We start from the raw sequence: 227,667 nt of genomic DNA, 5'->3' as shown, positions 1-227,667 counted from the left end.
ATCAAGCTCGCCGGCTCGCTGACCGACGAGGAGGGCACCCGCTGGACCAACCTCTACCGCGTCACCGACCCGATCGGCGGTGCCGTCTGCCCGAGCCCGACCGGGACCGCGCTCGACGGCGTCGACGTGCTCGCGCCGGACCCGCCCGACGCGGCCCTGCACGACGTCGACCCGCAGGTGAGCGGGCACGGCAGCTATCTGCGCGACCCGGCGTTCGTCGAGGCGCACGACCGCCTGGTCAAGACCCTTGCCCATCGGGCCGGATCGTGACGACCAGCTTGCCGGTCGTGTGCCGGCGGGCGAAGTCGACACAGGCCTGTGCCCCCTGGTCGAGCGTGTAGCGGCGGCCGATCACCGGTGGGTCCGCCAGTTCGGCGACCTCGCGCATCCCCCCGAGCGCACCGTCCATGTCGAGCACGAAACGCAGCGCGACATCGGCACGGCCGATCCACTCCTGCCGCGGCACCGGATAGGTGATGGTCAGCAGGCGCCCGCCGGGGCGGACCGCGGCGGCGACTCCGGTGAGTTCGTCGCTGGGCAGGACCAGATTGAAGGCCACATCGACACCACGGGGGTACGCGGACTCGGCGTACCCGATGAGCTCGTCGGCGCCGAGCGCCCGCAGGATCTCGCCGTCGGCGGCGGTCGCGGTGGCGATCACCCGGGCCTTCGCGGCGGCGAGCAGCGGGACCAGGGCCGTGCCGACGCCGCCGGTCGCGCCGACGACCAGTGCGGTCTCACCGGCCCGCACCTCGGCCGTTGCCATCAGCGCGCGGGCGGCCAGACCGATCGTGGGCAGGGCGGCGGCCTCCTCGACGCCGAGGCCGGCCGGGCGGTGTGCCAGGAACGGGGTGTCCGCCTCGAAGACCGCGTACTCGGCCAGTGAGCCGGTGCTCAGCGACGGGCGGGTCGCTCCGGCCATCCCCCGCAGCGCCCGCGGCACGGCCTGGCCGAAGATCTCGTCGCCCACCTGGAAGGCGGTCACGCCGGCGCCGACCTCGCTGACCGTGCCGGCGAAGTCGTTGCCCGGCACGTGCGGGAACTCGAGCGGGGCGACGTCGTGAAAGACGCCGCTGGGCAGCCGGACGTCGGCCGGGTTGATCGAGGCCGCGGCGATCCGGACCTGGATCTGCCCCGGCCCCGGTCGGGGAACGGGCACCTCGGCCACGGTGTAGGTCTCGGGTGGGCCGTACTCGGCCGCGATAACCGCCTTCATGCGCTGCCTCCACTAAACGGACCGGGTGGTCAGGTTAACCATAAGCGGACCGGGCGGTCAACTTTGCTAGGGTGATCGTCATGACCTCGACCCGTCCGTTGCGCGCCGACGCGTCGCGCAATCGGCGGCTGCTGCTCGCCGCCGCGGCCGACGAGTTCGCGGAGCGTGGTCTGGACGCGTCCGTCGCCGACATCGCCCGCCGGGCCGGGCTCGGCAAGGGCACCGTGTTCCGCCACTTCCCCACCAAAGACGACCTGCTGGCCGCGATCGTCCTCGACCGGATCGACGAGCTCACCACCGCCGGCGAGGAGTTGCTCGCGGCGCCCGACCCGGGCGCGGCGCTGCTCGAGTTCCTCACCGTCGCCGCGGCGCGGCGGCAGCAACGCGACCTGTCGTTCCTCCAGGAGGCCGGCGACCTCAACCCGGAGGTGGTCGCGGCCCGGGCCCGGATGTTCGACCTCGTCCACCGGCTCGTCGACCGGGCCCGCGCCGGCGGCGCCGTGCGGGCCGACGTCACCGGCGCCGACGTCATCCTGCTGATGTGCGCGCCCAACTACGTCATCAGCTACGTGCCGGACGCCCCGCCCGACCTGTGGCGGCGCTACCTGGCCATCATCTTCGACGGCCTGCGCCCGGAAGGCGCCCACGCGCTGCCGTTCCCGCCGCCGACTGTCTGATGTAGACACTCATTCATTGACATGGAATGGCGTTCCAAGTAGCTTCGGGCCGACCGCCGAACCCCGCCGATTCCATGCTGGGAGTGGTTCTTGTGCGTCGTGCACTCCGTCGCGCCCTGGTGGCGCTCACCGTCCCGATCGCGGCCCTGGCCGCGACACCGGCCGCCGCCGCGGCAGCAGGATCTGGAACACCAACCGACCCGGTCATCGTCGCGCCCGCCGAGAGCGGCAAGCGCGCGTTCTTCGGTGACATGATCAAGCTGAGAGACGGTCGGCTCCTGGTCGCCTACCGCGAATCCGTCGCGCACATCGACCAGGACGGCCGCATCATGGTCGTGCAGAGCCGCGACCAGGGCCACACCTGGAGCACGCCGCGGGTCGCCATCGACACCCCGATCGACGACCGTGACCCGAAGCTCATGCAGACACATGACGGCACCGTGCTGATGAACTTCTTCCGCACCGACTGGACCGGCTACCCCGGGTCGCCGGTGACGCTGGTCGGCACGTTCGTCACCCGGTCCGGCGACAACGGTGCTACGTGGACGGAGCCGACCGAGGTCGGCACCGCGATGGAAGGACCGTCCACTGTGGTTGTCGGTGCCTACTACGCCGGCCACGCCGCGACGCACGGCCCGATTCTCGAACTGCCCAACCACGACCTGCTCGTGCCGCTCTACGGCAAGCTGCCCGAGGGCGGCACCGGCCCGGCGACGGTGGTCCGGTCGACGGACGGCGGGCGGACCTGGCCCAGGGAGAACGAGTCGGTCATCGGGAAGGCCGACACGTTCGACTTCCAGGAGCCCAACCTGAGCCTGCTCAAGGACGGCTCGCTGCTGTCGATCATCCGTACCTCGATCAATATCGCCTATCTCTCCCGGTCCTACGACCGGGGCCGCACCTGGACGACGCCGGTGTCCACCGGGCTGCCGGCCTCGTCGCACCACCAACTGGTGCTGAAGAACGGCGACGTGCTGCTGACCTACGGCGATCTGTCGGGCACCTTCGGGCCGGGCCGGCCGACCGTCGGGCGGATCCTCGAACACCCCGAGCGCACTATCGACGCGAAGCGCGACATCCTCATCTACGACGCCGCGATCCATGGACCGGCGACGACCGACCAGGCCAACCCGTCGAGCGTCGAGCTGAAGCCGGGGCGGTTCTTCACCATCACGTCCGACCCGCATCTGGCCGCGATCGTCGGTGTCTACACGGAGAAGCGCGACTATTGACCGACGACAACGCGATGCCCCGCCCCGCGAGTGCGGGACGGGGCATCGTGTTTGTCGTTCAGGCGCGCGCCGGGCCCTGGTAGTCGGCCGAGACGTAGACCGGGAACCGGTCGCCGGCGGAACGCACGTATCGCCTCGTGTAGTTCACGTGGCGGGGTCGAACGCCGTCGAAAGTAGGGACGGCGAAGTGCAGTGGTAGCCGACCCGCGGACAGCCGGGTCGGTGTGACGTCGTGTCGCTGGTCGTGCCAGGGGCCGCCGAGGAAGAGCACCATCATGGCCGCCGTCCTGGCTCACGGGGCGTGAGGACACTGGCGTCACTGAGAAGGGAGTCTTCCCCGGCCATGGTCGACACCGGGTACGTCATGACGACCTGCCAATCTCCGGAGGGGATCCGACCGCGCCCCGGATCACCGACGAGCACCACGGCGTCGCGGCGCGCGGCGTCGAGCAGGAACCGGAGAACGCGATCGGCGAGTTGGTCGCTGTAGAAGGCATCGCCGGCCAGCACCACGTCGGCCTGGATGCCCCGGGCTTCGTCCGGCGACAGGTCGAGAAGATCCGTCAACTCCGGAACGACGTGTACGCCATTCGCGCGGGCGTTGGCGCGAATGGCCGCGGGCGCGTACGGGTCGATGTCGTTGGCAACGACCGCGGACGCGCCCGCCATGGCCGCAGCGATCGCGACCAGCCCCGATCCCGAACCGAGATCGAGAACTCGCCGGCCAGCGACCGTTTCGGGTGCGTCGAGGACGTAACGGGCGACGGCTTGGCCGCCGCCCCACGCCGTCGCCCAGAACGGGGCAGGTAAGTTATGCCCCGCCTGGGCTTCGAGTCGGGCCCAGAAGATCGTTGGATCCTCGGCCAGGAACAGTTTCACCTCTGGGACAAGTCGCGCCGAGGTGAGTCGGAGACCATCCATATCAATCCCCGCTGTTTCCGGGCAACGCCCGGGCCCGGTAGCTCAGATGGCTCAGATGACGCGGATGTTGGCCGCCTGCGGGCCCTTCTGGCCCTGCTCGACGTCGAACTCCACGCGCTGGTTCTCCTCCAGCGACCGGAAGCCGCTGGCTGCGATGGCCGAGAAGTGGGCGAACACGTCGGGGCCACCACCATCCTGAGCGATGAAGCCAAACCCCTTGTCAGCGTTGAACCACTTAACGGTGCCTACAGTCATTTCTCGTACCTTTCGAATTGGGTCCCGCACCGTGCGGGGCCCGGAATTGCCGCATTCATATAACCCGACCGGCGGACCGGCGCAACGCAAAAACGCCCGTGGCTAGATACCCGGGCGTCTGCAAGGTATGAACATGAAACCGCAATACCGGCACTTTAGCACGTTGGACCGGCCGCGCAACGCGCAGCCGCGCCGGGTGTGTAGCCCCGATTTCCACCCGGCGGGGCCCGAGTTCCACCCGTGGGTGGCGGTGCTCGCGCGGCCGGATTTCTAGCGTGAGTCGCATGAACCTCACCTCTGTGCTCGTCGCCCTCGTCGTGATCGTGTTCGTGCTGGTCCGGCGGCTTGCCGGCATGCCGGTCGATGGGCGCCGGCTCGCGCTCCTGCCCCTCGTGCTGACGATCTGGGGGATCAACTCGCTCGCCCAGGGCTTCAACGGGACACTCCACGCGTACGGGACAGACGTCGGCCTGCTGGTCCTCGGCGCGCTCCTCGCGCTCGGCGGCGGTCTGGTCCGCGGCCTGACGGTGAGGCTCTACCCGCGCGAGGGACAACTCTGGTACCGCTACACCTGGATCACAGTGGTGGTCTGGGTCGGGCTGATCCTGCTGCGGGTGCTCCAGCTCTCCATCGGCGGGGTGGTCGGCGCCGACACCTCCCTGCTCGCGGCTGCCCTGCCGTTGATGTTGGGCCTGAGCCTGCTCGGTGAGGCCGCGGTGCTCGGTGCACGGCGGGCGACGGCGCGCCTGTCGTGACGCAAACTGGATCCGTGCTGATCGCCCGCGACGTCGCGTTCCCCCGGTGGCAGCGCACCCGCAGCCTGATCGTCCTGCTGGTGCTGACCGTCGGCATGGCGCAGACCCTCCCGACCCCGGTCCTCTCCGGGCGCTGGCTGGTCGTGGTGGTGTCCATGATCGTCGGTGGCGGGGCCTGGGCCAGCAGTGCGCTGGTGCGGCACAACTCCCGTGCGGTTGCCGCCTGCATCGCGCTGTGCGGTGCCGCCGGTCTGGTCGCGAGCGGCGCCGGTCAGAACCTCGGCCCGTGTTACCTGCTCGTGGCGGCCGTGGTCGCGGTCAACACGATGCGGTTCCCGGTGGCGGCCGCGGTGGCCGTCGCGCAGGCGGCGGGCCTGGCAATCGTGCTCGGGGTGCGGCACGCCGGCGCCGAGGTGATCCTGATCTGGACCGCCGGGCAGCTCCTGCTCATGCTGGTGGCGCTCGTGCGGCGGCAGCGCGACGAGCGGACCGAACAGGACCGCCTGCTGGCCGCCGAGACCCAGCTGGCCCGGCAGGAACAGGCGCGGTCGGAGGCGCTGGCCGAACGGGCCCGGGTGGCCCGCGAGATCCACGACGTGCTCGCCCACTCGCTGTCGGCGCTCTCGGTGCAGCTCGAGACCGCGGCCGCGCTGCTCGAGCGGGAACGCCCGGCCGACGCGGCGGTGATTGTCGACCGCGCCGGCCGGCTCGCCCGCGACGGGCTCACCGAGACCCGGCGGGCGGTCAGCGCGCTGCGCGGCGACGAACTCCCCTTGCCCGAGCTGGTTTCGGAACTGGCCGACGGTTACCGGACCGACCTGGGCGCGGAGGCGGCGGTGACGGTCCGCGGCGAGCCCCGCGCGGTCGCCCCGGAGACCGGGCTGGCGCTCTACCGGTCGGCACAGGAGTCGTTGACCAACGTCCGCAAACACGCGCCCGGCAGCGCGGTGGCGATCGTGCTCGACTACGCGGACGGTGAGGTGCGCCTGACGGTCGCCAACCACGGCGCGCATGGCCCGTCGTTGACCGGCCTGTCCAGCGGTTACGGGCTGACCGGGCTGCGCGAACGCGCCGAGCTCGGCGGCGGCTCGATGACGGCGGCCCCCGACGGCGACGGCTGGCGGGTGGATGTGAGGATGCCCGGGTGACCATCACCGTCGTCGTCGCCGACGACCAGACGGCGGTCCGCGAGGGGCTCGCGACGCTGCTGGGCCTGCACGACGACATCGACGTGGTCGGTGAGGCGGCCGACGGCGACGAGGCGGTCGCGCTGGTCGCGGCACACGCGCCCGACGTGGTGCTGATGGACCTGCACATGCCCCGCCGCGACGGGGTCTCAGCGACCGCCGCCATCACCGCCGCCCACCCGGCGACCCGGGTGGTGGTGCTCACGACGTACGCCGATGATGAGCACATTCTTTCCGCCCTGCGGGCCGGTGCCCTCGGCTACCTGACCAAGGACGCCGGCCGGGTGCAGATCGCGCAGGCCGTGCGGGCGGCGGCGGCCGGACAGTCCGTGCTGGACGCGACCGTGCAACAGCGCCTGGTCGCGGCCGCCAGCAGCCCTCCCGCTCCTCCCGCCGGCGGTCCGCTCCCGGACGGGCTGACCGCCCGCGAGGCCGAGGTGCTCGGGCTGATCGCCGCCGGTCTGTCCAACCGCGAGATCGCCGAGCGTCTGTTCGTCACCGAGGTGACCGTCAAGTCGCATGTCAACCGGCTGTTCGCGAAGATCGGTGCGCGCGACCGGGCCCAGGCGGTCCGCTACGCCTACGAGCACGGCCTGCACGCGGCGTGACCCCGCTACGCTGGCCGCGAAACGACTGCCGCCAGCGGGTCGGCAGGCCCTAGGGTCGGGCCATGAGCCAGCTTCTCCGCGACGTCTTCGGCCTGCTGTTGCGCCGGGCCCGGCTCCGGCAGGGCCGCACGCTGGCCGACGTGGCGCAGCGGGCGCGGGTCTCCACGCAATACCTGTCCGAGGTCGAGCGGGGCCGCAAGGAAGCCTCCTCGGAGGTCCTCGCGGCCATCTGCGGTGCGCTCGAGGTCGATCTCCACGCGCTGCTGATCGCGGCGGGTCGCGAGATGTCGCCCGTGGCGCCGGTCATCCGACTCGCCGACGCCCGCGGCGCCCGCCCCCCGTCCACGGGCGCCGCCGGCGAGGTGCGGCTGATGATCGCCGCCTGATCAGCCCACCCGGGCCAGCGGCGTCGACTTCCGGCTCCGCACCACGTGGTCGGCCAGGCCGTAGGCGACCGCCTCGTCCGCCGAGAACGTCAGGTTGCGGTCGATGTCGGCGCGGATCTTCCCGGTCGGGTGGCCGCTGAGCTCCGACAGGATCTCCTCCATCTCCGCGCGGATCTTGCTGACCTCCTTCGCCTGCACGGCGAGGTCGGGCAGCGTCCCGCGGGCCTGGCTCGACGGCTGGTGCAGCGTCACCTTGGCGTGCCGGAGCACTGCGCGCTTGCCCGGCGTGCCGGCCGCGAGCAGCACCGCGGCGGCCGACGACGCCTGACCGAGGCAGAACGTCGCCACGTTCGGCCGGATGAACCGCATCGTGTCGTAGATGGCGGTCAGCGCGCTGAACGAGCCGCCCGGCGAGTTGATGTAGAGCCCGATCTCCATGTCGGGGCTCGCCGACTCAAGGTGCAGCAACTGAGCCATCACCACGTTGGCCACGCCGTCGTCGATCTCGGTGCCGAGGAAGATGATCCGCTCGGCGAGCAGTCGCGAGTAGATGTCGAACGCGCGCTCACCCGTCGAGGTCCGCTCGATCACCGTCGGGATCGTGTATTGAGTCATGGTCACAACCCCACCGGCTGGCGGGAGACCGCCGGACGCACGTCGTCGACCTGGCTCACGACGTGGTCGACCATGCCATAGTCGAGCGCCTCCGCCGCGCTGAACCACCGGTCCCGCCCGCTGTCGCGGTCGACCGTCTCGACCGGCTGGCCGGTGTGGTGGGAGATCAGTTCGACGAGGGTACGACCGACGCGTTCGAGCTGGCCGGCGTAGATCTCGATGTCGGCGGCCGTCCCGCCGAACCCGGCGGACCCCTGGTGCATGAGCACCTGGGCGTGCGGCAGGCTGAACCGCTTGCCCGCGGTGCCCGCACAGAGCAGGAACTGGGCCATGCTGCCGGCCAGACCCATGGCGACCGTACGCACGTCGTTGGGAATCATGTTCATCGTGTCGTAGATCGCGAGGCCCGCGCTGACCGAGCCACCGGGCGAGTTGATGTAGAGCGCGATATCGGCGCGCGGGTCCTCGGCCGAGAGCAACAGCAGTTGCGCGCACAGCCGGTTGGCGATCGGGTCGTCGACCTCGGCACCGAGCACGATGATGCGCTGGTGCAGCAGCCGGGTGGCCAACTGGTCGTCGAGCGGCGGCCCGCTCGTCAAGCTCTGCATGGGAATCTCCTTGGGTGTCCGTCGGTCCGGTAGCCCCACGATGCGGACGGCGGCGCCGCGACCACCAGGTGAATCTGCTGGCAGCAGAGAAGTTCAGCGCTGCGCGGAAACGGTCGGATTGCCGCGCGAAGGATTGACCGGCCCGGCCCCGGGGCGTAGCAAGACGGCGTGGGGCAGACGGGCATCCGGCTCGTGGGACCGTTCGCCGTGGTGCGCGACGAGCGGCTACTCACCGACGCCGAGGTCGGCAGCCGCAAGGCCCGCACCCTGCTCGCGCTGCTGGCGGCCGAACGCCGGGCGGTCACCGTCGACCGGATCGTCGAGGTGCTGTGGCCGGCCGACCCGCCCCGCCGGCCCGCCGACAACGTCGCCACCCTGGTCAGCCGGGTCCGCGGGGCACTCGGCGCGGACGTGGTCGAGGGCGGCCGCGGCGGCTACCGCCTGCACGAGAGCGTCACCGTCGACCTGCACGACGCCGCACGCCTGGTGGTCTCGGCGGAGGCCTTACTCGCGGCCGAGCCGGCCGCCGCGCTAGCCGCCGCCTCGGCGGCTGAGCCTGCCGCCGCGCTGGAGACCGCCACCCGGTCCTTAGCTGCCGCCGCGCTGGGGACCACCGTCCGGACTGGGCCTACTACGGCGCTGGAGGCTGCCGCCCGGGCCGAGGCCGTGTTGGGTGCCGCGCCCGCGCTCACCGATGAGCCGGTCGCTGACTGGGCCGCCGCCGTGCGCGCCGACCAGGACGGCTGGCTGCGCCGGGCCCGCCAGGCGATCGCCGCGGCCGCGCTGGCCGCCGGGCAGCCGGCGCGCGCCCGCGACGCGGCCGCCGCGGCGCTGCGGGCCGACCCGTTCGACGAGGACGCCGCGCGCGCTCTCATGCGCGCCCACGACGCGCTGGGTGAGCCGGCCCGCGCCCTGGCCGTCTACGAGCGTCTCCGCGCGCTGTTCGCCGAGGAACTCGGCGTCGACCCCTCCCCCGCGACCCGGGACCTGCACGTGGCGGTGCTCCGCGGCGGCCCGGTAGCCGCGGACGCGGCCGCACCACCACCCCCGCCGGCCGAGAGTGGCCTGGTCGGCCGGGAGGCGCAGACCGCCGAGCTGGCCGGCGCCTGGCGGGACGCGACCGCGGGCCGGTCGCGGGTGGTGCTGCTCGCCGGCGAACCGGGCATCGGCAAGACCCGGCTCGCCGACGAGGTGGCCCGGCTCGCCCGCGCTACTCCGGGGACCGCGGTGACGGTCCGCTGCTACGACGCCGAGCGGTCGCTGTTCCTCCAGCCGGTGGTCGAGGCGATCACCGAGCTGGTCACCGCGACGCCGGCCGACCTGGTCCGGGCCGCCGCCGCCGACCGGGCCGCCGCGCTCGCCGCCCTGGTGCCGGAGGCCGCCGCCGTGCTCGGCGCACCGCCGGCCGGTCGCGGCAGTCCGGAAGCCGAGCGCCGCCGGGCGTACGACGCGGTGACCTTCTTCCTGCGCCGCCTGTCGAGGTCGCGCCCGCTGCTGGTGGTGGTCGACGACCTCCAGCACGCCGGCACGGCCACCGTGGAGCTGCTGCACTACCTGGCCCGGCACGCGACCGGCGCGCGGCTGCTGGTCGTCGCGACCGTGCGGGCGGTCGAGGGCCGCTGGGCGCTGTCGACGCTCGGCGGCGTGGCGGTGACGATGCCGCTCGGGCCGCTCGACGAGCCCGCCATCGCCCGCCTGGCCCACGCCGCCGGCCAGGACGCGCGCGTCGCCGAGATCGCCCGGCGTACCCGCGGGCACACGCTCTTCGTCGTGGAGACGCTGCGGTCGCTCGCGGCCGGCGACACCGGCGTGCCCGAGTCGCTGCGCGCGAGCGTGCTGGCCCGGGTGGCCGCAGCTGGGGAAGGCGTGCGCGAGCTCCTCCGGGCCGCCGCCGTGCTCGGGCCGTCGTTCGCTCCCGCCACGGTCGCCGGTTTGCTCGGCGTCGGCGTCGAGGAGGCGACCCTGCGCTGCGAACGGGTGCTGGACACCCGACTGACCATTGTGGCCGGTCGGGCCTACGAGTTCGCCAACGACCTGGTCCAGGAGGTGCTCTACGACGCGACGCCGCAGCCGACCCGGCTGGCGCACCACCTGCGGGCGGCCGACCTGCTGGCCGACAACCCGGAGGCGGTGGCCCGGCACGCGCAGGCCGCCGGCGACGACCGCCGGGCCGGCCGGGCCTGGCTGGCGGCCGGACGCCGGGCCGCCGCGCGCTACGCCGCGGCCGACGCCGAGGCCCTGCTGGGCAACGCGATCGCGGCGGCCGACCGGTGTGCCGACGTCGAGCTGAAGACGAGCGCCCTGCTTTCCCGGGCCCGGGTACGCGACACGATGTTCCGGTTCGACCCCGCGCTCACCGACGCCGGCGACGCGCTGCGGCTCAGCCGCTCGACCGGCGACCGCCGCGCCGAGATGGCGGCCCTGCGGGAGTTGGGCGGGCCGGCGTGGTCCGGGGTCGGCAAACCGTTCGAGGCCGGCATCGGGCACATGCGGGCCGCGCTCGCGCTGGCCGAGCAGTTGGGCGACCGGGGCGCCGAGGCCGAGCTGCTCGGCTGGCTCGCCGTGCTGAGCAGCAACCAGTTGCGCTTCGGGGACGCCCTGGCCTACGGCCGGCGGGCGCGGGAGGCCGCCCGGGGCGCCGGCGACACGGCGCTCGCGGCCGCGCTCGACGGCTTGAAGACGGCGTACGCCTACCTCGGCGAAGTGGCTGAGCTGTCAGCGGTGCTGGTCGAGTTGGAGCCGCTGGTACGCCGGGTCGGCGACCTGCTGCTCCTCCAGTGGTGCCGGTTCGAGTCGGCGTTCCCGCTGCTGGCCGCCGGCCGCTGGGCCGAGGCGGCGGCCCGGGTCGACGAGGCCATGACGATCAACGCGCACAGCGGCTACCAGAGCTACACCGCCTGGTATGTCGCCCACCTGGGCTGGATCGCCCGCCTGGACGGCCGCCGCGACGACGCGTTGGAACTGGCCCATCGCTCCTCCATGATGGACTCACACGCCTGGTTCGCGACGGCGGTCGACGCGCTGCACGGCACCGCGCTCATCGAATACGGCGAGCCGGCGGCCGCCATCCCGGTGCTGGAACGCGGCCTCGCCCGCGCCGACTCGCACCGCACGGTGTCCTACCGGCTACGCTGCCTCGCCCCGCTGGCCGAGGCGACCGGCGACCGGGTCCTACTCGACGAGGCCGACGCGCTGGTGCGCGCGATCGCGGCGCCGCCGGGCGCGGCCTGGCTCTACGGCGCGGACGCCTACACCTCGGTGGCCCGGGCCTGGTTGGCACAGGGCGAGCCGGGGCGTGCGGTGCGGGTGCTCGAACCATTGCTCGCCGCGGGTGCGCGCACCGGCTGGGTCGCACCGCTGGCCACCGCGCGCGCGGTCGCCGCCCAGGCTGTTGCCGCACAGACGGTCCTAACCGAGCAGGTCACCGCCTAGGCCGGGTCCTGTCGATCATCGTGCGCCGGGTTCAAGGGGACGCCGGCAGCCGGCCGCCCAGGCGGCCAGCGCCCAGGTGAGCCAGCCCCCAGGCGGGCCAGCGCCAGGCGGGCCAGCGCCAGGCGGGGCACCGCCAGGCGGGGCACCGCCAGGCGGGGCACCGCCAGGCGGGGCACCGCCAGGCGGGGCACCGCCAGGCGGGCCAGCGCCCTGGCGCGCGGCGCCCGAGCTCGTCAGAACAGCTCAGCCAGCAGGGCCGCCGCGCGCTCGGCCCCGTCGGTCTCCACCGGGCGGTAGTCCACCGCCCTGCCGATCTCGGCCGCGATCAGCGCCGCCAGGCTGTCCGGGTCAGTCTGTCCATAGTCGACGCAACGGCCGGCCCGGTAGGCGTCCAGCCGGTGCCGCACGTGCCGGTTCTGCTCGAAGTGGTTGCGCAGCGGCACATAGAGGAACGGCCGCCGGTGGGCGGTCAGCGTCATCGTGGTGGTCAGGCCACCGTGGGTGATGGCCAGATCGCAGGCGGCGAGCAAGCGATGCAGCTGATGCACATACCCGTGCACCTCGAGCCCGTCGCGGGAAGGGATCCGCGCCGGATCGAGCCGCGGCCCCACGACGACGACCAGCCGCAGCCCCGGCACGGCCCGCCTGGCCGCCGGGAACGCGTCGACCACCCGGTGCAGCAGGTCGCCGCCCACGCCGGAGCCGCCGACGGTGACCACGCACACCTGCTCGTCGGCACCCCAACCAAGTGAGGCCCGCAGCCCGGCCCGCTCGTCGTCGGAGACCGGCGCGAAGTCGCAGACGTAGCCACTGAACGCGTAATGGTCGACCGTCCAGTCCCGAACGCTCGGCAGGCCGGGGCCGAGCGGGTCGTCGACGAGATCGTCCGGATTCCCGACGAAGACGGCCCGGTCGCGCAACCGCGGGAAGCGGGCGATCTGCTCGACCATCTCCGCGTTGTAGTCGGCGGTAAGCGCCTCGTCGCCGGCACCCATCGGCAACCAACCGACAAAATCGGTCAGCCAGGCGTACGCCGAACGCTTCAGCTCCGGGTTCTCGTGCAGGAAGTAGTCGAGCTCCCAGGCCTCGTCGCCGACCCACAGGTCGTAGTTGTCGTGCTCGACCAGGTCGGCGAACACCATGAAGTTGGCGATCAGGATCTCGTCCATCCGCCGGATCGCCTGGAACGCGTGCAGGTCGTGCTCGCCGGCCTCGCTCTCGATGTGCGCCGACTCGGTGACCAGGTGCGCCGACGCCGGATGCACCCGTTCGCCGCGGCGGGCGAGCACCTCCGTGACCGGGTGTTGGGCCAGCCAGTCGACCTGCACGCCGGGCCGTTGCCGGCGCAGCGCGTCGACGATCGCGGCGTCACGCTCGACGTGGCCGAGCCCGAGCGGCGACGACAGGTAGAGCACCCGGCGCGGCCGGTCCAGCGGCCGGGTCCAGCGGGCCGGTGGTCTGGTGGTGCCGGCCGCCTGCTGGACGAAGTCGCGGAGCAACCGATTGACCACCACCGGCTCACGGATGTGCGGCAGGTGGCCGCCGCCGTCGAGCAGCACGTCGCGGGCGCCGCTCAACTCGGCGGCCCGCGCCATCTCGCGCTGTGACCGGCACCGGTCGCCGCTGCCCCGGATGACCAGCGCGGGCCGGTCGATCGTGCGCAGCAGGGCCTCGGTCTCCGCGGTGTCGTGCACGCACAGGTCGGCCAGTTCCGCCGCGATGAGCGACTCCGGCGTGGTGCCGCGGGCCCAGCCGATCGCGTCTTCGATCTGCTTGGTCGAGTGCGGCTCGCTGATCACCTCGGTGAAGAAGAACTCGGCGAAGCCCGGCAGGTCGGCCAGCCAGGAGTGCCGGTTGAACCGCTGCCACCCCTCGTAGCTGTCGCGGACCACCTCGAAGTCGTGGCCGACCCGGTGCGGCGGCAGCGAGCCGAGGAACGGCCCGAGCGGCGCGATCGCCACGGCGCCGAGCACGCGCTCGGGGATGCGGGCGGCGGCGACCAGCGAGCGCCAGCCGCCGCGACTGACCCCGGCGACCACGACCCGGTCGGCGTCGACCGCGTCGAGCACCGCGGTCAGGTAGTTCAACTGGGCCTCGTCGCCGTAGGCGGTGGGCTCGGTCGGCCGGTCGGAGCGGCCGTTGCCGGGCGGGTCGAAGGTGACGACGCGGAACTGCCGGGCCAGGTAGGGAACCTGCATCTTCCAATGTCGGGAATGCACGATCGACCAGGCCGGCAGTAGCACGACCGTCGGTGCCGCCGCGTCGCCCGGGTCGAAGACCTCATAACCGATCCGGACGCCGTCGCGTTTGACGTACCCCTCGATGTCTGGTTGTCGTGCCCGCATCTCCTCAGCCTGCCCGCCGCCGTTGCAATGTGGTTGCAAGCAGCCTGCAACGCCGCCGAGGAGGGTCGCAAGAAACGAATCAAGGAGGAGAAATGGCTGTGGACAACGACCGGCTGATGGCGTTCCTGGGCCGGTTCGTCGGTGATCTCGGCGCGACGATGGCCGCCGGCAACGTCGTGGTCGGCGAGCGGCTGGGCCTCTACCGCGCCCTCGCCGCCACGCCGAGCACCCCGGCGGAGCTGGCGACCGCGACCGGAACCGACGCGCGCTACGTCGACGAGTGGCTGCGCGGCCAGGCGGCCGGCGGCTACGTCGAGTACGACGCGGCGACCGACACCTACTCGCTCACCGACGAGCAGGCCTTCGCGCTCACCGACCCCGACGGCCCGGTCTTCATGCCCGGCGCGTTCCAACTCGCGCTCGGCGCACTGCGGGCCGAACCCCGGATCACCGCGGCCGTCCGCAGCGGCGACGGGGTGGGCTGGCACGAGCACGACGCCGACGTGTTCGAGGGCTGCGAGCGGTTCTTCCGCCCGGGTTACCTGGCCAACCTGACCACGTCGTGGCTGCCCGCGCTGGGCGACGTCGAGGCCAAGCTGCGGGCCGGCGCGAGCGTCGCCGACATCGGCTGCGGCCACGGCGCGTCGACCCTGCTGATGGCCCGCGCGTTCCCGGCGTCGCGGTTCACCGGCTCCGACTATCACGAGGGATCGATCGCGGAGGCACGCAAGAAGGCCGCGGACGCGGGCGTCGGCGACCGGGTGTCGTTCGAGGCTGCGACCGCGCAGAGCTTCGGCGGCGGCCCCTACGACCTGGTCACCACGTTCGACGCGATCCACGACATGGGCGACCCGGTCGGCGCGGCGCGGCACGTCCGCGAGTCGCTGGCCACCGACGGCACCTGGATGATCGTCGAACCCTTCGCCGGCGACACCGTCAACGACAACCTCAACCCCGTCGGCCGGGTCTACTACTCGTTCTCCACGTTCCTCTGCGTGCCCAACGCGCTGTCCCAGGACGGCGGCTACGCCCTGGGCGCACAGGCCGGCGAGGCGGCCATCCGCCGCGTCGTCACCGAGGCCGGCTTCACCCGCTTCCAGCGCGTGGCCGAAACCCCGTTCAACCTGGTGTACGAGGCCCGCCCCTGACAGCAGCTGGGAATGCACCGCCGTTCAGCGGTGCTTGACCTGCTGTGACGCTGGCTATCGACGATCTCAGTGACGTGCTCGAGCGCCTTCGGTGGTCGGTGGGTGACTACCGCAAGGAGACCTTGCCGGGGGGTGAGCGGCGGGCCGCGCACGGTGCCGGAATGCGCTTCTACTTCGTGGCGCAGGGCGGTCTCGACGTGCGCGGCCCGACCGCCGCGACGCTCAACACCGGCGACTTCCTGCTGATGCCGCGCGGTGGCGCGCACGCGCTGGAGGCGCGCGGTGAGACCGTTTTGCACACCGGGCACCTGGAGGTCGGGTCGCCGACCGCGGCCCAGGTCATCGGGGTGCTGCCGGACACCCTGATCGCCTGCTGCTTCACCTCGCGCGAGCCGGTGATCGCCGCGCTGATCGACGGGATGGCCGGTGAGGCGTGCGGCGTACGCCCGGGGTCACGGTCTGTGATCTCGCAGCTCGCCAACGTGGTCACCGCGGCCGCGATCCGGCACTGGGTGGAGTCGGGGTGTGGCAGCCTGCCGCTGCTGTCGGTGCCGCTGCGGGACACCGACATCGCCCGGGCGCTGGGCGCCATCCACGACGCACCCGGCTCGCCCTGGACGGTCGAGGAACTCGCCCGGATCGCGCTGGTGTCGCGCTCGGCGTTCGCCAAGCGGTTCCGGGACGTGGTGGGCGACACGCCGGTGCGGTATCTCGCCCGGATCCGGATGGAGCACGCCAAACGACTGCTCACCGACCGGATCACCGTCGCCGAGGTGGCGGTGCGGCTCGGCTACGGGTCCGAGGCCGCGTTCAGCCGGGCCTTCCGCCGGCATGCCGGTGTGCCGCCGACCCGCTGGCGACACACCGACAGCACCGGGACCACAACCGTCGAGCGCTGATCAGGCGCGCACCACCAGTGGTGGTGGACACCGACGGGGTCAGAACCGCCCGGGCGCTGGCGAAGCCCAGGCCACCGGTGGCGGCGGACACCGACCCGGTCAGAACCGCCCGGGCGCTGGCGAAGCCCAGGCCACCGGTGGCGGCGGACACCGACCCGGTCAGAACCGCCCGGGCGCTGGCGAAGCGCACGCCACCGGCTGACACCGACGGGGTCAGAACCGCTTGGCGCTGGTGAAGAGCGCGCCGCCGGCGATCGCGGCGATGCCGGCGGCGACCAGCGTGACCCGCACGTCGAAGGCGTCGACGAGGACCCCGCCGACGGCGGCACCGGTCGCGATCGCGACCTGGAACATCGCCGTGGCGAGGCTGCCGGCCGGCTCCAGGCGGTTCGGCTCGACCCGGGCCACCCAGGTCAGCACCAGCGTCGGCAGGCCGCCGAACGCGAGACCCCAGGCGGCGACCGCGACGACGACCGCCGCGTAGGAGCCGGACAGCAGCGCGAATCCGATGACGGCGGCGCCGATCAGCAGCGGCGCGACCAGGACGCCGATGCGGAGCCGGCGGTCGGCGAGCGGGCCGGCGACCATGGTGCCCACGAAGGCCGCGACGCCGAAGATGGTCAGCAGCAGCGCGAGCGAGCCGGGTGTGATGCCGGGCACCCGCTCGGCCGCCGGCCGCACGTAGGTGAACGCGGCGAAGTGGCCGCCCGCGACGAGCAGCACGGCGACCATGCCGAGGATCATCGTGCGGCCGCGGGCCGTGTCGACCAGGGCGCGCAGCGGCGGAGCACCGGACGGCGCGACCGACGGAAGCCAGAGCAGCAGCAGCCCGAGGGCGACCACGGCCACAGCGCCGGCCAGCCAGAACACCGGGCGCCAACCCCAGGCCTCGCCGAGGTAGGTGCCGACCGGAACCGCGGTGACGGTCGCCAGCGAGACGCCGAGGTTGACCACGGTCATCGCCCGGCCGAGCTTGTCGGCGCTGACCAGCCGGCCGACGACGGCGAGCGCCATCGCCCAGTAGCCGGCGATCGCGATGCCGAGGAGCAGCCGGGCGACCAGCAGCAGGGGGTACCAGGGTGCGACCGCGACCAGCGCGTTGGAGACGAACGCCAGGCCGGTCAGCAGGACGAGCAGCAGCCGGCGGTCGAGGCGCGGCACCACCATCGCGATCGTCGGCGCGGTGATCGCTCCCATGATCGCCGTCGCGGTCACCGCCTGGCCGGCGACGCCCTCGCTGACGCCCATGTCGGCGGCGATCCGGGGCAGCAGGCTGGCCGGGAGGAACTCGGTGGTGACGAGCGCGAAGATGCCGAACCCGACGGCGGCCACGGCGAACCACGGGGACCGGGCGGGGCGCGGCGCGACGCCGGCCAGCGGCCGGCGGAGATCAGAGGTAACAGTCACCGTGCAAGCGTTGCCGCGGGCGGCCGCCGGTGCTTGATCGTGCGTCCCCGCTGCTTGACGAATCGTCCACGATCAGCGCGCGGCGGGTGACCGCGCCTGGAGCAGGTCGAGGGCGTTGCGCCACAGGGTGTCGAGCTGTGCCGGGTCGTTGAGCAGCTTGGCGAGCAGCACCCGGCCCTCGATCTGGGCCACGATGGACCGTGCGGCGTCGCGGGCGTCGACGTCGGCGCCGGCCTCGCCACGCTCCTTCGCCTCGAGCACCACCTGCTCGATCAGGTCGATCTGGGCGTCGAAGATCTCCTGCAACCGGGCGCGGATCTCCTCGGCCTGGTTGCTGACCTCGAGCGCGAGGTTGCCGAACAGGCAACCGACCACCCGGCCGGAGTCGCGCTTGGCGCTCTGCTGCACGTCTTCGGTGGCCGCGAACAGGTCGCGCAACCGCTCCAGCGGATCGCCGTCGGCGCGCAGCACCGCCTCCCACTGCGCCCGCTGCGCGGCCCAGTGGTCGTCGATCACGGTCAGCGCGAGTGCCTGCTTCGACTCGAAGAAGTAGTAGAAGCTGCCCTTGGGCACGCCGGCGGCCGCGCAGATCTCGGCCACGCCCAGCGCCGAATAGCCGCGCTGCTCGAACAGCGTTCGCGCGGCTTCGAGGATCTTGTTTCGCGCGTCACTCGTACGTCCCATGCCTTGGAGAATACACGACCGGTCGTCTAGTTTGATAGTCGACCAGTCGTCTAGCGACGAAATCAGGAGGAGAACTACTCATGAACGCCAATAACGGACAGAAGGTCGCTGTGATCACCGGTGCTTCTCAGGGCATCGGGGCCGGCCTGGTCGAGGCCTACCGCAAGCTCGGCTACGGCGTCGTGGCCACCTCGCGCTCGATCACGGACGCGGGCGACCCGGAGGTCGTCACGGTGCGCGGCGACATCGCCGAGGCCGACACCGCCGAGCGGGTGGTGGCGGCCGCACTGGAGCGGTTCGGCCGGATCGACACACTCGTGAACAACGCCGGGGTTTTCGTCGCCAAGCCGTTCACCGACTACACCGACGAGGACTACGACCTGGTCACCGGCATCAACCTGGCCGGGTTCTTCCACCTGACCCGGCGGGCGCTGCCGCACCTGCTGGCCAGCGGCGCCGGCCACGTCGTCAACATCACCACGAGCTTCGTGGACCAGCCCAACTCCAATGTGCCGTCGGTGCTCGCGTCGCTGACCAAGGGCGGCCTGAGCTCCGCCACCAAGTCAATGGCCATCGAGTACGCGACCCGCGGCGTACGCGTCAACGCCGTCGCACCTGGCATCATCAAGACCCCGATGCACCCGGTCGAGTATCACCCGACGTTCGACGGCCTGCACCCGGTCGGCCGGATGGGCGAGACCAGCGACATCGTCGACGCCGTGCTCTACCTCGAGTCGGCGCCGTTCGTCACCGGCGAGATCCTGCACGTCGACGGCGGCCAGAACGCCGGCCACTGACCGAAGGGAAGGACCCTAGCGATGCCAATCGTCACCATCCAGATCACCCGCGAGGGCACCACACCCGGCACCGATGCGGCGACCCCCGAAGAGAAGGCCAAGCTCATCGCCGGCGTCAGCAAACTGCTGCTCGACGTGTTGCACAAGCCGATGGACCGCACCTTCGTCGTGATCGAGGAAGTCGAGACCGAGAACTGGGGCGTGGGCGGGCTGCCCGTCGAGCAGTTCCGGGCGCAACAACGCGAACAAGCGGAAAAGTAGGTGAGCCGGCCGGGGGCCCGCGCCCCCGGCCGGAACCTTGGTCGTTCAGCCGAACCAGCGGGCGAGGTGCTCCTCCAGGTCCTGCTGATCCGCGCCGATCCAGGCCACGTGGCCGTCCGGGCGCACCAGGACGCCCGGCACATCGAGGGCGGCGGTGGGATCCCCGACGTAGTCGACCCGGTCCGACCAGCCGCCGACGGTCAGCCGTTCGGTGCGGTCGAGCAGCAGGCCGCGGCCGCGATGCAGCAGACCGTAGAGGTGGCCCTGTTTCAGCTCGACGTCGGGCAGGCGCCGGCCGAGCAGGTCGGGGCCGTCGCCGACGTCGTAGCGGATGCCGATCGCGGTGATCTTCTCGAGCAGGTGCCGGTTGACGTCGTCGAAGTCCATCAGTTCGGTGAGCAGCCTGCGCACGGCCTGCGGGCCTGGTTCGGGCGACAGCAGTTCGGCCTGGGCGCGGGTGTTGTCGAGCACCGCCGCGGCGACCGGACGACGCTCGCTCTCGTAGGTGTCCAGCAGGGTTTCCGGCGCCCAGCCGCGAATCTGCGCGGCCAGTTTCCAGCCGAGGTTGAACGCGTCCTGCACGCCCAGGTTGAGCCCCTGCCCGCCGATGGGCGGATGGATGTGTGCCGCGTCGCCGGCCAGCAGCACCCGCCCGACCCGATAGCGGTCGGCCAGCCGCGTGGCATCGCCGAAGCGCGACAACCAGCGCGGGGAGTGCACCCCAAAATCCGTTCCCGCGATGGTACGCAACTGCTGCCTGAAGTCGTCGAGAGTCGGCGGTTCCGCCCGGTCGCTGACTCCCGCGGCGGGAACCACGACGCTGTAGACCCGATCGCCGAACGGCCGGATCCAGAAGGGATGGTGGGTCGCGCCGACCTCGGCCACCTTGGCGGCGACCTCCTGCGGCGGCACGCCCAGTTCCAGTTCGCCCATCAGCGTGTCGCGTCGCGCAGGCTCGCCGGGGAAGCCGACACCGAGCAGCTTGCGCACCGTGCTGCGGGCGCCGTCACAGCCGACGAGGTAGCGCGACCGCAGCCGTTCCCCGCCGGCCAACTCGACGGTCACACCCTCGTCGTCCTGCTCGACCGCGGCGACGGCACAGCCGCGGCGGACCTGCGTACCCGATGCGATCGCATGTTCTTCGAGAAGTCGAACGATGACCGGCTGCGGGATGCCCAGCAGATAGGCGTACGCGGAATCCAGGCCCTCGGGCGCGGGTTTGTCGATCGCGGCGAAGTAGGCGCCGGCCGGACGCTTTCGTGCGTGCTGGAGGATGCGGTCGAGCAGCCCGCGCATGGCCATCAGCTCATTGGTGCGGATGTGCAGACCGACGATGCGGACGAACGAGACGGGCTCGGTCTCCTTCTCCAGGACGAGCACGCTGACATCGTGTAGCCGCAGCTCGGCGGCCAGCATCGCGCCGGTGGGCCCGCACCCGGCAATGATCACATCGAACATTTGCTGCCTCTCGGGAGTGCCTTGTTGGCGGGGCGCTCCCGGCGACACCTAGGTCGATCGCCCGGTCGTGACGGGGAGGGGGAGCACCCACATCGATCCAGCGTTCATGGGTCTCACCTCCTCGGGTGGTGTCACGGTCAGCCGCAAACTACAAGCCCGGGCAGCATCCCGTCCAACTCTTTCTTGACACGGCGCATCAGGCAACGTGCAATATATTGCATGCCAGTTCCGGAGACTGCCGGCGTCGTTGGACGGTCGCTGCTGCGTGACGACGCCTACCGGGCGATCCGCGACGCCATCGTCGACGGCACGCTCACGCCTGGTGAACGGCTCAACGACGCCGATCTGGCGCGCTGGCTCGGCATCAGCCGCACGCCCGTGCGGGAGGCGTTGGCCCGCCTCGACGAGGCCGGCCTGGTGCGCACCAAACCCGGCCGCTACACGATGGTCAGCCCGTTGGACGTGCGAGCGGTGCGGGCGGCCCAGTCGGTGACCTCAGCGATGCACGAACTCGCGGTGCGGGAGGCGTTGCCCAACCTGTCGGCCGCCGAACTCGACGCCATGCGCGCGGCCAACAACCGCTTCGCCGCCGCCCTGCGGGCCAACGACGTCGACGCCGCCATCGCCGCCGACGACGAGTTCCACGGTGTCGCGGTCACGGCGTGCGCCAACGGGGCCGTGCGCACCGTGCTGGACCAGTTCACTCCCCTGCTGCGCCGGCTCGAACGCTTGCGCTTCGCCTCGCTGAGCGGCCGGGGCTCGGTCGCTCAGCACGACCGCATCATCGCCCTGTGCGCGGCCGGCGACGTCGACGGCGCGGTCGCCGCCACCCGCACCAACTGGCAGACCCTGGCACCCCTGCTCGAGACCCCTGGAGAGTGACCATGTCCCTCGACGCGTTCGAGCGTTACCCGCTGCTGTTCGGGCCCAGCCCGGTGCACCCGCTCGATCGGTTGAGCGACCACCTCGGCGGCGCGCGGATCTGGGCCAAGCGGGAAGACTGCAACAGCGGTCTGGCGTACGGCGGCAACAAGACCCGCAAGCTCGAATACCTGCTGCCGGACGCGCTCGCCCAGGGCGCGGACACGCTGGTCAGCATCGGCGGTATCCAGTCCAACCACACGCGGCAGGTGGCGGCGGTCGCGGCCCGGGCCGGGCTGAAAGCGGTGCTGGTGCAGGAGAGGTGGGTCGACTGGCCGGATCCGGTCAACGACCAGGTGGGCAACATCCTGCTGTCGCGGATCATGGGCGCCGACGTACGCCTGGGTTCCGACGGTTTCGGCATCGGCTTCAAGGACAGTTGGCACCAGGCGCTCGACGACGTGCGGGCCGCGGGCGGCGTGCCCTACGCGATCCCCGCCGGCGCCTCCGACCACCGGCTGGGCGGTCTCGGCTTCGCCAACTGGGCCGCTGAGGTGCGGCGCCAGGAGCAGGAGCTGGGCATCTTCTTCGACACGATCGTCGTGTGCAGCGTCACCGGCAGCACCCAGGCCGGGATGATCGCCGGGTTCGCCGGTCAGGACCGGCCACGGCGGGTGCTGGGCATCGACGGGTCCGCGAAGATCGACGAGACCCGGGCCCAGGTGGAGAAGATCGCGCGCGGCACGGCCGAGCTGATCGGGTTGGGTCGCGACCTGCGCGCCGACGAGATCGTGGTCCTCGAAGGCTGGGCCGGCGACCTCTACGGCATTCCGGTCGAGTCCACCGTGGACGCGATCCGGCTCACCGGACGGCTCGAAGGGGTGATCCTCGACCCGGTGTATGAGGGCAAGTCGATGGCCGCGCTGATCGACCTCGTCCGCTCCGGTGACATCCCGAAGGACTCGCACGTGCTCTACGCCCACCTCGGCGGCCAGCCCGCGCTCAACGCCTACAGCACTGTGTTCAACTGAGCCGCATCCGGCACAGGCGTATCACCGTGCCGGCCGCGGCGGCGTAGCGTCGGTCGAAAGGAAGGGGTCGGCCATGAACGCCAAGCAGCAGACCGGAAACGTCGACATGCGGCTGGAGGTCATCACCCTCCCGGTGTCCGATGTGGACCGATCGAAGGCCTTCTACCAGAACCTCGGGTGGCGGCTCGACGTCGACGTCGAGCTCAGCGACGACGTGCGCGCGGTGCAGCTCACCCCGCCACACTCGGCCGCTTCGATCCAGTTCGGCACCGGCGCCACCGATCTCGAGCCCGGCCGGATCCCGCGCATCGAGTTGACCGTCGACGACCTCGACGCGGCGCGCGACGACCTGCTCAGCCGCGGCGTCGAGGTCAGCGACCTCTTCCACCGCGACGGCGCCGGCTTCGAGCCGGGCCGCGACCCGCAGAACCGCTCCTACTTCACCTACGCGTCGTTCGCCGACCCCGACGGCAACGAGTTCCTGATCCAGGAGATCACCCAACGCCTGCCGGGTCGCACCTGGGACTAGTCGCGAGCCGCGACCGCTCCGTGTCGCGGCTCGCGATCGCACGTCAGCCGGTGCGTTGCTCGAACCGGCTCGGGTGGTCGACCGACGTCGACACCAGCGGGTTGGTGCCGTGGAAGAGCCCGGCCGGGTTGTGGAACCAGAGCCAGACGTGCATGGTCACCAGCGTCGGGTGCCAGAAGGTGAACGGCGACCCGCCGTCGCTGGCCTTGGCGCAGTCTTTCTCCGCGGCCGCCGGCACGAAGGTGCCGTCCTGGTAATGGCACGCCGCGTCGAACGAGCCGTAGGTCGCGCCGTCGAGCGGTGGCGTGCCGGGTTGCTCGGGCCAGACCCATTCGAGCGCGCCGAGTTGCCAGTCGGTGCCGTCCTTGACGTAGACCAGGATCGCCGGCCTGGTGACGTCGAAGCCGGTGACCGCCGGGTTCAGGTAGTGGTAGCCCATCCCGGGCATCATCTTGGTGATGATGTGGTAGCCGTCGGCCTCGGCCGCGCCGAGGTCGGCGACATACTTCGCGGTCGCCGCCCGTGCCTTTCCCAGCGCGGCGGCCAGCTCCGGGCTGGCGTCGGCGGAGGGTGCCGTGGTCGCGTGCTCCGGCATGGTGGCCGGCTTGTCTGATGTGGATGGTGCGCATGCGGTGACGAGGGCCAGCACGGCGGCCGCCGCCAGCATCCGGCGCGGGCTCATCGGTAGAAGTAGGGGTCGAGGACGCTGACTTCGCTGATCCGGTCGACCGGCAGCGCGTTGCGCTCCGCGGTGCGGCGGACGGCTTCCGGCGTCGGGGCGTCGTACACGCAGAAGGTCTTGCTCTTGTCGCTCGTGACATAGGAATGGATCCAGGTCACGCCCTCCTCGGCGTTGCGGCCGACGACCGCGAGGCAGGTCTCCGCGCCCGCCTGGTCGACGGGGATGTGCAGGCCGCTGTCGAAGGTGCGCTCGACGATGTATCTCGGCATGGTCGTTCCTCCCGGTGTGGCATCAACTGCCTGTCACGGTAGGAAAAGGGTTGCGACGGCGGACCCGAGGAATTGCCCAGGTTGGCTTGGTGGCGGTGCCTAGGTTGGCGTGCCGATGCCTAGCCGCGCCGACTCGGAGATCGCCTGGGTGCGGCTGCTGACGCCGAGCTTGCGCAGGATCGCCGAGACGTGGTGGTGGACGGTCCGCTCCGACAGGAACAGCCGCGCGGCGATGTCCGCATTGGACGAACCCTCCCGCACCAGCGCGAGCACCTCGACCTCCCGCCGGGTCAGGCTGACCGGGTTGCGGGCCGTCTGCGGGCGCGGGCCCCTGGGCAGGCCGCGGGCGCCGTGCTCGCGCAACCGGCGTGCGGCGATCGCGGCGGCGGGCCGGGCGCCGAGCCGCTGGAACTCGGCCAGCGCCCGACGTAGGTCGCTCTCGTCGCCCTCGCCGCCTTCGTCCCCAGGGCCGAGCAGCGCGAGGGCGGCGTCGTAGGGGCAGCCCAGCTTCTCCCAACGCGTGGCGGCGGCGGTCGGGTCGCCGGTGAGCTGCGACAGATACGGCTCGGCCACCCCGGTGACCGGCTCGTCGTGGCCGGCCAGCCGGCGCAACCACGCCAGCTCCCCCACGACCCACGGCGCCCGGCGCGCGACGGCGTCGGCCAGCAGGTCGCGGGTCGCCTCGTCGACATCGGCGCCGCGACCGGCGAGCCAGGCCGCCTCGGCCCGGGCGGTTGCCACCGGCACCCGGTATTGCAGCTCGTGTTGCCCGTCGACGAGCGTGCGGGCCTCGTCGAGCAGCGGCCACGGGTCGGCGTCGCCGCGGCGGGCCCGGAGCAGGCCGAGCAGGGTGAGGGCGAGGATCCGCAGCAGCGGCACCGACTCGGCGGAGCGCAGCACGAAGGCGGCGTCGTCGGCCGCGTCGTCCCAGCGGCCGCGGTCGAGGTGCAGCCGCGCCCGGTAGGCCTGGACGTAGAGGCGCCAGCCCTCCAGGCCGAGCTCGTCGCAGACGTCGATGCCGCGGTCGAGCCACGGCGCCAGCTCGTGTGCCCGGGTGCGGGTCATCGCCCAGCCGATGTGGATGAAGAACCGCCCGACGTGCTCCTCCAGACCGGGCCGCTCGGCGAGGGCGAGGCTGCGTTCCAGCTTGGCCAGCCCTTCGGGACGGCCGGCGAGCAGCTCGATCGTGCCGTGGTTGTTGAGGCTGTGCACGATCACGTCGGTGTCGCCGATCGTCGTGGCGAGCTCGGACGCCCGCTCCGCCCACCCGACCGTCTCGTCGAACTGCTCGTCATTGAGATAGAGCTGGGAGAGATTGCTGTAGGCCAGCGCCAGCTCACGCCCCGGCGGCAGTCCTTCCAGCAGCCGGACCGCCTCGTGGCCGGCACGGGTGGCCTCGTGGGTGCGCGCACCGCACCACAGCCGGCGGGTCAGCAGCGACAGCGCGGCCGCCTCGCCCAGCCGGTCGCCGAGCCCCTTGCGCAGCGCGACAGCCTCCTCCAGCGCGATGATCGAGTCGTTGGTCTGGTCGGTCAGGTAGCACTCCTGTGACCGGCTTTCCAGCAACGTAGCCCGCTCGGCCGGGCCCAGGCAGCCGGCGAACCGCAGCGCCCGCGCGTAGTGGGCCGCCGCCTCGCGGTGTGCGCCGATCGAGGCGGCGTGCTCGGCCGCCGCCGGCGCGAAGCGCAGCACGGCCGCGGTGTCGCCGGCGGCCTCCGCGTGGTGTGCCAGCCGGGTGGGATCCGCGCCGCCGGCCGCCAGCGCGGCGAGAGCGGCCCGGTGCAGAGCGATCCGGCGGTAGGGGGTCAGCGACTCCTCGATCGCGATGCGGGCCAGCTCGTGGCGGAACCTGACCCCGCCCGGCACGACCTCGAGGATGCCGGCGGCCAGCGCGCCCTCCAGGCCCTGTGCGGCGTCCGCGACCAGCGTCTCCAGCAGCGACAGCTCGCAGTGTGGCAGCGCGATCGAGACCGCCTCGACCACGGTGCTCGCGGCCGTCGGGAGGCGGGCGGCACGCGCGAGGACGGCGTCGCGAACGGTCGCCGGGATGTCGTCGCCATGTGCGGCAAGCACCTCGGTGACGAAGAGGGGGTTGCCTGCGGTGACCCGGTGCAACGCGGCCGGGTCGATGCCGTGCGGCTCCGCGAGGGCGGCGACGGCGTCGACCGACAGCGGCTCGGCTGCCAGCCGGCGGACGGATCCGGTGCCCCTCACCTCGCCGAGCAGCCGGCGGAGCGGGTGGGTGCGGCCGATCTCGTCGTCGCGGTAGGTGGCCACCACGAGTGCCGGGATCGTGGCGATCCGGCGGCCGAGCAGGCTCAGCACGTCGAGCGTGGCCTCGTCGGCCCAGTGCAGGTCTTCCAGCACGATGACCGGGGGCCGGGCGGCGGCCTGGGCCCATCGGCTCAGCGCCGGCGCGACCTGGTGGGGTTTCGCGCCCGCCTCCAGCAGGTCGTGCAGCTCGCCGCCCAAGTCGTGGGCGATGTCGACGAACGGACCCAGGGGCCGCGGGGTGAAGAGCGGATCGCAGGCACCCCACAGGACCGGGTCGGCGGTGCGGCAGAACTCGCGGACGAGCGCGGTCTTCCCGCCGCCCGCCTCGCCGCCGAGCAGCACCAGCACTCCCCCGCCGCCGGCCACCGTGTCGAGCGCGGACCGCAGCGACCGGAGGTGACGGGCGCGTTCCATCAGCACATCCACCATCGAACCGTGACAGGCCGTGATCCGGGCGTCCACTGTCGGCTTTCGAACTCGGCACCTTCGCCAGGCTGATCAGTTGCCCTCTATGCTTCTGATCCAACAGGCGGAAGGGGTTCTGGTGGCGGACCAGATGAACGACCAATTGGCCAAACTGGACACCAGCGTGGCCCACTCGGCGCGGCTGTGGAACTACCTGCTGGGCGGCAAGGACAACTTCGCCGCCGACCGGGCGGCCGCCGAGCAGGTGCTCGCCTTCATGCCGGAGCTCGTGCAGTCGGCGCGCTTCAACCGCGAGTTCCTCGGTCGTGCGGTGCGGCACCTGGCCGGTGAGGCCGGCGTGCGCCAGTTCCTCGACATCGGCACCGGGCTGCCCACCGCCGACAACACCCACCAGGTCGCACAGGCCACCGCGCCGGACTCCCGGATCGTCTACGTCGACAACGACCCGATGGTCCTGGTGCACGCCCGGGCGCTGCTGACCAGCAGCCCGGAGGGCGCCACCGACTACATCGACGCCGACGTCAGCGACCCAGCCCGGATCCTCACCGAGGCCGCCAAGACCCTCGACTTCGACCGTCCGGTGGCGGTGATGCTGCTCGGCATCCTCAACTTCGTCGTCGACGACGACCAGGCCCGGGAGATCGTCACGACGCTGACCGAGGCGGTGCCCGCGGGCAGCTACCTGGTCATCTCGCACCCCACCCGGGAGGTCAACCCGGAGGCCGTCGACCGCGCCGTCGCGATGTGGAACGACGGCGGGGCAGCGCCCATGGCGGTCCGCGACCCCGACGTCATCGCGCGGTTCTTCGATGGCTGGGAGCTGATCGAGCCCGGCCTGGTGACCTGCTCGCACTGGCGGCCGGACGGCAACGACACCACGCCCGCGAGCGAATATGCCGGGGTCGCCCGCAAGGCCGGCTAGTCTGGCGATCAGCTGATGGCCGGCACGCCCGTGGGCCGCCGGCCATCACGCTGTGCTCATCCGTTCGGCGGCCCGGTAGGGTCGCCATCGTGCAGGTAAATGATCTTCTGACGCGGCACGCGGCCGCCTGGGCCGGCGCCACCCGACACCCATTCCTGATCGGGGTACGCGACGGCACCCTCCCGGCACCCTCCTTCGCCGCGTGGCTCGTGCAGGACCATCACTTCGTCGCGGACCTGCTGGCGTTCCAGGCCCGGCTGCTGGCCCGGGCACCGCGACACGCGCAGCCGGTGCTCGCGGCCGGCGCGGTGGCCCTGGTCGACGAGTTGGCCTGGTTCGACGAGCAGGCCGCCGCGCGCGGGCTCGACCTGACGGCCGCCGCGACGCCGGCCACGGTGGCCTACGGCGACCTGCTCGGCCGGCTCGACGCCGCGCCGGTGCCCGAGGCCCTGGTCGCGCTCTGGGCGATCGAGCGGACCTACCTCGACGCGTGGGCGTTCGCCTCCCCGGGCGCACCCGAGTTCCGCGAGTTCGTGACGCACTGGACCACACCCGATTTCGCCGGGTACGTGGCGGGGCTGGCCGCCGCGGCCTCTCACCAGGCGGCTGACGCTGACGAGGTGTTCCTCGCCGTGGTCGCGGCCGAGGTCGACTTCTGGGCGGCGACCGGGGCCGGCGCATGAGCGTCGCCGCTGCGCTGTGGCGTGCCAACGCCGACCTCGCGCTGTCCGCGCGGAACCATCCCTTCGTCACCGGGCTCGCCGACGGCACGCTGCCCCGGGAGGTCTTCGCCGGTTACGTCGCCCAGGACGCGTTCTTCCTGGAGTCGTTCGCCCGCGGCTACGCGCTCGCCCTCGCGCACAGCCCCGACCGGCACGGCCTGGACACCTTCGCCGGCCTGCTCGCCGGGGTACGCGACGAGTTGCGGTTGCACGACGGCTACGCGCGGCAATGGGACATCGACCTGGGCCGGGTCGAACCGCTGCCGGCCACGCTCGCCTACACCGACTTCCTGCTCGCCACCGCCGCGCTGGGCGACCTCGGGCACACCTGCGCGGCGCTGACGCCGTGCATGCGGCTCTACGCGCACCTCGGCCAGTCGCTGACCGGCGGCGACGAGCGTTACGGCGAATGGATCCGCACCTACGCCGACCCCGCGTTCGAGGAACTCGCCCAGACGTTGGAGGGCCTGCTCGACACCTACGCCACGCCGGACGATCCCCGGGCCGCCGCGATCTACCGGCGCGCTATGGGGCTGGAGGTGGCGTTCTTCGATGCGGCGTACCGTCAGGTCCCATGACCTTTGACGGGGTGTTGAGCGGCAAGATGGCGGTAGTCACCGGCGGGTCGCGGGGCATCGGCCGCGCCGTGGTGGAGCGGCTGGCGCGCGACGGCGCGACCGTGGTGTTCGGCTACCGGTCCAACGCCGAGGCGGCGGCCGTGGTCGAGAAGGTGGTCGCGGAGGCGGGCGGCACCGCGCACGGCGTGCGGGCCGACCTGGCCGCACCCGACGGCGTGGCGACGCTGTTCGCCGGTGCCAGTGAGCACCTCGACGGGCTCGACATCCTGGTCAACAACGCCGGCTCGGCCGTCCGACCGATCCTGCTGGTCGACATGACCGACGACGACTACGACTCGCTGATGGCGGTCAACGCACGGTCGGTCTTCCAGGCCCTGCGCCACGCGGCGCGACACATGCGCGACGGCGGCCGGATCGTGAACGTGTCGACGCTCAACACGCTGTTGCCGGAGGCGGGCCTGACCAGCTACTGCGGCAGCAAGGGCGCGGTCGAGCAGTTCACCACCGTGGCGGCCCGCGAGCTCGGCGGCCGCGGCATCACCGTCAACACGGTCTCCCCCGGCGCCACCGACACCGATTTGCTGCGCGCGGCCAACCCACCCGAGGCGCTCGAGGCCGAGGCGGCGCTGACGCCGCTTGGCCGCCTGGGCCAGCCGGCCGACGTGGCTGACGTCATCGCGTTCCTGTGTGGACCCGACGGCCGCTGGATGACGGGCCAGAACCTGCGCGCGACCGGCGGGGTCGGCTAGCCGGCGCGTTCGGCGTGTCGCCGGTAGCTCTGGTGCGTGCTGGCCAGCAGTGGCGCCACCATGGCGGCGAGGACCCCGCCGATCAGCGGGGCGATGATGAAGACCCAGAGCTGGCTGAGCGCGACCCCGCCCTCGAAGATCGCGGGACCGAGCGACCGGGCCGGGTTGATCGACGCCCCGTCGAGGTTGATGGCGATGAGGTTGGTGGCGGTGAGCGCGAAGCCGATCGCGATGCCGGCGAATCCGGCGTGCTCGGCACGGCTGGTCACGACGAGCACGACCAGGACGAGCAGGAAGGTCAACACGATCTCCAGTAGGAACGTGCCGCCCAGGTTGATGTCCACGCCGTACCCGTTGGTCGCCAGCGAATCGGTCTGATCGTCTACGCCGCCGTGCCGGGTGAGGATCCACAGCCCGAGCCCCGCGACGGCGGCGCCGCCGAACTGGGCGATCCAGTAGGCGGCCGCACCCACCAACGAGATCCGGCCGGCGATCAGCGCGCCGAGCGTGACCGCCGGGTTGACGTGGCAGCCGGAGATCGGCCCGATGGCGTAGACCAGCACCAGTAGGGTGAGCCCGAAGGTGAACGCCACGACCACCACGCCGCCGTCGACGAGGGCCGCGACGGCCGAGCCGGCGCCGACGAACACGAGCAGCAGGGTGCCGATGAACTCGGCCACGCACCGCTGTAGCTGGTCCATCACGCGTCGCGGGGGTTGGTTCGGCTGACGATGAGCGGGTCCATCGGCGTGAATGGAAACGCCGGTAGCTCCCGCTCGGGCACGCCGAACGCGGCCGACAGCACCTCGCGGGTGAAGGCCGACGCGGTCGCGCGGTAGCCGATATCGGCCGGCATCGGCTGGTCGAAGAAGATCAAAAACTGGAAGCCGTCTTCGCCGAGGGTCTCGATGTGGTGCGGGTAGGCGCGCGGGATGAAGTAGGCCTGGCCGGGCTCGAGCAGATATTCGTCGAGCGACCCGTCGGGTGACAGCACGCGCATCTTGGCGTGCCCCTTGTGGACATAGCCGAGCTCGGCCGTGACCGGATGCCAGTGTGGCTCGCGCATGCCGTCGTCGTGACAGGCGAGCGAATACATCGACAGGTCTTCCAATGCCGCCCAGTATTGCTTGCGGGCGAACCGCGCCCAACCGTATTCATAGGACAGCGGCGCGGCCTGCGCGTCGACGTCGAAGAGCCGGGCGTTGGGCAGCCCGGCAGAGTCCGGGATCCGGGCCGGCCCGTTGCGCCGCACGATCTGCGCCGAGTGGTGCCGGTCGAACGCGGCGAAGGCGTCCGACGGCAGGTCATAGGTGTTGCCCAGCACGGCGTTGGTCATCGCGCTGAAGCTGTCCTGCAACGAGAAATGCTCCGGCTGATCGGTCCGCAGCGCCGCGATGATCTCCGCGTTGCCCTCGCCGACGTTCTCGATGTGGTAGATCGCACCCGACTCGACATGGTAGATCTGGCCGGTCTTCACCACGAAACTGGCGAAGCTGTCACCGTTGCCCAGCAACGACACGAGCACGGTGCCGGCCACGACATAGGCGATCTGGTTGGCATTGACGTTCCACTGTGGCTCGCGGATCGCGCCGGGCGCGAGCGAGATCCGCTTGAGCGACATCCCGGAGAGAATCGGCAACGACGACGCCGCGAGCTGGTTGATGATGCCGAACTCGTTCTCGAAGACCGGCTCGCTGTCAACGAGCGACCCGACGTGCGCCACCTTGCCAGACATGCCGGACCTTTCCCCCGTTTTACCCCTTTCAACCTTATCTGGTACGCCAGGGGCGGCGAGCCCTATTCCTTCGCATCAAGCCGCCGCTGAAGCAGAGTCCGAAGCGGAATCGACTCCCCATCGCGCCCGCCCTCCCCCACCACGAGCGGCGCCGGCCGCGGCTCGACGTCGACCCCGGTCAGCCGGGCCCGCACCGAGTTGGCGACGGCCAGGACGTAGAACCGACCGTCGGTGTCGACGGCAAGCTCCCGATCACGGTCGAGATACCAGCCCCGCAACGTGGTCCGGTAGCGAACCCGCCCCCGATGAACCGGCGCGGTCAGGGCGGTCGGCGCCAAACCGCGCTCGACCGCGTCTTTGACGAACGCCGCGATCAGCTCGGCAGCCTGCTCGGCCTCTCGTGCGCGGCGGGTCTCCTGCGCGCTGGCATGCGCCTCGATCGCCCGCCGCCGCTGCGCAAACCAGCCCGCGTCCGCGTCGGTACCCATGGCCCCGGACCCTACCTCGCAGCCCGCGGCAGGCCGCCGCCCCAACCCGCCGGACCAGCCCAACGACCCCGAAGCCGCACCGCGCAGCTCCCGCTCATCGAACCGACCCGCACGCGGGCCGAACAGCGCGCGAGCCGAACAGCGCGCGAGCCGAACACCGCGCGAGCCGAACACCGCGCGAGCCGAACACCGCGCGAGCCGAACACCGCGCGAGCCGAACACCGCGCGGGCCGAACACCGCGCGGGCCACGGCCGCACGGAGGCCGAGCCGCGCGCGGGACAGGGCCGCGCGGGACAAGCCGCGCAGTGGCCGCCGGACATGAGCCAAGCTGAAGGTCGGCCGAGCTAGGCGGCGGCCGCGCCGCGCGTCGGGTAGCTGCCGCCTGGCGCCCGGCCGGGGCGGCGACGCCCGCTCGCCCTTCGCGGGCGGTCTTGGTCTCGCCAGGCTTAGCTGGGCAGATCTAGATAAAAGATCGCTGCTGAAGGTGCATTTCTTTCCTAGTTCTCCAGTTGCTCATGCGGTCGGCAGTGTTGGCCGCCCCGGTCGCGGGCTGGGACTCAGGCGCGTCGGCCGAACTGGCACCGACCGGCAGCGTCTCGCTGGGGTGCCGATCTTGCTCCGGCGGCCGTTGCCGGCACCAGCCACTCGGTCAACCTGCCCGCGGGCTGATCCGCCGGCGTTTACGCGCGGGTTCCGATGGCCCGCCTCCTGCTCGCGCTGCCCGACGTCTCGGTGCTCGTCTCCGGGCCCGGGCGCGGACGAGATCGCCCGGGTCCCGTCCGCCGGCGGCGGGCCGGCCAACTTCCTCTCCGGGCTCGACCGACCGCACGACATGCTTGCCAGCCTGGGCGCTGCCCGGCCCGGCGTTCCGCGGCATCGCCTCGAGCGGCGTGTCGGCGCCGCCACGCCGTCCACGGCCTACTGGACAGGAAGATCTAGGTAAATAAATGTCGCTATAGCAGCAACTTTTTACCTAGATCTGCTGGATCGGAGAGCTTGATCGTTTGCAGCGGATCTGCACGACTTCAACACGCACGCATGATCATGTGCGCGGGATCTGCGCGACACGCCGCACCAGGTGTCGATGAGCTACACATGATCAAGCAAACCCGGCCCGATGATGCCGGCCAGCTGCAAACGATCACTGGCCACCCAATCCAGATCCGGCACCTGCGCACCTCGATGCCAAATCGCGGACCGGCCTCGAATCACTCACCCACGTGAGCCTGGACAACTCGCCCTCCGGGCGGCGTGTCGCGGCGGCACTCGCCGAGGTGATAACCACGAACCCACCTTGCGCGGCGCGGGCGGGTATGGCCAGGACCGCCGGCCCAAGTAAAGACCGCGAACCCAGGTCCAGACCGCCAACCCAGGTCCAGACTGCCAATCCAGGTCCGGACCACCGGCCCAGGCTGAGGCCCTCAACCCAGGCCCGGACCACCGGCCCAGGTCCAGGTCCAGGCCGCGAACCCAGGCCCGGACCACAGGCCCAGGCCCAGACCCTCAACCCAGGCCCGGACCACAGGCCCAGGTCCAGACCACCGGCCCAGGTCCAGACCACCGGCCCAGGTCCAGACCACCGGCCCAGGTCCAGACCGCCAACCCAGGCCCGGACCACCGGCCCAGGCCCAGACCCTCAACCCAGGCCCGGACCACCGGCCCAGGCCCAGACCCTCAACCCAGGCCCGGACCACCGGCCCAGGTCCGGACCATCGGCCGAGGCCCGACCATCCACGAACGTCCAGACCACCCGCCCAGGCCCGGACCGCCAGCCGAAGCCGGCGCCTTCGGCGGCGTGGCCCGACCCGTGCTCAAGGTGGACGCCGGGTTCCCGGCGTCCACCTTGTAGCAGGTTAGGCAGCGACGCGGCGGCGGCGGCGTTGGGCCAGGACCAGGCCGAGGCCGGCCAGGGTCAGGGCGCCGCCGAGGCCGGCGATGCGGCCGAGTGGGCCGGCCAGCTCTGGGCCCGTGACCGGGAGCGCACCGCCGGTGGCCGGGCAGGTCTGGGCCAGGTCGAAGGTGCCGTCGGTGCCCGTGATCACGGCGGTCGCGCTGATGATGGAGTGCGGGTCCAGTAGCTGGCCGTCCGCGGACAGGCCCGCCGACGTGCGGATCCAGGCGTGGCCGTCGACGATTGCGCGGTCCATTGCCGGCTCGTGGGTGATGGACTCGGTGACCGGGCCGCCCTCGGTGGCGAACTCGATCGTCAAGGCCTGGAAGTCGCCCTGGGCCTTGGGCCTTGGCAGGGCGAACACCCAGACGTCGTCGCCGGCGAATGGGCCGCCGCCGAAGCGTGGGTCGCAGCGGTGGACCGGGAACTGGGCCGCGGTCTGGCCTACGTCGGCCGGGTCGATGTCGATCGTGCTGTCGGCCCAGGCCGGCGCCGATCCGAAAGCGATCATCGCGGCCAGTGTCGCGACGCCACCTATGCGGGCGAGTACGGAAAACCTCACAAGATCACCCCAACTGGTGTTTGTCCGGGTAAAGCTCATGAACAGGACGCGACCCTGTGTTAGGTAATCACGCTGGGCCGATCTTCGCGGGCGTAATCGGGAGTCCCGCCGGGCACACGAGTCGACGGCCGTACGCCCGGATTGTGGTTAAAAGTGGTGAGATGAGCTGTGCGCATCGACCCGCAGGACCGGCGGAGCACCGCTGGTGTGGTGCGCGCCCTGGTCGTCACGGCGGCGATCGTCGTGGTGGTCGCGGGGATGCGGGCCGCTGGCGGACTGCTGGCGCCGATCCTGCTCGCGTTGATCCTCGTCGTCGCGCTCAGCCCGGTGCAATCCGGCCTCCGGCGGTGGTTGCCCGGCTGGGCAGCGACCGGCGTGTTGATCATCGTGCTCTACGGCATCCTCGCGGCCGGCGCAGCCTCGCTCGTCGCGGCCGGCATCCAGCTCGCGTCGATCGCGCCGCGCTACGAGGACCGGGTCCGCGATCTCGTCGACGAAGTGCAGCACTGGCTCCAGGAGCAGGGCCTCAACCCCGACGACGCGAGCCAACTGGTCACCCGGCTCGACCCGAGCACATTGGCCAACATCGCGCAGACCGTGGCCGGCGTGGTGATCTCGCTGCTGACCAACCTGGTCTTCCTGATCACGTTGCTGCTCTTCATGGCGGTGGAGACGGCCGGCTACCCGAGCCGGATGGCCCGGGTCGACATGGTGCGGCCGCGGCTGACCCGGGCGCTGCGGCAGTTCGTCCACGGCACCCGCCGCTACCTGCTGGTGTCGACCATCTTCGGGCTGATCGTCGCGATCTTCGACGGCATCGCGCTCTGGATCCTCGGCATTCCACTCGCGACGCTCTGGGCGGTGCTGGCGTTCGTCACCAACTACATCCCCAACATCGGGTTCGTCATCGGGCTCGCGCCGCCGGCCGTGCTGGCCCTGCTCGAAGGCGGCGTCGGCCTGATGGTCGTGGTGATCATCGTCTACAGCGTGATCAACTTCGTGTTGCAGTCGATCATCCAGCCCAAGATCGTCGGGGACAGCGTCAACCTATCCGTCACGGTGACCTTCCTGTCGCTGATCTTCTGGACGTTCGTCCTCGGCGGCGTGGGCGCGGTGCTGGCCGTGCCGCTCACCCTGCTGGCCCGCGCCCTGCTGGTCGACGCGTCGCCGGGTACCCGGTGGGCCGACATCTTCCTGTCCGGCAGTGCGAGCGTGGCCGGCGAGGCCCGCTGGTCGCCGAACGCTCCTCCGCGCAAGGGCTGGTGGACCCGGCGGCGGCAGAAGCGCCGCCGCCGTTAGGGATCAAGGCGGCGCAGCCGACGACCGACCGCACGCACTAGTCGTCCACGATGGAGTCGAACCGCAATCCGCTGGTGCTCTCGCCTCGGCCGGGCTCCGAGCGACGGGCCATCCAGACGACGGTACGGCCGTCGATGCTCCGAGCCCGCGCCGCCCGCCTGGTCAGCCGGATTCCCGCCCGCCCGAGCCGTTCCGCGTTCAGCTCTCCCCCGGCCCGCAGCAGCCGGCCGTGCGGCATGCCGGTCAGCCGCAGCACCGGCCGCCCCGTCGTCGACCGGACCATCGGCAGCCAGTTGGCCGCGACGGAGGTGGCCAGCCGGTACCACGGCCCCGGCCGCGGCTCCGCCGGCTCGGTGGGTGCCCGGTGCAGCGCCTCGGCGCGCTCGGCGCCCCGGCCGTCGATGCCGGGCACCCGGCGTTCGATCGCCCACGCGAGGTTGGCCATCTCGTCGATGCTCAGCAGCACGTCTTCGACCGCCTCGCCCGCGAGCGGCGACACGCCACCCGGCGGGACCACCAGCCACGGCTCGGCACCGCCGCCGTTGCTGGTCGGCTGGAACATCCGCACGGGGCGCCGCCCGGCGGCGGTGTCGGCGGCGACGCCCGACGGCACGGCCACCGTCTCGCCGAACGTGGTGGTCACGGTCAGGCTGACGACGCTGGTCACCGAACCGACCTCGACCTCGACCGGCACCACGAAATAGTCGTTGCCGAACGCCACCGCGAACTCGGTGAACAACAGCCGGCCGAGGTCTTCGGGGGCCGCACTGACCGCGTCGAGGTTGACGTCGCCGGGTTCGAACGCCCAGAACCGGGAGGCCGGCAGCCCCGCACCGGCGACCCGGGTCGGCAGCGTCGCCGACGCGATCCGCCGCACGGCGCCGTCGCGGCTCGCGCCGAGCGCGGCACCGGGCGCCGCGTCCAGCGACCACCAGTCGATCCGCTCCCCCGCGTAGCCGTCAGCGACCAGCACCCGCTCCGCACCAGGCCCGGCCGCCGCGACGGCGAACCCGTAGTCGACGCTCTCCGGCCGCCAGGCAGGCGGCGACCCACCCGCGGCGACCGGCGCACCGACCTCCCAGGCGTCCAGCCACTCGGAGGCGGCGCGGCGGGCGGCCTCGACCGCCTTCGGGTCACCCCGGTCCAGCGGCAGCGCGGTGCTGACGTCACCGCCATCGCGCGCCTTGCGCAGGGCAGTGAAGAGCAACCGCCCATCGGGTACGCGCCGCCGCAACAGCTCGGCCCGCCGCCGCACAGCCGGATCGGCGTCAGCCGGCGGCACCGGCAGCCGGTAGGCATCCACCAGCGCCTGCCGCAGGTCGCCGCCCCGCCGAAGCGCATCGCCGCCTGCCACAGCCGCCGACCGTCCCTCGCCGTGCTCCGGCACGACGGCATCCACCGGCGGAGCCGCGGCGTCCACCGGCGGAGCGGCGGCGTCCACCGGCGGAGCGGCGGCGTCCACCAGGGATTGCCCCAACTCGCCGAGGCGACGCAGGAGGTCGGCGCCGGCCACCGCCGCAGCGCGGTCGTCGGCCGGGCCGGCCACCGTCTCGGCCTCCACGACCGACTCCAGCGGCAGCCGCGGGTCGAGCGGCTGCCCGAGGGTGCCGTCCGGCATGCCCGGCCGGTAGCGGGTCAGCCGCGCGGTCTCCACCACCAGGTCCACCTGGGTCGGCGAGCCGCCATCCGAACCCGTCAGCTCACCGAGTTGCCACTGCCGCGCGAGCAGCCACAGCGGGTCGCCGACCCGGGCCGCGAAACCCGTCATCGCCCGGCTGCGGCTGGTGGGCTCCAGCCTGGTCCAGCTCGTCACCGATGCCATGGCCGCTCCTCAGGCGCTCGGAAAGTCGGTCGACACGGTGGCGCCCTCGTCGTTGCGGGCGAACAGCAGGGCCGGCAGGAAATGGCCTGGGTGCGCGCCGGCCATCAGGTCGAGGTCGACGGCCCGCGCGCGGGCCAGGTCGAGCGTGTCGATGACGACGCGCTCCAGGCTGTCGTGGTCCCAACCACGGGTCGGGTCGCCGGCCACCGCCAACAACACGCTCTGCGGCGCGCACGCGTCGGGGGCGTCGAGGTGGAACGTCACCGCGGTGTCCTGCCGCGCGGACGGCACCACCTCGACCCACTCGTCGACCAGCAACGCCGCGACCGACTTGGGCGGCTGGCCGAGAAAGACCATCGCGATCGTGCCCGCCACGGGTACGGAGGCCCCGCCGGCCCAGTCTCCCGCGGGCAGTTGGGCCAGCCGCAGCGACGTGGCCGCGCCGGAGCTCGCCGCGCCGGCGAGCAGGCGCAGGTCGGCCAGCCGGGCGGCGCCGGCCCGGACCAATGCCGCGCCCTCCAGCCAGGAGCCGAGCGTGCCGTCGTCGACGCCGCCGGAAGCCGCGGCCAGCGAGCCGGCCGACCGCACCGGCGGCACCACCACGAAACCATCGCCGAACAGCGCGACCAGCACCGCGACGGGGTCGCCGGCGGACGCGGCGGCCTTGCCCAGCCGGAGCGCAACCTCCGCGGCCACCCGGCGACACTGCTCGGCCAGCGCGACGGGGTCGTCCGGCGCGCCCGGCGCGGCCCGCTCGATCCGGTAGCCGGTCAGCTCGACCAGCACCGCGCGGACCGCTGCGGGGTCGGCGGGCAGGCCGCTGGCCAGGACCGGGTCGGCCAGGTCGAGGTGCGCGGGCAGGTCGAGCAGCCCTTCGAACGGCGCCCGGAGCCGGTCGAGCGCGTCGGTCAGCGCGGCGACGGCGTCAGTCGCGGCGGAAGCCGTGCCGGTCAGGTCCACGTCGGGGTCGCCGCGCAGCCCGCGCGGTCCGGCCAGGTCGTCGGCGGTGGCCGGCCGGGCACCCGTGACGACGGCCCGCGCCGCGGCGCAGAGCTCCAGGGCCTCGGGGACGCTCAGCACCTCGGCGGTCCAGTCGGCGGCGCGGTCGAGGACCAGGTCGGCCGTCCAGCCGGCGTGGTGTGCCAGCAGCCGTTCCAGTTCGCTGCGGGCGTCGCGGTCGCTGGTGTCGGTGTCGCCGTCGGCCGGCTCCTGCGCGAGGTAGAGCAGGTCCAGCGGGCACAGGCCCAGATCCGCCACCGAGTAGGTGTCGCCCGCGCCGGTGCGCCAGCGGATCGCGTCGGGGCCGGGCAGCAGCGTCGCGACCCAGGCGTTGAGCCGGGGCTGGGCGAGCGAAGCCGGGCGGTCGGCCCACCCGGCCGGTGCCGAGTCCGGCAGCGCCACCAGCAGCCGGTGGGTGACCCCGATGCCGGCCCGAGGCGTACGCAGCACGTCCGGATCAGGCGCGGGCACGTCGCCACCGGCGAGGGCGTCGAGCGCGCCGCCCGCACCCGCCGGGTTCCCGTTGACCAGCTGGTGCACCGACTCGGCCACCAGCAGGTCGCCGAGCGCGTCGACGGACTCCCGCAAAGCCTCGATCAGCCCGTCGAGCGCGGCGCCGTCGGCGCTGGCCCGGGCCGGCAGCGCGATGTCGGCCCCGCTGGGCGTGATGCCCCACGGAAGCTCGGCCCGCAGCAGCGCCAGCCCGTCGACGACATCGGTCGCGCCGAGGTCGGCGACCGGGGTGCCGTCCGGCGCATCGGTGAGCTTGCCGGTGGCCATCGGGTAGAGCTGGCGCAGCGCCGGCAGGTAGCGGCCCAGCCCGGTGTGCAGGGCCCGCTCGAACCGGTAGCCGAGCAGCGCGCCCAGCGGCTGCCCGGTGCGCACGCCGGCGGCCAGGTCGGCCGCGTCGCGTACCCGTTTCGAGGTCAGGTCGATCGCGAGCTTCGGCCCGGTGCCCGGGTCACCCGCGTGTGCCAGGTGGGCGGCGTGCAGCACCGCGGCCGTGGTCGCCTGACCCACCGAGGGCGCGTGCAGGTAGCCCTCGCTGGCCGGGCCGGTGCGCCGCCGCAGGTCGACCACGAAGCCGTAGCCGCCGAGGTGGACGCCCTCGGGACGGGCCGCCCGCAGCGCGCGCAGCCGCTCGGTGGCCACCGCCGTGAGCCAGGCGTCGAGCCGGTAGGCGGACACGTCGAGCGTCTCGGCCAGCGTCCACGCGAGCACGTCGGCCGGCCGGGACGCGAGCCGGGCCAGCGCCGCCCGCAGCTCCGCCAGCTCGACGATCCGCTCGCCGGCGGCGCCGTACCCGCTGAGGTCGATGCCCTGTTCGGCCTGCGCCAGCAGGCCCGCCACGCCTTCCCAGACGAGCCGGCCCTGCCACTGGTGGCCGGCCGGGAACTCGCGCGTGCGCAGGTGCCGCCACGCCGTCCAGGTGAAGGGATTGGACACCGGATCGGCGGTACGCAGGTCGTTGAGGTCGACGAGTTCCGGCTCCAGCAGGGGCACGGTGGCCGGCGGGAGCAACTCGACCCCGGCGTCGGCCCAGGCCTGCATGGTCGCGTGCCGCACCAGCCGGTCGAGCAGCCCGTCGTCGGGCCCGAAGCGCAGCCGCTCCAGCTCGTCGGGCTTGGCGGCCGCGGCGCCGGTCAGCGTCGCCGCCGAGGCGTCGGTGGCCAGCGGCCCGGTGAACTCGGTGGCCACCTCCTCGAACCCGGACCGGCCCAACCGGGGCTTGCCCACCGGCGAGCCGGCGTCCGGCGCGGCCGGGTCGAGCAGGCCCCAGTCGTGCAGCAGCGCGCGGGCCTGTTGCCACAGCCCGGTGTCATAGCGGGCCAGGTCCGGCGTGCGCCCGCTGGCCAGCCACATGTTGGCCAGCAGGACCGGGCCGAGCAGGCCGCGCACCCGCACGCCGCCCGACACCGCGTCGGCCGCGAACAGGTCGAGCAGGTCGTCGGTCGGGTCGGCCTGCCGCCCGATCCGCGGCACGGCGGCGGTCGCATTGGCCCAGTCGGCGCGCGCCCGGGAAAGCAACTCCAGCAGCCCGCCGCCCGGTGCCGCGCCGAGTGAGGCGACGGCGATCGAGGCGGCGCCCGCCTCCGGGTGCCACCACACCGCGCCGCCGTCGTCCGCCAGCGTGAAGACCGAATACCAGGCCCGGCCGTCGGCGCCGGAGACCCAGGCCACCACCTCGCCGGCCGGGGTCAGGGCGATGCTGGCCGTGGCGTCTTCGGTCTTCTCCGGCAGTGGCACCGACCGGGGTTCGGCCCACTCGGCTTCGCCGTCGTCGCGCAGTCGCTGGCCCGTCTGGAGCAGCAACTCGGTGTCGCGCACGTAGGCCAGCACCAGGTCGCCACCGGCGGCCGCGGCGCCGGCGAGCCGGCCGAGGCGCTCACTGTCGGGCACCCGGACCGGCGCGGACCAGTTCTCGACGGCGCCGTCAGCGCTCAGTCCGGTGCCGACGGTGATCAGCGTCGACACCTCGTCGGCGAGGCCCGGCCGGATCGGTCGCCGGCCGACGGTCTGCGCCGCGACGACGAGCGCCGCCGCGGGGGTGAGTGCGACCGTCGCGCGGGCGGCCTTCACCTCGACCGGCCACGCCGGACCCCAGTCTCCGCCGAGCCCGCCGACCCGGTAGGCGACGAGACCGTCCGAGATGGTGAGTGCCACCAGCACCGGGCGCCCGCCGAGCGCGCCCGCCGCCAGATCGAAGCCGGTCACCGGCTTTTCCAGCGGGATCTCGCCGGCGTCGGTCCAGCCCCGGGTCACCGCGCCGGTCGCGTCGAGGTCCCAGCCGATCCGCAGCCGGGCCGGGCCGCCGCGCCTGGCCGGCGGGGTGGCGACGACCAGGTCGGGCCGGTCGGGCCAGGGTCGCCGGTCGGCGAGCGGCAGCACCGGTAGGACGCCGTAGGGCTGGTCGCCGACCCGCAGCGCCGGCAACGGGCCGCGGCCGCGCACGGTGTCGACGACGAACCGCCGCCACCCGCTCAGGTCGGCGCCGGGGCCAAGGATGGACACCTCGGGCAGGAACTCGCGCAGGTAGTAGCCCCAGGTCGCCGGCCAGAGCACGGTGGCCAGGTCGGCCGCGTCGCGCTGGCCCGGGTCGGCGCCGTGCTCGAGCCGGCCGAGCACGAAGCGCTCGTCGGGGCCGGCCGGGTCGGGATCGCGCAGCGGCAGGCCGAGTGCCGCGGCCAGCAGGTCGGCGCCGGAGCCGTCGCCGGGCTCGGCCGTACGCGGACCGAGCGAACTGCCGGCCGCCCGCTCACCGATGGCGTCGCGCCGGTTGGGGCTGCGGAACGCGGGCGTGTTGTTGGTCGGCGTGCCGGCCGGCACCAGATCGAGGCCCGGCCCGTTGAGCCGGGCCGCGTAGAGGTGCGCGTCGAACAGGTCGCGCAGCACGACCGCGCTGTCGTCGGGGGTGTCGCTGCCCCGCACGCCGACCGCGGTGACCAGGTCGACCCGGTCGAGCGGCACCGGCGGGTCGGGCCGCACCACGACCGCCATGCCGACCTTCAGCGCGGCGGCGAGGTCGGTGGTCCAGGGGCCGGCGAGCGGGCCGATCGGCAGCGGACGCGGGATCAGCTCGCCGCGCGACTCGCCGATCCGGCGGCCGTCCCGCCAGAGCCGGACCACCCAGCGGTCCGGCAGTCCACTCACGACAGTCGGCCGGCCGTCGGGGCCACGCGGCTCCGGCAATGGGAGGACGCCAGGGGTGAGCTGACGCGCCACCCACGCCGCACGCGGCGCGGTCAGCCGGGCGGCGAGTTGCGCCCAGGCCGCATCCTCGTTACCGGCCGAACGCTGCTCCCAGTAGTGCGTACCCAGGATGATCTCGGTTTCGGTCAGGGTCGGATCGTGCCCGTCGAGGTGGATGTCGTCGGGGTAGATCCGGCAGACGAGTTCGTCGCCGGGCTGTCCGTCGGTGCGGGCCCGCAGCCGGGTCTCCAGCCGCACTGGCAGCAGCGCGCACGGCACGGTGGGATCGAGCGCGGCCGGCAGCGCGTCGAGGGCGGCGCGGTAGCCGGCCGCATCGGCCGTCGCGCCGCCCAGCGCCGCGGTGAGCGCCTCGGTGAGCTGCGCGACGAGCCGCTGCTGGCGCACCCACGCGGGCCGGTCGGCCGGGCTCAGCGTGGCGAGCAACCGGGTCGCCGCACCGAGGCGGGTGGTCAGGTCGGCGACGGTCGCGGCGGACCGCTCGGCGATCTCGCGGAGGGCGGCCAGGTGCCCGTGGCTGGTCATGGGGTGGGCTCCGGGAGCAGTCGGCGGGCGTGGATGGCGACCCGGTACTGGCGCTGCTCCACGATGGCGGCAACCTGGGCGCTGGTCGTCGTCGCGGTCAGGTGCAGGCCGCGCGGGTCGACGGCCGGGCTGACGGTGACCGGGTCGGTGGCGCCGAGCCGCAGGTGCCCGCTGGCGTCGACGGTCACCGCGGCCCACGACAGGTCGCCCCACGTGCCGGTCGGCGCGGCCGGAGCGTCGACGTCGAGCCCGTAGCGGGGTTCGGTGGGCGGCTCGGCGAACACCACATACCAGCCGGGGTCGGTGTCGGTGCCGCGGGCGGCCGCGACGGTCAGGTCGAAGCCGAGGAACGCGACGTCGGGCGGCAGGGCTCCGCTGAACTCCGGGTGTCGCTCTTCCGCGCCGGCCGCCAGCCGCGGCACGGGCTCGGCGTCGCCGCTCCACTGCGCACGCGCCGCGTAGATCACGGTTCGCGGGTAGCGGCGGAGCAGTTCGCCGCGGATCACCAGGACCAGGCGCGCGCTGTCGGCGCCGGCCGCGCCCGCGGCGCCGAGCGGGTCGCCGACCGTCCACTCCGGAATCGCGGTGATGTCGTCGAGGTCGGCGCCGGTCTTCGGGGGCACGGAGCCGCGCCGGTCCCAGAACCGGCGGAAGTAGGTGCCACGCTGGTCGGTCGGGTAGCCGCGCCAGAGCAGCTCGCGGCCCATCTCGTGGTTGAGCCCGACCAGGAACGCGTGTGTGAACCAGGGGTTGGTGCCGACCAGCGACACGCTGTTGCGCGGCAGGTCGTTGACGCCCGGCAGCAGCAGGCTGGGAGCCAGCTCGGCGACCGTCCGGAACATCGGGGTCGGGAAGTCCGGCGCGGCCAGCACCGGCTCGAGCGGGTCCGCCGGCGCCCAACCGGCGGGCAGGGTGAGCCGGGCCAGGGTCGCGGCGGTGACCGCGGTCCGCGGGTCGAGCCCGGTGCGGGCGGCGCCGGCCAGCCCGGCGACGTCGAGCGGTGGTCGGGGTGGCCGCGGCGCGCACGGGCCGGCGCCGGCGGCGTGGGTGGCCAGGGCCTTGCGCATCGCCTGCAGCACGGGCGTCTGCGCCGGCGGCAGCTTCGCCCACCAGTCCGGCGTCAGCCCGCACAGCGGGGGCAGGTCATCGCGGCCGCGCAGGTCGTCGACGCTGACCATGCCCGGCGGCCGGAGGGCCGGCTCGCCGACCGGTCGGGGCCGGCCCGCGCTGCCGTCGCGCGCGTTGGCCCGGATGATCAGGGCGGCGGTCCGGGGGTGCCGCGCCGCGCGCCGGGCCGCGACCGTGAACAGGGCGGCCGGAACCCGCGACGCCGCGACGTGGGCGGCGATCGTCCGCCGGTCGGCGCCGGACAGCCGGGTGGCGGCCGGGCCGGCGACCGCGAGCAGCGCCGCGTCCGGCAGCGGCACCAAATGGCGGCGCCAGAGCGCGCCGCCGGCCTCCCGGGCGAGCTGGGCCTGGCGCAGCAGTTGGTTGGCGCGCTGGACCGGGCCGACCTGGGCCCAGGCGGCGGCCATGAGTTGCTCCTGCCGCTCCTGGACCACCCGGGTGCCGAGCGCAGCGACCGCGCGGGCCGCCGGCTCGAGCACCAGGCCGGCCAGCCAGGCGGTGGGCCGGCCGGCGTGCCAGCGCCCGTACGCCGGCAGTTCGTCGGCTTCGAGCATGGCCTCGATGGCGTCGGCCACGTCGGCGTCGACCGGGCTGCCGGCCTGGCCGCCGGTGCCGAGCGCGCCCGGCACCCGGACGGTGCCGCCGTCGGGCAGCCCGGGCTGGGCCGGGATCGACAGCGGCAGGCCGGCGAGCGCGGCGGCGTCGGGCTGGTGCAGGCGCAGCCGGGCGGCGAGCTCCTCGAAGTCGCCGGCGGGGCCGGTGGCGAACTCCCACGAGTGATAGACCGGCAGCTCGACCGACTGGTCGGTGGGCAGCCACGCCGGCCGCAGGTCGCCGCCGTCGACCGGCAGCCCGAGGCCGCTCTGCGCGCCCTGCGCGAACGCCGGCACGAGCGCGGCCACGTACGCCGTGTCCGGGTCGAGGCGGCGCGGGCAGAGCAGCCGGGACAGCGTCCGGGCCGCCGGGCCGGTGGTCAGCAGGTCGGTCGCGGCGCCGGCACCGGTGAGCTGGACGTGTGCCCAGGCCCAGCTCTGCGCGAGGTCGGGCAGCTCCGCCGACGGGTCGGTGACCAGCACCGGCGACGGCCGGCGCCCCGACGGATCGAGGGTGGCGGCCGACCGGCGGACGACGACCAGCACCAGCCACGGGCGGAGCTGGCCGAGCGCGTTGGGCGCCGCAGGAGTGAACATCCATGGCAGCTCGGGTGCGTCGAACTCGACCGCGCACAGGTAGTTGGGCTCGAAGTCGGTGGCGCCGGCGGCCGGCTCGGTGCGGATGATCTGGGTGACGTCGAGCCCGGTGACCCGGCCCGGCCCGTAGAGCCGGGCGGCCAGCGTCGCCGACCGGGCCGGGTCGGCGGTGACCCGGGCGGCCAGGTTGAGCGTCGCCTCGCTCGGCACGGCCGGCCCATCCGCCTGGTTGACCAGCGTGCCGGCACCGATCCGCCAGCTCGGCAGGTAGCGGCGGCTCACGGCGCGACCGTCTCGTGCGCGCCGACGACCGGCTGCCGGGACGCCGCGGCTTCGACCACGCTGGCGTAGGTCGCACCGCCGGCCACATAGGACTTCTCGGCGACGGCGATGCCCAGCGACGGCCCGGCGAACCCGGTGTCCCGGGCGCGTCCGGCCGCACCGGCGTGGACGAGCACGTCGAGCACCTCCGCGGTGAACGTGTAGCCGCCGGGCGCCGGCAGCGGGCGCCAGCTCGCCGGGTTGACCACCGCCGTCTCGTAGCCCTCGCCGCCGGTGACCTCACCGGCCGCGACCGGTGCGGCGGCCGGCACCCGGATGCCGGACAGCCCGCTGGGCAGCCGGGGGAACGCCTCGCCGGTCACCCGGGCCTCGTCGGTGAGGTCGAAGAACTGGCCGCAAGGGAACGGATCGCGGACCTGGTCGCCGGTCGCCGCGGCCCCGCCGATGGTGACGGCCAGGCTCAGCGTGCGGGCCTGCGGCGGCACGGCCGCGCCGCCGTAGCGGTCGAGCGGCACGTCCAGCGGCGCGATCCGCTGGCTGACCGCGACCACGCCGAACGGGTGCAGCAGCAGATCGTCCAGTTCGGACTCGTCGGGCTCGCGCAGGGTGACCAGGGTGCCGCCGGCCGGCGGAAGCGCGGCCCGCCAGGCGCCGGGCAGCCCGAGCGCGGCGAGCAGGTCGCCGATCGGGTCGCCGGCTTCGAGGGCCGGTTGCGGACGTTCTTCCCCGATCGTCGCCTCGAACGCGATCCGGTGCTTGCCGAAGAAGTCGAGTTCGGCGTAGCCGGCGGCGGTGAACGGCTCCGGGCCGGTCAGCGTCAGCGCCACGGTCGCGCTCAGCAGCGGGCTGCCGTTGCGCTTGATGACGACGCCGCCGGACAGGTCGACGATGAACGAGAACCGGGGCACCAGATAGACCAGCGCGTCGAAGCCCAGGTAGACCGAGGCGGAGAAGAGGCCCAGGAAACCGAGGTCGGCCTCGACGTAGAGGTCGAGCTTGGCGCCCATCTGCACGCTGGTCGGGGTGGCCGCGAGGTAGGCCTCCAGCCGGATCCGGGGGTTCTCCGAGGTGGCCAGCGCGATCGACACCCGGCGCAGGGTCGGGAACCCGGCCGGCGGGGTGAACCGCGGGTTGAAGCCGCCGCAGGAGAACGCGAACGCGGGCGCGGCGCCGAAGTTGAGCCGGACCGCGAAGTCGCCGGTCAGGGTGAAGATCGCGACCCGCGAGTCGTAGAGGGTGGCGTCGATGGACAGCTCGCTGGCGGCGAAGTCGAGGATGCCGAGCACGTCGACGTGCAGCAGCACGACCGCCGCGTCTTCGGTCGGCAGGGCGGCGGTCAGCCGGCCGAGCAGCGCGATCCGGATCGGTGACGGCAGCTCGATCAGGATGCCCAGCTCGACCTTGATCAGCGGCGGGCTGCCCCAGCCGACGGCCGCCATCAGCCCGATCACGAACTGGCCCTCGACGATCGGGAAGAACGACTCCAGGTCGCGGATCACCTTGGGCGCGTTGGCCACCGGGTCGCGCGGGAAGAGCACCGAGTCGAGACCACGATTGCGTACGCCGTCGCGCATGGCCTGCACGTTCATCGACCGGTTGGCGCCGAGCAGCCCGCCCAGGCCGGTGAGCACGAAGCCGAAGCTGAGCTGGATCGGCGGGAACTCGGCGGTCAGGATGATGACGGCGGAGAAGCCCTGCCGGCCCGAGGGCATCTTCGTGACGATCAACCCGATCGCGGTGATCGACAGGGTGCCCTGGATCGCGAGTTGCAGGATGCCGGCGTAGCGGCCGTTGTCGCTGTCGATCATGAGGTAGCCGCCGCCGACGACCGGGCCGGCGTCGATCACCAGGCCCGCGCCGTTGGGCGGCTTGAACGACAGCGTCGGGCCGTTGGCGTGCAACTCGTCGGCGGTGGGCAGCGGATACTCGACCTTGAGGCCGATGCGTTCGACGGTGGCGACGACCGGGCCGAGCGAGACGGTGGCGGTGGCCGCGACGACCGCGGCGATCCCGGTGGTCTCCAGCCGCAGGGCGACGAAGACCGAGTCGATCAGCAGGATGCCGAACAGGTCCTCGTGGATCGGTATCTCGAACTCGATCCCGCCCGCGCCCTCGAAGTAGAGGCCCCGCTCGGTGGAGAAGCCGACCGTGATGTCGAACGAGAGGATGAACCCCTCGCCGAAGATCTTGCTGATGAACCCGTCGCCGTCACCGGCCTTGAGCACCAGCGCGCCCTTGGCGATCTCCAGCGCGACACCGAAGTCGGCCGGGCCGCTGATCGGCTTGCCGACGTCGAACCGCGCCGTGATCGAGCCGAACTCCAGGTGGGTCGAGCCCGCGGTGCCCAGCGGGATCAGCGGCGCGCCCTGGCGTTCGGCCACCAGGGCCAGCCCGACATCGAGCTCGACACCGTCGAGAATGGACGCCGGCGTGGTGCCCAGCATCGGGGTGGTCAGCCGCGGGTCCTGGCCGCGGCGCAGCACCACGCCGAAGCCGCTGGTGTAGCCGCCCACGGTCAGTTCGGCGCGCAGCGTCGGCGACAGCTCGAAGACGATGGTCGCGTTGGCGTCGAGGTAGGCGGCGACGCCGAAGCCGTCGGCGGTTCCGGCCTGGTCGACGACCGGGTAGACCTCCAGCCCGAGCGGCGAGGGTTCCAGCGGCAGCAGCGGGGCGCGCAGCACCAGCGTGTCGGGCGCGACCGGCACCCGCCCATTGCCGGCCAGCGCGAGGTCGATCGCCGCGCGGGCCCGCTTGTCAACCGAGAGGAGTTCGGCGCGCAACCCGAAGCCGGCCATCAGCAGCCGCAGGTCGCGCACCAGCAGGTCGACGTCTACACCGGACGGTGCCGCCCAGGCGTAGCGCTCGCGCAGGGCGCCGAGCGGGTCGGACAGCACCGTCGGGATGCGGTCCCAGCGCATCGTCCGCCGGGTGAAGGCGGTGACATAGGGCCCGGTGGGCGCTTCGAGCGCCACCTCGATGATGCCCGTGACGACCAGGATGGCGTACGCGGCCGGCAGCCGCCGTTCGAGGAAGCTGACCACCAGGTGGTTGGCCAGCCGCGCCGGGAGTTCGTCGAGCACGTTGGACCCGGTGACAAACGGCGAGTTGAGCGTGCCGGCCGGCAGCCCGGCGGCGAACTGCTGCGCGGCGACCACCGCCTCGACCAGGGCGGCCGTGACCGCCGCGAACTTGCCCAGCCACTCGCTCTCGTCGGCGTCGGGATCGGTGCCGACCAGGTCGATGGCCGCCCCGACCAGGCCCTCGACCGCCGGGGCCAGGCCGCTGAGCAGGGTGAACCCGTCGGGCGGGGCGAAGCCCAGGGCTCGCAGTAGCCGGGCCTCGGCGGCCGGGCTGGTGGTCGCCTCGGCCAGCGGTGCGATGAAGTCGACCGCGAGGATGGTGATCCGGTATTGGTCCATGGCCATGGTGCCGGCGCGCCTCACGGCGTGGCCGGCAGCGCTCCCTTCTGCCGCAGGGATGCCACGTAGCTGCCGGTCGGGTCGTCGACGACCCGCGGCCGGGTGACGAACGCGGTTCCGGTCGGACCGCCGTACAACTGCTGGGTGATGTCGTCGTAGGTCAGTCGCCGGACGCCGCTGCGCCGGTCGGCATCGGTGTGGAACAGCGGCAGGAACACCTCGGTGAACGCGCGGGTGTCGTCGCGGTAGTAGAACCCGAACCGTTCCAACTCGGGCCGGCCCGCGTTGACCGTCTCGCTGCGCTCGAGCGGCAGGTAGGGCGGCGACGACCAGTCGGTCGGGCTGTGTCCCAACTCGACGCCGCGGTAGAGCACGAACGTGTGCGCGTCGAGCGCGGCGGCACCGACCGTGCCCTCGAACGTCATCGTCTGGAACGGTTTCGACATCAGCCGCTCCACCGAGTCGGCCCGGTCGAACTCGACGCCGGGATACTCGTACACCTTGCAGGTCCCGACGATGGGGGCATCGTCGGGTTCGCCGTAGCGGTCGCGCAGCCGGGCGCCGAGGTCGGCCGCGAGACTCAGGTCGGCGAACGGCCCGGTCCACACCGGAGCGGCCGGCGTGGTGAGCTGGCGGCGCAGCACGTTGCGCAGGATGTCGATCAGCGCGTTGGAGTCGACCAGCAGCTTCGTGTCGACGGCGTGCCGCAACGGCTGCTCGCTGACCCCGTGGCCGCTGATGAGCATCGTGTCGCGGCGGGTCACCGGCGCGTCGCAGACGAACGCGTGCTCGCCGCCCCACGGCGTCGGTGCCAGCACGCTGAGGATGTTGCGGTGGATCGGATGGCTCGCGAGGTAGACGTGGTCGCCGATCTGGATCTCGTCGTCGGGCACGAACACCTGCTCGAACAGCGCGGTGTCGGGCCGGGGATCGGTGATGAGGTGGAACGCCGGGCGGCCCGGCGGCACCAGCCGGGACCCGGCCGGGTAGTCGGCACCCAGGTGCGCGATCCGGATCGTGCCGGTGTATTGGCCGTTGGCCCAGCCGACCGACTCGACGACGACCTGCTCCTCCTGGGTCGGGCCGATCAGCATCATGGTGGCCGGTGGTGGCGGGGTGGTCCAGGCGAAGGCCACCGGCACGTCGACGTGGTCACCGGCCGCCGCGGCCGCGACGGTGATCGGGGTGGCGCCCTGCACCAGCGTGTTGTCGACGACCGCCGCGCTGCCGAACGGATGGTCGATGGCCAGGTAGCGCGGCCCCTCGGCGGCCAGCGCGGCGGCCAGGGTGGCCGGTGCCACCGCGGCCTCGACCAGCGCGTCGGTGTGCACCGTCATCGCGGCGCCGGCGCAGTCGAAGACGTTCTCGTCGCCCTCGGGCTGCGCGCCGGCGGTGAACATCGTGGTGACCGCCTGGTCGGGGTTGGCCAGCCCGGCCGCGGTGAGCACGAACGGATAGCGGTTGACCCCGCCCAGTGGCGCGACGGTGACACCCACCCAGGAAGGCAGCGCCGGCGCGTTCGGGTGCTGGCGGAGCAGGTCACCCGCCTCGGGATAGGTGAACTCGCTGCCGTCGTTGACGTTGGCGCGGCACCGGTCGACGGCGAAGATCCGGCGCTTGACGATGAACAGCAGATAGTCGGCACGGTCCTCACGCAGGAGGGCCTTGGGGTGCACGCCGAGCGCGCCGTAAGCCGCCCGCACCGCGAGTTGGCTCAGCGTGAACCGGCGCAGCTCGGGGTCGGGCTCAGCGGCGAGCGCGACGCCGACCTCGGCGGCCAGCGTGCGGGCCAGGCCGAGCGCGGCGAGCAGGTCGGCCCGCTCGTCGGCCGGCGCGGGGCCGGCGCGCAGGTAGGCCAGGCTGCGCCGGGTGAACCAGTGCCGGAGGGCACCGTCGGTCTCGCGCGCGAACAGCTCGGGCCGAGCGGCCAGCTCGTCGACGAGCGGATCCGCCATCTGCGCGCTCCTGATCTCGCCCCGGGAAGAGTTGGGGCACAGCCTGACAGGAGAGCGGTCGCCGTCGATCAAAACTGTCGGGAAGCTGTCCACATCGCGCCATGTCCGCAGTGCGGCAGGCGGAGGTAACACACACGTGAATATCGAGACTCCAGGATGCGTGCAGCGAACCACCGCACGAAGGAGTCTGCATGCTCAGTCGACTGATCGTCGGCGTCCTGGCCGGGGTGGCGGTCACCCCCGCCCTCGCGCACGGCGGCGGCCCGGCACCAGAAAGCCCAGCCGTGGCCGCGCGCATCACTTTGGTCACCGGCGACACCGTGGAGCTGACCCCGGCCCAGGCCGGCCGCTACGCCGCCACGGTCGATCCCGCACCCGGCCGCGAGCGCATCACCTTCCACACCCTGGAAGTCGACGGCGGGCTGCGCGTCGTGCCCAGCGACGCGGTCCCGCTGATCGCGGCCGGCCGGCTCGACACCGACCTGTTCGACGTGCAGCGGCTGATCGCCGACGGCTACGGCGACGCCACGTCGCCGACCCTGCCCCTGATCGTCCGGGGCGGCACCGGTGCCGCGCAACGCGGAGCCCAGGCGTTGTCGAGCATCAACGCCACCGCTGTCGCACCGGCCAAGGACGCGCTCGCCGACTTCTGGCGCGGGCAAACGGGCGCCCGGTTGGCCTCGCCGAGCACGATCTTCCTCGACGGCAAGGTGCGGGCGACGCTGGACCGCAGCGCCGCCCAGATCGGTGCGCCGCAAGCCTGGCAGCGCGGGCTCGACGGGCACGGCGTGAAGGTCGCGGTGCTCGACACCGGCATCGACGCGACCCACCCCGACCTGGCCGGCAAGGTGGTGGAGGCGCGCAACTTCAGCACCAGCGCCGACACCGTCGACCACTTCGGGCACGGCACCCACGTCGCGGCCACCATCGCCGGCACCGGCCAGGCGTCGGGCGGCAGCCGCAAGGGCATCGCCTATGGCGCCGACCTGCTCGTCGGCAAGGTGCTCGGCGACGACGGCGTCGGCTTCGAGTCGCAGATCATCGAGGGCATGCAGTGGGCCGCGGGCAGCGGCGCCAAGGTGGTCAACATGAGCCTCGGCGGTGACCCGACCGACGGCCTCGACCCGATGAGCCTGGCCGTCGACGAGTTGAGCCGGCAGAGCGGCACCCTGTTCGTCGTCGCGGCCGGCAACGCGGGCGGCACCGCCACGGTCGGCTCACCGGGTGCCGCGCGCGAGGCGCTGACCGTCGGCGCCGTCGACCGCGCGGACCAGCTCGCCGACTTCTCCAGCCGGGGCCCGCGCCTCGGCGACCAGGGCCTCAAGCCGGAGCTCACCGCTCCGGGCGTCGACATCGTCGCGGCCCGCGCCGCCGGCACGACGATGGGCAACCCGGTCGACACCTACTACACCGCCGCTTCCGGCACGTCGATGGCGACGCCGCACGTGGCCGGCGCGGCCGCGATCCTCGCGCAGGAACATCCGGACTGGACCGGCGCGGCGCTGAAGAACGCCCTGGTCAGCACCGCACAGACCACCCCCAACCTGCCGGTGTACGCGCAGGGAGCGGGACGCGTCGACGTCGCCCGGGCCACCGGGCAGGAGGTCACCGGCACCGGTGTCGCCGACTTCGGCCTGCACACGGTCGGCGGACCGACCGATGGCACCCGGACGGTCGCCTACACCAACGGCGGCAACAGCCCGGTGAGCCTGGCGCTGACCGCACCGGCCGCGGTGAAGCTGAGCGCCGCCGCCGTCATCGTGCCGGCGCACGGCACCGCCACGGTGGACGCGACCGTCGACTTCGAGACGCTTCCGCTGGGCACGCTCAGTGGCTGGATCACCGCGACCGCGACCGGCGGTGTCCGGGTGACCACCGCCGTCGGCGCCGTCAAGGACGGTCCCGTGCATCGCGTCACCGTGCGCGCCCTCGACCGCACCGGCAAGCCGACCGCGGTCCCGGTGTTGACCCTGATGGGCGACGACGCCCGCTCCGACGTGCTGGGCTGGGTGCCCGACGGCGGCGCCACCTACGAGGTGCACGAGGGCACCTACCTGCTGCACGCGCTGATCGAAGACGGCGCCCGCAGCGACGAGCAGGCGACGCTGACCGCGATCCCGGAGCTCAAGGTCGACCGCGACGTCGAGGTGCTGGTCGACGCCCGCAAGGGCACGCCGATCCGGATCGAGACACCCAGGCCGGCCGAGCAGCGGGCGGTGCTGAGTTACTACGTGCACCGGGTCACCGGCAGCGGCCGCGACATCGCGCACGGCGTCATGCACTTCAGCAACGTCAGGCAGGTCAACGTGGCGCCGACGAAACCGGTCCGCGCGGGCAGCTTCGAGTTCTCGTCACGCTGGCAACTGGTGGCACCGATGGTGCGGGCGAGCGTGGGTGGGCCGGTCGACCTCAACCTGATGGGCAACTCGCCGGCGTGGGCCGGCACCCGGACGTTCGCGCTGGCGAAATCGGGCGACCGCGACGTGCGGGGCAAGGCCGTGCTGATCCCGCCGGACGACCAGGACGAGCTCGTCAAGATCGACGCGGCGGCCCGGGCCGGTGCGGCGGTGGCGCTGGTCGTGCGGCCGCCGGACTTCTCGACCTGGACCTCGTGGAGCCCCGACGGAGAGCGGCTGCCGGTCGTCTCCCTGGTGCTCGACGAAGCGACCGCCGACACGATCGCCCGCCGGGCCAACCGCACCCTGTCGCTGACGCTGACCACGTCGAGCCCATACCTCTACGACGTCATCCAGGTGTCCCCCGGGCGGATCCCCGAGTCGATCGTCCACAAGGTGACGCCGGCCAACAGCATGCGGATCACGTCGAGCTACGCCGACAACGGCGGTTTCGACTGGGTACGCGAGCAGCGGTTCGGCTGGCGGCCGTGGCAGACCTACGCCTGGAACGACGTCTCCCGGGATGTGCGGACCCCCTCGGTGCGCGAGGAGTGGGTGTCGGCCGGCGACTCGCTGTGGCAGCACTACGTGGCCGACGACTACCCGTGGCTGTTCGGCCCGCTGGCCAGCGGCTTCCGCGAGGCACCGCGCAGCTACCGGGCCGGGCACTCGGCGACCACCTGGGCGGCGCCGGTGGTGCGGCCCACCGACCTCGGGTCCAACCGCACCGGCGACGTGCTGCACCTGCGGGTGCCGGCGCTGGTCGACCACGACGGCCACTACGCGCACATCGCGACCGACCAGGTCGACGCGACGCTGTGGCGAAACGGCGGGGTCGTGGCGGAGTTGCCCGACGGGTGGCAGGACGTCACCACCACCCCGGGCGACGCGGCCTACCGGCTGCGGGTCACCACCGCGCACGGTGGGGAGGACTGGACGCTGGGCACCCGCACCGCGACCGAATGGACGTTCCGGTCGGGCAAGGCCGGCGACCTGCCCTTGTTGACTGTGGACTATGACGTACGCGAAAAGGGTGTGGCACTGCGTTTCCCCACGGCATTGCGCACGCTGCGCGTCGATGTGTCCACTGACGACGGTGTGCGCTGGCGGCAGGCGACGGTGCGCGACGGCACCGCGCTCGTGTCGCGGGGCCGCACGCCGGTGTCGCTGCGGGTCCGGGCCACCGACCGGGCCGGCAACACGGTCGACCAGACGGTCATCCGCGCCTACGGGCGAGACTGACCGAGCCGGTCCGCCGGGGCGGTGATCCAGCCCCGGCGGGCCGCCTGGAACGCCAGACCCGTGCGGGTGTCGACGCCGGCCAGCACCATCAGCCGGTCGAGCCGGCGCTGCACGGTCCGCTTGCTCACCTGGAGGTGCGTCGCGATCGACTTGTCCGGCAGGCCGGAGACCACCAGGGAGAGCAGCAACGTGTCGGGCTCGGTCAACTCGGTGTGCCGGCCGTCGGCGCGCAGTGGGGTGGCCCGCTCCCAGAAGCTCTCGAAGAGCGCCACCAGGGCGTCCAGCAACTCGCTCGACCGGATCAGCGCCGCGGTCGGCTCGCCGACGTCGCGCGACTCGTCGGGCACCAGCGGGCAGATCGCCAGCGTGCGGTCGGCGATCGCCAGCCGCACCGGCAGGGTCGGCAGGGTGCGCGCCTCCTCGCCGGCCGCGGTCGAGTCGAGGATGCTGGCCAACTCACCCGGCTTCTCCAGCAGCGCGCGCTCGTAGATGGCCCGGTAGCGGACCCCGCGGCCGAGAGCCGACTCCTCCTCGGTGTTGTCCGGGCCGGCCATGGCGAGCGGGTTGGCCCGGCAGAACCAGAGGATCTCCCCCTTGGCCGTGTCCTGCATCTCGCGGAGCCGGGTACGCAGGGCCTCCCGGCCCACGATCACCTCGACCAGGCGGTCGGCGTCGCGGCGCCGGCTGTGCCGGCGGAAGTCCTCGCCGAGCGCGGCGACCGTCCGCCGGGCGTCGTCGAGCACCTCCTGGCGGCGCAGCAGGGCGTCACCGAACGCGACGTCGGGCGCCAGCGGGCGGAACACCGGGCCGGCGCTGGCCAGCCCCTTCGACCGCAGCGCGTCGAGCAGCCCGGCCGCGGCGCTCGCGGACAGGTCCGACGAGGCCGCGAGGTCTTCGGCTGCGGCCGCGCCGAGCCTCACCAGCAGCCGGTAGGCGTCCTGCTCCGCCGCCGAGAGCAGGTCAAGATCCCCATTCACAGCGGAAACTGTACGAATGCTGAGCGCCGGGTCAAGCCTCGGCTGTGAGGAAGCGCACGCGGTGGATTAACCCATCAAGACAGTAGGTTAAGTCGAGTTGATATTCCTGCGACCGGTAAGGCATCACCCCGTGCCCAGCTCCTCCGCTCCCCCCGCGGCCGTCGACCGCGCCCGCGCGTCCTGGCCGCAATGGCGGACCGCCCGGCTGTCCCGGGTCACCGGGCCGATGGGCAACCTCGCCCTGGTCGAGACGATCTGGGGCGCCCGCGTCGAGGACCACCCGGGCAGCGTGCCGATCGAGCGGCGTGACCAGCGCACCGGCGCGGTCGACCACGGCGTGCGGCGGTTCGACGCCGACTCGCCCGCCAACCGGCACTTCACCGGCATCGACGCCTACCCGTTCGACCCGGCCTGGGTGATCGAGGCGCGGTTCGTGCCGCAGGACCCGCCGCGTCTGGTGGCGTTCGAGCACCTGCGCGACAACGGCGCTACCCGCGACCTCGCCGTGCCGGGCGACATCCTGTTCTCCCTCCACGGCGTCGACTACGCGTTCGACGCCTTCGACGACGACGGAACGCTGCTGCTCGTCTTCGGCGACCACACCAACGGCGTCGAGACCTACGGCGCCGGCCGGTTCCTCTTCGTGCCGCGGGCGCCCGGCGACGACCGGGTCGTGCTCGACTTCAACCGGGCCTTCGTGCCGCCGTGCGGGTTCTCCGGGCAATACAACTGTCCGATGCCGCCGCGGCAGAACCGCTTCGGCCTGGCTGTCAAAGCCGGCGAGAAGCTGCCTGTCTTCCGCGACGGCTTCCAGGTGCACTGAGCCCGCTCCCCCCTTGATCCGGAGACCTACATCGTGAAGAAGCAAAGAATCGCGCTGCTCGGCGCCACCCTCGCGGCCGCCGTGGCGCTGGCCGCCTGCGGCTCCAGCGGTGGCTCCTCGGCCGGCACGCCCGCTAACGCCGCCGACGCGAACGCCGTCGTCCAGGTCGGCTCGCTCTACGAGCCGCAGAACCTCGACAACACCGGCGGTGGTGGCCAGGGCGTCACCGAGGCGTTCAACGGCAACGTCTACGAGGGCCTCTACCGGCTGACCGACGACGGCAAGGTCGAGCCGCTGCTCGCCACCGGCAACACGGTCAGCGCCGACGGCCTCACCTACACGTTCACCCTGCGCGACGGCGTCAAGTTCCACTCCGGCAAGGCGCTGACGTCGGCCGACGTGAAGTACAGCATCGAGAAGGTGCTCGCGCCCGACTCGAAGTCGGCCCGCAAGAGCAGCTTCCCGGAGATCAAGCAGATCACCACGCCGGACCCGAAGACGGTCACCGTCACGCTGGCGACCCGGTCGATCTCGTTCGTCTACAACCTCAGCTACGTCTGGATCATCAACGACCAGTCCGGCAGCATCGCGTCCAAAGAGGACGGCACCGGGCCCTACCAGCTCGACTCGTGGAAGCGCGGCTCGACGCTGACGCTGAAGAAGTTCGCCGACTACTGGGGCACCCCGGCCACCAACGGCGGCGTGGTGTTCCACTACTTCACCGACGGCAGCGCGCTCGACAACGCCCTGCTCACCAACGCGGTCGACGTGGTCACCAGCGAGCAGAACCCGGACGCGCTCCCGCAGTTCAGCGACAACCCGGCCTACAAGGTCAACGACGGGAAGTCGACGACCAAGCTGCTGCTCGCGTTCAACGACCGGGTCGCGCCGTTCAACAACACCCAGGTGCGCAAGGCGATCAGCTCGGCGATCGACAACAAGAAGCTGCTCCAGTCGATCTGGGGTGACCACGGCACGCTGATCGGGTCGATGGTGCCGCCGACCGACCCGTGGTACACCGACCTGACCGGCGTCAACCCGTACAATGTAGACACTGCCAAGCAGTTGCTCACGCAGGCGGGCTACCCCAACGGTTTCAGCTTCACGCTCGACACGCCCAACTACGACCCGCACCCGACGGTGGCGACGTTCGTGAAGTCGGAGCTGGCCAAGGTCGGCATCACGGTCAACATCAACGTGATCACCTCTGACCAGTGGTACACGAAGGTCTACCAGAACAAGGACTTCCAGGCCACGCTCCAGGAGCACGTCAACGACCGGGACATTGTCTGGTACGGCGACCCCACCTTCTACTGGGGATACAACAACCCGCAGGTGACCGACTGGGTCAAGCAGGCCGAGCAGGCGCCGACCGAGGAGCAGCAGACCGAGCTGCTCAAGAAGGTCAACCAGCAGATCGCGCAGGACGCGGCGAGCGACTGGCTCTACCTCTACCCGCAGATCGTGGTCGCCTCGACGAAGATCTCCGGTTACCCGGTCAACGGGCTCAACTCGCAGTTCTTCGCCTACGGCATCAAGAAGGGATGACCCGATATCTGGTGCGGCGGGCGGCACTGCTCGCCGGCACCCTGGTCCTCGCCAGCGTCGTGCTGTTCCTGCTGCTGCGCCTGCTGCCGGGTGACCCGGCCAACGCGCTGCTGTCGGTCGGCGCGACGCCCGACCAGGTCGCCGCCGCCCGCCACCAGATCGGCACAGACCGGCCGCTGCCCGCCCAGTTCGTGCACTGGATCGGGCAGCTCGCCACGCTGCACTTCGGCAACTCGTTCGTCAGCTCGCTGCCGGTCGGCCCCGAGATCGTCAGCCGGCTCTCGGTGACCGTGCCGCTGACGCTGGCCGCGTTCGTGCTGGCGGTGGTCATCGCGGTGCCGGTCGGCTTCCTGGCCGCGCACAAGTCACACACCTGGTACGGCGGGCTCGTCGGGGTGGTGTCGCAGCTCGGCATCGCCGTACCCGCGTTCTGGCTGGGTCTGATCCTGGTCTGGATCTTCGCGTTGCGGCTGCGGACGCTGCCAGCCGGCGGCTTCCCACCCGACGGCTGGTCGACACCTGGCGACGCGATCCGCGCGCTGATCCTGCCGGTGGTCACCGTCGCGCTGGTGATGGCCGCGTCGCTGATCCGCTACGTCCGGTCGGCCACGCTCGACGTGCTCGGCAGCGACCACCTGCGCACCGCGCGCGCCCTCGGCTCGTCGTTCCTCGGCGCGATGTGGCGGCACGGGCTGCGCAACGCGGCCGTCCCGGTGGTCTCGGTGCTCGGCATCGAGTTGGCCACCACGTTCCTCGGCGCGGTCGTCATCGAGAGCGTGTTCGCGCTGCCGGGCCTGGGCAGCATGCTGGTCCGCGGCATCGCACAACACGACTACCCGGTGATCCAGGGCGTGCTGTTCGTCAGCACGTTCGCGGTGCTGGTGGTCGGCTTCCTCAGCGATGTCGCGCAGCGGCTGATCGACCCGCGCCTGCGCGTTTCGGGAGCCCGCCGATGAGGCGCCGCGTCTTCCTGATCGCCGGCCTCGTCCTCGTGGCGCTGGTGCTGGCCATCGCGCTGGTCTCGCTCTTCTGGACGCCCTACCCGGCGGCCGACACGACCGGCGGCCGGCTCGACGGCCCGGGCCTGCACCACCTGCTCGGCACCGACAAGCTCGGCCGCGACCTGCTCACCCGGCTGATGATCGGCGCCCGGATCGCCCTCGCGGTCGGCGCCGGCGCGGTGGCTCTCGGCGCGGTCATCGGCGGCCTGGCCGGGCTGCTGGCCGGCTTCGCGAGCCGCTGGGTCGACGACGCCCTCGCGGCGCTGCTCGACATCCTGATCGCGTTCCCGACCCTGCTGCTGGCGATGCTCGTGGTCGCCGCCCGCGGCGCGTCGCTCGGCTCCGCGATCGTGGCGATCGGCCTGGCGATGTCGGCCATCGTCGCCCGGCTGACCCGCATCCTGGTCAAGCGGGTGCTGGCGATGGACTACGTGACCGCGGCCCGCACCTCCGGGGTGAGCTGGCCGCGCATCGTCACCGCCCACGTGCTGCCCAACATCTGGCCGACGCTGGCGGTCAACCTGGCGCTCCAGTTCGGCCTGGCCGTCCTGGCCGAGGCGAGCCTGTCCTACCTCGGCCTCGGCCCGCCGCCACCGAACGCGTCCTGGGGCCGGCTGCTCCAGGAGGCCCAGTCGACGGTCCTCACCGCGCCGGTGGGCGCGATCGCACCCGGCGTGCTGCTGGTCGTCCTGGTGGTCGGCGTCAACCTGGTCGCCGACGGGCTGCGCGACGTCGCCGACCCGACCCGCCGGAGGCAGCGATGAGCCTGCTGGAGGTGGCCGGCCTGACCGTGACCACTCGGGACGGGCGGGTCCTGGTCTCCGATCTCTCGTTCGGTCTTGCGCCCGGCGGGCGGCTCGGGTTGATCGGCGAGTCGGGCTCGGGAAAGTCCCTGACGGCGCTGGCGGTGACCGGCCTGCTGCCCCCGGGCCTGACCGCGACCGGCAACGTCGTACTCGACGGCACGCCGGTGATCGGCGCTCCGGACCGTCTTCTGGACGGAGTCCGCGGCCGCGCCGCGGCGATCGTCTTCCAGGAGCCGTCGACCGCGCTGGACCCGCTGATGCGGCTGGGCCGGCAGATCGCCCTCCCCCTGCGCCGTCATCAGGGATTGCGCGGCGCGGCGCTACGTGATGCCGTGGCTTCCGCTCTGGCCGAGGTGTCGTTGCCGGAGCGGGTGGCGAGGGCCTACCCGCACGAGGTCTCCGGCGGCCAACGCCAGCGCGCGGCGATCGCGATGGCCCTGGCCTGCCGGCCGGCGCTGCTGATCGCCGACGAGCCGACCACCGCGCTCGATGTCACGGTGCAGGCCGAGGTGCTGGCACTGCTCGACCGGTTGGTGGCAGCGCACAACATGGCGCTCCTGTTCATCAGCCACGACCTGGCCGTGGTCGGCAAGGTCACCGAAGAGGTCGTGGTCCTCTCAGCGGGGCGCGCGGTCCGTTCCGGCCCGCTTCGCGACCTGCTGGCCGAGCCCGGAGACGGCTACGCGGCCGGGCTGGTCGCCAGCGCCCGCCGGCTCGACGCCGCCCTCGGCGACGCCGGCCGCGGCGACGCGACTCTGGGCGTCGCGGGGCTGGGCGACGCGGCCCTGGGCGACGCTGGCTCCCGCGACGCGGACCTGCGCGACGCGGCCCTGGGCGACGCTGGCTCCCGCGACGCCGACCTCCGCGACGCGGCTCTGGGCGACGCTGGCTCCCGCGACGCGGACCTCCGCGACACGGCCCTGGGCGACGCTGGCTCCCGCGACGCGGACCTGGGCGACGCTGGCTCCCGCGACGCGGACCTGGGCGACGCTGGCTCCCGCGACGCGGACCTGGGCGACGCTGGCTCCCGCGACGCGGACCTGGGCGACGCTGGCTCCCGCGACGCGGACCTGGGCGACGCCGGACATCGCGACGCGACCGGAGGTGCGGCGTGATTCTTGAAGCCCGCGATGTCGGCTTCCGGTACCCCGGCGGGGCCGAGGTGCTCAGCGGTGTCTCGTTCGGGGTGACGCCGGGTCGGAGCATGGCGCTCGTCGGCGAGTCGGCGGCCGGCAAGACCACGCTGTTGCGGTTGCTGCTCGGCCTCCGCCGGCCGACCTCCGGCGCCGTGCTGTTCCAGGGGCGGCCGCTGCCGACCACCCATCGGGCCGCCCGGCCGTTTCGACAGCATGTGCAGACGGTATTCCAGGACCCGTACTCCTCATTGGACCCACGTCAGCGGGTAGGCCGGATCGTGGCGGAGCCGTTGCGGGCCCTCGGTTTCGCCGACCACGCACCGCGGGTGGCGGCCGCCCTCGACGCGGTCGGCCTGCCGGCGGACACCGCCGACCGGTATCCCGACGAGTTCTCCGGTGGGCAGCGCCAGCGGATCGCGATCGCCCGTGCGATCGCGGTCGAGCCGACAGTGTTGCTCGCCGACGAGCCGGTCAGCGCCCTCGACGTGAGCACCAAGGTGCGGATCATCGACCTGCTGGCCGAGTTGCGCGCGACCCGCGGCCTGACGCTGGTGATGGTCTCCCACGACCTGGCGGTGGTGGCCAGCCTCTGCGACGAGACCGTAGTGCTCGAACACGGCCGGGTCGTCGAGCAAGGCCCAACCGGCGAGGTGCTGGGCAACCCACGCGAGCCCTACACCCGCCGCCTGATCGCCAGCATCCCCCGGCTGCCGGGGGTCGAACCACCACCGGCAACGGTCCAGACCGGGTAGGTGCCCTTCAGGGCTTACATGTTTTGGCATGTGCGTACATGCCGAAACATGTAAGCCCGAACAGACACCACCTCGCCTGGCCCTTCAACGGCGTCATGGCCGAGCGGCGCCACTGTCGGCGTTCCTGTCCGGCGACGACCCGGCGGCCAAGGACGTCGTCGCCGACCTGGGCTGGCCGCGGGACTGGATCATCGACCTCGGCGGCCTGGCGACCGCCAAGTGGCCGGAGAGCTTCGTGCTGCTGGTCCGGCCGCTCGTCGCGGCGCTCGGGCCCGTGCCGTTCGGCCTCGCGGTCGCGCGCGCTAGGAATAGTGCTGTAGCCGCGGCCACAGCGTGGCCCACGAGTCGACCGGGTCGCGGCAGACGCGGATGTCGTTGTCCTGTTCCTCGTTGGGGATGTCGACGCCGTTGTCGAGGTCGCGGGCGACCTGGCACGAGGCGAACAACGCGCTCAGCGAGTCGCCGAAGCCGACCGCGATCACCACGGTCGCGTCGTCGGCCGGGCGGCCGCGATACCACAGCTCGTTGTGTCCGCTGTAGACAGCCGGCAGGTCGACGCCGTAGCGGTCGAGCGCGCCGGCCTCGCCGTAGTTGGCGGTCAGGATCACCGTGTGCGCGTGATCGGCGGACGGCAGCGAGGTGTATACCGACGTGATCTGCTGAACGTAGACCGGCCAGCCGATCTGGTCGCTGGTGCCCTGGTTGATGTCGGCGATCGGTGTCTTCGCCAGCGCCGACACCGGCATCAGCGGCAGCGCGACCAACGCCGCCACTGCCAGGTTGAGGACGACCGCAGCGCCGAGCAGCACCCGGCGCCCGCTGCGGGCGGCGGCCCAGCGCACCGCCGACGGGCAGCCCGCCGCGAACAGCGCCAGCATCAGGCCCAGCGGGTAGTAGGGCTGGCCGCCGGTCACCAGCACCAGCACGCAGATCACCGGGTAGGCGAGCGCGATCGCGCGCAACTCCCGGGTGCGCCACAACCGCACGAAGCCGGCCACCCAGATCGGCACGACGAAGATCCCGAGCATGACGAGCTGGAAGGGTACGAACAGCGTGCGCGAGTCGGCGCCCTTGTCTTCGCGGATCGCGTTGGCCATCTTGAGCTGCGGCCAGTCGTGGGTGATCTGGTAGATCACGTTGGGTGCGCCGACGACCAGGGCGACCGCCACGCCCGCCCACAGCCATCGCGACGCCAGCACCCGGCGTGGGCCGACCGCGAGCAGCGACACGCCGATCGCGATCAGCGTCAGCACCACCAACTGCTTGTTGTAGAGGCCGATCCCGACGCCGAGGCCGGCCGCCAGCCACCACCGTGGATTGCCCTGCAACGCCCGGACCACGAACAGCAGGACCGCCGCCAGCACCACCATGTCGACCGTCGCGGTGAGCAGCACGTGCCCGAAGACCAGCGGGAAGGCACCCGCGGCGCCCAGCGCGGCGAGCAGTTGTGCGGCGCGGCCGCCGCCGAGTTCGCGGGCCAGCAGCGCGGTCAGGATCGCGGTCGCGACGACGGCCAGCGATCCCGGGATCCGCAGCGCCCAGAGGTGATCTCCGAAGACCGACGTCATCAGCCGGGCCAGCAGCGGCGTGAGCGGCGGCTGGTCGACATATCCCCAGGCCGGATGCTCGCCCAGGAGCCGGAAGTAGAGCTCGTCGCGGTGATAGCCGTAACTGTTGCTGCCGGCCGCGACCGCCACGCCCAGCAGCACAGCGACCGCACCCACCGGACCCCACGCCATGACCGGCCGGTCTGACGCCGTTGTGCCGTCCCCCGCATGATCCACGACTAGGAACCGTAGCCCTGTCGGTGGAGCCGTGGGAACCCTAAAACGACGGCGATGCGACGGAGCCACGCTCGTGCAGGCGCATCGGGATCCGCTCGACGACCGGCTTCTCCGGCGGCGCCAGCAGCAACTCGACGGCCCGCCGGCCGAGTTCGGCGTGTGGCAGCGCCACGCTGGTCAATGCCGGCCGCAGCCAGGCCGCGAGGTCGGAGTCGTCGAACGACACCACCGACAGGTCGTCGGGCACCCGCCGGCCCGCCTCCTGCGCCGCCTGGTAGGCGCCGAGCGCGATCCGGTCGTTGAGACAGATCAGGCCGGTCACCGCCGGCTCACCGGCGAGAAAGTCCCGGACCGCGGCGTACGCCGGTTCCGGCCACCAGTCACACTCGACGGTCGCGGCCAGCGTGACGCCCGCGTCGCGGATTCCGGCCAGCCGCTCCACCGCGGCCCAGACGTCGGGCGCGGGCGTGCCGATCAGCGCGATCCGCTCGTGCCCCAGCGCGGTCAGCGCCCGGGCCGCGCTCGCGCCGGCCGCCCGCTCGTCGGGCACCACCGCGGAGCCGGTCGACCGGCCGCGCGGCAGGCAGTTGAGGAAGACGAACGGGTGTCCGCGCAGCACGGCGGGCGTCCGGGTCACCCGGGTGTAGGTCGACGCGTAGATGAACCCGTCGACACCCCGGTCGAGCATGTCGCGGACGACGCGGTCCTCGACGCCTCTGGCGCCCTCGGTCTCGCCGAGGAACAGCAACTGGTCGTGCCGCAGTGCCGCGTTGACGGCGCCGCGCACGATCTCGCCGGCGAACGGCTCGGTGGCGACCGTGTCGGAGATCAGGCCGATCGTGTGGGTGGTGCGGGTGCGCAGGCCGCGGGCCATCAGGTTGGGGCGGTAGCTCAGCTCGCGGGCCGCGCGCAGCACCCGCTGCTCGGCGTCGACGGAGATCCGCATGTCGCGCCGTCCGGTCAGGACGAACGAGGCGGTGGTCCGGGACACGCCGGCATGCCGGGCGACGTCGAGAAGCGTGACACGCGTTGCCATACCCAACAGGTTCGCGGATCTTGTCGCCGCTGGCAAACCCATCCTTGACACCCGGTGAACATCGAGCGCATGCTCCACGCTAAATCGAGTTAGCACGATGCTTCCGGACCGTCCCCAACCCGGAGGAGCGGCAACTATGCACAGCACACGGCTATCCGCGCTGTCCGCAGTCGCGGCGCTGCTGCTCGCCGGTTGCGCGAGCGACGCCGGCGCCGACGCGGGCACCCGACCGAGCCTGCTGATCTGGACCGGCGGCGGCGCGGGCGGCGAGGCGACCCAGGCGCTCGGTGCCCGCTTCGGCGAGGAGAACGGCGTCGACGTCAAAGTCCAGATCATCCCCGAAGACCTGCAGACCCAGTTCGTCACGGCGTCGCAGGCCGGCCGGGCACCCGACGTTGTGATGGGCGCACACGACTGGATCGGCAACCTGGTGCAGAACGCGACCATCGATCCGTTGCAGATGACCGACGACACCAAGGCCGGCTATCAGGACCTGGCGATCAAGGCGGTCACCTTCAATGGGCAGGTCTACGGGATGCCCTTCACGATGAACAACATCGTGCTGTTCCGCAACACCGCGCTGGTTCCGGACGCGCCAACGTCCATCGAGGACCTGGTGGCCAAGGGCAAGGCGCTCAAGGCGGCGGGCAAGGTCGACGAGATCCTCGCGCTGCCGATCGGGCCGACCGGCGATCCTTACCACATCAACCCGCTGTTCACCTCGGGCGGCGGCTACATCTTCGGCACCAAGGACAGCGGCGACTTCGACCCGAGCGACCTCGGCGTGGCCAAACCCGGCGCGACCGCGGCGTACGCGAAAATCCGTGCCCTGGGTGAAGGCGGCTCCGGTGCGCTCAAACGGTCGATCACCGCCGACAACATCCTGAGCCTGTTCTCCACCGGCAAAGCGCCTTTCATGATCTCCGGCCCGTGGCAGTTGCCGGAGCTCAAGAAGACCAGCGTCAAATACGACATCTCTCCGGTGCCACCGTTCGCGGGCGGCCAGCCGGCGCGGCCGTTCATCACGGTCGACGCGGCCTACGTCGCGAGCCGCGGCACCAACAAGGCGCTGGCGCAGGAGTTCGTCACCAACTTCTGGTCGCGGCCCGACGTCGGCACCTCGCTCTACGCCGCCACGTCGAGCGTCCCGGCGCTCAAGGAGGCACTGGCGACCGTCCGCAAGGACGACGCGCTGGTCGGCAAGGTCGCCGATGCCGGCGTCGAGTTCGGCCAGATCATGCCCAGCATCCCGGCGATGGCCGTGGTCTGGGACCCGTTGGGCAAGGCCGAGGCCGCCGTGGTCGGTGGCGCCGACCCGGGCTCGACCATCACGGCGGCCGCGTCCGCCATCCAGGCCCAGATCAAGTAGAGGGGGTCTCCGGTGGCCCGCACCGACGTTCCCGTCCGCACGACGACGCCCCCGAAACCGAGGCTCGGCCTCGGCGCCGACGGCACCGCGTCACCACTCGGCCTGATCATCAAGATTGGCGTGCTCGGCGTGGTCGCCGCGATCGCCGTCTGGGCCGCGTTCCCACTGATCGCGACCGGCAACTGGATCGGCCTGATCATCCTGGTCGCGGTCAGCGCGCTGATCTTCTACGTCTACCTGTCGCCGCGGGTGATCCCCGCCAAATATCTGATACCTGGCACTCTGTTTCTGATCGTGTTTCAGGTGCTGCCGGTGCTGTTCACGCTCTCCACGGCGTTCACCAACTTCGGCGACGGCCACCGCGGCAGCAAAGACGAGGCGATCGCGGCCGTCGAAGGCGCGTCCGTGCAGCAGGTGCCGGGCTCGACCGTCTACACGCTGACCCTGGCGACCGACGGTGACCCGGCGACCGGCGACATCGTCTTCCTGCTCACCGACCCGGCGACCAAGGCCGCGTTCGTCGGCACGGCCGACGGCCTCGAACCCCTGGCCAACGCGCAGCAGTCGGCCGACGGCAAGGTGACCTCAGCCGGCGGCTACGAGGTGCTCGACATCGGCCAGATCAGTGCGCGCTCGGCCGACATCGTCGAGTTCAGCGTGCCGACCGCCAAGGGCGCGATCAAGAACCAGGGCCTTTCCAGGGCATTCGAGGGTACGCCGCAGCAGGCGTACAACAATGATTGTGATTGCATCACCGACCGCACCACCGGTCAGACCTGGACCGCCAACGGCGACGACGGCGTGTTCGTCGACGGGCAGGGCCAGGCGCTGGCGCAGGGTTGGAAGGTCAACGTCGGGTTCCGCAACTTCGCCGAGGTCGTGACCAACCCGGTCATCCGCGCGTCGTTCCTGAAGATCCTGCTGTGGAACATCGGCTTCGCGCTCGGCGTCGTGCTGATCACCTTCGGGCTCGGGCTGCTCGTCGCGCTCGTGCTCAACAAGCCCGAACTACGCGGGCAGCGGCTCTACCGGTCGCTGATCATCCTGCCCTACGCGATGCCGGCCGTGGCGATGATGCTGGTCTGGCGCGACATGTTCAACACCGACTTCGGGTTGATCAACCGCTTGTTCGGCCTGCACGTCAACTGGTTCGGGTCGGCGCCGAGCTCGATGTTCGCGATCCTGCTCGTGCAGCTCTGGCTCGGCTACAACTACATGTTCCTGGTCAGCACCGGCGCGTTGCAGGCGATCCCGGCCGACCTGACCGAGGCCGCCCAGGTCGACGGCGCCCGGCCGTTCCACGCGTTCCGCACCATCACGTTCCCGCTGCTGCTGGTCGCGCTGGCGCCGCTGCTGATCAGCTCGTTCGCGTTCAACTTCAACAACTTCACCGCGATCTACCTGGTCAGCGAGGGCGCGCCGTTCCCGCCGGACAACCCGCAGGCGGGCGCCACCGACATCCTGATCACCTACACCTACCGGCTGGCGTTCGGCGGAGCCGGCGCGCAATACGGCTTCGCCGCCGCGATCTCGGTGTTCATCTTCCTCATCGTGGCCACGATCTCGGTCGTGAGCTTCCGCCGCACCCACGCGCTCGAGGAGATCAACTGATGGCTGCCACCGACACCATCCAGGCTCCGGTCGACGACCAGCCGCCCAGCGCCGTCGTCCGGCTCGGCAGCGCCCGCGGCGGCTGGTTCCGGCAGGTCGGCTGGCGACACATCATCGGGCTGCTGGCGCTGGCGTTCTCGCTCTTCCCGATCCTGTTCGTGGTCTCCGCCGCGCTCAACCCGCTGGGCACGCTGAGCTCCTCGGACCTGGTGCCTTCCGGTGCCAGCCTGGAGAACTTCCGCAAGCTGTTCGCCGACACGTCGTTCCCGATCTGGTTCCTCAACAGCATGATCATCGGGCTGCTCGCGGCCGCGCTGTCGATGTTCGTCTCCGCGTGCGCGGCCTTCGCGTTCAGCCGCTTCCGCTTCAAGGGCCGGCGGGCCGGGCTGCTGGGCATCCTGCTGGTCCAGATGTTCCCGCAGTTCCTGCTGATCGTCGCCCTCTACATCATGTTCGCCTACGTGAGCGACCTCTGGCCGGCGGTCGGCTTCAACACCCGCACCGGCCTGCTGCTGCTCTACCTGGGCGGCGCGCTGGGCACCAACACCTGGCTGATGAAGGGCTTCTTCGACACGATCCCGAAGGACCTCGACGAGTCGGCGAAGGTCGACGGCGCCACCCACGCGCAGGTGTTCTTCGGGCTGATCCTCCCGCTGGTCACGCCGATCCTCGCGGTCACCGGGCTGCTCGGCTTCATCAGCGCGGTCAACGAGTTCCTGATCGCCAGCATCTTCCTCACCGACGACAGCGCCAAGACGGCCGCCGTCGGCCTCTACGGCCTGGTCTCCGAGGAACGCAACAACAACTTCGGCGTCTTCGCCGCGGGTGCGCTGGTGCTGGCCGTGCCGACCGTGGCGCTGTTCCAGTTCCTCCAGCGCTACATCGTGGGCGGGCTGACGGCCGGCGCGGTGAAGGGCTGACCGATGACGGCCGACCTGCTCGCCGAGCCACACCACGACGGCGCCGCCCTCCACGTGCCGGTCGAGGCGCCCGAGTTGGGCGACACCGTCCCGGTGTTCGTCCGGGTGCCGCACGGCGACGGCGCCGAGGGCGTGTGGGCCCGCACGGTCCAAGACGCCGAGCCGCGGTTCGTCGCTGGGCGGATCGACCGCACGACCGCGGCCGAGACCTGGTGGCGCTGCGACATCCCGGTGCACAACCCGGTCGCCGCCTACCGTTTCCTGCTCGGCGGCGGTGCCGACCCCGGTTATCGCTGGCTCAACGGCTCGGGCACCCACCACCACGACGTGACCGACACCGACGACTTCCGGCTCACCACCGCGCCGCCTGCGGCCGACTGGGCCCGCGACGCGATCATCTACCAGATCTTCCCCGACCGGTTCGCGCGATCGGCCCGCCGTGATCCGCCGCCCTGGGCCGTGCCGGCGGAATGGGACGACCCGGTCATCCACGAAGGACCATCAACCCCGCTCCAATGGTACGGCGGTGACCTCGACGGGATCGCCGACCGGCTCGACCACATCGGCGCGGTCGGCGCCGACACGATCTACCTGACCCCGTTCTTTCCGGCGCCGTCCAACCACCGTTACAACGCCTCCTCGTTCGACGAGGTCGACCCACACCTCGGCGGAGACAAGGCGCTCGCCCGGTTGGCCCAGGAGGTGCACGGCCGGGGTTGGCGTCTGATCGGCGACCTGACCACCAACCACTGTGGATCGACGCACGCGTGGTTCACCTCCGCGCTGGTCGACCCGGCCGGCACGGAACGTGGGTTCTTCTACTTCACGCCGCGTGGCGAGGTGGTCGGCTGGCTCGGTCACCCGTCGTTGCCCAAGCTCAACTACGGCAGCGCCGAGTTGCGCCGGCGGATGGTCGACGGTACCCGCTCGGTGGCCGCCCGCTGGCTGCGCGCGCCCTACGAGCTCGACGGGTGGCGGGTCGACGTCGCCAACATGACCGGCCGCCACGGCGACGACGACCAGAACGCCGAGGTCATCGGGGCGCTGCGGCGCACCGTCGACGAGACCCGGCCGGGCGGCCTGCTGATCGCCGAGCACTGTCACGACGCGTCCGCCGACCTGCGCCGGGGTGACTGGCACGGCACGATGAACTACGCCGCGTTCGCCAACCCGCTGTGGACCTGGCTGCGCGACCCGGCCGCCGGGCTGACGCTCTCCGGCAAGCCGGTCGCACCGACCCGGGGGCCCGCCGAGGCGTTCCTCGCCACCGTCCGGGCGTTCCGGGCCGGCACGCCCTGGCACCCGATGGCCGCGTCGTGGTCGCTGATCGGGTCGCACGACACGGCCCGGATCCGCACGATCACCGGCGACCCGGCGCTCGTCGAGGTCGCGGCCGGGCTGATGTTCACCATGCCGGGCGTGCCGATGGTCTACGCCGGCGACGAGATCGGCCTGACCGGCGGCAACGGCGAAGACGCCCGACGGCCGTTCCCCTGGCACCGCCCGGACCGCTGGGACCGCCGCACCCTCGACGTCTACCAGCGACTCGCCGCTCTGCGCCGGAGCACCGAGCCGCTGCGCCGCGGCGGCCTGCGCTGGGTGCACGCCCGCGGCGACGCGCTGGCCTTCCTCCGGGAGAGCCCGGCCGGCCGGCTACTGGTGCTCGCGGCCAGGGCACCCCACGACCCGGTGCGACTGCGCGGACGGCTGCTCGGCATCGACGGCGAGGCGACCAACCTCTACGGCGGCGCGCCGGCGTTGCGGCCCGGGGCCGACAACCACGTGACCCTGCCCGGCGACGGGCCGACATTCCAGGTCTGGCAACTCTGAGTTCGCAGGGAGGTCCACGATGGCCGAGGTCATCCTCGACAAGGTGAACAAGCAATACGAGAACGGGTTCCACGCCGTGCAGGACCTCTCGCTCGACATCGCCGACGGCGAGTTCCTGGTCCTGGTCGGCCCGTCCGGGTGCGGCAAGAGCACGGCGCTGCGGATGGTCGCCGGGCTGGAAGACATCACCAGCGGGACGCTGCGGATCGGCGAGCGGGTGGTCAACACGCTCTCACCGCGCGACCGCGACATCGCGATGGTGTTCCAGTCGTACGCCCTCTACCCCCATATGACCGTCGCCGACAACATCTCCTACGGGCTGAAGATCCGGCGGATGGACAAGGCCGAGGTCGACCGCAGGGTCAAGAAGGCCGCCGAGATGCTCGAACTCGGCGCGCTCCTCGACCGCCGGCCCAAGCAGCTCTCCGGCGGCCAGCGCCAGCGGGTCGCGATGGGCCGGGCGATCGTCCGGGAGCCGCAGGTCTTCCTGATGGACGAGCCACTGTCCAACCTGGATGCCAAACTGCGGGTGCAGATGCGGGCCGAGATCGCCCAGGTGCAGCACGACCTCAACGTCACCACCATCTACGTCACGCACGACCAGACCGAGGCGATGACGATGGGCGACCGCGTCGCGCTGATGAAGGCCGGAGTGCTGCAACAGGTCGGCAACCCGCAGTTCCTCTACGACAACCCGGACAACATCTTCGTAGCCGGCTTCATCGGCTCCCCACCGATGAACATGGCGCTGGCCCAGATCGACCGCGACGGCGACGACCTGGTCGCGGTGGTGGGCCGATCCCGTCTCCCGCTGCATTCGTCGGTCAGCGCGGATCGCCCGCGTTTGGCGTCGTTCGTCGGGCAGCAGGTCGCGGTCGGCATCCGCAGCGAAGACATGGAAGACGCCCGGCTGGTCCGCGGCGGCGGCGCGGAAACCCGCCTGCGCGCGACGGCATCGCTGATCGAGGCGCTCGGCTCGCAGATCATGGTCCACTTCCTGATCGACGCGCCCCGGGTGGTCACCGAAGACACCAAGCTGCTCGACCGCGACGCGCACACGGAGGAGGCGCCGCGGCACGACGCGACCAAGTTCGTCGCCTCGTTCGCACCGCGCTCGCGGGTGCGGGCCGGCGACGAGGTCGAGGTGGTCGTCGACACCGAGCGGATGCACTTCTTCGACCCCACGACCGGGGAGGCGATCCGGGACTGACGGGTCGGCGGCGGGTGGCCGGTTCTGGTCTAATGCCACTCGTGTCCAGCCCGGAAGTCCCCGCCCGCCCGTCGCCGCCGGGCACCGTGCTGGCGGCCGCGATCCTCCTCTACATCGGCGGCGGCCTGGCGATCCTGTCGGGGGTGATCGGGCTGGGTCGCTGGCCGCTGCTGTTCGCCCTGCTCAACCTCCTGTTAGGAGCGCTCTACGTCGGTCTCGCGCGTGCGGTGCAGACGGGTCGGTCGTGGGCCCGGACGATCGTCCTAGTCCTGTCCGGCCTCGCCATCGCCGTCGCCCTCGTGCGCCTCGTGACCGGCGGCCCGGGCGCGATCGGGGCGCTCGCGTGGCCGATCGCCTACGCGGTCCTGCTGTGCACCGACTCGGCCCGGGCGTGGTTCCGCTCCACGACCTGAGCCCACGAGCCGTCGCGGGCACCGAATCGAGCCCACACGCCGTCGCGGGCCACGACCTGAGCCGGCGCGTGGGTAGGGGTGCGACCTGAACCCGCGAGGCCTTTCGCCGGCCGACCTGGCCCTGTTGGCGTCGGCCACCGGCCGGCCGTGGACGGTAATGGGCGCGCTGGCTGGCGGCCGCTCCGACAGCGTCGAACTCCTCGCCGCCGGCGACGACCGCCTCGTCGTGAAGATCAAGCACGGCGCGTGGTGGGCCGATCAACTGGTTCGCGCGGTGCCCGTCACCGCCGCCCTGCGGGACGCCGGCTATCCCGCGCCCGAGGTGCGCGGGCACGGTCCGCTCGGCGCGGACCGCTTCTACTTCGCCACCGAATATTTCGCCGGCGAAGCACCGGAGCGCCTGGACGCGGCGCTGACCGAGGACATCCTCGCTGCGGTGGAGAGACAGGCGGCGGTGTGCCCGCCCGAAGTTCGCGACTGGTCGACGATGATCCGCGCGTTCCTCAACGGCGGTGTCGCCGACCACCGCTTCGACCCGTCGGTCGCCGCTCTGGTCGACCGCGCGCTGGATCTGGTCGAGCGGCCGGTGCCCGCGCTGCCGACCGGCGAGTTCGTGCACGGCGACTTCGCGGCCTACAACCTGCTCGCGACCGGCGGCCGACTCCGCGGGGTGGTCGACGTCGAGGCGTTCGGCCGCAGCACCCGCACGATCGACCTGGTCGCCCTGCTCGCCTCGGCGATCACGACCGGCGCCGACCAGACGATCACCAACCAGATCGCGGCCGCGGCCATCGCGGCGAGCGACCGCGCGACGTTCCGGGCCTGCTTGGCCCATCGCGCCCTGGCGCTGCTGCTGACCGACCCGACCACGGGCGCCGACCTGGTCCCGCAGCTGCTAGCCCGTGCGACCTGACCCCGCAAGCTGATCTCGCGGCCAGACCCGCGCAACCCGATCCCCGCAACCTGACCCGCGCGGCCAGACCCGCGCGGCCAGACCCGCGCGGCCAGACCCGCGCGGCCAGACCCTGCGGCCAGACCCCCGCAAGCCGATCGCCCCGATCCCCGCGGCCAAACCCGCGCAACCCCACCTGCGCGGCCAGACCCGTGCGGTCAGGCCCGTGCGGTCAGACCCGTGCGGCCAGACCCCCGCAAGCCGATCGCCCCGATCACCGCGGCCAAACCCGCGCAACCCGACCGCGTGGCCAGACCCGCGTGGCCAGACCCGCGCGGCCAGACCCACGCGGCCAGACCCACGCAAGCCGATCGCCTCGATCCCCGCGGCCAAACCCGCGCAACCCCACCTGCGCGGCCAGACCCGTGCGGTCAGGCCCGTGCGGTCAGACCCGTGCGGTCAGGCCCGTGCGGCCAGACCCCCGCAAGCCGATCGCCCCGATCACCGCGGCCAAACCCGCGCAACCCGACCGCGTGGCCAGACCCGCGTGGCCAGACCCGCGCGGCCAGACCCACGCGGCCAGACCCACGCAAGCCGATCGCCTCGATCCCCGCGGCCAAACCCGCGCAACCCCACCTGCGCGGTCAGGCCCGTGCGGTCAGGCCCGTGCGGTCAGACCCGTGCGGTCAGGCCCGTGCGGTCAGACCCGTGCGGTCAGGCCCGTGCGGTCAGACCCGTGCGGTCAGGCCCGTGCGGTCAGACCCGTGCGGCCAGACCCCCGCAAGCCGATCGCCCCGATCACCGCGGCCAAACCCGCGCAACCCGACCGCGTGGCCAGACCCGCGTGGCCAGACCCGCGCGGCCAGACCCGCGCGGCCAGACCCGCGCGGCCAGACCCGCGCGGCCAGACCCACGCGGCCAGACCCACGCGGCCAGACCCACGCAAGCCGATCGCCTCGATCCCCGCGGCCAAACCCGCGCAACCCCACCTGCGGGGCCAAACCCACGCAACCCGCCCCGCGCAACCCAGCCCGTGCGGCGAGACGAGCGCGGCCAGACCCCCGCAACCTCGCCCGGGCAGCCTGATTAGGCTCGGCCGGTGACTGACGTGCGCATTGTTCATCTCAACGGGCCTACCTTCGCGGCCCTGGTCCAGGGTGATCTGGCCGCCGCGAATGCGGTCAGCCCCGTGCCGATGTCCGCCCACTTCGCCGGCCCGGACTGGCGCGGCGTGTGGCTGATGCGCAGCGAGCAGGTCGAGGCCGACCCGGCCAGCGCCGCCTGGGTGACCGGCGTCATCTGGGACGAGGAGCGGCAGCTGGCGGTCGGCCGGGCCGGCTATCACGAGCCACCGAACGCCGACGGGATGGTGGAGATCGGCTACGCGGTCGAGCCCACCCACCGGCGCCAGGGTTATGCCCGGGCCGCGCTGGAGGTCCTCCTACGCCGGGCGGCCGAGGAGCCCGACGTGCGGACCGTTCGGGCCACCATCGCGCCCGACAACGACGCCTCCTACCGGCTGGTCGCCCAGTATGGGTTCGTCAAGGTGGGCGAGCAGTGGGACGACGAAGACGGCCTGGAGATCATCTACGAGGTGTCCGCCAATCCCCGATAGGTGCGGGGGGTATCACCGCAGCGGTCACGGTCTCTGTCCCGGTGACACCCATCGAACCTGGGAGGATCCGTGTTCCGCAAGCTCATCGTCGTGCTCGCCGGCTGTGCCGCAGTCCTCGCCCTCGTCGCCGCGCCGGCCTCGGCCGCGACTAACGGGCGGTCGCTGTTCGGTAACGCCAACAGCGACAAGTGCCTGGAAATGCCGTACTCCTGGACCCATGACCTGGCTCCCGCCGGCCAGTACACCTGCCATGGCGGTCCCAACCAGCAGTGGTACTACAGCACCAGCACCGGCCTGATCCAGAACATGAACAGCGGCAAATGCCTTGAGGTCATGTACTGGAACAACTACGACGGTGCCGCGGTGGGACAGTATTACTGCCACGGCGGCGCCAACCAGCAGTGGAACATGGCGCCCTCGACCGGCCTGATCCAGAACCGGTTCAGCGGCAAGTGTCTCGAGGTCTACGGCTGGAGCACCTACGACTTCGCCCCGGTCGTGCAGTGGACCTGCCACGGCGGCCGCAACCAGGTCTGGTCCTGGCGCTAGCGGGCCACCCGCGAGGAGCGACTTCCCGACCGCGGTCTGTCAGCTCGCGGTCGGGAAGTGCAACGACGGCGCAGCGTCGGTCGCCGGGCCGGGCCAGCGCGACGTGATCGCCTTGGCCCGGGTGTAAAAGGCCACCCCTTCGGGACCGTGTACGTGCGTGTCGCCGAACAGCGAGGCCTTCCAGCCCCCGAACGAGTGGTAGGCCATCGGCACCGGAACCGGCACGTTGACGCCGACCATCCCGGCTCGCACCGCCCGCTGGAACCGCCGGGCCGCCGTCCCCGAGTCGGTGAAGATGGCCGCCCCGTTGCCATAGGGGTTCGCGTTCAACAGCGAGATTGCCTCGTCCAAGGTGGACACCCGCAGCACCACCAGCACCGGGCCGAAGATCTCGTCCTGGTAAATGGTCATGTCGGTGGCCACGTTGTCGAACAGGCACGGGCCGACGAAGAAGCCCGGCCGGTCGAGCAGGTCGCGGCCGTCGACCACGAGCGTCGCGCCGGCCGCCTCGCCGGCATCCACATAGGACGCTACCCGGTCGCGGGACGCCGCGGTCACCACCGGGCCCATCTCACTGGCCGGGTCGCTGCCGGCGCCGACGGTGATGGCGCGGGCCTGTGCGGCGAGCCGGGTGACCAGCCCGTCGGCCGCGGCACCGACCGCCACCACGGCCGAGATCGCCATGCACCGCTGCCCGGCCGACCCGTACGCCGCGCCGGTGATCTGCCTGGCCGCGTCGTCGAGGTCGGCGTCGGGCAGCACCACCGCGTGGTTCTTCGCACCGCCCAGGGCCTGCACCCGCTTGCCCGCCGCGGAGGCGCGCTGGTGCACGTAACGGGCGACCGGGGTCGAGCCGACGAACGAGACCGCGGCGACGTCATCGTGGTCGAGCAGCGCATCGACGGCCACCTTGTCGCCGTGCACCACGTTGAACACGCCGTCCGGCAGCCCGGCCTCGGCGTAGAGGGAGGCGACCAGGTCCGACGCCGACGGGTCGCGCTCGCTCGGCTTGAGCACGAACGTGTTGCCGCAGGCGATCGCCAGCGGGTGCATCCACATCGGCACCATCACCGGGAAGTTGAACGGGGTGATGCCGGCGCAGACGCCGAGCGGTTGGCGGAACGTGTAGGCGTCGACCCCGGTCGAGGCCTGATCGGTGTAGGCACCCTTGAGCAGCGACGGGATGCCGCAGGCGAAGTCGATCACCTCGCGGCCCCGGGCGACCTCGGCGCGGGCGTCGTCGAGCGTCTTGCCGTGCTCGGCGGTGACCAGCCTGGCCAGGTCGTCGGCGTGCCGCTCGACCAGGTCACGCATCGCGAACATGACCGCGCTGCGCCGGGCCAGCGACACCTCGCTCCAGCCCTCGAACGCCTTGCCCGCGGCGGCGACCGCGTCGTCGACTTCGGCGGCCGTGCCGGCGCTGACCCGCGCCGCCACCTCGCCGGTTGCCGGGTCGTAGACCGGCAGCGTCTCGGCCGAACCGCGCCGGGTGCCGCCGATGGTGTGCTCGATCGTGCGCATGGTGCCCCTCAGAGGTAGTTTCGCTGGGCCCGCTTGGCCTTCTCGTACTCGGCGCGGGCCGCCTCGGTGCCGGACGTCTGCGCCACCTCGGCGACCGGCACGTCCCACCAGGCCTGCGAGTCGGGCGCCGACACGAGTGGGTCGGTCTCGATCTGGATGACGGTGGTGCGGTCGGACTCCTTGGCCGCGGCCAACGCGGCGCGCAGCCCGTCGACGTCGGTCACGCTCACCGTGTCGGCACCCAGGCTCGCCGCGTTCGCGGCCAGGTCGGTGGGCAGGTTGCCGCCGTCGCGGTCGCGATACCAGGTGCCGAAGCGGTTGACCCCGACCGTCTCGGAGAGCGCGCCGATCGACGCGAAGCCGTGGTTGACGACCAGCACGACGATCAGCTTCACGCCCTCGGCGACCGCGGTGACGAGTTCGCTCGACATCATCAGGTAGGAGCCGTCGCCGACCAGCACGAAGACGTCGCGGTCGGGTGCGGCCAGCTTGACGCCGAGACCGCCGGCGATCTCGTAGCCCATGCAGGAATAGCCGTACTCGACGTGGTATTGCTTGGGATCCCGCGGCCGCCACAGCTTGTGCAGGTCGCCGGGCATCGAGCCGGCGGCGCAGACGACCACGCCGCGCTCCCCCGCCGCCTCGTTGACGGCGCCGATCACCGCGCTCTGCGCCGCCAGGGGCTGGTTGTCGAGCGCGTACGCCCGGTCCACGGTGTCGTTCCACGCCGCTGTCAGCCGCAGCGTCTCGGCCCGGTAGTCCTCCGAGACCCGCCAGTCACCCAGAGCGGCGTCGAGTGCGGACAGTCCGGCGCGGGCGTCGGCCACCAAGGACAGTCCACTGTGCTTGGCAGCATCGAACGACGCGACGTTGAGGTTGACGAACCGCACACCCGGGTTGGCGAACAGCGTCCGCGACGCGGTGGTGAAGTCGGAGTAGCGGGTGCCCACCCCGATCACCAGGTCGGCGCCGGCGGCGAGCTGATTGGCCGCGGTGGTGCCGGTGGCGCCGATCGCACCGACCGCGCTCGGGTGCCCGTGCTGCAGCGCGCCCTTACCGGCCTGGGTCTCCCCCACCGGGATCCCGGTCCGCGACGCGAACGAGGAAAGCGCCTCGGTGGCCTCCGCGTAGATGACCCCGCCACCGGCGACGATCAGCGGCCGCTCAGCACCACGAATCGCCGCGACCGCGCGCTCCAGGGCGGCCGGCTCCGGCACTGCCCGCGGCACATGCCAGACCCGGGGCGAAAGAAACTCGGACGGCCAGTCGTAGGCCTCCGCCTGCACGTCCTGCGGCAGCGCCAGCGTCACCGCGCCGGTCTCGACCGGGTCGGTGAGCACCCGCATCGCCCGCAGCGCCGCCTCGACGAGCTGCTCGGGCCGGTTGATCCGGTCGAAATAGCGGGACACCGGCCGCAGGCAGTCATTGACCGAGACATCACCGGCGTACGGCAGTTCGAGCTGTTGCAGCACCGGATCGGCGACCCGGGTGGCGAACGTGTCGCCGGGCAGCAGCAGCACCGGCAGCCGGTTGATGGTCGCGCCCGCGGCACCGGTGATCATGTTGGTCGCACCGGGCCCGACCGAGGTCGTGCAGGCATAGGCCGAGAGCCGGTTGGTCATCCGGGCGTACGCCGCCGCGGTGTGCACCATCGCCTGCTCGTTGCGGGCCAGGTGGTAGGGCATCGTGTCGGCGTACTCGCGCAACGCCTGGCCCATGCCGGCCAGGTTGCCGTGGCCGAAGATGCCGAAGCAGCCGGCGAAGAACCGCCGGCGCACCCCGTCGCGTTCGGTTTCCTGCGCGGCGAGGAACCGGACCAGGGCCTGTGCCACCGTGAGTCTCATGCGGGCCTCCCGTAGAACGGAACGCGCGGGTCGATCGGCTGGTCCGCCCAGGTGTCGCGGATCCAGGCGTGCGCGGGGTCGTCGCGGAACCGCCAGGCCCGGTCACCCGGCCCGGCCATCACGTTGAGGTAGTAGAGGTCGTAGCCGGGCGCCGCCATCGACGGGCCGTGCCAGCCGTGCGGCACCAGCACCACGTCGCCGCTGCGCACCTCGGCAAGCACGTCGATCTCCCGCTCCGGGCCGCTGGTGTAGACGCGCTGATAGCCGGCGCCACCGCGGGCCACCTCGAAGTAGTAGATCTCTTCGAGCTCCGTCTCATCAGGACGGTGCTCGTCGTGCTTGTGCGGCGGATAGCTGGACCAGTTGCCGCCCGGGGTGAGCACCTCGACCACGATCAGCTGCTGGCAGGCGAACGACGACGCGTCGGCCAGGTTGTTGACCTGACGGGTCGCCGACCCGGCACCGCGCACCTCGACCGGCACCTCGCTCGCCGGCCGGTAGCGCAACGGCAGACCAGCCGCGGCGAAGGCGGAAGCGACCGCGAACCGGCCACCGGCCGCACTGCCGAGGGTGACCTGCGAGCCGGGCGGCACGTAGCAGAGGTCGGTGACGGCGGTGAACACGTCAGGACGGCCGTGCAACGTGATCGGTGAACCGTCACAGGTCAGCTCGGCCGCGCCGGACAGCGGCACCACGACCTGCTCGAAAGGCCCGGTGGACCAACTGGTCGACTCCCCGGCCGCGAGCGTGACGATCCGCAGGCCGGTGTGCCGCCACCCGTCGCCGTCCGGCGCGACCTCCGCGCACTGCGGGCGATACCAGCTCACAGCAGGCTCACCGCCGTGTCCACCGCGGCCGCCACGTCGTCGTCGGGCGGGTAGAGCAGCGTCCGGCCGACCACCAGGCCGCGCACCGTCGGCAGCCGCAGCGCCTTCTGCCACGACGCGTAGGTCTCCTCGGGCGCCTCGCCCGGGTCGCCGCCGAGCAGCAGCGCCGGCAGGGTGCTCGCGGTCAGCACCCGCTCCATCTCGGCCACGACCGGGACCTTGAGCCAGGTGTACGCGGACGTCGTGCCGAGCCCCTGCGCGATCGCGATCGACCGGATCACCGCGTCGGGCGACAGGTCGTTGAGTGCCCGGCCGGCCGCGTCACGGCGTACCCAGAAAGGCTCGACCATCGCCATCAGCCGGTTGGCGGCGAGCCCGTTGACCGCGTTGCCGCACCCCTCCAGGGTCGCCGCCGTGGCCGGATCGGTCGGGTCGATCCGGAGCAGCATCTTGCCGCCGTCGAGGTTGCCCGCGACCAGCGAGTCGGCGCGGTAGGCGGTGAACCGGTCATCGATCTCGAACGCGGTGCCCGGGATCCCGCCGCGGTTCATCGAGCCGATGACCACCTTGTCGTCGAGCGCGCCGAGCAGCAGCAGGTCGTCGATCAGGTCCGGGGTGCCGAGCACCCCGTCGACACCGGGTCGGGACAGCGCGAGCAGCATCCGGTCGAGCAGGTCGATGCGGTCGGCCATGGCCATCGGGCGGCCGCCGACCGAGAACGCGCCGCGGGCCGGATGGTCGGCCGCGATGAGCATCAGCCGGCCGCGGGCGGGCAGCAGCGGGCGGCGGCGCCGGGCGGCGGCCGTCACGGCGAGCCGCTCGGGCTCCTCCGCGCGGGTCCGGACCAGCTCCCGCAGCGTGTCGTCACGCATCGTCGCTCATCGCCGTGACCAGCTCCTCAACCTCTTGGGATGTCGGCATGTCGGGGGCGCAGGCGAGCCGGGCGGCGACGTGGGCACCGGCCGCGTTGGCGAACGAGAGCACCCGGGCCAGCGGCCAGCCGGCGAGCAGCCCGTGGCAGAGCGCGCCGCCGAACGCGTCGCCGGCGCCGAGCCCGTTGACCACCTCGACCCGCACCGGCGGCACCCGGACCGTCTCGGTCGCGGTCACACCGAGCACGCCCTCGCCGCCGAGCTTGACCACGGCCAGTTCGAGGCCCTGGGCGAGCAGCGCCGCGGCGGCCCGCTCGGGGTCGTGCTCGCCGGTGGCGACCGCACACTCCTCGGCGTTGCCGACCGCGACGGTGACCAGCGGCAACGCGGCGCGGAAGGCCTCGCCGGCCGCCGCCTCGTCGGGCCAGAACTGGGCCCGGTAGTCGAGGTCGAGAATGGTCAGCGGGGCCCGCTCGCGGGCGCGCAGCGCGGCCAGGTGCGCCGAGCGGCTGGGCTCGGCGGACAGGCCGGTGCCGGTCAGCCAGAGCACGCCGGCCTGGCGCAGCGCGTCGAGGTCGAGGCCGGCCGGGTCGATCCGCAGGTCGGGTGCGGTCGGGTAGCGGTAGAAGTAGATCGGGAACCGGTCGGGCGGGAAGATCTCGCAGAACGTGACCGGGGTCGGCAGGTCGGGCACGGTCGCCACCCAGCGGTCGTCGACGCCGTAGCCGCGCAGTTCCTGGTGGAGGTATTCGCCGAACGGGTCGGCGCCGGTGCCGCTGACCAGGGCGACCCGCCGGCCGTGCCGGGCCGCGGCGACCGCGACGTTGGCGGCCGTGCCGCCGAGCGACTTGGCGAACGTGCGCACCGCGGCGAGCGGCACCCCGATCTGCTCGGGATAGAGGTCGACACCGAGCCGCCCGACCGCGACCACATCGAAGGGACTCACGCCGCCACCTTCCGCAGGTGCTCCAGGCTCCGGCGGACGTCCGCGACCGGCCCTTCGCCCGCGGCGGGTTCCGCGTCGAGCATCGTGTCCTGCTCCAACACATACCAGCCGGCGTAGCCGGCCGCGGTCAGCGCGCCGACGATCGCGGCGATGTCGACATCCCCGTCGCCGAGCGGCCGATACAGGCCGGCCCGGACGGCGTCGGTGTAGCTGACCTCGCCGGCGCGCACCCGCGCCGCCGACGCCGCGTCGACGTCTTTGAGGTGGACGTGCGCGATCCGGCCGGGCACCTCGCGGGCCAGCGCCGCCGGGTCGGTGCCGCCGGCCAGCAGGTGCCCGGTGTCGAGACAGAGCGGGATGGCCGAGCCGTCGAGGACCCGGCGTACCTCATCGGGCCCTTCCACCATCGTGCCGATGTGCGGGTGCAGGGTCGCGGTGACGCCGCGCTCCGCCGCCGCCGTGTTGATCTGGTCGAGGTTGCCGAGCAGCGTCTGCCAACCGAGCGCGTCGAGGTCGGGCCGGGTGTCGTAGCCGTCGGTGCCGGTCGCGGCGGCCAACACGAGCACGCCCGACCATGCGGTCAGCGCCCGGACGACGCCCGGCACCGGGTCGTGGCCGGGGTCGTGCAGCACGACCGGGACGAAGCCGCCGGCCACCTCGAGGTGGTGCCGGCCGAGCAACTCGGCGCGTTCGGCCGGGTCGGCGGGCAGGTAGCCGTCGGGACCGAGTTCGGTCGCGGTCAGCCCCAGCGCGGACATTTCTCTCAGCACTCGGTCGGCGGGCATGCAGTGCCCCCAGCCGGGCACCTCGCAGACGCCCCACGAGATCGGTGCTCCGGCCACCCGGATCACGGCGCCACCTCCGTCAGCTTGACGGGCCTATTCTCCCGGCGGGACAGGTCCGCGGCCTCGGCAACGAGCAGCGCGGCCAGGGCTTCCTCGCCGGGACAGGTGTTCGGCCGGCGGCCCGCGACCAGGTCGACAAAGGCGATGAGCTCGGCAGCGTACGCGTCGCGGAACCGCTCGCCGAAGCCCGCGTAGGGCTGCCCGGTGGCCATCGGCGGCAGCGGCGCGTGCTCGTCGAGCCCGGCGGTCAGCGCGCCGGCGGACCCGTGCGCCTCGAGCCGCACGTCGTAGCCGGCGCCGTTGTAGCGGGTCGCGGTGCAGACGGCGAGCGTGCCGTCGTCGAGGGTGAGCGTCGCGACGGCGGTGTCGACATCGCCGGCCGCCGCGAAGAAGGCGTCGCCGCGGTTGCTCCCGGCCGCCGACACCTCGACGACTTCCCGCCCGGTGACCCAGCGGACCGCGTCGAAGTCGTGCACCGCGCAGTCGCGGAAGATCCCGCCGGAGGTCGAAACGTAGCCGGCCGGTGGCGGCGCGGGGTCGTGCGTCGCCGACCGCACCAGGTGCAGGGTGCCGAGGTCACCGGCGGTGACCGCGCGCCGGACAGCCGAGATGCCGGCGTCGTGCCGGCGCTGGAACCCGACCTGGAGTGGCACCCCGGCCGCGCGCACGGCGGCCAGTGCCGACAGCGTGCCGGCGACGTCGGGTGCGACCGGCTTCTCGCAGAACACCGGCAGCCCGGCGGCCGCGGCTCGCTCGATCAGCTCGCGGTGGGTCTCCGTGTTGGTGGCGACGACGACACCGTCGACGGCGCTCAGCAGGTCGTCGATCGAGGCCGCCGCGGCGCCGACCTTGTCGGCGAGCACCCGGGCCCGCTCGTGGTCGACGTCGCTGATCACCACGCCGGTCACGGACGGCAACGAATCCAGCGTCGAGGCGTGCAGGGCGCCGATGCGTCCCGCACCGATGAGTCCGATGCGCATGTCAGCGAGTCTCGCCGTGCCGCGGAACTCGTGTCAAGTGTTTGTTAAGACATACTGACGTTCGGATCATCCCCTCGGCGGGCCCTATCATGGATCCCCCCGACCGCCCGAGGAGTCCGACGTGGACGGCATCGCCAGCCTGATCACCATCGACCGGTTCAGCCCCGTGCCGCTCTACTTCCAGGTCGCCACCACCCTGGAGGACCTCATCGAGTCGGGCCAACTGCCGGCCGGCTCGCGGCTCGACACCGAGGTGACCCTCGCCGACCGGCTCGGCCTGTCCCGGCCGACCATGCGCCAGGCCATCCAGACGCTGGTCGACAAGGGCCTGGTGGTGCGCAAGCGGGGCGTCGGCACCCAGGTCGTGCACAGCGCGGTGCGCCGCAAGGTCGAGTTGACCAGCCTCGACGACGACCTGCGCCGGGCAAACCGGGAGCCGCGTACGCAGGTGCTGGCGTTCTCGGTCGCCCCGGCGCCGGAGCCGATCCGGGCCGCGCTGCACCTGGAGCCGGGCACCGAGGTCTTCACCATCGAGCGCCTGCGCTTCGCCGACGACGAGCCGCTGGCCCTGATGCACAACCACCTGCCCCGCGCCGTCGCGCCCGGCCTGACCGCGGCCCAACTCGGCGAACGCGGCCTCTACCAGGTGCTGCGCGAACACGGCGTGCAACTGCGGATCGCCGACCAGACGATCGGTGCTCGGCGGGCCACCACGGCCGAGGCGCGGCTGCTCGGCGAGGGCCGCGGCGCACCGTTGCTGACCATGCAGCGGACGGCGTATGACCACGCCGGCCGGGCGGTCGAGTTTGGCTCCCATGTCTACCGCGCCGACCGCTACTCGTTCGAGGTCTCGTTGGTCGCCCGCTGACTCACCATCCCTCGTCTTCGAAGAACGGCATCCGGGCCGTCGAAGGCCGAGCCAGGTCGGCCAGCAGCACCGCGACGCCGACTTCGCCCTTGTAGAGGCTGTGTGCCGGGCGGGCCCGGTCGCGGTGCTCCACCGCTCGCCGCGCCTGCTCCTTCGCGGCGGTCAGCCAGTGCGCGTCGCCCGTGGTCCGATGCAGGTGCAACAACGCGTAGGCCTGGCCGGCCTCGCCACAGCAGAGGTTGCCGGCACCGTCGGCGGCCGCCGCGGTGTGCCGGCCCGCGCCTTCGGCCAGCGCCAGGTGCCGTTCGTCGGCGAGCATCGCGTAGGCGACCGACCAGAGCTGCACGTAGCCGGCGGTGCCGTGGCACCACCCGCTCAGATAGCGCGGCAGCCCGCCGGCGGCGCCGCGCCCGCTGGTGGGCCAGCGCAGCCCCGAGCCACTGGGCTCGGCCAGGGCGGCCAACTCGGCGAGCCGGTCGACAACCGTCGTGGGCGGCGGCGTGCGGCGGGCCCGGTGCCAGGACAGCAGGGCGAACAGCACGCCCGCCCAGCCGTGCGCGACACCGAGGTAGCGCGCGTCGGCCACGGCCGCCGGTGCGCGGATCTCCTCCAGCAGGCCGGCGGCGGTGTCGTCGCCCAGGTCGCGCAGCCCGGCGTGGTCCCGTGCCACCGGCAGGAGGAGCGCACCCGCCAGCAGGGTGCCGGAGCGGCCCAGCGTCAGATCGAGCCGCGTTTCGGCGCGACGCGAGTGGCGCACGAACGCCTCGACCGCGGCCGAGCGTTCCCCGGGTTCACCCGACGCGTGGCTGACCAGCGCCCGCACGGCATAGGTGCCGCTCGCCGTGTGGAAGGGCGACACGACGCCGACGGTCTCGGGCCCGATGTCGAGGTCGGCACTGCGGAACGCCGCGTCGTCGCCCACCGCCGCGACGGCACGGGCGGCCCACACGTCGGCGGTGGCGAGGAGTTCGGGGTCGTCGCGAACGGTGGCGATCCGGTGCAGCGCGTAGGCGATGCCGGCGGCGCCGTAGTTGACCGAGCCGGTCGGCGCCGGCAGCCCGGACGCGAGCAACGATCCGGTCCGGCCGAGGACCTCGTCGAGCAGCGGCGCGGGGCGCGGCGCGGCCGGCGGTCGCGCGGCTGGCGGTCGAGTGGACACGGCCGCCGCGAGCGCACCGGCGAAGGCGTCGACGGAAGGGAAGCGGTCGGCGGCGTTTTTTCGCGAGGGCCCGGCCCAGAACCTTTTCGACCGTGGGCCACGGCGGTCCGCCGTGCTGCGCGAACGGCAGCGCGGGCTCCTCGGCGATCTGTCGCAGCAGTTCCTGCTTCTCCAGCCGGAACTGTTGGTGCTGAGCGCCGGTGAACAGCAGATACAGCAGCGCGGCGAGGGCGTATTGCTCGCCGGCCGGCGTGACCGCCGGCGGTGGAGCGTCACTGCGGGCGGCCCGGGCGTACTCCGGCTCGTAGAAATAGGCCACGCCGCCCCGCGGCGGCGGGCCGAACGCGGTGTCGGCCGAGGCGAAGCCGGCCAGCCCGTAGTCGACGACGCAGACCTCACCGAGCGGGTCGACCAGCACGTTGCGCGGGTGCACGTCGCCGTGCACGACGCCGCGCCGGTGCAGCCGCGCGTAGGCCCGGAGCACCGTGACGCACAGCCGCCCCAGCTCGACGCGATCGTCGGGGAGCCGGCGCAGCTCGTCGGCCACGGTGGACACATGGCGGCCCGGGAACCACGACGTCACCAGGCAGCGATGCCCGTCGAGCGCCGTGTCGGCGAGCAGCCGCGGCGCGACCTCGCCGTCGAGGTGCCGCAGCACCGCCGCCTCGCGGTCGAAGCCGGGCTGTGGTGTGTCGACCGGCGACCGCGACACCTTGAGCGCCACGTCGTCGGTTACCGACCTCGCGATGTAGATCTCGGTGTCTTCGAGCGCCTGCACCCGGTCGAGCACTGTGTAGGAGCCGACCGGTTGGCCGGGCTCGAAGACGCCGGCGACCCCGGCGCGGTCGGCGTCGTCGGCCGCGACCAGCAGCCGCGCCTCGAACAGCTGGCTGATCAGCGGGAAGGCCGACTCGAGATCCTCTTCCGGATCGGTGCCGTGCGCGCGGCTGTAGCCGATGACCGCGTCGACCACCGACGACGGTGCGCGGAAACCGGCGAGCAGCTCGGCGGCCTGTGCGTTGACCACCTTGGACGGTGCCCGGGAGCGGGGCCGGACCAACACGAAGTCGTCTTCCGCGCTGTCGAGCTGAGCGCGCAGGTCGTCGGCCAGCTCGACAACCGGGACGAGTCGGACGTCGGCCGGCAGCACCAACTCGGGTGGCAGGCTCACTGGGCGGCGCCCGCGCCGATCGGGGTCCAGGACCCGGTGTCGACCCCGTCGAGGCGGAGCCGGTCGAGAGCGAACAGCCACGGCTCGGCCGCCGCCCGGGCGCCGGTCAGCGCGACCGCCAGCCGGTTGGTGATCCACAGCCGCCAGCTCTCCTGCCCGAGCCAGGCCGGCACGCTCTCGTCGGGCGGCGGGTCCATCCCCCACGAGAGCAGGCCGTCACCGGCCAGTTCGGCCGTGAACGGCACACCCTGCACGCCGCACCCGGCCAGCTCACCCGACAGCGCACAGGCGAACTCGCGCAGGTCGTCGAGGTTCCAGAAATAGACCATGAGCTTGTCGGGCCGCAGCAGCGCGGCCGGGTCGCCGCCGACCTTGAGGAATGCCGCGGACGAACCGGCGGCGAGTGCCGCGGTGACCCGCAAGGCGCTGCCGACGTCGGCGCAGACCACGCTGACGTAGAGCTTGGCCAGGCCGGCACCGTGGGCCGGGGCACCGCGCCGCGCCCAGCGCAGCCAGGGATCAGGGCCGGTGCCACCCGCCGCGGCTATCCACTCCCGGTGCGGCACACCGCGGTGCAGGCCGAGGTGGCGGGCGACCAGGTCGGGATCGCCGAGCGTGCGAATCCAGTGTGGCGACAGCGGTTGCCGACCGTAGGAATACAGCTTCTCCGACAACCGGCGGGTGTTGGAGAGCTCGAGCGCCTGCCCGTAGCGCACGGCCGCGACGGACAGCCGCGCGATCCGGCCCGTGGCCGGCGGATCGCCGGAAGCCGCGGCCATCCCGTGCGCCGCCGGGCCGGACACGTATCCGTCGTCGACCCGCAGCTCCAGCACGCCGTCGAGCAGCAGCCGCCACAGCTCCGCGCAGACCTCCTCGCTGGCCGGTCGCAGGTATCCGGGCAACCCGCCGGGCTCGCGCAGGGTGTCGAACAGCAGCGCGGTCTCGCGGCACACCGACTTGACGCCGAGTCTGCTCGCCGCGTCACGGGGCCGCAGGATCCCGTAGAAGTCGGCGTCGCGGGTGAGCGCGTGCAGGGCTCGCTGCTCGCCCGGTGGCAGCTGAGCGAACGGCACCAGCTCGTAGGCGGGGTTGGCGCGCAGGGTGGCCGCGGTCAGGTCCGGAGCCGGCACGGGGGCTAGTCTCCGTCGGCCGGGCGCTCCGACAGCTCGACCCGGCGGCGCCGCAGCTCGTCGAGCGCGTCGTTGAGCCGCTCGGTCAGCTGATCGACCTCTTCGATCGTCTGCGGCCGCTCGGCCTCGTCGCGGGCCGCCTCCTGCGCCTCCACCTGCTCGAGCGCCAACCTGAGCTGCTGCTTGAGCAGGGTCAGGTCTTCGGCCTGGCCGATCCCCTCGCCCGGCATCAGGCAGGTGTATCCCTGGCCGCAGCCCCGGCTGAAGTTGGTGACCTCGCAGGTGTAGTTGTAACAGGAGCTCGCCGGGCAGGTGTCGGCGATCAGCGTGCCGTGGGTGCACCGGGTGATCGCGGGACAGGTGACACCGCAGCCGATGACCGAGACGTTGAAGCACGAGTTGGCCGCACAGTTGGGCAACGAGACGCCCGGACAGCGGGGCAACGGCCCGCCACCCTCGGGCAACAGATTGATCATAAGATCGCGGACCTTGAAGACCGGCATGGCGACCCCCTCCTGCGGCCAGCCGACTCGCTGCGGGTGCGGCAGCACCCTCCGGCATTCTCGCCGCTCGCCGCGCGATCCCGCCGGCCCACCCGGCATTGGGCAGATGCTGAGCAATCACCCTCCTATGACGACACATCCCGGCCGATCCGCGCGAGCGGCGACAGCGCCATGAGCAGCGGTGAGAGCAGCATCCCGGCGGCCGTCACCGCCAGGCTCGTGCGCGGGCCCCACTGCGTCGCCAGCACGCCGCCCAGCAGCGATCCGAGCGGGGCCGTGCCCATGCCGGCGAACGTGATCGTCGCCGCCACGCGGCCCTGCAGCTGGTTCGGGGTCAGGGCCTGGCGCACGACCATGACCGTGACGTTGACGAGTTGGCCTAACGCACCGAAGACGAGGTTGGCCGCCACCAGCAACGGCACGGTCGCCGCGGCCCCGCTGTGCAGGGTCGGCACGATCAGGAATGCGCCGTCGCCGATGGCCGCGGCTCCCACCAGGACCGGGCCGTAGCCCAGCCGGGCCGGTAGGCGGGCCGCCAGCAGGGAGCCGAGCAGGGCGCCCGGGCCGGTCGCCGCCAGGACCAGGCCAACCGCGGCGCCGGACAGGTGCAGGTCGCGCGGCAGGAACAGCAGGTAGGCGGTCATCGTGGCGGCGAGGCTGAACTGGAACGCCGCCGACGCGAGGCACACCGTGCGCAGCGCGGCATCAGCGGCCACGAAGCGGACACCGTCGCCGATCCGCTGCCCGATCCGAAGTGGACGCTGCGTGGGGACCGGCTCGTCGGGGCGGATCCGGCGGATGCACAGAAACGAGAGTGCGAAGAACAGGGCGGTGGCGGCGATGCCGAGCGACGACGATGCCAGCGCACCGCCCAGTGCGGGGCCGGCGATCTGGGCGCCGGACCGGCTGCCCTCGATCGCGCTGTTGGCCCGGGCCAACTGGTCCCGGCGGAACAGCCGGACCACCGAGGCCTGGTAGGCCACGTCGAAGAACACCGACAGGCCGCCGACGGCGAACGCGATCACCACGAGTGCCGGCAGGCCCAGACCACCGACGTAGGCGGCCACGACGGCGCCGGTCAGCGCCAGCGCCCGGCCGAGGTCGGCCAACACCATCACGGTCCGGGTGCGCCAGCGGTCGACCCAGGCGCCGACGAACAGCGGCAACAGCAGCAGCGGCGCCTGGCCAACCGCACGCAGGGCGCCCACCTGGTCGGGCCGGGCGCCGAGGGTGAGCACGGCGATCAGCGGCAGCGCCACCAGGGTGGCCTGCTCGCCCAGTTGCGACGCGGTCTGACCGGCCCAGAGCCGGCGGAAGTCAGGATCACTCCAGAGCGAAGCGGAGGAGGCAGGCACGAGGATTCCTTGGGTAAGGTCGTGCCGCGCCGATCGGGGCAGCACGCGAGCCGGTCAGGCCGGAATCGGCCTGGAACGTCAACGCGTGCGCGAGCGACCGGGCATGTTCTCAACTCCCCTATAAGCGGCGGGGCAGCTCCACGAGGTCAAGGTCGTCGGGGGCTTCTCCGTCCAGCGGCACCAGGGTAGCCGGCGGCATGCCGACCGCGCGCATGGTTTCGAGGATGCGGCGTTCGTGCCGGTCGGCCGTTTCGACGACCGGTGCGGTCGGCGTGAAGGTGGCCAGGTAGCGCCGCTTGCTGCCCGCGAGCCAGACCGCGATCGAACCGCGCGCCAGCCAGTCGACGTCGTCTTCTTCGCTCTCGACCTCGCCGCGTGCCGCCTTGCGGCGGTAAAGGAGCAGGCTCACCCCAGCCGAGACGAGCACGGCCAGCCCACCGCCGAAGAGGACGTCTTCGCCCCACCCGAAGAGCAGCCCCCAGAGCACGATCCCGCCGCCGAACGTCAGCAGCCACGCCAGCCGGGAACCCCATAGACCGTCACGCATGGTGCGGAGCGTAGCGCCAGGGCGCAATCAGGAGGGGGCGCCGGCCTCGCGGGTCAGCATGCCGGCCTCGGCCATGTCGTCGACCGTGCCCAGGTAGTGCTCCTCCATCGCCGCCACGATCTCGTCGATCGTGCCGACGCCGAAGATGTCGACCAGGAGTTGGTGGCGGCGGACCGCCTCGTCGAGCGCGATGTGCTGCCGGTCGATCGACGAGCGCATCAGGGCGCCCATCTGGGCGTCGAGCATCCGCCACAGGGAGCCCAGGCGATGCCGGCCGGAGGCGTCGATGATGCAGCCGTGGAACTCGGTGTCGAGGTCGATCATGCGGGCCACGTCGCCGGACTCGGCGGCCTCGCCCATCCGGGCGACGACCTTCTTCATCGCGACGATGAGGCCGGAGCGCTCGCTGACGCTGCGGGCGGCGCCGGCCTCCAGCACGAACCTGGCATAGCAGGCGTCCCGGATGTCTTCGTAGGCCATCCGGGTGACGATGCTGTGCCGCCGCGGCGAGATGTCGACCAGGCCCTCGACCGACAGTTGCCGCAACGCCTCGCGGACCGTGGAGCGGCTGACGCCGAGTTCCTCGGCGATGGTCGCCTCGATCAGCCGCTGCCCGGCCGCGAAGTCGTTGTTGAGGATCCGCCGGCGCAGGAGCAGGTAGACGCTCTCCGGCAGGGATCTGTGCAGGACAGACGCTGGATCGCTCATGGCCGGGAGTTTAGGTGGTCGGGGCGGAGCATGGGCAACGCGTCGGCCGCGATCGTGACCGGCAGGTTCTCGGCCGGCGCGCACAGGATCGGCATCAGGCCCGGGCCGTGCCCCGGCAGCGGGCTGCCGCCGTGCACGATCAGCCCGATCGTGCGATAGCCGCGCCGGTAGCCGGCATTGTGCCGCACGTCGAGGTCGTCGACCGCGACCAGGTCGCCGAGCCGCAGCCCGGGGTCGGTGGCCGGGGTGAGCTGGAGGTCGATGTCCCACATCTGGGCCGGACGACCAATCCCATTCCCGGCGTACGAGGACGGCAGCACCGCCCGCACGACCGCCGACACCGACCCGTCGCCGATCGTCAGCGGCAGCAGTGACAGCGCGCCGGGGTCGGCGTTCAGCAGCGCCACCCCGGGGATCGTGGCGCCCTGGCCGAAGCCGCGCACGACGATGGTGTCGCCCGGCACCAGCCGCGCGAGCACGTCGTCCGGGAACACGACGATGACCCGGCCCTCCTCGCCGCGCTTGCCGAGCACGAAACCCTCGGTGCCGGCCGCCGCGCCGCTGCGCACGAGCGCCCGGTTGCCGAAGCAGGCGAAGGCGGTCAACGCGTGCCGGGCCGCCTGGTCGGCGTGCGCCAGCGTGACGCCGGGCGCGACGTGGTCGCCGTCGACGTCGAAGACCCCGTCACCCACGTGTACGCCGAGCACCACGCCCCCGTCACCGACCGGCACGTAGGGGTGCCCGTCGGCGTCGATGAGGTAGGGCGACGACGGCATGGTGGGCGTCTCCACCACTCCGGTCAGGTTCACCGCGACGGTGGTCACAGCAGTCCTCCAAGGCAGGCGTCGGGGTCGTCGACGATGTGGAACGCTTCGGCCGGTCCGGACAGGATGCTGCTCGGCCCGGGACCGTGCCCGAACAGGCGGCAGTGACCGGTGCTGATCACCCCGATGGTCAGATAGCCGGGCCGGAAGCCACGGCCGAAGCGGTGGTCGCTGTCCTCCAGCACCACGAGGTCACCGATCCGCAGCGACTCGAGCCCGAGGGACAGATCGTCACCCTGACCGGCGTACGCGCCCATCAGGTCGGTGTTGGCGAACTCCGACACCATCCCCGCGCCCGCCCCGACCGCGACGGCCGGCACCCGCGCGGCGACGCCGACCTCGAGCCGGCCGTCGTCGCGGGTGCGCACCGGCAGCCGGTCGAGCAGCCCAGGGTCGAGGTTCTTGGCCACCACGGCCGGGTGGTCGAGCAGCTTGAGCCCCTGGCCGCGGGCCGCCACGGTCACCTGGTCGCCGGTGCTGACCTGGGCCAACTCCTCCTCGACGAGGTCGACCAGCACGTACGCGTGCTGTCCGATGACCTTGCCGGTGAAACCGGCGGCCGGCCCCGAGCGGACCGTGACGGTGTTGCCGACGCAGCTCAGGAACTGCAACGCCATGTTGGCTCCGGCGTCGCGGTGCCGGACGGACAGGCCCGGCTCCAGATGGTCGGCTTCATAGCCGGTGGCCGGGTCACCCGGGTGCACGCCGAGGGTGACCCCGCCCATGCCGGGCAGCAGAAACGGGGTCCCGTCGGCGTCGACCCGGTAGCCGTGCCGGTCGGCCAGGGCGGGCCAGACCTCACCGGCGAGGATCTGGGTCACCAGGCGATCGGCGTTGGTACGTAGGGCCATCAGGCCTCCTCCACGGTCGCGGCGCCGAACCGGAAACCGTGCCCGCGCAACGCGGGCGCGGTGACGGCGCCGTTCCACACGTTCATCACCGGCTGGGACCGGCGCGCCGAACCGACCCCGTCGACGGTGCCGAGGAAGTCGAGGATCGAGTGGGTGAACCTGGCCCCCGCGACCGGCGCGGCCAGCTTGCCGTCGGCGATCAGGAAGCAGCCGTCGCGGCTGACACCGGTGATGGTGGCGGTGACCCGGTCGACCAGCCGCGTGTACCAGAACCGCTGCACGTAGATGCCGTTCTCGACACCGGCGATCAGCTCGGCCTCGGTCGCGTCACCGCCGTCCATCACCATGTTGGCGGCGACCGGCGTGGGCACCTCCTCGCGGGCGATGTGCGCGTGCCCGGTCGAGGCGGTGCCGAGCACGGCGGCCGTGGCCAGGTTGGTCACCGCCTCCCCCACGACACCGCGGGTCAGCAGCGGCACCCGCCGCTTCGGCGTGCCCTCCATGTCGAACCCGATCGGCAGGCCGATCGTGGTCGTGGCGTCGTCGGCGACGGTCACCAGCGACGAGGCCACCTGCTGGCCGGCCCGCTGGGCCACCAGCCCGACCCCGGCGGCGGCGAGTTCGCCGGAGAAGCCGGCGTCCTCGAGGAACGTCAGCAGCTCGCCGGCGGCCTGCGGGCCGAGCACGATCGTGTAGTGCCCGTCGGGCACCGGGATGCGGCCCTGGCCGGCGACGGCCTCGGCGATGGTGCGCTCGACGCTGGCGGCCAGGTCGATCGCGCCGACCGACCGGTGCAGGTCGATCCAGTGCGAGGTGCCGTCGGCGACGGTGGCGGTCAGCGTGCCGAGCGCCTCGGTGGCCAGCGCGTGGTGTGCGACGCCGGCCGAGTTGACCACGGCGATCTGGGTCAGCGCGCGGCCGAACATGCCGGCCGCCTCGCCGCCCGCGGCCGCCGCGCCGCGCATCGTCTGCCCGGCCGCGGTGGCCCGGGCGGCGGCGTCGAAGGCCGCGGTGTCGTCGTGCCAGAGCGGCACGTCCGGCGCGGACGCCGGAAGCGAGACCCCGGCCGAACCGGCGGCTCCCCCGGCCCGCCGCGCGAGCGCCCGGGCGGCGGCCGCGGCCCGCTCGACCGCCTCGGACAGGCCGTCCAGCGTGCCGGTGGCGGCCCGGGCGGCGTGTCCGTCGACGATCGCGCGTACGGAATATTGGGTTTCCAGAATGTCCTGGGGCTGGTGCACCCGGCCGCCGGCGAACCGGGTGTATTCGCCGGCCCGGCCGAGCAGGGGTGATCTCGACGGCGTCGGCGGCCGGCACCTTGGCGGCGGCCGCGAGGTGGTCGAGCAGCCCGTCCGGGGCCACCGGTGGGGCGAACGAGGTCATCAGGCCACTCCGATCCGCAGGTCACGCACCAACATCGGGGAGGCGCCGTGGCTCAGGAAGCCCCATTGCTTGGGCTCGCCCTTGCCGCACGGGTAGCCGAACGCCCGGAACTCCGCCGGCCCGGCGACGGCTTCCACCGAGCCCCAGAACTGCGGCGTGACACCGCCGTAGGAGAAGTTCTTCAGCAGCCGGCCGCGGCGGCCACGCTTGACCTCGTACGCCACCTCGGTTCCGAACTGGAAGTTGAGCCGCTGGTTGTCGATCGACCAGCTCCGGTTGTCGTCGATGTAGTAGCCGTCGCCCATCCGGTCGAGGAGCTCGTCGAGGCTGCCGCCGTCGCCGGGCTCGAGGTAGACGTGGGTGGAGAAGCAGACCGGCAGGTAGGCCCAGCCGTCGGAACGGGCCGCACCGGTGAGCGCGAGCCCGGACCGGGCCGCCGAGTCGCGGGTGGACAGGGTGTTGCGCACGATGCCGCGGTCGATCAGGGCCGCGCGGCGGGCCGGGTGCCCTCGTCGTCGAACGCGAAGCTGCCCCGGGTGCCGGGGACGGTCGGGTCGGAGGCGATGGTGACCGCGTCCGAGCCGTAGCGCAGCGAGCCGACGTCGCGGGCCTTGATGAACGAGGTGCCGGCGTAGTTGGCCTCGTCGCCGAGGATCCGGTCGAGCTCCAGGGCGTGCCCGGACGACTCGTGGATCTGCAGCGAGACCTGCTGCGCGCCGATCACCACGTCGGCGTAGCCGCGCGGCGCCAGCGGCGCGGTCAGCAGCGCGACCGCCTCCTCGCCGACCCGGGCGGCGTTCTCGCGCATGCCGAGCGAGGCCAGGTATTCCCAGCCGGCGCCGGCGGTGTTGCCGTGGAACGAGTTCGGGTAGCTGCGCCGCTGCACGTCGCCGTGCCCGGCCGCGGTGACCACCAGCATCGCGCCGGTCTCCAGCAGGTGCTGGTGCTGGCGCGACCCCTCGGTGTTGGCGAAGTGCCGGTGCTGCCGCTTGGCGTTGACACCGGCCTGCGCGGCGGCCACCTCGGCGGGCGCGCTGGCCGCGCCGAGCCAGCCGGCGAGCAGGTCGTGCCGCTCGGCGGTGTCCACAGTGAACGGGTCGACCTCGGCCGAGGTCTCGTAGCGGCCGCTGACCGGCAGCCGCGGCGGCAGCGAGACCGGCTTGCCGCTGCCGGCCAGGGCGACGGCCGACGCGTACGCCGAGCGGGCCGCCGTGGCGGCGTCGGCGTGCGACGCGAGTGGCCGGGCGGCGAACCCCCACTGCCCGCCGACCAGCACCCGCACCCCGATGCCGACGTTCTGCTCGATCCGCTCGTCGGGGTCGGCACCGAGCTGGGCGTAGGACCGCAGCTCCTCGCACTCGATCAGTCGGGCGTCGGCATACTCGACCCGGCCATCCACAGTGTCCAGTGCCGATTCGAGGATCGCGCGGGCGCCCGCGTCGTCAGCGAGCGCCCCCCACTCGTGCGCTGTCACGCGGACTCCAACGGGAACGACACCCACGCCCGGTCGCGGAACGACTTCTCGAACGCGTTGATGGTCTCCTGCACCAGCGCGCCCTGAGCGAAGTCGCCCTGGTTGACCGCGTTGCCGGAGAGGATCTCGGTGGTGAAGTCGGCGCAGAGGTTGGAGTAGAACAGGAAGTCCCAGTCTTCCCGGCTGTGCCCGCCGGCCGGGAAGAACTCCTGCGGGATCTCCTGCTCGACGAACTCGACCGAGCCCTTGGTGGCCGTCTTGATGGTCTGGCAGATGCCGAACTCCTCGACCAGCCGAACGATGATGGCGCCCTCGGAGCCGAAGATGCGCGCTTCGATGCCGGGGAAGTTGCCGACCGTGACGTAGGACGACTGGATCGAGGCCAGCACGCCGTTGTCGAACTCGCCGATCCACATGTCGCCGTCGTCGATGTTGAGGCGCTGCACGACGCCGGTGTCGCGGACCATCCGCTGGGGCACGAAGTTGCGCATGGTGCCGACGACGGAGGTCAGGTTGCCGCCGCTCCACCAGTGCATGATGTCGATGATCGGCGCGCCGTAGCCCTCGATCGACGAGGTCGTCAGCACGTCGGGGTCCGCGTCGGGGTCGACCTGGCGCATCGGGGTCGCCGGGTCGATCCACTGGCTGTTCTGCTCATACCCGTTGAAGATGTACGGGGTTCCGACGAAGCCCGCGTCGATCAGGCTCTTGGCATACTGCACCGCGGGCGCGTAGCGGAACGTGAAGCCCAGCTTGGTCTTCAGGCCCTTGCTGCGGGCCAACTCGGCCAGCGCCCGGGTCTCCCGGTTGTCGTGGTGCACCGGCTTCTCGCACAGCACGTGCTTGCCGGCGTCGAGCGCCGCCGCCGAGATCTCGTAGTGGGCCCGGTTGGCGGTCGCCACGTCGACGACGTCGACATCGGGGTCGTCGAGCAGCTCGCGATAGTCAGTGACCAGCTTCTTGACGCCGAACCGCTCGCCCGCCTCGGCGAGCGCGGTGGGGTTGGTGTCGGCGAGCGCGACGACCGCGACGCGCGGGTCGCGCTGCCAGCCGGGGATGTGGGCGCGCTGGGCCCAACGGCCCGCGCCGGCTACGGCCACGCGCAGCTTGTCACTCATGGTGTTTCCTTTCCGTTTCGGTTCCGGGCTGGTCTAGCGACGCACCCGGGGGTCGACCAGCGCGTAGGCGAGGTCGACGAGGAGGTTCATAACGACGATGAAGAAGGCGGCGAACAGCACGGCGCCGGTGATCATGGGGACGTCCAGCGTGCCGATCGCGTCGAAGGTGAGCTTGCCGGCGCCGGGCAGGCCGAAGACCGACTCGATGACCACGACACCGCCGAGGAAGTAGCCCAGGTCCATGCCGAGCATCGTCAGCAGCGGGCTGAGCACGTTGCGCAGGCAGTGCCGCAGCAGCACGACCCGCTCGGGCATGCCCTTCGCGCGGGCCATCTGCACGTAGGGGCTGCGCAGCGCTTCCAGCATGTTGGTCCGGGTGAGCCGGGCATACCAGGCCGCGCCGCCCAGGCCGAGGGTGAAGCTGGGCAGGATCAGATAGTTGATGTACGGCGCCGCGTAGCCGGACAGCGGGAACAGGTTGAACTTGAACGCCAGCACGTAGAGCAGCAGCAGGCCGAGCCAGAACGGCGGCGCGGACAGGCCGATCAGGGTCGCCAGCGTGGTGGTCCGGTCGGCGAGCTTGCCCGGCCGGTAGGCGGCCAGGATCCCGACCGGGATGCCCAGCACCGCCTCCCACAGCACGCCGAGCACGGCCAGCGCCGCGCTGATCGGCAGCGCCCGCAGGATCGCACCGGCCACCGGGGTGTTCTGGAGCGCGAAGCTGGTGCCCAGGTCGCCGTGCAGCAGGCCGACCAGATACTTCCCGTACTGGTACCAGATGCTGCGGTCGAGGCCGAGCTGGTGGTGGATCGACGCGACCGTCTCGGCGCTGGCGTTGGGTCCGGCGATGAGCCGGGCCGGGTCGCCGGGCACCACGTGGGTCAGCAGGAAGGCGAGGGTCACCACTCCGAACAGGACGATGACCGCCTGCGGGATGCGGCGCAGCAGGAACCGGGTCATCAGCGGCGCTCCGGTGCGGTCGGGTCGAGGAGGTCGCGCAGCCAGTCGCCGGCGAGGTTGAAGGCGAGCACGGTGAGCACCAGGCAGACGCCGGGGGCGAAGAGCAGCCAGGGCGCGATCTGGAAATACTCCTTGCCCTGCTCGATCATCTGGCCCCAGGACGCCGTCGGCACCGGGACGCCGACGCCGAGGAACGACAGCGAGGCCTCGATCAGGATCGACGACGCGACGCCGAGGGTGGCGTACACGATGATGGTCGGCACCAGGTGTGGGAACAGGTGCTTGCGCATGATCCGCCAATGCGACAGGCCCATCGTGCGGGCCGCGACCACGAACTCCCGCTCGCGCAGCGACAGCACCTGGCTGCGGATGATCCGGGCCAGCGTGGTCCAGTAGATGAGGGCGATGACGATCACGACGTTGCGCTCGCTGGGCCCGGTGACCGAGATCAGCGCGATGCAGAACAGCAGGATCGGGAACGACATCACGACGTCGGTCAGCCGCATCAGGATCGTCTCGACCCAGCCGCCCAGGTAGCCGGCGGTCAGCCCGACCAGGACACCGACGATGGTGGCCAGGCCGTTGGCGAGGATGCCGATGACCAGCGAGACCCGGGCGCCGTAGAGGAGGCGGGCCAGCACGTCGCGGCCGTTGGGGTCGGTGCCGAGCGGGAAGCCGTGGCCGGGGCCGATCGGCGCGCCGTTGGCGGCCAGCCCCTCCTGGTAGGTCTGTAGCGGCGGGTGCGGCGCGAGCAGCGGTGCGAAGATCGCGGCCAGGGCCAGCAGCACCAGCAGGGTGATCGAGATCAGCGCGGGCAGGTCGTGGCGCAGGCTGCTCAGCGTCCGGCGCAGCCCGGTCGGCGCGGCGACCGGAACGGCCTCGGCCAGCGGCGGGGCGGTCACTTGGTGCTCCCCTCGATGGCGGTCGGGACCGCGTCGGCGTGATGGCAGGCGGCCCGGTGCCCGGCCGCGTCTTCAACCAGCGCGGGGCGCTCGACGCGGCAGATCTCGGTGGCCAGCGGGCAGCGCGGTGCGAACGCGCAGCCGGTCAGCTCGGCGTCCGCGGGTGGTGCCTCGCCGCGGACGACGCCGCGCCGGTGCCGGCGGCCGGCGCCCGGCTCCGGGATCGCGGCGAGCAGCGCCCGGGTGTAGGGGTGGCGCGGGTTCGCGAAGACCTCGGCGGAACTGGCGAGCTCGACGATCCGGCCCTGATACATGATCGCCACGTCGTCGGCGATGAACCGCAGCGTCGACATGTCGTGCGAGATGAACAGGTAGGCCAGCCCGTCGGCCTCCTGGAGGTCCTTGAGCAGGTTGAGGATCTGCGCGCGGACCGAGACGTCGAGCGCGGAGACGGCCTCGTCGCAGACCAGCACCTGCGGCCCGACGGCGAGCGCACGGGCGATCGACACCCGCTGACGCTGGCCACCGGAGAGCTGGTGCGGGTAGCGGCCGGTGAACGCGGCCGGCAGCCCGACCCGGTCGAACAGCTCGCGGGTCCGGCTCACCTGGTCGGGCCGGGGCACGCCGGCCGCGGTCAGCGCCTCGCCGACGTTCTCACCCGCGGTGAGGCGCGGGTTGAGCGAGTCGTAGGGGTCCTGGAAGACCATCTGCATGTGTGCCCGGAACTTTCGCAGCGCGCCGCCCCGCAGGGTGGTCACCTCCCGGCCGGCGACCTGGACCGAGCCGGACGCGGGGTCGTGCACCCGCATCAGGGCGCGGGCGACGCTGCTCTTGCCGGAACCGGACTCGCCGGCCAGGCCGAGCGTCCGGCCGGCCTCGATGGCGAAGCTGACGGCGTCGACGGCGGTCAACTCGGCTTTGCGGAAGGCACCTCGGCGGGGGTAGCGCACGGTCAGGTCCCGCACGGCGACGACGCTCATCGCTTCGCCTCCAACGTCAATGGGAAGTGGCAAGCCGCGGCGGTGCGGGGCCCGGTGGACCTCGTCGCCGGCGCCTCGGTGCGGCAGAGGTCCTGGGCGTGCGGGCAGCGGTCGGCGAACGCGCACGAGCCGGTCGGCACGTCGCCGAACGGCGGGGAACCCGGGACCGTCGGCAGCCGGCGCGGCAGGTCACCGACGAGCCGGGGAATCGAATCCAACAACGCCCGGGTGTACGGGTGTGCCGGCGCGGCCACGATGTCGTCGGTCGGGCCGGCCTCGACGACCTGGCCGGCGTACATGACCAGGATCCGGTCGCAGAAGCTGGAGATGACGCCGAGGTCGTGGCTGACCAGGATGGTCGCGGTGTCGTGCTGCTCGGTGAGCTCGTCGAGCAGGTCGAGCACCTGGGCCTGGACGGTGACGTCGAGGGCGGTGGTGGGCTCGTCGGCGATGATCAGCTTGGGGGTGCACGCGGCGGCGATGGCGATGCAGACCCGCTGGCGCATGCCGCCGCTGAACGCGTGCGGGTAGTCGTCGAGGCGGCGCTCGGCGTCGTCGATGCCGACCAGCCGCAGCAGCCGCACGGCCTCCGCGCGGGCGGCGGCCTTGCCGAGCCCGCGATGCCGGCGCAGGCCCTCGGTGATCTGCGTGCCGACCCGCAGCAGCGGGTTGAGGCTCGACATCGGGTCCTGGAACACCATGGCAATGTCGGCGCCGCGCCAGGCGGCCAGGCGGGCCGGGTCGAAGCCCAGCACGTCCTGCCCGGCGAACCGGATCTGGCCGCCGACCGCGGCGGTCGGCGGTAGCAGCCGCATCACCGCCTGTGCGGTGACCGACTTGCCGGACCCGGACTCGCCGACGATGCCGACCCGCTCGCCCGCCGCGACGCGCAGCGAGACCCCGCGGACCGCGGTCGTGCGCGCTCCTTGCCGGGTGAAGTCGACGGTGAGGTCGTCGACTTCGAGGATGGCTGTCATCGGGTTCCCTTGGTTGATGAGGGGTGGGTGGCGATGCGGTCCGCGCCGCGGAGAAGGGATCGTGGCGCGGGCCGCATCGCCGGAGGGGAAGGTCAGCGGCTTGCCGTGCCGGTGGTCTTCCAGTAGTTGGTCATGTCCCAACCCCAGATCGGCTGGGAGTGGTAACCGCCGACCGTCTTGCCGAACACCTCGGTCTTGGAGCCGTAGTAGAGCGGAACGACCGGGTTGTCGGCGAGCATCTTCGTGGTCGCCTGGGTGTAGAGCTTGTTGGCCTCGTCCACAGTGGAAGCGGCGAGGGCCTGGTTGACCAGGCTGTCGACGTCCTTGTTGCAGTAGAACGAGTAGTTCTGCGCGCCCGGCACGGCCGAGGCACAGGACAGCAGCGCCTGGTAGAAGTCACTGCCGTCGGGGTAGTCGGCCACCCAGAACGTCAGCGTCATCGGCGCCTTGTTGGGCGTCGCGGCCAGCTCGAAGAACGCGCTCTGCTGGATCGGCTGGGCGTTGACCTTGATGCCGATCTTGCCCAGATCCTGCTGGAGCTGCGGCAGCAGCGCGGTCCACGGGTCGGTGTTCCAGGAATACATCGTGGTCTCGAAGCCGTTGGGGTAACCGGCCTCGGTCAGCAGCTGCTTGGCCTTCGCGATGTCCTGGTCGTGCACCAGCTTGTCGGAGGTGTAGCCGGTGATCCCCTTGGGCAGGTATTCGTTGGCCACCTCGCCCTGACCCGCGACGAGCTTGAGCAGGAAGCTGCGGTCGAACGCGTAGGAGACGGCCTCGCGCACCTTCGGGTTGTCGAAGGGCTTCATCTTCGTGTTCATCGTGACGTAGTAGGTCGACGGCTTGACGATCGTCTTCGTCTGCGCCTTGAGCGAGGCGTCGTTGCTGACCTGGAGGTAGTCGGCGGCCGGGATCGGGTCGCCCATCAGGTCGATCTGACCCTTCTGCAGCTCGAGGAGCTGCACGTGCGGGTCGACGCCGAGCTTCTCGACGACCTTGTCCACATAGGGCTTCGGCGAGTCCCAGTACTTGGCGTTGCGGTTGACCACGATCTCCGAGCCGGGCGTGAAGTGGTCGAGCACGAACGGGCCGGACCCGATCGGCTTGCTGGCCGAGTCCTTCTCGATGATCGACGCGTGCGGCATCGCCAGCACATACTTGAACGCGCTGTTCGGCGCGGTCAGCTGGATCTGCACGGTGCTGTCGTCGACCGCGGTGATGCCGGTCAGCGGGGTCGCGGTGTTCTTCGCGTAGTCGGCCGCGCCCTTGACGCCGGTCCAGAAGCTCGCCACCGGCGACTTCGTGGCCGGGTCGAGGATCCGGTCGAAGGAGTAGACGACGTCGGCTGCGGTCACCGGCTTGCCGTCGGTGAACGTCATGCCGGAGCGCAGCTTCACGGTGTAGGTGAGGCCGTCCTGGCTGACCTGCGGCATGTCGGCCGCGGCCTGCGCCTCGATCTCCATGGTGTCGCCGACGTAGTCGTACAGCCGGTCGTACATCATCCGCATGTTGTTCCAGCAGGTGGCGTCGTAGCACACTGCCGGGTCGAAGGTCTTCGGGTCGCTCTTGTAGGCGACCGTCATCGTCTGGCCGAAGCGCGGCTCGGTGCCCGAGCCGGAGCCGGCCGCGCCGGTGGACGAGTCGTTGCTGTTGCCGGCACAGGCGGCGGTGACCGCGAGCGTGCCGGCGAGCAGCACGCCGAGGACCGGCCGGAGGGGTTTGCGTATCACGTGCGCTCCATCTCTTATGTGGGACGGACGCCCAGGAAGCCGGCCAGGCCGGTGAGTCCCAGGTCGATGTCTTCGGATCGGGCGGCGAGCGAAAGGCGCAGGCGGGACTCGCCCGCCGCGCCGAAGGCGATGCCGGGTGCGAGCGCGACGCCCCTGTCGCGCAACAGGTCAAGTGCGAACGTCGCGCTGTCGGTGACCGACGGCACGGCGAGCCACAGGTAGAACGCGCCGGCCGGGCGGACCGCGTCGAGGCCGAGCGTCGCCGCCCGCTCGACGGCGGCGTCCCGGCGTTGCCGGTAGGCCGCACGCATCCGGCCGACCCCGTCCTGCGGGCCGGTCAGTGCGGCGATCCCGGCGTGCTGGGTGGGCGTGCTGACACAGGAGACGGTCGCCTCCTGCACCCGGCCCAGCGCCGCGGCGAGCCGGTCGGCCCCCGGGCCGCCGGTGACCGCGTAGCCGAGCCGCCAGCCCGTCATCGCATAGCTTTTGGATAGGGAGAACACCGTGACTGCCGGGGTGTCCGGCGCCGCGACGGTGAACGTGGTGGCCGGCTCGTCCAGCCAGAGTTGGTCGTAGCACTCGTCGGAGACGACGCACAGCCCGTGCCGGTTGGCCCAGGCGCCCAGCTCGGCGAGCTGCCCGGCGGTCCATTGGTAGCCCACCGGGTTGGCCGGCGAGTTGACCAGGATCGCTTTGGTACGCGGCCCGACCAGCGACGCGAGATGGTCGTAGTCGGGCCCGAAGTTGTCCGCCGCGACCAGCCGGTAGCCCCGGGCGGTGGCACCGAGCATCGTGGCGATCGTGGTGAAGTTGGTCCAGCCCGGATCGGGCACCAGGATCTCGTCGCCCGGCTCCAGCAGCGCGCGGTAGGCGGCCGTCAGCGCGCCGACACCGCCGGCGGTGACGACCGTGCGGCCGGGCTCGACGTCCGGCAAACCGTTGTCCCGGGCGAGCTTCTCCGTGATGGCCGCCCGCATCGCCGGCAGGCCGGCGCTGGGGCCGTAACGCGTCTGGCCCGTGCGGGCGGCCGCGTCGGCGGCGGCCACGACGTGTGCCGGCGTGTCGAAGTCGGGCTCGCCGAACTCGAGGTGCACGGCGCCCGGGTGCGCCCAGGCGGCGTTGGCCAGCGCCCGGATGCCGGATGCGGGCGTGGCGGTGACCTCGGCGGAGATCCGCGGGCCGGTCACGTCATGCTCCGCATCAGGCCGCCGTCGCAGGACAGCAGGCTCGCGGTGACATAGGACGACGTGGGCCCGGCGAGGAAGCCGACGACGGCCGCGAACTCCTGCGGGTCGCCGTAGCGCCCGGCCGGGATCGTCGCGATGCTGGCCGCCCGGACGCTCGCCTCGTCGGTGCCCGTGCGCTTGGCGGCCGCGGCGTCGAGTTGCGCGACCCGGTCGGTGTCGATCCGGCCCGGCACCACGCCGTTGACGGTGACGCCGTCGGCGGCGACCTCGCGGCCGGCCGTCTTGATCCAGGCGGCGAGCGCGGCGCGGCCACTGTTGGAGTAGGTCAGGTTCGGGAGCGGTTCGCGTACGCCCGAGGAGAGCACCGCGACGATCCGGCCGTGCCCGCGCTCGCGCATGCCGGGCAGCAGGCGGGTGGCGAGGTCGATCGGGGTGATGGTGAGGAGCTGGAGCGCTTTGCGCCAGTCGTCGGCGTTGGTCTTGTCCGCGGTCGCCGGTGGCGGGCCGCCGGCGTTGAGCACGCAGATGTCGACGCCGCCGAAGAGCTCCTCTGCGCGGTCGGCGACGGTGGCCGCGGCTGTCGGATCGGCGGCGTCGGCCGCGACCGTGTGCACCTTGACGCCGTGTCGCGCGTGCAGCGTCGCCGCGATCGGGTCGAGGCGCTCCGTGCTGCGCGACCAGAGCAGCAGGTCGTTGCCGTCGGCGGCGAGTCGCTCGGCGATCGCCGCGCCCAGCCCGGCGCTGGCGCCGCCCACGAGTGCGGTGGTCACGCCAGCTCCAGGGGTTCGACGCTCGGCGTGAGGCCCACGCGGGCCAGCACGTCGTCGAGTTCGGCGAGGGTGGCCGGGTCCGGCAGCGGGTTGAGCGCGCGGGTCCGGGCGGTGGTCAGCACGCCACGGCGGCGCAGCACCTCCTTGCGGATGCCCAGGCCGACCTTGAGCTGGCCCTCGAAGACCAGGTAGGGCAGGAAGCGGTCGTTGAGCGCGGCGGCCCGGGCGAGGTCGCCGGCCGCGAACGCCACCCGGATCGCCTTGAGGATCTCCGGGTAGGCGAAGCCGGTCATCGTCCCGGCCGCACCGCGGCGCAGTTCCGAGTAGGCGCTCACGCCGCCCAGCCCGCCGAACACGGTCAGCTCGGGCCGCTGCGCGAGCAGCCGGCCGATCTTCGGCGGCGTGGGCGGGTCCTCGAGCTTGACGACCGTGCTGCCGGCCGCGTCGAGGGCGGCCAGCAGGGCGGAGACCGGCAGCGTGACACCGGTCGCGGCGGGCTCGTCCTGGACGATGACCGGCACGGGGCTGTCGCCGACGGCGGCGCGGTAGAACCCGGCGATCTGGTCGGTGTCCTTGAGCAGCGCCGGCGCCGCCACCATCACGGCACTGGCACCCTGTTCGACGGCGCGGGCCACGTTGGCGCGGACCACGGCGGCGGCCGGCGCCGAACACCCGACGGCGAACGGGATCGTGTTGTTCGCGGCCGCGGCGATGGTCGACAGCACCGTCTCCCGCTCGGCGGCGGTGAGGTCGGCGACCTCGCCCATCACGCCGAGGATGGTGATGCCGTCGGCGCCCCAGGAGGCGGCCGCGTCGACGATCCGGCGAAGGCTGTCGGTGTCGACGGCGCCGTCGTCGGTGAACGGGGTCGGGCTGATATACCAGGTGCCGGTCAGGTCGGTCATGTCAGTAGCCCAACTCCCGCTGGTAGAGGTTGCGCAGCCCGCGGCCGTCGAGATAGCGCCGCAGGTTGTCGTTGAACAGGTCGGTGATGGCCGCGTTCTCGGTGTCCACGGTGGACGCCGAGTGCGGTGAGACGAGCACGTTGTCGAGGTCCCACAAGGGCGAGTCGGCCGGCAGGGGCTCGGTGGTGAAGACGTCGAGGGCGGCACCGGTGATCGCCTTGGTGCGCAGCGCCTCGATCAGCGCGGGCTCGTCGACGAGCTGGCCGCGGCCGATGTTGACGACGATGGCGCCGGGCTTGAGCCGGGCGATCCGGGCCGCCGAGAGCAGTCCGGCGGTCTGGTCGGTCAGCGGCGTGCACAGCACCAGCACGTCGGTCCAGCGCAGCAGGTCGTCGAGCTCGTCGGTGGAGTGGACGCTCGCGGCGCCGGGCAGGTCGTAGTCGCGCCCGGGTCGGCCGACGGCGAGCACCCGGGTGCCGAGCGCGGCGAAGCTGGCCACGACCCGGCGGCCGATCCCGCCGAGCCCGACCACGGTGACGGTCCGGCCGGCGAGCTGCGCGGTGGTGTAGCGCTGCCACCGGTGTTCGGTCTGCTGTGCGCGCAGGTGCGGTACGCCTTTGACGAAGTGCAGCGCGCCGAGCACGGCGAACTCGGCCAGCGGCGTCGCGTGGATGCCGGCGGCGGTGGTGAACGTCAGGTCGGTGCGGTCGAGCCCGGTGCGCTGCACGAACGCGCCGATGCCGGCACTGGTCGCCTGGACCCAACGCAGCCGCGGCGCGCGCGTCGGAAGGTCGGCGGGCGCCTGCCAGTCGAAGTCGAACGCGACGTCGGCGGCGGCGAGCGCCTTCTCCCAACGCTCCTGCTCGGCGGCGGTGAGCTGGCGCGGCGTGCCGGTGTGGTCGGAGGCGTAGCGCGGCACCGGCACCAGGTCGGGCTCGTAGATGACATCGACCGCCGGGTCGACGGAGGCGATCCGTTGGACCAGGTCAGCTTCGAGGTAAGTGGCGATCAGAACGCCAAGCCGCGCGGACATGATCAGGACCGTAGTGTCGCCGACCGACTGTCGACAATCGGTAGGCGACACTTTTCTTGCTTGAAGAGCAAGAAAATTTCTGGTCTTGAGTACGCAAATCGGTCAGTCGATGGTCTTTCGCCGTGACGTTAGGCCGCGCCACCGACGCCGGCCGGGCGGAGGAGCTCGCCCGGCTGCTGTCTGATGTCGAAGCGGATCGCCGCCGAGCCGGAGCCCTTCCACGAGCTCTGAGGGATACATTGTCGTACATGTCCCCCATCGCTCGCCGTACCCCCGTGGTCGCGATTCTCACTGTCTGTGTTCTCGCTGTCGCGGCTTGCGGGAATGGCGGGCCGGTGACGACGCCAGCGACCGCGCCGACGACCGCTGTTGGGCACGCCGGCCACACCGGGTCTCCCCCGGCCAGCCAGCCGTTGCGGGCCGGCGAGCGGTTCGTCGAGACGGGATTGGCGCGGCCCTTCACGCCCGACCCGCCCGGCGACGACGCCGACGAATACCGGTGCTTCGTGGTCGACCCGAAGCTGACCGAGACGGCGTTCCTCACCGGGAGCCAGTTCGAGCCGCAGAACCGCGACATCGTGCACCACGCGATCTTCTTCCGGATCCCGGCCGGCGACGCCGCGCGCGTGCGCGACTACGACGCCTCGACACCGGGCGACGGCTGGCAGTGTTTCGGCGACGCCGGGGTCGGTGACGACCCGTCGTGGGTGGCGAGCTGGGCACCCGGCGGCGGCGAGACGATCTATCCCGACGGGCTCGGCTTCGAGCTCGACCCGGGCAGCCTGCTGGTCATGCAGATCCACTACAGCCTGCTCGCGACCGGCGGGAAGCCGGGCGGCGCCGACCGCTCCGGCATCCGGCTGCGGTTGGCCAGCGGTGCGCGCACGCCGTTGCGCACGACGCTGCTGCCCGCGGCGGTGGAGCTGCCGTGCGCCGCCGGCGAGAGCGGCCCGCTCTGTGAGCGCGACGCGGCGGTCGCCGACGTCGTGCGCCGGTTCGGCCCTGAGGCCGGCGGCCGGGCCGACTGGCTCCGCGAGCTGTGCGGCGACGGCTCCGAACCCGGCCCGACCCAGTCGTGCACCCGCCGGGTGACCCGGCCGGCGACCCTCTACGGCGTCGGCGGCCACATGCACCTGCTCGGCCGCTCGATCAAGGTCGAGCTCAACCCCGGCAAGCCGGGCGCCCGCACCCTGCTCGACGTGCCGGCCTTCAACTTCGACGACCAGGCCGTGCGCCCGGTCGGCGAGGGCGTCACCGTCGAGCCCGGCGACACCTACCGGGTCACCTGCACCCACGACGCGGCGCTGCGCGGCCAGCTCCCGGCGCTGCGCAAGCTCCCGCCCCGCTACGTCGTCTGGGGCGAGGGCACCGCCGACGAGATGTGCCTGGCCATCGTCATCGAGGCCCCGGCGGCGTAGTGGTCTCGGCACGGGTGGCTCGGCACAACGCTGTCGCGGGCGCGCTGGCCGGGCTCGGCGATGACGATCTCGCTGCGCTGGTCGGCGCGGCGCCGGTGACCGGTGCCGGCATCGGCGGCGGGTCCTCCGTGCTCGACGTCGCCGGCGCGAAGGTGTTCGTCAAACGGATCCCGCTCACCGACCTGGAGCGGCAGCCCGGCAACCTGCGGTCGACGGCCAACCACTTCGACCTGCCGGCCCGCTGCCAATGGGGCGTCGGCAGCCCGGGCTTCGGCGCCTGGCGCGAACTGGCCGCCCACGAGATGACGACCGGCTGGGTGCTCGAAGGACGCAGCGCGGCGTTTCCGTTGCTGCATCACTGGCGGGTGCTGCCCGGAGCCACGCCGCCGATCGACGAGCACGCCGACATCCCGGCGACGGTGGCCTTCTGGGGCGGCTCGGCCGCGGTCGGGCGGAGGTTGCGGGCCCGGGCCGCGGCCTCCGCCAGCGTGGTGCTGTTCCTGGAACACCTGCCGTCGAACCTCGACGACTGGCTCCGCCGCCAACTAGCCGCCGGGCCGGACGCGGTCGTCGCCGCCTGCACGATGGTGCACGACGCGCTGGCCACCGACATCGCGTTCCTGAATGCCAACGGGCTGCTGCATTTCGACGCCCATTTCGCCAACGTCCTGACCGACGGCCGGCGGCTCTACATCACGGATTTCGGACTGGCCACGTCGCCGAGCTTTCGCCTGTCTCCCGGGGAGCGGGAGTTCCTGGCTCGCAACGCCGGCTACGACCGCGCGTACACGGTGACGCAATTGGTGAATTGGATCGTGACCCACGGCGCCGGCGTGCCCACGCCGGAGCGCGGCGGGCCGGCCGAGCGCAACGACTATGTCCGCGCCTGTGCCGCGGGAGCCGATCCGGCCGGCCTGCAGGCGCCGCTCGCCACGATCGTCCGCCGGCACGCACCGGTCGCCACGATCATCAACGACTTTCTCTGGCAGCTCTTCGGCGAGTCACGGGCGACGCCCTATCCCGCCGAGCGGCTGGCCCTGTGCGATTGAGCCAACCCGCGGGTAGCGTCACTTTCAACAAAAGTGAACGTGAGGAGAGATCGTGCCGTTGACGGGTGAATACGCGCCGAGTCCGAGTGACTGGTCGCGCAAGCAGGCGGAGCTGTTCGAGAGCACCGCGGGTGCCGAAGGCAACACGCTCCGTGGTCGTCCGATCATCCTGCTGACCTCGATCGGTGCCCGCACGGGCAAGGTGCGCAAGACGCCGCTGATGCGGGTCGAGCACGACGGCGAATACGCGGTCGTCGCCTCGCAGGGCGGCGCGCCCACGCACCCCGTCTGGTATCACAACCTCGTCGCCCACCCCCACGTCGAGCTCCAGGACGGCGCGGTCCGCAAGGACTACATCGCCCGCGAGGCGACCGGCGACGAGCGCGCGACCTGGTGGAAGCGGGCGACGGCGACCTGGCCCGACTACGACGACTACCAGACGAAGACCGACCGGGTGATCCCGCTCTTCGTGCTCACCCCGAAGTCCGCCGAATAGCGTGTCGAATAGCCGCTAAAGCGGCAAAGCCCGGTAAACCTCAACCATGCGACGTCGTACGCTCCTGCGTGGTGCCGGTCTGCTGGGCCTCTCCGGCAGTCTCCCCATGCCCGCGCCGGCCGGTTGGAGCGAGTTCGACCGGCTGGTTCGGGCCGAGTTCCGCCGCGAGCGGCTGGTCGGCGCCGCCATCGCGGTCGTGCGCGCCGACGGGGTCGTGCACCGGCTGGTGCTGGGCGACCGGATCTCGCCGGGCACCCACTTCCTTGTCGCCTCGACGACGAAGTCGATGTCGTCGCTGCTCGCGGCGACCTATGTGGACCAAGGCGTCATCGGCTGGGACCAGAAGGCCGTCGACGCCTGGTCGGGCTTCCGCGCGCCGACGCCGGAGCTGACCCGGACGCTGCGGGTGCGCGACCTGCTCGGCATGGCCACCGGCATCGACGAGCCGCCCGCGCTGTCCGCACTGCACGAGGGCTATCCCACCGCCGAGCAACTGCTCCAGTCGGTGGTCAACCTGCCCGTGGTGGCACCGCCGAACACCCGGTGGATCTACAACAACACGGTGTACGCCGCCGGCGGCTACCTGCCGCTCCTGGCCAGCGGGGTGAAGCCGGCCGACGTCGCGGCCGCCTATGTGGACGCTGTGCGCACCCGGGTCTTCGGACCGGCCGGCATGGCGGGGACCCGGATCGCCGACGACCCGCGCGGCCTGGTCGCCGACTACACGCGGGGCTACGGGGTGGACATCTTCGGCGGCACCACCACATTGCCCTACGGCCCGGTCGGCAGCTACGCACCGGCCGGCGGCGCACTGTCCACGCTGGACGACATGGCCAGCTACGTCCGGCTGCAACTGCGCCGCGGCCAGTCGGTGACCGGCCGGCGGGTCGTGTCGGCGGCCAACCTGGCCGAGTGCTGGCGGCCGCACATCCCGGTGCCCACCGATCCGGTCCTCGACCCCGATGCCGCCTCGGCCGGCTACGCGATGGGCTGGATCAGCGAGCGGTTCCGCGACGGCACCCGCCTCGTCTGGCACAACGGGGCGATCGACGGCTTCACCGCCTACGTCGGCTTCCTTCCCGAACGCGACCTCGGCATCGTCGTGCTCAACGCGATGAACCCGGAACCGACGGGCCTGTTCCTCTACCTCTACGTGCTCAACCTGATTCTCGGCACCGAGTACGGCCTCAACAAGGGCGTGCCGCCGAAGGTCAGCGCGGCCGCCGCCGCGGCCCGGCAGGCGCTGGTCGACAAGGGACGGACGACGCGGCCGGTCGACCCGCGCCGGGTCCAGCCGTGGTTGGGCTACTACGAGGGCGGCTACCTGCTGGCGCTGGAGAAGGCGCGGCTCGTGCTGCACCTCCAGTCGCGCCGGTTCGAGCTGCGCTGGGTCAACGGCGAGACCTATGTGATGGCCGACGGCCTGCTGCCCGGCTCGACAGTCATCCTGCGCCGGGACCCGGACGGCACCCCGGCGCTGGTCGTCGCCGGCATCGACACGGTCCGCCGCGAGGTGGGCCAAAACTAAGCCAGCGCGGCTGAGGCGTTCTTCTCCAGCAACTCGTATCCGAACTCCTGGCAGATCCGCAGTGCCTGGTCGGCGTACACGTTGGCCTGCCGCACTCCGTTAGTGCCCTGCTTGCGGTGTGCCCGGGCCAGTCCGATCAGTGCCTGCGCCTCCGCGTGTCGGGCGCCGTCGCCGCGGGCCAGGGCCAACACCTGGTGCAGGTGGGCGATGGCGAGGTCGGTGTCGCCGGCGCGCAGGTTGAGCTCGCTCTGCGCGATCAGGGCGTGCGCCTCGACCCAGCGGTCGCCGACTTCGCGGGCGATCGCCAGGGCCTGGGTGGCCAGGTTTCGGGCGGTGTCGGGGTGGCCGATCGCGTTGTGTGCGGTGGCCAGCAACCGCAGGGTGTCGGCCTCGCAGCTGCGCGCCCCGAGCCGGCGGTGCGTGTCGAGGGCGGCGGTGAGGTAGGTCAACGCGTCGTCGTGGCGACCGAGCAGCAGGTGTGCCTCGCCGAGGCAGCCGTGTGCGGTGCCCTGACCGTGCCACTGCCCGACGGTGCGCTCCAGCTCGATGACCTGCCGGCAATGGGCGATGGCCTCGGGCAGCCGGCCCTGCTGGAGGCGGATGTTGCCGAGGTTGGCGAGTCGGGCGAGCCGACCGGCGGGCCGACCGATGCGGGTGTCGATGTCGAGCGCCTCGATGCTGTGGCGGGCCGCCCGGTCGAGGTCGCCCGTCTCGAAGGCGACGTGCGCGAGGTTGCTCAGCGCGCTCGCTTCCCCTTCGGCCCAGCCGGCGGTGCGGGCGAACCCGAGCGCCTGCCCGAAGTCGTCGAGCGCCGCGGTGTAGCGGCTCGCGGCCAGCAACACCGTGGCCCGGCTGAGCAGGGCGGCGGCGAGGCCCAGCGGGTTCCCGTCGGCGCGGGCATGGGCGAGCGCGGCCTCCGTGACGGGCAGCCAGGCGGCCGACGGTGCGGTGAAGTCGAGATGCCAGCGCAGTTGGTCGGTGAGCCGCCAGGCGGCTTCGTGGTGCTCCGGCCCGGCTGTCATGATCGCCGCGATCATGTTGTCGCGCTCGTTCTCCACCCAGGTGAGCGCGCCGGCATCGGTGTCGAACTCGACCCCGTCCAGGTCGTAGGGCAGCCGCACGACGTGCGGGTAGAGCCGGGTAGCGGCACGGGCCATGGTGGACAGGTAATAGTGGTGGAGGCGGTCGATGGCGGCCCGCACGTCGCCATCCTCCACGGTGGACCGTCGCTGTGCGTAGAGCCGGACGAGGTCGTGCCAGCGGTAGCGGCCGCGGCCGGCGGGTTCGAGCAGGTGCGCGCGGGCGAGGGTGTCGAGCAGCGAGTCGGCCTCGGCGAGCGGCGCCGCGGCGAGGGCGGCGGCGCCGGCCGGCGTCACGGTGTCGCCGGGTGCGACACCGAGCAGGCGGAACAGGCGGCGGGCCGGCGCCGGGTGGGCGTCGTAGGACAGGTCGAACGCGCTCACCGTGGCGGTCGTCGGGTCGCCCGGCACCGTCAGCGTCGCCAGCCGGTCGCTGGCGGCCAGCCGCTGGTTGTAGGCGGCCAGCGGCGCCGACTGGGCGCGCGCGTTGGCGGCCGCGATGCGGATGGCCAGCGGAAGGTGCCCGCACAGCCGGGCCAGCTCGTCGCTGTCGGCGGCATCGGCACCCGGCAGGAGCGTGCGGAGCAAGCTGCGGGCCTCCCCCGACGGGAGCACGCCCAACCGGATCGCGGCGGCGCCCTCCCGCGCGGTGAGCCCGCGAAGTTGGTCACGACTGGTCACGACGACCATGCAGGCCGGACCGCCCGGCAACAGCGGGCGGACCTGGTCGGGGGCCGCCGCGTTGTCGAGGACCACCAGGATGCGGCGCGCGGCGGTGACGCTGCGATAGAGCCCCACCGCGTCGTCGAGGTCGGCGGGTATCTGCTCGGCCGGAACCCCGAGGGCCTGGAGGAAGTGGGCGAGCGCGGCAGTCGCGGCGACCGGGGGCTGCGGGGAGCTGCCGCGCAGGTCGAGGTAGAGCTGGCCGTCGGGGAACTGGTCTGCGGCGGCGTGCCCCCACCGCACGGCCAGAGCGGTCTTGCCGACCCCGGCCAGGCCGGTGATGATCACGGGCGCGGCGGGGCGGCGCGCGGCGAAGCCGTCGAGGGCCGCGAGTTGGTCGGCCCGGCCGGCGAAGTCGGCGACCGCCGCCGGCAGCTGAGCGGGTGTGATCGCAGCGACCGTCGGTGCCGCCAGCGCCCGATCGTCGGTCAACACGGCCTGCTCGAGGTGGTGCAGGTCGGGGCCGGGCTCGATGCCGACCTCGGTGACCAGCGACTGGCGGACCGCGCGGAAGGCTTCCAACGCCTCCGCCCGGCGGCCGCACCGGTAGAGCGCGATCATCAGGAACCGGCACAGCCGTTCGCGCAGCGGGTGTTCCCGCACCAGCGCGGCGAGTTCCTCGACGATCTCCGCGTGCTGGCCCAGCTCGAGCCGGGCCGCGAACAGGTCCTCGCGGGCGGCCAGCCGGAGGTGTTCGAGGCGGGACGCTTCGGCGGCGACGGTGAGCGTCGCGGGTACCTCCGCCAGCGCGGGACCCTGCCACAGGGCGAGCCCGGCGGAGAGCTGCCGTGCCGCGTCTGCCGTCCGGCCCTCGCTGAGATAGCGCTTGCCGGTGCGGGCCAGCCGCTCGAAGACCTCGATGTCGACCGTCTCGTCCGCGGTCGCCAGCTCGTAGCCGGTCGCCCGGCTCACCACGTCACCGGCGTCGCCGCTACGCAGGAGCTGGCGCAGCCGCATGATGTAGCCGTTGACGGCGCTGCCGGCCGTGCGGGTCGGCCGCTCCCCCCAGATCTCGTCGACAAGGCGTTCCCTGGGCACCGGCCCACGCTGGGCGATCAGCACCGCCAGGACGATCCGTTGATGCGGTGCGGTGATCGGTGCCCATCCCGCGCCGTCCCAGACCCGCATCGGCCCGAGCGCACGTATCCGCACTGCCCGATCCGGATACATCGATGAATTATCTACCCGCTCACGTTGTGGCGCGACCGGTGCCGGCGCGGGACCGACTTCATCGCGGCTTCATCGCCGCATCATCGCCCCCGATTACGTTCCGCGAGGGCGGGCGCCCGGCTCGCACGAATCGCCAAGGAGAGTGAGCGCGATGCTGAGGTCCTCCAGATGGGACGAGCCGGCCGCCGAGCCGCCACCGCCCGACCCGCCACGACTGCGGCACAAGCCGATGGTCGCCGGGTTCGCGGCGTTCGTGCTGGTGCTCGCCTCCGCGGTCGCCTGGCCGACGCTCAGGTCGACCGCCGGTCCGGCAGCGCCGCCGCCCCAAGCTCGCGCGGAACAGGTCCGGCTGGCCGCGGCCGGCCTGCCCTGCACGCGCGAGATCGCCGGCGCCGACTGGGTGCTCAACCCGTGCGTCCCACAAGGCAGCCCGTTGCCCGCGTTCGTGCAGGCGGAGATCGGCCGGCGGTATGCGGGTGCCGACGTGGACTGCTCCCCCGAACCGACCGAGTCGCCGTCGAGCCCGCCGTCGACCAGGCCGGCGGAACCGACGACGACAGCGCTGCTCCGACGTCAGTTGCGGGGCGTTGTCACCGCGCCGACCGCCGCGGACCCGACCACGGCGACGCCGACCGCGACCGACAGCGCCGATCCCACCGCCACGCCGTGTCCGTCCGGGTCGGCGAGCGAGTCGGCGAGTGCGGACCCGTCCGGGAGTGCCACCCCGTCGGCGAGCGCCGACCCGTCGGACAGCGCCAGCCCGTCCGGCAGCCCGGAACCATCGGACAGCGCCAGCCCGTCCGGCAGCGCCGAACCGTCCGACAGCGCCAGCCCATCGGGCAGCGCGGAGCCGTCCGACAGCGCCAGCCCATCGGGCAGTGCCGACCCGTCCGACAGCGCCAGCCCGTCCGGCAGCGCCGAGCCCTCCGACAGCGCCAGCCCCTCGGAGAGCGGCGAACCGTCCCCGACCGATCCGGAGACCCCGCCGGACGACCCGGGCAACCCGCCCGACCCCGGCCCGTCGAACCCGCCGGATCCGACCGGATGCCCCGCCCTGACCGGCCCCGAGGACTACGAAGACGTGTTGGAAGAGGCGGCGAGCGACCGCGTCGACTGCCGCGACGTCAGCAAGATCCCCAACAAGGACGCGGCGACCGTGCTGGTCGCCACCGGCGACTCGATCACCTCGGCACACCTCCAGATGAAGTCGAGCGACAAGACGTGCGGGCACGTCTCCCAGGACCACCGGGGCCACCCCGGAAACAACGGCTTCTTCTCGTACGTGGGCCGTTACGCCAACGCCAACAAGAATGTCGTCGACTACTACAACTTCGCGCGGACCGGCTATTCGACCGGCCAGATCATCGGTGCCGGGCCGAACGACACCGACGCCTGTGGGTTCCCGTGGGGCCGCAACTCCTCGCCCCTCTCCATGGCCGAGGCCGAGGTGGTCAAGGCGAAGGAGGCCGGGCACCACGCCTACTTCGTCACGACCGGCGGCATCAACGATACGAACTGGACAGACGTGCTCCGGTCGCTGGCGTTCTGCCGTGGGCTGGAGTTCGTCGCCGACCGGTTGAGCCTCCACGTCAACTGGGCCAACCCGAAGGGGAAGGAAGGCATCTTCACCGAAGGCGGCGGCTGCGTCCTGACCCTGCACAACCCGATCACCAACAAGGACACCAACCTGTCGGCGACCGTGCCGCGCTTCAACGGCCCGGAGGTCTTCGCGTCGATCGGCAACAACGCCAACTCGATCGTCAACACGATGCTCGACGCGGGCGCCGACAAGGTGGTCTGGATGCTCTACTACGACATCGTTCCGGCGGTGACCGACGCCGGCACCGTCGCGGAACTGATGATCCGGGCACAGCTTCCCGACTGGATCGCGAACCGCGTACCCAATCTCGGTCCGCGTCTGCTGCCTCTGATCGACCCGCTCTGGATCGGCCAGGCCCGCGAGGTGATGACGGCGATCAACACCAACATCATCTTCAACATGCCGCTTCGTGATCACCTACAGGTGGTCGGTGCGCCCGATCTGACCCGGCTCGAGATGCAGGAGACGGGCGTCAGCGGATCGCCGCACCCGAACGCGATCGGACACGACAGGCTCGCCGCGCGACTCGCCGCCGGATTCGACGGCCTGTGAGATCGGGACTGGCTGGCGGCCTCGGTCGCCAGCCAGTCAACGCGGCTAGACGGCCGCGCGTAGCTCGCGCTTGAGCAGCTTGCCGGTCGCGCTCTTCGGGAGCGCGTCGAGCACCCGGACCTCCCGCGGGCATTTGTAGTCGGCCAACCGCGCGCGGCAGTAGGCGATCAGTTCCGCATCGTCGAACGTCGCGCCGGGCTTGAGGGCGAGCACCGCGACGATCTCCTCGCCGAGCCGCTCGTCGGGGCGCCCGACCACGGCCGCCTCGGCGACCGCGGGATGCCCGTAGAGGACCTCTTCGACCTCGCGCGGGTAGACGTTGAAGCCACCGCGGATGATCAGGTCCTTGATCCGGTCGACGACGTAGAGGAAGCCGTCGGCGTCGCGGTAGCCGAGGTCGCCGGTGTGCAGCCAGCCGTCGGTGATCGCCGCCGCGGTCGCCTCCGGGTTGTTGTGGTAGCCCTTCATCACCACGTGGCCGCGGACCAGGATCTCGCCGATCTCGCCGACCGGAAGCTCGCCGCCGGTGTCGGTCGCGGCGACCCGCACGTCGACGCCCCAGATCGGCTTGCCGATGGAGAGCAGCCGGCGGTCGTCGACGCTCGGGTTCATCGTCGCGGTGCTGCCGGTCTCGGACAGCCCGTAGCCCTCCAGGACGGTGATCCCGAACTTCTCCTCGACGCCCTTGAGCACCGCCTCCGGCATCGACGCGCCGCCACACGAACCGATCCGCAGCGCCGACAGGTCGTAGCCGCTGGTGTCGGCGTGCAGCAGCGCGTGGTACATGGTCGGGACGCCGGCCAGCACGCTCACCCGGTGTGCGGCCATCGCTTCGAGGACCAGCTTGGGCTCGAACCGGGGCACGGCCACGATCGTCCCGGTCCGCCTGATCGACACGTTGACCACACTGGACAGCCCGTACACGTGGAAGAAAGGAAGGACCGCGAGCGCCACGTCGTCGGGTTGGGTGTCGAACCGCTCCCCCGACAGCGAGCAGTTGAGGTAGAGCTGGAAGTGGGTCAGCTCCGCGCCCTTGGGCCGGCCGGTCGTGCCGCTGGTGTAGATGATGACCGCGGTGTCGTCAGCACTCGTGCTGGCCGCCCACGGCAACGGGTCGGCGGCGCCGAGATAGTCGGGGCGGTCGGGGTTGAGCACGAGCACGTCGGGCCCCACCTCACCCGCGGACAGGTCGCCGGCGATCACGACGCGGGCGCCGCTGTCGGCCAGGATGTGCGCGACCTCGGCGGATTTGAGCAGCGGGTTGATCGGCACCGCGACCAGGCCGGCCTTGAGGATGCCGAAATAGCACTCGAGGAACTCGACCCGGTTGGGCAGCATGAGCGCGACCCGGTCGCCGGGCGAGGCGTGCCGCAGGAGCGCGCCGGCGGCCCGGTCGGCAGCGGCGTTGAGCTCGGCGTATCCCACCTTCCGATCACCGAAGATGACGGCGGTCTTGTCGGGCTCGCGGCGGGCGGATTCGGTGAGGATCACGCTGAGGTTGAAGGTCACGGCCGGCCTCCCATGGGACGGGGCGGATCTGTCGATTCTGCGCGCTGCCGCGCCGCGCGTCGAGACGTGAAGATCCGTCGCAGGTGGACCGCCCCGTCAGAGCACGTCGGGCTCGGTCAGCTCGGCCAGCCACTCGGCGGGTGCGGTGCGCACGCCGTCGTCGAGCGGGAGCGCCGACCGGTGCAGCGACCGGCGCCACGACAGCGCCCGGCTGACCCGGGTCACCCGGCAGGCCAACGTCGCCGAGTGGCGCAGGGCCGCCGGGTCGCCCGGCCAGCCGGAGAGATAGGCGTCGCGCAACCGGAGCAACTCCGGGGCGCCCGGGTCGAGGCCGAAGGTGTAGCCCGCCGACGAGAGCGTCACCAGCAGCGTGCCGAACGGGTGGGCCACGCTCGCGTCGCCCCAGTCGAAGAAGCGGTAGCCGGCCGCGAACACGTTGCCGTCGTGCAGGTCGTCGTGTTGCAGCGAGGCGCCCAGCCCGTCGGCCGCGAGCTCTTCCGACCAGCGGGCCACGTCGGGCGCCATCGCGGTGACCGCCGCCAGGCGCTCGGCGCCCAGGTCGGCCCGCACCGCCGGGTCGTCGAGCAGGTCACCCAACAGCGCCGGCAACAGCGCCGGGCGCTGGTCGGGGACGCCGAGCGCCACCATCTCGTCGGCCCGGCCGGCCAGGGTGCGTTGCAGCTCCGCGTATTCCTCGAGCAGGGCAGCCCACTGCGCCAGCGTCGGCGTGGTCTCCCGCAGGATCGGGCCGGCGTCGGCGGTCAGCAGCCAGCCGCGCTCCGCGTGCACCGCGACGGGTGCCAGCACCGCCGAGGGCACCCACGTGGCCAGCGCCGACGCGAGCGCGGCCTCGTAGCGGCAGCCGTAGGTGTTGGCTTTGAACCAGTGCCATCCGCCGGCCGTCGGCACCCGGTGGCTCACCGACCAGGGGCGCACCCGGGTCTGCTCGATCGGGCCGTCGACCAGGGTGCCCGCCGCGGCGAGGCGCTCGGTGACCCAGGCGTCGGCGCCCGCCCGCCACTGCGGGTCGAGCCAGTCGTTTCCATCGACGATCGTGGTCCGCACGCGAGCACCTTAGACACCGCCGCGCCCGCGGGCACGCCAATTAGCGCGGGCGCAGGCCATCCATCAGCAGGTCGAGCAGGCGGCCGGCCCGGTCGCGTTGCTCGGGCGCGCCGGCCGCGAGGCTCACGCCGTTGAGCGCGACCAGCACGTCGACCGGGTCGACATCGGCGCGGATGGTGCCCGCCTCGACACCGGTCTTTAGCAGCGGCGAGATCGCGGCGACCATCCGGGCGCGGCTTTCCGCGTAGGGGTCGCCGCCGGATGCGATCACCGCGCGCAACGCCGTCGCCATGCCCCGCTTGGTGGTCAGGTAGTCGGTGAAGCGGTCCATCCAGGCCCGCACGGCCCGGTCCGGCGGCAACGTCGCGCCGAGTTCGGTGGCGGCGTCGCAGAGCCGCCCCAACTCGTTGCGGTAGGCGGCCTCGACCAGCGCCTCCCGGGTCGGGAAGTGCCGGTAGAGCGTGCCGATGCCGACCCCGGCCTCCTTGGCGATCGCGTCGAGGGTGGTGTCGGGATCCGCGGAGAAGGCCGCGACCGCGGTCGCGAGCAGCCGGTCCCGGTTGCGCCGGGCGTCGGCGCGCAGCGCGCGGGGCGCGGTGTCGGACACGACAGCTCCCTTCAGGTGGCAACCGGAGGAACCTCCGGATAAGGTTCCGGAGGACCCTCCGGTTCAACGTTACCAAGGAGACAAAGCATGCCTGAACGCTTCGTCACACCGTTCACCGCCGCCTCAACCGCCGCGGACGTCGTCGCGGGCGTGGACCTGACCGGTCGCCGGGCCGTCGTCACCGGCGGCGCCTCGGGCATCGGGATCGAGACCGCCCGGGCGCTGGCCTCAGCCGGCGCCGAGGTGACCATCGCGGTGCGCAACGTCGCCGACGGCGCCCGGGTCGCCGACGACCTCATCGCGGCCACCGGCAACAAGGCCGTCCACGTCGGCTATCTCGACCTCGCCGACCCCGCCACGGTCGCCGCGTTCGTCGCGGGCTGGGAAGGCCCGCTGCACATCCTGGTCAACAACGCGGGCGTGATGGCGGCACCGCTGGGGCGTACACCCGAGGGTTGGGAAATGCAGTTCGCCACCAACCATCTGGGCCACTTCGCCCTCGCCACGGGGCTGCACCGCGCGCTGGCCGCTGCCGGTGGCGCCCGCGTCGTCGCGGTCAGCTCGTCGGCCCACCTGCGCTCGCCGGTGGTCTTAGACGACATTCATTTCAATCATCGGGAGTACGAGCCCTGGTCGGCCTACGGCCAGTCGAAGACGGCCAACGTGCTGTTCGCCGTCGAGGGCAGCCGGCGCTGGGCCGACGACGGGATCACCGTCAACGCACTGCACCCGGGCGGCATCAGGACCAATTTGCAGCGGTACGTCAGCGAGGAGGACCTGGAGCGGGCCCGGCGCGCGGCCGGCGCCGGCGGTGCGAGCTGGCGCACGCCTGAGCAGGGAGCCGCCACGTCGGTGCTGCTGGCCGCCTCGCCGCTGCTGACGGGGGTGGCCGGGCGCTACTTCGAGGACTGCAACGAGGCTCTGCCGAACGAGCAGGGCACCCGGACCGGGGTCGCGCCCTACGCGCTGGACCCTTCGGCGGCCGCCCGGCTGTGGGAGCTCTCGGTTCGCTAACTGGCCGTCGGCGCGTCCTGGCCGCGGGGTGAGCCTTCGGGGCTCTCCTTGCGGCCGTTGGCGAACACGACGTTCTCGAACCGCACGTCCACGCGCTCGACGTAGCGCTTGCCGTTGATCGGATCGTGGCGCATGAACGTCGGCGCCGCGATCCGCACGGTGACCTCGAACGGTCCGGTGTCGGGCACCTTTGCGTTGCCGCCGTAGTGGTAGAGGAACGGGTGCCACAGGAACGGCAACTCGACGTTGGTCAGGATCGGCTTGCCGTCGCGCTCGACGTCGACGTGCACTCGCAGCCCCGGCACGAACCGGCCGTCACCGGCGTCGGCGACCGCGACCTCCAGGTGCACGTTGGCGTCCGGCGCGGCCTCGCGCCAGAGCAGGATGCCATCCTCGAGCATGTACATGCCCTCGGCGTTCTCGTTGATGAACGCGACCAGATAGTCGCCGGCCCGCGCGGTGGCGGCGCCGTCCTCGTCGGCCATGGCGCCGAGCGCGTGCCCATACGCGTCACCCTGTTCCCGGGCGACCCTCAGCTCCTCGCGGCTGGCCTCGTTGCTCTCTTCCATCGGCGGGTAGGTCGGTTCGGTGGTCATGCCTGCGGGTTACCCGCCGGGTGGCCGGGATAACCGGGGAAGATCACCGGCGGTCAGGGTGTTCGGCCTGGTATGGAAATCGGAATTATCGGTGCCGGCGCCATCGGCGGCACGCTTGCCAGGCGGCTCGGCGCCCTCGGTCACCACGTGGTGGTGGCCAACTCCCGCGGCCCGGAGACCCACGACGAAGACCTGGTGGCGGCGCCCGGTGTGACGGCCGGCACGGTCGCGCAGGCGGCCGACCACGACCTGGTCGTCGTCTCGATCCCCACCAAGGCCGTGCCCGGCCTCCCGCAGGGCGCGTTCGCGGGCAAGATCGTGGTCGACACCAACAACTACTACCCGCAGCGCGACGGGCAGATCGCCGCGATCGACCAGGGCACGACCTCGGCCCGCTGGGTCGCCGACCACCTGGCCGGCGCACGGGTGGTGAAGGCGTTCAACACGATCAACTACCGACCGCTCGGCGCCGGCGCTCTGCCGGCCGGCGCGCCGGGCCGGATCGCCATCCCGGTCGCCGGTGACGACGCCGAGGCCAAGCGAGTGGTGTCGGCGTTGATCGACGAGCTGGGTTTCGATCCGGTGGACGGCGGGTCGCTCGACGAGAGCTGGCGCCAGGAGCCGGGCACACCGGTGTACGGCGCCGACGCCGACGCGGAGGGTGCGCGCGCCGCCCTGGCGGCGGCCACCCGGTAGCCCCTGGAGCGCTACAGCACCGCCCGCGGAAACTCGCACGGCCCGTCGGTCATGGTCGGCGAGCGCGGCGCCGAGGTCCTCGTGGCGCTGCGCTGAGCGCCGGCGCTTTCGATGACCCGGAGACCACCGAGGCCGCCAACCCGCGAGATCTAGGCGGTCTGGCCGAAGAGGGCGGCCTGGACGTCGGCGTAGAAGTCGGCGGGGTCGCCGGCCAGGGCAGCCTTCACCTTGGCGGTGACGTTGTCGCCGATGACTTCGAGTTTGCCGGCTTCCAGGCCGTCGAGGGCCAGGGCGACGACGTCGGCCGGGGGGAGCTTCGGGATGTCGTACGCGGCCATCATGTCGGTGTCGGCTATCGCGAGGGCCAGCGCGGTGACCTGGGTCTTCTGGCCGGCGAGTTCGATCCGTACCCCGTTGGTGAGGGACCATTCCGCCGCCTTGGCCGCCGCGTAGCCGTTGCTGGCGGGGCCGTAGACATACCAGGAGAGCGCGGAGATCACGTTGAGGATCGCGCCGCCGGCGAGGCGGGGGGCGAAGGCGCGGGTGACGTTGAGGGTGCCCCAGAAGTGGGTGTCGAACTCGCGGCGGACGTTGTCGAGGTTGTCACCGAGCAGCGGCGCGGGAGTCGAGATGCCGGCGTTGTTGATCAGGATGTCCAGCTCGCCGACCTGGGCGGCGGCCGCCTCGATCGAGGCCGCGTCGGTGATGTCCAGGTGCAGCGGGGTGACGCCGGGGGTGTCGATGAGCTCGGGGCGACGGGCGGTGGCGTAGACCGTCTCGGCGCCGCGCGCGACGAGGGCCTCGACGAACGCCTTGCCGAGGCCGCGGTTGGCGCCGGTGACGAGAGCTTTAGCTCCGGTGATCTGCATGTGGTTACGCTAGGACCTGACGCTGACGTCAGAGGCAAGGTGCGAGACGGGGGTCACACGTGCGGATCGGAGATGTGGCGACGCGGGCCGCGGTCAGTGTCCGGGCGCTGCGTTATTACGAGGAGCAAGGGCTGCTGGCCTCGACTCGCAGCGTGAGCGGGCAGCGGCACTACACCGAGGCCGCGGTGGAGCGGGTCAAACTCATCCAGTCGTTGTACGCCGCCGGGCTCTCCAGCAAGACGATCGCCGACCTGCTGCCCTGTGTCGACGCTCAGGTCAGCACGCCGGAGTCGCGGGCGCTGCTGGCGGCCGAGCGCGACCGCATCGACCGGCAGATCGCGGAGTTGACGCTGACCCGGGGCAAGCTCGACGCCATCATTGAGCAGACCTCCCGCCCGAACCCGCACTGCGACTACACGACCTGAACCGCCGAGCGAGGGCCCGGCGGTTCAGGTCTTCACCACGTCAGGGCAGGACCCAGCGCTGGTTGGCGCCGGCGAAGCAGTCCCAGATCTGGAGCCGCGTCGCGTCGGCGCTGCTGTTGTCGCGTACATCCAGGCACTTGTTCGATTGCGGGTTGCGCAACGTCTGGTTGGACTGTGCCTGCCAGACCTGCGCCCCACTGCCGTTGCAGTCCCAGAGCTGCACGTTGGCGCCGTTGGCGGTCGAACCGCTCGCGACGTCCATGCACTTGCCCAGCGCCCGCAACGTGCTGTCGCTGGACACCGTCCAGGTCTGCGCGGTGGTGCCGTTGCAGGTGTAGAGCTGGATCGCGGCGCCGTTGGCGGTGCTGGCCGCTGCCACGTCGACGCACTTGCCGGCCAGGCCGGTGATCCGGCCGGTCCGGCCGGTCGGCGGCGGGTTGGTGGGGCCGCCGCCGCCGGTCGCGACCGTGTAGATCGCGCTCACCAGCGAGTTGGCGTTGTTGGGGTCCTGGGACAGCTCCCAGTTCATGATGCCGCCCGCGTTGGACATCGCCCATTGGGTCTTGCTGCGCACCGTCGGCAGGCCGTTGTAGCACTGTTGCGCGCCGTTGATGGTGGCGCAGTCCTGATTGGCGTACGCCGCGTTCATCGCCACGATCTGGTTGTAGGGAATGCCGCCGGGCCGGCTGTAGAACGGCACGCCGACGATCGCCTTGCTGGCCGGCAGGCCGCGCGCCTTCCACCCGTTGATGTTGTCGATCGTCCAGTTGTAGTTGGCGTGTGGCGTACCGCCGTCGTAGGTCATGATGTTGAGGTAGTCGACGTAGCCGAACACGGCCGGCTGCACGCCCTGCGCGGTGCCGCCACCGCTGACCACCGCGGCCGAGAGCAGCTTGCCGCGGCTGTGCATGGCGGTGCTGAGCTGCGACATCAGCGCAGTGAAGTTGTTGCCCGAGGTGCCCGGGTCGGGGTATTCCCAGTCGATGTCGACGCCGTCGAGGGCGTATTGGTTGACCAGGTTGACCACGTTGTTGACGAACGTGGTGCGGGTGCCGGCGTTGGCCGCCATCTGCTCGAAGCCGGAGTCGTTGCCGTCGTTCCAGCCGCCGATGGCGATCAGCACCTTGGCGTTGGCGGCGTGGCCGAGGCTGACGATCTGCTGGAGCTTGCTCGGGTTGTCGACCGCGGTGATGCTGCCGTTGGCGTTGGGCAGCACGAACGCGTAGTTGATGTGGGTCAGCTTGGAGTATTGGATCGCGGTCGCGCTGCCGGCCCAGGAGGGCATGTAGCCGATGCTCTTGAAGCCGTTGGGCAGGACGGCGGCCGAGGCGGCGGTCGACGCGGTGACGGCGGCGAGGGTGCCGGCCAGCACGGTGGCCGTGGCGAGCGCGGCCGCGGCGAACGGCGATCTCTTGCGGATGGTCATGGGCGTGCCTTTCGAGGGCGCAAAGCGTTCGTGGAGCGGACAGAGGAACGCGGTGGGGGTGTCCCGCCAATATGGGCCTCGAGGTGGCAAAAGCTTAGGAAACTTTACTATTCAAGTCAATGGATGTCTGATCCCATCGCTAAGCTCGTCGTCATGCGCGCTGCTGTTTATCGCGAGCACGGCCCCGCCGCCGACGTGCTCAAGGTCGAGGAGATCGAGACGCCCAGCCCCGGGCCGGGTGAGGTGCGGGTGCGGGTCGCCTACTCGGGCGTCAACCCGACCGACTGGAAGTCGCGGTCCGGCACCGTGCCGCTGCCCCGCGCGACCCACTTCCAGGTGCCCAACCAAGACGGTTCCGGCGTGATCGACGAGGTCGGCCCGGGCGTCGACCCGGCCCGCGTCGGTCAGCGGGTCTGGCTCTACATGGCCGCCTACCGCCGCCCCTACGGCAGCGCGGCGCAGTTCACCGTGATCCCCTCCGACCAGGCGATCCCGTTGCCCGACAACGCCTCCATGCAGCTCGGCGCCAGCCTGGGCGTGCCGGCCGTGACCGCGCACCGCTGCCTGTTCGCCGACGGCCCGATCGACGGCAAGACGGTGCTGGTCGCCGGCGGCGCCGGCGCGGTCGGCCACTTCGCGATCCAGCAGGCCCTCGCCGCCGGGGCCACCGTGCTCACCACCGTGTCCGGCGACGCGAAGCTGGCGTTGGCCCGCGAGGCCGGCGCCCGACACGTGGTCAACTACCGCTCGCCCGACGCCGCCGACCAGATCCGTGCCGTCGCGCCCGAGGGTGTCGACCGGTTCATCGAGGTGGCGCCGGCCAGCAACCTGCGGCTCGACCTCGACGTCGCCGCGCCAAACGCGATGATCGTCTGCTACGCCGCCGAGCCGCAGCCACCGCAACTGGTCGTCCGCGAGCTGATGAACCGCAACCTGGTGCTGCGCTTCGTGCTGCTCTACACGATGCCCGACGTCGCGTTCGCCGATGCGGCCGCCGACCTCACCGGCGCGCTGACGGCCGGCCTGCTCACTCCCCTGCCGACGACGGTCTTCCCGCTGGCCGACACCGCCGCCGCGCACGACGCGGTCGAAGGCGGCGCGGTGGGCAAGGTGCTGATCGCCGTCGACGACTCCATCGCGTGACTAGGGTGGGCGTGTGGCGTCAACGACTCTGGAGGTTGCCGGGCGCGAGGTGACGATCACCAACCCCGACCGGGTGGTGTTCCCCGAGGCCGGCCACACGAAGCTCGACCTGGTCCGCTACTACCTGACCGTGGCCGAGGGCGCGCTGCGCGGGGTGAGCGGTCGGCCGATGGTGCTCAAGCGCTTCGTCAAGGGCCTCACCGAAGAGGCGATCTGGCAGAAGCGCGCCCCGGCCAAGCGGCCCGACTGGATCGAGGTCGCCGAGTTGCACTACCGGTCGGGCACCTCGGCCGCCGAGACGGTGGTCCGCGACGCCGCCGGGCTGGCCTGGGTGGTCAACCTCGGCTGTGTCGACCTCAACCCGCACCCGGTCCGCGCCGAAGACCTCGACCGGCCCGACGAGTTGCGGATCGACCTCGACCCGATGCCCGGCGTCGAGTGGGGGCAGATCGTCGACGTGGCCCTGGTCGCCCGCGAGGTGCTCGAAGACCACGGGCTGACCGGGTGGCCGAAGACGTCGGGTTCGCGCGGCTTCCACATCTACGCCCGCATCGCGCCCAACTGGAGTTACCGCGACGTGCGCCTCGCGGCCGAGACAGTGGCCCGCGAGGTCGAGATCCGGGTGCCCGACCTGGCCACCGCCCGCTGGTGGAAAGAGGAGCGCGAAGGCGTCTTCGTCGACTTCAACCAGAACGCCAAAGACCGCACGGTGGCCTCGGCCTACTCGGTGCGGCCGGTGCCCGACGCCCGCGTGTCGACGCCGCTGACCTGGGCCGAGGTGCCCGACTGCCGGCCCGCCGACTTCACCCTGCCGACGGTGCTCGACCGCTGGGTGCAGGTGGGCGACCCGTGGACCGGCATCGAGTCGGCGACCGGGTCGCTCGAGCCGCTGCTCGACCTGGCCCGCCAGCTCGGCCCGGCCGAGAAGCCGCCGAAGGGCGTCGGCCGCCGGCAGTCGACCATGCCGCTGATCGAGATCGCCCGCTCGAAGACCAAGGACGAGTCGCTGGCCGGGCTCGAACGCTGGAAGGCCCGGCACGCCGCGATCGTCGGCTACCTCGAGCCGGCCGACGTGCTGGTCGACGGCATGCGCGGGCGCAGCTCGATCTGGTATCGGATCCGGGTCAACCTCCAGCACGTCCCGGAGGGCGAGCGGCCGGAGCAGGAGCCGCTGGAGGTCGACTACAACCCGTGGGCGCCGGGCGCGGGGTCCTAACGCTTGGCCAAACGCTCCAGATAACCGCTGATCGCCGCGCGCACGGCAGCGCTGTTCCAGACCTCGATCACCCCGTCGATGTCGTCGGCCGCCATCAGTCGGCGCGCGTCGGCCCGCAGCGCCGCTTTCGTCATCGTGAAGCTGACCGCGGGGATCGCGGCGAACGCCTCGGCCCGCGCGAGCGCCGCGTCGAGCAGCGCGTCGGGCTCGACCACCTCGTCGACCAGCCCGACCGCGAGCGCCTCGGCCGGCCGCAGCGCCTTGCCGGTGAGCACCAGCGCGGCGGTGCGCGGCCCGGCGACGAAGCGGATCGCCTCCAGCGCCGTCGCCGGGAACGGCACGCCGACCAGCAACTCGGCCACGCCGATCGTGCCGGCCGACATGAACCGGTAGTCGCAGCCCGCCGCGATCACGCAGCCGCCCGCGATCGCGTGCCCGTTGACGGCGGCGACAAGCGGCCGGGGGTGCTCGAACACCGTGCGGAACACGCCGCCCAGGGCGAGCAGGAACTCGCGGGTGTAGGACTCGCCGCCCTCGAGCAGCAGCTTGAGGTCGACGCCCGCGGAGAACGCCCGGCCGGCGCCGGTCAGCACCACCGCGGGCGCTTCGGTCAGGCCGTCGAGGGTCGCCGCCAGTTCCCGCAGCGTGTCCAGACCGAGCACGTTGACCGGACCGTTCTCGATCCGTACGACCGACACCGCACCGCGTTCCTCGACCGTGATCACCCGGTGATCATCGCACCGCGCCCGCCCCCGTGCTAGCGCCGCGGCGGCCCAGTCGTCGGCGGGCACGTGGCCGGCGCCGGTGACGCGACCACCACCGCGGTCGCCGGGGCACACGGGTTCGGCTCGCCACCCGAGCGCAGGAAGAACCAACCAACCAGCGCGACGAGTACGAGCAGCGCGCCCGCCACCACGCCGGCGCGACCGAACCGGCGGCCCGGTGCCGGGGGCTGCGCGGCTGAGGCGCCCGGCCAGTCGACCGGGACCGCTCGGGACGTCAGGGCCCGGAACGCCTCCTCGCCGGCCAGGAAGTGCCGATAGGCGGCCAGCGCCACCCGCCTCGCTCCGTCCAGATCGGACTGTCGCGGCGGCGTGCTGGTGGTTCCGGCGCGCACCAGGCCGTACATCATCAGCAGTGGTCTGCTCTGTTCGTCGCGCAGCGGGCGCTCAGCGCCCTCCTCACCCAGGTCCGCCGTGGTCAGGGCGTGCGTGACGTAGGCGACGGTGAACCGCCCGCCGCCGAGCGTGCGCATCCGGGGTGGCCCGCCGACCGGGCCGGGGCTGAGCACCTCGACCAGCACTCCGTAGCCGTCGGCGAGCACGTCCGGCGCCAGCACCGTGCTGTAGTCGCGGCGCCGGCCGGCCGCGACCGCCGCTGGCCAGGCGTGGGTGGCGGTCACGGCGTGCCGCCCAGCCGCGAACTGGACAGCCGGCCTTCGAGCACGTCGACCCGGCTGCGGAACTCGCGGATCACCTTGCGCTGCGCGAGTTGGAACTCCTCGATGTGCGACTCGGCGTCGTCGAGCAACCGGGTCACGGTGGCGTCGTGCGCCGCCGCGGCCTGCTCCTGGCGCTGCATCAGGTCGGCGGCGGCCAGCCCGACCAGCGAGGAGTAGAGCGGGTTGAGCGCGCCGATCACCCGGTTGGTCGACCGGATCAGCGTGGCGCCGAGATCGGCGAACGCCTCGCCGGGCGGGCGCCGGGTCTGCCGGCGCAACCGTTCGAACTCGGCGGCCAGCTTCGCCTGGTCGAGCCGCAACATGATCTGCTCGAACACGTCCGGGACGACGGCCGCGAGCGGAACATCCACATTGGTGGGTTCGATCAGCCCGTCGGGCAGCTTGGTCATCGCGCCCGACTCGTCGAGTTCGGCGAACGCGGGGCCGACGGCGGAGACCGGCACCAGCCGCACCACCCGGCGGCCGCTGTGCTCCTGCACGAGGTCGCGGAAACCCTGGTTCGACATCAGGAGCTTGCGGACGGTACGCAGCCGGCTGTCCTCGTCGACATCGACGTCCCGCAGCAGGTCCCACTTGGTGATCACGAAGGTGACCGGCTTCTCCACCACGAGCATCCGGCTGATCATCGCGGTCAGCGCGTGCTGTAGGCCCATCTGCCCTTCGCGCTTGCCGTCGATCCACTGGCGTACCCGATGCCCGTCAATGACCGCGACCAGCGCGTCGGCCGACTCGATCCGGTCGTCGAGGTCCTTCCAGAGGGTCGAGCCCGGCTCGGGCGGCTGGGTCAGCAGCGTGCCCGCGTAGTCGAGGTAGACCAGCTTGAGCACCGTGTGCAGGCCGCCGGACCCACCCCGGGTGCGCACGTCGAACGCGAACTCGCGGGTGTCGGCGGTCGCGGTGCCGGCCGGCCAGTCCCGACCCGGGTCCTCGACCTCGGTGAACCAGTGGTTGAGCAGCGCCACCTGCTCCCGCGGCGCCGCGAGGAAATAGCCGCGCCCACCCCAGGTCTGCATCTGGTGGTACATGCTGGCGAGCAGCAGCGTCTTGCCCGAGCCGCGCGGCCCGAGCGTGACGACCCGGAAGGTGGGCACACCGTCGTCGCCGCGTGGCGGGACGGCGACCGGCTTCGGTGCCCGGTTGCGGCGCCGGACCAGCACGACCACCGCCACCACGACGAGCACGACAAGCGCCAGGGTGATGAGATCCATGCCAGACGGAGTACGCGCGCCCCGCCGGTGATACGTCGATTACGTCGTGGTGCGCGGGAGTGACTGGCGGGCGGCGAGGGCGGCACCGCGGGCGCCGGCCATGTCGAGGTCGGGCACGAGCGCGAAGGCGGCGACCTTCTGCTGCTCCTCGCGCAGGTTGGTGTTTTTCCGGACCACCTCGAGGAACCACTGCCCGAACGCCGCCGAGGCCTGCACCACGCCACCGCCGACGAAATAGGCGTCGGGGTCGGTGAAGTTGGCGGCGATCGTGAAGAGCCGCCCCAGCGCGGTGGCCTGCTGCTCGAAGATCTTGACGGCCAGCGGGTCGCCGGCCTCACCGAGCCCGCGGACCAACTTGGCCGCCGTGGCCACCGAGCCTTCGGCCGCGAGCGGGTGGTCGGGATATTTCGCCAGCCAGTGCGGCAGCAGGTTGCGCTCGATGCCGGTCAGCGACGCGACGCTCTCGGCGTCGCCGAAGAAGCCGCAGTTGCAACTCGGCGTCGCCTGGTCACCGTCGAGCAGGCCCTCCATCGGGATGTGCACGTGGCCGAGCTCGCCGGCCATGCCGGCGGCGCCGGAGACGATCCGGCCGGCCTCGATCACGCCGCCGCCGAGCCCGGTGCCGACGATCGCGGAGACCGACGACCGGCTGGCCCCCATGAGTCCGAAATGGACGTGATGGGCGTAGAGCGCGGCGGCGTTGCCGTCGTTGTTGTAGACGACCGGCATGCCGAGGCGGGCCTCCAGCGCGCCGCGCACGTCGAAGCCCCGCCAGGCCGGGTCGACGAAGTTGGTCGAGCCCTTGGTCGAGATGACCCCGTCGGCGCTGGCCGGCCCGGGGGTGTCGAGCCCGACCGCGCGCACCGCGGCCCGCGGCACGCCGGTCGTGGCGAGCACGTTGTCGAAGGCCTCGGCGAGCGACTCGACCGCGACTGTCGGGCCCTCTTTCACCCGGCTCGGGCTCTCCAGCAGACCCTCGACGAGGAAGCCGCCGGCCGAGTCGAGCACGGTCGCGTTGTTGGCGTTGCCACCGTTGTCGAGGCCGACGACCACCCAGCGGTCACCCACGCTGTCGCTCATGAACTCGATCCTGCCACGTGGGTCTGTCAGCCGCCGTCGTCCGGACGCCGGAGGCGTTTGATCTCTCCCCGGCGTTTCTTCGCCGAGATCCGGCGCTCCTTCGCACCGCGCGACGGCCGGGTGGCTCGGCGTGGTGGCGGTGGGGGCTCGATCGCCCGCCTGACCAGGTCGGCCAGCCGGTCGAGGGCCGCCTCGCGGTTGCGGAGCTGGGCGCGGTGCTCCGACGCGACGACGGTGAGGACGCCGTCGACCAGGCGGTTGCCCAGCCGCTCCCGGGCGCGCTCCTTGAGCGCCGGGCGGAGCGCGGTGGTCGCTTCGAGATCCCAGGAGAGCTCGACCCGCGAGTCGGTGGTGTTGACCCCCTGGCCGCCGGGGCCGGAGGAGCGGGAGAAGCGCCAACGCAGCTCAGCCTCGGAGATCTCCACGCCGGGTCTGATCGTCAGGGGCGCCATGCCGCCCAGGATAGGTCCAATTCTGGTTTGACAGTACTTATATAAGTGCTGTTACATCGTTCTTCGTGGACCTTCTCGACAGCAGTCACTGGGGCCCGGTCTGGGCACTCCTGCACGACCTGGACCGCGACATCGCCGCGCTCTACGCGGAGGCGGGCATTGGGGAGGTGCGTACCCGCTATGTCGGACCGCTCATCCAGCTCTCCCGGCACGAGCCGTTGACCATCCAGGAATTGGCAACCCGGGTCGCCGTCACCCACTCGGCCATGAGCCAGACGGTCTCCGCGATGCGCCGGGCCGGCCTGGTCGACGACGCCGATAACGTCGACGGGCGCACCCGGCGGATCCGGCTCTCCGACCGCGGCCGCGAGCTGGTGCCGTTCCTGGCCGCCGAGTGGCGGGCCACCGAGACCAGCCTGCGCGAACTCGAGGCCGAGCTGCCCTACCCCCTGTCCACGGTGGTCGACGACATCCGGCGGGCGCTGGAGCGGCGGTCGTTCCGGGACCGGCTGCGCGCCAACTTCCAACGATGAGGGGCGCGCTCCTCGACCTGCGCCCGCTGCGCGAACACCCGACCTTCCGCCGGCTCTGGCTGGGCACCACGCTGTCCGGCTTCGGCGGCCAGTTCGGCGGCTTCGCGGTCGTCTTCTACGTCTGGGACCGGACACACAGCCCGGCTCTGGTCGGCCTGATCGGCCTGGTCACGGCCGTCCCGCTGGTGGCGGTGGCGCTGCTCGGCAGCGCGTTCGTCGACCACGTCGACCGGCGCCGGCTCGCCACCCGGGCAACCTGGGGCCTGCTGGCGACCAGCCTGCTGATGGCGGTCACCGCCGTGACGGCCAGCCCGGTCTGGCTAATGCTCGTGCTGGCCGCCCTGCATTCGGCGTTGTCGGCATTGTCTTATCCAGCATTGCGCGCCTTCACCCCCGTGTTGCTGCCACCATCGCGGCTCGCCGCGGGGCTCGCCCTCAACCACCTCTCCTTCCAACTCGCGATGTTGTTGGGCCCGGCCGCCGCCGGCCTGCTCACCGCGGTCTCCGGCACGACGGCGTGCTTCGTCGTGGACGCGGTCTCGTTCGGCGCCGCGCTGATCGGCATCGCCGGGCTGCCGCGAGCGACCGGTTCTTCGGGCGGCGGGGCCGGCCTGGGTGCGGTCCGCGACGGAATCCGGTTCGCGGTGCGCACCCGCCCGGTCGCCGGGGCGCTCCTCGCGGACCTCTGCGCCACCCTGCTCGCCATGCCGGTCGCCGTCTTCCCGGTCGTCAACCAGGAGAAGTTCGGCGGCTCACCGAAGACCCTCGGCCTGTTCCTGACCGCGATCGGCGTCGGCGGGGCGCTCGCCTCGCTGCTGTCCGGGCTGTCCACCCGGCATGCCCGGCCCGGTGTGTTGCTGCTGGCGTGCGGCGGGGTCTGGGGGTTGGGGCTGGCACTGGCGGGGGTATTCGACCCGTTGCCTGCGGTGCTCGGCTGCCTCGCGCTCGCGGGGGCGGCCGACACCTGGGCCGTGGTCGCTCGAGGGACGGTGGTGCAGTCGGCCACGCCGGACGCCTATCTGGGGCGGGTCGCCGCCCTCGAACACGTGGTCGGGGTGGCCGGGCCGGAGGTGGGCAACCTGCGGGCCGGCTTGGTGGCGTCGGCCACCTCGGGCGCCGCGGCCCTGGTGATCGGCGGGTTGGCCTGCGTCGCCGGGACGGCTCTGCTGGCCACCTTCATCCGGCCGCTGCGCACAGCAACTGTCCCAACGCCAGCGACGGCCGGCCCGCCAGCACCGTGAAGCCGGCCAACGCTTTGGTCGCCGCGGCGGTGAGTGCGGCGTCGTCGAACACGTCGCCGGCCAGGACGACCACGTCGAGGCCGGTCTCGTCGGCACACCGCCGCGCCTGCTCGGCGACCAGCGCGGCGACCGTGGCCCGCACGCGGCCGGCGACCAGCTCCGCGGGCACACCGCCGCGCACGTCTTCGACAACGGCCCGCACCAACGAACCCGGATCCAACCCCATCATCGGGTACGGATCGCCAGCCACCGCTTGGGTCACCGCATCTCGATCAACGGTTGGTCGGCCACCGTCTCGGCCGATGGTCGCTGAGCCCGCGCCTTGGCCGGCGGTCTGGACTCCTGTTTGGCCGATCGCCGATCGATCAACCGTGGGTGAGCTGGCGTCCGGCGCCAGGCCGGACGGGTCTCCAACCTGACCAACCCCCGGCCGCCGACCCCCTCGACCCACCACCGGCGCGCTCGGATCCTCACTGGCAGCCGACCGGTCTCCAACCTGACCAACCCCCGGCCGCCAACCCCCTCGACCCACCACCGGCGCGCTCGGATCCTCACTGGCAGCCGACCGGTCTCCAACCTGACCAACCCCCGGCCGCCAACCCCTTCGACCCACCACCGGTGCGCTCGGATCCTCACTGGCAGTCGATCGGTCTCCGTCCCACCCAGCCGCCGATCGACTGGTCGACGGGCCGCGCCCATCCTTGCCAGATGTCGGCCGGCGCTCGTCGCCGCGGGCCGTGCTCTCACCAACCTCCGGCCCATCCGGTGGTGCGGTGGCCGTGCCGAGGAGGGACGCGATCGCGTCGAGGAGTTGGCCCAGGCTCGACGTGGTGGCGCAGCCGTAGCCGGTTTCGAGTTGGTGTGCCAGCACCCGGCGTTCGCGGTTCGAGCAGGCACGCACCGGGAGCAGGTCCAGGTCCCAGCGAACCCCGGCATGCCGGAGGTGGGCCAGCCCGGCCCGGTGCGGCCGGTCGGGTGCGGTGCCGGCGCAGCGGACGTAGTCGAGGTGCGCGAAGCGCCGAAAGCTCTTGTAGCCCGCCACCAGCACCTCACCGCCCCAGGTGGTTCCGTCCGGGCCGTAGCCGCCACGGTCGAAAGCGAACCCGATCACCTGCTCGTCCGGACCCACGCCATGCGCGGCCAGCACGGCCGCGATCAGCGCGTGGTGGCGCCCCACCGCGCGGACCGGCAGGCCCGACCGGGCTGCCCACGAGCGGGCCGGATCGCCCGGGTGCAGGTCGACCGCGACCAGTTCCGGCGCCACGCCGGCCTCGGCGGCCAGCGCACGCCGCGCGGCGTCCGGCGACGGGAACGCGCCCGACCAGGCGCGCCGGCCCACCCCGAGTGCGCCGACGCCGGCGCTCACGGCCAGGGTCGGCGCCACCGACCAGGGCAGCATGATCACCACCACGCGAATTCTTCCGACCTGGGGCGGGCTAAGTGGCGCTTATTAATGCTTTCCGTTGCGTCATCGGGTAGCGCCCCGGCGCGGCAGCAGGGGCGCGGCCGTCCTGGCCCGCACGGCACCGCGCCACACGCCGGCGCCATAGGCGGCGTCGTCGGCGACGCTCGCCAGCGTCCAGCGCAGCGGGTCGATTCCCGGCCGCAGCCGCCACCACTCCTCCAGCGCCGGACCCGCGACCAACGCCGCGACGACCGCGAGCCGGCGACGGCCGGTCAGCCCGGCCGCCACTGCCAGCGGCAACGCGAGCTGCGTGGTGGCCCGACCGAGCCCGCGCAGGGTCGCCCCCACCGCCTGCGCGGTGAGCGCCGGCGCCATCCCGGGCGGCGCCCCCGCCTCGGCGAGCCGCCGGGCCAGCCGGACGGCGGAAACCGCACCCGCCGCGACCGCCGGGACCGGGCGCCGGGCGAGCAGCAACGCCGCCACCGCCGCCGGCCACGGCTGCCAGACCATCGGTGCCAGCCGGCCCGGGTGGCGGACCGCCAACGGACCCGCCGATGTTCCATAGTGGAACCTGCGGCGCAGGTAGGCCGGCCACGTGCCGGGCTCCGCGTGCACCACCTCGACCGCCGGGTTGTAGCGCACCTGCCAGCCCGCATCGACCAGGTGCCAGACCGCGTCCACGTCTTCCCCGTAGCGCAGCCGCTCGTCGAACGGCGCCAGCGCCGACCGGCGCACCATCAGCGCGGCGGTGGGCACATAGGACACCCGGGAGCCCGGGCGCACCAACGCCTCTCGCGGTCCCAGGTCCAGCGGCGAGCGCGCCTGGGAATAGGCCCGGAGCGCCGGACCGCCCGACGGCAGCGGCACGACCCGAGGGGCCACCGCACCGACCAAGGGGTCGGCGAAGTGCGCGCCAAGCTGAGAAAGCCAGCCGGGCGGGACGACGCAGTCGCTGTCGAGGAACGCCACGAACTCGGCGTCCGCGACGGCGGCCAGGCCGGTGTTGCGGGCCGCCGCCGGTCCCCCGCTGATCGGCCGCCGCACCAGTGTCGCACCGTGGGCCGCGACCACCGACGCGACCGCCTCCGGAAACGTCGAGCCGTCGTCGACGACGACCACCCGCGATCCGTCGTCCAGCGCCGCCAGGCAGAGTTCGAGCTCGGCCGTCCGGTCCTTGACCGGAATCACCACCGCCACATTGAGCCCGGCCGGCGCCGGCGGGCGCGGGTGCGCGACGCCGGCGGTGACCAGTCGCCGGGCCAACGCACCGGCGAGGCGCGAGCGCACCGGGCCGGACCGCAGCGTTGCGAAGACCTCGCGGCCCGCCTCGGTCAGCCTCACGATCCGCCTCGGGTCGCCGCCGAAGAGGTCGCCGCTCGGCAACACGACCGTCGACGGGTCGAGCACCACCAGGAAGCCCACCGGCAGCGGCTCGGTCACAGCGCCAGGCCCGCGTCGACCGGTACGACCGCGCCGGTCATCCCGCTCGCGCCCGGGCCGGCCAGGAACGCCAGCGCCGCGGCCACCTCCGCCGGCGCCAACAGACGTTCGAGCGGCTGCTGTGCGGCGAACGACGCTGCTGACGGGAGGTCGTACAGGCGGGCGCTCTCGTCCAGGATCTTCGTCTCGGTCGAACCGGGGCTCACCGCATTGGCGGTCACCCCCGTGCCGCGCAGGTCGGCGGCGAGCCCTCGGATCAGGCCGGCCACTCCGGCCTTGGCCGCGCAGTAGGCGGCGAGCATCGGCAACCCGCGGGTGGCGGCCGCGGAGGCGACAGCGATGAAGCGCCCGTCGCGCGGCGCGGGCCGGCGCAGCAGGGCCGGCACCGCCGCCCGGGCCAATGCCACCACGCCGAAAAGGTCGACGTCGAGCACCGTGTCGAGCTGGTCACGGGGCATTTCCCACAGGGGTACGCCGCCCGCGATCACCCCGGCCACCCCGATCGCCGCGTCGAGGCCGCCCCACTCCGCTTCCGCCCAGGCGACCGCGTCGCAGAGGCCGTTCTCGTCGCGGACGTCGGCCTCGAACCCGGCAACGACACCGCCCGCGGCGTTGCCCGCCGCCACCGAGGCCGCCAGGTCGTCCGGCGTGCCCAACGCATACGGCAGCGCCGGATCGTCGGTGCACGCGTCGACCGCGAGCACCCGCCACCCATCGGCCGCCAACGCCAACACGGTGGCCGCGCCGATCCCCCGCGCCGCCCCCGTCACCAGCGCGACCCGACTCACGACGCGCCCAACCCACGGCGCGACCCGGCTCCTGGCGCGCCCAACCCACGGCACGACCCGGCTCCTGGCGCGCCCAACTCACGGCACGGCCCGGCTCCTGGCGCGCCCAACTCAAACCGCGGCCCTGGCGTGCCCGACTCGCCCGCAGCGCGACCCCGGCTCACGGCGCACCGACCCAATCAGCGACCGCGGCCCGCAGGTCGTCGACCAGCGCCGCCAGAATCGATGCGCCGGCCTCGGCGCTGGCACCGGCCGGGTCGCCGAGCACCCCGTTGGCGCTGACCGCCGCGATCCCGCCGGCCCGCATCGCCGGCATCAGCGACGCCAGCGGCGCCGTCGCCCCGGCCTCGGCCCGGTCGAGTTGCACGAGATCAGGAGAAAGGGCCAGCTGGAGCGAGGTCTCGACATACCCGGCGTGCGCGTCACCCTGCCAGCGCGGAAACCACGGCAGCACGTCGTGCGACTCGGCCCGCAGCGTCCGCACCGCAGCGGCGACCGCATCGGCGTTCCCGCCGTGCCCCGACACCAGCAGCAGACGAGAGAAGGTCTCGGAAGCCGACCGACCCAACTCCACCAGGACGGTGGTCAGCGCCGACGTGCCGATGGACAGCGTCCCGGCGAACCCGGCGTGCTCCCCGCTCGCCCCATAGGGCAACAACGGCGCCACCACCACGTCGCCGCGCGAGGCGGCCAGTGCCGAGCACAACGCCAGCGCCACGTCGGCGTCGGTCGACAGCGGCAGGTGCGGTCCGTGCTGCTCGGTAGAGCCGAGCGGAACCGCCAGCACGGACCGAGGGCCCAGCGCGGCCACCGAAGGCCAGTTCAGGCCGCCGAGGTTCACGCCGGAGCCGCGTAGCCGCGGCGGCGCAGGTAGTCGAGCAGCGCGTCGGCCGCCGCAGCCGCCGACGAAGGCGCCACGATCTGCGGCGGATCGTGCGCGACGAGCACCCCGGTGAGCTGCATCAGCCGGTCGCGCGAGCTGTCGCCGGCCGGCGCCGGCACCACCCGGGTGCGCGGCCGGAACGGCCCGACCCCGGTGACCTCGACGGAACCAACAGACGAAGCAGACACCGCGGCAACCGGCACCGCACCCGACGAAGCCGCGAGCGTCGCCGGCAGCGACGCCCGGCGCAGCCGCACCCCCGCCGCCTCCACCGAGCAGACCGCCGGCCGGGGAATCCGCAACCGCTCCCGCCGACCCCCGTCGAGCCGCCGCTCCCCCGCCAGCGAGTTGCCCGACACGGACAACGACACCAACCCGAGCGCCTGCGCGGCAGAGAGCGCATGCGCCAGATAGGCCGGGAACGCCCCGGTCCCCCGATCGCTGGACACGTCGCCGCAGACCACGACCGACGGGCTGCCGACACCGCGAATGGCCGATGCCACCGCGAGCGCGAGCGCCCGCTCATCCAGCGCCAGGTCGGCGACATAGGACGAGGCAACCCACGGCACCCGCAGCACCGACGCCCCGAGCGCGAGAGCCGTCCGCAGGAGCGGGTCGGCCGACGACGGAGCCGCCGTGACCGCCAGCACCGGCGCCGACCACGCATCACCCAGCCGCAGCGCGTGCTCCAGCGCCGCCGCGTCGGCCGCCGACAGGTCGAACCCGCGCGGATCGCGCGACACCGTGCCGGTCAGCGGGTCGACCGACGGGCGGAGGTCGCCGAAGCGCAGGCAGGCGACGACGAGGTCAGCCATGCCGCAGCGCCACGCCGTCGCCACCGTCGGGGTAGGTCCAGGTCAAGGCGCCCTCCGCGTTGCACACCATGTAGCAGGTGCCGCATTCGAAACATTGCTCGTAGTTGAACAGGATGCCACCGTCGGCGGTCGGCGCGAACAGGTTCGCCGGACACGCCGTCACGCAGGCCTGGGTCGTGCACGAGCGGCAGATGTCGGAGTCGACGGTGATGTGGGGCCGCTCGCCGACCCGGAAGTCGACGGTGGCCATCCGCTCCTCGAAGGAGACGTCGCCGTATCTCATCGGAACACCCTTCCCCCGCGGATCCCGTCGGCGACGAGATGCCGCATCTTGACGCCGTGTCGCCGCATCGATTGCCGCAACAGGCGGACGAACCCCGGCTTCGGCGCCGGGTTCGTCACGCCGAACACGCTCTCGACGAAGTCGGCGATCAGGCCCGGATAGCGCTGCTGCACCCGGTCGGAGAGCACCAGCCCCGGTGCGCCGCGCAGGCGCTTGTGGTCGCGGAGCACGAAGGTCGATTCCAGATCGCGACGGTACGACGCCAGCCCCGCGCGAGTGGTGTCGCCGGCCGCGACCGCCCGCGCCGCCGCCCGGCCCGCCGCGAGCCCGGAACCCAGAGCGAAGTTGACCCCCTCGAGCCAGATCCCGGCCGCCAGCGTCATCCCGGCCGCGTCACCGGCGAGCAGCAGCCCGTCGTGATGCAGCACCGGCATGGCGTCGTAGCCGCCCTCCGGAATGAGGTGCGCCGAATACTCCTTGAGCGTCGCCCCGCGCAAATAGGGCGCGATCGCCGGATGCGCCTTGATATCGGCGATGATCTCCTCCGGGCGCACCTTCGAGGCGGCCAGTCCCGGCAGTTGCAGCACCGCACCGACGCTGACCGTGTCGCCGTTGGTGTAGAGGAAGCCACCGCCCGGGATTCCCCGCGTACACCCGAGCATCTCGATGTCGAGGCCCTCGTCGCCGCGCAGGCCGAACCGGTCGTCGATCACCTCGCGGGGCAGCGCCAGCACCTCCTTCACGCCGAGCGTGTGGTGATGGGCGTCGGCCCGGGGCAGCAGCCCGGCCTCCTTGGCCAGGAACGAGTTGACCCCGTCGCAGGCGATGACCACCTTGCAGCGCAGGTCGCCGTCGGGCCGGTCGGTCTTGACACCGACCACCCGCCCGGCCGCGTCGCGCAGCAGCCCGGTCGCCACCGTCGAGGTGACCAACTGGGCGCCGGCGGCGACCGCGTGTCCGGCCAGCCAACCGTCAAAATCAGATCGATAGACCGTCATCCCGTTGTACGGTGCGGCGCCCCACGCCTCCGACCGGAAGTCGACGGTCAGCGCCTGGGTCGGGGTCAGCACCATCGTCGAGCGCCGGGTGACCCAGCGCTGCACCGGCACTTCTTCCCACCACCGGGGAAGCACGTCGTCGAGCACCCGGCCGTAGACGACGCCGCCATACATGTTCTTCGCGCCGGGGTAGGGACCGCGCTCCAGCAGCACCACCGAGCAGCCCGCCCGTGCCAGGGCAAGCGCCGCGGCGGAGCCGGCCGGGCCGGCGCCGACGACCACGACGTCGACGTTGGGCTCACTCATCGGCCACCTCCGCGGGGATCTCGACGCCCAGCCGGCGGGCCAACTCGCGCAGCAGCGCGCCCGCGTCGGTGACCAGGCCGAGGTCGGCCATGGCGGTCATCGGGCTGGACTGGTCGGTGTTGACGCTGACCACGTGCCGCGGCGCGCCCAGGCCACCGACGTGCTGGCTGGCGCCGGAGATGCCGAACGCCACGTAGAGCTCCGGATCGATCGCGACGCCGGTCGTGCCGATCTGCCGCTCGTAGCCGATCCAGCCGGCGTCGGTCGCCACCCGGGTCGCGCCCACCGAACCGTCCAGCGCGCCGGCGACCCGGGCCAGCAGCTCGAACATCCCGCGGGCGGCCGCGTCGGAAGCGTCCCGGGCGACCAGCCCGGCACCACCCGCGAACACCCGGCGCGCGTCCGCGAGGTCCATCGTGGACGGATCCGGTTCCAGCACTTCGACTACCTCGACGTCGAGCTGCGCACCCGCGTCGGGCAGGTCGAGCGGCGCGGGCTTCTCTGGATTGACGGCCGCAGCGACCGCACGCACACCGGGCAGCAGCGTCGCCACCGCCGGCCCGGCACTGCGCACGTCGGTCAGCAACCGCCCGTCGACCCGGCTCAACGACGCCGACACGGGCGGCCCGGCCTCGATCCGCACGGCAGCGGCCAGCAACGGCCGGTCGAGCGCCGCCGCGAGCCGGGGCGCCAGGTCGCGCCCGTCCGGCGAGGCCGGCAACACCAGCAGCGGCACGCCGCCGAGCACAGCGGCCAACCGTGCCGCGAGCGAACCGGCGCGCAGCCCGGGCCCGGTCTCGGCCCACCAGCTCCGCGACGCGGCGACCAGCGCCTCGGCCGCCTCGCGGGCACCCGACCCGACGACCAGCGCCGCGCCGCCGGCCTCGCTGACCGCCTCGTCGGCGCCGGCCGGCAACTGACCGCTCCGGGCCACCACCACCGCCAGCGCGGAAACCTCCACAGTGGTCACAGTCGCACCGCCACCCGCTCACCCTCGACCACGGCGGCATGCGCCCGGCGCGGGGTGACGCAGTCGCCCACCCGGTGCACGGCGAACGGCGCGGAGCCGCGCAGCGCCTTCCACAGCTCGTCTTCCGGGGCCTGGTGCACCGCGCAGACCACCCAGTCCACGCTACGCACCTGGTCGGTCCCGGTCGGATGATGCTGCAACCGCAGCTCGACGCCGTCACCTGCCGGGGTGACGCCCATCGGCACCAGGTCGGTGGCCTGGGTGATGCCCAGCCCGTGCGCGCGGGCGTTCCAGGTCTCCAGGTCGAGCGTGACGCCCAGATCCTGGCCGACCACCATGCCGTTGGTGAGCACCTCGACCGTGCAGCCCCGGTCGGCCAGCAACTCGGCCACCGAGGTCGCCTGGTGGAAGCCGAGTTCGTCGACCACGACCACCGAGCCGGTCGGTTCGACCCGCCCTTCCAGCACGTCGCGCACGTCGACCACCCGCGGCGACCCGCCGGTCCACCACGGCGCGTTGGGCCGGGCGCCGGTGGCCAGCACGACCGCGTCGGGCGCCTCGGAACGCAGGAACGCGGCGTCGACCGGGAACTCGGTCTTCACGTCGATGCCGAGCCGCTGCACGCTGGCGATCAGATTGCGGGCGATGTCGAGGAACTCGGCCCGGCTCGGCACGCTCGCCGCCGCGACCACCTGGCCGCCGAGCCGGCTCGACCGTTCGAACAGGGTCACGTGGTGCCCGGCCTGGGCCGCCGAGACCGCCGCCTGCATGCCGCCCGGGCCGCCACCGACCACGTGCACCCGTAGCCCGCGCCGGCGCGGTGGCGGCAGCGGCACGGACTCCTTGCCGGTGCGCGGGTTCTCGATGCAGCCGAGCCAGCGGTTGAGTCCCATCCGCCCGACGCACTCCTGGTTGCAGGACAGGCAGGTGCGGATCTCGGTGGCGTGCCCGGAACGCGCCTTGGCGACGAAGTCGGCGTCGGCGATCTGGCCCCGCACCACCCCGATCAGGTCGGCCTGCCCCGCTTCGAGCGCGCGGTCGGCCTGGAGCGGGTCCTTGAACCGGCCGACCCCGATCACCGGGATCGAGACGGCGTCGCGGATCGCGCTCGGGATGAACATCGCGTACCCCGGCGGGATCCGCATGCTCGCCTCGATCATGTAGAGCGTCGCGGTGGCCACGCCGATCGAGGTGTTGATGTAGTCGACCTGGCCGGTCGCGTCGACCATCCGCGCGACCTCGACCGCGTCGTCGATGGTGGTGCCGCCCTCGATCAACTCGTCGCCGCAGATCCGCACCCCGAGCGCCTTGTCGGGGCCGATCGCGGCGCGCACGGTGGCCACGATCTCCAGCAGCAGCCGGGCCCGGTTGGCCAGCGAGCCGCCGTAGTCGTCGGTGCGGGTGTTGGTCGCCGGCGACAGGAAGCCCCGCACGATCGACGAGTGCGAGCACTGCAGCTCGACACCGTCGAAGCCGCCCTGCATGCAGTGGGTCGCGACCAGCCCGTACCCCGCGATGATCTCGTCGATCTCGGCCTGTTCGACCGCCTTGGGCACCTCGCGGAACAGCGGGTCCGGGATCGCGCTGGGCGCGAGCACCGGCAGCCGCGAATACATCCCGGACGCCTGCCCGCCGTTGTGGTTGATCTGGGCCAGGATCGGCACGTCGTGAGCGTGCACGGCCTCGGTGATCCGCCGATAGCCGGGCACGACGTCGGGATGGAACCCGTGGATCAGCTTCTCGTAGGGCCAGTCGGTCGGATGGGTGGAGTGTTCCTCGGTGATGATCAGCCCCGCGCCACCGGCCGCTCGCGCCGCGTAGTACGCGGCGTGCTGCTCGCTCGGCCGTCCGTCCTCGGCGTAGTTGGTCAGGTGCGCCGAGAACACCACCCGGTTGCGGACCGTCAACGGCCCGATCCGCAGTGGGGTGAACAGCCGGCGATAGCGGCCCGTGGAACTCATGCCCGCACGACGCCCTTCACCGGGTCGCCGGCCGGCACGGGCCGGAGCACCTGCACGTCGGTGGACCGGGCCAGCAGCCCGTCGAGCTTCGGGTTGACCTTGGCCAGCGCCTCGCCCCGGCTGTGCGTCTGAAGGGCGGCGGCCGACGACCACTGCTCGACGTACACCAGGCGATCGTCGTTCTCGTTCAACGCGTAGAGCTCGCAGCCGTCTTCGGCGTGCACCTCGGGAATGGCCTCGCGCAGGATGTCGAGCACCTCGGCGCGCCGCTCGGGGACGGGCCACAGGGTGGCGACGACGACAACAGACATATGGGCCTCCAGTTATGCGGTGAACGCCTGGCTCAGGGCCGGCGCGACGTCACGATGGTTGCGGATGCGGAACAGCTTGCCGCGACCGGCCCTGGTCAGCTCGCGCGCCAGGACTGGGTCGTTCTCCCCGGTGACGTCGAGCAGCACGTCGAGCCGGCTGAGCCGGGCGGCCAGTGGGCGGGGGTCGGGCCCGGCGTTGTGCACGCAGTCGGAGAGCAGCACGACCCGGGCGTCGCGGGCCGGCACCCGGGCCAGCTCGCGGGCCGCGACCTCCAGCGGGAAGGCCACATTGGTCAGTCCGCGGGCGGGAAGCTGGAGCAGCAGGTCGACCAGTTCGAGCGGGCGGACCGGCTGGCCCAGGTGCAGCAGCACGGTGGCGTCGGACCAGAACGCCAGCACGGCCAGGTCGTCGCGGGACAGCTCGGCGGCCAGCGCGCCGACGGTCGCGGCCGCCGTGCGCACCCGCTCGCCGCGCATCGACCCGGACACGTCGACGGCAAGGACCACCGATCGGCGGGTACGCACCCGGTCGCGCACGATGATGTCGGTGTCGTCAGGCACCGGCCGCTCGGCCAGCACCTCGATCGTGCGGTCGAGGTCGATCTCGTCGGAGCCGCCCCCGTAGGGCAGGCTGGCCAGGTCGCCGGCACCGCGCCGGGCGGTGACGTCGTGCCGGGGCCGGCGCACGGCCAGCCGCGCCGCGATCTGCCGGGCCCGGGCCCGCACCGCCGGGTCCGCGGTGGCCTTTTCCAGCACCAGGGGTACGACGGTGCCGCGCTCGTCGGTCACCCCGGGAGCGCCGCTACCGGGCCGGGCCGGGGCGTTTCCGCGCCGTCGCCCGGCCGGGTCGGCGTGCAGCACCACGCCACCCCCGGGACCGCTCGACGGCTCGTACAACGTGGGCTCCTCGTCCAGTTTCTTTGGCTTGCGGGTCAATGGGCGACTACTGCTCCGCTCGGCGCGCCGCCGCAGCGGCCCGTCGGCGGGCACTTCTCTTCAACCAGGGCCGGCCGTCGCCGGACCGAGCACGAAGTGGTCCTCCCAGATCTGCCGCAGCACCCGCTCCGGCGTGGTCTCCGCCGCCTCGTCGAGGTGGATCCGGCCCGACAGCGCCACGATCATCGCGTCGTAGACCAGTTCCGGGTAACCGGCGTCGTCCGGTGTGGACACCCCACGCAGCTGCCCCAGCTCGCGGGCGACCAGCACCAGGTCGATGGCGCCGCGCACGCTGCTGCCCTGCCGCACGTCGGGGTGTTCTCGCGTCGCCCGGGTGACGGCGACCGCGTCCGTGGCCCGCTTGCCGGACACCCCGGTGCGCAGCTCGACCACCGCCGCCTCGGCCGCCGCGTCCTGATAATCGATGGCCAGCCGGTTGAGCCGGTCGTGCACGCTGGTCGACAGCCGGGTGGTGCCGACGTTGTCGTAGGGGTTCATCGAGGCGACCACCCGGAACGTCGGCTTGGCCTCGATGACGCCGACCCGGGGCACCGCGATCGACCGGTCGGCCATCGCGGTGAGCAGGGTGTTGAGGGTGTCCTCGGGCGCCCGGTTGAACTCCTCGATGTAGAGGAAGCCGCCCTCGCTCATCGCCTCGACCAGCGGCCCGGCGACGAAGTTGTCGGCGCTGTAATCCTCCCGCAGCACCCGCGCCGGGTTGTGGTGGCCGACCAGCTTCGCCGGTGTCAGGTCGGCGTTGCCCTCGACGAACAGCAGCGGGATGCCCCACTCGGCGGTGATCGCCTTGAGGATGGTGGTCTTGCTGGTGCCGGGCGGTCCTTCCAGGACGATGTCGCGCCCGGCGGCCACGGCCGAGAGCACGAGGTCGAGCTCGCGCTCCCGGCCGACCAGACGTGCCGCCACGCGGTCACGGGTCGCGGTGAGCGCACCGGCGGTCAGGTCGGTCATGTGGCTTCCTTACTTGATGGTGTAGCCGGCGTCGACCGGCAGCATCACGCCGGTCACGTAGCGCGCCTCGTCGGACGAGAGGAAGAGCACCGCGTTGCTGATGTCGCGCGGCTCGACCCAGGGAATCGGCAGCGCGTTGGTGGTCGCGAAGACCTCCGCCGCCTGCTCCCGGGTCGGGTGCTCGACATCCGGCAGGAACAGCTTGAACGTCGCCTCGTTGAGGATCATGTCGGTCGCGACCCCGGTGGGGTGCACGCTGTTGACCCGGATCGAGCGCGGCGCCAACTCCAGCGCGAGCGTCTTCATCAGGCCGACCACGGCGTGCTTGCTCGCCGTGTAGGGCGCCACGTTGGGCGTGCCCTTGATGCCGGCCGTCGAGCTGGTGATGACGATCGAGCCGCCGTCGGCCAGCACCGGGATCGCGGCCTTCGCCGTGTGCCAGACACCGGTGAGGTTGATGTCGATGACGTCGGCCCACTGCTGCTCGGTGACGTCTTCGGTCTTGTCGCCGAAGACGAAGATGCCCGCGTTGGCCACGACGATGTCGAGCCGCCCGAGCTGGGCGATCCCGTCGTCGACGGCGGCCTTGACCGCGGCGTAGTCGCGTACGTCGGCCTTGGTGGCCACCACCCGCCGGTCCAGCGCCTCGATCATCTTGACCGTCTCGGCCAGGTCGGCCTCGGTCGCGCCGTGGTAGAGCGGCTTGACCGTGTCGATCTCCTCGGCGAGGTCGATCGCGATGATGTCGGCGCCCTCCTCGGCGAGCCGCAGCGCGTGGCTGCGCCCCTGACCGCGGGCCGCGCCGGTGACGAAGGCGACCTTGCCCGATACCCGTCCCATGGTCACCTCACTTCTTGTTGCTGAACCCGGCGTCGACCGGCAGCTGCACACCGGTCACGTAGCGGCCCAGGTCGGAGACCAGGAACAGGATCGCGTTGGAGATGTCGACCGGCTCGACCATGCCGACCGGCAGCGCGTTGGCCATCGCCTGGCCCATCTGCGGGTCGCTCTCCAGGAAGGCCTGCATGATGTCGTTGACGACCATCGGGGTGTTGACGCCCGTCGGGTGCACGGTGTTGACCCGGATGTTCCAGGGCGCGAGCGTGTTGGCGTACGAGCGCATCAGGCCGACGACGCCGTGCTTGGAGGCCGTGTAGCCGAGCCCGCCGCCGGTCGCGCCGCCGATGCCGTTGTTGCCCGCGGTCGAGCTGGTCAGCACGATCGCGCCCGCGTTGCGCTCCTTCAGCGACGGGATCGCCGCCTCGACCGTGTGGTAGACGCCGGTCATGTTGACGTCGACGACGTCCTGCCAGGCCCGCGGGTCCTCTTCGAGGCCCATCGGCGCTATGCCGGCGTTCGCCAGCACGATGTCGACCGGGCCGATCTCGGCGGAGCCGGCCGCGAAGGCCGCCTTGACGGCGTCGAAGTCGCGGACGTCGGCCTGCTGGGCGAAGATCCGGCGGTCGAGGGCCTCGACCTCCTTGACCGTCTCGGCCAGGTCGTCCGGGGTGGACATCGGGTAGGCGACGCTGTCGATCTGTGCGCAGATGTCGATCGCGATGATGTCGGCGCCTTCCTGGGCGAGCCGCACGGCGTGGCTACGGCCCTGGCCACGCGCGGCGCCCGTGATGAAGGCGACCTTTCCGTCGAGTAGTCCCATGAGGGGGAACCTCCGTTACTTGATGAGGGTGCCGGCGTCGACGGGAAGGGCCACACCGGTGATGTAGCGGGCCTCGTCGGACGCCAGGAAGAGGAGGGCGTTGCTGATGTCGCGCGCCTCGACCCAGCGGACCGGCAGCGCGTTCATGGTCATGAAGGATTCGGCGGCGTCGTCGACCGAGGGGTCGTCGAGGTCGGGCCGGAAGAGGCGGTAGGTCGCCGCGTTCTGGATCATCGGGGTGTCGACGGTGGTCGGGCAGATCGCGTTGACCCGGATGGAGTGGGGTGCCAGCTCCAGGGCCAGGGTGCGCATCAGCCCGATCACGCCGTGCTTCGCGGAGACGTAGTGCCCGATGTTCTCCATCGCCATCAGCCCGGCGGCCGAGCTGGTGAGCACCATCGAGCCGCCGGCACCGCCGGCCTTCAGCGCGGGGATCGCCGCCTTGGCCGTGTGCCAGACGCCGGTGAGGTTGGTGTCGATCATGTCGCGCCAGGTCTGCTCGGACAGCTCGTCGGCCCGGCCGACCGAGCTGATGCCCGCGTTGGCGGAGACGATGTCGAGGCGGCCGAGCTGCGCCACCCCGTCGTCGACGGCCGCCTTGACCGCCGCGTAGTCGCGCACGTCGGCCTGCGTCGCGACGATCCGCCGGTCGAGGGCTTCGACCGCCTTCACGGTCTCGGCCAGATCGTCTGGTGTGGACATCGGATAGGGAACGCTGTCGACCTGTCCGCACAGGTCGACGGCGATGATGTCGGCGCCCTCCTCGGCGAGGCGGATCGCGTGACTACGGCCCTGACCGCGAGCCGCACCGGTGATGAATGCCACCTTTCCTTCGACACGCCCCATCGCGTGCCTCCCTTCCTAGAACTGGGTGTTGCCGGCGTCGACCGTCATCGCGAGTGACGTGACGTAGCGCGCCTCGTCGGAGGCGAGGAACAGCACCGCGTTGGAGATGTCGACCGGCTGGGTGATCTCGATCGGCAGCAGGTTGCTCAACATCGGCGCGATCCGCGGGTGTGCGGCGATGCCGGCGCCGAGCGCGTTGTTGAGGTCGCCCGCGCCCATCGGGGTGTCCACGCCCGTGGGGTGGACGGTGTTGACGCGGATGTTGTGTTCGGCCAACTCGGTCGCCGCGGCCCGCATGATGCCGACGACGCCGTGCTTGGCGGCCACGTAGGGCATCAGGAACGGCAGGCCCTTGAGTCCGGCCGCCGAGCTGGTCAGGATCATCGAGCCGCCGCCGGCCGCGATCAGGTGCGGCGCGGTGAGCTGCACGGTGTTCCAGACACCGGTCAGGTTGGTGCCGATGGTCTCGTTCCAGATCTCCGGGGTCACGTCGGCCAGCTCGGCGCCGATGCAGATCCCGGCGTTGGCGACGACGATGTCGAGGTGGCCCAGCTCGGCCACGCCCTCGTCGATGGCCTTCTTCATCGCGTCGCGGTCGCGGACGTCGACCTTCGTGGCGATGATCCGCCGGTCGAGCGCCTCGACCTCTTTGACCGTCTGGGCCAGGTCTTCCAGGGTCGCCGCCGGGTACTGCAGCCCGGGTATGTCACCACAGATGTCGACGGCGATGATGTCGGCGCCCTCCTGGGCGAGCCGCACCGCGTGACTGCGACCCTGGCCGCGGGCGGCGCCGGTCACGAACGCCACCTTGTTCTGAACACGCCCCATCGCGTGTCCCCCTTTGCTGTTTATGGTTTGTTGAGCGCCACCTTCTGGGGGCGAGCCTTGCCCGCCGCGACCTCGAGAGCGCGCCTGCGCCCTTCGAGCACGGCCTCGTAGAGAGTTCGTGGTGCCACCGCGTCACCGGCGCGTGGCGTGCCGGGACGGGCGAGATAGAGGGACTCCTCGGGCAGCCGAGGTCCACAGTCGACGAGCACGTCGCACGGAATCTCCCGGCGTGCGCCGGTCCAGACATCTTCGAGCACGGCGTGGCCGTGCGGCGCCGGACCGGCCGCCGCGCCGTCGGGCGCGCCCTCGGCGGCGCTCGACGTCGAGCCACCCACGCCGCGCAGCAGCGAGCGCAGCTCGCGGCCAACGCCGGCCTGTTGCAGGCGGGTGTTGGCCGGTGCCAGGTCGCCGGTGCGGGAGAGCTGGGTGCCGGCCACCGGGTCAGGGGTCACCAGCCGGACCGACCGGCCGCCCGCGGCCAACCACTCCGCGACCGCGACGCCGATCGGGCCGCCGACCGGGTCGTCGACCACGATCTCGCCGGCGGGTAAGGCTTCGAGGCCACCGGTCAACACCGCGCGGGCGTCGAGCGCCTGGGAGAACAGTGGCGGGCGCGGCCGCGAGCCGGTGGCCAGGATGGCTTCGCGGCCGTCCAGGTCGTCGGGAGTGACGGTGACGCCGGTGCGGATCTCGACACCGAGCCGGCGGCATTCGGCCTCGAGCCAGTTGGTGAGCAGCGCCATCCTGTCCCGGCCCGGGCCGACCGCCGCGTCGCGGGCGGCGCCGCCCAGCCGGCCGGTGCGCTCGGCCAGTTCTACCCGGTGGCCGCGCAAGGCCAGCACCCGGGCGGCTTCCAGGCCCGCGGGGCCACCGCCGACGACCAGCACGTCGTGCGCCTCGGCGTCGCTGCCCTCGACCGCGGCGTCCTCGGTCTCGTGCCCGCTGGCCGGTTCGCCGACGCAGCTCACGATCGGGTTGCGGTTGTCGCGGACCTGGCACACCTGGTTGCACAGGATGCACGGGCGGGCCCGCTCCGGAGTGCCGGCGCGGACCAGCGAGACCAGCCGGGGCTCGGCAATCTGCGCGCGGGTCATCTCGACCAGGTCGGCGACGCCGTCGTCGAGGGCGCGCTGCGCGGCCGCCGGGTCGACCACGCTGCCCTGGAGTACCACCGGGGTGCCGGCGGCGGCTTCGCGCATCCGCGCGGTCAGGTCGCGGTTGAACTGCGGTGCGGTGTGGAAGTCGGGGCGATAGGCGGCGGTCGCGTAGGGACCGGCGGTCACCACGACCAGCAGGTCGACGTCGCCGGCCAGCGCCGCGACCTGCTCGGCCGCCTGGTCGGGGGTCACGCCCGCCCAAGGTGCGCGCTCGTCGCACGACATGCGCAGCGCGAGGATCCGCTCCCGGCCGATCTCGGCCCGCACGGCCTCGATCACCTCGCGGGTGAACGCGAGCCGGTCGGTGCCGTAGCGGTCGCCGCGCTGGTTGGTCAGGCCGGACTGGAACTGGCGGAGCAGCGAATAGACCCCGGCGTCGAGCTCCACACCGTCGGCGCCGGCGTGGACGGCGGCAGCCGCTCCGGCAGCGAAACCGGCGACGATCGCGTCGATCTCGGGCTGTTCCAGCTCGGCAGGCAGCTCCCGGGTGGCCGCGTCGGCGACCCGCGACGGCGCCCAGAGCGGCTGCTGCGAGTAGGCGGTCGAGCCCTGGCCGCCGACGTGCCCGAGGCCGGCGAGCACCAGCGTGCCATGCGGCCGGCAGGCCGCCACGACGGCGGCCCAGCCGGGCCCGCAGTCGGCGGCCAGCGGCGCCCGCTCGTAGGGCCAGTCGTCGGCGGTGACCGACGCCGTCTCGGTGACGATGATCCCGGCGCCGCCGGCCGCCCGCGCGGCGTAGTAGGCGGCGTGCCGGTCGCTGATCGCCCGTTTCCGGCCCAGATTTGTCTCATGTGGACCGAAAAGGACACGGGAGGGGGCCCGCCGCCCGGCGAGGTTGACCGGGTCGGTCAGGTGGTGCGTGGCCATCAGGGCCGGAACCCCGCCAGTGGGCTCTCCTCGCAGGCGCTCACCGGCGCATGGTCCGGCGGGCTCAGGCCGATCGTGACGGGCACGGCACGGGTCTTGCGATGGGAGTGGTCGACGGCCGGCTTCGGCGGGCGGACCTCGCCGCGGGCCAGCAGCGCGTCGGCGCCGTACCCCTGCACGCATTCGGGGTCGGGGCCGTCGAGCGGCAGGCCGGTGAAGAACTTGGCCGCCATGCAGCCGCCCCGGCACGAGTCGAAGTGCTGGCACTTGGTGCAGGCGCCGCCGGTCTGCGGGTGGCGCAGGTCGGCGAACAGCTCGGACTCGCGCCAGACCGAGGTGAACCCGCCGGGCGAGCGGACGTTGCCGGCCAGGAAGTTCTCATGGATCGCGAACGGGCAGGCGTAGACGTCGCCGACCGGGTCGATCAGGCAGACCACCCGGCCCGCGCCACACAGGTTGAGCCCAGGAAGGCTGTCACCGTAGGCCGACAGGTGGAAGAACGAGTCGCCGGTCAGCACCTGCTCGCCGTTGGCGACCAGCCAGTCGTAGAGCTGGCGCTGCTGGGCGGCCGTGGGGTGGAGCTCGTCCCAGACGTCGGCGCCCCGGCCCGACGGGCGCAGGCGGGTCAAGCGGAGTTGTGCGCCGTACCCGTCGGCGATGGCCTTGAACGCGTCGAGCTGGCCGGCATTCTCCCGGGTGACCACGACGGAGATCTTGAAGCCGGTGAAACCGGCGTCGCGCAGGTTTTCCATCGCCCGGGTCGCGGTGGCGAACGAGCCCGGCCCGCGGACGGCGTCGTTGACCTCGGCGGTCGCGCCGTCGAGAGAGATCTGCACGTCGACGTAGTCGCTCGCGGCCAGCCGGCGGGCCACCTCCGGGGTGATCTTCACGCCGTTGGTGGAGAACTTCACGCCGACCTTGTGCGCGGTCGCGTAGTCGACCAGCTCCCAGAAATCGGAGCGCACGGTCGGCTCGCCGCCGCCGATGTTGACGTAGAAGACCTGCATCCGCTCGAGCTCGTCGATGACGGCCTTGCATTCCGCGGTGCTCAGCTCGCGCGGGTCCCGCCGGCCGGAACTCGACAGGCAGTGCACGCAAGAGAGATTGCAGGCGTACGTCAGCTCCCAGGTCAAGCAGATCGGCGCGTCGAGCCCACGCTCGAACAGGTCGACCAGGCGGCCCGGGCGGGCTTGCGTCTGGACGGTCATGACGACGTCCTCTCGATCACCATGTCGCCGTGCGCGAGGGTCGCCAGGGCGCGGCCGAAGCGCGGCAGGTCGGCCGGCGCGACGCCGGCCTCCAGGCAGGCCGCCCGGGCGCTGGGCTCGGTGTCGAGCCGGTTGACCACGTCGAGCAGCGTGCGGTCTTTCAGGAAGGAGAGCCGCCGGGTGCCGAAGTGGTAAAGCAGCGCCCCGAACGGCTCGGGCCGGACCGCGACCTGCGGGTGCAGGCCCCACGGCCGGTCCAGGTCGATGCCGGACACGGGCGATCAGTAAACGCCGCACATACCGTCGATGGAGACCTCCTCGACGAGGGTGTCTTCATCGACGAGTGCTTCAGTGTCGGTGATTTCCTCGGTGTCGACCCGGTCGTCTACGACAGTCGATGCATCGCTCATGGCATGCTCCTTTGAGTCGCCGGAGGACACCGACTGTTTCCTTCCGGTGTCGCCTCCGTTACTGGAGCCGATATTATGGCACCGGGTGCCGAAAGAGAAGGGCGGCAACCTGTGAGTTCGTTGGACGACGCGGCGGCCGTAACCCGCCTCGGTCGCCGGCGCTCGACGTCGCGGGCCGAGCTGAGCCACATCGCCCTGCGCCTGTTCGCCGAGCACGGGTTCGAGGAGACCACCGTCGACGACGTCGCCTCGGCGGCCGGCATCGGGCGGCGCACGCTGTTCCGCTATTTCCCGTCGAAGAACGACCTGCCCTGGGGTGACTTCGACGAGCAGTTGGAGCACATGCGGGCCCACCTCGACGAGACGCCCGAGGGCGTGCCGCTGATGGACGCGCTGCGGCACGCGGTGGTCGAGTTCAACCGGCTGCCGCCGGAGGAGGTCTCCTGGCACCGGCAGCGGATGCGGCTGCTGCTCAACGTGCCGGCGCTACAGGCCCATTCGACGCTGCGCTACCAGGCCTGGCGCGACGTCGTCTCCGACTACGCCGCCCGCCGTCTGGGGGTGCCGGCCGACAGCCCGGCGCCGAGCGCGATCGCGTGGGCGCTGCTGGGCATCGCGCTGTCGGCCTACGAGCAATGGTTGCGGCACGAAGACGCCGACCTGGCCGAGCTGCTGGAGACCTCGCTCGCCATGCTCGACAAGGGTTTCCGGCTGTGACTGCCCCACCGCTACCGGCCGGGTTCGGGGTGCGGCTCGATCCGTGGACGATGCGCCGCGAGGGCGGCGTGCTGCTGGGCGGCACCCCGTTCCAGATCGTCCGGCTGTCGCCAGCGCATCTGTCTCTTGTGGATTCGTGGCAAGCCGGATCTCTCGTCGGCGAAGACGACGGCGGCCTGGCCCGCGCCCTGGTCGCCGCGGGCCTGGCCCAGCCGGTGCCGCCATCGTCCCCGGCCGCCGCCGGCCTGGTCCAGCCGGTCTCGCCGTCGTCCCAGGCTGCCGGCGTGTTGGCATCGCCGGCGTTGCATTCGGCCGGGGCGCGGCCAGCGGTGAGCGTCGTGGTTCCGGTGAAAGACCGGCCGGTCGCGCTGGCCCGCCTGCTGCGGGCGATCCGCGACTGCGCGGCCACCGACCCGGTCCACGAGATCATCGTCGTGGACGACGGCTCCGCCGACCCGGGTGCGCACGCCTCGGTCGCCGAGGCCGCCGGCGCGAGGCTGGTCCGCCGGCCGGTCTGCGGCCGGGCCGCGGCGGCCCGCAACGACGGCGCCGCGGCCGCGTCCGGCGAGGTGCTCGCGTTCATCGACTCCGACTGCGTGCCCCGGCCCGGTTGGCTCGCCGTGCTCCTCCCCCACTTCGCCGACCCGCTGGTCGCCGCCGTCGCGCCGCGGATAGTCGCGCACGGCACACGGTCGCCCGGCTGGTTGGGCGCCTACGAGTCGGCCCGTTCCCCATTGGACCGTGGCCCCCTGCCGGGCCGGGTGGTGCCCGGCGGGCGGGTGCCGTTCGTGCCCACCGCCGCGCTGCTGGTGCGGGCCGCCGCGTTCGGGGAAGGCTTCGACACCCGGCTGGTCGGCGGCGAAGACGTCGACTTCGTCTGGCGGCTGACGGCGGGTGGCGCGCACGTGCGCTACGAGCCGGGCGGCGAGGTCGCGCACGAGCACCGCACCACGTTCCGCGAGTTCGTCGCCCGCCGGGTCTACTACGGACGGACGGCCGCCCCGCTGGCCAGGCGGCATCCGGGCGCGGCCCGGCCGCTCGCGGTCTCGCCGTGGACGGCGGCGGCCTGGGCCGCGGTGGCGCTGCGGCGGCCCCTGCTGGGCGCCGCGATCACTGGCGTCGCGACCGGCCTGCTCGCCCACGACCTGCGCGGCGTGCTGCCCGACCCGGCCGACGACGCGATCACCCTGGCCGGCGGCGGCACGTTGCGCGCCGGCGAGGTGGTCGCCGACGCCGCGGTGCGGGCCTGGTGGCCACTGGCCGTGGCGGCGTTCGTCGGCGTGCCGCGGTTGCGCCCGGCCATCGCCGCCGCCGCGGTCGTGCCGGCGCTGCTGGAGTGGCGCCGGGAACGGCCGCCGCTGGGCCCGTTGCAGTGGCTGGCCGCCCGCCGCCTCGACGACGCCGCCTACGGCTGGGGAGTCTGGACCGGATCGTTGGACGAGGGCCTCTTCGACGCGCTCCGCCCCGACCTGGGCTGGCACCTCCGAATCATCGACAGCGACGAACTCTTCGGCTGATTGACCCATGATCATCTGGCGGCCAGACTTCGCCGGTGACCGCAGCCCCCACGACGCAGACCGCGTCCGCCGATACCTGCCCGACCTGCGCGGTGCCGCTGACCCTCGCGGAGGACCAGCCGCCGTGGTGCGAGCGTTGCGAATGGAACCTCGACGCGCTCGCTCCGTTGGAGCGTGCGACCTGGTTCTATCGTTCGATCCGCGCCCGTGATCACCGGGCCGGCTTCCGGGCCGACCGGCTGCTGGCCACCGGCGAACCCGTCCTTCCGGGCCGGGGTCGGGCATTCACGCTGCTGGTCGTCGTCTCCGCGGTGCTCGTCGCGGTGCCGGCGGCGGCGTTGCTGGCCGCCGTCTGGTTGCTGATCGCCGGCCCGGTCACGCTGGGCCTGCTGCTACTCGTCGTCGTGCTCGCCGTGCGGCCTCGGCTGGGCCGGGTCAAGAAGGTCCTCAAAGGACACTATCGGGTTGCCCCCGACCGTGCGCCGGCGCTGCACGCGCTGATCGAGCGGGTCGCGACGGCCACGGGAGCGCCCGGCCCGGACATCGTGGGCGTCAACGCCAACCTGTGGGGTGCCTGGACCACGGTGGCCGGCATCCGCCAGCGCCGCATCCTGGTCCTCGGCATCCCGCTGGTGGCCAGCATCGACCGCGCCGAACTGGTCGCGCTGCTGAGCCACGAGTTCGGCCACTTCGCCAATCGGGACTCGTGGCGCCAGCTGCTGACCCGACCGGCCCGGGTGACCTTCGGCCACATCGCGAGCGGGTTGCGGCCGAGCCGGAAGTCCGGCTTCGAGCGCGAGTTCCTCGGCCTCTACCTGATCGTCTACGAGCTGTGGCGCATGATCATCGGCCTGTTGTCCTGGCTGTTCTTCGCGGTGCACGCCGCGATCAGCGCCGTCGCCGCCCGCGAGGACCGGCGCGCCGAGCAGCAGGCCGACCTGCTCGCCGTGCGGGTCGCCGGCCGGGCTGCGACGCTGGGACTCTTCGACGCCATCGCGTCGTTCCCGCTCTACCGCGGGGTGGTGAGCGGCGCGACCCGCAAGGGCTACGCGCTGCGCGACTGGCAGGACCGCATCACCCAGAACCGGGCCCGCAACGACGGCGCCGAGACCGGGCGGCTGCGCCAGCTCACCATCCGCACCCAGGCGTCACTGTTCAGCAGCCACCCGTCGACCGGCCGCCGGCACCAGTTCGTGTCGACCCTGCCGGACACCCCGGCGACCGTGACGGTCAGCGACGCCGAGTGGGCGACGATTGTGCGCGAACTGGCGCCCTACGCCGAGGTACTGCGCAACGAACTCGCCGAGCAGTACGAGATGTAGGGCGCCGGCCCTTCCTCAGAACGCCGAGACAGGCGTCGCGTACACCATGCGCTGTCCTGGATGTTCGGTCACGCTGAACAGCACGTCGCCGAACGTCATGAAGCCCGACCAGTAGGAGAGGTCCTCGGGACCGACCGGCGCGGTCCGCCGGACCGGCGTGCCGAGCACACCCGTCGTGCCGCTCGGCGCGGTCGACTTCAGCAGGTCGCCGTTGTCGTTCTGGGTCGCCACGTCTTCGCCGTGGCTACGGTTGACGTAGTAGGTGCTGCCGTGCGCGACGACACCCTGCACATTGGGCACCGGCAGGCGGTAGGCGCTGGTCGCCCGCCAACGGCCGTCGCTGGAGATGGCGGGCAGACCGTTGAGCCCGTCGAGCGGCCAGTTGGCGACCCGCCCATATTTGTTCGGGTCGTTGCCGTTGTCAGCACCGTCGCAGTATTCGCCGGTCGTCAGGTGGTCGGTGCCGGTGCGGTCGAGGCCGACGAAGGAGAAGTGCGGCGACCCGTCGACCGTGCAGGTGCTCGCGTCGCTGACCTCACCTGCGTTACTCGTCCAGGCGCCGACCTCGGGCAGCACGTAGCGGTAGCCGTGGCCGTAGAACACGCCGTTCTGCCGGCCGATCTTCGTCTTGTCGGTGATGTTGCCCTTCGCGCCGGCCGCCTGGAGGTCGAAGATGTAGCGCAGGTCGAAGACCCGGAACCCGCGCCGGGTGTCGGCGACGTAGAGATAGTTGCCATACCAGGCCAGCCCGCCGGCGTGCAGCGAGCCGCCGGTGGAGTCCTGCTTGTTGCGCAGGCTCATGTAGGTCGCGTTGCCGGAGTCGTTCTGGAACGGATAGGCCAGCAGCACGTGCTGGTAGGCGCCGCTCCACGGGTCGATGAACGTGACCCGGGTGCCCTTGACCTGCTCGGAGTCGTCGTTGTACCAACTCACGACCAGCGGCTGCGCCGAGCCCCACGCCTGGTCTTCCTGCGCGTCGGCGACCGTGGTGATGCCCTGCGGCGTCCACTCGACGTTGCCGCCGTTGGTGCCGCTGTCGGCCGGGTCGAAGCAGAAGCTGTAGACGGCGTTGAGGTTGCGCTCCTTGCTGTCGACCGCGCCCGGGTTGCAGATCGCGCCCTGCCCCGACATCGCGGTGCCGTCGCGGCTGGCCTGGGCCAGGATGTTCTGCACACCCAGCTTGGGCAGCTCGGCGTCGAGCTCCTGCACCCGCTGCGTCAGCGCGATCGCGTTGGACGCGGGCCGCAGGTCGAAATCACTGAGCCGAGGCGCGCTCGCGGCCACCGCCGGCGTCACTGCGACCGCCGTCGAGGCGACGACCAGCGCCGCGGTCAGGGTTATCCGCCGAAACCACACGTAGGACCTCCCCAGGGTTCGTGGTATCGAAGATCCTGAGTCTAGGTCAGCTCGCCAGGAAGGCTGTCACCGTCGCGGCCACCTCGGCCGGGCCGCGCTCGTCGGGGCCGAAGTGGTCGAGCTTGGGGAAGGTGTGCACCCGTGCCGACGGCACGACCCCGGCGAGCCGGTCGATCGCCGCGGTCACGTAGGGCAGCTTGCTCTTGCCGCCGGCCAGCAGCAGCACCTCGGCGGACACCTCGCCGTAGTTGCGGTAGCTCCCGTCGAGCCGGCCGACCTCCTGGTGCTCGCGCAGGTTGGCGCCCAGCAGCCCGAAGAGCTTCTCGCGCTTCGCGCCGCGGAACACCACGCGCAGGATGGCCGACATGAGCCAGTGCGGGTTGCGGCGGGCGGCCGCCGGGCCGGTGGCCATGACGAAGGTGGCGAACGCGTCGAACGGTCGGCCGCGCTCCAGATAGCGGCGGTAGGCGGGGATCCAGTCCATCGGGATCAGGCCGTCGACGCTGACGCCGGGCTCGTACACCGCGAGCTTCTTGATCTCGGGGTTGCGCCGTGCCGCCTCCAGCGCGACCAGGCCGCCGAAGCTGTGACCGAAGACGAAGGAGGCGTCGGTGGCCGCGCGAACCGCGGCGAGGTCGGCGCACTCGGCCTCGATGCCGTAGCCGTCGCCCTGCGGGCCGCTGCCACCGCGGCCGCGGCGTTCGATCGTGTGGACGGTGAAGTGGGCGGCGAGCGCGGCGGCCAACTCGGCGTAGTCGCTGGCGTCGTTGAGCGCGCCGGGCACGACGATCAGGCCGGGGCCGGCGCCGGTGGTGACGTAGTTGATCCGGGTGCCGTCGGCCGAGTGGACGGTGGAGGGTGCGAGCGCGGTCGTCATGGCGGGCTCCTAGCGAGGGTCGGTGAGCGCGGCGTTCAACCGTTGGGTGTGCGCGAAATAGGCGTCGAACGGCACGCCGGTCGACTCGACGAACTTGGTGAGCCGCTGGACCAGGTCGGTGCCGGCGCGGTCGACGAGTTGCCGACCGGCATCGGTGAGGGCGATCCGCCGCCGGTTGCCGCCGGCCGGATCGGGCAGCACGCTCAGCAGGCCGCTGTCGGCGAGGGTGCCGACCATCCGGCTCACCGAGGGCTCGGTGACGCCCAGGCCGTCGGCGAGCGCGCGCTGGGTGGACGCGCCCAACTCGCCGACCATGACCAGGACCATGAACCGCCGGTAGGACAGCCCGTGGTCGGCCCGCATGATCCGGTCGCCGGCCTGCTCGAGGCGGGAGACCAGGGTGTGCAGTTCGAGCCCGAGGTTCTTCACGGGCCTATCTTAACTTGCTAACTTAGGAACGCAAGTTACGCGCTACATCGGCTCGGCGACCAGGTCGCCGGGTGCCGCGGTGACCCGCGTGCCGTCGGCGAGGATGACGTCGACCCGGCCCTGCTCGTCGGCGGCGCTGACGCCGAAGACGGGGACGCCCGCTTCGGGTGAGCGGCGGTGCTGCGGTGGCCGATAAACCCAACGGATCTCGCTCGCCTGCATGGTGCCCCGCCCCCGTCCAGTGCCCCGGCACCGTCGGATGCCGTGCCACCATTTGACCGGATTTTGCCGCCGGCCACGAAGCGGCGCGCGGGGCGGTCTCAGTTGGCGGTCGGGCGGTCTCAGGTGGCGGTCGGGCGGTCTCAGGTGGCGGTGCCGCGGACCGTCCAGGCGCGGGCGGTGAGCCGGATGGACCCGTCCGGCGCCACCGGCAACCGGGACCGCAGCAGATCCCGGAGGCGGTTGCGGTCGGCGGCCTCGAGCCGGGCGACGAACCCGGGCGCCGGCCCCTGCCCACCGAGGAACGGCGTCCAGAAGTCGTCGAACGACGTGAACGCGGTGGGGGTGGCGACCGCGTCGACGGTCACTCGGGACAGTCCCGCGCCGGTCCACAACGCCCGCAGCCGATCAGGCCGGCAGACGGCCGCGAACCGGTCGAGCTCATCGGGCGCGGCCGGGTCGACCGTCACGGCGGCGGACCAGAAATACCGCAGCATCTCCATGCCCTCGGCGTAGTCCCACACATAAGCGGCGACGATGCCCCCCGGCGCGGTCACCCGGGCCATCTCCTGGACGGCCCGCCCGGGCTCCGACACGAAGTTGAGCGCGAGCCCACTCACCGCGACGTCGACCTCGCCATCGGACAGCGGCAAGGCGGACGCGTCAGCGACCCGGAACCGCGCCCTTGGGTCGGCGACCCGCTCGGCGGCGGCGGTGACGAAGGCCGGCGAACTGTCGACCCCGGTCACCTCGACGGGCGCGGCGGCATCGAGGACGGCGCCGCTGAGCGCCCCCGTGCCGCACCCGACATCAAGCCACCGCTGCCCCGCGGGGGCGGCAAGCCAACGCAGGAACAGCGGCGCCACCCGCCGACTCCAGCGGCCCATGTAGGCCTCGTAGGCGTCTCGCTCCGACCATCGCTCCGGCACCACGCCGGCAACAATATCCGCTGACCACCATCGATTGCGCTCGTTCGAGTGAACGGCATTCGCGTCCGTCACCCACCCGACTCTCAGCGACTCGCAAGGGCGTCCCGCGCACGGGTGGCCCGCTGCGCCCGGCGCGCGTCGACCGCGAGCCCCAATGCCTGCCCGGCCCGGAGCCGGCGATTGTTGCCGGTGGCCGCGACAAGGTCGGCGAGCGCCGCCCGCTCATGCGGCGGCACAAAGGCCAGAATGATCACCAACGGCAACACCGCGGCGGCGAGTTCGACCAGCACGACGAACCCCACGAACGACCCGACCGTGGCGATGAGCGCGATGTGTTCCATGCCGACCCCCTTCAGCTTCCACTCACGACAGCAGCGATCACGAGTACGAACGCCGCTCCGACAGCGAAGGCGACGCCGGCGACTGCGGCAATGGCTCGAACGACCGGCCCGATCGGGGCCAGCGCTCGCCGAGCCGCCCGGACCGCGACGACCACGGCGACCACGGCGAGGGCCAGGTAGAGATAGTGGTAGTCACTGAACGATGTCCACGGAGCCGCGAGACTCACGATGATCACCCCCAGATCGGTGGGGCGTGCGTCGGTGGATTCACTATCCATGATCGACATTCAAGGTCACAGCGCGATATTCAGCAGGCGCGAATTCAACCGCCCATAACAGACCTGGAGGTGCCATATGGCTGAGTGGTAACGTCCTCATCGCGTAATGGCAAGGAGCGAACTCCATAGTGGCGGTCCAGCAGACACGCGACATCTCGGGCGCGGCAGACCTTGACGATGCACGCGGCCTGAATAAGATTCCGGCGTGGATAATCGCCCAAACACGGCAGACTCGACCAACTCGGATCTGCGGCTCACCACCATCTCCGCAAGCTGCACCGGTGGCAGCTGCCCGACGATCTATCAGAGCGACCGTGGAACCCTGGTCGTCCAGGGCTACGCCGTCTCGGCCGCGCGGGCCGGTGTCAACCTGCCCACTGGCGAGCTACTGGTCGAGATCCCTGTCGAACTACTGACGAATGCCGCCCGCAACGTCTCTTGAAAGGCACCGACCCGTCCATCCGAGGAAGGGAGCGCCACGTGGCCAGCACCGCTGGCGCTCCCCGCGACCCAGATGAGACGGTCGGGTCAGTTCTGGCCCGCATGCGGCGAGCACGCAACCTCACTGGGGGCCAGTTGGCCAAACTGGTAGGGATGAGCCAGCCGAAGATCTCAAGGCTGGAAAACGGCGTGGGGCATGTCGACCCCGACGACGTCGCGGCAATCGCGCGGGCGCTTGGGGCGAGCGGGGACCAAATTGATCATCTCGTCGCTCAGGCCGAACTCTCACACAACCGGATGACCGACTGGCGCCCATCATCCACATCGCTCGCGCACCGCCAGCGCCTTGTCGGCGCCATCGAGGCCGATGCACAGACGCTGCGGATCTTCCAGCCGGTGGCGATCCCGGGCCTGCTCCAAACGAGCGAATACGCCCGCGCGATCTTGACGCCGTTTCAGGACCTGATGCCGGCCAGTGCGACCGATTCCCCGGCCACTGCCGTCGCCGAGGCGGTGTCTTTGCGGATCAAACGGCAGGAGCAACTAGTCGACCCCACCCGTCGGTTTCACTTCATCATGACGGAGTCGGTCCTCAGCAACGAAATCTGCGCGCTGGAGCACATGCCGGCGCAGATCCGACGACTGGTCGACGTTGCCAGACAGGACAACGTGACGCTCGGCGTCATCCCGGCGCGGTCGGAGTGGACGATTCCGCCGTTGCACGGCTTTGTGCTGGCAGACGAGTCGCGCGTGGAGATTGACCTGATCAACACCGTGATCTCGTCCGAGGGCAAGGCAGACGCCGCGTTCTATCGACATGTCTTCGACGCCTACGCGAAACAGACGGTCAAAGACGTGTTCGAACTGCTCGAACGGCATCGCCGCCGCTTCCTCGGCAAGTTGCAGGACCAGCGCTAGCAGCGTCCCGTGCGCCGAGCCGATTAGCTCGGCGCACGGGATGGTCGGCTATGCCGGTTCGATCCAGATGTTGCGGTAGCGGATCGGGTTGCCGTGGTCCTGTAGGCGGATCGGGCCCGGGGTGTTGGCCTCGGCTGCTCCCGCCCCCGTCGGGCCGTTGACGGCCACGTTGTTGTGCACCGTGACGCCGTTCCAGACGACCGTCATGCGGGCGTCTTCGGTCTTTGTCGTGCCGTTGAAGCGGGCCGCGCGGAAGGTGATGTCATAGCTCTGCCACGTCTGTGGCGCCGTGGCGGCGTTCGTGTCCGCCGCCTTCTTCTGGTAGATCGACGCCGCCTCGTCGTTGCCCAGGGACGTGTCGCCGAACGAGTCCAGGACCTGTAGCTCGTAGCGGTCCTGTTGATAGACGCCGCTGTTCGCGCGGGCCTGGCCGGTGACCTCCGGGCCATACTGCGGCAGCCAGAACTCGACGTGCAGCTTGTAGTCGCCAAAAGCCTGCCGCGTCCGGATGTCGCCACCGGCCACCTGCATGCCGCCGCCCGTGATCGTCCAGGTCGGGTTGCGGCCGTCGGTGTGTTGCCAGTTCGCCGTCAGCGACGCTGCGGCGCCGTCGAACAGGACGATCCGCGCCGGGCCGCCGCTACCCACGGTCCAGCGCTGGCTGGCCGCGTTGACATAGGTCCAGATGTGGATCTGGGTGCCGTCGGCGGAACTGCCGCCCAGGGCGTCGAGCACCTTGCCGGACTGCGGGTTGAGGATCGAGCCGTTGGCCTGGGGCTGCCAGACCTGGGCGCCGGTGCCGTTGCAGTTCCAGAGTTGCACCTTGGTGCCGTCGGCGGTGCCGGCGTTGTCGATGTCGAGGCACTTGCCCAGCGCCCGGAACGTGTCGCCGACCCGGGTCCACTGCTGGGCCGCGCTGCCGTTGCAGGTCCAAAGCTGGATCTTCGTGCCGTCGGCCGTGCCGGCGTTGTTCACGTCGAGGCACTTGCCGCCGATGCCCACGATGGTTCCGGCCGTGGGCGGGCCGCCGGTCACCGTGATGTTGTCGAGGTTGACGTGGCCGATGTCGCCCGCGTCGTAGCGGTAGGCCACCGTGTTGGTGCCGGCGTTCAGCGTCACCGCCTCGGCCTTCACCGCCCAGGTGTCCCAGTTGTTGGTGAACGGCAACTGCGTCTGGCGGAGCTTCGTGCCGTTGACGTAGAGCGACACCGTCTTCGTGCCGGTGCCGCCGTTCGGGCCGTTGGAATAGCGCAGGTTGAGATCGTAGGAACCCGCCGCCGCGGCCGGCACCGAGAACGTCGTCGTCGCGCCCTGCGTGCCATAGCCGGCAACGAAACCGGCGCCCGTGTAACCCACGTGGTCGGTGGCCACCGACGCGCCGCCGGTCAGCACCGCCGACTCCGCCTCCAGCGCGCCGCCGGGCTGCTGCGGGCCCCCGATCTGCGCGTTGAGCGTGTACCAGGCCTCGGTGCTCCACAGCTCCTGGCCGTTGGCGGCGGCGAACGGGCGCGGCGAACGCACGTACACCACGCGCCCGGATTGCAAGCCGTTGATCTTGAGGGTCACCTTGCGGCCGTCGGTCGACGCGGTCGCCGAGGTGACCGACAGCGTCTGCTCGTCGACCTTGGGGCCGCCGTAGTTCTGCGTCGGCACATACCGCCACTGCTTGACCTGGAACTTGGTCGCCAGCGAGGCGATCGTCGCGGCCGACAGCGGTTGCGTGTACTCCAACTCGAACCCGCTGGCGATCGCCCGCATCGCGAGGATGTCGAACGCGTTGCCGCCGTTGGGGGTCAGCTTCTGCAGGCCGTAGGTCAGCTTGCCTTCCTGCCCCCAGTTGCCGCCGGCGCCGAGGCCACCGACGTAGATCGCGCCGTCCGGGCCGATCGATGTGCGCAGCACGCCCATCTCCAGGCCCTGGGTGTGCCGGAACAGCGCCCCCTGGTATTCGCCGTTGATCTTCTCGAGGAAGGCCCGCTGGAGGCCGCCATAGGTGACGTCGCCGATCAGCAACTGCCCGGCATAAGGCCCCGACGGGACGAGAACCGGCGTGCTCGGCGAGTTGGCGATCTCGTTCTGCGGCATCCACAGCACCGGTTGGGTGACCGGCTGGTTCTGGAACGGGCCCGGCGGGTTCATGTTGAGGTTGAAGAACCGGTCCTGCTTGATGTGCACCAGCTTCGAGGCCGGCAGCCAGTCACCCTGGTTGTCGGTGACGAAAATGCCACCCTCCGGACCCCAACCGATTCCATCAGGGGTACGCAGTCCGCCCGCCACGTAGTGCACGGCGCCGGTGTTCTTGTCGATCCGGATGCTCGATCCGCGGTTGGGCGCCGGCTGCGGGTTGGTGGTCGCGCCGCCGTAGTTGATCGAGATGGACAGGTTCAGGTAGAAGTAGGGCGCCTGGTAGAGCAGGCCGAAGGCGAACTCGTGGAAGTTGCCGCCCCACGGCCAGGTCGCCACCTGGCGATAGGTGTCGGTGACCCAGTCGCCGTTGGTGTCGTTGAGCTCGACCAGCCGGTGCTTCTCCGACACATAGAGCTTGCCGTCGACATACTTGATGCCCATCGGCTCGCGCAGGCCGGTCGCGATCCGTTGATAGGTAACCTGCGAAGGCGAAGTCGCACCGGTCACATTGGACAGCAGGTAGACCTCGCCGGCGACGGTGTCGCTGCCACCCCAGGTAGTGATGGCGAGCCGGCCGTCGGGCAGCCAGTCCATTGCCGACACCTGCGGCTGGAAGCCGGTCGGCCGCAGGTTGGTCAGCGTGTAGTTGGGGTGCACGGCGTTGAGCGGCAGCCCGTCACCGGGCGCGTCGGTGACGCCCTCGCACTCCTTGCGGCCGGGCGCGGTCACCCGCACCACGCCGGCATCGGTGGACAGCACGCTGTTGGGAACCAGAACAAAGGTCGATGATCCGGGGGTACGCCAGTCGAGCGTGATCTGCTGGTCGCCGGCGCGCTCGAAGTGGTCGATCCGCAGCGCGTGGTAACCGGTGGTGAGGGTGATCGTGCCTTCCTTGGGCGGGCTGGCGCCGTGCAGGCCGTCGTGGTCGACCACCACGGTGCTGTCGATGGTCAGCCGGGAACCGTCGTCGCTGCTCAGCCGGAACGTGTAGCTGCCGGCCGTCGCGATGTTGATGTTGCCGATCACCTGGCTGACGAAGTTGTCGCTGAAGCCGAAGTCGGTCGTCGACGTCCAGTTGATGGTGGGCATCAGCTTGTCCACATTGGGCGTCTGGCTGGGTTTCAGGTCACAGATCTCACTGAGCGGCACCTGCACGTCGAAGACGCGCAGGGTGACGCCGGGTTCCTGGGGTGGCACGGCGGCCGCGGCGGCGGCCGGCGCGACGAGTATGCCGGCCAGCAGGCCGACGACAGCGATCAAGGGACGTAAAGGTGAGCGCACTGTTCCTCCGGGACGGTAGAGGGACGAGCGGGTTGCGGTCACCGTAGGTGCCTTCTGGTCAACTGTCCATATCTATCCTTCGATGCGACGGAACTTCTGTCCTAATGAGCAGAAGTGCGATTGCCGTGATCGAAAGGTTGCCCAGGGTCACCGACTCAGGGATAGTCGTCGATATGCGTACCGCCCGGATCCTCGCCGCCGCCGTCGCCGCGGTGGCCGTGCTGCTCCCGGCCACCGCTGCCGCGGCGGCACCCACGCTCACCCGCTACCGGAGCCTGCCGGGCACGGCATGGTGGACCGAAGACGGCGCCACCGTGGTCGCGGCCGACGCGACGGTCGACGCCACCGCACTCGCCGGGTTGCGCGGCGCGCTCCGCAACCGCGGCACCCTCGTGCGCGACAGCGGCACGCTGCGCCGCCACATCGCCGGCGCCGACCCGTTCTACCAGGCCGGCGGCTTCGGCCGGTGCCTGATCGGCTTCAACGCCCGCGCCGGCAGCACCTACTACTTCATCACCTCGCGGCACTGCGTCGGCGCGGTGGCCGGCACGGTCTACGCCGACGCCGCCGCGACCGTCCCGCTCGGCGTGGTGACCACGGTGACGCCGACCTACGACACCGCGCTGATCCGCTACACCAACACGACGATCGCCAAGCCCAGCGCCGTCAACATCTACCCGGGCCTGGCTCCGATCCGCTCGTTCGGCTCACCCACGATCGGCCAGCGGGTCACCCGCAGCGGCCCCAGCGGGGTGCGCAGCGGCACCGTCACCGCGGTCAACGTGACCGTCAACTACGCCGACGGCACCGTGCTCGGGCTGATCCGCACCAACATCTGCAGCCAGCCCGGCGACAGCGGCGGCCCGCTCTTCGCCGGAACCGTCGGCATCGGCATCACCTCGGGCGGCAGCGGGTCGTGCGCGTCCGGCGGCGTCAGCTACTACGCCTCGGCGGTGCGGGCCGGCACGACCTACGGCGTCGGTCCCTACTAAGCGGCGCCGTCCAACAGGGACCGCTGCTCAGGGCTGAGCTTCAGTTCCATGGCCGCGATGGCCTCGTCGAGTTGGGCGACCGAGCTCGGGCCGACGATCGGCATGGCGGCCGGGCAGCCACCGGTCAGCCAGGCCAGCACGACGTGGTTGCGGGTCGTGCCGGTCTCGGCCGCGACCGTGTCCAGCGCCGCCAGCCGCTTCTGCGTGCCCGGGTGGTCGTATTCCGGCGCCAGCGGCTTGTCGGCCCGGGTGTAGGCGCCGGCCAGCAGCGGCGTGTAGGACCACATCGCCATGTCGTCGTGGCTCTCCACATAGGAGACCACCTCGTCGCTGAGGTGCCCGAAGCGGTGCACGACCGACGGCCGGGTTCCGGGCCGCGGCTGGAGGTAGGTCAGGTGCTGCTGCACCGCCGTGTAGCCGGCCACTCCGAGGTCGGCCGCGAACCGCCGGGCCCGCTCCAGCCGCCAGACCGCGAAGTTGGAGCACCCGAGCCGCCCGACCAGCCCGGCCTCGACGAGTTCGCCGAAGGCACCGACGGATTCCTCGATCGGCGTACGCCGGTTGTCGCGGTGTGCCCAATACATCTCCACCCGGTCGGTGCCGAGCCGCCGCAGGCTCGCCTCGATGCCGTTCTTGATGGTCTGCGGCGCGAGCCCCTCAGCCGTCTCGGGGTATCGGCCGGCCTCGAGCGGCTCGCAGCCGACCTTCGTGCTGAGCGCGACCCGGTCGCGCACCCCCGGCCGGCGGGCCAGCCAACGCCCGAGCAGCGCCTCGCTCTGGCCGCCGAAGCCACTCGGATCGGCCCAGAACGCGTAGCAGTTGGCCGTGTCGATCCAGATGCCGCCCGCGTCGACGAAGCGGTCCAGGATCGCGAACGCGCGCTTCTCGTCGACGGTCGTGCCGAACATCATCGCGCCGAGTACCAGTTGATCCATCATGCGATCGACGTTAGTGACGATCGGTCAGGTCGTACGCTCCAATCTCATGGTGGATTCCCAGACCAATCTGGCGTGGGCGACGCTGCTCGACCCGACCGGCGCCGGCCCGGCTCATCAGCGCCTGGCGCGGGCGCTGCGGGCGGCGATCCGGTCCGGCCGCCTGCCGACCGGCTCGGCGGTGCCACCCAGCCGGGCCCTCGCCGAAGACCTGGGCTGCTCACGCTGGGTGGTCACCGAGGCATACGGCCAACTCGTCACCGAGGGCTACCTCGCGGCCCGGGTCGGCTCGGCAACGCGGGTGGCCTGGACCCCGGACGACGCGCCGCGCGGCCGCGTCCCACGCCCCCGGACCGCCACCGCGTCCCCTCGCTACGACCTGGCACCTGGCCTCCCTGACCTGCGAGCTTTTCCCCGCCGCCGGTGGGCCGACGCGGTCGCCGCGGTCACCGGCGCCATCTCCGTCGACGACCTCGGCCCGCCCGACCCCCGCGGCCACCCGACCGCCCGCCGCACGATCGCGGAATACCTCCAGCGCTCCAGGGGTGCGGTCGCGACCGCGGACACCGTGACGGTCTGTGCCGGAATCACGGACGGCCTGACCCGGGTCGCCCGCGCGCTGCGCCGCCTGGGAGTCGACACGGTCGCCGTCGAGGAGCCGGGCTGGTCCCGGTTGCGCGCCGCCGTCACCGGCGCGGGCCTGGCGGTCCGCGCGGTCCCGGTCGACGGCGACGGCGTCCGGGTCGACGCCCTCGACGGCGTGCGCGCGGTGGTGGTCGGCGCCGCACACCAGTTCCCCAGCGGTGCGGTGCTCTCCCCCGCCCGCCGGGCGGCGCTGGTGCGCTGGGCCCGGTCGGTCGACGGCTTCGTGGTCGAAGACGACTACGACGCCGAGTTCCGCTACGACCGCCGGCCGATCGCGGCGATGCAGGGCCTCGACCCGGGCCGGGTGGCGCTGCTCGGCTCGGTGAGCAAGACCCTGTCCCCGGCGCTGGGCCTGGGTTGGCTGCTCGCACCCGGCGTCCTGTCGGCCGCCGCCGACCCGGTGCCGGCGGCCCCGCCGGTGCTCGACCAGCTGGCGCTGGCCACATTCGTCAACCGCGGCTGGTATGACGCCCACCTGCGCGCCGCCCGCCGCCGCTTCCGGCTCCGCCGCGACCGCCTGCTGGCCGCCCTCGCCGAGATCATCCCGGAGGCCACCGTCGAAGGCACCGCCGCCGGCCTGCACGTGCTGCTCCACCTCCCCGACGGCACCGACGCCCGCGCCGTGGTCCGGGCGGCGGCGGCCCACGGCCTACGCCTGGTCGACCTGGACACCTACCGGGCCGAGAAGCCGGCCGCACCGACCCCGGTGCTGGTCCTCGGCTACGGCAACCTCGCCGACGGCGAGATCGCCCCCGCAGTGGCCCAGCTCAGGGCGACCCTCGACCGGGTGTAGCCGGGGGCCTTCTGGCATGCTTGGGGTGAGCGCGACTGGCGGCACGGGATGGCACTGACCATCGGGGAGCCCGCCCGTGAGCATCGACCGCCTGGGTGCCCACGGTCGAGGGGGAAATAAGTATGTCCGCGCGTCTTCTGCCCGGCGGCCCGGTAGCCGAGAGCATCCTGGCCGACGTTTCCGACCGGGTCCGCGTGCTGCGCGACAAGGGCGTCACCCCAGCGCTGGCGACCATCCTGGTCGGCGACGACGACGCGAGCGCCGGCTACATCCGGATCAAGCAGCGCCAGGCGGCTGACCTCGGCTTCGTCTCACCGCACGCACACCTGCCGGCCGACTCGACCCAGGCCGACCTCGAACGGGTGATCGCCGAGTTCAGCACCGACCCGGCCGTGCACGGCCTGCTCGTGCAACACCCGGTGCCCGGCCACCTCGACTACGACCAGGCCCTCACCGTCATGGATCCCGACAAGGACGTCGACGGCATGCACCCGGTCAACATGGGCCGCCTCGCGCTGGGCCTGCCGGGCCCGCTCCCCTGCACCCCGGCTGGCATCGAGGCGATTCTGGCGCACTACGAGATCCCGGTAGCCGGCCACGAGGTGGTAATCCTCGGCCGCGGCGCGACGCTTGGCCGCCCACTGGCAATGCTGCTGGCCCAGAAACGCCCAACCGCCAACGCGGCGGTAACGGTCGTGCACACGGGCGTCAAGGACTGGCCGCGCTACACCCAGCGGGCCGACATCCTGATCGCGGCGGCCGGGGTCCCCGGGATCGTCCAGCCGGAACACGTCCGTCCAGGTTCGACGGTCATCGGCGGCGGGGTCCGCTACGAGGGGCGGCGGCTCCTGCCCGATGTCGACGAATCGTGCGCCGAGGTCGCAGGCGCGATCACACCGCGGGTCGGCGGGGTAGGCCCGACAACGGTCGCCATGCTCTTCCGCAACGCGGTCAGCGCAGCCGAACGAGCCACCAACTAGCGGTGTGATCCCGCCCCGCCGGCCCGCACGCGGGGCGGCCGAAATCGCCCGGCTGGCCGGGGGGCGAAAAGCCCGATATGGCCGGCCGCCGCACCCCCCTCAGACCAAACCCAAGAGATCTAGGAAAAAAGATGTAGCCGGGGGCGGGGTCAACTGGTGGTTGCAACACCGAGTAGTTGGGCCATCTTCTCACTCGGCTTGGCCCAGCCCAGGGTCATGCGGGGTCGGTCGTTGAGTTCGTCGGCGACGGCGTCCAGGCCGGTCTGGTCGATGGTGGTGAAGTCGAAGATCCCTTTCGGGAAGTACTGGCGGAGCAGGCCGTTGGTGTTCTCGTTGCTGCCGCGTTGCCAGGGGCTGTGTGGGTCGCAGAAGTAGACCGGGCAGCCCGTCGCGATGCTGAACCGGGCGTGTAGCGCCATTTCGCTGCCCTGGTCCCAGGTCAGCGACGCGCGCAGCCGCTCCGGGAGCCAGGCCATCGCGGTCGCCAGGCGGGCCACGACATGCTCGGAGACCTTCCCGTCGGGCAGGGCGACCAGGATCACGAACCGGGTATGCCGCTCCACCAGGGTCGCGATCGCCGAGCCACCCGACCCGCGGCGGCGGGTCCCCTCCAAAAGGTCACCCTCCCAATGCCCGGGCACCGCCCGATCCGCGACCTCCGCGGGGCGGGCCGCAATGTTCAACCCCAGCCAGGCCCGACTCGACCGCACCGCCCCACCCGCGACCGCCCGGGGTCGGCGGGCGGCTCGACCGGACCGCAGCGCGACCTGCCGGGACAGGTCCGCGCGTAGGTTCCCGCGGGCCTGCAGATAGATCGCCTGATAGATCGTCTCGTGCGACACCCACATCTCCGACCGGTCGGGATGATCGATCCGCAGCCGGGCGGCCAGCTGCCGCGGCGAGTACCGCCGCCGCAACCCCGCCACCACCACCGACCGCAGCTCAGCGTTGATGACCAGCTTGGCAGGCCGCCGCGGCCGGCGATGGCGCAGCCACGCCGCCCAATCCGCCGCCCGCGGCTTATACGGCTCCCCGTACCGCTCGAACCGGCCCACCTCACGCGACACCGTCGAAGGCTGCCTGCCAAGACGCCGGGCGATCGACCGAATCGACTCACCCCCGGCCCGACCCAACCCGATCTCTTCCCGCTCCGCCATAGACAACCGTGATGCCATACCCACCTCCACACACAACAACGAGGTGGTGTTGCAACCAGCAATTGACTACGCCGGGGCTACATCTTTTTTCCTAGATCTCAAGAAACCGCCCCAAGGGGCGGGTCCCGTTGTCGGGCGTAGCCCACAAATCAGGATGTTCGGGCGGTGACAAGGTGGAGCGCCCAACTGGACGAACGACCTTGTCACCGCCCGAACATCCTGATGCCCTTGCGAAGACCGACAACGGGACCCGCCCCGCCCTGGCTGGGTCCCCGCAGCTCGGGTCGGGGTCCGGGGCAGCGCCCCGGTGGGGCTCCGGGGCAAAGCCCCGAACAAAAACGCCACCGCACCACTGGCACTAGACGCGCACGCCGCTCGCGCCGCGCCCCGCGACACCGGCCTGCCCCGGCGCAGCCGGCAAGGTTCGGGCAAGCCGCACGGCCGGTTGGCCAGATAGAGCAGGCCGGGCGGCCATGGCCGGCCTGCGGGCAGGCCCAGCCGCCACGGCCGGCCGGCGGCCGACCTGGGCGAACACGGCCGGACGGCGGCCAAGCCAGGCGGCCACCGCCGGACGACGCGCAAGCCGGACGGCCACCGCCGGACGGCGGCCAAGCCAGGCGACCACCGCCGGACGACGCGCAAGCCGCGCGAACACCGCCGGACGACGCGCAAGCCGCGCGAACACCGCCGGACGACGCGCAAGCCGCGCGAACACCGCCGAGCGGCGGGCAAGCCGGGCGGCCACCGCCGGACGACGAGCAGGACAGGCGGCCACCGCCGGACGACGCGCAAGCCGCGCGAACACCGCCGAGCGGCGGGCAAGCCGGGCGGCCACCGCCGGACGACGAGCAGGACAGGCGGCCACCGCCGGACGACGCGCAAGCCGCGCGAACACCGCCGGACGACGCGCGAGCCGCGCGAACACCGCCGAGCGGCGGGCAAGCCGGGCGGCCACCGCCGGACGACGCGCAAGCCGCGCAAACACCGCCGGACGACGCGCAAGCCGCGCGAAGACCGCCGAGCGGCGGGCAAGCCGGGCGGCCACCGCCGGACGACGCGCAAGCCGGGCGAACACCGCCGGACGGCGGGTAAGCCGGGCGGCCGCCGTCGGGCGGCGGGCGGGCCACGCGGCCGCACCCGGGCGGCCGGCGAGCCGCACGGTTGCGAACAGGGCGGCACCGAGTGACACCAGCAGGATTGTCACGATCAGCGCCAGCACCACCGGCGGGAACGCATACCAGGCGGCGATCGCACGCAGGGCAGCGAGGACGTCGCCATCGGCCGGGAGCCAGAACAGCTTGACGGTGTAGCCGATGTAGACGGTTTGAATCAGGATCGCGAACAGCAGCACCCCGAGTGGCGCGGCGCGGGACACCGCAGCCGGCACGCGGCGCAAAGCAGCCAGCGCGACGATGGCCACGCCGATAAGGCCGCCGTACAGGTAACGGCCCTGCATTCCGGCGTAGGTGTGGGTCGCGGCGAACTGTTCGTAGGAGCCCTTGGCCACGATGGCCAACAGCCCGACCATCGGGAACAGCAACACCAGCGCGGTCGAGCGGTCGAGGGCCCGCAGCGCAAGAGCGACCACCACACCGGCGACGATCAGCACAGCGGCAGCGAACGCCAGAAACCACGGGGCGTGGTGGCCCCCACCCCCGGTCTGGTCGTGCACGAAGAACAGCGTGTTCATCCGCTCCAACAGCCGCAGCAACCAGTGCACCCCGCCGTCGGTGAACGGGTAGCGAGCGACCAACTCCGGCACCGAGGTAAAGCGCCCGTGTGGCTGGAGCGACCCGTACGCGATGCGGTTGTGGATCCACCACGCCACCCCAGGCAGGGTGCCCAGCCAGGCGACCGCCAACGCCCAAACCACGCGCCGACGGCCAGGGCCGCGGAAGAGCGGGACCGCGTAGGCAACACCGACCCACAGCGGCACCAGCAACGCGAAACCCTTGGTAAGTAGCGCGAGCGAGCCGACCGCGCCGATCGCGAGCGCGGTGCGGCGAGTGGCATCCCCGGTCAGGACCCGGACTACGAGCAGGGTCAGCACGGCGTACAACAGGATCAGGAGGTTGTCGTTGTTGACCGCCGACTCGTTGTGGGTGAGCTCCGGGATCGCCAGTGGCACCAGCGCGGCGGCCACCGGCAACGGTTCAGCAAGGCGCAGCCGGCGCGCGACCGCCCAGAGCAACAGCGGGAGCGCGGCCGCCAGCAGCACGTTCCACCAGCGGAGCGCGAGGTAGGTCAGGTCGAACGGGATCCGGTCCCAACCCGGGATGGCCTGGAGGACGGCGGCGCCGGCGACGTAGTACAACGGCGGGTGCTGGATGAGTTGGTTGCGCGGCTGTGCCGTCAGCGGGGTGGTGCCGCCGGCGGCGGAGAAGGACGGGCGGTCCGCGCGCGGCGGAAGTGGGCGGTCGGCGAGATGCAGCGGGCGGTCGATCCGGTTGGACTTCGTGAAGCCGCCGGCCCCGCTGCCCTGTGCCATGCGCAGCGTGCCGGGATCGGGCCAGGGCCAGGCGACGCCCTGCTCGACCTGGGTGATCAGGTCGACGTGCTGGCGTTCGTCCGGGGAGCGGAAGTTGGGGAAGAGCGCGGTCTGCCAGAGCACCACGGCGACGTGCAGCACCAGGATCAGCCACACTAATCCGGGTATACCTCGCAGAAGCGGACGTATCACTCGCGCCATCAGGGCAGGCTAGCCGACTGATGGGCGGGACTTAGGCTTGCACGCGACCGTGGCCCGAACGTGGAATGAGGAAAGAAACGATGAGCCAGGACCCGCAGTTCGAGGTGGCCGAAGACGACGGGGTGCTCGACGCCTCCGACACGCTCGACGACAACCTGGTCGCCGACCCGCTCGACGTGGGCATAGCCCCGGCCGACAAATGGAGCGGCGCCAACCGGTTCGGCACCACCGAGGCCGAAGAGCGCGCCGGCGAGTCGCTCGAGCAACTGCTGGCCCAGGAAGAGCCCGACGTCGACCCCTACGCCGACCCGGCCGACGACGAGGACGAGATCAGTCGCCGTGGTTACGAGGAAGACCCGCGTGCCGGCCGGCTGGTCGAAGACGACCAGGGATTCGGCGAAGACGTCGAAGCCGACTCGGTAGCGTGGGACGCCGGGATCGACGCCGGCGGTGCCAGCGCCGAGGAGGCCGCGGTGCACGTGGTCGACGGCCCCGATGACGAGGGTGACGGACCTCTCCGCTGAGCCACAGCCAACCGGAATAGTTGCGGCGTCAAGTAAGTTGACGGTGGCTGACGAAGCGAGGTGTTTTGACATGCAGTTCGGGCTGTTCTCCGTCGGCGACGTGACGCCGGACCCCACCAACCGCACGACCCCCAGTGAGCACGACCGCATCAAGGCGATGATCGCGATCGCGCTCAAGGCCGAAGAGGTCGGGCTCGACGTCTTCGCGACCGGTGAGCACCACAACCCGCCGTTCGTGCCGTCGTCGCCCACCACCATGCTGGGCTACATCGCGGCGCGCACGGAGCGGCTGTTGCTCTCGACCGCGACCACGTTGATCACCACCAGCGACCCGGTGAAGATCGCGGAAGACTTCGCGATGCTCCAGCACGTGGCCGACGGTCGGGTCGACCTGATGCTCGGGCGGGGCAACACCGGTCCGGTCTACCCCTGGTTCGGGCAGGACATCCGCAACGGCATCCAGCTGGCGATCGAGAACTACGCGCTGCTGCATCAGCTCTGGCGCGAAGAGAATGTCGACTGGAAGGGGCGCTTCCGCACCCCGCTGCAGTCGTTCACGTCGACGCCGCGACCGCTCGACGACGTACCCCCATTTGTCTGGCATGGTTCGATCCGCAGCCCGGAGATCGCGGAGCAGGCCGCCTACTACGGTGACGGCTTCTTCGCGAACCACATCTTCTGGCCCAAGGAGCACACCCAGCGCATGATCGCGCTCTACCGCGAGCGCTTCGCCCACTATGGGCACGGCACCGCGGAGCAGGCCATCGTCGGCCTCGGCGGTCAGGTCTTCATGCGCAAGAACAGCCAGGATGCCGTACGCGAGTTCCGGCCCTACTTCGACGAAGCACCGGTGTACGGGCACGGCCCGTCGCTGGAGGAGTTCACCCGGGAGACGCCGCTGACCGTCGGCAGCCCGCAGCAGGTGATCGACCGCACGCTCGGCTTCCGCGAGTACGTCGGCGACTACCAGCGGCAGCTCTTCCTGATGGACCACGCCGGCCTGCCGCTCAAGACCGTGCTCGAGCAGCTCGACCTGCTCGGCGAGGAGGTCGTGCCGGTGCTGCGCAAGGAGTTCGCGAAGAACCGCCCGGCCGACGTGCCGGACGCGCCGACGCACGAGTCGCTGGTCGCCGCTGCCGCGGCGGAAGCCGACGAGGTCGCGGCATGACCGAGCGCACCATCGCGGTGGTCGCCGGCGGGCTGCGCCAGCCTTCGTCGACGCGGCTGCTGGCCGACAAGCTGGCAGCCGCGACCGGCGAGGAGCTCACCCGGCTCGGAGTCACCCCGAAGATCGAGGTGATCGAGCTGCGTGACCACGCCCACGAGATCGTCGACAACCTGCTGACCGGCTTCCCGGCGAGCACGTTCGCCAAGGTGGTCGAGACGGTCAACGGCGCCGACGGGCTGATCGCGGTGTCGCCGATCTTCACGGCTTCCTACAGCGGGCTGTTCAAGTCCTTTGTCGACCTGTTGCCGGACGGCACGCTGGCCGGCAAGCCGGTGCTGATCGGCGCGACCGGCGGCACCGCCCGCCACTCACTCGCGCTCGACCACGCGATGCGGCCGCTGTTCGCGTACACCCGCTCGGTTGTCATGCCGACCGGTGTGTTCGCGGCGCCCGAGGACTGGGGTGGCGACGAGGGTGGCGGCCGGCTCGACAAGCGGGTGCGGCGCGCGGCCGCGGAGCTCGCCGCCGAGGTGGCCCGCCGTGACCCGGCGACACCGGTCGACCCGTTCGCGCTGCGCACGTCCTTCGAGGAGCTGCTCGCCGGCGAATGAGCGAGGATGGGGTCATGTACCTCATCCGGGAGAAGATCTTCGACATCGGCGACGACTTCGACATCACCGACGACGCGGGCAACAGGGTGTTCCACGTCGACGGCAAGGTGCTGAGCCTGCGCGACAAGCTCGTCATCGAGGACCAGTCGGGCCGCGAGGTGGCCGCCGTGCACCGCAAGCTGATCGCGCTGCGGCCGACCTACACGATCAGCATCGGTGGTGAAGAGGCCGCCGAGATGCGCAAGAAACTGTTCACGCCGTTCCGTGACAGATACACAATCGACGTGCCCGGCCCCGACGACCTCGAGATGAAGGGCGACCTGCTCGACCATGAGTACGAGGTCGAGCTGGGCGGCGAACGGGTCGCCACGGTCTCCAAGAAGTGGTTCTCGATCCGCGACACCTACGCGGTCGACGTCGCGCCGGGGCAGAACGACCTGCTGATCCTGGCCGGTGTGCTGGCCCTGGACCTGGCGGAGTCGCGGGCGGAACGCAAGCGGGCCGAGGAAGCGCGCGACAAAGACTGAGGTGTGAGCGCGGTCACAGGTGGGCATGAATGGCCGCATGTCGATCGATCCGCAGCCGCCGGCGGCCCGGCGTGACCGCACCGGATACCTCTACCTCGCCGTCATCGTGGCCGTGCTGGCCGGCATCCTGGTCGGGCTGGTGGCCCCCGGTGTCGGCGAGTCGCTGAAACCGCTCGGCACCGGCTTCGTCAACCTCATCAAGATGATGATCAGCCCGATCATCTTCTGCACGATCGTGCTGGGCATCGGCTCGGTGCGCCAGGCCGCCAAGGTGGGCAAGGTCGGCGGCCTGGCGCTCGGCTATTTCCTGATCATGTCGACGGTGGCGCTGGCGATCGGCCTGGTGGTCGGCAACATCCTGCATCCCGGCAGCGGCCTGGACCTCCAGGGCGGCAAGGCACCGGACACCAGCGGCTCCGAGGGTACGGTCGACTTCCTGCTCGGCATCATCCCGACGACGCTGTTCTCGGCGCTGACCAACTCGCAGGTGCTCCAGACGCTGCTGGTCGCGCTCCTGGTCGGCTTCGCGATCCAGGCGATGGGCCAGACCGGCGAACCGATCCTGCGCGCGGTCGGCTTCCTCCAGCGCCTGGTGTTCCGGGTGCTCGCCATGGTCATGTGGGTCGCGCCGATCGGTGCCTTCGGCGCGATCGCGGCGGTGGTCGGCGAGACCGGCTGGAAGGCGCTGGCCGGGCTACTGCAAATCATGCTGGGCTTCTACCTGACCTGCGCGATCTTCGTGTTCCTGGTGCTCGGTCTGCTGCTCAAGCTGGTCACCGGGCTCAACATCTTCTCGGTGCTGCGCTATCTGGGCCGCGAGTTCCTGCTCATCCTGTCGACGTCGTCGTCGGAGTCGGCCCTGCCGCGGCTGATCGCGAAGATGGAGCACGTTGGAGTGTCACGCACGGTCGTCGGCATCACGGTGCCGACGGGCTATTCGTTCAACCTGGACGGCACGGCGATCTACCTCACGATGGCGTCGATCTTCGTCGCGGACGCGCTGAACAAGCCGCTCGCGGTGAGCGAGCAGATCGGCCTGCTGCTCTTCATGATCATTGCTTCGAAGGGCGCGGCCGGGGTGACCGGGGCGGGGTTGGCGACGCTGGCCGGCGGGTTGCAGTCGCACCGGCCTGACCTGGTCGACGGGGTCGGGCTGATCGTGGGGATCGACCGGTTCATGTCGGAGGCGCGGGCGCTGACCAACTTCGCCGGCAACGCCGTCGCGACGCTGCTGGTCGGTAAGTGGTCGGGCGAGTTCGACAAGGACCGCGCCGACCTGGTGCTGCGCGGCGACGACCCGTTCGACGAGGCGACGATGCTCGACGACGAGCCGGCGACGGAGGAGCGCGAGCCGGTGGTTGCCGCACAGCGGACTTCTGAACCGATCTAGTTCTCGCCTTTGATGAGCGGCGTGTCCCGCGAGAGCTCCCGGAATCCGAGGCCGAGATAGAACGCGCGCGGCATAGGATGCACCGGCGCGCCCAGGCAGACGACCGTGGCATGGATGGCCCCGGCGGCCCGGGCCAGCTGCATCCCGTGCAGCATCATCGCCTTCGCCAGCCCGAGCCGCCGGTAGCCCGGGTGCGTGCCGACCGGCTCGAACTCGACCGTCTTATTCGCCTCGTCGAGCCACATGATCGTCGAGGCCGCCATCGTGCCGTCCGGCGCCTCCACCAGGACGTGCAGGTCGCCGCGGTAGGCCGCCGTCTGCCGGACGGCCGCGTAGCTCTGAACCGTGTATGCCGAGGGAGCCCAGGCGTCCACGTGCGCCTGGACGGCGGCCTCGGGTGCGGCCTCGTCGGCGGTGCGGAACCGGAATCCGACCGGCAGCAGGGGCTGCTCCAGCTCGGTGAGGTCGCGCTGGTTGAGCTGAGTCCAGTCGTCGAGCGCCGCGGTGTCTGCCGCGTAGCCATGCGCCGCCCAGCGCTTCAGGGCGTGCTCCTCGGCGTCCGTCGGCAACGCCGTGCGCTCGAGGCCTTCTGCCACGCCGTCGTACCACTCGATGAGTTCGTCGATCAGCTCGAGGTGGTCGGGATGGACCTGATAGCTCAGCGAGGCGCCGGTGACCGTCTTGACCGAGCCGTCGTTGCGCCGCACCTGACGCGGAATAAAGACCCAGGCCCACGCCACCAGCTCGGTGCCGGCGAACCACAGCCGGCGCGGCCAGGTCGCGCGGTGGAGGGTGCACCCCTGGCCCCAGACCCAGGCCAGCTCACCGTAGGAAGCGCCGGCGCTGATCAGCTCGGGTCGGGCCGCGGTTACGCGCTGTGCCAGACCCTGCATGAGCGGTATGTCCGCGGCGGTCAGGAGCGCGAAGTCGGTCATGGTGCGCCACTGTGCCAGGCCGCCGCGAAACCGACGATCCGTTTTCCGTCGTCGACCGCCGCTTCACGGCCAGGCCGGAAGGGCCCCCGTCGGCCGGATCTAGGAAGAAGATTGCTGCCTCGGGTGCATTCTCTGCCTATATCTCCGGCGGGGCATGCAGTTCTGAGTCGGTTTCCATGGCGCGGTCCAACTGGTCGTGCAACTGGTCTAACGTGTCCGCGAGTTGGGCCTGGAGCCTCGCGGGGTCGAAGTCGGCGAGCGCCGCCCATCCGTTGTCCAGCACCCGCACGTGCACACGCGGCTCGCGCAGATCGTCGAACAGCGCGAAGCCGACGGTGTCTTGTCCATCGCTCGCGACGAAGGACGGGGCGACGTTGCCGGCGAGCCCGTGTCGGGCGCGCTCCTCGGAGATCGATGCCCACGCCTCGACGATCGGCCTGCGCGCCGCCAGCGTGGCGTTCTCCAACGTCAGCTGCGCCTCCTGCCATTTGCCGAGCAGCTCTGCCACCGACTCGCCCGCGCCGCGTTCGAGTGCCGCGAGGTCGGCCTGGGTACGCGCAAGATCCTCTCGCGTCTCCCGGTCGCGATCCGCGAACGGGTTGTGGGCGGCCGCTTTAAAGGCGATGGCCGAGCCGGTGAGCAGCAGCAGGAGGACGACCAGCGGCCAGCGCAGGTTGCCGTCGAACAAGTCGCGGCCGCGGAACCAGGCCCATACGCCGAGAACACTGAGGAGCAGCAGCAGGAACGTGACAGCCAGCGGCCAACTCGGCCATGGCAGGTCGTCGTTACGGCGCGTCTGCTCGTCCGGCCGCCAGTTTCGGAACGTCCGCGACAGAACCACTCGCCAGTTCAGCGGCCCACGCCGCGCACGGCGCTCGGCGCTAGAACGATGCCGGAAGAGCGGAACCGCAAGCCAGCTTCCGGCAAGGATGAGTGCCATCGCGATGCTGAAGCCCGGGATATAGGCGACAGCCCTGAGCAGAATGGGCGCCTGGGGGTCGATATCGATGGCGTCCTGGAACACGGTCGCGAAAAAAGCGGTGTCGTAGCCGGCACTCAGCAAAATGATCAGCCAGACCAGCCACTCCGTGAGCCAGCGCGGACGCGAGCGCCGGTCCTCCGGACCATCGTCGATATGCCGGTCGAGTACCTTGCGGCGGCGTTTGGCGGCCAGACCGAGGCGCCGCTCCGCCCGGAACTCGCGTATGGCGCGCACTGCCGCTGCTGCTCGCTGCCACGAGTGGGCAAGCAGTTCTGTCGCCTGTTGGATCGACCGCTGCGACTCGGACACAGCCGCCTCGGCCGCCACCTTGGCACGGATCAGCCGCGCCGACTCGGCGTACGACAACACAGCCTTGTCGTACTTCTGGGGTGTGACCGTCGGTTGAAGCAGCGGGTCGCCGTCAGGCGCTGCGCTCGGACACGGCGTCTTGGGATAGCGACGGCCGTTGGCGTCGGACCGACCAACAGGCAAATTGTCGACCATTGTCAGCTCATTCCTGCCGTCACCACGACCTCGACCCGGCGATCACGTTGCAAGCAAGGCTCGTTCCAGCTCCCGTCCGGACGCTTGTCTATGGTGCAGAAGGCGCCGGTCTCACCCTTCCCGCTGCTCGACACGTTCGTCACGCCGGCCCGCTTGAGCACGGCCGCCACGCTCGCGGCGCGGTTTTCGGAGAGCTTCTGGTTGAAGTCGGCGTCGTCGCGGATGTCGGTGTGCCCCACAACCTCGATCGTTCCGCCCGGCTGTGACGTGAGTTGCGCCGCCAGTTTGCGAAGCTCCTCCTCGCCATCCGGAAGCACGACGTAGGAGTTGGTCGCGAAGAGAACCTCTGCGGAGAGGTTGTGGATGATGTGCGGTGGCGCCGGCGGTGGACCGGGAGCCGCGGCGAATTGCACCACAGCGTCCGGCTGTCCGTCGGCGCCCGAGCCGGCGTGACGTGCCACCGGTTCGGTCCTGATATCGCACTCGGTGGCCCGGGCGGCCAAGCAAATCCGCTCCCAAAGTGTCCGCAGGAACGCGACGTGCGCCGTCTCCAGCGTCGGCTGCCCGTCCGCCGGCTGCCCGACACCGACCATCACAAGACGCTGGTCAACGAGGTGGACCGGCCAACCAGGACGGTCAGGGCAAACGGTGATGAGTTGCTCCATCCACGCCTGGTCGCCGGCATCTCCCGAGGCCAGGTTGAGGCATCCGGTGGTGCTGAGACCGTCGGTGGCCAGCACGACAGTGTGCTGGTTGCCATTGATCTTGGTGCCCTTCTCCGCGGCGACGCCGAGCGCGCCCAGTTGGTCAGAGTTGCGGGTGGCCGCAGGTGCTGCGGCTGCCGTGGAAACGGCGCGCGTCAGACAGGTGCGTATGTCGCGAAGTTCGATCTTCTGGTTGTTGGGGCGCTTCGCCTCTGGCTTGGTGCGGATGCGCTCGGCGGTCCACCGGACCGTCGACGCGGACCCATCGAACGAGCCCACCGTCACGGCGTCGCCACGGTCGATGGCGGCATCGATCTCATCGGTGAGGCCCGCCGCGTACCCCGGACCATCGCCGCCGCGGACCGACGCGGTGACGTCGATCAGCAGCACGGTCGTACCAGCGGTAACGGTGTCGCCGCTCTCGAGAGCACCGCAGTCGGTCGGGTCCTGCGAGCAGCCGGCGACCAGGCCCGCCAGGATAAGCAGCAGCGTCAGAACCCATCGACAAGAGATCATCGGGGCTGCTCTCCCGGCTCCAGGTCCATTAGCTTGTCGACGAAGGCGCTGTCCTCGATCTCCATCTGACGCCGGAACGCGGCGACGGCGCTCGCGTACATCTCAGCGAACTCGAACATGCCGAGCTGCTCGTGGTCTCGAGTGGCCTGGCGGAGAACGTCGACGAGCTCAACCGCCGATGCTCGGCGACGGTCGGCCAGCCGGCTGATCGCTACGGCGAACTCGGTGTCGGTGAGCTGGGCCGCGGTGAGGGTGATCGGGCTGACACCCAATTCGACGAGGACGTCGTGCCAGTGCTTGACGACCTCCTTCACCAAGTCGGCGCGCCGGCGGGCGAGCTCAGCCTCGGTGTCCAAATCGATCCGCCGGAGAGCGAACGGAGTCAGGTGGTCGCGGATTCGCTGGTCCGCAACCACCCGGACGGTTGGTGTGCAACGAATCTCGCCATGGACGCTCGTGTAGCACCAACTGGATAGCTGACGTCGCATCTCCTTCTCGGCCGCCGCCGCCTCGTGCGCGTCAAAGGTGCGCGCCACCCTCCAGACGCGTCGGCGGACGTCGTCGCCCGCGGTCGCCGCGAACTCGTCGGCCTGGCGAGTGAGCTCGTCGTAGCCCATCGCGCTCGTCGACCACTCCAGATCGGTGTGCACCTGGAACTCATAGACCTCATCGCGGGCCATGGCGGCGATCGGGGCGCCCGGTGTGGATGGACGATAGAAGACCATCTCGTTCGGCGGGGCGGCCCCGTGAGTCACGGGCCACGGTTCGGTCGGTGCCGGCGGCCGGCGTCGCGTGAACCAGCCTTTAAACCGTTTCCACCATGACCGTCGTCCGGGTTCCGCGGATGCGGAGTGCAACGTCATTTCGGGTCTCCTGGAGATTCGGGGGTGGCCGCGCCACCGGGCGGATCTGGCCATGGAAGGGCGAGCAGACGGCTGGCCGACTCCGACTCCCGCTTCCACCGCTTGAGGTAGAAGCGGCCCCGCGTCGCGAGTGGTCGGCGCAAGATCCGGGCGCCGAGGGAGACGACGACCTCCTGTAGCTCCTCGTCGGCATCCGCTGCCTGGAGCCAGGATCGAAGCGACTCCCACGCGCGCAACGCGGTCGTCGGATCGCTCAACGCGGCGCGCCACAGATCGTCGAGGAGACGCCCGTCGTCGGTGGACGCGAGGTCCGAGAGCAGGAGAGGCCACCCGTCCTTTGGCGGCCGGCCGGCGAGACGGGCGAGGAGAATGAGGGATCTGGCGGCGTGCACCCGAATCCGGTATGTCCGCTCGCCGTTCCAGGCGACCAGCGTCTTGCGGGTCTCGTCGGGCGCCACGGTATAGAGAAACTGCATAGCCACCGCGACCGACGCGCTGCCGTTGAGGTCGTCACGACCCGCGAGCATCCGCAGGTCGGCGAGGGTCTCGGTAACGAAAGCGGCGCCAAGTTGGGTGCCGTAACTACGTGCGGCCGAGTCATGCAGCTGCGCGTTGTCAACGCGGGCCCATTCACGGACACGACCGCGAACGGCGTCCAGCCACCGACCGTCGTAAGCCAGGATGTCGACAGCCCAAGCCGCCGCCTGCCGAACGGTGCCCTTGTCAGACCGAGCCCAGGGCCGTATCAGGATCCGCCATAGTTCGTCAAAGTCGTGCGTGGCCAACCAACCCGCGATATACGCGGCGCGCCGTCGAATTCCCGGCCTGCCGGACTGGACGAGCTGGTTCAGCCAGAACAGCAGCGGGACCCGGACGCCGTCGAAGTCATGCCATACGACGTCCAGGATGTCGAAGCTCATCCGTGAGTCGACGAACCTTGCCCTGCGCGGATGTTCCCCGGCGTCAACCCGGACGATCACGCTCTGGTCGGTGACCTTCAGCATCGCTTCGATGCCAGCGTCGAAGAGGACCCGGGTCGGGCTCTCGGCGCTGCGCTGGACCACCCACAAGATCTCCAACAGTTGCTGACCGACATCGAAGATGTCCGAGAGCGGGTGACCGTCGTAGGCGGCGTAGGCGATCTGGACCGCCTGCCGCCGGGGTGCGGCCTGCGGGTCCCTGACATCGTTGCTGACGTCCAGGCCTTTGACCAGCCGTGCGGCATGCTCTCGGACCCGCACCCGGATAGTGGCGAGCGCACGATCGAGATCGTCGTCGGTGCGGTCCCAGTCAGCCAGTGCCCGGGCCAGGTCAGCCGCCGACGCAGGTCGCGGGTCAGCTTCAAGCTGAAGCTGGACGGCAGACTTGGTCAGGCACTCGTCGACGAACGCCGGCCGGCACCTGGCATCGCATCGAGTGCAGCCGCCGACACATCGCGCACGCCTCTTCAGCTCCGCCAGCAGGTGCCTGCGGAAAACCTGCCCCGCCTCCGGTGCCTCGGTGTGTACCTCGTACGGGCTTAAGGCGGGATCGGGCGTGCCCGTTCGGTCGTCGAGGACGATCAGCCAGGCATCGGCCTCGCGGGCCATTCCTGCGAAAGTGGCCAGAATGGCGTTGCTGACGACGCCGGGGGCGCTGAGCTCCAGGACAGTGCCATGCCCTTTTAGCAACAGTCCTTGTTCGCCCGCCAGGGTGGACAGCGAGACATCACGTGCCGGCACCTCGATGCCGGCGACCTTGTCGCTGCCGACGACCCGGCCCAGCAGGATCTCCGCCAAACGGCGACGCCCGGTGCCGGCCGCACCACGCAGGTAAAGCATGCGGTTGCTCTCGAGCGCCGTCCGCAGGGTGGCGAAGTCGTTTGGGGCGACGAAGGTCAGCTCCGCCTCGTCGATCCACGCGGCATCGCGGTGGAACTTCAGTGCGGTGATCTGCCTGCCGCCGCGAAGGTTGAGCTGGATAGCGACCGCACGGTCGCCGATCGCCGCGCTGCCGCGGATCACCTGCGTGCGGTAGTCGTCCGGCTGGAGATCCGCGGTCTCCGACTCCTGGGACCAGCTCTGGTCAGTTCCGCTGGACGCGGTGGCCGACTGCTCCTGTTCATCCTTGCCGAAGTTGTCGAGGCTCTCCCGCAGCCCTCCGGAGTTGTCCGGCTGATCGCGCGCGTCAACGCTGGCGGTGCTCCCCCGTGGCCGTGGGACGCTGTCGACCGGCGCGGGAGGTTCGTGGTTGCCTTCTTCAGCTTCGGCGGGCGGGCTGCCGGCTTGAGCGGAGTCCGAGATCTCCGGCGGGGGCACCGGTGGCGGCGCAGCGTCGGACGGCTCGGCGTCAGGAACCGCTTCGGCCGGCATCAGGCCGGCCCGCCGCGTTCCACACTGAAGTGGGTGCCGTCGTCTCCGATGTGGATGTTGTGGGAGTCCTTGATGGAGGTGCGATATTTCGCGCTCTCGCGTGGAACGGCGCCGGACTTCGACGCCTTCGTCCTGCTTGGGGCTGCCGGGGATTCCGCCGCTGCGGATCGGGCCGCTGGCCGAGGCGACGGAGTCGCCTCGGTGACCACGGGTGGCTCGTGCCCCGGAACATAGAGCCAGCAGGAGACCATCCGGCCGCTGACCGTAGTCTCCACCCGGCGGAACATTCTGACCTCCAGACCGCGCCCGTTCGCTGGCACGGCGCGCTGGTATACGAGGTCCGACACGACTGCCACCACGGGAGCGCTCGGCACAGCCGCCAACGCCTCGTAAGCCACCGCCGAGTCACGGAGCCGTGCCGCCACAACGAGTGGGTCACCACCGCGCGGAACGCCGCCGCCGTCGACCACCACATCGCCGTGGTCAACGCCAAACCGCAAGCGGAGCCGATGGTCGACGCTCTTGTTGCGGTTGTAAGTGACCAAGCCGTCATGCACCAGACGGAGGAAATCGGCGAGCAGGCGGGCGGCGGGCACGGTCGCCGGCGCTAGTGTTACCTCACCGTCACCCCGGTTGCTCCGTGGCCAGTTCTCATTGGCCCCCAACTCCTGGATGGCCTCGGTGATCACCGCCTCAGCAGTCTGCCCGAGTTCGGCGTGCCGGGGGTATCCGCCGGGGCTGGAGTCGACGACGTCCGAGGACAGAACGGTGTGCGGTATAGGAAGCGTCTCGCTCATGTCAGCCACCCTTTGATCCAGAGACTGGTACCACTGTGAGTGAACTTGCGGGCCCAACGCGAATCGATCTACATCAGGTGATGCATGGTCTTCCGGCCCTTAGCGACCTGGCCCAGCGCGTCAACGTCGAGGATGACAATGGTTCTGTGGTGGGTCTCGACTATGCCCCGACCAGCCAAGTTGCGGAGCGTTCGGTGCACGGAGATCGTCGCCGCGCCGATCAACTGGCCGAGATCGCGTTGGGTGCGCTTGACGACCAACGGTGCGCCGACATCGTCGCTCTCCGTAACCGCGATTTGGCATAACGTCGCCGCGACTCTCGACTCCACGTCGTAGCCGCCTTCGAGTTGCCTGTTCTCCGCCGCCCTGAGCCGATCCGTCAGCGTCTGCGCCAGCGACCGGTAGGCCGTCGGGTGGTTCTCGAAGAAGCGACTGAACGCTTCTGAGGTGAGGCGGAGCGTGGCCACGGTGCCCAGCGCACGCCCCGAAGCAGAACGCGGTCGCTGGTCCATGAAGGCCATCTCGCCGACGAGGTCACCCCTTCCGCGAATCGCGAGGCGGGACTCCCGGCCCTCCAGGCCCGCGAACAAGATCTGCACGCGACCGTTGATCAGCACGAAGACGTCGCGGCCCCGGTCACCCTGCCGAACCAGGAAAGCGCCGTCGCGGAAGTCTTCGCGCCGGCCGAGTCCGATGAGGGTGTTGTACTCCGGCCGGGACAGCCGAGCGACGAACGACTTCGGCTGCCAGGACTGCTCACCATGATCCATCCGTTCCTCCCGGAGGTAGTGACCCTGCCGGTCCGGCACGCCAGTCGGACCCGCACGGATTCGCGCGAGAGCGTCACAGCGCGGCCGCGGCGACGAGCGCGCCGGCGCACGTGCCGAAGACGATCCCCAAACGGGTGTAGCGGTACTTGAGCACCGCGAGCCGGCTGAGCCAGCACAGTTCGGTGAGCAGGCTCGGCATCAGGTCGTCGGCGGTCCGCTCGATGTGCCGGCGAACATGGTCGGGGCCGCCGGCTCGGTACACATGGCCGAAGTACGCCACGTGTGACGGGTCGACGTCTCCGCCCGTTCGCGGGACGAGGGCCATCGCCAACGCGATCAGGGCGGCCACCGCAAAACCGAATCCGGCGACGCCGAGCCAGGCCGCCAGGTCGGCGAAAACCCGCGGTAGATCGTCCAGTGGCCAGGAGGCGATGACAGCGGTGGCGCCAGCACCTATCGCGGCAAGCCACTGTGCTGCCTTGGTGTCGGCACGACGAACCTCGTCGCGCGTCTCACTCAGCAGGCGTTCGGCGAGCCGGACAGCGGCCACCGGTGACAATTTCGGGGCGTCTTCGACGCCAGAGCAGTTGCCCATCGTCGCTCCGTCGGTTGTGAGGCATTGTCAGTCAATGCTCTGGACACTTTCGATCGACGACATCGCCAACTGCAACGCTCGCTATGTCGACATCGACACAGAACGCGCCAGCGACTCCAACAAATCAGGGCGAACAACAATGATCTGGCGACGCTGGGTCAGCACGATCTGACGGGACCGCAACACGCGCAACATCCTCGCGACCACCTCCCGGGACGTGCCGACGGACGCCGCGAGATCCTGCTGAGAAAGCGGCAGGTCGATGAGGACGCCGTCGTCGATCACCCGGCCATGCTTTCCGGCGAGCTCGTGGAGGAGCACGACGAGCCGGCTGTCTCCGTTGCTGGCGCCGAACTGCATCCTGCGCTCGTCTGCCTCGCGAACCGTTTTCGCCAGATGGCGCAGGAGCGCGACAGCCACGGCCCAGTTTGCCCGCATGCAGTCAGTGAGCCGGTCAGCGCTGACCACAGTTCCGCGGAGCGAGGTAAGCGCCGTTACGGTCGCGAGCCGCGGCCGAGCGTCGAGCACGGCGAGCTCTCCGACGACGTCGCCGGGTCCTCGAATCGCAAGTAATGCTTCCCAGCCGCGGCGGGACACAGCGGTGACTTTAACCCAACCGAATTCGATAATCACCACATGCCGCGAAGGATCACCCTGATGGAACAGGGCAGCTCCAGTGCGAAAGACACGGTCGGCCCCCGCCGCTCGGACACTGGCGTAGGCGGCGGAGTCGAGCTCGGCCAGAAACGACCCCGGCATTGGCTCGCCAAGGTCAACCGCGTCCTTCGGCATCGACAGCCCGCCCTCCGCCGACGTGGACCCTTCCGTAAACCGATACACCAATTCTGCGCGGCGAAAGCGGTTAGGTCATCAGGTAGACAGTCCGTCATCCGCGATGATTCATCGCGGGCAATGCCGATTTGATCTCTAAATCGCGTTCGTCGAGCGGGAGGCTCGGAGGAAAGGCCGGAGCCCGCGGTGGGCTCCGGCCTTGGCGTTGCTACGCGGTCGCGGTCGAGCAGGGCTTCGCGCGCCGGGGTTCGACGCGGTTGGCGAGTCGCCGCAGGATTGTCGCCGTGCTCCGGCGGAGCGGGTCACCCCGGCCCGAGCGGCGTGTGCGGTCGGGCACGACCGGGGCGTCCGGGCGAGCGGAGTAGACGTGGTCGCGGGTCGCGTTGACGGCCTGGACGAAGGCCACTGGATCGAGCATGACGTCGGTTCCCTTCAGGATTGTGCCGGACCGGTCGTCGCACGCACGACGAGCTGGGTCGGCAGCACGACCGTGCTGTCGGCCGGGTCGGCGGGTGGGTCGAGCAGCAGCCGGCCGGAGCGGCGGCCGCGTTCGGCTGCCGGCTGGCTGACGGTGGTGAGGCCCTCGGCCGCGGCCTCCGGGATGTCGTCGAAGCCGATGACCGAGACGTCGCGACCGGGTTGCAGGCCCCGGGCGCGCAGTGCGTCGATCACGCCGAGCGCGACGATGTCGCTGAGCGCCGCGATCGCGGTCGGGCGCGGCGCCCGGTCGAGCAGGTAGGCCGCGGCGGCCGCCCCGTCGGTGCGGCAGTTGCCGGGCACGTTGACGAAGGAGATGGTCGACCAGTCGACGCCGTCCTTCGCCAGCGCCTCCTGGTAGCCACGTAGGCGCTCGCGGCTGGTGTAGTAGGCGACGTCGGCCGGTGAGGCCAGCGTCGCCGGGCCGATCGCCGGGGCGACGTTGAAGTAGTCGCCTATCACCGCGATCCGCCGGTGGCCGAGCGCCATCAGGTGCTCGCCCGCCGCGCGGGTCGCGGCCGCCTCGTCGATTCCGACGAAGGCCGACAGTGGACCGTCGCCGGCCCGTCGTTGCCCGCTGACCAGCGGCAGGCCGCGGGCCTGGAGGGCGTCGAGCGCCGGGTGCCAGTCGGGCATGCAGTAGACGCAGAAGCCGTCGACCACCGCGTCGTTGACCGCCGCGACCGCGGCCGCCTCGTCGTCGACGGACAGCGGCAACAGCAGCAGCCCGGTGCGCGCCTGCTCGGCCGCCTCGGCGAGGCCCTGGAGGAACTGCACCGCGTAGGGGTCGGTGAACGCGTAGGACAGCGTCGCCGTGAACAGCATGCCGATCGCGCCGGCCCGGCGCTTGCGCAGCGACCGCGCGGCCGGGTCGGGTCCGGCGTAGCCGAGGGTCGCCGCGGCCGTGAGGATCCGGTCCCGCAGGTCCGCCGATAGCTGGTCGGGACGGCTGTAGGCGTTGGAGACGGTGCTGCGCGAGACCCCGACGGCGTCGGCCACGGTCTGCAACGTGGGTCGCACGGCGCACCTCCTCTGTATCGATGCAGAACCCTTCTGCATCGATACAGTACGCCGGACGCATAGATCGTCATACGGTGACGTGCGTCACTTCGGCGAAGAGGGGCCCCGGCGCACCGGGGCCCCTCCCCTTCAGACGGTGAACGTGTAGGAACCGGCCGCGAGTTGATAGACGGCCGCGCCGGACGCGTACCCCATCAGGACCGCCTGCGCCGGCGCGGTGACCGCCGCCGACGACGCTGCCGGCACCCGCACGGTGGCCGTGCTGTTGGCCGGGATCTCGACCCGCAGCGTCAGCACCCCGCCTGCGATCGACCAGTCCGACAGCGCGCGGCCGTAGGGCGTCTGAAGGTCCGAGCGCCCCGAGGTCAACCCGCCACCGGGCCGCGGTGCGATCACCAGGCGGTGGTAGCCCGGGTCACGCGGATCCGGCCCGACCCCGCCGACCGATCGGTAGAGGAAGTCGCCGACCGAGCCGAGTCCATAGTGGTTGAACGAGTTCATCCCGGGGTCCTGGAACGAGCCGTCCGTGCGGATACCGTCCCAGCGCTCCCAGACCGTCGTGCCCCCGCGGGCGCTCATGTAGCCCCAGCCGGGATAGTCGGGCTGCAACAGCACCTGGTAGGCGGTCGCGAGGTGCCCGTTGTCGGCCAGCACCGGCAGCAGGTTCTCCACGCCCAGGAAGCCGACGCTCAGGTGCCCGCTGCGCGACGCCACCTTGGCCGCCAGCTTGTCGGCCACCGCCTGCACCCGGTTGGCCGGCACGAGGCCGAAGGAGAGCGCGAGCACGTACCCCGTCTGGGTGTTGCCCGAGACCGTGCCGTCCGCGGCGACGAACCGCGACGTGAACGCGGCCGCGACCTGGTCCGCCAACGCACCGTAGGAGGCCGCCTCAGCGGAACGTCCGGTCGCCGCGGCGACCCGGGAGACCAGCCGCGCCGTGTAGCCGAAGTAGGCGGTCGAGATGAGGTCGTTGGCCGTGTTGTCGCCGACGTTGAGCCAGTCTCCGTAGGTCGACTGGTTGCGGATCAGGTCGGCGCCCGAGGTGGCCCGGGAATAGTCGACCCAGCGCCGCATCGCGTCGAAGTTCTCGTCGACGACGCGCACATCCCCATAACGCTGCCAGATGGTGTAGGGCACGATCACGCCCGCGTCGCCCCAACCAGCGGTGCCGGCTCCACAACAGACCGCCGGCGCGACGTCGGTGAACGCACCGTCGGCCCGCTGCGCGTCGGTCAGGTCGTCGGTGAACTTGTCGAGCAACCCGTGCACGTCCATGTTGAACGTCGAGGTGGCGACGAACGCGGCGATGTCACCGGTCCAGCCGAGCCGCTCGTCGCGCTGCGGGCAGTCGGTGGGAATGGTGAGCATGTTGGAACGCTGGCCCCACAGGACGTTGCGCTGCACCTGGTTGACCAACGCGTTGGAGGTGCTGAACGTGCCGCTCGCGGTGCCGTTGGTCCAGGCCGCGAGCCCGGTCACCGCAGCGGTCGTCGGGGTGCCCGGGAAGCCGGTCAACTCGACGTAGCGGTAACCGTGCACGGTGAACCGCGGCTCGTAGACCTCGTCGGCGCCGGTTCCGGCCAGCGTGAACCGGTCGGTGGCCCGCGCGGCGCGCAGGTTGGCGGTGTAGATGGTGCCGTCGGGGTTGAGCACCTCGGCGTGTCGCATCGTCACCGTCGTGCCGGCCGGCCCGCGCACCCGCAACCGGTTCCAGCCGGCGAAGTTCTGGCCCAGGTCGAACACCCAGACGCCCGGCTTGGGCTGCGCCACCGAGACGGCCGGCAGGGTGGCCTGCACGGCGACGCCGGGGTCGACGGCCGAGACGAGGTTGGGCTTCGTGCCACCGCGCACCGCGACGGCCGCCCAACCGGCGTCGTTGAAACCGGGCTGGTCCCAACCGGCCTGCGTGACTCGGGCGTCGTACTCCTCGCCGTGGTAGATGTCGTCGAACCGGATCGGGCTCGGCGCGGTCTTCCAGGTGCTGTCGGTGCGCACGGTCGCGGTCGTGCCGTCGGTGAAGCGCACCACCAGGTCGGCCGAATACCACGGTTGCGTGCCGTAGCGCTGGTTGCCGCCCATGCCGAGCGAGCCGGAGAACCAACCGTTGCCGAGGTAGGCGCCGATCGCGTTGTCGCCCTGCCGCACCTGCGCGGTGACGTCGAGGATGCGGTATTGCACGCGTCGGTTGTAGTCGGTCCATCCTGGAGCGAGCGCTTCCACACCGACCTTGGCGCCGTTGATCCGGGTCTCGTGCAGACCCAGCGCCGTGACCATCAGCCGCGCGCTGGCGACCGGCTTGGACAGATTGAAACCCTTCCGGAGGTACGGCGCACCGCGTACGACGGACACCTGGCTCCCCCACGGCCCGGCACCGTAGGTCGCGATCGCCCGCGCGGCGGGCCAGGCCGCGTCGTTGAATCCCGGGTTCTGCCAGCCGGCCGGCCCGGTCTGGCTGGCCTTCCACGCGCCGTCGGTGACGACCCGGGTGGTGGTGGAGCCGGTCACCTCGAGGGCCGCGATCGCGCCGGCCGGCGAGACGGTGGTGTTCTCGGTCGCCACGGCGATCGTGTTGGTGCCGGTCTGGAGCCGGGCGGTGACGTCGACGACGGCGGCGGTCTTCCACGAGTCGACCGCGCGCGGCGAGGTGCTCACCTGGGTGCCGTTGACCCAGACGTCGGCGGTGTCGTCGCCGGTGACGGTCAGCGTGCCGCGGGTGGTACCGGCCGGAAGGGTGAACGTGCGGCGCAGGTAGCGCGTGCCGATCGGTGCGCTCGCGCCCGGGTCGCCTTCGGGATACCAGACCCAGGTGGCGCCGGTGAGTGCCGGCACCGCCGCGCTGGCGCCGACGAACGCGGCCTGCCACCCCGTGGCGGGGTTGTATTGCCCCGTCTCGAACCAGCTCACCGGGCCCCACGCGCCCTGCCGGCCCTGGGTGTCCCAGACCCGGGCCCGCCACCAGTAGCGGGTCCGCGAGGCAAGTGCCGCGCCGCCGTACACGGCGTCGACCGAACGCCCGGAGACCACCCGCCCGCTGTCCCAGACATCGCCGGTGCCGGCCTGGGCCGCGCTCTCCGTGTTGGCGACGACGACCTGGTAGGCGCCCTGCAACAACTCGCTGCCGGTGGGCGCGCTGGCCTTCCAGCCGAACCGCGGTTTCGCGGCGTCGACGCCGAGCGGGGTGACCAGCCGCTCGGTGGTGGGCGCGGTGACCGCCAGCGGTGAGCCGGCGTTGATGTCGGGACCGGTCACGCCGCTGGCCCACGGTCCGGTGCCGTAGCCGGCGCTGACCTGGGCGGCGGGCCAGGACGCGTCGCTGGTGGTCGGCTCTGTCCAATCCGGACCCACGGTGTTGGCTGCCTTCCAGCCCGCGTCGGTGACCAGTTCGGTGGTGCCGCCGGCGGCGACCACCCGGAGCCGGCCGAGCACGCCAGCCGGGCCGGCGGCGGTGTTGCGGGCGGCGACCGCGAGCGTGTTGGAGCCGGACCGCAGCGCGCCGGCCAGGTCGACGTAGAGGGCCTGCCGCCAGGAGTCGATGACCTGGGCGGAGCTGGCCAGCGGGACGCCGTTGAGCCACACGTCGACGCTGTCGTCGCCGGTCACCACGAGCTGCGCATCACTGACCACACCGGACGGTGCGGTGAAGGTGCGGCGCAGGTAGCGGGTGCCGGCGGGAACGCTGTCGGCGGCGTTGCCCTCGGGATACCAGATCCAGTTGGCGCCGGCCAGGTTGACCGGCGCGGCATGAGCGGGAGCGGCCGGCGCGGCGACCAGCAGGGCGGCCACACAGGCCACTGTGGTCGCGGCACCAGCGAGACGGCGCGCGAAGGTAGTGCGTGACATGGATCCTCCAAGCGATCCGGGGACGGGCGGATCGGGGCGGCCGACTCCTGAAACGTTTCATTGACGGCCGTAAACGTCATAGTACGGATCGACCGAAGGCTGGGCAATGATGGTCGTCCATGTCCTGGTGGCGTTGGCCTGAGTCGGAATCTGGTCAACGCAGTGTCACCGCACGCGCGGAATGCGTTACGGTCCGCCATCTCAGCCCGGCCGCACGGGCCGGGAACCACACGGGGAGGATGCGAAATTGAGGGTTAAGCGAGTTCTTGCGGCGCTGGCGGCCGCGACCGTAATGACGACGGCCCTGGCTCAGCCGGCGTTCGCTGGCGGCCCGGGCGACCCACTACTCGGCGACGTCAACGGCGACGGCCGCACCGATCGCGCCACGCTGGTCGAGCTGCCCAACTTCGAATGCGGGGTCGACGTCGAGCTCGGCAAAGCAGGCGGCGGCTTCGACCCGGCGACCCGCTACTCCTGGCCGAATACGGGCCATTGGGCCTACTGCCCCGACATGGGAGTCATCTTCGACCTAGGCGGAGACGGCGATTCCGAACTGCTGCTGGCCTACTTCTGGGGCCGGCCGGACGGCGTCGACACCGATCTGATCCTGCTCGAAGACTTCACCCCGACCGGCGGGTTCGACGCGATCTGGATGCCTAGCTTCCTCGGCCTGGAGAACTTCAACGACGACGACCTAGTCGACGTGTACGAGTACACCGACCAGAGCGCCGCCGTCATCACGTGGCTCAACACCCCGTCCGGGCAGCTCGTCCGCGGGCCGGTCGAGGCGCACGGTATTTCGCTCAGCTACGACTTCGCCGACTTCGACCGCAACGGTTCCACCGACCTGGTCGCCGGCTTCGACGGTGACGCGTCCTCGACACCGCACACCGGCGTGGTCGTCACCCTCGACGACGGAGAACGGGTCGTGTTGCGCGACGACGACTACTACGAGGTCGACGCGCTCGACGCCAACAGCGACAGCAAGCAGGACGTCCGCGCCGAAAAGTGGAATTACCCGACGCCCGACGTCACCCATTTCATCGGTGACGGTCGCGGGCACTTCACCGAGGCGCCCAACGCCGTCGACGACACCGTCCAGGTCGCCTATCAGGAGCAGAAGACGATCAGCGTGCTGGTCAACGACGCGGCCACCAACGCGGCCACGCTCGAGATCGTCACGCCGCCCGCCTACGGCACGATCGTGCGTACCACCAACAAGGGTTTCATCTACCGCAACACGGTCAAGCACGACGACAGCTTCGTCTACCGCCTGACCGTCGACGGCAAGTCGGAAACCGCGACCGCCAACCTCCGGGTGCGGTAAGTCAGTCGCGGGCGGCTGCGCCCATGCGGTCGGTGTTCTCCTGCGCCGACCGCACGGCGCGGGCCGAGGTGGTGACGACGCCGAGGATCAGGTTTGCCAGGCCGATCGCGGCGATCACCGCCCAGCTCACGTGATAGGCGCGCATGAACGCCGGTGTCTGCGCCACCTCGGTCACCTGGCCGGCGATGATCGAGCCGATGATCGCCACGCCGAGGGCCTGACCGAGTTGCCGCATCGTCGAGGCGATGCCGGCCGCGACCCCGGCCTGCCGGTTGGGCATGCCGGAGACCGCGGTGTTGGTGATCGCCGCGTTGGTCCAGCCCAGACCGATCCCGATCAGCGCGTACATGATGAACAACCGCATGTAGGACGGGTCCGATCGCGGGATCACCGTGATCAACCCGGCGGCGAGGGTCGCGACGCCGCCGATGACCAGGGAGGGTCGCGGACCGTGCCGGGCCACGACCCGGCCGGATATCGGGCCGAACACCGCGATCAGCGCCGCCATCGGCAGGATCGCCAGGCCCGCGCCGAGCGGCGAGAAGTTCAGCACGTCCTGGAGGTAAAGGGTGTTGAGCAGCAGGAAGCCGCCCTGCGCGGTGAACGCCAGCAGCGCGATGGCGGTGGCGCCGCTGAACGGCGGTGATCGGAAGAAGCGCAGGTCGATCAGGGGTTGCGGATTGCGCAACTCCCACCACACCAGCAACGCGAACGACGCCACGGTGGTGGAGAAGGAACCGAGGATCTGTGGCGACATCCAGCCCTTCATCGGCACCTCGATGATGCCGTAGGTGAGCGACGCGACGCCGGCCACCAGCAGGACCTGGCCGACCGGGTCGAGGCGGTGCCGCGTCGTCGCCGCCGACTCGCGGATGAACATGCCGGCGAGGATGAACCCGGCGATTGCGATCGGCACGTTGATCAGGAAGATCGCCCGCCAGCTGAAGGCCTCCACCAGCACCCCGCCCAGCAGGGGCCCGACGGCGACGCTGACGCCGACCGTCCCGCCCCAGACGCCGATGGCCCGCGCCCTCGCCCGCGACTCGGTGAAGGTGTTGCTGATGATGGAGATCGCGACCGGGTTGAGCATGCTGCCGCCGATGGCTTGCAGCACCCGGAAGGCGATGAGCCAGCCGAGGTTGGGCGCCAGCGCGCAGAGCAGCGAGCCGAGAGCGAAGGTCACCAGTCCGATCTGGAACACCCGTCTTCGCCCGACGCGATCGGCGACCGACGCCGAAAGGATCAGGAACGAGGCGAGCACCAGGAGGTACGCGTCGAGCGTCCACTGGGCGCCTTGGAGCGTCGCGCCCAGGTCCTGCTGGATGGACGGCAGCGCGACGTTGAGCGCGCTGGTGTCCAGACCGACGATGAAGATGCTGCAACAGCAGATGGCCAGCACCAGCATCGCGCGCGCATGTGGCGCCCGCGCGGCATTGACCGCCGCGCCCCGCTCTGCGGTTGCCGCCATGGCGTCAGGCCGCCTCGGTCAGGGAATCAGGATTTCCGATTCCAGCCTATTGCGCCCGATCCGGCACCGTGGCGAGAGCTGGCGCGGCCCGGCCGCGGCCCGCCATACTGCCCGGAATCGATCCCGGGGGTGCCGATGCGCGGAAAGGGCGGCCTGTTGCGGGCCGCGCTCGCCTCCACGCTGCTCTCCGTGCTGCTCGCCGTCGCGGTCAACGTCGCCACCGGCGGCACGCTGCCCGCCCCGCTGGCCCCACTGGCCCCGTACGCCTGGGTGGTGGTCGCCCTGGCCGCCGCCGTCACCACGGTGATCGCGATCCGCGAAGGCGGCGCACCCGACGCTCCGTCACCTGTGGCCCGGCCCGCGCAGCTGCGTGCGGCGGCCGGCTACACCGGTCGTGCCGCCGACCTCGCCAAGCTGCGCCGGTTGGTCGAGGAGAAACACCCGGTCGTCGTGGTGACCGGCGCACCGGGCGTGGGCAAGTCGGCGCTCGCCGCACACGCGGCCCACGCGTTGCGCGGCGGCTATCCCGACGGTCAGCTCTTCGCGCCGCTCGGTGGCGGCAGCGGGCTCCTGGCCGACCCCGCGACGGTGCTCGCCGACCTGCTCGACGCACTCGACGCGCCAGTGGCCGGCCCGGCCGACGCCGAGCGGTTGGCCGCCCGCTACCGCAGCGTGCTCGCCGGGCGGCGGGTGCTGGTGCTGCTCGACGACGCCCGTGACGCGGCCCAGGTGCGCCCGCTGCTGCCCGGCACGCCCGGCTGTCTGGTGCTGGTCACCAGCCGGTCGGCACTGGCCGACCTGGCCGGCGCGGTCAGCCACGAGCTGGCGATGCTCGGCGACGACGACGCGCTCGCGCTGCTGCGCGCCGCCGGCGCCGGCGACCGGGTCGACGCGGAGCCGGCCGCCGCTCGCGAGGTGGTTGCCGCGTGCGGTGCGCTCCCCCTGGCCCTGCAGGTCGCCGGCGGCCGGCTGCGGGCGCGTCCGAACTGGACACTCGGTGACCTCGCGGCCCGGCTGCGCGACGAGCGGGCCCGGCTCGACGAGCTGACCGTCGGCGACCTCGGCGTCCGCGCCAGCTTCGCCACCGCCTACCGCGACCTGCCGGAGGAGCAGCGGGCGGCGTTCCGTACCCTCGGCGCTTTTCCTGGCCGTGACCTCGCCGCCGGCGCGGCCGCGGCGCTGACCGGCGGAGCGTCCATGATGGAGCCTCTGGTCGATGCCCGGCTGGTGGAGGCGCCCGCCGGCGGCCGCTACGGCCTGCACGACCTGATGCGGCTGTTCGCCCGCGAGCGGCTGGCCGAGACGCCCGACGCGGCCGCGCCGGCGCTGCGCCGGCTGGTCGACTGGTATGCCGGGATGCTCGCCGGCGCCGCGCTGCCGGATGCCGAGGCCGAGGCGGAGAACGTCGCGCTGACCGTGCGCCACCTGGTCGACCACGGCGCCCCGGCGGAAGCGGCCCGGCTGGCCGAGGCGGCCGACGAGAGCCTGCTGCAACGGGTCGAGCAACCACACTTCCTGACGATCAGCCGCGACCGGCTGCGGGCCGACGAGGCGATCGGCGACCCGGTCGCGATCGCCAAGGCGCGCACCCGGCTGGGCCAGGTCGAGAACGCTTTCGGGTACGTCGCCACCGGCGTCGACCTGCTCACCGACGCGCTCGAACGGTGGGCGGTGATCGGCGACCCGGACTGGCTGGCGCGCACCAGGCAGGGGCTGGGGATCGCGCTGCGCGACGCCGGTCAGCACGGCGCGGCGCTGGCCCTGCTGTCGGAGGCGCGCGCACATTTCGAGGCGGTCGGCGACCAGCGACGCGAGGTGCAGGTGCTCGGCGACCTCGGCTCGCTGATGCTCAGCCGGCATCAGCCGGGCGAGGCGGTCGCGCTGATGGAGCGGGCCCGCGCGCTGTCCGCGACCGCGCCGCTCCAGGTGCACGAGAAGGCCTGGGTGCTGTTGACCCTGGGCACCGCCTATGCCAATTCCGGGCGGGAGGTGGAGGCACTGCCGCTGATCGAGCAGGCCCGGGCCGACTTCCACCGCCCGGCGAACTGGAGCGGCGAAGGGTATGCGTTGACCGCGCTCGGCAATCTCGCCGACGCGGCCGGCGACTACGCGACCGCGGCGCGCTGGCATGCGGAGGCGATGGCCGCGTTCGCCCGGGTCGACCACCAGCCCGGCATGGGCCACGCCACGGAGGCGGCCGCGCACACCCAGGCGCACAGCGGAGACGCGTTGGCCGCCTCGGCGGCCTACGGACGGGCGGCGGAGATCTACGGCGCGCTCGGCAACCGGGCCAACCAGGGGCTCGACCTGCTGTGGCAGGCCGAGCAACTGATCGCGCTCGGCCGGCGCGCGGAGGCGGACGCCGCGGCCGAGCGGGCCGAGGCCCTGCTGGCCGGCAGCGACCTGCCGATCGCCGACCTGGTGCGGGCCCGGGTCCGGGCTCTCAGGGAGTAAGCGGCCGGGGCCTCACGGGCCGTGAGCGGGCCTGTGCCGCCCAAGCCGTGAGCGGGCCTGGGCCGCACAGGCCGTAAGCGGGCACAGGCCGCCCGGGCAAGAGCGGGCACGAGCCGCCCAGGCCGTAAGCGGGCACGAGCCGCCCAGGCCGTAAGCGGGCACGAGCCGCCCAGGCCGTAAGCGGGCACGAACCGCCCAAGCCATGAGCGGGCACGAACCGCCCAAGCCATGAGCGGGCACGAACCGCCCAAGCCGTAAGCGGGCACGAGCCGCCCAGGCCGTAAGCGGGCACAGGCCGCTCAGGGAGTGAGGCGCTCCGGCAGGCCCTGCAACGCCACCGTGCGTAGGAACCGCTCGACCGCCGCCGTGCCGACCGAGGTGAACGCTCCCGACGCGGCCGGCCATGGGCCGCCGTGCTGCATCGCGTCGACCACCGCGACCCCGGTCGGCACGCCGTTGTAGATGACGCGGCCGGCTCGGTCGACCAGCGCCGGCAACAGCGCGCGCACTGCGTCGTCGTCGCGCTCGTCGGCCAGCACCGTCGCCGTCAGGCTGCCCTCCAGCCGGCCGGCCAGACCACCGTAGCCGTCCACATCGGACCGGGCGATCACCACGGCCGGGCCGAAGTGCTCTTCGAGCAGCTCGCCGGCGAGGTCGGCGCCGGCGACGCGGACCGCGAACGGCGCGGCGCCGCCCTCAGACGGGTCCGGCGCGCCCTCGGCGGCCGGGGCGCGGTCGCGCCAGGCGGCGTGCGCGGCGGCCATCCCGGGCGTCAGCATGCGGTCGAACGCCGGGGTCCCGGCGACCTGCGCCGCCAGCCGGTCGGCGAACGCGGCGCCGGCCTCGGTGTCGGGCACGACGACCAGGCCGGGCTTGGTGCAGAGCTGCCCGGCCGAGCCGGTGACCGCGGCGGCGAGGGTGGCCGGCCAGCGCTCGTCGTCGAGCGCCGACGGGAAGACGAAGACGGGGTTGAGGGCGCCCATCTCGGCGTACACCGGGATCGGGTCGGGGCGCGCGGCCGCCGCGTCCATCAGCGCCCGGCCGCCGGCCGCGGACCCGGTGAAGCCGACCGCCCGGATCTGCGGCGCGCGGACCAGGTCAAGGGAGACGTCGGCGCCGCCGTAGATGACGGCGAACGCGGCGCCCAACGCTGGGGTGACCGCCTCGGCGATCAGGCGGGCCGTCTCGGGCTGGGCCGGGTGCGCCTTGGCGACCACCGGGCAGCCGGCGGCCAGGGCCGCCGCGGTGTCGCCGCCGAGCACGCCGAACGCGAGCGGGAAGTTGGAGGCGGCGAAGACCGCGACCGGCCCGATCGGCACCCGCACCGCGACGATGTCGCCGCCGCCGGGGGCGGCACCGGCGGAGCGGACCACCGGGCGGTCACGGCCGTCGGCCACGAAGTCGCCGAGCAACCGGAGTTGGCCGGTGGTGCGGGCCATCTCGCCCTCGAGCCGCTGTCGGGTCAGCCCCGTCTCGGCGGCCGCGGCCTCGATGATCGGGTCGGCGGCGCCGGCGAGCGCGTCGGCCGCGGCGTGCAGGACGTCGCGGCGGCGGGCGCCGGACCAGGTGGCGAGCTCGCCCGCGACGGCCGCGGCCGCGGCGGTGCTGCTCTCGACAACTCTGCTGCTCTCGACTGACACGAGGCCTCCGTAGTCTTCCGGGGTGACAGCCGCGACGCTACCCAAGACCAACCTGCATCTGCATCTCACGGGTGCGATGCGCCCGGCGACCCTGGCCGAGCTCGCGGCGCGCGGCGGCCTGCCGTTGCCGCCGCCGTTCACCGCTGACACGGTGCACGAGTGGCCGGCCTTCCAGCAGCGCTACGACCTGGCCCGCGCCGCGATCCGCGGGCCGGCCGACATCGAGCGGGTGGTGGTCGAGGCGGCGACCGACGACGCCGCGTGCGGCGCCGAGTGGATCGAGCTACAGATCGACCCGACGTCGTACGCCCCGGTGGCCGGCAGCCTGGCCGGTGCGGTCGAGGCGGCCCTGGCGGGTGCGGCCCGTGCACCGATCCCGGTCGGTCTGATCGTCGCGGCGAGTTGGGCGGCACCGCCGGAGCACGCCCTGCGGTTGGCGACGCTGGCCGCGTCGTACGCCGGTCGCGGTGTGGTGGGTTTCGGTCTGTCCAATGACGAGCGGCTGGGCCGGGTGGCCGACGTGGTCCCGGCCTGCCGGCTCGCCGCCGAGGCCGGGCTCAAGGTGGTGCCGCACGGTGGGTTCTACACACCGGCGTCGCACGTCGCCGACTGCGTCACGCTGCTCGGCGCACACCGGATCGGGCACGGCCTGGCCGCGATGCGTGACCCGGCGACCCGCGATCTGCTCGCCGCGCGCGGTGTCGCGCTGGAGATCTGCCCGACCTCCTATCCCCCGCTGGGCGTCGCGGCGATCGCGGACCTGCCGATCCGCGAGCTGCGCGCGGCGGGGGTGCTGGTCGCGCTCGGCACCGACGACCCGCTGCTGTTCGGCTCGGACCTGGCGAGCCAATACACGCTGGTCACTACCGACCCGGCGGAGCAGGCGGATCTGGCCCGGTGCGCGGTCATCGCGAGCGCCGCCCCGCCCGCCGTGCGGGACGAGTTGCTTACCGACATCACGGCGTGGGAGAAGGAGATTCCGGCATGATCGAGACGGCGGTGGCGCGGGCGAACGCGCTGACGGCACGGTGGGCGGCCACCGTGGGCGACGGCCACACCACGGCGTTGTCCGGTGCCGGGGTGTGGCCGCTGCTGGCCTACCTGGCCTGGGCCGCCGACGGCGCTGGTCGCGAGGAGTTGGCGGCCGCCGTCGGCATGGATCCGAAGGACGCCCAGGAGGCCGCGACCGGGCTGATCCGGTTGTTGCGGTCCGAACCAGGTCTGCGGGCGGCGGTCGGGCTGTGGGCGCGGTCTGATGTGCCGCTGCGCGACGAGTGGCGGCAGACCTTGCCCGCGGGGTCGGTCGGGGTGCTGGCCGTGGGCGCGCTTGACGCGTGGGTGCGCGAGCAGACCGGCGGCCTGCTGGACGGGATGGCGGCGCCCGTCGGAACGGAGACGCTGCTGGTGCTCGCGACGGCGCTGACGGTGCGCACCACCTGGAAGGAGCCGTTCGAGGACGGAACGCTCCCGGTGCGCACGGGTCCGTGGGCCGGGCAGTCGATGCACGCGTTGTGGCGGTCCGGCACCGACCTTGACCAGCTCGCGGTTTACGACACCGCGTCCGGCCCGATCTCCGTGCTGAGCGTCGAGGGCGACAACGGCATCGGAGTCGACCTGGTGCTGGGCACGCCCGAAGCGCCGGCGGGAGCGGTCCTCGCGGCCGGGGTCGCCATCGACAGCGACACGGCGCCGGCGGTGCTCGGATCCCAGTTCACCGAGGACCACACGGCGCCGGGCCTGACCCTGTCCGGGAGCTATCGCCGCGAGCGGCAACTGCACACCGGCGTGCCACGGTTCACTGTGCGGGGCGGACACGACCTGCTCGAGACGGCGGAGCTGTTCGGCCTACGCGCGGTCAGCGATGACCGCCGCGGGTGGTTCCCGGGTATCAGCGACTTCCCGCTCGCGGTCGCGGTGGCCCGCCAGGATGTGACCGCCGCGTTCACGGCGCTCGGCTTCGAGGCGGCCGCGGTGACCCACGTCAACATGGTCGGCGGTGCCGGGATCCCGCCGCACAAGCGCGACCTGCTCTTCACCATCGAGCGGCCGTTCGGGTTCGTGGCCCGGCACCGCGCCTCGGGCCTGGTGCTCGTCGCCGGCTGGGTGGCCGAGTTGGAGAAGTTCGTCATGCCCCGCCACCAGACGGTCCGCCTGCGCGTCGACGACTCCGGCAAGCTCGTGCTCGACGACGACTAGGCCCGCCCTGTTCGGGCGGGCCCGGCGCTTCCTAGGAAGTGACTCGTTGCCAGGGGCTGCCGACGCCGTTGGGACGATATGACCACACCTGCTGGCCGCTGCTGGTTCTGACGGTCACCTGGACGAGGTCTCCGTGGACCTCGGCCTTGTCGATGCGGCTGACTCCGGCGGTGCCCGAGCGGAGAATCGGTTGGCCGAGCGGGTAGTCCCCGTCCTGCCTGAAGGATTGCAGGGTCTGTGAGACCTTGCCCGAGGGCGACCGCAGCGTGAGGACGGCGAAGGTCACCAGGCCGTCGCGGGCCTCGTAGAACGACACGTCCCCGATGGTGATGGTGTAGTGGGTCCGGTCCTTGGTGGAGTCGGCGTCGTAGATGTCGGCCTCACCGGCGCCGTTCACCGTCGTCACGCAGTAGAGGTTGCCGGATCCGTCGGAGTTGGCGACACCCATGAGAAAGCCCGTGTTGCGGAAATCGATCTTGCGGAAGTCCTTCGACGGCTTGCGGAACCTGGTCGGCCCGTCAACCTGCCGGAAGGCGCCATCGTGGAAGCCGTAGCCGCGCACCTGTCGGTCGCAGGGCATCCACCCGTCGCTCTGATACACCCCGTAGACGACCAGCCGGACGACGCCGTTCTTGACGGTGATGGCCGCGCGGGAGAACTCCGCGGTCATGTTGGCGGCGTCGGGCGAGTTGACGACGTACCCCATTGGCGTCAGTTCGCCGTTCGGGGCGACCTTGAGAGCCAGCAACTGGGTGGGGTGCACCGACCCGTCGTTTTGGCACGAGATGGTGGTGAGCAGCTCGTCGCCCGGCACGCCGTCGAGGTCGGCCGTGACGGGCCGCAGCTCCCCGATGGTCAGCTCGGCCTTCTGCGTCGTCGCTTTGCCGTTGACGAACTTCTTCTTCCCCTTCGCCGAGCACTGGTTTTCGAGGCCCGGAAACGCCGGGAGGTTGAGGGTGGTATTGCGCACATCGGCCGGCGGGACCACGGTCGTCGGCGGGGTGTGCGACGGAGTCGGCCTGGCCGTTGCGGTCGGGCCGGCCGGCGCCGTCGGACTGGCGGAGCCCGCCAGCTCGGGCGGCGAGTTGTTGCCGCGTGGGTTGGCCGCGTAGGCCGCGATCGGCACGGCGATGAGCAACGCGCCGACCACGCTGAAGGTCGTGAGGCGGGCTTTCCGGCGGAAAGCCACGGTGTGACGAACCGCGCCCGCACCCGGAGTGGGCAGGTGGGAGGATCGCTCGGTCGCGTCGAACTCGGTGAACGCGCCGTGGATGAGGTTGTCCAGCTCGTCAGACATGTGATTCTCCTTTCCGGTCATCCGTGAGGTGCTCGGCGAGGGCGGTGCGCCCGCGGCTGAGCCAACTTTTGACGGTGCCCTCGGGCACCTCTTCCTGCGCCGCGATCTCCGCGACCGACAGTTGCCCGAGGTAGTGCAGAACGACGGCCCGGCGCAGCTTCGGCGGTATCTTCGCCAAGGCCGCGACCAGCGCCACCCGATCCGGCGACGGGCCGTCGTGATGCTCTTCCCGCTGGCGGCGCAGGAACGTGGTGAACGTCTTCTGCCGCCGCAGCCGGCTGGTGGCCAGATTCCAGGCGACCCGGCGAACCCAGGCGTAGGGGTCGTCGTACTTCCGGATCTTGGCCCATCTGCTGTAGGCACGGCAGAAGGCCTCCTGGACCAGGTCCTGCGCCTCGGCCCGGTCACCGAGGTACGCGTAGAGCTGCGACCGGAGAACGTCGAACTTCGCCGCGTAGAAATCGTCGAAGTCGACCTGGTCATACGTGGCTGAGGCGCCACCTGCAGCCGCGGCTGCGGTCATCACTAGAGTCACGTTTCCTTCCTCCCGTGGTGCCACCCTCGTGGGCGACGATCCGAACACGTGCGAACACCACAGCGGGTTGCGTGAATGTCGCGGTGCGGGAGAAGAAAGCGTGCCTCAGACGCGGTGCTCGAGGAGTTGCTTCAGGGCATCGAGGTTGGCGGCCACCGCCGACTTGACGCGCGAGCCAGCCAGCGGCGCGATCAGCCGGGCCGCGCCGGTCGGGCGCAGGTCCATGGTGTTGGACAGGGTGGTGCCGCTCCCGGCCGCCGTCAGCACATAGCTGACCTCGGACTCGAAGGGCCCGAGCGGCCCGCGGAGCGCCAGCAGGCGGTCGGGCTCGAACGCCGTCACCTCGAGCGTCTCCTCGCTGCGGCTGGGCAGCGTCCTCGTCTGCAGATAGCGCGCGCCGACGCCGACCGGCCCCTCGGAGATCTTCCGGGTCTCGCTGAGCGCGTAGTTCCAGCGCGGCAAGTTCTCCAGGTCAGCGAGGAAGGCGAAGACCTCGGCCGGCGGGCGGTTGATCGTGATGGTGTTGGTGAAGTTCACGAACCTGATCTTTCGCCGACGTCGCCAGGCTGTCTGTGACTTTGGTAGTGCCGCAGATGCAGCCCGGCCGGGTCGAGGATGTGCACGCTGTCCGGCCGGGTCGCGACCAACTCGTCCTGGCGGAAGTCGCGCAGGACGCGGGCCACCACCTCGCGGACGGAGCCGACGGCGTCCGCCAACTCCTGCTGCGTGACGTGTGCCACGAGGCCGCCCTGCGGGCGCTGCTCGGCCGACGCCAGGTCGAGCAGGTGTGCGGCCACCCGCTCGCGCACCGAACCGAACGCGTTGACCGCCGTCTGCTGGAGCGTGTCGTACAACCGACGGTTCAGCTCTTCGGCGATCGCCCACGAGACCCTGGGGTCGCGGCGCCCGGCGGCGGTCAGCGTCGCGGCGTCGACCCGGAACAGGCGCGACGGGGCCAGCGTCTGTGCGGCCACGTCGGCCGGGCCGCCGACCAGGACCGCGATCCCCAACACGTCGCCGGGGCGGGCGTACCGGACGGTGACCTGGCGCCCTTCCGGTGAGGTCATGTAGACGCGCACGAGACCGTCGACCACGAGCCACGCCCGCGGCGACGCGCTCTCCCGGTAGATCGCGCCGCCCGCCGGGAAGTCGACGGTCTCGCCCCGCTCCAGCAGCGCGTCGACCAGGGCGGGCGGCAGCGTGCCGAGAACGCTGGCGGCCACCGCCGCGGCGAGGGTCAGGCCGCTGCCCATTCGGGCTTCACGGCGAACATGTCGGCCGTCTTCGTCGGGTCGGTGTCAACCAGGTCGCCGAGGGTCTGGTCAATCGCGGCCAGGATCTCGGGCGTCAGGTGTACGCCGGCCGCCGAAGCGTTCTCGGTGACCTGCTCCGGACGGGTGGCGCCGATGATCGCGCCGCTGATGCCGTCGGTCCGCAAGGTCCAGGCGATCGCGAGCTGGGCCATCGTCAGCCCGGCCTGGTCGGCCAGCGGGCGCAGCCGCTGCACCCGGTCGAGCACCGCGTCGCCAAGGACGCGGCCGATGAAACGGGGCGCGCGCCCCGCCCCGGCCGCTCGGGAGCCGGCCGGCGGGGCAGAACCAGGCAGATACTTTCCGGTGAGTACGCCCTGGGCCAGCGGCTGGAAGACGATCTGGGCGATGCCCTCGCGCCGGCACAGCGGCAGCACTTCCGGCTCGATGACCCGCCAGAGCATGTTGTATTGCGGCTGGTTGGCCACGATCCGGCGAGTCGGGCCCAGCTCGTCGGCGAGCGTGAGCGCCTCGGAGATCTGCGCCGCCGTCCACTCCGAGACGCCGATGTAGCGAACCTTGCCCTGGCGGACCAGGTCGTCGAACGCGACCAGGGTCTCCTCCAGCGGCGTCCGCTGGTCGAAGCGATGAGCCTGGTAGAGGTCGACGTAGTCGGTGCCGAGCCGGCGCAGCGACGCGTGGCACGACTCCAGCACGTGCTTGCGGGACAGGCCGCGGTCGTTGGGGCCGGTGCCGGTGGGCAGGCAGACCTTGGTGGCGAGCTCCAGCGACTCCCGCCGGACGCCACGCAGCGCTTCGCCGAGCACGACCTCGGCCTCGCCCTGCGCATACACGTCGGCGGTGTCGAAGGTGGTGATGCCCGCGTCGAGGGCGGCCCGCACACAGGCCGTCGCCGCGGCCCGGTCGACGCTCTCCCCGTGGGTCAGCCAGTTGCCGTAGATGATCTCGCTGACCCACAGGCCGGACCGGCCCAGCGCACGATGCTCCATCTGGATCAATGTAGAAGGTCCAGCTGACGCCCGGGCCAGCGGTCCCGCAGCCAGCGGTCGTGGCTGGCCACCACGATCGCGCCCGGGCCCTTGCCGAGGGCCTCCTCCAGCTCGTCGGCCAGGCGCGGCGAGAGGTGGTTCGTCGGCTCGTCGAGCAACAGCAACTCGGGCGGGTCGGCGAGGAGGATCGCAAGCGCCAGTCGGCGGCGCTGGCCGACGGAGAGCTCGCCCACCGGGCGCGCGGCGTCGCGGGGACCGATCAAACCCAGCGACCGCAGGGGTACGGCATCCGGACCTGACACGTCCGCATAAACCTCCCGCGCGGTGCGGTCGGGCCGGTCGAAGACGCTGTCCTGGGTGAGCAGGCCCACCCGCAGGCCGCGCCGGCGCCGCACCTCGCCCTCCGCGGCCAGCGCGCCGGCCAGCACCGCCAGCAGGGTCGACTTGCCGCTGCCGTTGGCACCGGTGACCAGCAGCCGGTCGGTGGCCGAGAGGTCGAGCCGGTCCAGCCGCAGCCGGCCCGGCACCACCAGGTCGCGGGCCGCGACCAGCAGGCCCTCGGCCCCGGCCGTGGCCAGCGCCGGCGCGCGGAACCGCAGCGGCTCCGGCGGCTTGCGCACCTGGGCGCGTTCGAGCTCGTCGAGGCGGCGTCCGGCGTTGCGGACCCGGCGGGAGATCTGCTGCTCGACCCGGCCCGTCGTGCGGCCGAAGCCCATCTTCTCGCTGTCGCGGGCCGGCCGGCCGTGTGCGACCTGGTGCGCGGTCACCGCGACCGAGCGGCGCAACTCGGCGAGCTCCTCCTGCTCGTCGGCGAAGCGGCGCTCCCAGCGTTCCCGCTCGGCGTGCTTCGCGGCCAGATAGGCGGTGTAGTTGCCGCCGTATCGGGTCGGGCCGTCGACCGCGGGGTCGAGGTCGATCAGGTCGGTGCAGACCGCGTCGAGGAACGCCCGGTCGTGGCTGGCCAGCAGCACGACACCGGGCATGCCGGTGAGCTGCTCCTCCAGGAACGCCGCCGCCGCGTCGTCGAGGTGGTTGGTCGGCTCGTCCAGGAGCAGCGCCGCCGGCCGGCGGATCAGCAGGGCCGCCAGCGCCAGCCGGCCGCGCTGGCCGCCGGAGATCTCGGCGAGCGTGCGGTGGTGCGGCAGATCGCCGAGGCCCAGGCCGGCCAGCACCAGGCCGGCGCGTCGGTCGGCGTCCCAGGCGTCGGTCTCCTGGGCGCGGTCGAGCAGCTCGCCGTACTCCTCGAGTGGTCCGATCGGGTCGTCGACCAGCGCGGCGCTGAGCCGGTCGAGGTCGGCGAGCAGCGCGCGCGACTCGCGCACCGCGTCGTCGACCACGTCGGCGATCGTCGCGGCCGGGTCGAACGGCATCTCCTGGTGCAGGAAGCCCAGGTCGGGTGGGCGGACGACGCTGCCGCCGTCGGGCTCGTCGGTGCCGGCGAGCAACCGCAGCAGGGTCGACTTGCCGGTGCCGTTCTCACCGATCAGGCCGATCCGATCGCCCGGCGCGGCGGTCAGCGACACGCCGTCGAGCACCCGGCGGCCGCCGAACGTGCGGACGAGATCATGGGCAAGCAGGGGGGATTTGGACATGGCGACACCACCGGCGAAAAATGGGAGCTTTCGCCCGCCGGGCAGAGGCCTCGGGCGCGGGCGCGGTTGGTGTCAGTGGCTCACATCGCCGACCACTATAGCGGCTGTGCGAGCACCCCTTCGATCGCCGCCGCCCAGCCGAGCAGCCGTTCGTCGGCACCGCGGGCCCCGGCCAGTTGCACGCCCCAGGGCAGACCTCGAGGGTCCTGACCTGCGGGTACGCACACCGCGGGCGCTCCTGCGACGCTGAACGGCACCGACATGACGGCGTGGCCGGTGTGGCCGATTCCACGTGGCGCGGTGCCCGGTGCGGCGGGAGTGACCCAGACGTCGACGCCGGTGTCGGCGTAGCGCGCGCGGAACACCTGCTGCCAGGAAACCGCCGCGGCGTAGTCGTCGGGCGTGACCGCCTGTCCCTCCCGCAGGGCCGCCACGGTGTCCGGGCGGTAGCGGTCGCCGTACTCCGCGAACCAGGCCGCGTGGGTGCGCACCAGCTCGAACCGGTTGATCGCCCGCATCCTCGCTCCGATGGTGTCCACATCGGACAGGAAGTCGGTGGTTCGCACGGCGAAACCCGCCCGGCGCAACGTGTCGAGGTGTTCCTGGAAAGCCGCCTGCGCGGCGGTGTCGGCCTGGGCGAGGTAGGCCGGCGCCGGCACACCCAGCACCGGCGGGCGGTCCTTCTTATCTGCGGTCCATGTTGGACAGATGATCGCGGCGATGCGGGCCGCGGAGGCCACATCGGCGGTGAACCAACCGACCGTGTCCAGCGACGGCGAGTGCGGCACCATCCCGTCCATCGGAACCCGGCCGTGGGTCGGGCGGAAGCCGACCACGCCGCAGAACGCCGCCGGGCGGATCACCGAGCCGAGCGTCTGCGAGCCGAGCGCGACCGGCACCATCCCGGCCGCCACCGCCGCCGCCGAACCGCTGCTGGAGCCGCCCGGGGTATGCGCCGGGTCGTGCGGGTTGACGGTCGGGCCGGGTGCGACGCTGGCGAACTCGGCGGTCACCGTCTTGCCGGCGACCACGGCGCCCGCTGACCGGAGCCGGGTCACCACGGACGCCTCCGGGCCGGCGAACTCCTCGGGCGGCAGTGTGGAGCCGGCCAGGGTCGGCAGTCCGTCGACGCGGAAGATGTCCTTGACTCCGACGGGGACGCCGGAGAGGGGGCCGGCCGGCGGGTTGGCCAGGCGGTCGCGGCGGCCCGGCTCGGGCACGAAGGCGTGGATCACCGGGTCGACCGCGTCGATCCGGTCGAGCCAGGCGGTGAGCGGGAGCGGGTCGGCCAGCGACCGCGGTGCGATCAGGTCGGTGTGCGGCATCGGGCACCAAACTACGCGAGCGACCCGGTCCCGGGCCGGTCCGGGGGTACGTTCGGAGCATGGCCGACGACTTCGAAACCGGGCCCGTGCCGTTCGAAACCGGGCCCGCGCCGCAGGCCGGGCTGCGCGAGTTCTGGGCCGGGCTCGGCACCGCGCGCCGCGCCGGCGTGGTCACCCTGGCGGCGTTCGAGGTGATCTGCACGACCGCCGCCGCGCTCGACCTGCTGCGTCGCCCGCAACACCTCGTCCGCGGCCCGAAGGCCCTCTGGTGGCCGGCGCTGTTCGTGCAGCCGGTCGGCTCGATCGCCTACCTGACCTGGGGCCGGCGCCTGCGCACCAGCAGCGACGTGCAGCCCTAGCCGGAGCACTGCCTCGGCGCTCTACACTGCGGCTCGTGTCGATGCGAGCCCTCCGGCTGACCAATCAGCTCGGTGTGGCCTACCTGGCCGTGTTCACCGTCGTGTCGGCACTCGGCGGCGCGCTGGTCGCGACCACGTGGATCCGGGCCGGGCTGGTGGCTGTGCTGGGCACGATCCTGTGGTGCCTCGCCCTGGTGGCGGCGGTACTCGTCACCTATCCCGCGAAGCCTCCCCGCACGGTCCTGCTGTCCGTGGCGTGGGTCCTGTCCGGGCTGCTCATGTTCGCCAGCGTGATGGGCTTCTACACCGCCGTCCTCGAAGCGCGCGGGAATCGGGTCGAGGCCACCGTGACGCAGGTGCGGGACAGCAGCGAGAAGGGACGCCACCTCTACTACGCGCTGGCGGATCCGGACGGGACCCGCATTCCCGGCGAGCTGGGCTCGTGGCCGGGCGCCGAGATCGGTGCGAGCGACAATCCCGAAGGTGAGGTCGGCGCCCGGGTCACGGTGATCCGCGACCCGGAGGGCCTGGTCGATCCACGCCTGCCCGACGACGTCAACGGTCTGGCCGCGGTGTTCGTCTGGGTCGTGGTCTTCACCCTGACCGCCGTGGCCTGCATGTTCGCCGGGCGGCAGCCGACGGACACGCCCGTGGTGCGCCGCCCTCGCCGGACCTGACCGCTCAGGCCGCCGACAGCACCGTCAGCAGTTCGGCCAGGCCGCCTTCGCGGGTCACCGCGCCGCCCACGCCGAGGGCTTTGGCGCCCGCGTCGAGGAAGTCGCGGGCGTTGTGCGCGCTGATCCCGCCGGTCGCCACGAACCGCACGTCGGGGAACGGGCCGCGCACCTCGCGCAGCCAGCCCGCGCCGAGCGAACCCGCCGGGAAGGCCTTGAGCCAGGTGCAGCCCGCCTTCACCGCGTGGTGCACCTCCGACGGGGTGGCCACGCCGGGCAGGTGCGGCAGGCCAGCCGCCGCGCTGGCGGCGACCACGTCGAGGTCGAGGCCCGGCGCCACGGTGAACACCGCACCGGCGTCGGCGGCGACCGCCACCTGCTCCACGGTCACCACCGTGCCCGCGCCGACCACCGCGCCGCGGGCCGCCGCGGCGGCGGCCACGGCGCGCAGGCATTCGACGGCCTGCGGGTTCTGGATCGGCACTTCGACGGCGCCGAGACCGCTGTCCCAGACCGCCTCGGCGAGCGACACAGCCCGCTCGATCGGCACGTTGCGCAGAATCGCCAGCAGGGGCTTGCCGTGCAGCAGCGTCGCGAAGTCGGTCATCTCACCCTTGGTCTCGCCCAGTCGGGATGGCAAGGTTACCCGCATGCTCCACGTGGTCAACCGCCGCTCGTGACCGACATCGTCGGCCTCGGTGAAGCGATGGTGCTCTTCCAGCCCACCGATGGCGAACCGCTCGACACCTGCACCACCGCCTCGGTGCACGTTGCCGGCGCCGAGCTCAACCTGCTGGCCGCCGCGGCCCGCGCCGGTGCCCGGGCGGCGTTCTGCAGCAAGGTCGGCGCCGACCCGTTCGGCGGCCGGGTGCGCGCCGCCGCGGCCGCCCTGGGCGTCGACACCGACCTGGTCGCCACCGACCCGGCGTTCCCGACCGGAGTGTTCTTCAAGGACATCCGACCCGACGGCGCGCGCCGGGTGCACTACTACCGGGCCGGCTCGGCGGCGTCCACGATGGACGAAGCCGACGCCGACCGGGCGCTGGCCGTCGCGCCCCGGCTGGTCGCCGTGTCGGGTCTGACCGCGGCGCTCGGTGCCGGCCCGGAGCGCGCGGTGGTGCGGTTGGCCCGGGAGGCGCACGCCCGGGGTGTCGCGGTCGCGCTCGACCCCAACCTGCGGCCCGGGCTGCGGCCGGTCGGCGAGACGCTGATCGCGCTGCTGCCGTACACCGGCTATCTGGTGTTGGGTCGAGACGAGGCGCCGGCGCTGTTCGGCACCGACGAGCCCGCCGAGGTGTTCGCCCGGGCCCACGCGGCCGGCGTCGGCGAAGTGGTGCTCAAGGCCGGCGCCGACGGCTGCTACTACGCGACCGGCGACGGCCCGGCCCACCTGCCCACAGCCGCGGTGCGGGTGGTCGACCCGGTCGGCGCGGGCGACGCGTTCGCGGGCGGCTACCTGGCGGCCCGGCTGGCCGGCATCGACACCCGCGGCGCCGCGTGGCTGGGCAGCCAGTTCGCCGCGGGCGTGGTGGCGACACCGGGCGACACCGAAGGGCTGCCGGACTGGGCGCGGGCCCGGGAACTCGTGGCGTCAGCCTAGGTTGGCGCGCATCCGCTCGGCCGTGATCGTCGCGTCGTAGCCCGGCGGCACGCCGTCGAAGAGGATGATGTCGCCGTCGATGTGCCGCAGCCGCAACGGCAGGATCTCCTGGTATTCGGGCGAGGCATACCAGGCGCGGGCCGCGTCGGCGTCCGGAAACTCGAGCAGCACCACCGTGCCCGGCCACTCCCCCTCGATGACCTCCACCTTCGGGCCGTGCGCGAGGAAGCGTCCCTGGAACGGGTCCATCGTGCCCTGGATGCGGGCGATGTAGTCGACGACGTCGGCGTTCGCGGCCGTGTTCTTCAGGTGGGCGATTGCGTAGGCGGTCATCCCGGCATCATCCCCCGGCACCGACGAGAAGATCGCCCAGGGGCGTGCGGTGGTAGAGCACCGAGCGACCCGACCGGGCCGCGTCGAGCAGGCCGGCGCGGCGCAGCGCGCGCAGGTGGTCGCCGGCCGAGCCGACCGGGACGGCCAGCGCGCGGGCGAGTTGGGTGGTGCTCGCCGGTTCGCGCAGCGCGACCAGGATGCGGGCCCGGGTGCGGCCGATCAGTTCCTCCAGCGCGGTCGACGGCGGCGCCGCGGGTGCGCCCCACCAGTCGCCGATGCCGCGGGCCGGGTAGATGACGCAGCGGTCCCACGGGTCGTCGGTGTGCGCGGCGATCCCCGGCCAGATGAACACCGACGGGATGAACGTCATGCCGCCACCCCCAACGGTGACCTCGCGGTCGGCCATCCGGGTCACCTCGATGCCCCCGGCGCGCCAGCGGACCCGGGAGTGCAGGCCGTCGAGGGCCGCCGCCCAGCCGTGCCTTGCCAGTTGGCCGGAGCGGTAGACGATGTCGCGCTCGCAGATCGCCCGCAGTTGCAGCCAGTCGGCGGCCAGCAGGGCGTCCCAGGCCCGGCGCAGACCATCGGCGAGCAGGTCGGTGACGTCCGACGAGGCCAGGATCTCGCGGGCGTCCGGGTCCTCGGCGGGGCGGGCGGCCAGGCTGACGGCGATCTCGGCCCGGGCCACCGCGAGCGGGACCGCGCGTACCGCTGCCAGGTCGTCGTCGATGGTCTGCAACGCGGCCCGGGTCGGCGGCGGCGCGACGAAGCCGGCGCCACCGTGCGGGTAGTGCAGGGCGAGCAGCGCGCGCATCGCCGGGTCGGTGCGGCGCAGCCGGTCGAACGCGGGTCGCAGCCGCGCCACCGGGCCGTCCGGCCGCGGCGGGTGCCCCTCGGTGCGGTCGAGCACCCGGAGCAGGTTCTCCAGCTCGAAGCTCGGCGACAGCGCGAACCGGCTGTGCAGCAGGTCGGCCTGGTCGACGAGGTAGCGGAGCACGCCTCGACGTTACGGCCAGAGCCGTAACGTTGGCCAGTTTAGCGCTCGGAACCACAGCCTGAGCGGGTGACAACGCAGACCGCCACCTACCGCGAGGTCTTCGCGGTGCCCGCCTTCCGGGTCCTGTTCGTCAGCCGGTCGATCGCGATCGCGGCCGACGCGCTGCGCATCGTCGCGCTCTCGGTGCTCGTGTTCACCGCGACCGGTTCGGCCTGGCTGTCGGCGGTCACCTTCGGCATCGGCTTCCTGCCGCAGGTGCTCGGCGGCGCCCTGTTCGGTTCGCTGTCCGACCGGCTGCGGCCGCGGCCGCTGATCGTGGCCGGCTACGGCGCCGAGTGCCTCGCCGCCCTGGCGCTGGCCACGCTGCCGATGCCGACCTGGCTGCGGCTCGCGCTGGTCGGGGTGGTGGCGATCGGCGCACCGATCTTCAACGGCGCGTCCAGCCGGCTGGTGGCAGACGTGTTGACCGGCGACGCGTACGTGCTGGGCCGCTCGCTGACCAGCATGGCCTCCGGTGGCGCGCAACTGCTCGGGCTCACCCTGGGCGGCGTGGCCGTCGGTGCGCTCGGCGCGCAGCGGGCCCTGCTGCTCACCGCCGCCTGCCACCTGCTCGGCGCGCTGATCGTGCGGTTCGGTCTGGCCGACCTGCCGGCCGTGCCGGCCACCGGCGGCGCGCTCAAGCAGAGCTGGTCGACCAACGCGGCGCTGCTCGGCGACCCCTGGGTGCGGCGGCTGCTGCTGGTGCAGTGGCTGCCGAGCGCCTTCGTCGTCGGCGCCGAGGCCCTCATGGTGGCCTACGCCGGCAGCCGCGGTTTCCCGGCCGCCACGCTGGGCCTGCTGATGGGCGGCTCGCCGCTGGGCATGTTGCTCGGCCAGCTCCTGTTCGGGCGGCTGGTCCCGCCGGCCGCGCGGACCCGGCTGGTGGCGCCGCTGATCCTGCTGCTCGGGCTGCCGCCGGTGCTCTTCGTGCTCAACCCGCCGCTGCTGGTCTGCGTCGCGCTGATGGTGGCCAGCGGAGCCGGGTTCGCCTACTCGCTGGGCCTGCAACGGGCGTTCGTCGACGCGGTGCCGGAGCGCGGCCGTGGTCAGGCGTTCGGGCTGCTCTCGACCGGGCTGATGACGCTGCAAGGGGTGGGGCCGGCGGTGTTCGGCGGGGTCGCGGCGGTGACCGCGCCGCGCTGGGCGGTGGCGCTGGCCGGTGTGGCGACGGTCACCACCGTGCTTCTGGTGCCGTCGCACCGATTCCTTCTCGACCCCGGTGCGGTCAACACCGGTAGAGGGAAGGAGAACGCTGATGGCCAGCACACAGTCCCGCGCCGTGGAGCGCATGTATCGGGCGTGGACGGAGAACTGGAAGAATCCACCGCCGGATCCGGAGCCCCGGGAGACCGACGACCACTGGGGTGACCTGACCGCCGAGCCGCGCGGCGTCGACTACATCGAGGTCGACGACGGGCTGTGGCTGGTGCCGCGCGGTTCGGCGGCGGACGGTGCGGCGCTGCTGTGCCTGCACGGGGGCGGGTTCATCAGTGGCTCCGTCTTCACCCACCGGAAGATGTACGGGCACCTGGCCAAGGCGATCGGGGTGCCGGCGCTGATCGCGCACCAGCGGTATGCCCCGGAACATCCGTACCCGGCGCAACAGGAGGACGCGCTCAAGGCGTACACCTGGCTGGTTGGTCGCGGGTTTGATCGGATCGTGGTCGCCGGTGACTCGGCCGGTGGCGGTCTGGCGATCACCAGCCAGCTCGCCGGCCGGGCGCGCGGACTGCCCCTGGCAACCGCGCTGCTGCTGATCTCGCCCTGGGTCGACATGGCCGTCAGCGGCGACAGCTTCGACACCAACGCGGCCAAGGACGGGTTCTTCTACCGTGACGTGGTGCAGGGGCTGGCCGCGATGTATATCGCCGGCCGCGACCCGCGCGACCCCGAGGTCAATCCGTTGTACGCCGACCTGACCGGCCTGCCGCCGATGTTCATCCAGGTGGGCGGCGACGAGACGCTGCTCGACGAGAGCCGGATGCTGGAGAAGCGGGCCGGCGAGTTCGGTGTGGAGGTGCGCCGCGACGTGTTCGAGGAGCAGCAGCACACCTTCCAGATGGCCGCCGGGCGCGCGCCCGAGGCGGATGACGCGATCAGCCGGTTCGCATCATGGGTACGCCCGAGACTGGAGCTGTGACGATGGAGGCAGGCGAGTTCGCGGCGGTGGCCGAGCCGCTCCGGCGGGAGTTGACCGCGCACTGCTACCGGATGCTCGGTTCGGCCGACGAGGCGCAAGACGTGGTGCAGGACACCTACCTGCGGGCGTGGCGCGGCTGGGGCCGGTTCGAGGGCCGCTCGTCGGTGCGGGTCTGGCTCTACCGGATCGCGACCAACGCCTGCCTCACCGCGCTGGGGCAGCGGGCCCGCCGCCCGCTGCCCTCCGGCCTCGGCGCGCCGGCCGACGACGCCGACACGCCGAGCGTGCTCGACCCCGAGGTGCCCTGGCTACAGCCGCTGCCCGACGATCCGGCCGACACGGTGGTTGGCCGGGAGACCCTGCGGCTGGCGCTGGTCGCCAGCCTGCAACTGCTGCCGCCGCGGCAGCGGGCGGTGCTGCTGCTGCGCGAGGTGCTCGAGTTCTCCGCCGCCGAGGTAGCGTCCTTGTTGGACACCTCGGTGCCGGCCGTGAAAAGCAGCCTGCAACGGGCCCGGGCGACGTTGGACGCGGCGCGCGGCGAGCCACTGTCCGATCCGGACTCGCCGCAGGCGCGGGCGCAGCTCGACGCCTACATGTCGGCGTTCGTCAACAGCGACCTGACCGCGCTGGAGGAGGCGCTGCGCAAGGACGCCACGCTCGAGGTGGTGCCGTCGCGCACCTGGTTCGCCGGCAAGGCCACCTGCGTGCCCTACCTGGCGTCGGTGCTCGGCTATCGGGGCGAGTGGGCGATGTTCCCGGTCGGCGGCAACGGCCAGCCGGCGGTGGTCGTCTACCGCGCCGGCGCGGCGTTCGGCGTGGTGCTGCTGGCGCCGACACCGACCGGGCTGGCCGGCATCGTGCTCTTCATCGGCGCCGACCACGTCGACCGCTTCGGCTATCCCCCGGTGTTGCGGCCGACCCCGGCCAGCCCGGCGCGGTAGAGGTCGCGGAGCACGCCGATCTCGCCGCCGTGGTGCATGGTCTCCCGGTTGACGTGCACGATCAGGGCCGCCATCGGGTCGGCGGCGAAGTATTCGCCGCGCTCGCCGAGCGGGCGGGCCAGGCCGTCGGCGTCGAGGGCAGCGATCGCGGTGTGCCAGCGGCCGTAGGCGTCGTCGAGGAAGGCCAGCGCGGCGGCGGCGGACGCCGGCAGGTCGGCCGGGACGTGCCGGGGGTCGAACATGCCGGCGTCGTTGTCCTCGAAGAACGTGCTCACCCGGGTGTGGAAGTTGACCGCGATGTGCGCCAGCCGCCACGCGATGGTGGTCACCGGCGGCGGCGCACCGGGTTCCGGCCAGGGGCCGTCGGCGCGGTGGCGGCCGTCGTCACCGCGCCGGACGGTCCAGCAGCCGGCGACCGGCTCCCACAGGTATTCGTCGTCGGTGAGCCCGTCGAGCCGCGGCCGGAAGTGAGTGTCCCAGTAGAACTCGAGCTGGCCGATGATCAACGGTCCCCAGTCGACCGTCATCGGGCCCAGCCTCTCACCTTGGCGCGGAAATCCAGCTCGACCTCGTCGGGCGGCAGCCAGGCGATGCCGTGCACCTCGTCGGCCTGCACCCGGGTGTGCGGGTCAGCGATCGTGGTGAACCGGTAGCGGACGTCGAAGTGGTGGTGGGCGTCTTCCGCGCGGCGCGGGTTGGCGGCGATCGCATGCACGCCGATGTCGCACGGCAGGTCGTCGGCCAGGGTGAGCAGGGCCGCCGGAATGCCGGTCTCCTCTTCGACCTCGCGCTGGGCGGCCGCGCGCAGGCTGATATCGGTGGGCTCGAGGTGGCCGCCCGGCTGGAGCCACTTGTTGAAGACGTTGTGGCGGATGTGCAGCATCCGGCCGGCCGGGTCGAGCACGACCGCGGAGGCCGTCACGTGGCCGGGAACGAAGGTCTTTCGCGAGACGATGTCGCCTTCGGTGGCCAGGGCGGCCGACAGCGGCGCCAGCCGGCCGGCCTCATCGGGATGGGCTGCCAGGTAGCTCGCGACCACCCCGGCGACGTGCGCGTGCGAAATCACCCCGGCATCGTACGAGCCGGGTCTGACACGACGCGGCACCCGCCGGCGGTCAAGCCGGGCTCACTTCCCCGCCGGGCGCCCCGCCCCGGTGCGCGGCGAGCAGGAGGCGGCGGAGCCAGTCACGCCCGATCGGGTGAGGGTTGGCCGGTGGCGCGGCCAGCACCGCGTCGATCACCTCGTCGGCCGCGCCGGCCGGCCAGCCCAGCTCGGCGAGCGATCTCGGCGCGCCGGCGCCGCGGGCCAGTTCCCAGATGCCGGCGGCCACGTCGCTCTTGCGCCGGCCCATCGCCGTCGCCGCCCGGGTCATCGCCTCCGGCGCTGCGGCCGCGTTGGCGGCGGTGACATACGGGAGCAGGACCGCGTGGGTGGCGGCGTGCGGGAGTCGGTAGGTGCCGCCGAGGATGTGGGCCAGCTTGTGGTGGAGGCCCATCGTGGTGGCGCCGAGCACCAGCCCGGCGTAGAAACCGCCGCGCAGCAGGTGCTGCCGGTTGGGCTGGCCGATCGTGGTCAGCCCCTTGGTCAGCAGGTCGATGCCGGTGGCGGCCCAGTCGTTCGTTTCGCCCGTCGCGTCGGGCGCGTAGAGGCCTTCGACGCAGTGTGCGAACGCGTTCAGGGCCGAGGTGACGGCCAAATCGGCCGGGAGCGTGGCGAACAGTTCGGGGTCGTAGATGACGGTGGCCGGGCGTACCCGGGGATCGCGTCCGGTGGTCTTGTGTCCGCCCTCGGTCAGGCCCCAGATCGGGGTGGCCTCGCTGCCGGAGAAGGTGGTCGGCACGGCCAGGATCCGCAGCCCGGTCTTCCGGGCCACGGCCTTGCCCAGCCCGGTCGCCGACCCGCCGCCGATCGTGACGATGAGATCGGCATCCACCTCGACGGCCCGTCGCACTGCCCGCTCGGCGAGGTCGGCGGGCACGTGCTGGGCTATCTCGGTCACCCTCCCGGCGAGCCGGTCGCCGAGGAGCCCGGCCACGGTGTCGCCGGGTGCGGCGGCGGAGCCCCCGGCGATCAGCAGCACCCGGGACGCGCCGAGCCGTGCCGCCTCATCGGGCACGAGCCGGAGGCCGCCGTCGCGCAGGACGACGCGCGGCCGGTCGCTGGGAAGCTCAGTCATAAGTGTGATCAGCCTCCCACAGGCGAGCTATTACCGCGCCGTGACAATTCGCGGATCGGTCGCGGACATGCGGCGGTCACCTTCTAGAGGTGCTCCTCTCCACACCGACCCCGGTGCTCGTCGACCGCACCGGCGGCCGCGCCCTCTGGCGCTCGGCCTTCGCCGTCGCCGGCCCGGCCGCCGCCCGGGTCGAGTGGGCCGACGCCGCCAAGGGCGTCTGCATCATCCTGGTCGTCTCCTGGCATGTGATCGTCAAGGACTACCTGCTGGTCGACTGGCACATCGGGCTGCCGGTGCCCGGCCTGTGGGGCACGCTCGGCGAGCAGTTCCTGCCGCTGCGGATGCCGCTGTTCTTCGCCATCTCGGGCGTCTTCGCGACCAACGCCCTGCGGCGGCCCTGGCGGCGGGTCGCCAGATTCTTCTACCTGTACACGCTCTGGCTGCTGATCCACACCGCGGCGCTCGCGGCCGCGCCGGGCTTCCCGACCGACCGGGCGACCTCGGTCCTGGGACTACTGGAACAACTCACCATCACCCCGTCGAACCTCTGGTACCTCTACGCCCTGGCGCTCTATCTCCTCATCGCCAAGGCCGTTCGGCGGCTGCCGCCGCTGGTGGTCGTCGTGCCGGCGGCGGTGCTCTCGGCGGTGGCGGCGGCCGGACTGCTCGCCACGCCGGGCAACCGCGGTGGTGTCTACCAGAACCTGGTGTTCTTCCTCGCCGGTCTCTACCTGCGGCCGCGGATCGAGCGCTTGGCGGCGACCGCGACCCGGCGACGGTTGGTGCTGACGTCGCTCGCCTACGTGCTCGGCCTGACCGCGATGGCTGCCGCCGGGGCGCAGCAATGGTTCGGCGTGTGGCCGCTGGTGTCGGTGGTGGCGGTGGTGTTCGGGGTCACCGCCGCCGCCCGGGTGGCGCGGCGACCCGCGCTCAGCGGCCCGCTGGTCCGGCTGGGCCGGATCACCCTGCCGATCTACGTGATCCACATGCCGGTGCTGGCGCTGCTGCACCGGTTGCTGGTCAGGCCGCTGTCGTCGCTCGATGGCGGCGCCCAACTGTTCGTCTCGCTCGGCTACCCGGTGGTGGTCACCGCGTTGGTGATCACCGTGTGCCTCGGAATCCATCGTGGACTGATGATGGTCGGGGCGCGGTGGCTGTTCGACCTTCCGTACAAACGATTGGAGTCATCCCGTGATCCTGCTGTCTGACCCACGCATCTCCGCGATACCACTCGGCGACGTCGGGGAGCCGCTGGTCGACCTGCGCGGGGTCGCATCGTTGCGGGTCGACGACCGGCTGGCCGACGCCGACGGCGCCTACGCGCACCTGCGCGAGGGTGCGGTCGCCCGGCTGCTGGCTGCGCAGCGTTCACTGCCGGATGGGCTGCGACTGCTGGTCGTCGAGGCCTACCGGCCGTTGCGGCTCCAGCAGGAGTATTTCTCGGGCTATCAAGACGAGCTGCGGTCGCGTTACCCGGCGTGGGACTCGGCGCGGCTGCACGTCGAGGCGAGCAAGTATGTGTCGCCGCCGTCGGTCGCGCCGCACAGCACCGGCGGGACGGTCGATCTGACGTTGGTCGACGCTGCCGGGCTCGAGGTCGACATGGGCACGGCGGTCAACGACAGCCCGGTGGCGAGCGGCAACGCCTGCTTCACCGCCGCGACGCACATCGCCCCGGCCGCGCGCCACAACCGCTACGTGCTCGGGGTGGCGCTACGGGCGGCCGGCTTCGTGAACTACCCGACGGAGTGGTGGCACTGGTCCTACGGCGACCGCTACTGGGCGTTGCAGACCCGGGCCGACCAGACCCGCTACGGCCCGGTCGACCTTCCCTGACCGCTAGCTCACGGTGAAGGGCTTCGACTCGGCGACCGAGCGGAGCCCGTCGTCGGGCAGCAGCCGCACCACATAACGGCCGGGCGGCAACGGCCAGTCACCGATGCCGTCCGCGCCGATCGTCAGCCGGCCTTCGATCTCGCTGTGCGTGTAGGCGTACACGAGGTAGGCGTCGTTCCCGTCGCCCTGCTTGAACACCGAGATCCAGTCGAGCCCCATGCCGGGCGCGTTGGCGAAGTCGACGGTGATCGGTTGTCCGGCGCGGTAGCTCTTCCGGGTCGTGCGGACCTGTGCGGGCTCGTCGCGCGGGTAGAGCCAGACCGGCGCGCCGTTCACCTCGTAGCGGCCTTTGCTCAGCGCCTTTGTCGCGAACCGCACCGTGCCGTTCCCGCGCGGGGTTTGTTGTCTGGCCACGACCCGGCCGCTGCTGTCGCGCAGGGTCACCGCGTCGGTGCCGTGGTAGGTGACGACGATCGGGTCGCCGAGGTCGACGTTGCGCTGGGCCGGCGCGGCCATCGTCGGCGGAACGGCGGGCCTGACGTCCACAGTGGAAACCACACCCCGATGATCGGTCGGGTACGGGCTGACGTCGCCCTCCCCCACCACCCGGCTCGCGACGGTGTGTCCCGGGCCGGCGCGCAGCACCCAGTCGATCCGGTCGAACACCTCGTGCGCGTCTTCCTCTGGCCCGCCGGGCGTCCAGGTGAAGCCGGGGTCCTTGACCGGGTCGGAGTGCGCTTCGCGGTAGGTGTCGACCATGCCGGCGTCGGCCAGGGCGTGGGAGGCCGGCCAGTCGACGCTGAACGGCACGTCGGCGCGTGCCTTGGCCACGGCGGGCGTCCAGTCCAGGTGCGACGGGCTGTTGAAGTCGCCGGTGAGGAACACCGGGATGCCATGCTCGGCCAGGTTCGGCAGGGGCTCGACGGCGTCCTTGGCGGCCTGTAGCCGGGTGTCGCGCTCCAGCTTGAGCACGTCGGCGCGGCTGCCGCCGTCGCGTACCAGATAAGGCCCGTAGGGATCCGACGGCAGGTGCGTGTTGGCGACCGCGACCACCCGGCCGGGCGCCACCTCGACGAAGACGTAAAGGCCGTCGCTGTTCGGCGGGTCGATGATCGGGAAGCGGGACATGACGTGCGCCCGGTCGCTGGCATACCAGCCGAGCAGGCCGGCGATCCGCGAGGTGTTCCGCTCGGGCTCCTGGATGCCGACGATGTCGGCGCCGGCGCTCTGGATGACCCGCTTGACCTGGGTGAGGGTCTCGGTGCAGGCATCGGGCTCGGCGCCCCGGCCACCACACGCCTGACCCGCATGATCGCCACGCTGCGCGGTGGCAGCGACGGGCTCCCGACGTCGACCCCAACGGCGGCCAAACCATGCCGGAACATCCCGGGTTTGACATACTGCACCGGGTCCGACCGACCATCCGACACAGGGGGCACCGCAATGGCAAAGGTCATCTCGACACTGTTCATCTCGGCCGACGGTGTGGCGGAGATCGACCCGGACTGGCACTTCCCCTACTTCGACGAAAACATGGGCCGCGCGGTCGGCGACGACTATGACACCTCTGACGTGCTGCTCATCGGCCGGGAAACCTATGACAGCTTCGCGGGCGCCTGGCCCGACCGGGAGGCCGCCGGAGGCGAAGACGCGCCGATGGCCAAGCAGCTCGGCGACGTGCGCAAGGTGGTCGTGTCGCGCCAGCCGCTGGAGTTCACCTGGCGCAACTCCGAACTGCTCGATGGCGATCTGATCGACGCCGTCACCACGCTCAAGGCCGATCCCGGAGTGCGGGGCGTCCTCATCCCCGGTTCGATCTCGGTGGTGCAGCAACTGCTCGCCGCGGGGCTGGTCGACGAGTTGCGCCTGCTCGTGCACCCGGTGGCGGCGCGCAAGGGTCGCAAGCTCTTCGACGACGGCGACTCGCCCTACCACCTGCGGGTGATCGCGACGGAGGCGTTCCCGACGGGCGTGCTCCGGGTGATCTACGCGCCGACCGCGTCGCCCGCCAAGGTCAGCTACGACGAGGTCAAGGGCCAGGTCCCCGAAGGGAAGTAGCTCCCGCTCAGTCGAGCGCCAGCCCGCGCAGGCGCAGCCGCGCGAGGTGGTGCCGCCAGATGTTCAGGTCGTTGAACGATGAGCCCAGGTCCGGCAGCTCGGCCACGTCTTCCGGCGGCAGGTCACGGGCGCGGTCGCCGAGCCGGGCCCGTTCGACACTGACCCTCGCGAGCACGTCCAGTGTCAACGCGCGCGCCACCGCCTGCTCGACCGCGTGCGGGCCGGACCCGACGGTGGCGATCCCGTGGCCCTTCATGAGACACACGGTCGACGAACCCATCGCCTCGACCAGCTCGCGACCGAGCTCCGGGCGGCGGACCAGCACGGCCCGCGGGTAGACCGGGACGCCGTCGAGGGCTAGCCGGGCCGCGGGGATGTGGTAGGCGCCGAAGACCGGGCGCAGCGGGATCTCCTCGACGCCGGCCACGAGGACCGCCGACGGATGGCAGTGCACCACGGCGTCCACGTCGGGACGGGCCCGCAGCAGCTCTGCATGGATCGGCAGTTCGTTGGGCACGGTCCAGGCAGCCGGAAGATCGCCCCGGCCGTCGAGGTCGACGGCGTGCACGTCTCGCTGGCGCGTGAACAGCAGGCCCTCCTCCTCGGGGCCACGGCATCGCACGAGCATCCGGTCGGGTCCGAGCCGGAAGCTCACGTTGCCGAGGATGTCATCCGCGAGGCCGGCGTCGGCGAGCACGCGGCAGGCGAGCGCGATGGTCCGTCGTGCGCCGCTGAGCGGCGAGGGCAGGTCCGGCACACGACCCACGATAGGGCCTGTTGGTATTAAGGTCTAACAATTATGATGCCACGCATGCGAATCGCGATCGCCGGCGATCACAACGGCCTCCTGATGAAGGCCACGCTCGTCGAGTGGCTGACCGCCGACGGACATCAGGTCGACGACCGCGGCACGCACGGCGCCGAGATCGTCGACTACCCACCGCTGTGTGCAGACGTCGCCCGGCAGGTCCTCGGCGGGCACGCCGAGCGGGGCATCGTCATCGGTGGCACGGGTGGCGGCGAGGCGATCGCCAGCAACAAGATCCGCGGCATCCGCGCCGGCCTCTGTCACTCGACGTTCCTCGCCGAGATCTCCAGTGCCCACAACAACACCAACGTGCTGGTCCTCGGCGCCAAGGTGATCGGGCCGGCGGAGGCCGTGGCGATAACCTCCACCTGGCTTTCCACGCCGTTCAAGGGCGAGCGGCACCAGCGCCGGCTGGACCAGATCGCCGCCCTCGAGCGAGGCGAGCCACTCCACTGATGGGGCTATCCGGCGCGGCGTACCCGATCGGCCGTGCGCTTCAGGTGTTTGGTCATGATCGCGATGGCCCGGTCGGCGTCGCGGGCGGCGATCGCGTCGATGAAGGCGGAGTGTTCCTGGACACCGCGTTGGCCCATCAGTGGCGCCGTCACCTTCGCCTCGGCCAACGACATCAGCAGCGGGCCATGGAACGACTGGACCAGCATCTCGATGGCCGGGTTGTGGGTGCACGCAGCAACGCGGGCATGGAAGTCGGCCGACATCGACATGTCGTATTCGCCGCGGTCGAGCGCCGCCTTGTGCACCCCGACCATCTCCCGCAACGCCGCGATGTCCTCATCGGTCGCCCGCTCCACCAACAGCGGAATAATGCCCAACTCGAAGACCTGACGGGCCTCGGTCACGTCGGCGGCGGTCAACGGCGACAGGTTGAGCAGATCCGCCAGCCCCTCCCCGATCTGCTGCGACGTCGGCGAAGTGACAAACGCGCCACCACGCGCGCCAACCCGGATGTCGACCAGACCGTTGGCCTCCAACACCCGCAACGCCTCACGCACCGTGACACGGCTCACGCCGAACCGCTCACACAGGTCACGCTCGCTGGGCAGCCGGTCGCCGGGCTTGAGCCGACCCTGCCGCAGCAGCAGCTTGATCTGGTCGACGATCACCTGCGACACCCGATTGAGCGACACCGCCTTGAACATGTCGGCGTCGTCGCCGGCCAAAACGGCGGGCGGACTCTTCGCGGCAGCCATCAGTTCTTCCCTCGGGTCGTGGATCGGACTAAACAAATGATGTCATACCACTCTACCAAACGCTCAGTGACGGAGTTATAGTTGCGAACCGCGTCTCAAAGATTAGTCCATCAGACCGGGAACGGCGCGGGAGGCGGAAGAGACATGGCGGTCGTTGTCCGGAACATCCTTCGTGCCGCCCAATCTACTGTGGATGCGCTGGCCGGGTTCGGCGTGGCCACGATCCACGAGGCGCAGGGCCGCACCGGCCTGCTCGACGTCCGGCTCCGCCCGATCTTCCCCGGCGCGCGGCTGTGTGGCACGGCGGTCACGGTGAGCGTCCCGCCCGGCGACAACTGGATGATCCATGTCGCGATGGAGCAGTGCCGCGACGGTGACGTTCTGGTGGTAGCACCGACGTCGCCGTCGGACGCCGGCTACTTCGGCGAGCTGCTCGCCACCGCGGCGGCCGCACGCGGCGTGCGCGGGCTCGTCATCGATGCCGGCTGCCGGGACGTCACCGACCTGACCACGATGGGCTTTCCCGTCTGGTCCCGCTGGGTCTCCGCGACCGGCACGGTGAAGGAGACACTGGGCGACGTCAACGTTCCCGTCGTCTGCGCGGGACAACTGGTGCGGCCGGGCGACGTGGTCGCCGCTGACGACGACGGCGTGGTGGTGGTGCCACGGGCCACCGCCGAGGCAGTGGCCGCCGCGTCCGCGGCGCGCGAGAAGAAGGAAGCCACGGCCCGCGCCCGCTATCAGGCCGGTGAGCTCAGCCTCGACGTCAACACCATGCGGGAACGGTTGGCCCGCAAGGGCCTGCGGTACGTCGACGAGGAGCCAAACGCCGAATGATCATCGACTGTCACGGGCACTACACCACCGCGCCCCCCGCCCATCAGGCATATCGGGAGTCCCTGTTCCGCGGTGATCGCCCAAGCCCGGCGCGAATCGCCGATGACGAGATCATTGAGAGCATCGAGGGTACGCAGCTCCGACTGCTACGCGAACGCGGCACCGATCTGATGATCTTCTCGCCGCAGGCCTCCGCGATGGGCCACGACGTCACCGACCAGGCCGTCGCCACCGCTTGGGCCCACGCCTGCAACGACCTGCTGCACCGCGTGGTCGAGCTCCGCCCGGACCACTTCGCGGGCGTCTGCCAGCTACCGCAGACACCGGCCGGCGGACTCGACGACGCGGTCCGGGAACTGCGCCGATGCGTCGAGGAGCTGGGGTTCGTCGGCTGCAACGTCAACCCCGATCCGTCCGGCGGGCACTGGACCGGCAAGCCGCTGACCGACCGCTTCTGGTACCCGCTCTACGAGGCGCTGGTCGAGCTCGACGTGCCGGCGATGGTGCATGTCTCGGCCTCGTGCAACGCCAACGCGCACACGCTCGGCGCCCACTATCTCAACGCCGACACCGCTGCCTTCATGCAACTCGTGCAGGGCGACCTGTTCCGCGACTTCCCGACCCTGCGCCTGGTCATCCCGCATGGCGGCGGCGCCGTGCCATACCACTGGGGACGGTTTCGCGGTCTGGCCGACCGGCTGGGCCGGCCGGCGCTCGCCGAGCACGTGATGCGCAACGTCTACTTCGACACGTGCGTCTACCACCAGGCGGGCATCGACCTGCTCTACCGGGTGATCGACGTTGACAACGTCCTGTTCGCGTCGGAGCTGCACGGCGCGGTCCGTGGCGTCGACCCGGAGACCGGCCACTACTTCGACGACACCAAGCGCTACGTCGACAACGCCGGTCTGTCCACCGCGGACCTCGCGCGCACGTTCGAAGGCAACGCCCGCCGCGTCTACCCACGGCTGGATGCCCGCCTGAGCTAGCGGACTCGCTCCTCCCGGCCACATGAGACTGAGCTCCTGACCGCCGGGAATGATCACGTGGGCGTCCCCGGACGGCTCGGCCGGGGCGCGCCGGGCCGGCCGGTCACATACCATCGATCGCGATTGTTCACTCGCCGAGGAGAGTGGAGCATGGCGGCAACGACGGAACTCGGCGCCGGCCCTGGCGACATGTTCAGCCGCGTCAACGTCGACCGGGTGTCGCGCGTGATCGTCGACCAGATCAGGTCACTGATCCGCGAAGGCAAGCTCCGCCCGGGCGACCGCCTGCCGAGCGAGCGCGAACTGTGCCAGCGCTTCGGCGTGAGCCGGGTGCCCGTGCGCCAGGCGGTGCGGGTGCTGGAGGCGAGCGGGCTGGCCACGGTGCGCGTCGGCTCCCGCGGCGGCGTCTACGTGACCTCGCCGACGCCGGAGCGACTGAGCGAGGGTCTCGCCGATCTGCTGAGCTTGCCACCGGCCACCGCGGCGGACGTGACCGAGGGCCGGATGGTCGTCGAACTCGGCATCCTGCCCTTGGTGGTCGAGCGCGCGACCGACACCGACATCGCGGACCTGGTCGCCCTTGTCGAAGCCGGCCGCAACGCGATGCGGTCCGACGCCTACACGATGGAGCACTCGGCGGAGTTCCACATCAGGGTCGCGGAGTGCACCCACAACGCCGCGATCAGCATGCTCGTGCGCAGCTTCCACGGCCCGATGCTGATGTCGTTGAAGGAGGCCAAGGTCGCGGCCCCGGTGATGGGTCGGGTCGGCGTCGACGAGCACCGGCGGTTGGTCGCGGCCATCGGGCGCCGCGACCTGACGACCATGCAGTCGATCATGCGCACGCACCTCAACCGGACCGCGCGCCGGGTGAAGCGCGCCCCATTGGGCTAGCGACCTTGCCCTGACGGCCCAAACCCAGCTAAGGTCCTACCAATAGACCTTAGGGGGTACGATGGCGCGGGGCGAAGACGTCGGCACGCTCATCATCGGAGCCAGCCAGGCCGGCCTCCAGCTCGCGACCACCCTGCGAGACCTCGGCGCGACGGGCACCGTGACCCTGCTCGGTGGTGAGTCGCGGGCCCCATACCAGCGCCCGCCGCTCTCGAAGGGCTACCTGCGGGGCACGCTCCCCGAGGACCGCCTCGCGCTGCGCACGCCGGAGTTCTACCGGACCAACGGCATCGACCTGATCAGTGGTGAATGGGTCGAGGGCATCCACCTCACCGATCCGGGCCGGGGCGCCGGCGAGGCCACCACCCGCAGTGGACGCACCCTGCGCTTCGATCGCCTCGCGCTCACCGTCGGCGGCGCCCCGCGTCGGCTCAACCTGCCGGGCCACGAGCTCGCGGGGATCCACTACCTGCGCGACGTCGACGACGCCGCCAGCCTGCGCGCCGACCTGGACGCGGCCGACCGGTTCGTCGTCGTGGGCGGCGGCTTCGTCGGCCTCGAGGCCGCCGCGGCGGCCACGGCGGCCGGCAAGGACGTCACCGTCGTCGAGACCGCGCCCCGCCTGCTGGAGCGCGCGGTCGCCCCCGTCATGTCCGACTTCGTCGCCGCGGCCCACCGTCGTCGTGGCACCACGATCCTGCTCAACTCCACCGTCAGCGGCTTTGCCGGGACGGGACGCGTCGACGCGGTCGAGTTGAGCGACGGTCGGGTGCTCCCCGCGGACGCCGTCGTCGTCGGCATCGGCCTCCTCCCCCACACCGCGCTCGCCGAGCAGCTGGGCCTCACCTGTGCGGGCGGGATCGTCGTCGACGAGTCCGCCAGGTCCAGCAACCCCACCGTCGTAGCGGCCGGGGACTGCACCGTCATCGCGCACCCCGACCACGGCTCGTTGCGGCTGGAGTCGGTCCAGAACGCGATCGCGCAGGCGAAGACGGCCGCCGCCACGCTGCTCGGCAGGGAGGCTCCCGACACCGGCACGCCGTGGTTCTGGTCCGACCAGGCCGATCTCAAGCTTCAGATGGCCGGCATCAACACCGGCTACGACGAGGTCGTCCTGCGCGGGGACCCGGCGAGCGAGCAGTTCTCCGCCCTCTACTACCGCGCCGGCCGCCTTCTCTCCATCGACGCCGTCAACGCCCCGCGCGACTACATGGCTGTCCGCAGGCTCCTCGACGGCGGCCGCAGCATTCCGGCCGAGGCAGCCGCGGACACCGCGGTGGCGCTCAAGGAATTCCTCCGCGCAACGGCCTAAGCGGCCGTCAGATGACGAAGCTCTCGAGGGTCTCCGGTGCGAACAGTTCCTCCGGGCTCAGCCGCCGCGGGGACAGGCCCTGGGCGTGGTGATAGCCGAGGAAGGTGTCGAGCACGCGTCGGTTGGCATCGAGGCCGTAGGACCAGAAGTCGTCACCGAGCAGCGCCCGGTCGGCCTCGGCGTGCTGGATCAGCCACGGCGACATGAAACGCAGCGCGGAAGCGTCGAGGAAGGCCTCGTTGGCCAGGTTCCTGGCCCGCGTGAACGCCTTCGTCAGCGACTGCGCGATCCAGCGGTGGGCCTCGTAAACGTCCCGGCGCAGCGCGACCACGTGCATGATCGGGAAGATCCGCGTCCGGGCGAAGTACTCCTTCTCCGCGGCCATCGGATCCGTGAACAGGCGCCGCACCCGGCCATCGCCGCGGTAGAACGAGGTCGGGATCCGCGGGCCGTAGAACGCGTCGATCTCGCCGGTGTGGAGCATGTCCGCGAGCGTGCGGTCCGGCGGGATGGCGGTGATGTCGAAGGCGGTGTTGATCGCGCCCTTCTCGATCCGCCCCGGGGTCTCCTGCCCGCCCGTCAGGTAGGTCACCGAGTCCACCGGCACCTCGTACTCGTCGGCGAGAATGCCGCGGATCCACACGTTGGCCGTGAGCTGGAACTCGGCGTTGCCCACCCGCTTGCCGCGCAGATCCGACGGCTGCTGGATGCCCGAGGAGTCGTTCACGAAGATGCCACCATGCCTGAACATCCGCGACGTGAAGACCGGCAGCGCCACGAACGGTCGCTCCTCGCGGCCGAGTGAGGCGGCGTACGTCGACAGCGACATCTCCGCGACGTCGAACTCGCGATGCCGCAGCATCCGGAAGAACGTCTCCTCGACCGGCAGCCTCAGGTAGGTGAGGTCGATCCCGTCCGGGCGGACCTCGCCTTCGAGCAGGGCTCGGGTGCGGTCGTAGTCGCCGCACGCGAGCGTGAGGGGAAGCCGCCGCGTCATGCGGTCTTCCTCAGGAAGTCGAGCACCCGCGCCGTGGACGCCTCCGGCGTCTGCTCGGCGACGGGAACGTCCCAGTATTCGTTGTGTGGCAGGCACTCCTGGAGGTAGCGCGCCGCCGAGCGGGTGTGGGAGGCGTCCTCGCCGGGCACGATGAGGGCCGGTATGTCGAGCAGCTGTAGGTCCTCCGGCTCCACGCCCGGCACGGTGTCGCGGTCGAACAGCAGGCGCGAGCTGCCGCTGACGATCGTGGCGTAGCGCGCGGGATCGGCGGCGGCGTACGCCGCCGCGAACGCGTCATCGCTCCGCAGCACCGCCGCCCACGGGCCGACCCGCGGGTCTTTGCTGAAGCCGGCGCCGGTCTCCCGGGCGAGGTCGACGACGGCGGTCAGGCCGTGGGTGAGGACGAAACCGAGGTGCTGGGTGAACCGCTCGTGCTGCTTGGCGCGGTAGGTGACGCCCCCCGCCGGGGAGAAGAGCACCATCGACCACACCCGTCCAGGGTGCGCGACCGCGAGCGCGGCGGCGGTCGAGCAGCCGACGCAGCCGCCCATCGTGTGGGTCTGCTCGACGCCGAGGTGGTCGAGCAGGGCGATCGCCTGGTCGACATACTTTTGCCACGAGAGTCGCTCGAGGCGACCGCCGGACTGGCCGG

204 protein-coding genes, 4 pseudogenes and 1 riboswitch (2 of these 209 cut by a window edge) are annotated in these 227,667 nt (G+C 71.9%); of the genes and pseudogenes, 80 read left to right on the top strand and 128 right to left on the bottom strand.

Translation table 11 applies throughout. The annotated features are described in order from the left end of the window. On the top strand, positions 1 to 270 hold the 3' end of the coding sequence (locus DFJ67_RS29920) for a hypothetical protein (RefSeq protein ID WP_147315658.1). It extends 2,079 nt beyond the left edge of the window; 270 of the gene's 2,349 nt are visible here — the last part of the coding sequence; its start codon lies off the left edge, out of view; the stop codon is at positions 268 to 270. On the opposite strand, the gene DFJ67_RS29915 is transcribed toward DFJ67_RS29920, so the two are convergent. Next, entirely contained in the window at positions 239 to 1,216 is a 978-nt protein-coding gene (locus DFJ67_RS29915; protein ID WP_116071199.1) for an NADP-dependent oxidoreductase, read from the bottom strand. The two genes, DFJ67_RS29920 and DFJ67_RS29915, sit on opposite strands and share 32 nt — an antisense overlap. Positions 1,217 to 1,296: 80 nt before the next feature. Between DFJ67_RS29915 and DFJ67_RS29910 the strand changes: the two genes are divergently transcribed. Then, positions 1,297 to 1,893, top strand: a complete 597-nt coding sequence (locus DFJ67_RS29910; protein ID WP_116076796.1) for a TetR/AcrR family transcriptional regulator — start codon at positions 1,297 to 1,299, stop codon at positions 1,891 to 1,893. A gap of 92 nt (positions 1,894 to 1,985) precedes the next feature. Beyond that, positions 1,986 to 3,125, top strand: a complete 1,140-nt coding sequence (locus DFJ67_RS29905) for a sialidase family protein (protein WP_170216049.1) — start codon at positions 1,986 to 1,988, stop codon at positions 3,123 to 3,125. 58 nt (positions 3,126 to 3,183) lie between these two features. Here the strand turns inward: DFJ67_RS29905 and DFJ67_RS29900 are convergent, their stop codons facing one another. Genes DFJ67_RS29900 through DFJ67_RS29890 form a run of 3 tightly spaced genes read right to left on the bottom strand, consistent with a single transcriptional unit; the run spans position 3,184 to position 4,301 of the window. After that, positions 3,184 to 3,402, bottom strand: a complete 219-nt coding sequence (locus DFJ67_RS29900) for a hypothetical protein (protein WP_147315657.1) — start codon at positions 3,400 to 3,402, stop codon at positions 3,184 to 3,186. Beyond that, a complete protein-coding gene (locus DFJ67_RS29895; RefSeq protein WP_116071193.1) occupies positions 3,399 to 4,046 on the bottom strand; it encodes a class I SAM-dependent methyltransferase in 648 nt (215 codons plus the stop codon). Before DFJ67_RS29895 ends, DFJ67_RS29900 begins: the two co-directional genes overlap by 4 nt. Before the next feature lie 51 nt (positions 4,047 to 4,097). Continuing rightward, complete coding sequence (locus tag DFJ67_RS29890; protein WP_116071191.1) at positions 4,098 to 4,301, bottom strand: cold-shock protein; 204 nt, start codon at positions 4,299 to 4,301, stop codon at positions 4,098 to 4,100. A 284-nt stretch (positions 4,302 to 4,585) separates the two neighbouring features. Here DFJ67_RS29890 and DFJ67_RS29885 point away from each other — a divergent pair, with 284 nt between their 5' ends. The 4 genes and pseudogenes from DFJ67_RS29885 to DFJ67_RS44590 form a co-directional block, all read left to right on the top strand. Beyond that, the gene (locus tag DFJ67_RS29885) at positions 4,586 to 5,056 is read left to right on the top strand and encodes a DUF1453 family protein (protein WP_116071189.1); all 471 of its coding nucleotides are present in this window, start codon (positions 4,586 to 4,588) and stop codon (positions 5,054 to 5,056) included. A gap of 14 nt (positions 5,057 to 5,070) precedes the next feature. Beyond that, a complete protein-coding gene (locus DFJ67_RS29880) occupies positions 5,071 to 6,204 on the top strand; it encodes a sensor histidine kinase (RefSeq protein WP_116071187.1) in 1,134 nt (377 codons plus the stop codon). Beyond that, positions 6,201 to 6,851, top strand: coding sequence for a response regulator (locus DFJ67_RS29875; RefSeq protein WP_116071184.1), 651 nt, complete (start codon positions 6,201 to 6,203; stop codon positions 6,849 to 6,851). The genes DFJ67_RS29880 and DFJ67_RS29875 overlap by 4 nt, the downstream gene beginning before the upstream one ends. A gap of 62 nt (positions 6,852 to 6,913) precedes the next feature. Further along, positions 6,914 to 7,138: pseudogene (locus DFJ67_RS44590) on the top strand (helix-turn-helix domain-containing protein); the annotation flags it as partial. 99 nt (positions 7,139 to 7,237) lie between these two features. Here DFJ67_RS44590 and DFJ67_RS29865 read toward each other — a convergent pair. Next, positions 7,238 to 7,852 carry a ClpP family protease gene (locus tag DFJ67_RS29865; RefSeq protein ID WP_116071180.1) on the bottom strand — a complete coding sequence of 205 codons (615 nt, stop codon included), beginning with the start codon at positions 7,850 to 7,852 and terminating at the stop codon, positions 7,238 to 7,240. Positions 7,853 to 7,854: 2 nt separating this feature from the next. After that, the gene (locus DFJ67_RS29860) at positions 7,855 to 8,460 is read right to left on the bottom strand and encodes a ClpP family protease (RefSeq protein WP_116071178.1); all 606 of its coding nucleotides are present in this window, start codon (positions 8,458 to 8,460) and stop codon (positions 7,855 to 7,857) included. 168 nt (positions 8,461 to 8,628) lie between these two features. Here DFJ67_RS29860 and DFJ67_RS29855 point away from each other — a divergent pair, with 168 nt between their 5' ends. Continuing rightward, complete coding sequence (locus DFJ67_RS29855) at positions 8,629 to 11,892, top strand: ATP-binding protein (protein ID WP_116071176.1); 3,264 nt, start codon at positions 8,629 to 8,631, stop codon at positions 11,890 to 11,892. 233 nt (positions 11,893 to 12,125) lie between these two features. Here DFJ67_RS29855 and DFJ67_RS29845 read toward each other — a convergent pair whose 3' ends face one another. Then, on the bottom strand, positions 12,126 to 14,237 hold the full coding sequence (locus tag DFJ67_RS29845) for an alpha/beta hydrolase (protein WP_116071174.1): 2,112 nt from the start codon (positions 14,235 to 14,237) through the stop codon (positions 12,126 to 12,128). 92 nt (positions 14,238 to 14,329) lie between these two features. Here DFJ67_RS29845 and DFJ67_RS29840 point away from each other — a divergent pair, with 92 nt between their 5' ends. Beyond that, positions 14,330 to 15,385 carry a class I SAM-dependent methyltransferase gene (locus tag DFJ67_RS29840; protein WP_203784115.1) on the top strand — a complete coding sequence of 352 codons (1,056 nt, stop codon included), beginning with the start codon at positions 14,330 to 14,332 and terminating at the stop codon, positions 15,383 to 15,385. A gap of 44 nt (positions 15,386 to 15,429) precedes the next feature. Then, on the top strand, positions 15,430 to 16,284 hold the full coding sequence (locus DFJ67_RS44445; protein ID WP_116071170.1) for an AraC family transcriptional regulator: 855 nt from the start codon (positions 15,430 to 15,432) through the stop codon (positions 16,282 to 16,284). Between the two features lie 213 nt (positions 16,285 to 16,497). On the opposite strand, the gene DFJ67_RS29825 is transcribed toward DFJ67_RS44445, so the two are convergent. Then, a complete protein-coding gene (locus tag DFJ67_RS29825; protein WP_170216048.1) occupies positions 16,498 to 17,691 on the bottom strand; it encodes an MFS transporter in 1,194 nt (397 codons plus the stop codon). Positions 17,692 to 17,763: 72 nt separating this feature from the next. Continuing rightward, on the bottom strand, positions 17,764 to 18,375 hold the full coding sequence (locus tag DFJ67_RS29820; RefSeq protein ID WP_116071164.1) for a TetR/AcrR family transcriptional regulator: 612 nt from the start codon (positions 18,373 to 18,375) through the stop codon (positions 17,764 to 17,766). Between the two features lie 80 nt (positions 18,376 to 18,455). Between DFJ67_RS29820 and DFJ67_RS29815 the strand changes: the two genes are divergently transcribed. Together DFJ67_RS29815 and DFJ67_RS29810 are read left to right on the top strand one after the other, a co-directional pair. Further along, positions 18,456 to 19,172, top strand: a complete 717-nt coding sequence (locus DFJ67_RS29815) for an SDR family NAD(P)-dependent oxidoreductase (protein WP_116071162.1) — start codon at positions 18,456 to 18,458, stop codon at positions 19,170 to 19,172. A 21-nt stretch (positions 19,173 to 19,193) separates the two neighbouring features. Continuing rightward, entirely contained in the window at positions 19,194 to 19,433 is a 240-nt protein-coding gene (locus DFJ67_RS29810) for a tautomerase family protein (RefSeq protein WP_116071160.1), read from the top strand. A gap of 45 nt (positions 19,434 to 19,478) precedes the next feature. Here DFJ67_RS29810 and DFJ67_RS29805 read toward each other — a convergent pair whose 3' ends face one another. Then, entirely contained in the window at positions 19,479 to 20,891 is a 1,413-nt protein-coding gene (locus DFJ67_RS29805) for an FAD-dependent monooxygenase (RefSeq protein WP_116071158.1), read from the bottom strand. Positions 20,892 to 21,110: 219 nt separating this feature from the next. On the opposite strand from DFJ67_RS29805, the gene DFJ67_RS29800 reads away from it, so the two are divergent. The 3 genes from DFJ67_RS29800 (at position 21,111) to DFJ67_RS29790 (ending at position 23,312) form a co-directional block, all read left to right on the top strand. Then, complete coding sequence (locus DFJ67_RS29800) at positions 21,111 to 21,773, top strand: GntR family transcriptional regulator (RefSeq protein ID WP_116071156.1); 663 nt, start codon at positions 21,111 to 21,113, stop codon at positions 21,771 to 21,773. A gap of 2 nt (positions 21,774 to 21,775) precedes the next feature. Next, a complete protein-coding gene (locus DFJ67_RS29795) occupies positions 21,776 to 22,783 on the top strand; it encodes a 1-aminocyclopropane-1-carboxylate deaminase (RefSeq protein WP_116071154.1) in 1,008 nt (335 codons plus the stop codon). A 73-nt stretch (positions 22,784 to 22,856) separates the two neighbouring features. Beyond that, positions 22,857 to 23,312 (top strand): VOC family protein, encoded by a 456-nt coding sequence (locus tag DFJ67_RS29790; RefSeq protein WP_116071152.1) that lies wholly within the window; start codon positions 22,857 to 22,859, stop codon positions 23,310 to 23,312. 43 nt (positions 23,313 to 23,355) lie between these two features. Here the strand turns inward: DFJ67_RS29790 and DFJ67_RS29785 are convergent, their stop codons facing one another. The 3 genes from DFJ67_RS29785 to DFJ67_RS44440 all read right to left on the bottom strand — a co-directional run bounded on the left by DFJ67_RS29785 (position 23,356) and on the right by DFJ67_RS44440 (position 26,951). Continuing rightward, positions 23,356 to 23,994, bottom strand: a complete 639-nt coding sequence (locus DFJ67_RS29785; protein WP_116071150.1) for a hypothetical protein — start codon at positions 23,992 to 23,994, stop codon at positions 23,356 to 23,358. Further along, positions 23,991 to 24,263 carry a DUF4242 domain-containing protein gene (locus DFJ67_RS29780; protein WP_116071148.1) on the bottom strand — a complete coding sequence of 91 codons (273 nt, stop codon included), beginning with the start codon at positions 24,261 to 24,263 and terminating at the stop codon, positions 23,991 to 23,993. Before DFJ67_RS29780 ends, DFJ67_RS29785 begins: the two co-directional genes overlap by 4 nt. A 99-nt stretch (positions 24,264 to 24,362) precedes the next feature. Next, positions 24,363 to 26,951 (bottom strand): ATP-binding protein, encoded by a 2,589-nt coding sequence (locus tag DFJ67_RS44440; RefSeq protein ID WP_203784479.1) that lies wholly within the window; start codon positions 26,949 to 26,951, stop codon positions 24,363 to 24,365. 142 nt (positions 26,952 to 27,093) lie between these two features. Here DFJ67_RS44440 and DFJ67_RS29770 point away from each other — a divergent pair, with 142 nt between their 5' ends. From DFJ67_RS29770 to DFJ67_RS29755, 4 genes are all read left to right on the top strand, one after another. Further along, entirely contained in the window at positions 27,094 to 27,885 is a 792-nt protein-coding gene (locus DFJ67_RS29770; protein WP_116076792.1) for an SAM-dependent methyltransferase, read from the top strand. Between the two features lie 89 nt (positions 27,886 to 27,974). Next, complete coding sequence (locus tag DFJ67_RS29765) at positions 27,975 to 28,568, top strand: TenA family protein (protein WP_116071146.1); 594 nt, start codon at positions 27,975 to 27,977, stop codon at positions 28,566 to 28,568. Continuing rightward, positions 28,565 to 29,185 (top strand): TenA family protein, encoded by a 621-nt coding sequence (locus DFJ67_RS29760; RefSeq protein ID WP_116071144.1) that lies wholly within the window; start codon positions 28,565 to 28,567, stop codon positions 29,183 to 29,185. Before DFJ67_RS29765 ends, DFJ67_RS29760 begins: the two co-directional genes overlap by 4 nt. Then, positions 29,182 to 29,934 (top strand): SDR family oxidoreductase, encoded by a 753-nt coding sequence (locus DFJ67_RS29755; RefSeq protein ID WP_116071142.1) that lies wholly within the window; start codon positions 29,182 to 29,184, stop codon positions 29,932 to 29,934. The genes DFJ67_RS29760 and DFJ67_RS29755 overlap by 4 nt, the downstream gene beginning before the upstream one ends. Here the strand turns inward: DFJ67_RS29755 and DFJ67_RS29750 are convergent. From DFJ67_RS29750 to DFJ67_RS29735, 4 genes are all read right to left on the bottom strand, one after another. Further along, the gene (locus DFJ67_RS29750; protein WP_116071140.1) at positions 29,931 to 30,635 is read right to left on the bottom strand and encodes an aquaporin; all 705 of its coding nucleotides are present in this window, start codon (positions 30,633 to 30,635) and stop codon (positions 29,931 to 29,933) included. The genes DFJ67_RS29755 and DFJ67_RS29750 overlap by 4 nt on opposite strands. After that, positions 30,635 to 31,669: a cupin domain-containing protein gene (locus DFJ67_RS29745; RefSeq protein WP_116071138.1), complete on the bottom strand. Its 1,035-nt coding sequence runs from the start codon at positions 31,667 to 31,669 to the stop codon at positions 30,635 to 30,637. The genes DFJ67_RS29750 and DFJ67_RS29745 overlap by 1 nt, the downstream gene beginning before the upstream one ends. A 62-nt stretch (positions 31,670 to 31,731) precedes the next feature. Continuing rightward, entirely contained in the window at positions 31,732 to 32,157 is a 426-nt protein-coding gene (locus DFJ67_RS29740; RefSeq protein WP_116071136.1) for a hypothetical protein, read from the bottom strand. A 1,854-nt stretch (positions 32,158 to 34,011) separates the two neighbouring features. Further along, positions 34,012 to 34,560: a hypothetical protein gene (locus DFJ67_RS29735; RefSeq protein WP_116071134.1), complete on the bottom strand. Its 549-nt coding sequence runs from the start codon at positions 34,558 to 34,560 to the stop codon at positions 34,012 to 34,014. A gap of 219 nt (positions 34,561 to 34,779) precedes the next feature. Here DFJ67_RS29735 and DFJ67_RS29730 point away from each other — a divergent pair, with 219 nt between their 5' ends. Continuing rightward, a complete protein-coding gene (locus DFJ67_RS29730) occupies positions 34,780 to 35,910 on the top strand; it encodes an AI-2E family transporter (protein WP_116071132.1) in 1,131 nt (376 codons plus the stop codon). A 37-nt stretch (positions 35,911 to 35,947) separates the two neighbouring features. Here DFJ67_RS29730 and DFJ67_RS29725 read toward each other — a convergent pair whose 3' ends face one another. Genes DFJ67_RS29725 through DFJ67_RS29710 form a run of 5 tightly spaced genes read right to left on the bottom strand, consistent with a single transcriptional unit; the run spans position 35,948 to position 50,938 of the window. Continuing rightward, on the bottom strand, positions 35,948 to 37,732 hold the full coding sequence (locus DFJ67_RS29725; RefSeq protein WP_116071130.1) for a hypothetical protein: 1,785 nt from the start codon (positions 37,730 to 37,732) through the stop codon (positions 35,948 to 35,950). 9 nt (positions 37,733 to 37,741) lie between these two features. Next, positions 37,742 to 42,964, bottom strand: coding sequence for a hypothetical protein (locus tag DFJ67_RS29720; protein ID WP_170216047.1), 5,223 nt, complete (start codon positions 42,962 to 42,964; stop codon positions 37,742 to 37,744). Further along, positions 42,961 to 45,564, bottom strand: coding sequence for a hypothetical protein (locus DFJ67_RS42950; protein WP_170216046.1), 2,604 nt, complete (start codon positions 45,562 to 45,564; stop codon positions 42,961 to 42,963). Before DFJ67_RS42950 ends, DFJ67_RS29720 begins: the two co-directional genes overlap by 4 nt. Further along, positions 45,561 to 48,989, bottom strand: a complete 3,429-nt coding sequence (locus tag DFJ67_RS29715; RefSeq protein WP_170216045.1) for a DUF6603 domain-containing protein — start codon at positions 48,987 to 48,989, stop codon at positions 45,561 to 45,563. Before DFJ67_RS29715 ends, DFJ67_RS42950 begins: the two co-directional genes overlap by 4 nt. Positions 48,990 to 49,003: 14 nt before the next feature. Further along, complete coding sequence (locus DFJ67_RS29710) at positions 49,004 to 50,938, bottom strand: hypothetical protein (RefSeq protein ID WP_116071122.1); 1,935 nt, start codon at positions 50,936 to 50,938, stop codon at positions 49,004 to 49,006. A gap of 191 nt (positions 50,939 to 51,129) precedes the next feature. On the opposite strand from DFJ67_RS29710, the gene DFJ67_RS29705 reads away from it, so the two are divergent. Beyond that, positions 51,130 to 54,576: a S8 family peptidase gene (locus DFJ67_RS29705; protein WP_116071120.1), complete on the top strand. Its 3,447-nt coding sequence runs from the start codon at positions 51,130 to 51,132 to the stop codon at positions 54,574 to 54,576. Here the strand turns inward: DFJ67_RS29705 and DFJ67_RS29700 are convergent. Further along, a complete protein-coding gene (locus tag DFJ67_RS29700) occupies positions 54,561 to 55,553 on the bottom strand; it encodes a TrmB family transcriptional regulator (protein ID WP_239097608.1) in 993 nt (330 codons plus the stop codon). The two genes, DFJ67_RS29705 and DFJ67_RS29700, sit on opposite strands and share 16 nt — an antisense overlap. 130 nt (positions 55,554 to 55,683) lie before the next feature. Between DFJ67_RS29700 and DFJ67_RS29695 the strand changes: the two genes are divergently transcribed. From DFJ67_RS29695 to DFJ67_RS29670, 6 genes are read left to right on the top strand one after another with little or no spacing between them, the layout of a single operon-like run. Continuing rightward, the gene (locus DFJ67_RS29695) at positions 55,684 to 56,376 is read left to right on the top strand and encodes a DUF1684 domain-containing protein (RefSeq protein ID WP_239097607.1); all 693 of its coding nucleotides are present in this window, start codon (positions 55,684 to 55,686) and stop codon (positions 56,374 to 56,376) included. Positions 56,377 to 56,409: 33 nt separating this feature from the next. Further along, positions 56,410 to 57,924: an ABC transporter substrate-binding protein gene (locus DFJ67_RS29690; protein ID WP_116071118.1), complete on the top strand. Its 1,515-nt coding sequence runs from the start codon at positions 56,410 to 56,412 to the stop codon at positions 57,922 to 57,924. Beyond that, on the top strand, positions 57,921 to 58,880 hold the full coding sequence (locus tag DFJ67_RS29685) for an ABC transporter permease (RefSeq protein ID WP_116071116.1): 960 nt from the start codon (positions 57,921 to 57,923) through the stop codon (positions 58,878 to 58,880). Before DFJ67_RS29690 ends, DFJ67_RS29685 begins: the two co-directional genes overlap by 4 nt. Then, positions 58,877 to 59,689 carry an ABC transporter permease gene (locus tag DFJ67_RS29680; protein WP_116071114.1) on the top strand — a complete coding sequence of 271 codons (813 nt, stop codon included), beginning with the start codon at positions 58,877 to 58,879 and terminating at the stop codon, positions 59,687 to 59,689. The genes DFJ67_RS29685 and DFJ67_RS29680 overlap by 4 nt, the downstream gene beginning before the upstream one ends. Next, the gene (locus DFJ67_RS29675; protein WP_211333974.1) at positions 59,686 to 60,846 is read left to right on the top strand and encodes an ATP-binding cassette domain-containing protein; all 1,161 of its coding nucleotides are present in this window, start codon (positions 59,686 to 59,688) and stop codon (positions 60,844 to 60,846) included. The genes DFJ67_RS29680 and DFJ67_RS29675 overlap by 4 nt, the downstream gene beginning before the upstream one ends. Beyond that, positions 60,843 to 61,619 (top strand): ABC transporter ATP-binding protein, encoded by a 777-nt coding sequence (locus DFJ67_RS29670; protein WP_116071112.1) that lies wholly within the window; start codon positions 60,843 to 60,845, stop codon positions 61,617 to 61,619. Before DFJ67_RS29675 ends, DFJ67_RS29670 begins: the two co-directional genes overlap by 4 nt. A 302-nt stretch (positions 61,620 to 61,921) precedes the next feature. Here DFJ67_RS29670 and DFJ67_RS29665 read toward each other — a convergent pair whose 3' ends face one another. Next, on the bottom strand, positions 61,922 to 63,403 hold the full coding sequence (locus DFJ67_RS29665; protein WP_147315655.1) for a glycosyltransferase family 39 protein: 1,482 nt from the start codon (positions 63,401 to 63,403) through the stop codon (positions 61,922 to 61,924). 40 nt (positions 63,404 to 63,443) lie between these two features. Further along, the gene (locus tag DFJ67_RS29660; protein ID WP_116071108.1) at positions 63,444 to 64,439 is read right to left on the bottom strand and encodes a LacI family DNA-binding transcriptional regulator; all 996 of its coding nucleotides are present in this window, start codon (positions 64,437 to 64,439) and stop codon (positions 63,444 to 63,446) included. Between the two features lie 136 nt (positions 64,440 to 64,575). On the opposite strand from DFJ67_RS29660, the gene DFJ67_RS29655 reads away from it, so the two are divergent. The 9 genes from DFJ67_RS29655 to DFJ67_RS29615 all read left to right on the top strand — a co-directional run bounded on the left by DFJ67_RS29655 (position 64,576) and on the right by DFJ67_RS29615 (position 74,848). After that, a complete protein-coding gene (locus DFJ67_RS29655) occupies positions 64,576 to 65,808 on the top strand; it encodes a sugar ABC transporter substrate-binding protein (protein ID WP_116071105.1) in 1,233 nt (410 codons plus the stop codon). 12 nt (positions 65,809 to 65,820) lie between these two features. Next, positions 65,821 to 67,419, top strand: coding sequence for an ABC transporter permease subunit (locus DFJ67_RS29650; protein ID WP_116071103.1), 1,599 nt, complete (start codon positions 65,821 to 65,823; stop codon positions 67,417 to 67,419). After that, on the top strand, positions 67,419 to 68,339 hold the full coding sequence (locus DFJ67_RS29645) for a sugar ABC transporter permease (protein ID WP_116071101.1): 921 nt from the start codon (positions 67,419 to 67,421) through the stop codon (positions 68,337 to 68,339). Before DFJ67_RS29650 ends, DFJ67_RS29645 begins: the two co-directional genes overlap by 1 nt. Before the next feature lie 3 nt (positions 68,340 to 68,342). Then, positions 68,343 to 70,169, top strand: coding sequence for a glycoside hydrolase family 13 protein (locus DFJ67_RS29640; RefSeq protein ID WP_239097655.1), 1,827 nt, complete (start codon positions 68,343 to 68,345; stop codon positions 70,167 to 70,169). A 19-nt stretch (positions 70,170 to 70,188) separates the two neighbouring features. Continuing rightward, entirely contained in the window at positions 70,189 to 71,379 is a 1,191-nt protein-coding gene (locus DFJ67_RS29635) for an ABC transporter ATP-binding protein (protein WP_116071099.1), read from the top strand. A gap of 41 nt (positions 71,380 to 71,420) precedes the next feature. Continuing rightward, on the top strand, positions 71,421 to 71,792 hold the full coding sequence (locus DFJ67_RS29630; RefSeq protein WP_147315654.1) for a hypothetical protein: 372 nt from the start codon (positions 71,421 to 71,423) through the stop codon (positions 71,790 to 71,792). 157 nt (positions 71,793 to 71,949) lie between these two features. Beyond that, positions 71,950 to 72,705, top strand: a complete 756-nt coding sequence (locus DFJ67_RS29625; RefSeq protein WP_116071095.1) for an aminoglycoside phosphotransferase family protein — start codon at positions 71,950 to 71,952, stop codon at positions 72,703 to 72,705. Positions 72,706 to 73,783: 1,078 nt separating this feature from the next. After that, positions 73,784 to 74,299, top strand: coding sequence for a GNAT family N-acetyltransferase (locus DFJ67_RS29620; RefSeq protein ID WP_239097472.1), 516 nt, complete (start codon positions 73,784 to 73,786; stop codon positions 74,297 to 74,299). Positions 74,300 to 74,368: 69 nt separating this feature from the next. Beyond that, positions 74,369 to 74,848, top strand: coding sequence for an RICIN domain-containing protein (locus tag DFJ67_RS29615; protein ID WP_116071091.1), 480 nt, complete (start codon positions 74,369 to 74,371; stop codon positions 74,846 to 74,848). A 39-nt stretch (positions 74,849 to 74,887) separates the two neighbouring features. On the opposite strand, the gene DFJ67_RS29610 is transcribed toward DFJ67_RS29615, so the two are convergent. Genes DFJ67_RS29610 through DFJ67_RS29580 form a run of 7 tightly spaced genes read right to left on the bottom strand, consistent with a single transcriptional unit; the run spans position 74,888 to position 82,683 of the window. Then, positions 74,888 to 76,369, bottom strand: a complete 1,482-nt coding sequence (locus DFJ67_RS29610) for a CoA-acylating methylmalonate-semialdehyde dehydrogenase (RefSeq protein WP_116071089.1) — start codon at positions 76,367 to 76,369, stop codon at positions 74,888 to 74,890. 8 nt (positions 76,370 to 76,377) lie between these two features. Beyond that, positions 76,378 to 78,213: a 3D-(3,5/4)-trihydroxycyclohexane-1,2-dione acylhydrolase (decyclizing) gene (gene iolD, locus DFJ67_RS29605; RefSeq protein ID WP_116071087.1), complete on the bottom strand. Its 1,836-nt coding sequence runs from the start codon at positions 78,211 to 78,213 to the stop codon at positions 76,378 to 76,380. Next, positions 78,210 to 79,040 (bottom strand): 5-deoxy-glucuronate isomerase, encoded by an 831-nt coding sequence (iolB, locus tag DFJ67_RS29600; protein WP_203784071.1) that lies wholly within the window; start codon positions 79,038 to 79,040, stop codon positions 78,210 to 78,212. Before iolB ends, iolD begins: the two co-directional genes overlap by 4 nt. Further along, entirely contained in the window at positions 79,037 to 79,912 is an 876-nt protein-coding gene (locus DFJ67_RS29595) for a Cgl0159 family (beta/alpha)8-fold protein (protein ID WP_116071083.1), read from the bottom strand. The genes iolB and DFJ67_RS29595 overlap by 4 nt, the downstream gene beginning before the upstream one ends. After that, positions 79,905 to 80,858 (bottom strand): 5-dehydro-2-deoxygluconokinase, encoded by a 954-nt coding sequence (iolC, locus tag DFJ67_RS29590; protein ID WP_116071080.1) that lies wholly within the window; start codon positions 80,856 to 80,858, stop codon positions 79,905 to 79,907. The genes DFJ67_RS29595 and iolC overlap by 8 nt, the downstream gene beginning before the upstream one ends. Then, positions 80,855 to 81,709 carry a TIM barrel protein gene (locus tag DFJ67_RS29585; protein ID WP_239097473.1) on the bottom strand — a complete coding sequence of 285 codons (855 nt, stop codon included), beginning with the start codon at positions 81,707 to 81,709 and terminating at the stop codon, positions 80,855 to 80,857. Before DFJ67_RS29585 ends, iolC begins: the two co-directional genes overlap by 4 nt. After that, a complete protein-coding gene (locus DFJ67_RS29580) occupies positions 81,706 to 82,683 on the bottom strand; it encodes a Gfo/Idh/MocA family protein (protein WP_116071078.1) in 978 nt (325 codons plus the stop codon). Before DFJ67_RS29580 ends, DFJ67_RS29585 begins: the two co-directional genes overlap by 4 nt. A 121-nt stretch (positions 82,684 to 82,804) precedes the next feature. Here DFJ67_RS29580 and DFJ67_RS29575 point away from each other — a divergent pair, with 121 nt between their 5' ends. Next, positions 82,805 to 83,551 (top strand): GntR family transcriptional regulator, encoded by a 747-nt coding sequence (locus DFJ67_RS29575; RefSeq protein ID WP_116071076.1) that lies wholly within the window; start codon positions 82,805 to 82,807, stop codon positions 83,549 to 83,551. 1 nt (position 83,552) lies between these two features. Here the strand turns inward: DFJ67_RS29575 and DFJ67_RS42945 are convergent, their stop codons facing one another. The 21 genes and pseudogenes from DFJ67_RS42945 to DFJ67_RS29475 form a co-directional block, all read right to left on the bottom strand. Further along, positions 83,553 to 84,710: a lanthionine synthetase LanC family protein gene (locus tag DFJ67_RS42945; protein WP_244940443.1), complete on the bottom strand. Its 1,158-nt coding sequence runs from the start codon at positions 84,708 to 84,710 to the stop codon at positions 83,553 to 83,555. 133 nt (positions 84,711 to 84,843) lie between these two features. Continuing rightward, positions 84,844 to 85,434: pseudogene (locus DFJ67_RS44035) on the bottom strand (phosphotransferase); the annotation flags it as partial. A gap of 443 nt (positions 85,435 to 85,877) precedes the next feature. Beyond that, positions 85,878 to 87,011, bottom strand: a complete 1,134-nt coding sequence (locus tag DFJ67_RS42940; RefSeq protein WP_170216043.1) for a hypothetical protein — start codon at positions 87,009 to 87,011, stop codon at positions 85,878 to 85,880. A gap of 5 nt (positions 87,012 to 87,016) precedes the next feature. Next, positions 87,017 to 87,487 carry a hypothetical protein gene (locus tag DFJ67_RS29560; protein ID WP_147315653.1) on the bottom strand — a complete coding sequence of 157 codons (471 nt, stop codon included), beginning with the start codon at positions 87,485 to 87,487 and terminating at the stop codon, positions 87,017 to 87,019. A gap of 152 nt (positions 87,488 to 87,639) precedes the next feature. Continuing rightward, the gene (locus tag DFJ67_RS29555; RefSeq protein WP_203784077.1) at positions 87,640 to 88,869 is read right to left on the bottom strand and encodes an MFS transporter; all 1,230 of its coding nucleotides are present in this window, start codon (positions 88,867 to 88,869) and stop codon (positions 87,640 to 87,642) included. Positions 88,870 to 88,987: 118 nt separating this feature from the next. Further along, on the bottom strand, positions 88,988 to 89,416 hold the full coding sequence (locus DFJ67_RS29550) for a hypothetical protein (protein ID WP_116071070.1): 429 nt from the start codon (positions 89,414 to 89,416) through the stop codon (positions 88,988 to 88,990). A gap of 27 nt (positions 89,417 to 89,443) precedes the next feature. Next, complete coding sequence (locus DFJ67_RS29545) at positions 89,444 to 90,124, bottom strand: GntR family transcriptional regulator (RefSeq protein ID WP_116071068.1); 681 nt, start codon at positions 90,122 to 90,124, stop codon at positions 89,444 to 89,446. Further along, complete coding sequence (locus DFJ67_RS29540; protein WP_116071066.1) at positions 90,121 to 90,948, bottom strand: DUF4438 family protein; 828 nt, start codon at positions 90,946 to 90,948, stop codon at positions 90,121 to 90,123. The genes DFJ67_RS29545 and DFJ67_RS29540 overlap by 4 nt, the downstream gene beginning before the upstream one ends. Then, on the bottom strand, positions 90,945 to 91,799 hold the full coding sequence (locus DFJ67_RS29535; RefSeq protein WP_239097474.1) for a DUF4438 family protein: 855 nt from the start codon (positions 91,797 to 91,799) through the stop codon (positions 90,945 to 90,947). The genes DFJ67_RS29540 and DFJ67_RS29535 overlap by 4 nt, the downstream gene beginning before the upstream one ends. Next, positions 91,799 to 93,037: a TldD/PmbA family protein gene (locus DFJ67_RS29530; RefSeq protein ID WP_211333973.1), complete on the bottom strand. Its 1,239-nt coding sequence runs from the start codon at positions 93,035 to 93,037 to the stop codon at positions 91,799 to 91,801. The genes DFJ67_RS29535 and DFJ67_RS29530 overlap by 1 nt, the downstream gene beginning before the upstream one ends. Before the next feature lie 141 nt (positions 93,038 to 93,178). Continuing rightward, a pseudogene (locus DFJ67_RS44585) lies at positions 93,179 to 94,455 on the bottom strand (TldD/PmbA family protein). A gap of 194 nt (positions 94,456 to 94,649) precedes the next feature. Next, positions 94,650 to 95,771: a Gfo/Idh/MocA family protein gene (locus tag DFJ67_RS29520; RefSeq protein ID WP_116071064.1), complete on the bottom strand. Its 1,122-nt coding sequence runs from the start codon at positions 95,769 to 95,771 to the stop codon at positions 94,650 to 94,652. 33 nt (positions 95,772 to 95,804) lie between these two features. Continuing rightward, positions 95,805 to 96,731, bottom strand: coding sequence for an ABC transporter permease (locus DFJ67_RS29515; protein WP_116071062.1), 927 nt, complete (start codon positions 96,729 to 96,731; stop codon positions 95,805 to 95,807). Further along, a complete protein-coding gene (locus tag DFJ67_RS29510) occupies positions 96,731 to 97,633 on the bottom strand; it encodes an ABC transporter permease (protein WP_116071060.1) in 903 nt (300 codons plus the stop codon). Before DFJ67_RS29510 ends, DFJ67_RS29515 begins: the two co-directional genes overlap by 1 nt. Continuing rightward, complete coding sequence (locus DFJ67_RS29505; RefSeq protein ID WP_116071058.1) at positions 97,630 to 98,613, bottom strand: ABC transporter ATP-binding protein; 984 nt, start codon at positions 98,611 to 98,613, stop codon at positions 97,630 to 97,632. The genes DFJ67_RS29510 and DFJ67_RS29505 overlap by 4 nt, the downstream gene beginning before the upstream one ends. After that, a complete protein-coding gene (locus tag DFJ67_RS29500) occupies positions 98,610 to 99,590 on the bottom strand; it encodes an ABC transporter ATP-binding protein (RefSeq protein ID WP_116071056.1) in 981 nt (326 codons plus the stop codon). The genes DFJ67_RS29505 and DFJ67_RS29500 overlap by 4 nt, the downstream gene beginning before the upstream one ends. A 92-nt stretch (positions 99,591 to 99,682) precedes the next feature. Beyond that, positions 99,683 to 101,317, bottom strand: a complete 1,635-nt coding sequence (locus tag DFJ67_RS29495) for an ABC transporter substrate-binding protein (RefSeq protein WP_116071054.1) — start codon at positions 101,315 to 101,317, stop codon at positions 99,683 to 99,685. A gap of 14 nt (positions 101,318 to 101,331) precedes the next feature. Next, positions 101,332 to 102,504, bottom strand: a complete 1,173-nt coding sequence (locus DFJ67_RS29490) for a pyridoxal phosphate-dependent aminotransferase (RefSeq protein ID WP_170216042.1) — start codon at positions 102,502 to 102,504, stop codon at positions 101,332 to 101,334. Beyond that, positions 102,501 to 103,274, bottom strand: coding sequence for an SDR family oxidoreductase (locus tag DFJ67_RS29485; RefSeq protein WP_116071050.1), 774 nt, complete (start codon positions 103,272 to 103,274; stop codon positions 102,501 to 102,503). Before DFJ67_RS29485 ends, DFJ67_RS29490 begins: the two co-directional genes overlap by 4 nt. Then, entirely contained in the window at positions 103,271 to 104,179 is a 909-nt protein-coding gene (locus tag DFJ67_RS29480) for a dihydrodipicolinate synthase family protein (protein ID WP_116071048.1), read from the bottom strand. Before DFJ67_RS29480 ends, DFJ67_RS29485 begins: the two co-directional genes overlap by 4 nt. 1 nt (position 104,180) lies before the next feature. Continuing rightward, the gene (locus DFJ67_RS29475) at positions 104,181 to 105,212 is read right to left on the bottom strand and encodes a D-2-hydroxyacid dehydrogenase (protein ID WP_116071046.1); all 1,032 of its coding nucleotides are present in this window, start codon (positions 105,210 to 105,212) and stop codon (positions 104,181 to 104,183) included. 335 nt (positions 105,213 to 105,547) lie between these two features. On the opposite strand from DFJ67_RS29475, the gene DFJ67_RS29470 reads away from it, so the two are divergent. Genes DFJ67_RS29470 through DFJ67_RS29455 form a run of 4 tightly spaced genes read left to right on the top strand, consistent with a single transcriptional unit; the run spans position 105,548 to position 109,703 of the window. Next, on the top strand, positions 105,548 to 106,630 hold the full coding sequence (locus tag DFJ67_RS29470; protein WP_239097475.1) for a monooxygenase: 1,083 nt from the start codon (positions 105,548 to 105,550) through the stop codon (positions 106,628 to 106,630). Positions 106,631 to 106,644: 14 nt separating this feature from the next. Beyond that, positions 106,645 to 107,679 carry a protein kinase family protein gene (locus tag DFJ67_RS29465; protein WP_239097476.1) on the top strand — a complete coding sequence of 345 codons (1,035 nt, stop codon included), beginning with the start codon at positions 106,645 to 106,647 and terminating at the stop codon, positions 107,677 to 107,679. A gap of 52 nt (positions 107,680 to 107,731) precedes the next feature. Then, positions 107,732 to 108,175 carry a nitroreductase family deazaflavin-dependent oxidoreductase gene (locus tag DFJ67_RS29460; RefSeq protein WP_116071040.1) on the top strand — a complete coding sequence of 148 codons (444 nt, stop codon included), beginning with the start codon at positions 107,732 to 107,734 and terminating at the stop codon, positions 108,173 to 108,175. 46 nt (positions 108,176 to 108,221) lie between these two features. Next, positions 108,222 to 109,703 (top strand): serine hydrolase domain-containing protein, encoded by a 1,482-nt coding sequence (locus DFJ67_RS29455; protein WP_116071038.1) that lies wholly within the window; start codon positions 108,222 to 108,224, stop codon positions 109,701 to 109,703. Here DFJ67_RS29455 and DFJ67_RS29450 read toward each other — a convergent pair. Beyond that, the gene (locus DFJ67_RS29450) at positions 109,700 to 112,675 is read right to left on the bottom strand and encodes an AfsR/SARP family transcriptional regulator (protein ID WP_116071036.1); all 2,976 of its coding nucleotides are present in this window, start codon (positions 112,673 to 112,675) and stop codon (positions 109,700 to 109,702) included. The two genes, DFJ67_RS29455 and DFJ67_RS29450, sit on opposite strands and share 4 nt — an antisense overlap. Before the next feature lie 151 nt (positions 112,676 to 112,826). On the opposite strand from DFJ67_RS29450, the gene DFJ67_RS29445 reads away from it, so the two are divergent. Then, positions 112,827 to 114,827, top strand: a complete 2,001-nt coding sequence (locus tag DFJ67_RS29445) for a hypothetical protein (protein WP_147315652.1) — start codon at positions 112,827 to 112,829, stop codon at positions 114,825 to 114,827. Positions 114,828 to 114,872: 45 nt separating this feature from the next. Here DFJ67_RS29445 and DFJ67_RS29440 read toward each other — a convergent pair whose 3' ends face one another. From DFJ67_RS29440 to DFJ67_RS29430, 3 genes are all read right to left on the bottom strand, one after another. After that, positions 114,873 to 116,336, bottom strand: coding sequence for a long-chain-fatty-acid--CoA ligase (locus DFJ67_RS29440; protein ID WP_116071032.1), 1,464 nt, complete (start codon positions 116,334 to 116,336; stop codon positions 114,873 to 114,875). Between the two features lie 96 nt (positions 116,337 to 116,432). Next, complete coding sequence (locus tag DFJ67_RS29435) at positions 116,433 to 117,401, bottom strand: phosphotransferase family protein (protein WP_239097477.1); 969 nt, start codon at positions 117,399 to 117,401, stop codon at positions 116,433 to 116,435. Positions 117,402 to 117,441: 40 nt separating this feature from the next. After that, complete coding sequence (locus tag DFJ67_RS29430; protein WP_116071030.1) at positions 117,442 to 118,008, bottom strand: TetR/AcrR family transcriptional regulator; 567 nt, start codon at positions 118,006 to 118,008, stop codon at positions 117,442 to 117,444. An 87-nt stretch (positions 118,009 to 118,095) separates the two neighbouring features. On the opposite strand from DFJ67_RS29430, the gene DFJ67_RS29425 reads away from it, so the two are divergent. Continuing rightward, positions 118,096 to 119,022, top strand: a complete 927-nt coding sequence (locus DFJ67_RS29425; protein ID WP_116071028.1) for an SDR family NAD(P)-dependent oxidoreductase — start codon at positions 118,096 to 118,098, stop codon at positions 119,020 to 119,022. Here DFJ67_RS29425 and DFJ67_RS29420 read toward each other — a convergent pair. Continuing rightward, entirely contained in the window at positions 119,019 to 119,618 is a 600-nt protein-coding gene (locus DFJ67_RS29420; RefSeq protein WP_116071026.1) for an iron transporter, read from the bottom strand. The two genes, DFJ67_RS29425 and DFJ67_RS29420, sit on opposite strands and share 4 nt — an antisense overlap. Before the next feature lie 72 nt (positions 119,619 to 119,690). Here DFJ67_RS29420 and DFJ67_RS29415 point away from each other — a divergent pair, with 72 nt between their 5' ends. Further along, positions 119,691 to 120,314, top strand: coding sequence for an NADPH-dependent F420 reductase (locus tag DFJ67_RS29415; protein WP_116071024.1), 624 nt, complete (start codon positions 119,691 to 119,693; stop codon positions 120,312 to 120,314). A 149-nt stretch (positions 120,315 to 120,463) separates the two neighbouring features. Here DFJ67_RS29415 and DFJ67_RS29410 read toward each other — a convergent pair whose 3' ends face one another. Continuing rightward, positions 120,464 to 121,183, bottom strand: coding sequence for an SDR family oxidoreductase (locus DFJ67_RS29410; protein ID WP_116071022.1), 720 nt, complete (start codon positions 121,181 to 121,183; stop codon positions 120,464 to 120,466). A gap of 59 nt (positions 121,184 to 121,242) precedes the next feature. On the opposite strand from DFJ67_RS29410, the gene DFJ67_RS29405 reads away from it, so the two are divergent. After that, on the top strand, positions 121,243 to 121,608 hold the full coding sequence (locus tag DFJ67_RS29405) for a MerR family transcriptional regulator (RefSeq protein WP_116071020.1): 366 nt from the start codon (positions 121,243 to 121,245) through the stop codon (positions 121,606 to 121,608). Between the two features lie 40 nt (positions 121,609 to 121,648). On the opposite strand, the gene DFJ67_RS29400 is transcribed toward DFJ67_RS29405, so the two are convergent. Next, the gene (locus tag DFJ67_RS29400) at positions 121,649 to 123,034 is read right to left on the bottom strand and encodes a glycosyl hydrolase family 18 protein (RefSeq protein WP_116071018.1); all 1,386 of its coding nucleotides are present in this window, start codon (positions 123,032 to 123,034) and stop codon (positions 121,649 to 121,651) included. Positions 123,035 to 123,187: 153 nt separating this feature from the next. Between DFJ67_RS29400 and DFJ67_RS29395 the strand changes: the two genes are divergently transcribed. Together DFJ67_RS29395 and DFJ67_RS29390 are read left to right on the top strand one after the other, a co-directional pair. After that, on the top strand, positions 123,188 to 124,177 hold the full coding sequence (locus DFJ67_RS29395; RefSeq protein WP_116071016.1) for an NADPH:quinone reductase: 990 nt from the start codon (positions 123,188 to 123,190) through the stop codon (positions 124,175 to 124,177). A gap of 13 nt (positions 124,178 to 124,190) precedes the next feature. Continuing rightward, the gene (locus DFJ67_RS29390) at positions 124,191 to 125,393 is read left to right on the top strand and encodes a DNA polymerase domain-containing protein (protein WP_116071014.1); all 1,203 of its coding nucleotides are present in this window, start codon (positions 124,191 to 124,193) and stop codon (positions 125,391 to 125,393) included. Here DFJ67_RS29390 and DFJ67_RS29385 read toward each other — a convergent pair. The 5 genes from DFJ67_RS29385 to arfB are packed head-to-tail and all read right to left on the bottom strand — an operon-like array spanning position 125,390 to position 129,595. After that, a complete protein-coding gene (locus DFJ67_RS29385) occupies positions 125,390 to 126,118 on the bottom strand; it encodes an enoyl-CoA hydratase/isomerase family protein (RefSeq protein WP_116076777.1) in 729 nt (242 codons plus the stop codon). The two genes, DFJ67_RS29390 and DFJ67_RS29385, sit on opposite strands and share 4 nt — an antisense overlap. Positions 126,119 to 126,150: 32 nt before the next feature. Continuing rightward, complete coding sequence (locus tag DFJ67_RS29380; RefSeq protein ID WP_116071012.1) at positions 126,151 to 126,795, bottom strand: hypothetical protein; 645 nt, start codon at positions 126,793 to 126,795, stop codon at positions 126,151 to 126,153. Continuing rightward, positions 126,792 to 128,063, bottom strand: a complete 1,272-nt coding sequence (locus DFJ67_RS29375; RefSeq protein WP_116071010.1) for a GTPase domain-containing protein — start codon at positions 128,061 to 128,063, stop codon at positions 126,792 to 126,794. Before DFJ67_RS29375 ends, DFJ67_RS29380 begins: the two co-directional genes overlap by 4 nt. Positions 128,064 to 128,102: 39 nt before the next feature. Continuing rightward, a complete protein-coding gene (locus DFJ67_RS29370; protein WP_116071008.1) occupies positions 128,103 to 129,143 on the bottom strand; it encodes an ROK family protein in 1,041 nt (346 codons plus the stop codon). 26 nt (positions 129,144 to 129,169) lie between these two features. After that, complete coding sequence (gene arfB / locus DFJ67_RS29365; protein WP_116071006.1) at positions 129,170 to 129,595, bottom strand: alternative ribosome rescue aminoacyl-tRNA hydrolase ArfB; 426 nt, start codon at positions 129,593 to 129,595, stop codon at positions 129,170 to 129,172. Between the two features lie 65 nt (positions 129,596 to 129,660). Here arfB and DFJ67_RS29360 point away from each other — a divergent pair, with 65 nt between their 5' ends. Both DFJ67_RS29360 and DFJ67_RS29355 read left to right on the top strand, forming a co-directional pair. Then, a complete protein-coding gene (locus DFJ67_RS29360) occupies positions 129,661 to 130,128 on the top strand; it encodes a MarR family winged helix-turn-helix transcriptional regulator (RefSeq protein ID WP_239097478.1) in 468 nt (155 codons plus the stop codon). Further along, the gene (locus DFJ67_RS29355; protein ID WP_116071004.1) at positions 130,125 to 131,369 is read left to right on the top strand and encodes an MFS transporter; all 1,245 of its coding nucleotides are present in this window, start codon (positions 130,125 to 130,127) and stop codon (positions 131,367 to 131,369) included. Before DFJ67_RS29360 ends, DFJ67_RS29355 begins: the two co-directional genes overlap by 4 nt. On the opposite strand, the gene DFJ67_RS29350 is transcribed toward DFJ67_RS29355, so the two are convergent. The 20 genes from DFJ67_RS29350 to mftA all read right to left on the bottom strand — a co-directional run bounded on the left by DFJ67_RS29350 (position 131,305) and on the right by mftA (position 150,362). Further along, positions 131,305 to 132,768 (bottom strand): Kae1-like domain-containing protein, encoded by a 1,464-nt coding sequence (locus DFJ67_RS29350; RefSeq protein WP_342353854.1) that lies wholly within the window; start codon positions 132,766 to 132,768, stop codon positions 131,305 to 131,307. The two genes, DFJ67_RS29355 and DFJ67_RS29350, sit on opposite strands and share 65 nt — an antisense overlap. Before the next feature lie 69 nt (positions 132,769 to 132,837). After that, positions 132,838 to 134,214, bottom strand: a complete 1,377-nt coding sequence (gene mftF, locus DFJ67_RS29345; RefSeq protein ID WP_203784345.1) for a mycofactocin biosynthesis glycosyltransferase MftF — start codon at positions 134,212 to 134,214, stop codon at positions 132,838 to 132,840. Then, positions 134,211 to 135,002: a mycofactocin-coupled SDR family oxidoreductase gene (locus DFJ67_RS29340; protein WP_116071000.1), complete on the bottom strand. Its 792-nt coding sequence runs from the start codon at positions 135,000 to 135,002 to the stop codon at positions 134,211 to 134,213. Before DFJ67_RS29340 ends, mftF (DFJ67_RS29345) begins: the two co-directional genes overlap by 4 nt. Positions 135,003 to 135,162: 160 nt before the next feature. Further along, positions 135,163 to 135,843: a mycofactocin biosynthesis peptidyl-dipeptidase MftE gene (gene mftE, locus DFJ67_RS29335; RefSeq protein WP_116070998.1), complete on the bottom strand. Its 681-nt coding sequence runs from the start codon at positions 135,841 to 135,843 to the stop codon at positions 135,163 to 135,165. Then, a complete protein-coding gene (locus DFJ67_RS29330; RefSeq protein ID WP_116076772.1) occupies positions 135,840 to 136,700 on the bottom strand; it encodes a mycofactocin-associated electron transfer flavoprotein beta subunit in 861 nt (286 codons plus the stop codon). Before DFJ67_RS29330 ends, mftE begins: the two co-directional genes overlap by 4 nt. Then, the gene (locus DFJ67_RS29325) at positions 136,693 to 136,983 is read right to left on the bottom strand and encodes a ferredoxin family protein (RefSeq protein ID WP_116070996.1); all 291 of its coding nucleotides are present in this window, start codon (positions 136,981 to 136,983) and stop codon (positions 136,693 to 136,695) included. The genes DFJ67_RS29330 and DFJ67_RS29325 overlap by 8 nt, the downstream gene beginning before the upstream one ends. Beyond that, positions 136,980 to 138,287: an FAD-dependent oxidoreductase gene (locus DFJ67_RS29320; RefSeq protein ID WP_116070994.1), complete on the bottom strand. Its 1,308-nt coding sequence runs from the start codon at positions 138,285 to 138,287 to the stop codon at positions 136,980 to 136,982. Before DFJ67_RS29320 ends, DFJ67_RS29325 begins: the two co-directional genes overlap by 4 nt. After that, the gene (locus DFJ67_RS29315) at positions 138,280 to 139,257 is read right to left on the bottom strand and encodes a mycofactocin-associated electron transfer flavoprotein alpha subunit (protein WP_116070993.1); all 978 of its coding nucleotides are present in this window, start codon (positions 139,255 to 139,257) and stop codon (positions 138,280 to 138,282) included. Before DFJ67_RS29315 ends, DFJ67_RS29320 begins: the two co-directional genes overlap by 8 nt. Beyond that, positions 139,254 to 141,218, bottom strand: coding sequence for a mycofactocin system FadH/OYE family oxidoreductase 2 (locus DFJ67_RS29310; RefSeq protein ID WP_116070992.1), 1,965 nt, complete (start codon positions 141,216 to 141,218; stop codon positions 139,254 to 139,256). The genes DFJ67_RS29315 and DFJ67_RS29310 overlap by 4 nt, the downstream gene beginning before the upstream one ends. Continuing rightward, complete coding sequence (locus DFJ67_RS29305; protein ID WP_116070991.1) at positions 141,215 to 141,529, bottom strand: putative quinol monooxygenase; 315 nt, start codon at positions 141,527 to 141,529, stop codon at positions 141,215 to 141,217. The genes DFJ67_RS29310 and DFJ67_RS29305 overlap by 4 nt, the downstream gene beginning before the upstream one ends. A 12-nt stretch (positions 141,530 to 141,541) precedes the next feature. After that, the gene (locus DFJ67_RS29300) at positions 141,542 to 142,465 is read right to left on the bottom strand and encodes a vWA domain-containing protein (protein WP_116070990.1); all 924 of its coding nucleotides are present in this window, start codon (positions 142,463 to 142,465) and stop codon (positions 141,542 to 141,544) included. Between the two features lie 60 nt (positions 142,466 to 142,525). Continuing rightward, positions 142,526 to 143,434: an AAA family ATPase gene (locus DFJ67_RS29295; RefSeq protein WP_116070989.1), complete on the bottom strand. Its 909-nt coding sequence runs from the start codon at positions 143,432 to 143,434 to the stop codon at positions 142,526 to 142,528. 9 nt (positions 143,435 to 143,443) lie between these two features. After that, the gene (locus DFJ67_RS29290) at positions 143,444 to 144,274 is read right to left on the bottom strand and encodes a mycofactocin-coupled SDR family oxidoreductase (protein WP_116076770.1); all 831 of its coding nucleotides are present in this window, start codon (positions 144,272 to 144,274) and stop codon (positions 143,444 to 143,446) included. Between the two features lie 7 nt (positions 144,275 to 144,281). Continuing rightward, on the bottom strand, positions 144,282 to 145,094 hold the full coding sequence (locus DFJ67_RS29285) for a mycofactocin-coupled SDR family oxidoreductase (protein WP_116070988.1): 813 nt from the start codon (positions 145,092 to 145,094) through the stop codon (positions 144,282 to 144,284). 15 nt (positions 145,095 to 145,109) lie between these two features. Further along, positions 145,110 to 145,940 (bottom strand): mycofactocin-coupled SDR family oxidoreductase, encoded by an 831-nt coding sequence (locus tag DFJ67_RS29280; RefSeq protein ID WP_116070987.1) that lies wholly within the window; start codon positions 145,938 to 145,940, stop codon positions 145,110 to 145,112. Between the two features lie 15 nt (positions 145,941 to 145,955). Then, positions 145,956 to 146,768 carry a mycofactocin-coupled SDR family oxidoreductase gene (locus tag DFJ67_RS29275; RefSeq protein WP_116070986.1) on the bottom strand — a complete coding sequence of 271 codons (813 nt, stop codon included), beginning with the start codon at positions 146,766 to 146,768 and terminating at the stop codon, positions 145,956 to 145,958. A 20-nt stretch (positions 146,769 to 146,788) separates the two neighbouring features. Beyond that, entirely contained in the window at positions 146,789 to 148,792 is a 2,004-nt protein-coding gene (locus DFJ67_RS29270) for a mycofactocin system FadH/OYE family oxidoreductase 1 (protein WP_116070985.1), read from the bottom strand. Next, the gene (mftC, locus tag DFJ67_RS29265; protein WP_116070984.1) at positions 148,792 to 150,000 is read right to left on the bottom strand and encodes a mycofactocin radical SAM maturase; all 1,209 of its coding nucleotides are present in this window, start codon (positions 149,998 to 150,000) and stop codon (positions 148,792 to 148,794) included. The genes DFJ67_RS29270 and mftC overlap by 1 nt, the downstream gene beginning before the upstream one ends. Beyond that, positions 149,997 to 150,275: a mycofactocin biosynthesis chaperone MftB gene (mftB, locus tag DFJ67_RS29260; RefSeq protein WP_203784336.1), complete on the bottom strand. Its 279-nt coding sequence runs from the start codon at positions 150,273 to 150,275 to the stop codon at positions 149,997 to 149,999. Before mftB ends, mftC begins: the two co-directional genes overlap by 4 nt. Positions 150,276 to 150,281: 6 nt before the next feature. Further along, complete coding sequence (gene mftA, locus DFJ67_RS44765) at positions 150,282 to 150,362, bottom strand: mycofactocin precursor MftA (RefSeq protein WP_409362981.1); 81 nt, start codon at positions 150,360 to 150,362, stop codon at positions 150,282 to 150,284. 159 nt (positions 150,363 to 150,521) lie between these two features. Between mftA and mftR the strand changes: the two genes are divergently transcribed. Genes mftR through DFJ67_RS29240 form a run of 3 tightly spaced genes read left to right on the top strand, consistent with a single transcriptional unit; the run spans position 150,522 to position 153,966 of the window. Next, positions 150,522 to 151,127, top strand: coding sequence for a mycofactocin system transcriptional regulator MftR (gene mftR / locus DFJ67_RS29250; RefSeq protein WP_239097570.1), 606 nt, complete (start codon positions 150,522 to 150,524; stop codon positions 151,125 to 151,127). Beyond that, a complete protein-coding gene (gene mftF, locus DFJ67_RS29245) occupies positions 151,124 to 152,644 on the top strand; it encodes a mycofactocin biosynthesis glycosyltransferase MftF (protein ID WP_170216041.1) in 1,521 nt (506 codons plus the stop codon). The genes mftR and mftF (DFJ67_RS29245) overlap by 4 nt, the downstream gene beginning before the upstream one ends. Positions 152,645 to 152,679: 35 nt before the next feature. After that, positions 152,680 to 153,966 (top strand): M48 family metalloprotease, encoded by a 1,287-nt coding sequence (locus DFJ67_RS29240; protein ID WP_116070981.1) that lies wholly within the window; start codon positions 152,680 to 152,682, stop codon positions 153,964 to 153,966. A 15-nt stretch (positions 153,967 to 153,981) separates the two neighbouring features. Here the strand turns inward: DFJ67_RS29240 and DFJ67_RS29235 are convergent, their stop codons facing one another. From DFJ67_RS29235 to DFJ67_RS29205, 7 genes are all read right to left on the bottom strand, one after another. Then, entirely contained in the window at positions 153,982 to 155,322 is a 1,341-nt protein-coding gene (locus DFJ67_RS29235) for a hypothetical protein (protein WP_116070980.1), read from the bottom strand. A 46-nt stretch (positions 155,323 to 155,368) separates the two neighbouring features. Further along, a complete protein-coding gene (locus DFJ67_RS29230; RefSeq protein ID WP_116070979.1) occupies positions 155,369 to 156,199 on the bottom strand; it encodes an alpha/beta fold hydrolase in 831 nt (276 codons plus the stop codon). A 9-nt stretch (positions 156,200 to 156,208) separates the two neighbouring features. Further along, entirely contained in the window at positions 156,209 to 156,628 is a 420-nt protein-coding gene (locus DFJ67_RS29225; RefSeq protein ID WP_116070978.1) for a MarR family winged helix-turn-helix transcriptional regulator, read from the bottom strand. A 42-nt stretch (positions 156,629 to 156,670) separates the two neighbouring features. Next, a complete protein-coding gene (locus DFJ67_RS29220) occupies positions 156,671 to 156,850 on the bottom strand; it encodes a hypothetical protein (protein WP_116070977.1) in 180 nt (59 codons plus the stop codon). A gap of 140 nt (positions 156,851 to 156,990) precedes the next feature. Continuing rightward, positions 156,991 to 157,779, bottom strand: a complete 789-nt coding sequence (locus DFJ67_RS29215; RefSeq protein WP_239097569.1) for a class I SAM-dependent methyltransferase — start codon at positions 157,777 to 157,779, stop codon at positions 156,991 to 156,993. 80 nt (positions 157,780 to 157,859) lie between these two features. Continuing rightward, entirely contained in the window at positions 157,860 to 158,117 is a 258-nt protein-coding gene (locus DFJ67_RS29210; protein ID WP_116070976.1) for a hypothetical protein, read from the bottom strand. Between the two features lie 11 nt (positions 158,118 to 158,128). Continuing rightward, positions 158,129 to 158,395, bottom strand: coding sequence for a hypothetical protein (locus DFJ67_RS29205; protein WP_170216040.1), 267 nt, complete (start codon positions 158,393 to 158,395; stop codon positions 158,129 to 158,131). 205 nt (positions 158,396 to 158,600) lie between these two features. Between DFJ67_RS29205 and DFJ67_RS29200 the strand changes: the two genes are divergently transcribed. After that, positions 158,601 to 158,837: a hypothetical protein gene (locus tag DFJ67_RS29200; protein WP_239097568.1), complete on the top strand. Its 237-nt coding sequence runs from the start codon at positions 158,601 to 158,603 to the stop codon at positions 158,835 to 158,837. Between the two features lie 38 nt (positions 158,838 to 158,875). Then, entirely contained in the window at positions 158,876 to 159,754 is an 879-nt protein-coding gene (locus DFJ67_RS29195; RefSeq protein WP_147315649.1) for a helix-turn-helix domain-containing protein, read from the top strand. A 48-nt stretch (positions 159,755 to 159,802) separates the two neighbouring features. Here DFJ67_RS29195 and DFJ67_RS29190 read toward each other — a convergent pair whose 3' ends face one another. Next, entirely contained in the window at positions 159,803 to 163,141 is a 3,339-nt protein-coding gene (locus DFJ67_RS29190; RefSeq protein WP_239097567.1) for a 3-keto-alpha-glucoside-1,2-lyase-like domain-containing protein, read from the bottom strand. A 194-nt stretch (positions 163,142 to 163,335) separates the two neighbouring features. Here DFJ67_RS29190 and DFJ67_RS29185 point away from each other — a divergent pair, with 194 nt between their 5' ends. After that, positions 163,336 to 164,154, top strand: a complete 819-nt coding sequence (locus DFJ67_RS29185) for a S1 family peptidase (RefSeq protein ID WP_116070973.1) — start codon at positions 163,336 to 163,338, stop codon at positions 164,152 to 164,154. Here the strand turns inward: DFJ67_RS29185 and DFJ67_RS29180 are convergent. Next, positions 164,151 to 165,092 carry an aldo/keto reductase gene (locus DFJ67_RS29180; RefSeq protein ID WP_203784332.1) on the bottom strand — a complete coding sequence of 314 codons (942 nt, stop codon included), beginning with the start codon at positions 165,090 to 165,092 and terminating at the stop codon, positions 164,151 to 164,153. The genes DFJ67_RS29185 and DFJ67_RS29180 overlap by 4 nt on opposite strands. Before the next feature lie 46 nt (positions 165,093 to 165,138). Here DFJ67_RS29180 and pdxR point away from each other — a divergent pair, with 46 nt between their 5' ends. Beyond that, positions 165,139 to 166,527 (top strand): MocR-like pyridoxine biosynthesis transcription factor PdxR, encoded by a 1,389-nt coding sequence (gene pdxR, locus DFJ67_RS29175; RefSeq protein WP_116076759.1) that lies wholly within the window; start codon positions 165,139 to 165,141, stop codon positions 166,525 to 166,527. A 21-nt stretch (positions 166,528 to 166,548) separates the two neighbouring features. Further along, a riboswitch (ZMP/ZTP riboswitch) is annotated at positions 166,549 to 166,631 on the top strand. Between the two features lie 18 nt (positions 166,632 to 166,649). Then, a complete protein-coding gene (locus tag DFJ67_RS29170) occupies positions 166,650 to 167,507 on the top strand; it encodes a bifunctional 5,10-methylenetetrahydrofolate dehydrogenase/5,10-methenyltetrahydrofolate cyclohydrolase (RefSeq protein ID WP_116070972.1) in 858 nt (285 codons plus the stop codon). A 149-nt stretch (positions 167,508 to 167,656) separates the two neighbouring features. On the opposite strand, the gene DFJ67_RS29165 is transcribed toward DFJ67_RS29170, so the two are convergent. Both DFJ67_RS29165 and DFJ67_RS29160 read right to left on the bottom strand, forming a co-directional pair. Next, positions 167,657 to 168,682 (bottom strand): IS30 family transposase, encoded by a 1,026-nt coding sequence (locus DFJ67_RS29165; protein WP_116067088.1) that lies wholly within the window; start codon positions 168,680 to 168,682, stop codon positions 167,657 to 167,659. A gap of 340 nt (positions 168,683 to 169,022) precedes the next feature. Further along, complete coding sequence (locus DFJ67_RS29160; RefSeq protein WP_116070971.1) at positions 169,023 to 171,308, bottom strand: serine/threonine-protein kinase; 2,286 nt, start codon at positions 171,306 to 171,308, stop codon at positions 169,023 to 169,025. A gap of 125 nt (positions 171,309 to 171,433) precedes the next feature. Between DFJ67_RS29160 and DFJ67_RS29155 the strand changes: the two genes are divergently transcribed. From DFJ67_RS29155 to DFJ67_RS29135, 5 genes are all read left to right on the top strand, one after another. Next, positions 171,434 to 171,877 (top strand): DUF5709 domain-containing protein, encoded by a 444-nt coding sequence (locus DFJ67_RS29155; RefSeq protein ID WP_239097494.1) that lies wholly within the window; start codon positions 171,434 to 171,436, stop codon positions 171,875 to 171,877. Between the two features lie 70 nt (positions 171,878 to 171,947). Beyond that, the gene (locus DFJ67_RS29150) at positions 171,948 to 173,045 is read left to right on the top strand and encodes an LLM class flavin-dependent oxidoreductase (protein ID WP_116070969.1); all 1,098 of its coding nucleotides are present in this window, start codon (positions 171,948 to 171,950) and stop codon (positions 173,043 to 173,045) included. Beyond that, a complete protein-coding gene (locus DFJ67_RS29145) occupies positions 173,042 to 173,656 on the top strand; it encodes a CE1759 family FMN reductase (protein ID WP_116070968.1) in 615 nt (204 codons plus the stop codon). Before DFJ67_RS29150 ends, DFJ67_RS29145 begins: the two co-directional genes overlap by 4 nt. A gap of 14 nt (positions 173,657 to 173,670) precedes the next feature. Continuing rightward, positions 173,671 to 174,183 carry an LURP-one-related/scramblase family protein gene (locus DFJ67_RS29140; RefSeq protein ID WP_116070967.1) on the top strand — a complete coding sequence of 171 codons (513 nt, stop codon included), beginning with the start codon at positions 173,671 to 173,673 and terminating at the stop codon, positions 174,181 to 174,183. Positions 174,184 to 174,220: 37 nt separating this feature from the next. Beyond that, on the top strand, positions 174,221 to 175,573 hold the full coding sequence (locus DFJ67_RS29135; RefSeq protein WP_116070966.1) for a cation:dicarboxylate symporter family transporter: 1,353 nt from the start codon (positions 174,221 to 174,223) through the stop codon (positions 175,571 to 175,573). On the opposite strand, the gene DFJ67_RS29130 is transcribed toward DFJ67_RS29135, so the two are convergent. The 12 genes from DFJ67_RS29130 to DFJ67_RS44435 form a co-directional block, all read right to left on the bottom strand. Continuing rightward, a complete protein-coding gene (locus DFJ67_RS29130; protein ID WP_116070965.1) occupies positions 175,570 to 176,508 on the bottom strand; it encodes a GNAT family N-acetyltransferase in 939 nt (312 codons plus the stop codon). The genes DFJ67_RS29135 and DFJ67_RS29130 overlap by 4 nt on opposite strands. Positions 176,509 to 176,644: 136 nt before the next feature. Next, on the bottom strand, positions 176,645 to 177,994 hold the full coding sequence (locus DFJ67_RS29125; RefSeq protein ID WP_116070964.1) for a hypothetical protein: 1,350 nt from the start codon (positions 177,992 to 177,994) through the stop codon (positions 176,645 to 176,647). 2 nt (positions 177,995 to 177,996) lie between these two features. Next, positions 177,997 to 179,214, bottom strand: coding sequence for an OmpA family protein (locus DFJ67_RS29120; RefSeq protein ID WP_116070963.1), 1,218 nt, complete (start codon positions 179,212 to 179,214; stop codon positions 177,997 to 177,999). After that, complete coding sequence (locus DFJ67_RS29115; RefSeq protein ID WP_170216039.1) at positions 179,211 to 180,077, bottom strand: hypothetical protein; 867 nt, start codon at positions 180,075 to 180,077, stop codon at positions 179,211 to 179,213. The genes DFJ67_RS29120 and DFJ67_RS29115 overlap by 4 nt, the downstream gene beginning before the upstream one ends. Next, positions 180,074 to 182,428: a hypothetical protein gene (locus tag DFJ67_RS29110; RefSeq protein WP_116070961.1), complete on the bottom strand. Its 2,355-nt coding sequence runs from the start codon at positions 182,426 to 182,428 to the stop codon at positions 180,074 to 180,076. Before DFJ67_RS29110 ends, DFJ67_RS29115 begins: the two co-directional genes overlap by 4 nt. Continuing rightward, complete coding sequence (locus DFJ67_RS29105; protein ID WP_116070960.1) at positions 182,428 to 183,225, bottom strand: hypothetical protein; 798 nt, start codon at positions 183,223 to 183,225, stop codon at positions 182,428 to 182,430. Before DFJ67_RS29105 ends, DFJ67_RS29110 begins: the two co-directional genes overlap by 1 nt. Before the next feature lie 68 nt (positions 183,226 to 183,293). After that, positions 183,294 to 184,034, bottom strand: a complete 741-nt coding sequence (locus DFJ67_RS29100; protein ID WP_116070959.1) for a Crp/Fnr family transcriptional regulator — start codon at positions 184,032 to 184,034, stop codon at positions 183,294 to 183,296. 34 nt (positions 184,035 to 184,068) lie between these two features. Next, entirely contained in the window at positions 184,069 to 184,545 is a 477-nt protein-coding gene (locus DFJ67_RS29095) for a Pycsar system effector family protein (RefSeq protein WP_147315648.1), read from the bottom strand. 126 nt (positions 184,546 to 184,671) lie between these two features. After that, entirely contained in the window at positions 184,672 to 185,382 is a 711-nt protein-coding gene (locus DFJ67_RS29090) for a Crp/Fnr family transcriptional regulator (RefSeq protein ID WP_239097493.1), read from the bottom strand. A gap of 208 nt (positions 185,383 to 185,590) precedes the next feature. Beyond that, the gene (locus tag DFJ67_RS29085; protein WP_116070957.1) at positions 185,591 to 185,800 is read right to left on the bottom strand and encodes a hypothetical protein; all 210 of its coding nucleotides are present in this window, start codon (positions 185,798 to 185,800) and stop codon (positions 185,591 to 185,593) included. A gap of 14 nt (positions 185,801 to 185,814) precedes the next feature. Beyond that, positions 185,815 to 186,879, bottom strand: coding sequence for a LacI family DNA-binding transcriptional regulator (locus DFJ67_RS29080; protein ID WP_203784144.1), 1,065 nt, complete (start codon positions 186,877 to 186,879; stop codon positions 185,815 to 185,817). 129 nt (positions 186,880 to 187,008) lie between these two features. After that, positions 187,009 to 190,719, bottom strand: a complete 3,711-nt coding sequence (locus DFJ67_RS44435) for an alpha-L-rhamnosidase (protein ID WP_116070955.1) — start codon at positions 190,717 to 190,719, stop codon at positions 187,009 to 187,011. Between the two features lie 292 nt (positions 190,720 to 191,011). Between DFJ67_RS44435 and DFJ67_RS29070 the strand changes: the two genes are divergently transcribed. Beyond that, entirely contained in the window at positions 191,012 to 192,046 is a 1,035-nt protein-coding gene (locus tag DFJ67_RS29070) for an Ig-like domain-containing protein (RefSeq protein WP_116070954.1), read from the top strand. Position 192,047: 1 nt separating this feature from the next. Here DFJ67_RS29070 and DFJ67_RS29065 read toward each other — a convergent pair whose 3' ends face one another. Further along, the gene (locus tag DFJ67_RS29065; RefSeq protein ID WP_116076755.1) at positions 192,048 to 193,514 is read right to left on the bottom strand and encodes an MFS transporter; all 1,467 of its coding nucleotides are present in this window, start codon (positions 193,512 to 193,514) and stop codon (positions 192,048 to 192,050) included. 135 nt (positions 193,515 to 193,649) lie between these two features. Here DFJ67_RS29065 and DFJ67_RS29060 point away from each other — a divergent pair, with 135 nt between their 5' ends. After that, the gene (locus DFJ67_RS29060) at positions 193,650 to 195,968 is read left to right on the top strand and encodes a tetratricopeptide repeat protein (protein ID WP_170216038.1); all 2,319 of its coding nucleotides are present in this window, start codon (positions 193,650 to 193,652) and stop codon (positions 195,966 to 195,968) included. Positions 195,969 to 196,267: 299 nt separating this feature from the next. Here the strand turns inward: DFJ67_RS29060 and DFJ67_RS29055 are convergent, their stop codons facing one another. Then, positions 196,268 to 197,608, bottom strand: a complete 1,341-nt coding sequence (locus DFJ67_RS29055) for an aldehyde dehydrogenase family protein (protein WP_116070952.1) — start codon at positions 197,606 to 197,608, stop codon at positions 196,268 to 196,270. Between the two features lie 22 nt (positions 197,609 to 197,630). On the opposite strand from DFJ67_RS29055, the gene DFJ67_RS29050 reads away from it, so the two are divergent. Both DFJ67_RS29050 and DFJ67_RS29045 read left to right on the top strand, forming a co-directional pair. Then, positions 197,631 to 198,596, top strand: a complete 966-nt coding sequence (locus DFJ67_RS29050; protein WP_239097492.1) for an adenosine deaminase family protein — start codon at positions 197,631 to 197,633, stop codon at positions 198,594 to 198,596. After that, on the top strand, positions 198,593 to 199,804 hold the full coding sequence (locus DFJ67_RS29045) for a serpin family protein (RefSeq protein ID WP_116070951.1): 1,212 nt from the start codon (positions 198,593 to 198,595) through the stop codon (positions 199,802 to 199,804). Before DFJ67_RS29050 ends, DFJ67_RS29045 begins: the two co-directional genes overlap by 4 nt. 31 nt (positions 199,805 to 199,835) lie before the next feature. Here DFJ67_RS29045 and DFJ67_RS29040 read toward each other — a convergent pair whose 3' ends face one another. The 7 genes from DFJ67_RS29040 to DFJ67_RS29010 form a co-directional block, all read right to left on the bottom strand. Continuing rightward, entirely contained in the window at positions 199,836 to 201,101 is a 1,266-nt protein-coding gene (locus DFJ67_RS29040) for a hypothetical protein (protein ID WP_116070950.1), read from the bottom strand. Then, positions 201,094 to 201,624, bottom strand: coding sequence for an RNA polymerase sigma factor (locus DFJ67_RS29035; protein WP_116070949.1), 531 nt, complete (start codon positions 201,622 to 201,624; stop codon positions 201,094 to 201,096). The genes DFJ67_RS29040 and DFJ67_RS29035 overlap by 8 nt, the downstream gene beginning before the upstream one ends. Positions 201,625 to 201,741: 117 nt before the next feature. Further along, the gene (locus tag DFJ67_RS42935) at positions 201,742 to 202,173 is read right to left on the bottom strand and encodes an SRPBCC family protein (protein ID WP_170216037.1); all 432 of its coding nucleotides are present in this window, start codon (positions 202,171 to 202,173) and stop codon (positions 201,742 to 201,744) included. Continuing rightward, entirely contained in the window at positions 202,170 to 202,889 is a 720-nt protein-coding gene (locus tag DFJ67_RS29025) for a Crp/Fnr family transcriptional regulator (RefSeq protein ID WP_116070948.1), read from the bottom strand. The genes DFJ67_RS42935 and DFJ67_RS29025 overlap by 4 nt, the downstream gene beginning before the upstream one ends. Continuing rightward, a complete protein-coding gene (locus DFJ67_RS29020) occupies positions 202,874 to 203,896 on the bottom strand; it encodes an aldo/keto reductase family protein (RefSeq protein ID WP_116070947.1) in 1,023 nt (340 codons plus the stop codon). The genes DFJ67_RS29025 and DFJ67_RS29020 overlap by 16 nt, the downstream gene beginning before the upstream one ends. 5 nt (positions 203,897 to 203,901) lie before the next feature. Beyond that, positions 203,902 to 205,488 carry an ABC-F family ATP-binding cassette domain-containing protein gene (locus DFJ67_RS29015; protein WP_116070946.1) on the bottom strand — a complete coding sequence of 529 codons (1,587 nt, stop codon included), beginning with the start codon at positions 205,486 to 205,488 and terminating at the stop codon, positions 203,902 to 203,904. 95 nt (positions 205,489 to 205,583) lie between these two features. After that, positions 205,584 to 206,813, bottom strand: a complete 1,230-nt coding sequence (locus DFJ67_RS29010; RefSeq protein ID WP_116070945.1) for an amidase — start codon at positions 206,811 to 206,813, stop codon at positions 205,584 to 205,586. Positions 206,814 to 206,872: 59 nt separating this feature from the next. Between DFJ67_RS29010 and DFJ67_RS29005 the strand changes: the two genes are divergently transcribed. Further along, positions 206,873 to 207,172 (top strand): PLDc N-terminal domain-containing protein, encoded by a 300-nt coding sequence (locus DFJ67_RS29005; RefSeq protein WP_116070944.1) that lies wholly within the window; start codon positions 206,873 to 206,875, stop codon positions 207,170 to 207,172. Between the two features lie 35 nt (positions 207,173 to 207,207). Then, a complete protein-coding gene (locus tag DFJ67_RS29000; RefSeq protein ID WP_147315646.1) occupies positions 207,208 to 207,849 on the top strand; it encodes an MptD family putative ECF transporter S component in 642 nt (213 codons plus the stop codon). A 4-nt stretch (positions 207,850 to 207,853) separates the two neighbouring features. Here the strand turns inward: DFJ67_RS29000 and DFJ67_RS28995 are convergent, their stop codons facing one another. Continuing rightward, entirely contained in the window at positions 207,854 to 208,453 is a 600-nt protein-coding gene (locus DFJ67_RS28995; RefSeq protein WP_116070942.1) for a bifunctional 4-hydroxy-2-oxoglutarate aldolase/2-dehydro-3-deoxy-phosphogluconate aldolase, read from the bottom strand. A 69-nt stretch (positions 208,454 to 208,522) separates the two neighbouring features. On the opposite strand from DFJ67_RS28995, the gene DFJ67_RS28990 reads away from it, so the two are divergent. After that, positions 208,523 to 209,446: a sugar kinase gene (locus DFJ67_RS28990; RefSeq protein WP_116070941.1), complete on the top strand. Its 924-nt coding sequence runs from the start codon at positions 208,523 to 208,525 to the stop codon at positions 209,444 to 209,446. Here DFJ67_RS28990 and DFJ67_RS28985 read toward each other — a convergent pair. Together DFJ67_RS28985 and DFJ67_RS28980 are read right to left on the bottom strand one after the other, a co-directional pair. Continuing rightward, on the bottom strand, positions 209,438 to 209,779 hold the full coding sequence (locus DFJ67_RS28985) for a DUF1330 domain-containing protein (protein WP_116070940.1): 342 nt from the start codon (positions 209,777 to 209,779) through the stop codon (positions 209,438 to 209,440). The genes DFJ67_RS28990 and DFJ67_RS28985 overlap by 9 nt on opposite strands. Before the next feature lie 7 nt (positions 209,780 to 209,786). After that, positions 209,787 to 210,776, bottom strand: coding sequence for a DUF5937 family protein (locus DFJ67_RS28980; RefSeq protein ID WP_116070939.1), 990 nt, complete (start codon positions 210,774 to 210,776; stop codon positions 209,787 to 209,789). A 66-nt stretch (positions 210,777 to 210,842) separates the two neighbouring features. Here DFJ67_RS28980 and DFJ67_RS28975 point away from each other — a divergent pair, with 66 nt between their 5' ends. Genes DFJ67_RS28975 through DFJ67_RS28965 form a run of 3 tightly spaced genes read left to right on the top strand, consistent with a single transcriptional unit; the run spans position 210,843 to position 213,896 of the window. Next, complete coding sequence (locus DFJ67_RS28975; protein ID WP_116070938.1) at positions 210,843 to 212,183, top strand: MFS transporter; 1,341 nt, start codon at positions 210,843 to 210,845, stop codon at positions 212,181 to 212,183. Next, positions 212,071 to 212,955 (top strand): alpha/beta hydrolase, encoded by an 885-nt coding sequence (locus DFJ67_RS28970; RefSeq protein WP_116070937.1) that lies wholly within the window; start codon positions 212,071 to 212,073, stop codon positions 212,953 to 212,955. Before DFJ67_RS28975 ends, DFJ67_RS28970 begins: the two co-directional genes overlap by 113 nt. A 2-nt stretch (positions 212,956 to 212,957) precedes the next feature. Then, positions 212,958 to 213,896 (top strand): RNA polymerase subunit sigma-70, encoded by a 939-nt coding sequence (locus tag DFJ67_RS28965; protein ID WP_116070936.1) that lies wholly within the window; start codon positions 212,958 to 212,960, stop codon positions 213,894 to 213,896. Here DFJ67_RS28965 and DFJ67_RS28960 read toward each other — a convergent pair. Genes DFJ67_RS28960 through DFJ67_RS28950 form a run of 3 tightly spaced genes read right to left on the bottom strand, consistent with a single transcriptional unit; the run spans position 213,851 to position 216,073 of the window. Then, complete coding sequence (locus tag DFJ67_RS28960) at positions 213,851 to 214,423, bottom strand: DinB family protein (protein WP_116070935.1); 573 nt, start codon at positions 214,421 to 214,423, stop codon at positions 213,851 to 213,853. The genes DFJ67_RS28965 and DFJ67_RS28960 overlap by 46 nt on opposite strands. Further along, complete coding sequence (locus tag DFJ67_RS28955) at positions 214,420 to 214,962, bottom strand: NUDIX hydrolase (protein WP_116070934.1); 543 nt, start codon at positions 214,960 to 214,962, stop codon at positions 214,420 to 214,422. The genes DFJ67_RS28960 and DFJ67_RS28955 overlap by 4 nt, the downstream gene beginning before the upstream one ends. Before the next feature lie 49 nt (positions 214,963 to 215,011). Further along, positions 215,012 to 216,073, bottom strand: a complete 1,062-nt coding sequence (locus tag DFJ67_RS28950; protein ID WP_116070933.1) for a maleylacetate reductase — start codon at positions 216,071 to 216,073, stop codon at positions 215,012 to 215,014. A gap of 89 nt (positions 216,074 to 216,162) precedes the next feature. Here DFJ67_RS28950 and DFJ67_RS28945 point away from each other — a divergent pair, with 89 nt between their 5' ends. Next, entirely contained in the window at positions 216,163 to 217,281 is a 1,119-nt protein-coding gene (locus tag DFJ67_RS28945) for an acyltransferase family protein (RefSeq protein WP_239097491.1), read from the top strand. After that, a complete protein-coding gene (locus tag DFJ67_RS28940) occupies positions 217,265 to 217,909 on the top strand; it encodes a M15 family metallopeptidase (RefSeq protein ID WP_116070932.1) in 645 nt (214 codons plus the stop codon). The genes DFJ67_RS28945 and DFJ67_RS28940 overlap by 17 nt, the downstream gene beginning before the upstream one ends. A gap of 3 nt (positions 217,910 to 217,912) precedes the next feature. Here DFJ67_RS28940 and DFJ67_RS28935 read toward each other — a convergent pair whose 3' ends face one another. Further along, the gene (locus DFJ67_RS28935) at positions 217,913 to 219,421 is read right to left on the bottom strand and encodes an endonuclease/exonuclease/phosphatase family protein (protein ID WP_170216036.1); all 1,509 of its coding nucleotides are present in this window, start codon (positions 219,419 to 219,421) and stop codon (positions 217,913 to 217,915) included. Between DFJ67_RS28935 and DFJ67_RS28930 the strand changes: the two genes are divergently transcribed. Then, positions 219,353 to 219,967, top strand: coding sequence for a dihydrofolate reductase family protein (locus DFJ67_RS28930; RefSeq protein ID WP_116070930.1), 615 nt, complete (start codon positions 219,353 to 219,355; stop codon positions 219,965 to 219,967). The two genes, DFJ67_RS28935 and DFJ67_RS28930, sit on opposite strands and share 69 nt — an antisense overlap. Before the next feature lie 7 nt (positions 219,968 to 219,974). Here DFJ67_RS28930 and phtC read toward each other — a convergent pair whose 3' ends face one another. Beyond that, the gene (gene phtC / locus DFJ67_RS28925; protein ID WP_116070929.1) at positions 219,975 to 220,724 is read right to left on the bottom strand and encodes a 3,4-dihydroxyphthalate decarboxylase; all 750 of its coding nucleotides are present in this window, start codon (positions 220,722 to 220,724) and stop codon (positions 219,975 to 219,977) included. 54 nt (positions 220,725 to 220,778) lie between these two features. Between phtC and rpiB the strand changes: the two genes are divergently transcribed. Next, the gene (gene rpiB, locus DFJ67_RS28920; RefSeq protein ID WP_116070928.1) at positions 220,779 to 221,231 is read left to right on the top strand and encodes a ribose 5-phosphate isomerase B; all 453 of its coding nucleotides are present in this window, start codon (positions 220,779 to 220,781) and stop codon (positions 221,229 to 221,231) included. 5 nt (positions 221,232 to 221,236) lie between these two features. Here rpiB and DFJ67_RS28915 read toward each other — a convergent pair whose 3' ends face one another. After that, positions 221,237 to 221,986 carry a FadR/GntR family transcriptional regulator gene (locus DFJ67_RS28915; protein WP_211333970.1) on the bottom strand — a complete coding sequence of 250 codons (750 nt, stop codon included), beginning with the start codon at positions 221,984 to 221,986 and terminating at the stop codon, positions 221,237 to 221,239. A gap of 144 nt (positions 221,987 to 222,130) precedes the next feature. Here DFJ67_RS28915 and DFJ67_RS28910 point away from each other — a divergent pair, with 144 nt between their 5' ends. From DFJ67_RS28910 to DFJ67_RS28895, 4 genes are all read left to right on the top strand, one after another. After that, on the top strand, positions 222,131 to 222,823 hold the full coding sequence (locus tag DFJ67_RS28910) for a 4-carboxy-4-hydroxy-2-oxoadipate aldolase/oxaloacetate decarboxylase (RefSeq protein ID WP_116070927.1): 693 nt from the start codon (positions 222,131 to 222,133) through the stop codon (positions 222,821 to 222,823). After that, positions 222,820 to 223,812 (top strand): amidohydrolase family protein, encoded by a 993-nt coding sequence (locus DFJ67_RS28905; RefSeq protein ID WP_116070926.1) that lies wholly within the window; start codon positions 222,820 to 222,822, stop codon positions 223,810 to 223,812. The genes DFJ67_RS28910 and DFJ67_RS28905 overlap by 4 nt, the downstream gene beginning before the upstream one ends. Before the next feature lie 150 nt (positions 223,813 to 223,962). Beyond that, positions 223,963 to 224,706, top strand: coding sequence for a FadR/GntR family transcriptional regulator (locus tag DFJ67_RS28900; RefSeq protein ID WP_203784296.1), 744 nt, complete (start codon positions 223,963 to 223,965; stop codon positions 224,704 to 224,706). Positions 224,707 to 224,767: 61 nt separating this feature from the next. Next, complete coding sequence (locus DFJ67_RS28895) at positions 224,768 to 226,018, top strand: NAD(P)/FAD-dependent oxidoreductase (protein ID WP_116070925.1); 1,251 nt, start codon at positions 224,768 to 224,770, stop codon at positions 226,016 to 226,018. Positions 226,019 to 226,025: 7 nt separating this feature from the next. Here the strand turns inward: DFJ67_RS28895 and DFJ67_RS28890 are convergent, their stop codons facing one another. Next, positions 226,026 to 227,015, bottom strand: coding sequence for a substrate-binding domain-containing protein (locus tag DFJ67_RS28890; RefSeq protein ID WP_116070924.1), 990 nt, complete (start codon positions 227,013 to 227,015; stop codon positions 226,026 to 226,028). A gap of 476 nt (positions 227,016 to 227,491) precedes the next feature. Beyond that, a pseudogene (locus tag DFJ67_RS44760) lies at positions 227,492 to 227,667 on the bottom strand (alpha/beta fold hydrolase); its annotated part runs 127 nt beyond the window's last position; the annotation flags it as partial.

Origin of the sequence: Asanoa ferruginea (assembly GCF_003387075.1) — a bacterium.
Lineage (GTDB): Bacteria > Actinomycetota > Actinomycetes > Mycobacteriales > Micromonosporaceae > Asanoa > Asanoa ferruginea.
Note: the sequence above shows the minus strand (reverse complement) of the source record. Positions and strands in the feature narration are given on the sequence as shown.

Excerpts from the sequence above, each read along its gene's own strand:
- DFJ67_RS29105 (WP_116070960.1), bottom strand. The coding sequence starts at position 183,225 with ATGAGCGAGACGCTTCCTATACCGCACACCGTTCTGTCCTCGGACGTC.
- DFJ67_RS29035 (WP_116070949.1), bottom strand. The coding sequence starts at position 201,624 with ATGACCGCAGCCGCGGCTGCAGGTGGCGCCTCAGCCACGTATGACCAG.
- DFJ67_RS29045 (WP_116070951.1), top strand. The coding sequence starts at position 198,593 with ATGATCGAGACGGCGGTGGCGCGGGCGAACGCGCTGACGGCACGGTGG.
- DFJ67_RS29010 (WP_116070945.1), bottom strand. The coding sequence starts at position 206,813 with ATGCCGCACACCGACCTGATCGCACCGCGGTCGCTGGCCGACCCGCTC.
- DFJ67_RS29285 (WP_116070988.1), bottom strand. The coding sequence starts at position 145,094 with ATGGGACTACTCGACGGAAAGGTCGCCTTCATCACGGGCGCCGCGCGT.
- DFJ67_RS29420 (WP_116071026.1), bottom strand. The coding sequence starts at position 119,618 with ATGACCACCGAACCGACCTACCCGCCGATGGAAGAGAGCAACGAGGCC.
- DFJ67_RS29445 (WP_147315652.1), top strand. The coding sequence starts at position 112,827 with ATGCTGAGGTCCTCCAGATGGGACGAGCCGGCCGCCGAGCCGCCACCG.
- DFJ67_RS29295 (WP_116070989.1), bottom strand. The coding sequence starts at position 143,434 with ATGACCGACCTGACCGCCGGTGCGCTCACCGCGACCCGTGACCGCGTG.
- DFJ67_RS29120 (WP_116070963.1), bottom strand. The coding sequence starts at position 179,214 with ATGATCTCTTGTCGATGGGTTCTGACGCTGCTGCTTATCCTGGCGGGC.
- DFJ67_RS29865 (WP_116071180.1), bottom strand. The coding sequence starts at position 7,852 with ATGACTCAATACACGATCCCGACGGTGATCGAGCGGACCTCGACGGGT.
- DFJ67_RS28905 (WP_116070926.1), top strand. The coding sequence starts at position 222,820 with ATGATCATCGACTGTCACGGGCACTACACCACCGCGCCCCCCGCCCAT.
- DFJ67_RS29170 (WP_116070972.1), top strand. The coding sequence starts at position 166,650 with ATGTCCGCGCGTCTTCTGCCCGGCGGCCCGGTAGCCGAGAGCATCCTG.
- DFJ67_RS29500 (WP_116071056.1), bottom strand. The coding sequence starts at position 99,590 with ATGACAGCCATCCTCGAAGTCGACGACCTCACCGTCGACTTCACCCGG.
- DFJ67_RS29085 (WP_116070957.1), bottom strand. The coding sequence starts at position 185,800 with ATGCTCGATCCAGTGGCCTTCGTCCAGGCCGTCAACGCGACCCGCGAC.
- DFJ67_RS29715 (WP_170216045.1), bottom strand. The coding sequence starts at position 48,989 with ATGGCCATGGACCAATACCGGATCACCATCCTCGCGGTCGACTTCATC.
- DFJ67_RS29115 (WP_170216039.1), bottom strand. The coding sequence starts at position 180,077 with ATGACGTTGCACTCCGCATCCGCGGAACCCGGACGACGGTCATGGTGG.
- DFJ67_RS29290 (WP_116076770.1), bottom strand. The coding sequence starts at position 144,274 with ATGGGACGGGTATCGGGCAAGGTCGCCTTCGTCACCGGCGCGGCCCGC.
- DFJ67_RS28890 (WP_116070924.1), bottom strand. The coding sequence starts at position 227,015 with ATGACGCGGCGGCTTCCCCTCACGCTCGCGTGCGGCGACTACGACCGC.
- DFJ67_RS29090 (WP_239097493.1), bottom strand. The coding sequence starts at position 185,382 with ATGCCGAAGGACGCGGTTGACCTTGGCGAGCCAATGCCGGGGTCGTTT.
- DFJ67_RS29185 (WP_116070973.1), top strand. The coding sequence starts at position 163,336 with ATGCGTACCGCCCGGATCCTCGCCGCCGCCGTCGCCGCGGTGGCCGTG.
- DFJ67_RS29060 (WP_170216038.1), top strand. The coding sequence starts at position 193,650 with ATGCGCGGAAAGGGCGGCCTGTTGCGGGCCGCGCTCGCCTCCACGCTG.
- DFJ67_RS28900 (WP_203784296.1), top strand. The coding sequence starts at position 223,963 with ATGGCGGCAACGACGGAACTCGGCGCCGGCCCTGGCGACATGTTCAGC.
- DFJ67_RS29305 (WP_116070991.1), bottom strand. The coding sequence starts at position 141,529 with ATGTCTGTTGTCGTCGTCGCCACCCTGTGGCCCGTCCCCGAGCGGCGC.
- DFJ67_RS29110 (WP_116070961.1), bottom strand. The coding sequence starts at position 182,428 with ATGCCGGCCGAAGCGGTTCCTGACGCCGAGCCGTCCGACGCTGCGCCG.
- DFJ67_RS29545 (WP_116071068.1), bottom strand. The coding sequence starts at position 90,124 with ATGAGCGATCCAGCGTCTGTCCTGCACAGATCCCTGCCGGAGAGCGTC.
- DFJ67_RS29130 (WP_116070965.1), bottom strand. The coding sequence starts at position 176,508 with ATGACCGACTTCGCGCTCCTGACCGCCGCGGACATACCGCTCATGCAG.
- iolD (WP_116071087.1), bottom strand. The coding sequence starts at position 78,213 with ATGAGACTCACGGTGGCACAGGCCCTGGTCCGGTTCCTCGCCGCGCAG.
- DFJ67_RS29810 (WP_116071160.1), top strand. The coding sequence starts at position 19,194 with ATGCCAATCGTCACCATCCAGATCACCCGCGAGGGCACCACACCCGGC.
- DFJ67_RS29505 (WP_116071058.1), bottom strand. The coding sequence starts at position 98,613 with ATGAGCGTCGTCGCCGTGCGGGACCTGACCGTGCGCTACCCCCGCCGA.
- DFJ67_RS29595 (WP_116071083.1), bottom strand. The coding sequence starts at position 79,912 with ATGCGTGACGACACGCTGCGGGAGCTGGTCCGGACCCGCGCGGAGGAG.
- DFJ67_RS28960 (WP_116070935.1), bottom strand. The coding sequence starts at position 214,423 with ATGACGGTCGACTGGGGACCGTTGATCATCGGCCAGCTCGAGTTCTAC.
- DFJ67_RS29645 (WP_116071101.1), top strand. The coding sequence starts at position 67,419 with ATGGCTGCCACCGACACCATCCAGGCTCCGGTCGACGACCAGCCGCCC.
- DFJ67_RS28965 (WP_116070936.1), top strand. The coding sequence starts at position 212,958 with ATGGAGGCAGGCGAGTTCGCGGCGGTGGCCGAGCCGCTCCGGCGGGAG.
- rpiB (WP_116070928.1), top strand. The coding sequence starts at position 220,779 with ATGCGAATCGCGATCGCCGGCGATCACAACGGCCTCCTGATGAAGGCC.
- DFJ67_RS29330 (WP_116076772.1), bottom strand. The coding sequence starts at position 136,700 with ATGGCTGACCTCGTCGTCGCCTGCCTGCGCTTCGGCGACCTCCGCCCG.
- DFJ67_RS29475 (WP_116071046.1), bottom strand. The coding sequence starts at position 105,212 with ATGTCCGCGCGGCTTGGCGTTCTGATCGCCACTTACCTCGAAGCTGAC.
- DFJ67_RS29885 (WP_116071189.1), top strand. The coding sequence starts at position 4,586 with ATGAACCTCACCTCTGTGCTCGTCGCCCTCGTCGTGATCGTGTTCGTG.
- DFJ67_RS29145 (WP_116070968.1), top strand. The coding sequence starts at position 173,042 with ATGACCGAGCGCACCATCGCGGTGGTCGCCGGCGGGCTGCGCCAGCCT.
- DFJ67_RS29150 (WP_116070969.1), top strand. The coding sequence starts at position 171,948 with ATGCAGTTCGGGCTGTTCTCCGTCGGCGACGTGACGCCGGACCCCACC.
- DFJ67_RS29515 (WP_116071062.1), bottom strand. The coding sequence starts at position 96,731 with ATGACCCGGTTCCTGCTGCGCCGCATCCCGCAGGCGGTCATCGTCCTG.
- DFJ67_RS28970 (WP_116070937.1), top strand. The coding sequence starts at position 212,071 with ATGGCCAGCACACAGTCCCGCGCCGTGGAGCGCATGTATCGGGCGTGG.
- DFJ67_RS29580 (WP_116071078.1), bottom strand. The coding sequence starts at position 82,683 with ATGCGCATCGGACTCATCGGTGCGGGACGCATCGGCGCCCTGCACGCC.
- DFJ67_RS29705 (WP_116071120.1), top strand. The coding sequence starts at position 51,130 with ATGCTCAGTCGACTGATCGTCGGCGTCCTGGCCGGGGTGGCGGTCACC.
- DFJ67_RS29230 (WP_116070979.1), bottom strand. The coding sequence starts at position 156,199 with ATGACGACCGCGCTCGCACCCTCCACCGTCCACTCGGCCGACGGCACC.
- DFJ67_RS29415 (WP_116071024.1), top strand. The coding sequence starts at position 119,691 with ATGGAAATCGGAATTATCGGTGCCGGCGCCATCGGCGGCACGCTTGCC.
- DFJ67_RS29890 (WP_116071191.1), bottom strand. The coding sequence starts at position 4,301 with ATGACTGTAGGCACCGTTAAGTGGTTCAACGCTGACAAGGGGTTTGGC.
- DFJ67_RS29350 (WP_342353854.1), bottom strand. The coding sequence starts at position 132,768 with ATGCTGCCCTGGTCGGTGGCGCCGACCCTGGCCGTGAGCGCCGGCGTC.
- DFJ67_RS29550 (WP_116071070.1), bottom strand. The coding sequence starts at position 89,416 with ATGCGTGACGGTCTATGGGGTTCCCGGCTGGCGTGGCTGCTGACGTTC.
- DFJ67_RS29325 (WP_116070996.1), bottom strand. The coding sequence starts at position 136,983 with ATGAGATACGGCGACGTCTCCTTCGAGGAGCGGATGGCCACCGTCGAC.
- DFJ67_RS29910 (WP_116076796.1), top strand. The coding sequence starts at position 1,297 with ATGACCTCGACCCGTCCGTTGCGCGCCGACGCGTCGCGCAATCGGCGG.
- DFJ67_RS29635 (WP_116071099.1), top strand. The coding sequence starts at position 70,189 with ATGGCCGAGGTCATCCTCGACAAGGTGAACAAGCAATACGAGAACGGG.
- DFJ67_RS29680 (WP_116071114.1), top strand. The coding sequence starts at position 58,877 with ATGAGGCGCCGCGTCTTCCTGATCGCCGGCCTCGTCCTCGTGGCGCTG.
- DFJ67_RS29310 (WP_116070992.1), bottom strand. The coding sequence starts at position 141,218 with ATGAGTTCCACGGGCCGCTATCGCCGGCTGTTCACCCCACTGCGGATC.
- DFJ67_RS28985 (WP_116070940.1), bottom strand. The coding sequence starts at position 209,779 with ATGACCGCCTACGCAATCGCCCACCTGAAGAACACGGCCGCGAACGCC.
- DFJ67_RS29685 (WP_116071116.1), top strand. The coding sequence starts at position 57,921 with ATGACCCGATATCTGGTGCGGCGGGCGGCACTGCTCGCCGGCACCCTG.
- mftC (WP_116070984.1), bottom strand. The coding sequence starts at position 150,000 with ATGACCGTCCAGACGCAAGCCCGCCCGGGCCGCCTGGTCGACCTGTTC.
- DFJ67_RS29760 (WP_116071144.1), top strand. The coding sequence starts at position 28,565 with ATGAGCGTCGCCGCTGCGCTGTGGCGTGCCAACGCCGACCTCGCGCTG.
- DFJ67_RS29535 (WP_239097474.1), bottom strand. The coding sequence starts at position 91,799 with ATGGCCCTACGTACCAACGCCGATCGCCTGGTGACCCAGATCCTCGCC.
- DFJ67_RS28910 (WP_116070927.1), top strand. The coding sequence starts at position 222,131 with ATGGCGGTCGTTGTCCGGAACATCCTTCGTGCCGCCCAATCTACTGTG.
- DFJ67_RS29800 (WP_116071156.1), top strand. The coding sequence starts at position 21,111 with ATGCCAGTTCCGGAGACTGCCGGCGTCGTTGGACGGTCGCTGCTGCGT.
- DFJ67_RS29755 (WP_116071142.1), top strand. The coding sequence starts at position 29,182 with ATGACCTTTGACGGGGTGTTGAGCGGCAAGATGGCGGTAGTCACCGGC.
- DFJ67_RS28930 (WP_116070930.1), top strand. The coding sequence starts at position 219,353 with ATGGCAAAGGTCATCTCGACACTGTTCATCTCGGCCGACGGTGTGGCG.
- DFJ67_RS29900 (WP_147315657.1), bottom strand. The coding sequence starts at position 3,402 with ATGATGGTGCTCTTCCTCGGCGGCCCCTGGCACGACCAGCGACACGAC.
- DFJ67_RS29455 (WP_116071038.1), top strand. The coding sequence starts at position 108,222 with ATGCGACGTCGTACGCTCCTGCGTGGTGCCGGTCTGCTGGGCCTCTCC.
- DFJ67_RS29015 (WP_116070946.1), bottom strand. The coding sequence starts at position 205,488 with ATGTCCAAATCCCCCCTGCTTGCCCATGATCTCGTCCGCACGTTCGGC.
- DFJ67_RS29915 (WP_116071199.1), bottom strand. The coding sequence starts at position 1,216 with ATGAAGGCGGTTATCGCGGCCGAGTACGGCCCACCCGAGACCTACACC.
- DFJ67_RS29640 (WP_239097655.1), top strand. The coding sequence starts at position 68,343 with ATGACGGCCGACCTGCTCGCCGAGCCACACCACGACGGCGCCGCCCTC.
- DFJ67_RS28895 (WP_116070925.1), top strand. The coding sequence starts at position 224,768 with ATGGCGCGGGGCGAAGACGTCGGCACGCTCATCATCGGAGCCAGCCAG.
- DFJ67_RS29165 (WP_116067088.1), bottom strand. The coding sequence starts at position 168,682 with ATGGCATCACGGTTGTCTATGGCGGAGCGGGAAGAGATCGGGTTGGGT.
- DFJ67_RS29210 (WP_116070976.1), bottom strand. The coding sequence starts at position 158,117 with ATGGAACACATCGCGCTCATCGCCACGGTCGGGTCGTTCGTGGGGTTC.
- DFJ67_RS29180 (WP_203784332.1), bottom strand. The coding sequence starts at position 165,092 with ATGATGGATCAACTGGTACTCGGCGCGATGATGTTCGGCACGACCGTC.
- DFJ67_RS29625 (WP_116071095.1), top strand. The coding sequence starts at position 71,950 with ATGGGCGCGCTGGCTGGCGGCCGCTCCGACAGCGTCGAACTCCTCGCC.
- DFJ67_RS29275 (WP_116070986.1), bottom strand. The coding sequence starts at position 146,768 with ATGGGGCGTGTTCAGAACAAGGTGGCGTTCGTGACCGGCGCCGCCCGC.
- DFJ67_RS28995 (WP_116070942.1), bottom strand. The coding sequence starts at position 208,453 with ATGACCGACTTCGCGACGCTGCTGCACGGCAAGCCCCTGCTGGCGATT.
- DFJ67_RS29895 (WP_116071193.1), bottom strand. The coding sequence starts at position 4,046 with ATGGATGGTCTCCGACTCACCTCGGCGCGACTTGTCCCAGAGGTGAAA.
- DFJ67_RS29745 (WP_116071138.1), bottom strand. The coding sequence starts at position 31,669 with ATGTCTGGCAAGGTGGCGCACGTCGGGTCGCTCGTTGACAGCGAGCCG.
- DFJ67_RS29155 (WP_239097494.1), top strand. The coding sequence starts at position 171,434 with ATGAGCCAGGACCCGCAGTTCGAGGTGGCCGAAGACGACGGGGTGCTC.
- DFJ67_RS44435 (WP_116070955.1), bottom strand. The coding sequence starts at position 190,719 with ATGTCACGCACTACCTTCGCGCGCCGTCTCGCTGGTGCCGCGACCACA.
- DFJ67_RS29125 (WP_116070964.1), bottom strand. The coding sequence starts at position 177,994 with ATGGTCGACAATTTGCCTGTTGGTCGGTCCGACGCCAACGGCCGTCGC.
- DFJ67_RS29320 (WP_116070994.1), bottom strand. The coding sequence starts at position 138,287 with ATGAGTGAGCCCAACGTCGACGTCGTGGTCGTCGGCGCCGGCCCGGCC.
- DFJ67_RS29675 (WP_211333974.1), top strand. The coding sequence starts at position 59,686 with ATGAGCCTGCTGGAGGTGGCCGGCCTGACCGTGACCACTCGGGACGGG.
- DFJ67_RS29040 (WP_116070950.1), bottom strand. The coding sequence starts at position 201,101 with ATGTCTGACGAGCTGGACAACCTCATCCACGGCGCGTTCACCGAGTTC.
- DFJ67_RS29140 (WP_116070967.1), top strand. The coding sequence starts at position 173,671 with ATGTACCTCATCCGGGAGAAGATCTTCGACATCGGCGACGACTTCGAC.
- DFJ67_RS29480 (WP_116071048.1), bottom strand. The coding sequence starts at position 104,179 with ATGACCGACCTGACCGGCACCTGGTATATCAGCCCGACCCCGTTCACC.
- arfB (WP_116071006.1), bottom strand. The coding sequence starts at position 129,595 with ATGGCGCCCCTGACGATCAGACCCGGCGTGGAGATCTCCGAGGCTGAG.
- DFJ67_RS28950 (WP_116070933.1), bottom strand. The coding sequence starts at position 216,073 with ATGACTGAGCTTCCCAGCGACCGGCCGCGCGTCGTCCTGCGCGACGGC.
- DFJ67_RS29270 (WP_116070985.1), bottom strand. The coding sequence starts at position 148,792 with ATGGCCACGCACCACCTGACCGACCCGGTCAACCTCGCCGGGCGGCGG.
- DFJ67_RS29655 (WP_116071105.1), top strand. The coding sequence starts at position 64,576 with ATGCACAGCACACGGCTATCCGCGCTGTCCGCAGTCGCGGCGCTGCTG.
- DFJ67_RS29790 (WP_116071152.1), top strand. The coding sequence starts at position 22,857 with ATGAACGCCAAGCAGCAGACCGGAAACGTCGACATGCGGCTGGAGGTC.
- DFJ67_RS29560 (WP_147315653.1), bottom strand. The coding sequence starts at position 87,487 with ATGATCAATCTGTTGCCCGAGGGTGGCGGGCCGTTGCCCCGCTGTCCG.
- DFJ67_RS29025 (WP_116070948.1), bottom strand. The coding sequence starts at position 202,889 with ATGGGCAGCGGCCTGACCCTCGCCGCGGCGGTGGCCGCCAGCGTTCTC.
- DFJ67_RS29070 (WP_116070954.1), top strand. The coding sequence starts at position 191,012 with ATGACGACGGCCCTGGCTCAGCCGGCGTTCGCTGGCGGCCCGGGCGAC.
- DFJ67_RS44440 (WP_203784479.1), bottom strand. The coding sequence starts at position 26,951 with ATGGAACGCGCCCGTCACCTCCGGTCGCTGCGGTCCGCGCTCGACACG.
- DFJ67_RS29725 (WP_116071130.1), bottom strand. The coding sequence starts at position 37,732 with ATGGCATCGGTGACGAGCTGGACCAGGCTGGAGCCCACCAGCCGCAGC.
- DFJ67_RS29355 (WP_116071004.1), top strand. The coding sequence starts at position 130,125 with ATGAGGGGCGCGCTCCTCGACCTGCGCCCGCTGCGCGAACACCCGACC.
- DFJ67_RS29205 (WP_170216040.1), bottom strand. The coding sequence starts at position 158,395 with ATGGATAGTGAATCCACCGACGCACGCCCCACCGATCTGGGGGTGATC.
- DFJ67_RS29735 (WP_116071134.1), bottom strand. The coding sequence starts at position 34,560 with ATGATCGCTTTCGGATCGGCGCCGGCCTGGGCCGACAGCACGATCGAC.
- DFJ67_RS29770 (WP_116076792.1), top strand. The coding sequence starts at position 27,094 with ATGAACGACCAATTGGCCAAACTGGACACCAGCGTGGCCCACTCGGCG.
- DFJ67_RS29065 (WP_116076755.1), bottom strand. The coding sequence starts at position 193,514 with ATGGCGGCAACCGCAGAGCGGGGCGCGGCGGTCAATGCCGCGCGGGCG.
- DFJ67_RS29720 (WP_170216047.1), bottom strand. The coding sequence starts at position 42,964 with ATGACCAGCCACGGGCACCTGGCCGCCCTCCGCGAGATCGCCGAGCGG.
- DFJ67_RS29845 (WP_116071174.1), bottom strand. The coding sequence starts at position 14,237 with ATGCGGGCACGACAACCAGACATCGAGGGGTACGTCAAACGCGACGGC.
- DFJ67_RS29815 (WP_116071162.1), top strand. The coding sequence starts at position 18,456 with ATGAACGCCAATAACGGACAGAAGGTCGCTGTGATCACCGGTGCTTCT.
- DFJ67_RS29375 (WP_116071010.1), bottom strand. The coding sequence starts at position 128,063 with ATGGATCTCATCACCCTGGCGCTTGTCGTGCTCGTCGTGGTGGCGGTG.
- DFJ67_RS29395 (WP_116071016.1), top strand. The coding sequence starts at position 123,188 with ATGCGCGCTGCTGTTTATCGCGAGCACGGCCCCGCCGCCGACGTGCTC.
- DFJ67_RS29135 (WP_116070966.1), top strand. The coding sequence starts at position 174,221 with ATGTCGATCGATCCGCAGCCGCCGGCGGCCCGGCGTGACCGCACCGGA.
- DFJ67_RS29220 (WP_116070977.1), bottom strand. The coding sequence starts at position 156,850 with ATGCAGGCGAGCGAGATCCGTTGGGTTTATCGGCCACCGCAGCACCGC.
- DFJ67_RS29785 (WP_116071150.1), bottom strand. The coding sequence starts at position 23,994 with ATGAGCCCGCGCCGGATGCTGGCGGCGGCCGCCGTGCTGGCCCTCGTC.
- DFJ67_RS29780 (WP_116071148.1), bottom strand. The coding sequence starts at position 24,263 with ATGCCGAGATACATCGTCGAGCGCACCTTCGACAGCGGCCTGCACATC.
- DFJ67_RS29840 (WP_203784115.1), top strand. The coding sequence starts at position 14,330 with ATGGCTGTGGACAACGACCGGCTGATGGCGTTCCTGGGCCGGTTCGTC.
- DFJ67_RS29425 (WP_116071028.1), top strand. The coding sequence starts at position 118,096 with ATGCCTGAACGCTTCGTCACACCGTTCACCGCCGCCTCAACCGCCGCG.
- DFJ67_RS29280 (WP_116070987.1), bottom strand. The coding sequence starts at position 145,940 with ATGGGGCGTGTCGAAGGAAAGGTGGCATTCATCACCGGTGCGGCTCGC.
- DFJ67_RS29020 (WP_116070947.1), bottom strand. The coding sequence starts at position 203,896 with ATGGAGCATCGTGCGCTGGGCCGGTCCGGCCTGTGGGTCAGCGAGATC.
- pdxR (WP_116076759.1), top strand. The coding sequence starts at position 165,139 with ATGGTGGATTCCCAGACCAATCTGGCGTGGGCGACGCTGCTCGACCCG.
- DFJ67_RS28915 (WP_211333970.1), bottom strand. The coding sequence starts at position 221,986 with ATGGCTGCCGCGAAGAGTCCGCCCGCCGTTTTGGCCGGCGACGACGCC.
- DFJ67_RS29795 (WP_116071154.1), top strand. The coding sequence starts at position 21,776 with ATGTCCCTCGACGCGTTCGAGCGTTACCCGCTGCTGTTCGGGCCCAGC.
- DFJ67_RS29860 (WP_116071178.1), bottom strand. The coding sequence starts at position 8,460 with ATGCAGAGCTTGACGAGCGGGCCGCCGCTCGACGACCAGTTGGCCACC.
- DFJ67_RS29740 (WP_116071136.1), bottom strand. The coding sequence starts at position 32,157 with ATGGGTACCGACGCGGACGCGGGCTGGTTTGCGCAGCGGCGGCGGGCG.
- DFJ67_RS29005 (WP_116070944.1), top strand. The coding sequence starts at position 206,873 with ATGGCCGACGACTTCGAAACCGGGCCCGTGCCGTTCGAAACCGGGCCC.
- DFJ67_RS29805 (WP_116071158.1), bottom strand. The coding sequence starts at position 20,891 with ATGTTCGATGTGATCATTGCCGGGTGCGGGCCCACCGGCGCGATGCTG.
- DFJ67_RS29610 (WP_116071089.1), bottom strand. The coding sequence starts at position 76,369 with ATGCGCACGATCGAGCACACCATCGGCGGCACCCGGCGCGGTTCGGCC.
- DFJ67_RS29820 (WP_116071164.1), bottom strand. The coding sequence starts at position 18,375 with ATGGGACGTACGAGTGACGCGCGAAACAAGATCCTCGAAGCCGCGCGA.
- DFJ67_RS29660 (WP_116071108.1), bottom strand. The coding sequence starts at position 64,439 with ATGGCAACGCGTGTCACGCTTCTCGACGTCGCCCGGCATGCCGGCGTG.
- DFJ67_RS29410 (WP_116071022.1), bottom strand. The coding sequence starts at position 121,183 with ATGCAGATCACCGGAGCTAAAGCTCTCGTCACCGGCGCCAACCGCGGC.
- DFJ67_RS29450 (WP_116071036.1), bottom strand. The coding sequence starts at position 112,675 with ATGTATCCGGATCGGGCAGTGCGGATACGTGCGCTCGGGCCGATGCGG.
- DFJ67_RS29750 (WP_116071140.1), bottom strand. The coding sequence starts at position 30,635 with ATGGACCAGCTACAGCGGTGCGTGGCCGAGTTCATCGGCACCCTGCTG.
- DFJ67_RS29370 (WP_116071008.1), bottom strand. The coding sequence starts at position 129,143 with ATGAGCGACAGCGTGGGTGACCGCTGGGTGGTCGTCGGCCTCGACAAC.
- DFJ67_RS29520 (WP_116071064.1), bottom strand. The coding sequence starts at position 95,771 with ATGAGTGACAAGCTGCGCGTGGCCGTAGCCGGCGCGGGCCGTTGGGCC.
- DFJ67_RS29400 (WP_116071018.1), bottom strand. The coding sequence starts at position 123,034 with ATGACCATCCGCAAGAGATCGCCGTTCGCCGCGGCCGCGCTCGCCACG.
- DFJ67_RS29710 (WP_116071122.1), bottom strand. The coding sequence starts at position 50,938 with ATGGCGGATCCGCTCGTCGACGAGCTGGCCGCTCGGCCCGAGCTGTTC.